A 226115-nucleotide genomic window follows, 5' to 3' on the forward strand; every position below is an offset into this window, starting at 1 on the left:
GACGGTTGAGGGAGACATCCATGGCGGATCTGGGAAGACCGGAACGGCTGCAGATCATGTTGAGCGCCGAGGAGCTCGAAGCGCTGGAAAACTGGCGCTACGAAAAACGCATGCCATCGCGCGCCGCCGCCATCCGCGAACTGCTGCGGCTCGGCCTGGCGGCCGAAGGCATACTGGTCAGCGGCCAGGGCATCAAATCGCGCGAATTCGGTGTGCTGTCGGGCAATGGCGACGAGGGAAATACGGACTGAGCCGGATGTTTGCCCGGTGAGCCGACGCCGATCATTCGGCGACGTGCCGGCGCCGCCAGAGGTGTTGCCGGGAAGGCGTCAGGGATTGCTGCGCACCAACCGGTTTCGCCAGGCCTGCGGACCGCGCGGGCCAAGCCGGTTCTGATCGCCGACGGCATCCGCCCAAGCAGCCAAGAGGAGGATGATCTGACCGCCGACACCGTCACGCTCTGGCGCCCGGTTGGGCCGGAAGAGCTGGAGCTGATCCGCCAGGCCGGCATGAAGGCCTCCCGGCTGCCCGACCAGCCGATCTTCTATCCCGTCACCATGCAGGACTATGCGGTGAAGATCGCGCGCGACTGGAACGTGCCGCGCAGCGGCGTCGGCTATGTCACCCGGTTCGCGGTGCGCCGCGATGTCCTCGACCGCTACCCGGTCCAGGAAGCGGGCGGACGCGCGCACAGCGAATACTGGGTGCCCGCCGGGGAGCTCGACGCCTTCAACGCCGCGATCGTCGGCGACATCGAAATTGTCCAGCAGTTCGGCGACGACGCGGGCGAGGCATGAGCGGCGCCCGCTGTCCCTGCTGCGGTTTCCGCACGCTGGGCGAACGCGGTGCGTTCGAGATATGCCCCGTCTGCTTCTGGCAGGATGACGGCCAGGACGAGAGCGACCTGGAGAGCGTCCGCGGCGGTCCGAACGGCGAACTTTCGCTGCTGCAGGCAAGACTGAACTTCACGGCGTTCGGCGCCTGTGCGAAAAGGCTCGTACCCCATGTGCGCCGACCGCTCGATGACGAGCGGTAGCGGCATGCGGAACGCAGTGGCCAGGGCCCGGTTTCAGCCGTGATGGAAAAGATCCTCGTCAGCGCCTGCCTTCTCGGCCGTCCGGTCCGCTACAACGGCTCGGCCAAGCCGCTCGCGCATCCATCGCTGGAGCGATGGCGCCAGGAAGGGCGGGTCGTGGCGATCTGCCCGGAACTGACCGCCGGTTTCAGCGTGCCGCGCCCGCCTGCCGAGATTGCCGGAGGAAAGGATGGCCACGCCGTTCTTGCCGGAAGCGCCAGGGTGTTCGAGGCAACGGGCGGCGATGTCACCGACCTTTTCGTCGCCGGCGCGCGCGCAGCCCTGGCGCTGGCGCGCCAGCACGATTGCCGGTTTGCCCTGCTGATCGACGGCAGCCCGTCCTGCGGCAGCGGCTTCATCCATGATGGCAGTTTCAGCGGGCACAGGCACCCCGGCGCCGGCGTGACCGCCACCCTGCTCCGCGACCACGGCATCGAGGTGTTTTCCGACAGCGAGGTCGAGGCGTTGGAACGGCGGTTGTCGCCGCGAGCCTGAACTGCTGCATCACATGCGGATCTTGCCGTCGCATTGGTAAGTGAGGTTGACCTGTTCCCGCGCGATGCTCAGGTCCACCACCGACTCGAACAGGCGCGTGCCTTCACTCATGATCAGGACGACGAGCGGCCCGAACCTTGCTTCACAGGAAACACCGTTGTCACCCGGCACGCAGCTCAGTGTCCGCGGCGCCGAGACCTTGCCCGCGAATGTGCCGGTGACGAAAATCGTCCTGCCGATCACCTCGACCTGGCGCACGGCGGAAACCCGCACGTTGCCCCAGCGCCCCTCCACCGAACGGCACTCGACGGCGCTGGCCACCGACGGGACCAGCAGCAACAGCCCGGCAACCGTGTACCTGATCGCGCTTTTCATGGCGCCGCGAACCTCAAAGAGACGGCGCGATCTAAGCCGCTTTCGCCGAGGCCGGCAAGCCGACGCGGGGCAGCCAACTTTCCCCCGAGGCTCCGCCGGCAAGCTGACGCTGCCCGCGATGTGCCTGTCGACGGTGGTTGCGGGCGAGTGGTGGGGAGCGGCGCGCTCGACCAAGAGCACGCCGCAGACATTCGAGATGATCTCAGGTCACCACCATCACCTGGTAGCCCGCGGCCACCGGCATTTTGTAGAGCATGCCGGAGGTAAGCCCGCCCGCCACCGCGCCGGCATTGTCGGCATAGGTGTTGAGCGGCAGGATCATCGGCGACGGTCCGCCATAAGGTATCCAGACATTGTTGATGCGGCGCTCGCCGACATCTGTCCTGGCGGAGGTTCCGTATGCACCGGTGCCCAGTACGGCCGCCAGCCTGTCCATGCGGCCTTCGATGATGAGATCGTTGAGCAGGTTGTGGAACCTGCCATGGTTGTTGGCCTGGGCGCTCTCGCTGTCATACAGCGCCACGTCCACGCTCGACGTGCGGATGTCGTATTCGTTGGCCACGGCGGCGACGATATCGTTGCGCACGGCGTAGTCCGCGCCGCCGCCTCTATGGTGGACCTTGTACTGGTTGAGCGTGCGGTTGCCATTGGTACCGGCGCCGGGCGCCGGCGTGCGGTTGTCGACCAGCACCCTGGCGTTGCCGTTGAACTCGATCGCGACCTTGTTGTTGTAGCCGATATAGTGACGCACGAGCGCGCCGAGCTGGCCGTAATCCGTGTCATTCCACAGCGTGACGTCGCGAATGACTGCATTGGCGTAACGGTCGATGAAGATGGCCCCAAAAGCCTGCTTGGCGGCCTCATCGGCGCCATGGCTTTCGCGGCCGCAATTGTAGCCGGTGACGCCTTCGACGACGGCGCTGTTGTCGGAGACCAGGAGCGACGCCGGAGTATAGGTCTGCATCAGGCTGATCATGCGGTCGCACCGCACCATGGTCAGGTTCTTGTAGTGGATGCCTGTGCTGACACCGCCATCATGATCGCCACCTGTCTCCACACCGACGGTGCAGTCCACGATGAGCGTGCCTTCGGCGGTGCAGTTCTGGACATCGGCTTCGATCTGGATGCCCTTGCCGCCGGTTCCGATCGGCGCGCTGTTGCCATGACGGCAGTTCTTCACGATGCCGCCACGGATGCGCAGGTTGCGAACGAAGGCGCCGCCAACGCCATTCTCGCCTCCCGGCCTGTTAGCCGCATAACCGAGGTTTCCGCCGTCGACGAGCGGATTGTCGAACAAGACGTTCTCGGAAGGAACGGGTGGTATGGTCCCTAAAGGCCCTTCGCTATAGGCGACGATGACGGCGCCGACGGATGAGGTCTGCGTGAGCTTGATGAAGCTGTTGCCGACCCAGGCGACAGTGGTGTTCGAGCGCACCAGCAAAGTATCGTTCACCTCGAAGTCGCCATTCCTGTCGTCGGGAATGACGATCCTGCCGCGTGTGTCGATGGCTGCCTGGATGGCGGTGTGGTTGGCGGCGCCGTGGCCGGAGCCGGCAATGGCGCCATACCAGCGGATGTCCTTGCCGGTCATGGCCCAGCTGCCTTCGCGCACCCACACCTTGGTGGCGTCGAAAGTCGAGCGGACGAAGATGCCTTGCTGGGTGTCAGCGTCGACCTCGGCGGCAATGCCGGCATAGTCCTTGAGCAGGAACTGCCCCTCGCGGCCTGCCTCTTTCAGGTAGGCGGAGGTGATGACGGTCGTGTCGTAGGCTTTCATCTCGGTGCGGTTGGCGGGATAGGCGTTCATGGCAGTTCCTTCCGGTTGCAGGTTGGATGCGAATTGCTGCTGCCGCGCTCACGCCGCGCGCTGGCAGGCGGAGCTTGGCGCAGGTGGGCCGCCCCTGGCCTTGGCGGCTGCGCCCTGGAGCGCGGCGCGACCGGCCGCCGGCTAAAGATCCGTGACGATCGTGCCCGCCGTCGAGGTGTCGCGGATGCGGTTGGCGGCGGCGAAGCCGTCGAGGTCGTTCTCGAAGATGTCGACGGCGCGCGGCGCGTTGACCGCGACGCGGAACGCGGTGGCGCCGGCGTGGGTGGCGCGCACGGTGTTGCGCCTGACGAAGATCTTCTGCGTCGAGGACCCCAGGCCGGAATGGATGTGCAGGCCGTAGGCGACGTTCTGGACGAAGCAGAGATTGCCGCAACAGCGCCCGGACAGTGCCGTGTAGCGGATCGCCGCCTGCACCGAGGCGGTGTCCGCCGGCATGACGACGTCATTGTCCAGGCAATCGGCATCAAAGCCATAGGCAGTCGCGCTGCCGCTCGGCGCGATGTCGATGCCGGTCCGGGCGACAGCGCGGATCCGGTTGCGGGCTACGGTGAAATCCTGCGCCTTGCCATAGATGCCGATGCCGACGGCGGCGGTGAGCGAACGCGTGACGCCTTCGATGATGTTGTCGGCGATGACGAACCCGTGCGCATAAGCCTGCGTGTCTTCGACCTTGACCTGGATGGCGACGTCGCCGGTGTTGCGGATGCGGTTGTCGACGAACCGCCACCGGGCACCATGGCTGCCATGGTGGAAGGCATGCCGGCTGATGTTGTCGAAGACGCAGCCCGAAACGCTGTAGTCCGACATCCGGCCGACCGCGATGCCGCAGCCTTCCGAGCCGCCGGCGGTTCTGCTGCCGACGATGTCGAGGAAGCGGCAATGGGTGATGCGCCAGCCGGACTGCTCGGCATCGGTGGCGGCCCAGGCGCAAGAGATGCCGACAGTGGTCTTCGTCACCGTCACATTGTCGATGGTGACGCGCTGGGCCGGTGCCTGCTGCAGCCCGGCTTCGAAATCCGGCCCGGCATAACCCGATGCGCCGCCCCAGATGCCAATGAGATGGCGTTCGCTGCCCTCGGTGCCGACCTCGCCGTCGCCTTCGATGGTGATGTCGCGGATGGTCATGCCATCACGGGCGACGATCGCGGCGCAGAAACGTCTGGCGCTGAAGATTTTGAGCCTGCCGTTGCGCACCGTCACCGCGACGGCGGCAGCGGCGAAGGCCAGCGGCCTGGTGTGGACGAATGTGCCGCCGCCGAGATCGACGGTGTGGCCGGCGCCGACCCGGCTGGCCAGTTTCTGCAGGGCGGCATCGGCGTTGGTGACGCCATCCAGCGGCGCGTCGAACTGCGCCGGGGTCCAGCTCCTGCCGTCGAGCGCAACGGCGCGCAGCCTGACGCCGCCGGCCGTCTCGATGTCGCAGTCGCTGGCGGCGGCGGCCACCCGGTAAACGAAGCGCTCCTCGACGGTGCGGACACGATCACCGGGGATGACCGCGCCGGCGCCGTCATAGCGCAGCATCGTGTCGGCAACGAGCGCCGGCACGGAGGCGAATTCCGGCACCTGGTGGTAGAGGGTCATGACGTCTTCCTGTGGCTTGTGGTCCGGTAGGGGCCGGTTCCGGTGCGCTCACGCCGCGCGGATCGCCGCGATCTGGCTGTCGATCGCCGCCTTGCGGGCGGGCACGTCCATATGGGCGTCGGCATAGTCAAGCAGGTCGCGCTCGGCCTCGAGCGCGCCGATCAGCCGTTCACGCTCTCCGGGCGGCGTCGCGGCAAGCGCGCCGCGCGCCGTCTCGTTCCTGGCTTGGGCGATGGCGCAGGCTTGCTGGTGGAAGCGGGCATGGTCGGCGCAGGCATCGAGCGCGCGCTGGAACGACCAGTGGCGATCACGGCAGCCGATCCAGGCGATGAAGCAGGCACCGTCCCTGGTGATGGTACGCTCGTGCACACTGTCGACCGTGACGACCCAGCGGTCTTCGCCGGATTTGCGGAACACCAGGCGGCCCGTGGCATCGATGTGACTGGACATATCCATCCCTTCCTAGGAGCATGGATACGATTATCACATTGCGTGAAGTTATCAATCTTAAAATTCACACTGTGTGAATATCATCAACCGCGATTGCGTCCGACCGAAGACGGTGCGCGCCCGCAAAAAGAAAGCCCGCGCGAGGCGGGCACCGTCAGGATGTGGCGCTCGGCTCGCCTTTGCCACCACCCGCGGAACGCCAGGGATCTGCAACAGCGCCCGGGCGGCGCTTCAGCCCGCCTGGCGCGGCGCGGCAATGGCGCGCGCTCCTGCTGATCCCGCCCGAACCCTCAAGACCAGGACCAGTGCCCGCCCGCCGGAAACGCATGAAAGCCGGGCCCGCCGTCGCGGCAGCCCGGCCGTCACCCTGAAGCCGGCTGTGACGCTTCAACGGCGGCGAACCCGCCGCGACAGAACGCCTGGCGCGGAGCGCGCCTGGAGCATTTCCGGCGACAGCAGAATCGCCCGCAACGCTCTCGTTGCCTGGCGCAATTCCGGACGCAAAACCGCGGCGCACTTTTGCTGGAATTGCTTCCTGGTTCGGCGCAATTCCGGACGCAAAACCGCTGTGCACTTTTGCTGGAATTGCTTCCTGGTTCGGCGCAATTCCGGACGCAAAACCGCTGCGCACTTTTGCTGGAATTGCTTTAGCTGGATCCAGTCAGAACGAACGCACGCACGGTTTCGGCTCTCATCCGTTGCCCGGACACACCCGGCGCATCCGCCAGCACCTTGAGGAACTTCTGGTTCACTTCGCAGGCACGAGGATCCTGCGCGCCGGCAGCCAGGCTCTTCAGTTCCGCCGCGGTGCCGCCGCTGGCGACAAACTGCGTTGCAATGGCTTGCCAGTCATCCGCCGTCACGGCACTGGTTTCCACCGCCGACTTTTCGCCCGCCCCCATGGCCCGCATGACGGCGGCGGCAAAGCGATCGGCAGGCGCGGCATAGGTTGCGCTCTTCGCCTGCATGGCAGGGGTCATGGTGCCCGTCACGATCCAGCTGCCACAATCCTGCGCCGTTTCGTTGGCCTTGACCAGCTCGAGCATATCCAGCTTGGCCTGGAGCACAGCCAGCACCAGCGCAGGGTCTGCCTTGCGCAGCGCATCCGCATGGCGCCGGCGGATATCAGCCAGGTTCTTGCCGATGAAAGCAGTCGTCTCCTGGGCGCTGCGGCCCTCCTTGGCCAGAGCGAGGTATCCGGCCATGAATTTATCGTACTCGGCGGGCAGCGCTTCCTGCAGCGCCGTGAAGATGGTCAGCCCCGATTTTTCGGCTTCGGCGGCCACGCCCTCCACGGTGGGAGCCGGCGGCTTCGAGAAGCGCGAGACGATGCCCGACACCGAAAACGCGGCGATGACGAGCAGAAAGGCAACCACGATCTTCCAAGGTTTCATCAAGTCCCCCACCGAGGCGCCGCGCGTCCACCGGGACACGCAACGGACACCCCACCCTTTGATCTGTCGCACCGCCCTTTCCGGCAATCGACACCGGTTTTCGGGCTCGTGCGTTCGGCCTGGAGCGCCGCGCGTCCTTTGGACACGCAAAGGTCGCTCCAGCACTTTGATTTCGCGCATGACCCTTTCCGAAAAATCGATTCCGATTTTCGGGGTGATGCGCAGGACGCGACATGATCAGCTTTTCAGGCCTTCCACAAGACAAGTATAAGTTCTTGTTTCGTTCTTGACAAGTGATACAGGAATTGGTTCCTAATACCGGCTCCAATCAGGAGTGCAGCGGGTGGGTGGAATGGATGCAAAGCTGGACGCCGACGGCCACCTGAAACGGGTGGCCTGCCAACTCTACACGCAGCTGCCGGAAGACAAGCGCGAGGCGCTGCTGGTGCTGCGTTATGTGCGCCAGATCATCTTCTGCCTGGGCGAGGACTGGGAAGCCGTCACTCGCTCCGCGCCGATCCTGCCTTTTGCGGGCGATCGGAAAGGTCGGGCAGAATCTCCAACATCTTTGCGGGTAATCCAGACCGGTCGCCAAGATACAGCCAATCCAGAGTGACCCCGGTCTTCGACTGGATGGTGATGGCCACGTCGAGATCCGGGCGCCGCAGCCCCTTCAGGTAATTGTTGAGCGCCGGCTGGCTGATGCCGATCAGCTGGGCAAAGGACGTCTGGTTGCGCTGCAGCGCGGCAAGCAGCGCCGCCAGCCGCATCGCTATGTCTTGATTGGAACGTCCACCATCAGCCATGGCCCTTTTTGCCATATTCACGCCGTGAAAAGAATTAACGCATATGGGCTTGCAATTAATTCACATAGCGTGATATTCAGGATCATGAACAGCGCCCCGCAGTGACGGTGACTTCACCCGACGCCAGGCGCCACACCGCAGCTTTCTGCCATGCGCCGCACCAGCGGCGCCTCACCATCCGCGGCCCTGTCGCGGACGGCCGACGCCTGGGCAGGTCCCCCCTCCCGCCGCCCGGGCGTCGGCTGCCTCTTCCCTACCTGCGGCCGAACGGCCCTGAACAACGAGGAGTTCCGCCCGTGAAGTACGACTTCGACGACGACCTGCGCGGCCCCGACCCCAGAGCGTTTCCGTTTTTCACGGAAACGCGGAAACGCTCTGACTCTTTGCTTTCACGCAATTCCGGACGGAAAACCGCTGAGCACTTTTCCTGGAATTGCTCGGCTGACCGGCTGCATCTCCTGGTCATGGCCGGGCTCGGCGCCGCCGCAGCGCTGCTGACCGCCTTCATCTTCTTCTGCTTCGCCTGGAGCGTGCTGACGTTATGACCGCAGCGCTCTGTTTGCAGGCCCGCGCCCTCATCGAAGCCGAGCCGCGGCTGGCCCGCGAAGTGGCGCGGCAGTTGGCGCGCAGGACCAATGCGTTGGAGCGTTGCCGCGTTTCCGTGAAAACCGCAGACGCCCCGGGCAATTCAGGCGGCATGACCGCGCGCCAGCGCGACCTACTTATGTTCGTCAAGACTTACATAAGCCGACACGGCTTCGCCCCGTCCTTCGAGGAGATGAAGCGTGCACTGGGCCTGGCCAGCAAGGCCGGCATCCACCGCATGATCGCCGGGCTGGAAGACCGCGGCTTCCTCACCCATGCGCCCCGCCGCGCCCGCTCGATCCGCCTGGTGGCGACGCCATGAGGCAACGACCATGAGCAAGAAACGCTGGTTCCGGCTCTACATCGAACGCTGGCGCGACGGCACCTTCGGGCTGACGCCCAACGAGATCGCCGCCTACATCACGCTGCTGTGCGAGCTCTACGACCATGACGGCATCTTGATCCGTGCCGATCTCGACCTGCTGGCGCGCCGCTGCGGCATGCGCCCGACTTCTTTTCGGAAGGCTTTCGAAACGCTGACCCGGCGCGGAAAGCTTACCCTCGACGGTGATGTCATCACCTCCAAGGCGGTCTCCGAAGAAATCGAAAACCGGGAAAGACTCGACGGGAAGTCGGCGGAGAACCGCCAGAAACTCGCCGAAAAACGCAATGTCATCAACGAAATCCGGCAAAGACTGCCGACTGATACAGACAAAAGAATCCAGACAAGAGTCTTGAATCCCGAAAAGCTGCAGGCTTTCCGGGGGGCGGCTTCGTCGCCCGTCATGCCCCCAAAGAGGGAGCTGGAGCCTTTCCGCGTTTCGCAGAAAAACGGAACGGCCGCTCCCGATCACGCCCAGCCGCCGCCGGCGGCCAGCCCATCCGCTTCCGTCCAGAACTTCATCAAGCGCCGGGAGATGGCCCGGCGCAGGAGCTGAGCCATGTTCATTGCCCGCTATGAAAACACCATGCGCAACGCCAGGCCGAAAGGCGTCGAGCCCGAGCCGCGCAAGCCGAGGCCGCAACCCGCCCGCCAGGACCCGGCCGTTGCCGCCTATCGCACCATCGACGTGCTGGAGCCCAGGATGCCGGCACGCGAAATCATCAGCCGCGTCGGCGCGCTGCACGGCTACACGCTGGCCGAGATCACCGGGCCGCGGCTGGAGAAGAAGCTGGTGCAGGCGCGCTTCGACGCCGTCAAGGCGGTGGCCGATGCCCGGCCCGATATGTCGCTGCCGCAGATCGGCCGGATCTTCAACCGCGACCACACCTCCATCCTGCACGCGCTGAAAAAGCGCGGCGGCCGGCGCCTCGAACAGGGCCCGGAACAGGAACAGAGATCCGAACAAGACCAGGGAAACGGCCAACGACAGGGAGCCGCGGAATGAGCGCGCCACAGAACGATAACGACAACGCCTGGTACATCGTCAGCAGCCATCCGCAGGCGGAACGGCAGGCCTGCGCCGAGATCGCGGCCCTTGGCCAGACGGTGTACCTGCCTTGCTTCCGCAAGGAATTCCACCACCGCCGCTACCGCAAATGGATCCGGCAGCACTACCCGCTGTGGCCGGGCTACCTGCTGGTGCTGGCTTCCGAGCACTGGTCGCGCGTGCTCGACTGCCAGCATGTGACGCGCGTGCTGCGCAGCCAGACCTATGCCGGCGCCGGCGCGCCGATCGCCATCCGCGACGCCGACGTGCAGGCGATCCGCCACGCCCAGGACAGCGGCCAGTTCGACGTGATGCGCATGGACCGCGCCACGGTGAAGCCGGGCGACCGGCTGCGGGTGCACGAAGGCGCGCTGACCGGCCAGGCCGGCACGGTGGAAAGCGTCGGCGACGACAGGATCGTGCTGCTGATCAACGCAATGGGAAGGGAGTTGAGGGCGGTGGTGCCGGTGGAGAGGGTGGGGTGAGGCAAGAAATCTCGCAACTCACTCAGAGACCTATCTGCATCCAAAATGCGATCCGGTGCGACCAAGCCAGTCACGCAGCGTTATCTTCAATACCAAAGGATGGCGTGTCTCACATTCCCAAACAGTAAGCACGTCCCACCCCGCGTCACGAAGCTCGTGTTCCTTTCGACGATCGCGCTCAATGTTGCGGGCGAACTTGTCCAGCCAAAAGTCCACTCGCGTCTTAGGGATCGTTGCCTTCGGACAGCCTTCGTGCCTATGCCAGAAGCATCCATGCACAAAGATAGCCTTCCGCGCTGCGGGAAGAACAATATCCGGAGTTCCAGGTAAGTCTCGACGATGAAGTCGGAAACGACGACCAAGTGCATGCAGTATGCGTCGCACGATCATTTCCGGTTTTGTGTCACGAGGGCCGACTTTTGCCATAAGTGCTGATCGCGCCGGCGCGATTGGCTCATCAGACAACAGCAGCCTCTTGTTCGGGTCGCCGCTCGGGTACGATATAGCGATGCTCCTGCAAGTAACTATCGAATGCAGCAATTACCTCACGTAAATAGGCCGCTACGCGATCGGCAAGCGCCCGAAGTTCAGCAGCGCTATCGTCCTGGCCACAATCCACGAATGACAACCGGCCGTGCGCAAGAGCGTTCCGCAACTCAACTATCAAAGCGAGCGAACCGAGATCGTTTCGGACCTTGCGCTTTATCTCGCGTTCAACGCCACGGCTAACCCGCAGTTCGAAGCCAATTCTGGCAGCCACCTTCCTTATCGCTTTGTCGTCCCAATTTCCACCACCACCCTTTTCGATCTCGAACTCTGCGACAGGGAGTGCAGCAACCAAATGGTTACATAGGCTGATCGCATCTTCTAAGCGTTTGTCTGGGGCCGATGGAAGGTGAGTACGGGCCATGTAGCGCACCCACTCTTTTCGGAGCTCTGATGTCAGGTCACCTGGTGACCAGGCCACTCGACGCATTGCTGCTTTGCTGACGGCGTCAAGACAATTGCTGACCGTCGCCTCCACCAAATTGTATAACTGGAGATATACGCTTGAATTCAGAATCCTCTGTTGTGGCGCCGTGACTGTGGGACCGTTGTCGCCCAACCGCGGGACACCTGACTGAACAAGCTTCTCGATACCATCGATCAGCTCTAGATATGCGACGATCTCACCGAACCGCTCGTCGAAACGATCCGAAAGCTCACTCATTGGGCTGCTGCGAGCAGAGCAGCTCGCACGAACTCGATACGCCCTTCAAGCTTCGCACGAGTGTTCGCAGCGTCGGAGGTGGTCTTCTTGCTGAAGACATCACTGGCGAGCCATTCGGCCGTGTCTGGCACAGTGTCGAAAATTGCTGGGTTTTCCTCCATCGCCCTGTGGCTGCCAATCGCAATCGCTTCATACCGCGCGCGCGGCGTGCTGTTCGGATTGGAGGGCTTTCGGAACCCCAGAGGAAACGCACGTTGGACGAAGTCAAGCATTCGCTCAAAACGAGTTCGATATGCACCGATTAAATGTGGCTCGGCTTGCATACGTTCGTTCATACGCTTGGTGTAGTCGAACATGAACTGTGCAGGACGCTCACGATATCCCTCAAGACCGTCGCCGTAGGCGAAGAAACGAGTCACCAGCTCCTCGCGAATACGCTCTTTTTCTGCCTTCCCGGAAACTGGAGCGAGCTGAGCGAAGAGGTCCAAACGTGATAGCTCCAAGACCAACTCAAGAAACGGCCCGCGCAGTGCTCCCCGGCGCACTTCCGCCGTATTGGCTACCTTGCTGCCGGTGTTGATGCGTTCGAACATATCGAAGCGAGCTTGATCGTCCGCGTGCTCGTTAAGAACGATGCCGCGGATAGACCGATTCTTGATTTTCCTCTGACGCGAAGGCGAAAGGTCCGTGAACCGCGTTCCTTCTAAGGAAGGCAGCTCATCGAGCTGATCGATTTTCATGTTGCCGAGAATGTATTCATGCAGAGTGCGGAGGCGTTGGGATCCGTCAACGATCTCCAATTTTCCGTTACCCATTTCCCAGAAGAACAGAAATGGGATCGGAAGCCCCATGATCAGGGACTCGATGAAGCGGGATTTCCGCTTCGGCTCCCAGGTAAACTCTCGCTGATAGGCAGGGATGACAAATTCTTCGCGAGCCATTTTCTCGGCTAGGAGTTCGACCGAGTACTCGGTCATGTAGAAGTCGATTCGGCGCGAGCGATCAACGATCTCGGCTTCCGCCGCAGCCAACTGCTCATTCGAAATGAGGTGTAGACGGGATTGTCGTGCCACGCGAAATCCTAGCAGTCCTGCTCAACGCAGGTTGAGTTGGCCTTCAAGGGGGGCTGTGCCATTTCGCACAGCATTGACATGCGCGAGAATCGACCGTCCGATCGCCTCGCCCAATTTCGGTGGGACCGCGTTTCCTATAAGCGTTCCGAGACGTTCAAAAGTGACCTCTTCACCCTCAGCCAGGAAGCTGTATTCCTTAGGGAAAGACTGAATGATCGCCGCCTCTCGAAGACTGATCGCGCGATCCTGTTCAGGATGTCCGAATCGACCGTTACCAAAACCGTAGCACTGTGTAGTCATCGTCGGAGCAGGTTTGTCCCATTCCATCCGCCCATATACGGAAGGATAGGTCTTGCCGGTACTTCTGCGGTGACATGGTGCTCGCAACTCTTCCGGCCAATCACGCCACGTACCCCCAGGCGCCGAAGCGCGAATTCGCTTAAGATTGACTTCGCCCAACCCTGCACTGGCATGAAGAGGGTCGTCGGTCGATTTCTCTCCGGCTGCGATACGCGGGAGCTCACCTATAGCATCCTTGACAGTCAGCTTTAATTTACTCTCTGAAGCTTTCAGTTCGATCGGCCCAAGCAGTGATGCAAGAAGAACGAGGCGACGACGGCTCTGAGGGACTTGATATTCCTCACACGCCACTTCGCACCAAGAGACCTTGTATTCTGCCTCCTGCAACGCCGCGATGAAATCCTCCCAGACCTGCTGGTTGGCCAGGCCTGGCACATTCTCCATCGTCACGATCTCAGGTTTGAGGGCGATGGCCAAACGTTGAAACTGCTTGAGCAGTTCCCAACGACCATCGACCGACTTTCGACTTTGCGAATATGTCGAGAACGGTTGGCATGGTGCACATCCAGCGAGCACGCGAACATCTGCCTCACCGAACCAACGCTCAAGGTCAGCAGGCGTCACATCTTCCACGTTGCGACATGCAAAAATCGCTCCGGTATTTTCTTCAAGAGGATGTTTGCAACTCGGATCTAGATCGACACCAGCCTTAACAGTCAAGCCTGCCGATTTGAGGCCGTAGGCCAACCCACCGGCACCACAAAAAAGATCAATGACCGCGGTAGTGAAGCCGCCAGCATCAACCTGAAGAATCCCGTTCGCGTTCATCGTCATATGTTAGACGAACGAGAGGTGATTTGCCTAGCTGTAAAGTGTCGCCACACACCATATACAATTGCGTGACAGCTGTCCAATCCCACCAGCCGATGCGGACGCACCCGGCTATCTGCCTATGTCTATTCAAGCCCAGCGAAATGACCTCGCCTCGCGTTCAATGGTAGGATTCGAGATACTCCGCCAACGCTGCAGCGATTTCGAACCCGAACCAATTATCCTCCCTGACCGTAACACTCTCCAAATCACCGTCCACCAACACCACGATCGCTCCAGCACCTTAATCGCAACTATCCACCTCCGCCGCAGGTCAAATCGAGCAAGAATGGCTTGCGTACGCCAATCACCTAGATGATACATTAGCTCCTCCAGTATTAAGATACGGGATGGCGATGGCTTACTATCGGAAAATATATTGCCTCACCGACTTCTACATTTCCATCGCGCGGCACGAGGAACTCAGGAGAGAATGCCCACAGTGTCACAAGCTTGAATCACGAATATAACTTCCCCGATCAGCACGAGATAGGCGTGGGTCCGCCCGCGCCGTCGGGAGTACTGAAACCAATCTGCAAATGAGATCGCCGAGACATGCTAGACCAGGACAAGGAAAATTTCCGCTTCGAGATATCATTGAGTGTCCTCAATCATCTTGGACGCAATCTCTATCGCAACTTCATCACCGTTCTTGGAGAAGCAATCTCGAACGCTTGGGACGCGGACGCAAAAAATGTCTGGATCGACATCAATCGAGAAACGTCGCATTTTTCTATCAAGGATGACGGCATTGGCATGTCTGCCGAGGATTTTCAGACAAAATTTCTGAAAATTGGATACTCGAAACGGTCCGACGGTGCGACGCAAACGAATAGAAAACGTCCTTACATTGGCGCCAAAGGTATAGGGAAGCTCGCACTACTTTCGTGTGCGAAACGAATCTCAATCATTTCGAAAAAAGACGACACTGATTACGTTGGAGGCGTGATCGACAACTCAGGCCTAGACAAGGCGATCACCCAAGACCTCACGCCGGAACAATACCCACTCGAAGCGCTTGATTTGGGTCTATTCAAAAACCTCACAAGAGACCATCGTCACGGAACCATCATATTTTTCGAAGGAGCAAAAGAGCAAATAAAGAACTCGGTAGCCCATATTAGAAAGATGATCGCCTTATCATTCAAATTCGCACTGATCGACAAGGAGTTTTCGATATTCGTTAACGACAAAGAAGTGACCTTTAAAGACATCCAAGACGTTCTTGATGCCACAGAATTCACCTGGCTAATCAACGAAGCGGACGATCTTTTTCTCCCTGAGATGAAAAAACTTAAAGCCTCCCCGAAAAGACTCACTACTACTCTAAGCCTAACAGGATTTATCGCCTCAGTTGAAAAGCCCAAAAACTTAAAAATAACGGGAACGGACGAGCGGGCAACCATAGACTTATTTGTAAATGGTCGCCTTCGTGAGAAGAATATCCTTCGACATATCCCATCACAACGGGTCGTCGAAAGTTATATCTACGGCCAAATACATTTTGATGCGATGGACACAGGAGCAACCATAGACCCCTTCACTAGCAGTCGAGAGGGCGTAGTCGAAGACGACAGGAATTTCGCAGCCCTATTAGAATATCTGAAACACGATGCGCTACCAGCGATATTCGACCAATGGGATGATCTACGCCTGGGACGCGGAGAGGAAGGCGACGAAGACAATCCAAGAAAAACAAAGAAGCAAAGGCGAGCACGAGACCTGTACGCAGCAGCAAGGGAAGAGTATGAGCCCGATGAAGGGACGGAGAATAAAGATGAAGTAGATAATTGGCTTGACTACCTTCGATCTGACGCTGAATACAACATAACATCCTATGTAGATTGCTTTTTGTCCGAAAATCTACTAAGGGAATACATTAGAACATATAAACTACCCCTCACTTCCGGCATATCCAAAGAGATAAGCGAATGGCAAGGGAGGGAAGCGATCAATTTAGGGGCAGCCAATATCAGCTATGCTGTGAGAAGGGATAGCGATGGTTTAACTTATTTGGGTATGGATGCGTTGGCGGTAACGGTTGAAGGATCCAAAATTGCAAACGGCAACCAGTCCCTCTGGACTGATGCAATACAGTTCAAACCTGTGCGGAATGTAGTTGGCCATACAGGTCTTTTGACAAAAAATGCAAAGACTGGACTGACACTAACATTTGAGAATATAAAATCCAGAGTAAGAACTCTTATTTCTTCGAAGCCGAAATCATCTCCTTAATATTTAATTATATTAATCAAAAAACGCAAACCAGTGTCGTCGAACAAATATTCGTCGAGAAGATGACACTGCGTCGCTCCACCGCAACTTAACTAATTTCGCATGCGATGCGCAGGTCCCCCAGCAACACTGCGTGCTGTCAAGTTTGACGACGATGTTGGCGGGCACTGCCTGCAGACGACCAGAGGTGCGAACGGCGCGGACGAGATGGTCGCCCATGTGCGCGAGGCCAAGCCAGGCTAGCGGCATGCGCTGAACCGTCTCGGAACAGCGAACCGCGCTTTACTTTAGGAGGATGGGATGACCAATCTGTGCCTGCCAGCCAAAGCGGAAGTGGAGATCGTGAGGGAGTTGGATGTCTCCAGAATTGGGTATCTGGACGAAGAACTGGCCTCCTCCGAAGACGGAATAATGCTGAACCACATCTATTTCGATACCAGAGGATGTGAGGCCGCAGATGTCGAATTGATTTTGGAGGAGGAACTTGAGCTCCTTGAAAGTTTGGAAGAAGCGGGTTGGAACACACCCGAAGCGTCGGAGATCATCGACTCTCACTTCTCCGATTGGTCAGAATTAACGGGTTTCGACGTTGGAATTGGCGGCGCTGTCCTTGCCCTGTCTGCAGCTGGTGCAACCCCGATCACTTCCTGCAATGGCGGCACCATCGGTATCGAACATCACTCAAGCTCAGTCCCTCACATATTGTTCGCTGGATCTGCGACAATGAATGCTTCGGCTATTCATCAAGCGATCGAGATAGCTGATCTGGGTTCGGTTTATAGTGGAGAGTTCGGCGAAATCTACGCCGATAACGTCCTCAAATTCCCTACCTTCGCCAGAGCATTGATCGAAGCGTTGATGGGCAAGGACTAGAGGTTGCTTCGCCTACCCGACCTGCCCGCTTACAACGCGGATGTTCGCCTCACCCCTCCAGAAACCCCTGCAGCCGCGGTACCACGAAATCCAAAAACACCCGCACCCGCTGCGGCATCCTCTGTCCGCCCAGGAACACGGCGTGCATTTCTTCCGCGTCGGGCTCGACGACGTCGGCCAGCACTTCCACCAGGCGGCCGGCGGCGAGGTCGGCGCGGACGTGGTAGTCGCCCATGCGGCCAAGGCCGACGCCGGCCAGCGTCATGCGGCGTACCGTCTCGCCATTGTTGGCCAGCAGCGACCCGTGGACGACGCGGTCGACGATGCGGCCGCTCTGCTTCAGCGGCCACACCGGCTCGGCGCGGCGAAAGTTGAAGCCCAGGCAGTTGTGGCGGGCAAGGTCCTCGATCGTTCGCGGCACGCCCTGGCGGGCGAGGTAGGACGGGGCGGCGACGATCTTGCGGCAGGCGGTGCCGATGCGGCGCGCCACCATGCCGGAATCCGGCAGCGTGCCGACGCGGATGGCGATGTCGGTGCGGTCGAGATAGAGGTCGACGATCTCGTCGCTCAGGGAGAGGTCGACGACGATGTTGGGATAAGCGCGCCAGAATTCGGGCAGGATCGGCTCCAGCCCGAGAACGCCGATGGCGACCGAGACGTTGACCCGCACCGTGCCGCCGGTGGCGGCGGCGCCGTATGACAGCTCCTGCTCGATCTGGTCGAGCTCCTTCAGCAGCGCCTGGCTGCGCTGGTAATAAAGCTGGCCCTCGGCGGTCAGCGACAGCGCCCGCGTCGAGCGCTCGATGAGGCGCACGCCAAGCCGCGCCTCGATGCGCGAGACCAGCTTGCTGACGGTCGAAGGGGTGAGGCGCAGCAGCCGTGCGGCTTCCGAAAAACTGCCGGTCTCGACGACGCGCAGGAACACCTGCATTTCACCGGTGCGGTTGTCCATCTTCTGCCCGCCTGTGATCTGGTTTCACAGATGATGGGAAGATCAGCGGCATTATCAAGCCCGCAACGGCTCTTTATGTGATGGGGCGAGATAAATCATATCAAGGAAGCCTCCGTCGCCGGCGTGGCCCATCCGGGCCAGTCATCCAAGTAAAATGTCGGACCGTTTCCGCGTTGCCGTGAAAAACGAAAGCGCTCCGGCCCCAGAGCAATTCCAGGAAAAGTGCGTAGCGGTTTTCCGTCCGGAATTGCTTGAGACAAAGAGAGAGAGAGCGCGGCGCCCGAGAACACATGAATTGGCGCGCGCTGCAACGGTCAATGACCGTTGGCTGAATTCATGGCGTGCCGCCAGGCCGCAGGAAAGAGACAAGAAGGACATCATCCATGCAAACCGTCACCGCCCATGGGGCAGAAATCCCGGCGCTTGGCTTCGGCGTGTTCCGCATGTCGGACGCCGAGGTGGAGCGCATCGTGCCGGCGGCGCTGGAAGCCGGCTTCCGGCATTTCGACACCGCGCAGATCTACCAGAACGAGGCGGCGCTCGGCCGCGCGCTCGACCGTGCCGGGGCACAGCGCGAGGAGCTGTTCCTGACCACCAAGGTGTGGGTCGACAATTACAGCGAAGGCCGGTTCGCCGCTTCGGTCGACGAGAGCCTGGACAAGCTCAAGGTCGACCAGGTCGACCTCTTGCTCCTGCACTGGCCGGCCGAGAAGGTGCCGGTGGCCGAGCAGATCGCCATGCTGAATGCGGTGCAGGCCGCCGGCAAGACGCGTTTCGTCGGCGTCTCCAACCAGAATATCGCGCAGATGCGGGAATCGGTCGAACGCTCCCCGGCGCCGATCGTCACCAACCAGGTCGAGCTGCACCCCTACCTGCCGCAGCCGGCGCTGGTGGCGGCGGCCAGGGCAGCCGGCGTTGCCGTCACCGCCTATTACGGCATGGCCGACGGCGCCGTGCCGCAGGACACGCTGCTGCAGGAGATCGGCGCGAAGCATGGCAAGAGCGCTGCCCAGGTCGGCCTGCGCTGGCTGGTGCAGCAGGGTTTCGTCGCGCTGTCGAAGACGGCGAACCCGGCGCGCGTCGCCGAGAACATCGCCATCTTCGATTTCGCGCTCGATGCGGCCGACATGGCGGCGATCGCCGGGCTGGCGCGCGCCGACGGCCGGCTGGTTTCGCCTCCCGGCCTGGCGCCGGCGTGGGATGTCTGAGGCGATGAGGTTGCAGGGCCTTCTTCCCACTTTGCGGGGTGAGGAACCCCGGCTGGAGAAGCGCAGGCGCTGCGATGGGTCTGAACCGCCGCGCAAGCGTCGCGGTTCCGGAATGGATCCCCGACACTCTGCGGGAGCTGCGCTCCCTTCGAGGCCGAGGATGACGGGAAGATGGGCGCTCCGGCCAATCTCCAGCGCTGGAGCCCGGATGTCCGGTGGCAACCTCGTTTGGGGTTGCCAATGCTGGAGAGGCTGATGAGACGACGCCTGGCGCTGGCGATGACAGTTAGCGCCGGCATCAAATGAAGCTCGTCATCCTCGACCTCGGAGCGACCGAAGGGAGTGGAGAGTGTCGGGGATCCATGCCGGAACGACGAAGGAAACATCGGAACGCCGGAGAGCAAGCTTCGACCCAACAACTCCAATCGGCCCAGAAGCCAAGGCTTCAACCACCGCAACACCGTTTCAACAAACAAATGTCATCGCCCCGCCTGAGGGGCACATGAGGCACATGTCATGAGCACTATGATGGATAGCAAAGGCGCCGCCGCGGCGGCGACCCCTTCCGCCCGGTGGGCACTGCTGGCGCTGGCGATCGGCGCCTTCGGCATCGGCACCACGGAATTCTCGCCGATGGGGCTGCTGCCGGTGATCGCGCAAGGGGTCGACGTGTCGATCCCGACGGCCGGGCTGCTGATCAGCGCCTATGCGATCGGCGTGCTGGTCGGCGCGCCGTTCATGACGCTGGCGTTCAGCCGCTTCGGCAAGCGCACGGCGCTGATGCTTCTGATGGCCATCTTCACCATCGGCAACCTGATGTCGGCGATGGCGCCGGGCTATTTCACGCTGCTCGCCGCCCGCCTCGTCACCAGCCTCAACCATGGCGCCTTCTTCGGCCTCGGTGCCGTGGTGGCGGCGAGCGTGGTGCCGAAGGAGAAGCAGGCCAGCGCGGTCGCCGCCATGTTCATGGGGCTGACCATCGCCAATATCGGCGGCGTGCCGGCCGCCACCTGGGTCGGCCAGCAGATCGGCTGGCGCATGGCCTTCGCCGGCACGGCCCTGATCGGTCTCCTCGCCATCACGGCGCTGTGGCTGGCGCTGCCGAGAGGCGAGCGCGGCCAGATGCCGGATGTGAAGCGCGAGCTGCGGGTGCTGACGCGGCCGGCCGTGCTGCTTGCCATGGCCACCACGGTGCTGGGTGCGGGTGCGATGTTTTCGCTCTACACCTATGTCGCGCCGACGCTGGAAACGCTGACCGGCGCCTCCGGCAGCTTCGTGACGCTGGCGCTGGCGCTGATCGGCGTCGGCTTCACCATCGGCAACTGGCTGGGCGGCCGGCTGGCCGACTGGTCACTCGACGGCGCCACCAAGATCTTCCTCGCCGCGCTGGCGCTGATCATGTTCATGCTGCCGCTGCTGTTTGCCAGCCATATCGGCGTCGCCATCGGCCTGCTGGTCTGGGGCGGTGCGGCCTTCGCCATCGTGCCGCCGGTGCAGATGCGGGTGATGGAGGCGGCGGCCGAAGCACCCGGCCTCGCCTCCTCGATCAATGTCGGCGCCTTCAACCTCGGCAACGCGCTGGGTGCTGCGCTCGGCGCCGCCGTCATCAGCCTCGGCCTCGGCTACGCCGCCGTCTCCATCGCCGGCGGCCTGCTCGCCGCGGCCGGACTGGGTCTGGTGTTCGTGGGTGGCAGGCAGAAGGCGAGGACGATGGCGGTGTGCGGGGCCTGAGGCAGGGCGCCAAGTTCGCGCGCTGCCCGGGCCTGGCGTTATGGCTGGTGAAGGCGTTCGCCGCGCCGGGCGTTTAATGCCGAGGGCGTGGCGCTTCTATCTCCCCCCTTGCGGGGGAGCCTGGTTCGCCACAGGCTTAAAAGGTACGAATGCCCGAGGCCATAGGGCGCGGCGCCTCTATCTCCCCCCTTGCGGGGGAGAAAGGATTTTCACGATCTTAGACGAGCACGCCCGCAGGGCGGCGCAGGCTAAGTCGTAGAAAATCCAAGAGAGGGGATATTCAGCTGAGCGGCTGATATTTTTGGATACCGAGAAATTCCTTGCCAACGTTGTGCCGGCATATCCCCTCTCTTGCGATTTCTAGCACTTAGACTGCGCCGCCCTAAAGGGCGTGCTCGTCTAAGATGCTGAAATCGCTTTCTCCCCCGCAAGGGGGGGAGATAGAGGGCGGCGTAGGCTCGGTGCCGGACATTGCAAGAAAAGGCCGGCGCAAGCGCCGGCCGGTGATCCGGTCGAGATCAGCGACAGATCGGAAAGCCGTCGCATACCCATCTACTTGAATCACCAAGTATAAGCCAAGCCTTACCACAGTGACGGCCACCCGGGTTTCAGCATTCCCGGGCAAGCCTGCTTGACTCTATTTCCGCGAGAGTGCTGAATATGGTTAACGGGCGTTAATTCTCCTTGCATGGGCGCAAGGCTGGGGAACTGGGCTGGGGGCTGGCATGAGAAGCAGAGCTTCTTCATGGGCGTTTGTTTTATTCATCACACTTGGCGGCTGTTCGGCACTCACGTCAGAAGACAAGTCTTCGGAAGGCGTGCCTTACCACCTGCCGCTGTCGCTGATCCGCTACACGGTGGACCAGGGCGCCAGGACCGCGAAGATCGACACGATGGACGTGGTCGACAAGCACACCCGCTACCTGGCCTATCGCGAGAACGGTTTCGCCGACGAGAACGTCTGCGTCGACCGCACCAGCACCGGCCTGCTGAACAAGGTCTATTTCGGTTCGCAGGACCGCACACCCGACATCCTGCTCAACATAAGCCAGCTCCTGGCCGAGGGGTTCCAGGCCGACGGCGCCAGGAAATCACCGCAGGCGGAAGCCGCCAGCGCGGGCTGCAGTGGAACGGCTGTGTCGCCATGGATGGACCCTTATGACGAAGAGGCGCTGGCGGCGTTCAACCGGCAGCTGTGCGGAACCAGGATCAAGGTGCCGCGCGAGCTGTTCCACACCGGTCCCGCCGTGCAGTGCCCCAAGGATGCCGTCTGCTTCGCGACGAAGAGCGATTTCTTCGCCGACCTGGTCAAGCCGGACGGCGCCGTGGTGTCGCCCACCAACAAGATCGCGATCGCCACGCCGCGGGATATCGGCTGGATCAAGGTGCGCGAGGCTTTCTTCAACAAGCGCATCACCCAGCTGGATTTCGACAACGGCGTGCTCACCACCATGCGCGTCAGGAAGGAAAGCGAGATCCTGGGCCTGTCGCAATTGCCCCTGAACGTGGTCGAACGTGTCCTCGCCGTGCCGGGCAATGCCATCGGCATGGCCTTCGGTACTTATCAGGAAAAGCTGTTCTACCTGCAAAGGCGCAAGGAACTGCACGAAGCCAATTCTGCCACGGCGCCCGCGGCGCCACCGGCGGAGCCGGCGGTCTACACGGACCTGAAATGCGCGGCCGGGGCAGCCGCCGCAGACAAGTAGCAGCCCGCGCACGGGGTTCGAGGCGATGTTCGACAGCAAGGCAGCCGGTTTCGTCCTCGCCATCAGCCTCGGCCTGGCAGGCCCGGCAGCGGCGGACGAGAAGGTGCTGGTGCTGCGGATCAAGCCCGGCGAGCTGACCAGGGAGACCGCGCAGTTCATCGGCGAGAACGGCAAGCTGACGACCGTCAATTCCGACAGGCCGCGTACGATCCAGAACATCGTCCAGAGCATCTGCGCCACCGCGCCGCCGGCCTTCATCGTTGCCGTACAGGCGGCCAACAAGAACAGCGCCTTCGACTATGCAACGCAGATCGCGGCCGGCCAGAACATCCTGATGCCGCCCTGCCCACCGAAGCAGACGACTTCGCTCCTGGCCCGCAACGTGCAGCCGGGCGACACGGTGTGGGGCTATTACAAGACCGGAACGATCGGCGCGGATTTCGCCCCGAAATATGCGCTCGACGTCCCGCCCGACAATTATGCGCCGCCGCTGAACGACGCCCAGGTTGTCGCGATGTGGGATCGCGACATCAGCGACGTCACCTCCGACTCCATCTCGACCAAACAGGTCGTCGGCGCCTTCCCGCTCGGCCCGAACAACCATCTCGTCAGGCGCAACATCCTGGACACGCTAGGGGTGGGCGCGAAGTTCGACAGCTCCGGCAAGCTGTTCGCCGAGACGGGCCTGGCGATCAGCGCGGACCCGGACACGAGCTTCGTCGACATGTTCCAGCGCGCGAACCCGCGCATCGGCTCCGCCGATCAGCTGAAGCCGGGAGAGATCGTGCTGGTGCCGGACCAGACCCCGCAGGAATATGTGCTGCCGCTGCGCGATCCGGCCGAGAGCACCAAACTCGCCTCGCTGTCGCCGGAAGCCTTCACCAAAAAGCTCGGGACCCCGGTGACGGACGTCATGGAGACGACCGATTTTCGCTTCTTCAAGCGGCTCGCCGACAAATGCGTTCCCGAAGACGCCGCCAGGATGAGCACCGTGCTTGCCGGCGCCCGGCAGCTTCTGGAAGAGAACTGGAAACAGGCCGACCAGCAGTCGGCAACGGTGGCGCCGGAAATGGTGTTCGTCGACAGCGGCATCTTCAAGCCGACCGAACTTCCCGCGCACCCGGCCCTGCTCAAGAGCGTCGATCAAAGCTCCCCGGCGAGCCTGGCCAGTTCTCCCAGCGAAGCGGAGCTGGAACCGCCGAAACTGCTGCCCGATGCCATGCACGGCACCAATGTCGCCGCGCTGGCGCTGGGCACCAGCGACTTCGCCAAGCTGGCCCGGTCGATCGGGTACCGGATGAAGGTCCGTGCCTTCAGGGCATTCACCGAATCCACGACGCTGGCGCTGCGCCCCGACGGCTCCATCACCATCGTCGACGGAAAGGCGGACGTCGTCGTCCATACGGTCGATCGCGACCGGATTTTCGATGCCATCAAATATTCGGCGGACAGCATCGTCACCCTCTCCTTCGGCCGGGAAAAACCCATCGACGAGCTTCGCGCCAAGCTCGACCCGCTGTCGCAGACGCTGTTCATCGTGGCGGCGGGAAACGACCACAAATCGCTCGACACGATCCCGCTTTTTCCGGGCCGGCATGGCGGCGGCGAGGCATTCAACATCATGACCGTCGCCTCCATCGACGGCGACAGGAAGCTGTCGGGCTTCTCCAACTGGAGTTCGGATTTCGTCGACATCGCCGCGCCCGGCTGCGGCGTCGCGACGCTTTCCTACGACAAGGACCAAAGCGCCTTCTTCGGCGAAACGGTGAACGGCACGTCGTTCAGCGCACCGCAGGTGTCCTATACGGCGGCGCTGATCAAGGCGGTGCGGCCGAGCTATACGGGGGCCCAGATCAAGGCCCGGCTGCTTGCCGGCTCCGACATCGAACCGGCATTGACCGGCTCGGTGCAGGAGGGCCGTGTCCTCAACATGGTCAAGGCCCTGGCGCTGCAGCACGATGTCGTCGACGTCAGGAAGGCGAATGGCGAGCGCGAGCTCCGCTTCGGACAGCTGAAGCCCGAGCTGAAGCCCGACCAGTTCTGCAAGGCTGCGCCCGACATAGGCAATCTCAGGATCCTGAAGGTCATCCCGGCCTTCGACGAACGCGACGCGAAGCCCGGAACGACGACGATCAACTTCGCCGACCCCGGCGGGCTGGTGAAGTCGGCGACCTGCGAATCGAAGGACTTCCAGGTGACGCTGCACGAGCTATCCGGCGCAACGGTCCAGTTCTCCATGGGGGAGATCAATGACATCACGCCCGCCTGGCGCTGAAGCGCTGCCGCCGCGCAAGCGCTTCGCAACGCAACCGTGCCGGAACGGCGCCGGCCGCGTCGCCCCGACCTTTCTGGCAACGACCCTGCTGGCGACGACGTTGCTGGCGACGTTGGGCCTGCCGTCCACGGCGTGGGCCGAAGGCAAGCCGGCCGCGGTGGAACGGCCGGAGCAGCTGCTCGGCGCGCCCGGTTCCGTCTCGATCGACGTCAACGGGTCGGATGTCGAGGTGCCCTATGCGATCACCACGGATGGATATGCCGTTCTCGAGGGCGACATGATCATCGGCGGGGCGCAGGAGCTGTTCCAGCTGCAGAAGATGCAGGAGGACGAGGCCCGGAAAACACAGAAGCTGACGCTGGCGAGCGTCGACGCTTTCCAGCTCTTCGGCCTCTTCGACATAGCGGGCCGCGTCTGGCCCAAGGGCATCGTCGCCTACCGCATCAATGCCAATGTCGATGCCGACGGCAAGAAGCGCCTGGATGCCGCCATGGCGATGTGGACCAGCACGACGAAGATCCAGTTCGTCTCCGCTGTGGCGGGCACGCGCGCCTATGTCGAGTTCGTGCACGCGAACAACGCCGACAACTGTTCCTCCGAGGTCGGCTTCCTCGGCAGGCGGCAGCTGATCTACATGGGCGACAATTGCGACGCGGGCAACATGGCGCACGAGATCGGCCACGCGCTGGGGCTGGGGCATGAGCAGATGCGCAGCGACCAGGACAAGTTCGTGACGATCAAGACCGCCAACATCATGAGCGGATATCTGAAGTTCTTCACGCCGAAGCCGTGGGCCTATGTCGATGCCGGGAGCTACTGCTACGGCTCGCTCATGCACTACGGTCCGAAGATGTTCTCGAGCAATAATTTTCCGACGATCGTGCCCAAGGACCCATCAGCCAGGATCGGCCAGCGGGACCGTGTCGCCTCCTGCGACCAGAGGGTGATCCAGGCGGCCTATCAGGCACAATTCGCGGCGCGGCCCTGAGCCTTTGCAGCGGTTCGTGGCGAGACGGCCGCACGATGCCTACAAGCCCGGCCCTCACTCCCCGCAATAGCCGGACTGTTCGATCTTGCGGCTTTCCTGCGAAACCTGCTTCGGGGTTCCCGAGGAGATGTCGTAGAAACGGCGGATGCAGGTGTCGTAGCTGCCGACGCTGGTGTCCATCCAGTCGGCCTGCAGCAAGGTGCTGTCGAGCCGGTATTTCAGCTGCAGCTGGTAAAATTCCTCGCCGCCGAGCGTAAAATCCATCACCTTGCCGGTGCGGGCGTCGATGAGGAAGGTGAAGATGCAGGAGCCGCCGCAGCCGATCTCGATCAGGCTGAAGTGGCCGGCGAAATTCGGGCCTTCCTTCATGCCGTTGCGGATGCGCGTGCGGAACTGCGCGGTGTCGCCGGTGAATTTCGGCAGCACCGGCTTGCCCTTCAGGTGGGTCTTGACCGGATAGTCCGCGAATTGCGGCTCGGCCGCCGCCGTGCCGGTGACAATGGCAGCCAGCAGCGCCGCCGCGATCAGTCTCTTCATGATCTCCCTCCATGCCGCGGCCCTGTCTGTGGCGGCATGGCGGCCGTGTCAACACGGTGCGATGGGGATGCGTCAGATTGCGAAGGGAATGCCGGGGACGGGCTTTCGCCGGCTTCGCTCATTTGCAAAGCCCTCAGCTGCAAATCCCCTCTCTTGGATTTTCTACGACTTAGACTGCGCCGCCCTAAAGGGCGTGCTCGCTAAGATCGTGAAAATCCTTTCTCCCCCGCAAGGGGGGAGAGAGAGGCGCCGCGCCCGGCCTTCGGCCATAGCCCTCGGCGCTACGCCTTCGCTACTTCTGCCGGAACCCCTTCTCGAACTGCATGGCCAGCGGGCCGACGAGATAGTCGAGCGCGGTGCGCTGCACGGTTTCGATCATCACCGTGGTCGGCATGCCGGGGTAGAGATGCACCTCAGGCAACCCGGTCAGTTCCTTTTCGTCGATGCGCACCAGCGCGACGTAATAAGGGGCGTCGTTGCGTTTATCGATCAGCCGGTCGGCCGAGACCTGGATCACCGTGCCGTGCACCACCGGGGTGATGCGCTGCTTGTAGGCGGTGAGGTGGACATTGGCGGTCATGTCGGGATGCACGCTGGCGATGTCCTCGACGGCGATCTGGGCGTCGATGATGAGGGAATCGCGGTCCGGCACGATGTCCATGATCTTCTCGCCGCGCATGATGACGCCGCCGACCGAAAAGGCGGTCAGCCCGACGACCTCGCCCGAATAGGGCGAGCGGATGTCGATGCGGCTGAGCACGGCCTTCGCATTGGTGAGCTTGGGGATGACCTCGAGCAGCTTGGCCTGGGTGTCGCGCAGGTCCTTCGACACTTCCGTCATGCGCTCGTTGTCGAGCCCGGCCATCTGCTGCAACTGCTCGGCGATCGCCTGCCGGGCCCTGGCGATGTTGGCGGCCGTCTCGGCGGCCTGGCCTTCCAGCCCGGTGCCGCTGCGTTCCAGCTGCAGGTAGCGCGACTTGGAGATCAGGCCCTGCTTCAACAAGCCGGTCAGGCTCTCGCGCTCCGCCTGCACGGAGGCATATTGCTGGCGAAAGGCCTTGGCTTCGGCTTCCGAGCCGGTGATCTGCGCCTCCAGCTGCGCGATCTTCTCCTTGATGACGGCGCGCTGCCCGGCAAGCAGGGCAAGGCGGCTGTCGAACTGGTGGATCTGGCTGCGCCAGATGCCCTCGACATTCGGGTTGTCGCGCGCCGCCTGTTTCAGGTCGTCCGGCATGGTCAGGCCCGAGGCGTCGGCCAGCTCGGCCTTCAGCCGCTCCTCGGTCGCCCTCAGCACCAGAAGCTGCTGGTCGAGCACATTGTATTCGGCGCGCGCCTGGCTGTCGTCGAGCCGGATCAGCACGTCGCCTTCGCTGACGCGGTCGCCTTCGCGCACGTTGAGCTGCTTGACGATGCCGCCATCGAGATGCTGGATCGACTTGCGGTTGCCCTCGACGCGGACATAGCCGTTGGCGACCACGGCGCCGTTGAGCGGCGCGGTCACCGCCCAGGCGCCGAAGCCGCCGAAGAAGGTGGCGATGATCGCCCAGCCGGCGATCGCGGCCGTGCGCATGGAATCGCTGGCGGCCGGGGTGTCGGCGGCAGGCTTGGCACCCATGCGCGTCTTGTTGCGGACATCGATCTTCATTGTGCCGCCCTCGCCATCGTGGCGCCCTGGGCGCCGGCCGGGGCCGCCGGCTCGGCTTCCGGCCTGACCGTTGCCAGGCGGGTGAGCTGGCCGATCACCTCGTTCTTCGGCCCGAACAGCTCGACCGCGCCGTCCTTCATGACGAGCAGCTTGTCGACCACGGCGAAGGTGTTGGGCCGGTGCGAGATGATGATCACCGTGGTGCCGCGCTGCTTGCAGGCGGCAATGCAGGCCAGCAGCGCGGTGTCGCCTTCGGAATCGAGATTGGAGCTCGGTTCGTCCAGCACCAGGATGGCCGGGTTGCCGTAGACGGCGCGGGCAAGCGCGATGCGCTGGCGCACGCCGCCCGACAGCACGGCGCCGCCGGCGCCGACATTGGTTTCATAACCCTTGGGCAGGCGCAGGATGATGTCGTGCACGCCGGCCAGCCGCGCCGCCGCGATGACGTCATTGTCCTCGCCGTCGTCGCGGAAGCGGGCGATGTTGGCGGCGACCGTGTCGGCGAACAGCTCGATGTCCTGCGGCAGGTAGCCGAGATGCGGGCCGAGCTCCTCGCGCGGCCAGGTCGAGACATCGGCGCCGTCGAGCCGCACCGTGCCGGCGATGGGGGCGAGCACGCCGACGATCTGGCGCGCCAGCGTCGACTTGCCGGCGCCCGACGGGCCGATGATGCCGAGCACTTCGCCGGCGGCGAGGCTGAGCGAGACGCCGCGCAGGATCGGGTTGCGCGGCAGGCCGTAGACCAGGCCCTCGACCGACAGCCGTCCTTCCGGCCGCGGCAGCGCCAGCGCCGGCGCGGCGGCGGGATTGGTGGCAAGCAGCATCTCGATGCGCTGGCGGGCGTTGCGCGCCGCGATCATGTTGCGCCAGGCGCCGACGATCTGCTCGACCGGCTGCAGCGCGCGGCCGAGCAGGATCGAGGCGGCGAACATGACGCCGATGGTCTGCAGCCGTTCGATGACCAGATAGGCGCCGAGCCCGAGGATCAGCGACTGCATGGCAAGGCGCAGGAAGCGGATGAGGCTCTGGTTGGTGGCGGCGCGGTCGCTGGCGGTGACCTGGCGCTCGATGACGCGGTCGCGGTCGATGTTCCAGCGCGTCAGCAGGCCGGGCATCATGCCCATGGCGCGCACCACCTCGGCATTGTGCAGGCTCATGTCGGCGAAGGCGTAGTTGCGGGAGGCGAGATCGGCCGATTCCGCCATCGGGCGCTGCACGCGCCATTGCCCGTAGACGGCAAGCGCCACCAGCGTGACCGCCGAGGCGAGCGAGAACCAGCCGAGCAGCGGGCTCATCAGGAAGATGACGAGGATGTAGATCGGCGCCCAGGGCAGGTCGAACACGGCGTGGATGCCGGGCCCGGTCATGAACTGGCGGTAGGTGTCGAAATCGCGCAGCGTCTGGCTGCTCGCCGGCACGCCCCTGGCCGACGAGGCCATGGTGGCGGTGAGCAGGCGCCCCGCCATCTCGCGGTCGAGCCGCACGCTCGCCCTGGTCAGCACGCGCGCCCGCACGAAGTCGAGGCCGGCGAAGCAGGCGAGCGCGAACATCAAGACGATGGTCAGCATCACCAGCGTGACATGGCTGCCGCTCGAGATGACCCGGTCGTAGACCTGCAGCATGTAGAGCGGGCCGGCGAGATAAAGCAGGTTGATGGCGAGGCTGAAGGCGAGCGCGGTGGCGAAGTAGCGCCGGCAGCGGCGAAGCACGTCGCGCAGTTCACTGGATTTCGGCTCTGTCAGCATGTCTGGCCCCCACCGTTACGCGTTACCTCTGGACTTTCGTCTGGTTTCGACCGGCTTCCCGGCCCGCGCCGGGAGACGCCGCAAGGGAGCGGGGCCAGTTCCCCGCTCCCGATCGGTGCCCGCACGCGTCATGGCGCATCACGCGTGCAGCTGCAGGTAGCCGTCGGGTGAATTCAGCGTCACGCCGAGCAGCCCGAAATGGTCGCCGAGATCGGTCGCCATGACGACATGGGACTGGTTCTGCGACACCACCATGTTCTGCGTCGTGCTGTCGGTCAGAGCGTTCATCGCGGCAAAGATGGAGCTGCCGGACGGCACACCGCCGACCGCGGTCTGCCAGGCCGCGCTGTTGGCCTTGACGCTGGTGGTGAAGCCGTCCTTGCCCGGTTCGATGGCGTTGTTGTAGTTGAGGACATAGCCGTCGGCGGCGGTGATCGAGCCATCGCCATTGGTGTCCTTCTGCGTCACGCCGCCATTCTTCAGCACCAGTCGGCGATGTCGGTCAGCACACCGTTCGGCGCGTTGAAGTCGGGCACGCCGACATCGTTGAGCAGCGTGGTGATGGCATAACGGGCGAAGTCGCCCAGCTTGTCGCCACCGGTGCCGTTGGAAGCGCCGACGATCTCGCGGGCGTCATCCCACTCGATGACCAGGGTCTTGCCGTTCGAGCCGGTGACGATCAGGTCCTTGTGGTTGTCCTTGTCGACGTCGACATTGCCGGGCAGCAGGCTGGCGATGTCCGCCTTCTCGATTGTGCCGGCCGCGGCGAGCTTGGAAGCCAGCGAAACGCCCTTGCCGTCGACGCCGCCATTGCTGGTGTCGGCGCCGATGATCGGCGCATCCCAGACGTAAAGATGGTTGTACCAGAAGCCCGGTGTCAGCCCGACCGCGCCGAGCTCGTGGTTGCCGAAGGTCAGCGTGTTGCCGACCACGACCTCGCTGTGCAGCGGGTCGAGCTGTCCGGCTTCACCCTTGACCGCGACCAGCTCCTGTCCGCTGGTGATGGTCACCGTGGTGGTGGCATCGCCGACACCGTCATTGTTGTGGTCGACGGTCGCCGCCCAGCTGTTGCCGTCGGTGAACAGCTCGCTGATCGTGTAGGTACCCGGATGCAGGTTGACGAAGGCGAAGAAACCGTTGGCATCGGTCGTGGTGGTCAGGGTGTCGATCGTGCCGTTGCCGTCGACATCCCCCTTGAGCTGGATGGTGATACCCGCCATGGCGACATCGGTGCCGTCGAACTTGCCGTTGGCATCCATGTCGTTGAACTTGAAGCCATGGATGGAGCCGGGCACGAAATTGGCGAAGTTCATGCCGGTCTGGTCGTTGCCTGAGGTGCCGACGATCGTGTAGCCGGCCTGGCCGAGCGACTGCACATAACCGTTGGGTAGAACCTCATAGACCTTCTTGCCGGCATAGCTGGCGTCGAGGTTCTGGAACGACCAGGTGCCATCGGCCGCCGTCACCGTCGAGACGTCGCCCGCGGTGAGGCCGGCAATGCCGTCCTTCTCGATGTAGATGGTGATGCCGCCGAGGCCGGCGTCGCCGGTGGTCAGGCCATCGCCATTGGCGTCGAGGAACTTCTTGCCCGAAATGTCGAACTTCTCGAAATTGGCGAAGTTCAGCCCGGTCTGGTCGTTGCCGGAGGTGCCGACGATCTGATAGCCGGCCTGGCCGAGTGTCTGGACATAACCGTTGGGCAGTACTTCATAGACGGTCTTGCCGGCATAGCTGGCGTCGAGCCCGGTGAACGACCATGTGCCATCTGCCGCCGTCACTGTCTGGTTGGCGGCGCCGTCATTGTTCAGCCCATCACCATTCTTGTCGATGAAGATGGTGACACCGCCGAGGCCGGCATCACCCGCCGTCTGACCATCGCCATTGGCGTCGAGGAACTTCTTTCCCGAGATGTCGAACTTCTCGAAATTGGCGAAGTTCAGACCGGTCTGATCGTTGCCGGAGGTGCCGACGATCGTGTAGCCGGCTTGCCCAAGCGTCTGCACATAGCCGTTGGGAAGAACCTCATAGACCTTCTTGCCGGCATAGCTGGCATCGAGCCCCGTGAACGACCATGTGCCGTCCGCTGCCGTCACCGTCTGGTTGGCAGCACCGTCATTGTTGAGGCCATCGCCATTCTTGTCGATGAAGATGGTGACACCACCGAGGCCGGCATCACCGGCCGTCTGACCATCGCCATTGGCATCGGTGAACTTGGTGCCGGAGATGTCGAACTTCTCGAAGTTCGCGAAGTTCAGCCCGGTCTGGTCGTTGCCGGATGTTCCAACGATCTGGTAGCCGGCCTGGCCGAGCGTCTGGACGTAACCATTGGGCAGCACTTCATAGACAGTCTTGCCGGCATAGCTGGCGTCGAGCCCTGTAAAGGACCATGTGCCATCGGCTGCGGTCACCGTCTGATTGGCGGCACCGTCATTGTTGAGGCCGTCGCCGTTCTTGTCGATGAAGATGGTGACGCCGCCGAGGCCGACATCGCCTGCCGTCTGGCCATCACCGTTGGCATCGGTGAACTTGGTGCCGGAAATGTCGAACTTCTCGAAGTTGGCGAAGTTCAAGCCGGTCTGGTTCTGACCGGACGTGCCCGTGATGACGTAACCAGCCTGCCCGAGTGTCTGGATATAGCCGTTCGGCAGCACTTCATAGACGGTCTTGCCGGCATAGCTGGCATCGAGCCCGGTGAAGGACCAGGTGCCATCGGCCGCCGTCACCGTCTGGTTGGCGGCGCCATCATTGTTGAGGCCATCGCCGTTCTTGTCGATGAAGATGGTGACGCCGCCAAGGCCGACGTCACCGACGGTCTGGCCGTCGCCATTGGCGTCGGTGAACTTGGTGCCGGAGATGCCGAACTTCGCGAAGTTTGCAAAGTCCAGGCCGGTCTGGTCATGACCGGACGTTCCGACGATCTGATAGCCGGCTTGCCCAAGCGTCTGCACATAGCCGTTCGGCAGCACTTCATAGACGGTCTTACCGGCATAGCTGGCATCGAGCCCGGTGAAGGACCAGGTGCCATCGGCCGCCGTCACAGTCTGGTTGGCGGCGCCGTCATTGTTCAGCCCGTCGCCGTTCTTGTCGATGAAGATGGTGACGCCGCCGAGGCCAACGTCGCCTGCGGTCTGGCCGTCGCCATTGGTGTCGGTGAACTTGGTGCCGGAGATGTCGAACTTCTCGAAATTGGCGAAGTTCAGACCGGTCTGGTCGCTGCCGGAGGTGCCGACGATCTGATAGCCGGCTTGCCCAAGCGTCTGGACGTAGCCGTTGGGCAGCACTTCATAGACGGTCTTGCCGGCATAGCTGGCATCGAGCCCGGTGAAGGACCATGTGCCGTCCGCCGCCGTCAACGTCTGGTTGGCGGCGCCGTCATTGTTGAGGCCATCGCCGTTCTTGTCGATGAAGATGGTGACGCCACCGAGGCCGACGTCACCGACAGTCTGGCCGTCGCCATTGGCGTCGGTGAACTTGGTGCCGGAGATGCCGAACTTCGCGAAGTTTGCAAAGTCCAGACCCGTCTGATCATGACCGGACGTGCCGACGATCTGATAGCCGGCCTGGCCAAGCGTCTGGACGTAGCCGTTCGGCAGCACCTCATAGACGGTCTTGCCGGCATAGCTGGCATCGAGCCCTGTAAAGGACCAGGTGCCGTCGGCCGCCGTCACCGTCTGGTTGGCGGCGCCATCATTGTTCAGCCCGTCGCCATTCTTGTCGATGAAGATCGTCACACCGCCGAGGCCAACGTCGCCGACGGTCTGGCCATCGCCGTTGGCGTCGGTGAACTTCTTGCCCGAAATGTCGAACTTCTCGAAGTTCGCAAAATTCATGCCGGTCTGGTCGTTGCCCGAGGTGCCGACGATCTGATAGCCGGCTTGCCCAAGCGTCTGGACGTAGCCGTTGGGCAGCACTTCATAGACGGTCTTGCCGGCATAGCTGGCATCGAGCCCGGTGAAGGACCATGTGCCATCGGCTGCGGTCACCGTCTGGTTGGCGGCACCGTCATTGTTGAGGCCGTCGCCGTTCTTGTCGATGAAGATGGTGACACCGCCGAGGCCAACGTCGCCGACGGTCTGGCCATCGCCGTTGGCGTCGGTGAACTTCTTGCCCGAAATGTCGAACTTCTCGAAGTTCGCGAAGTTCATGCCGGTCTGGTCGTTGCCCGAGGTGCCGACGATCTGATAGCCGGCTTGCCCAAGCGTCTGGACGTAGCCGTTGGGCAGCACTTCATAGACGGTCTTGCCGGCATAGCTGGCATCGAGCCCGGTGAAGGACCAGGTGCCGTCGGCTGCGGTCACCGTCTGGTTGGCGGCGCCGTCATTGTTGAGGCCGTCGCCGTTCTTGTCGATGAAGATGGTGACACCGCCGAGGCCGACATCGCCCGCCGTCTGGCCGTCGCCATTGGCGTCGGTGAACTTCTTGCCCGAAATGTCGAACTTCTCGAAGTTCGCGAAGTTCAGACCCGTCTGGTCGTTGCCCGAGGTGCCGACGATCTGATAGCCGGCCTGGCCAAGCGTCTGCACATAGCCGTTCGGCAGAACCTCATAGACGGTCTTGCCGGCATAGCTGGCGTCGAGCCCGGTAAAGGACCATGTGCCATCTGCCGCCGTCACTGTCTGGTTGGCGGCGCCGTCATTGTTCAGCCCGTCGCCGTTCTTGTCGATGAAGATCGTCACGCCGCCGAGGCCGACGTCGCCGACGGTCTGGCCGTCGCCGTTGGCGTCGGTGAATTTCTTGCCCGAAATGTCGAACTTCTCGAAATTCGCAAAATTCAGCCCGGTCTGGTCCTGGCCGGAAATTCCATCGATGGTGTAGCCGGCCTGGCCCAGCGTCTGCACATAGCCGTTGGGCAGGACTTCGAAGACCTTCATGCCGTCATAGCTGGAATCGAGCCCGGTGAACGACCAGCTACCGTCCGCCGCGGTCACGGTCGACTTGTCGCCTGCGGTCAGGCCGGCAATGCCGTCCTTTTCGATGTAGATGGTGATGCCGCCGAGGCCGACGTCGCCCACCACCAGGCCATCGCCGTTGGCATCGGTGTATTTCTTGCCGGAGATGTCGAAGGTGATCAGCGCGGCAGGGTTCGTGCCCCATTCCTCGAAGCCGGAATTGGTCTGCCAGTCGCCGCCCTGGAAACCAAAGGCGGAGTAGACATAGATGTATTGGTGGGCGGCATCGTGGAGGAAGGCGCTGTCCGGAACCAGCACACGGATGTCGCTGTCGCCGCTGCCCGAGGACAGGGTCGAATTCATCGCCACCCAGACGTTGCCGCTGGCATCCATGTTGTAGACGAGATGCTCGCCGGCGACGCCGAAGCCGCTGCCTGGGGTGAATGGCGTGTTCGCGCCCGGCGACACGTGACCGACACCCAGCGTGCCGGAGGTCTCCTGGAAGATCTGCAGGCTGTCGAGCGAGATGAACTCCTTGTTGGCACCGGTCGCTTCATTGGAGTCGAGCAGGAATTCCCGATAGTTGACGCCATTGATGGTGACGATGGGAATCTCGCTGAGCAGAAGCGCCGTATTGTGCTCGCCGCTGGTGTTTTCATTATATTGCGGGCTGAGCACATCGCCGTAGGTGCCGGAGCGGTCGTAATTGTATCCCTGCTCCGTGGGCGGATTGTTCGGGCCCTGGACCTGGACAAAGGTATCGAAGGTGCCGGTGCCGGCCGATTGCCCGAAGTCGGATTTGACGTGGTAGACCTGGAACAGCGCGCCGCCGATGTTGTGGGTCGGATCGCCGCCCGGAACCGCCGACAGGTCCTTGGTCAGGTCGGCCGCGGCGCCTGAAGCATCCGGCGGCGCGGCATCGGTGAAGCTGGCGGTCGCGACCTGGCCGCTGGCCTGGTCGATCGCCGAGAGCACGAAAGCCTGGTTGAGCGCGTCGGCATTGACGTACCATGAGGTCTGGATGGCGCCGTTGACCAGACCGTCGAGGTCACCGGCGCCACCATCGGTGACGACCCAAGGCGTGCCGGTGCCGGTGAGGTCGCCGCTGATCACATCGTCGGCGGTGCCGAGAATGCCATCGGCACCGGCGCTGACATGGCCGACGGAGAATTCCAACGAGCCGCCGGTGGAGACATTGGAGGCGGTGATGCCCACCGTCTCGCCGGGCGCATAGTCGGCATCCGACTGGTCAAGCGTGACCCAGAGCTGTTGCGACGGGGTGACGGAAGAGGTTCCCTCGGTCGTCTCTTCAGGGATCGTAGGGTCGGTCGCTCCGGTCACGACCGGATCGGTCGTCGAGGTATCCCTCGTCGGAATGCTTTCCTGCGTCATGGCACCAGCCTCCAGATTTCTGTCGCATCACAGAAATTGTCGGCGGCGGAAAACACAGAAGCAGCGGCGCCGATCCTTGCCGGATCGGCGGCGATACTTCCATATTAGCTCATCCTAAAATAAGCCCCAAAGCAAAACTCAAAAACCCGCCTCTGTCTTGACTTGGTTTGTCAAGTTTTATTCTGCCCCGTCGCCTTTTTTCACTGAATGAAGACTACGCCCGCAGTCGATACATCCGCATCATTTGAATCAATGATGTGGCTAAAGATTCAGAATTCTGCTATTTTTCACGCCAGATACGTTGAGTTTGTATCTCCGCCGGGGGGCGGCAGTAACATGGGCGTTGTTCCAAAGGGGTTGCTCCGCAGGCCCATAGAGCCCGCGGTCGTTTCGGATCTCTACGATGCGGCACTCGACCCGCAGGGGCTTCGGGGGCTGGCCGAAATCGTGATGGCGGTCGGCCAGGGCAGCAGCGCCGCGGTCAGCCTGGAGCGCGGCAACAGCTTCGAGGAAGTGGCAACCTTCAATCTTCCGGACAAGGCGCTGCAGGACTATGCCGCCTATTATCGCCGCATCAACCCCTGCATCCCGATCGCCATGGCCCGCCATCCGGGCAACATCTCCCGCTTCAGCGACCTCATCGCCGAACAGGACCTGGAACGGACGGAATTCTACACCGACTTCATGCAGGTGCATGACACGGTCCGGGCGATGGGAGCGCCGGGCATCGCCATCGGCCCCAACCTTTTGCTCCAGGTCGGCGTTCATCGCAGCCGGGGCAGCACGGATTTCGACGGAAACGACGTCGCCCGGCTGCAGGGCATGGTGCCGCACCTGAAGAGGGCGATGCAGCTTCGCCGGCGCCTGTCGGGCGGCCTGGATATCAATGCGGGGCTTGCCGCACTCGAGGCCTTCGCCTTCGGCTGCGTGATCTGCGACGCCGCCGGCCATGTGCTGTTCGCGAACCGCGCGGCCGAGGCCCTGGAAGCAGGCGGCATCGTCACATTGACAACGCGACAGGGGCTGCAGGCACGCAATCCGGGCCAGTCCCGGCAACTCGCCACCTCGATCGGTGCCACTGCCGCCGGCGGCACCGGCGACGCCTTGATCCTGACCGCCAGGGATGGCACGCGGGTGTTCGCGCTGACGACACCTTTGCCGGTGCGTTTCGGCGGCCAGCCGGGACATGTGCTGGTCACCTTCAGGTCCGAAAGCGCCGCAACGACACTCGACGCCACCGCCCTGCAGCAATTGTTCCCGCTGACGACGGCGGAAGCGCGGCTGGCGCTGGCGCTGGCAGGCGGGCATTCGCTGGCCCGCTACGCCGCCGAACACAAGGTCTCGGACAACACGCTGCGCACCCAGATCGCCAGCATCCTGCACAAGACCGGCACCGAGAACCAGCGCGAACTGGTGCGCCTGCTCGGCCTTCTGCCGCCGGTGGACAGGATGGCAGGCGTCGGCAATTCGTGAGCCGTGCAGAAATGCTGTAAGGCGCGGCGTCTCTATCTCCCCCCTTGCGGGGGAGAAAGGATTTTCACGATCTTAGCGAGCACGCCCACAGGGCGGCACAGTCTAAGTCGTAGAAAATCCAAGAGAGGGGATTTTCAGCTGAGGGGCTGATATTTCTGGGATACCTTCCCTTTGTTCGAAGCTCGGCTTTCGAGAAGCTCCTCGCCCACGCTGTGCCGGCATATCCCCTCTCTTGCGATTTCTAGCACTTAGCCTGCGCCGCCCTGCGGGCGTACTCGTCTAAGATGCTGAAATCGCTACCCGGCCTTCGGCTATGGCCTCAGGCGTTCGTGCCTTTTGAAAGGTCCACTGGACCTTTCAATTCGCCCGCGGCGAACCAGGCCTTCACCCCCCGCAAAGGGGGAGACAGAGGCGCCGCGCCCTTCAGGCCGACCGCCCCGCAGCAGCAGCCGCACGCCCCTCTCGCCCTGGCCCACACATTCAGCACCCATTCCCGGATGACCATTGCCGGAGGAGCCTCTATAACTGTGCGCAACATGTGAAGGGGAGACGATGCGCTACATACGTCCGCTTACGATCGAGGATGCCGTTGGCCAGCTGGTCGGCGCATCCGGCACGGCCGCCATCCTGGCGGGAGGCAGCGACCTCCTGGTGAGGATGAAAGGCGGGTTCGTCGAACCCGACCTGATCGTCGACATCAAGGCGATCGCGGGTTTGAGCGAAATCCGGGAAATTGCGGAAGGCTTCAGCATCGGCGCCGCCGTGCCCTGCGCGGTGCTGGGCGAAAACAAGGTGCTGAAGAAGGCCTGGCCGGGCGTCGTCGAGGCGGCGAAGCTGATCGGATCCAAACAGGTGCAGGGCCGCTGCACCATCGTCGGCAATCTCTGCAACGCCTCGCCGGCCGCCGATTCGGTGCCGGCGCTGGTCGCCGCCGGCGCCAGGGCCGTGGTGGCCGGACCGTCGGGCAAGCGCACGGTTGCCGTCGAAAGCGTGCCGACCGCGCCGGGCCGGACCTCGCTCGCCAAGGGCGAGATCATCGAGGCGATCCTGCTCGACAACAGAGCACCGCGTTCGGGCGATGCCTATCTGCGTTTCATCCCGCGCACCGAAATGGACATTGCGGTGGTCAGCGCCGGCGTCAACCTGACGCTCGACGAGACCGGCGTGATCCGGACGGCGCGTGTTGCGCTGGGCGCGGCAGCCCCAACGGTGCTGCTGGTCGAGGAAGCGGCCGAAGTGCTGGTCGGCTCGAAGCTGGACGAGGCGACGCTGGAGCGGCTGGCCAAGGTCTGCGCGGGTGCCTGCCGCCCGATCGACGACAAGCGCGGCACCATCGAATTCAGGCGGAAAGTCGCGGGCGTGCTGGCGAGACGCGTCGCCACCACCGCTTATGAACGTGCAGGAGGCAAATGATGGCCGGCATTGCGGTTTCCACGACGATCAACGGCGATGCCGTCGAATATCTCTGCCAGCCGGACGAAACGCTGCTGGACGTGCTGCGCGACCGGCTCGGCCTGACCGGCGCCAAGGAAGGCTGCGGCACCGGCGACTGCGGCGCCTGCAGCGTCATTGTCGACGACCGGCTGGTCTGCTCGTGCCTGGTGCTGGGCGCGGAGGCGGAAGGGCGGCGCGTCGAGACCATCGAAGGCATGGCGCATGGCGACACGCTGCACCCGCTGCAGCAGAAGTTCCTCGAACATGCCGCCCTGCAATGCGGCATCTGCACGCCGGGCTTCCTGATCGCGGCCAAGGACCTGCTGGCCAAGAACCCGGACCCGACCGAGGAGGAGATCCGCTTCGGGCTGGCCGGGAACCTGTGCCGCTGCACCGGCTATGACAAGATCGTGCGCGCCGTCCAGGACGCCGCCAGCGTGATGAGGGGCTGAGGCGATGAATTTCGATCCACGTCTGACCAACCGCAGCTTCAGCGCCGTCGGCACGCGCCCGATCCGTCCCGACGGCATCGACAAGGTGACCGGCCGCGCCCGCTACGGCGCCGACTTCAACATGGCCGGCCAGCTGGTCGGCCGCGTGCTGCGCAGCCCGCACGCCCATGCCGTCATCCGCGGCATCGACACGTCGAAGGCCGAGGCGCTTCCCGGCGTCAAGGCGGTGATCACCGCGGCCGACCTGCCGGACCTCACAAATGGCGACAGCGCCCTCTACGACATCCTCGACAACTGCATGGCGCGCAGGAAGGCACTCTATGACGGCCATGCCGTGGCAGCGGTGGCGGCGATCGACGCCCGCACGGCGCGGCAGGCGCTGAAGCTGATCTCAGTCGACTACGAGGTGCTGCCGCATGTCACCGATGTCGACGAGGCGTTCCAGCACGGTGCACCGCTGATCGACGACGCCATCTTCACCGAGGGCCTGGTTGAAAAGCCGGTCAAGCCGTCCAACGTCGTCAAGCGCACGCAATTCGGCCATGGCGACGTGCACAAGGGTTTCGGTGAGGCCGATTTCATCGTCGAACGCTCGTTCAGGACCGAGCAAACGCACCAGGGCTATATCGAGCCGCATGCCTGCGTGGCGAGCGTCAGCGCCGACGGCATGGCGGAACTGTGGGTCTGCACCCAGGGGCCTTTCGTCTACCGCCAGCACTGCGCCCAGCTGCTCGGCATGGAAGCCTCGAAACTGCGCGTCACCTCCTCGGAGATCGGCGGCGGCTTCGGCGGCAAGACCCATGTCTGGGCCGAACCGGTCGCGCTGGCGCTGTCGCGCAAGGCCGGCCGGCCGGTGAAGCTGGTGATGACGCGCGACGAGGTGTTCCGGGCATCGGGCCCGACCAGCGCCACCTCGATCGACGTCCGTATCGGCGCGCGCAAGGACGGCACCATCACGGCGGCGGAAGCGACATTGCGCTACAGCTGTGGCCCCTATGCCGGCGGGTGGGCCGAGGTCGGCGCCATGACGGCGTTTGCCTGCTACCGGCTGGACAATGTCAGGACGGTCGGCTTCGAGGTGCTGGTCAACCGGCCGAAGACCGCGGCCTATCGCGCGCCGTCGGCGCCGATGGCGGCGTTCGCGGTGGAAAGCAGCATCGACGAACTGGCCGGCAAGGTCGGCATGGATGCGGTCGACTTCCGCATCAGGAACGCGGCGCAGGAAGGCACGCGCGCCTCCTACGGCCCGGTCTACGGCCCGATCGGCATCGGCCCGACGCTGGAAGCGGTGAAGAAACATCCGCACATGCAGGCGCCGCTCAAAAAGAACCAGGGCCGCGGCATGGCCTGCGGCTTCTGGTTCAACTTCGGCGGCCAGACCTGCGTCGACCTCAACATCGGCATGGACGGCTCGGTTTCGCTGGCCGTCGGCACCGTCGACGTCGGCGGTTCGCGCGCCTCGCTGTCGCTGGTGGCGGCGGAAGAGCTCGGCATCGACTATGGCCAGGTCAAGGCGATCGTCGCCGACACGTCGAGCCTCGGCTACAACGACATGACCGACGGCAGCCGCGGCACCTTCTCCTCCTCGATGGCGACGATCTCGGCGGCCCGCAACGCTATCCTGATCCTGCGCGAACGTGCCGCGCAGATGTGGGACATCCCCGCCGACGACGTCGTCTGGGAAAAGGGCCATGCGCTGGCCAGAGGCGAGAAATACGGCAACCTGTCGCCGCTGTCGCTGAAGGAGATCGCCGCCCAGTCCGGCACCACCGGCGGGCCGATCGCCGGCCATAGCGAGCTGGTCGCCGACGGCGCCGGCGTCTCCTTCGCCACCCATATCTGCGACATCGAGGTCGACCCCGAGACCGGGGCGACCCGGGTGCTGCGCTACACCGTGGTGCAGGATGCCGGCAAGGCGGTGCACCCGACCTATGTCGAGGGCCAGTACCAGGGCGGGGCGGCGCAAGGCATCGGCTGGGCGCTCAACGAGGAGTATATCTACGGCAAGGACGGTCGGCTGCAGAATGCCGGCTTCCTCGACTACCGCATCCCGGTCTGTTCGGACCTGCCGATGATCGACACGCAGATCCTCGAGATCCCCAATCCCAACCACCCCTACGGCGTGCGCGGCGTCGGCGAGACCTCGATCGTGCCGCCGCTGGCGGCGATCGCCAATGCGGTCTCGAACGCCGTAGGCGTGCGCATGACGCATATCCCGATGTCGCCGCCGCGCATCCTGGCGGCGCTCGAGGTCGAACGGAAAGCCTGATGGTCGCCGTCACGCTCTGGGGATCGCTCGCCGCTGTCGCCGGAGGCAAGGACAAGCTCGACATCGAGGCCAAGGACATCCGGGAACTGTTCCGCAAACTTGCCGAACAGTACCCGGCCATCGAGCCGTTCATCAACCGCGGCATCGCGGTCGCCATCGACGGCACCATCTACCGCGACACCTGGTCGAAGAAGCTGCCGGAAGGGGCGGAGATCTTCCTGCTGCCGCGGTTGGCGGGCGGATAGCGGCCCCGCCCTTGCAGCGTGGCGACCGTTGCCGGCACGTCCTCATACATGGTGCGTCCTTCGAGGCTCGCTTCGCGAGCACCTCAGGATGAGGATCGCTGTGCCTTTCGGGCGAGAATCCGGAACGTCCTGGAGATTGAGCGCCGTTCACCCAACGCCCCTCATCCTGAGGCGCTGTGCCTCGCGGGCGAGAATTCTGGAACGTCTCAGAGATTGAGCGCCGTTTCACCCAGCGCCCCTCATCCTGAGGTGCTCGCCCGCACATCGACTGAAAGCACAGCCCGGCCCTTTGCGGGGCGAGCCTCGAAGGACGCACCCAATCTTGCCTTCGAACCGTTCGCTGGCAAGAACGGGCAGGAGTGTTGGAACGCCGGGCGTGCCGGGCACGTTTTCAAGCGTAAGATAGCGGTGCTGGCCGCCCGCAGCCGGGTCAGCGCTTCCGCATGCAACGAACGACCCTGGGAGGTTCAGCAGCATGTCCACCTCATCAAGCGAACTGGCGACAAAACGCAGACCCCGCCCCGGAGAAAGCGAAGCCTATGCGCAGGCCCGGCAGGAATTGCTGGCGCAGGAGATCGAACTGCAGCGGCATATCGACCGCGTCGCCGAGCAGCGGCGAAAGCTGCCGCCGGGCCCGGCCATCGAGAAGGATTATCGCTTCAAGGATGTGAACGGCACGGAGGTCGGCCTCGGCGACCTGTTCGGCGACAAGCAGACGCTGGTCACCTATTTCTGGATGTACGGACCCGAGCGCGAGCGGCCCTGCCCGATGTGCACCAACCTGCTCGGTCCGTTGAACGCCAACGCCAACGACCTGAAGCAGCGCGTGGCGCTGGCCATTCTCGGGCGCAGTCCGGTGGAACGGCAGGTGGCGTTCGCCCGGGAACGCGGCTGGCAGCATCTGCAATTCCACCAGACGGTCGGCGACGACTATGCCCTCGATTTCCGCGGCCTCGATCCGGCCAAGGGCTGGGAATATCCGGTGCTGGCCGTGTTCCAGAAATCCGGTGATGGCGGCGTGCGGCTGTTCTGGAAGGGCGAGATGACCGGCGAAATGGCCGATGCCGGCAAGGATCCGCGCGGCGGCCCGGATTTCGCGCCGCTGTGGTCGGCCCTCGATCTCACGCCCGAAGGCCGCGGCGACAAATGGTACCCCAGGCTGGAGTATTATTGATCTACCGTTTCGGGATTGCGCTCGACAGCGCAATCCCGAAACGAAGTAAATCAGATTGTGCCGGCCGCCAGCCCGTAGAGCACGCCGAGCAGCGAACATCCCGCCAGCACCCAGAGCATGCCGATCCGGAAGCGGAACACGGCCAGCAGGGCGACGATCGCCAGGGCAAGTGCTGCCAGCTTCACGCTGGCCAGCACCGGGACATCGAGGGTCGCGCCCAGGGCATGGATCTCCCGGACCTCGCCGAACAGCACGTGCAAGGCGAACCAGACGGCGAGGTTGAGGATCACCCCGACCACGGCGGCAGTGATCGTGGCCAGCGCTGCCGACAGCGCCCTGTTAGAGCGCAGCGCCTCGATGTAGGGCGCGCCGAGGAAAATCCACAGGAAGCAGGGCGTGAACGTCACCCAGGTGGTGAGCAGTCCGCCCAGCGTGCCGGCAAGCAGGGGATGCATGGCGCCCGGCGCGCGGAACGCCCCCATGAAGCCGACGAACTGGGTGACCATGATCAGCGGGCCGGGCGTGGTCTCGGCCATGCCCAGCCCGTCCAGCATCTCGCCTGGCTTCAGCCAGCCGTAGGTGTCGACCGCCTGCTGGGCGACATAGGCGAGCACGGCATAGGCACCACCGAAGGTGACCACCGCCATCTTGGAGAAGAAGACGGCGATCTGTGAAAAGACGTTCGCCTGCCCGTAGAGCGAAAGCAGGACCGCCACCGGCGCCAGCCACAGCATGAGCAGGATAGCCGCCATCTTCAGCGACGACCTGCCGGCATGAAGGGCATGCGCCGGAATGTCTTCGCCAAGCGCGGTATCGGCATCGGCGACCTCATGCGCTCCCATCTTGCCGTGACCGCCGGCAGCCGCGAAGGCGGCCCAGCCGGCACGGCCGCCGACGTATCCGATGAGCGCCGCAGCGATCACGATCAGCGGGAACGGCACCCGGAAGACGAAGATGGCGATGAAGGCGGCGGCGGCCAGTGCAATCATGACGGCGTTGCGCAGTGCTCGCCTGCCGATGCGCATAACGGCTTCCAGCACGATGGCCAGCACGGCGGCCTTGAGGCCGAGGAACAGCGACTGCACGAGCCCGGCATTGCCGAAGATCGCGTATATCCAGCTCAGCGCCATGATGGCGACGAAGCCGGGCAGCACGAAGAGGATGCCGGCAACGAGGCCGCCCTTCGTCCTGTGCAGCAGCCAGCCGATATAGATGGCGAGTTGCTGTGCTTCGGGGCCGGGCAGAAGCATGCAGTAGTTCAGCGCGTGCAGGAACCTCGTCTCGCCGATCCAGCGTTTTTCCTCGACCAGGATGCGGTGCATGACCGCGATCTGCCCGGCGGGACCGCCGAAGCTCAGCGCGGCGATCCTGGCCCAGACCTTCACCGCCTCGGCGAAGCCTATGCCGTGCGCCGCCGGACGGTCGGCGAGACGTGCGTCGGGAGCGGCGGCGGTCATGACGCAGCTCCCGGTCTGGCGCTTGGCCAATTATGGCTCTCGTCGGTGGCGTCGCGGCACCAGCGGTAGAAGGCGTCGTAGAGCGTCATGCCCGCTTCAAGCTGGGCGAGATCGTCGGAATGCATGCGCGACAGGCCGAGCGAAGCAGCAAGCAGCCCGGCGGCTTCCGGCGCCAGGTCGAGACGGGCGGTGTCGGCGCCGCGCACGATGGCGGCGAGCCGCAGCAGCGGTTCAGTGCCGAGGCCGAACTCCTCGACCATGGTGTCGAAGGTGCAGGTCTCGCCGCGATGGCTCCAGAAGACGTTCTCGACGTCGAACGGGGTGGCGTCGAACCTGTCGGCGACGCCCGCCACTTCCTGCGGCGCGACGAACAGGAAGGCCGCGTGCGGATCGACGAAGCGGCGGATCAGCCAGGGACAGGCGATGCGGTCGATCTTCGGGCGCGCCCGTGTCACCCAGACGGTGCGGCCCGCCGTATCACGAGGCGGCAGCCTGGCGGCGGGCACGGCCGGCAGACCGGAAGCAAACCAGGCCTCGATACCGCCTTCGAGCGACTCGGCGGGGGTGCCCAGCTGCCGCAGCCATGAGGCGCTGCCTTCGCTCAGTTTCCTGCCGGCCTGGCAGATCACCACCGCCGAGGGCCGGGTGATCGTGGGGTACCATGTCTGGACGTCCCGATGAGATCGCCTGATCGAACCTGGCACGAGCCGGGGATCGAGAGCGAAATCCTCGTCATTGCGCACATCGATCAGCGCCGGGCAGTGCGGCGTGCCGATCAGGCGAGCGAGCTTGTCGGTGGAGATGGTGGTTGGAGATGGCATGACGCGTCCTTCCGTTTCACGGGTTTCTGGACGCGATGCTTGGGCCTGAGCCTCGTGGGGAGATCGCAATCCCCATGGGCAGGATCATTCGCCCGATGCGGGGCCGAGTCAAGACACGATCAGGCCCGGACGGCATTGGCCGCCACGACGAGAATGACGAGACCTGCCGCTGCCTGGATGGAACGGCCGAACCAGTCGATCAGGCGCGGCCAGCGCGCGAGGGCGCCGAGCACGTGCTGGCGGAAGAACACCGCCGCGAAGGCCACCGCCGACAGGGTGAGGCCGACGCCGATCAGCATCGTTGCCGCAAACGCGATCCCTGCCTGCGGCACCCCGCGCGTGATGGCGAAGGTCATCACGAAAAGTGTCAACGGACATGGGATCAGCCCCGCCATGAACCCCATCGCCGTTCCTTCGCGATGGCCATGGCCGTGTGTCCCCCGCAAGGCTTGCCACAGCATCCACAGGCCGATCAGGCCGAGCAGGCCACGGCTCGCCTGTTCCAGTGCCGGAGCCCTGCCGACGCTACCCAGCGTCACCGACACCAGCGGCAGGGCCAGCAGGGCAATCAGCACGGCCGTGCTTATATGCACCAGCGACAGGACCCATGTGGTGAGCATTGCCTGTCGCAGCGACGCGGATGAGCCTGTCAGATAGGTGGCCAGCAGCGCCTTGCTGTGGCCGGGCGTCGCGGCATGAATGGCGCCGAAGACAATGCCCATCGGCAGATAGACGAGCAGCGGCTGCCAGTCGCCGGTCTGCGCGAAGTCGGCAATCCTGGCCGCCAGCGCCAGGTAGATCTCGCGCTGGGCAGCGATTGCATGCTGGAGCCAAGCGTAGAGCCACATCATGGGTCATGCCCCTCGAAGAGAGGCAACGGTGACGTGTCCGCCCGGCGTCAATGCCGGCGCGGCCATGCCGCATGCATGTCGTCGATCACATAGGCATGGACATGGCGGCGATGCCCGGCAAGGTGCGGATGGCTTGCCGGCAGGTCGTCATGGCTGTGCTCGACCATGTCGGGATCATCGGCGGGCCACAGCCGCACCGCCAGGGCCGCCGCCGCCGCCGCTATCGCGGCAAGGACGACCGCGGTTGCCGGCAGGCCGATCATGGCGCCGACCCGGCCGGCCAGCGGGTAGGCGAGCAGCCAGCAGGCATGGGACAGCGCGAACTGCGCCGCGAAGATGGCCGGCCTGTCCTCGGGGTTGGCCGAGCGCCGCAGCAGGCGGCCTGAAGGCGTCTGCGCGACGGAATAGCCGATGCCCAGAACGAACCATAGCGGCAGCAGCCAGGCAAAGGAGGGAAGCAGCGCTGCCAGCAATGTCGCCGCGGCGAGCAGGCCGGTGCCGCACAGCATCGCCGTGCGGTCGGGTACCCGCTCGAGCAGGCGCGGCAAAACAAGCGCTGCGATCATCGAGCCGCCGCCGAATGCGGCAAGCGCCAGCGCGGTCCGGCTCTGATCCAGCCCGAACTGCGCCTGGACGTAGACGACCGTGTTGACGATGACCAGCGCACCGGCGGCAGCAACCGCCATGTTGATGGCGAGCAGGCCGCGCAGGCGCGGCGTGGCGAGATAGATGCGCATGCCGCGCGTCGTGCGGTCGTAGATGCCGCGCGGAGCGGATGGTTTCGGGCTGGGCAGGACGACGGTCAGCACCAGGGCTGCCGACGCCAGGAAGCCGATGACGGTGCCCCCGAACAGGCTGTGGAAGGAAATCAGCGTCAGCAATGCCGCCGCCAGAATCGGGCTGAGCAGGCTCTCCAGATCGTAGGCCAGCCGGGAAAGCGACAAGGCGCTGGTGTAGTCCTTCTCATCCGGCAGGACATCGGGAATCGTGGCCTGGAAGGTCGGGGTGAAGGCGGCGGACGCCGACTGCAGCACAAAGATCAGGACATAGACCTGCCAGATTTCGGTGACGAAGGGCAGGAACAGCGCGACCGCGGCGCGCACCAGATCGAGACTGACGAGCATGGTGCGGCGCGGCCAGCGCTCGGCAAAGGCGGATGCGACCGGCGCCACGCCGACATAGGCGATCATCTTGATGGCAAGGGCGGTTCCGAGCACCGCGCCGGCCTGGCCGCCAGCCAGATCATAGGCGAGAAGACCGAGCGCCACGGTAGCCAATCCCGTGCCGACAAGCGCGATGACCTGCGCGGCGAACAGGTGCCGGTAGGTTCGATCCCTCAGAACAGCCAGCATCACAGATACTTCGCGATTTCCTTGAATTCGTCGATCGATGCGCGCTGATCCTGACCGAGCTTGCCGACAACATGATCCAGGCAATGGTCGAGATGATCCTGGATCAGCGTCTTCTTGGCCTGCGCGATCGCTTTTTCGACGGCGTGCAATTGCTGGGCGATGTCAAGGCAGGGGCGCCCTGCCTCGATCATCTCGACGACGCTGCGCAGGTGCCCATCGGCCCGCTTCAGGCGCTTGACGATTTCGGGATGGGTTTCGTGACGATGCGGTTCCATGCCGGATTTTTATCCTCCTGGGGAGGATGTGGCAAGTATCCCCTAGGGGAGGATATTTTCGAGGCACGGCGCCTCTTTCTCCCCCGCGACGGGGAGATAGGTGCCGCTTGACCCATCGACATACGAACCATATATGCTCCGTATATCAATCGGAGACAGACATGGGCATCGTGAAGATCGACGAGGACCTGCATGAGGAAGTGCGGCGCGCCTCGACCGTGATGTGCCGGTCCATCAATGCGCAGGCTGAGTTCTGGATGAAGATCGGCATGCTGGCCGAGGCCAACCCGACGCTGTCGTTCACCGAGATCGTCAAGCGGGAACTGGCCACGGCGCAGGACCGCCCTGCCCCCAGTCTCGTAGCCTGATGCTGGTCGCGATCTTTCAGATGCGCTCCTTGCGCATCAGGTTTTTTGCTTTGCGCATGCCGTACTCGCAAAACCGCTCGACACTTTTGCGCGGCATGCTGTGATGGTCAAAACTCCGGACGAGCTGGCGCTGATGCGCCAGTCGGGCAGGCTGCTGGCTTCGGTCTTCGAGATGCTGGACGGGCTGGAGCTTGCCGGCATGTCGACGCTCGAGGTGGACACGCTGGTCGACCGCTTCATCACCGAGGATCTTGCCGCCCGCCCGGCGAGCAAGGGACAGTATGGCTACAGGCATGTGCTGAACTGCTCGATCAACCATGTCGTCTGCCACGGCGTGCCGGATGCTGCCGCGATCATCCGCGACGGCGACATCGTCAACTTCGACATCACGCTGGAGAAGAACGGCTTCATCGCCGATTCCTCGAAGACCTATCTGGTCGGCGACGCTTCGCCGACGGCGAGACGGCTGGTGCGCGTCGCCCAGGAGGCGATGTGGAAAGGCATCCGCGCGGTGCGGCCCGGCGCGTTTATCGGCGACATCGGCTACGCCATCGAGAAACATGCCAAGAAGAACGGCTATTCGGTGGTGCGCGACTATTGCGGCCACGGCATCGGCCGCGAGATGCATGAGGAGCCGCAGGTGCTGAACCACGGCCGGCCGGGCACCGGCGTCAGGCTGCAGGAAGGCATGGTGTTCACCGTCGAGCCGATGGTCAACCAGGGCACCCGCAGGGTGACGACGGCCGACGACGGCTGGACCGTGGTGACCAATGACGGCAAGCTTTCCGCCCAGTTCGAACACACCGTCGCCGTCACCGCCACCGGCGTCGAAGTGCTGACACTGCGCCGCGACGAGAAGTTGGCGGCCTAAGGCAGCGCAACTCTCCCATCGGGCGCAGCCGGAAGCGCGGCTGGCCCTTTCGAAATGCCGAAGAATGCCTTGCACTGCCGGGCAATAGAGCGTTTCCGTTTTTTACGGAAACGCGGAAACGCTCTTTGCTTTGACGCAATTCCGGACGGAAAACCGTTGCACACTTTTCCCGGAATTGCTCTAGCGTCCATGCCGGGGGCAACCTTGAGGAGAGGCCATGTGATGCGCAAGAGGCGGCTATCCAGCATCGGCATGGTGCGGCGATCCCGCGCTCTGGTCACCTCGCCCCGGCTGTGGAAGCCACGCCTGGTGTTCTGGGCTGGCGCCTTCGCCATCGGCATCATCAGCGCCGGCTTCGCCTGGCTGGCCGACGAGGCGCAGAAAGTCTTTGCCGGCGTCGTCGGCGCCGGTGGCTGGCATGGCTACATCCCGCTGGCGCTGACGCCGGCCGGTTTCATGCTGTGCGCCTGGCTGGCGTTCCGCTTCTTTCCCGGCTCGCAGGGCAGCGGCATCCCGCAGGCGATCGCCGCGCGCCATCTGCGCGACGACGACGAACGCGGCCGCTTCCTGTCGCTGCGCATGGTCTGGGGCAAGATCGTGCTGACCATCGTCGGGCTCGCCTGCGGCGCCTCCATCGGCCGCGAGGGACCGACCGTGCAGGTCGGCGCCTCGATCATGGTGCAGGCGGCGCGCTGGGGCGGCATGGCGCAGGCACGCGGCCTGATCCTGGCCGGCTCGGCGGCAGGCATCGCCGCCGCCTTCAACACGCCGCTCGCCGGCATCGTCTTTGCCATCGAGGAGATGGGGCGCTCCTATCAGGCACGCACCAATGGCGTCGTGCTCTCGGCCGTCATCCTCGCCGGCCTGGCGTCGCTGGCACTGGTCGGCACCTACACCTATTTCGGGGTCAGCCATGCCTATGCCGCCTTTCCCGGCGACTGGCCGCTGGTGATCGCCTGCGGCATCATCGGCGGCGCCGCGGGCGCGCTGTTTTCCTCGGCGACGCTGAGGATCACGCGCCGCATCCGCCGCTGGCGCACCGAGTTTCCGCTGAGCCGCACCCTGATCGTGGCGGGATGCGCGGGCCTCGTCGTCGCCGTCGTCGGCGTGCTGTCCTCCGGCGCGACATTCGGCACCGGCTATGCCGAGGCGCGCGGCGCCATCGAAGGCCATGCGCTGCCGCCCCTGTTCTTCGTCGCGAAGTTCGTGGTCAGCCTTGCCTCGACCATTTCCGGCATTCCCGGCGGTCTGTTCGCGCCGTCGCTTTCGGTCGGCGCCGGGCTCGGCTCGACGCTCGGGCAGATCTTCGGCGCCGATGTCGGCCTGGCGGCGATCCTCGGCATGGCCGGCTATTTCGCCGGCGTCGTGCAGGCGCCGATGACGGCCTTCGTCATCATCCTGGAAATGACCGGCAACCATGACAACGTCATCGCGCTGATGGCGGCCTCGATGCTCGGCTACGGCACTGCCCGGCTGATCGCGCCGGAGCCGCTCTATCATTCGCTGGCGCGGCTGTTCCTGGCCGATGCCATCCGGCGCCGGCGTGTCGAGCAGCAGGCTTCGTAGCGCTTCCGCCACCGATACCGGGCCAGCCGCCAGTGCGTTTCCGTTTTTCACGGAAACACGGAAACGCTCCAAGGTTTTGTTTTCGCAGCATGTGACGCCACGCGATTCCACCTGGCTGCAAAATGCGCTATTTCAGCGGCAGGAACAGTTCCACCACCACCTCATGCGCCGGCACTTCCGGGATGAGGGCGAGACGGCGCCGGCAATAGACCGGGAAGTCGCGCACCTCCTCGCCGCTGGCCGGCAGCCATTCGCGGTAGAGATAGGTTGCCGCCGGTTCGAGATTGTTGGTGTTGCCGGGGTAGCGCAGCACCGCGCAGCGCCCGCCGGGGATGACGCCGGCCTTCATCAGCGGATCGTCCGGATCGACCGGCCGGTCCGTCTCGAGGCACAGGTCCATGGCATAGTCGGCCGGATTGGCGGGGCAGCGCTCGGACCGGAACACCATGAAGGTCGAGCGTTTCCCGGCCGACAGGCCGGCGGCCTTGCCCCAGGCCCTGAACCGCTCGGCTGTCGTGCCGAGCATGGCGCGGTCGCCACGATGTTCCAGCATCGCCACCGGGGTGGGCTCCTCATCGCGGATCGTCACGTCGTCCTGGCTAAAAATGATCTGCATCAGCTTGCTCCTCGCATTGTAGAGAGGCCCGAAGGCCACAAGCCACGGTTCCCAGTCGGGCGACTTCCGGAACGACGACGGCGATTGCCCGAGCCGTTGCCGGAAGGCGCGGGCGAAGGCATCGGGGGCATCGTAGCCGGCATCCATCGCGATCTCCGTGACGCTTTCGGCGTCCGCAGCGGCCAGCCGCTGCGAAGCCTGCTTCATGCGGGCCAGCTGGACATAACGATGCACTGACAAGCCAAAGGTCGCCATGAACTGCCGGTGGAAGTGGAATTTCGAGAAGGCGGCAACCCGGCTCAGCGCGTCGAGGTCGAGATCGCCGTCGAGATGACGGTCGATATGGTCGAGCACACGCAACATGCGGGCATGGTAGGTCTGAAGTGCCGCCTTCATCGTCTTTCTCCGTGGCCGCCCCAGATAGCCGCCCGACGTCATGACGCGCTCGACCGATCTTGCGGTTCGAGAGCCTAAAGAGAGCCGCTTCACCACACTGGATTCTCGTTCACCTCCACCTGTTTGTCCTGGCACAGGATCTCTATCTGAGGAATTGCCAACCTGCCGACCAGGCCCCGAGGAGAGACCATGATCGACATAGACCGCGTGCGCGCAGAGACACCTTCATGCGCCGATGTCCTGCATTTCAACAATGCCGGATCCTCGCTGATGCCGCTGCCGGTGTTCGAGGCCGTCTCCAATGCCCTGAAGCTCGAGTACAGCGTCGGCGGCTATGAGGCGGAGCGGCTGCTCGGCGACGAACTGCGCGTCTTCTATGACGAGTTCGCCGGGCTTCTGAACGCAGAGCCGGAGGAGATCGCCTTCGTCGAGAATGCGACGCGCGCCTGGGACATGGCCTTCTACGGCCTGCCGCTCAAGGCCGGCGACCGCGTCGTCACGCACGCCTCGGAATATGCGTCCAACTACCTGGCGCTGCTGCAGCAGGCGAAGCGGCGCGGCATCGTCATCGACCTGGTGCCGTCGGACGCCCATGGCCAGATCGACCTGACCGCGCTGGAAGCGGCAATCAGGCCTGAGACGAAGCTGATCGCGCTGACGCATGTGCCGACCCAGGGCGGGCTGGTCAATCCCGCGGTCGAGGTCGGCAGTATCGCGCGGCGGCACGACATCACCTACCTGCTCGACGCCTGCCAGTCGGTCGGACAGATCGACGTCGACGTGAAGGCGATCGGCTGCGACATCCTCTCGGGTACCGGGCGCAAGTTCCTGCGCGGCCCGCGCGGGACCGGCTTCCTCTATGTGCGCAAGGCCATCGCCGAGACAATCGAGCCGCCTTTCATCGACCTGTTGTCGGCGACATGGACCCAGCCGCAACGCTACGAGCTTGCCGGAGGCGCCAGGCGTTTCGAGAATTTCGAAAGCTATGTCGCCGGCCGGGTCGGGCTGGCGGCAGCGGTGCGGTATGCGCGTGGTATCGGCCTGCCGGCGATCGAGCAGCGCGTGTCGGACCTGGCCGCCACCTTGCGCACTCAACTCGGCACCATCGACGGTGTCAGCGTGCACGATCTCGGGCAGGTCAAATGCGGCATCGTGACCTTCCAGAAGACGCCACTGCAGGCAAAGGAGATTGCCGAACAGCTGCGCTCGCAGAAGATCAACGTCTCGGTTTCGATCCTGCCCTATGCCCAGCTCGACCTCGGCCAGAGAGGCCTGACGGCGCTGGTGCGAGCATCCGTCCACTATTTCAACACCGATGACGAGATCGAACGCTTCGTGGCGGCGGTCCGCGTCATGTGAGGCGAGCATCGGCTTCCTACAACACAGACGGTCACGGATGAGAGGACTCTATATAACGCCACGCGCTTTGCCAGGCGCACCTAAGATTTTGGGCATGCGCGCCATGCAGAAGCGGGAAAATTCATCTTCAATCGCCTTCTTTGGCGCCGTAAAGAACTCACCACCTTGGGATGTGAAGCGGCGACTGAAGAATTCTTTCAATTCGATCTCATATCGATGCGTCATAGTTGCGTCCGGAAAAACCTGGGTCGAGATCAGAGCCCAACGGCATGTACTCCTGTCCGGAAATCCTCCATTGATTTCGCTCAGTCGTCGCTTCGGATCATTAGATCGCCCGACCTTTGCTAGGTTCAGACCGTAGTGGGGACCTACCGGTCCGAGAAGGCGCTCCGCGCCATCAGTAAGAATCATTAGATATAGGCAATTCTCACCGTCCTCTATGGTCGTTGTTCGTGTCCCGAATGACGGAGGAATGCCTTTAGATGGAAATAGAAGTTGTTCCAGCACCCCTTGCTGAAGGTCTGCCTGGACAATTGAAGGCTCCCCATAGACATTCACTTGATAAACTGGATGGCTGAGTGCTCGTGCGCGTTCCTCGGCGGTGAGCAGGACTGCCTTCGTTGTCCGCTCAAACCTTTTTTCATTGGTATAGGCGAGTGGCGCAACGTTGCTAATGTGAACGCGGTTTCGAACACGCCAAGCCCGTGTCACCTCAACACCGAAGGTCCACCTGTCTTGAAATCCTTGAGATCGCTTCCAGTCAATTGCCGACGGGGCGGAGCGATCTCGATCGTTACATTGTTTTGTCGACACCTCCAGGAAACCCAGCGCCTGCCGCCTAAGCGTCTTATCGGTCAGCTCGTCCACGGCGCCGTAGATGAGAACCAAATCGCCGTCCTGCATTCTGGACAGCATTTCCTTACGCTGCTTCTCGTGCGTGAATCCAAGGTAGCCGGCTTCCTCGGGATTGAAACCGTAGAAGGCCCGCAACCAAATTTGTCGGGTATCTAGGATGGAATGCAAAGAAACCACTTTTAAGACCCAGATCGCACTTCGGGATGACTGATTTGAATCAACCCGAGTACATCTTCAATATGGCTGCAATCGCCCATACGTTTCATTGTTACCCGCCCATCCCATATGACTAAATCAAAGTAAAATCACACACCCAGCTCGCCAGCAAGCATCGCTCGTTGCTCAAATTAGAGGCTGTTAACACAGCTAACGGGATTGCTCGAAATTCAGCCCTTCGATTGAACCAGACATCCACCTGCTGCGTTGTCCGATGCCGACCCGCGCAAAGGAGGCCCGCATGACCGTCCGCAAGTTCTCCGTTTCCGACGCGACTTTCGAGCATGTGCCCGGACTGGATGGAGAGGTCTTCACCGGCAACCTGGTCGACCAGCGCCATGGCGCGCCGATCACCATCGGTTACGGCCGCTACGGGCCCGATGTCAGCATCGACATCACGCTCGCCGTCGACGACGTCATGGTGGTGCTGAAAGGGCGGCTGTCCGTGACTGGCGACGAAGGCACGGTCACCGCCGGCCCCGGCGAGATCGTGCATATGCCGAAGGGCGACCGGGTGACCATCCGCGCGCATGAGGACGGCGCGATCACCGCCTATGTGACGTATCCGCACTGGCAGGAGGCGGAGGGCGGCTGAGGGACGCGGGCGTTCCGTTCCCCGGCGTTCGGAATGAAGGAATCCTGCACGACCGCCCTCATCCTGAGGTGCTCGCCCGCACGCCAACTGAAAGCACAGCCCGGGCCCTTGCCGGGCGAGCCTCGAAGGACGCACCCAAAACGGCTGGATTGTAGGTGCGTCCTTCGAGGCTCGCTTCGCGAGCACCTCAGGATGAGGACCGTTGTGCGGCTCGCCGCACGGCGGTCAAAACACCCCAACCAAACCTCAGCCCACCGCGCCTCCATCCAGCGTCGCCAGCCGCCCATAGAGCTCGGGCCTGCGGTCGCGGAAGACGCCCCAGGAGCGGCGCTGGTGGGCGATGGCGTCGAGGTCGAAGGAGGCAGTCAGCACGGTCTCGGTTTCGCGGTCTGCCTCGGCCACCTTGGCGCCGGTCGGATCGGCGATAAAGGATGAGCCGTAGAAGGTGATGCTGGTGCCGGCGCGACCGTGCTCGGTGCCGATGCGGTTGGAGGCCAGCAGCGGCATGATGTTGGCGCCGGCATGCCCCTGCATGACGCGCTGCCAGTGTGCGCTGGAATCCAGGCCCGCATCATGCGGCTCGGAGCCGATCGCTGTCGGATAGAGCAGGATCTCGGCGCCCTGCAGCGCCATCGAACGCGCGGCTTCCGGAAACCACTGGTCCCAGCAGATGCCGACGCCGATGGTGCCGGCCTTCGTCTTCCACACCTTGAAGCCGGTATCGCCCGGCGAAAAATAGAACTTCTCCGTGTAGCCGGGACCGTCCGGCAGGTGGCTCTTGCGGTAGTTGCCGAGCACGGTGCCGTCGGCATCGATGACGGCAAGGCTGTTGAAATAGCTCTGGCCGGCGCGCTCGAAATAGCTGACCGGCAAGACCACGCCGAGCTCGCGCGCCAGGCCGGAGAAATGTGCGATCAGAGGGTTGTCGGCAAACGGCCGGGCGAGATCGAAGAAGCCGTGGAACTGGTCCTGGCAGAAATAGGGCGCGGCGAACAGTTCCTGGATCAGGACGAGATCGGCGCCTCTTGCCTTCGCCTCCCGCACCAGCCGCTCGGCCCGCGCGACATTGTCCTTCTCGTCCCAGACACAGGCCATCTGTGTGGCGGCGACGGTTACCTTACGCATGATGCGGCGAACTCCCTTGGCATTGCCTCGACTTGAATTGCGGGTCTCGAGAGCGTTTTCGCGGAAACGCTCCAACTCTTTGTTTTTCACAAGTCTGGACGGAAAACCGCTACAGACTTTTCCTGGAACTGCTTCGGGGTCTATCGTGGACGACATGCAGTTTCACGATGAACCGCCGCCCGCAGATAACCAGCTTCGGAGCGGAAGATGAACGGCCCCTACCGCCGGTTCCTCGCGGATACGTCCATCGGCATCTTCCTCGTCGTGACCACCATCGTCGCGGTGATCTTCAGTCTGGTCTGGTACATGTCACCTCTCGCCCTGGGCTTTTCCGAATGGCCTTCCGAGCCCGGCCAGCGCGATCTGGCTCAAGCCCTGTTTGCGACGTCCTACAGGATCGGCATACCGGCGCTGCTGATCAGCCAGCTTGTCGCCGTGGTCATGGGAGCCAGAGGCCATCATCGCGCGGCGCTGATCATCCCGATCCTGTCGCTGAGCGCTTTCTGCCTCTGCGTGGCCATGGTCCTCGCACTGCTGAACCGAGCCGCGGCTTGAATTCCTGCCGGCGCCGGCTATCGTTCGGGACATGCAGCCGGCTTTTTCCCAAGAGCGTTTCCGGTCTTCGCGGAAACGCGGAAACACTCCTCGTTCTGACCCGGACACAAAACCGCTATGACTGTTGCCGGCATTGCCCTCGAACAATTCGGACGCTGGAGCCACGGCCTGGCCGCGGCCGCGCAGGCCAGCTCGAGCAAGGAGATCTCGGCCACCTTCACCGCCGCCGCCAGCGGACTGCTGCCGTGCGACCGCGCCTATGTCGGGCTCTACCTGCGTGACCACAGTTCCGTGACCATCGACGACCGCGGACCGGACCCGTGGAACCGCAACTACGATGCGCGGCTCTACAGGCAGGACCCGTTCTTCCGCATGTTCGCCAGCACACGACAGGATTTCCTGCTGCCGCTCGCCGCGCTCGACACGGGCGACTTCCAGCGGACCGACTACTATCGGGACTTCTACGAACCGTCGCGCAGCTTCGACGAGATCACCGGCGTCTTCAACCTCGACGCCAGGGCAGCCGGCTACATCACCTTCCTGCGATTTCGCGGTGCGCCCGCCTTCGGCGCGGATGACCTTGCGCTCGCCGAAGCGATCAGCGGCGCGACGCGGCTTGTGCTGACGCAGCTCTGGCATCGATGGCGCGCCGAGATGGCCGCCGGTTGCGGGGAAGACACCGGTCATGCCCATCCTGCCTTGTCGCGGCTCAGCGCACGCGAGCGCCAGATTGCCGTCCTGCTCATCGACGGCGGCTCGGCCAAATCCATTTCACGCAGCCTCGCCGTCTCGCCTGGAACCGTGCGCAACCACATCAAGAAGGTCTATGCCAAACTCGGCATTCATTCGCAGGTGGAGCTGATGGCCGCGGCAAGGGTCGCCGGTGTGGCGTCGCTGGTGTAGGCCTCGCCCTTCGTGCCCAAGTGCAATTGCGTTTGCCACCCGGCATAGCCTGGGTCTGGACCGCTGCGTCTTCTCCCCCGTTCCGGCATGGATCCCCGACACTCTCCAGTCGCTTCGCTCCTTTCGAGGTCGAGGATGACGGCGTTGAGGCTGCGCTTCGGCCAATCTCCAACGTTGGCAAGGACATCAACGTTGGAGATTGGCGCAGGCAACCGAACTGCGTCATCCTCGACCTCGTGAGCGACCGAAGGGAGCGGCGAGTGTCGGGGATCCATTCCGGAACGTTGAAGGGAATGGCTCCCGACACAGCTAGGGCATTTTGTAGCCAAGTGGAATCACTTGGCGTTACAAAAATGCAACTAAAACAACAATCTAGAGCGTTTCCGCGTTTCCGTGAAAAACGGAAACGCTCTAGGCACAGGCGACTTCCCCGCTTACTGCCCGGTGACGACACGCGTCCACAGCCGGTTCTGCAGGCGCAGCTGCTTGGCGTCGGCGGGGCTGAGCGCGAACAGCTTGGCTTTCACCTCGGCCGGCGGGAACACGCCGGGATCCTTGGCCACGAGCGGATCGACCAGCGGCAGCGATTCCGGGATCGGGTTGGCGAAGGAGATGTAGCTGGAGTTGGCGGCGGCGATGTCGGGGCGCATGTTGAAGTCGATCCAGGCGTGCCCGTTCTGCGGATGCGGCGCATCCTTAGGGATCGCCATGGTGTCGAAGTTGATCAGCGTTCCTTCCCTGGGGATCGAATAGGCGATCTCGCGCTTGTTGGCGGCGGCTGCGGCACGTGTCCTTGCCTGCAGGATATCGCCGGACCAGCCCAGCGTCACGCAGATGTCGCCATTGGCGAGATCGTTGATGTATTTCGAGGAATGGAAATAGCGGATGTAGGGCCGCACCTTGGTGAGAAGCGCCTCGACCTTGGCGAGATCGTCCGGATCGGTCGATTTCGGATCGATCTTCAGATAGTTCATCGCGATGGGAATGATCTCGGCCGGCGCATCCAGCATGGTGACACCGCAGTCGGCGAAGTTCTTCACCACGTCGGGATTGAAGACCATGTCGAGCGAATCGACCGGCGCGTCGGGCATGCGCTTCTTGACCGCCTCGACATTGTAGCCGACGCCGTCGGTCACCTCCATGTAGGGCACGGCATGGACATTGTCCGGGTCGGCGTTGCCGACCAACTTCTGCGCCTGCGGATCGAGTTTCGCGAAATTGCCGAGCTTCGCCTTGTCCAACGGCATGAAAGCCGCGGCCGTGACCTGGTTCTTCAGGAAGGGAAAGGCGGAAGGATAGACCACGTCATAGCCTGACCCACCGGTCAGCAGCTTGGTTTCCAGCACCTCATTGCCGTCATAGACGTCGTAGACGACCTTGATGCCGGTCTCCTTCTCGAACTTCGCCGCCGTGTCCGGCGCGATGTAGTCGGACCAGTTGTAGACGTTGACGACCTTTTCTTCTTCGGCCCGGGCGGCACCGGCGAAAACACAGCTCGCCAATAAAAAAGCCGAGATCATGGATGTGCGCATAATATCTCCCATTGTGGTGGCCTGCGGGGCATTCGCCCTCTTCAGGCCGGTTTGCCGCCCGCATAGACGGGCAGCGTGATGCAGGCGACGTTGCCGCCGCCCAGCAGAATTTCGCGCGAGTTTTCGATGCCGACAATACGATGACCCGGAAATAGTTCGGCGAGCTTCGCCTTTGCCTCGATATCGAGCGTCTCATTGGCAAACTGCGGCACCACCACGACGCTGTTGCCGGGATAGTAGTTGATGTAGGTGGCTGCGACCCGGTTGCCCTCGGGCCGCGCCCAGGTGGCGTCGACGCGGTCGACGCCGGCGGCCTCCTCGGCCGTCATCTCGATGGGCAGCGGATGGCGGATGCGATGCACCTCCAGCCGGCGGCCGCGCGCATCGGTGGCCGAGCGCAATATGTCCTCGGCCTCGCGCACGATCTCGTATTGCGGATCGTCGCGTTCGTCGGTCCAGCTCAGCGCCACGACGCCAGGCCGGACGAAGCAGCAGAGATCGTCGACATGGCCGTCGGTCTCGTCGAAGGCAAAACCGCGCGGCAGCCAGATCACATGATCGAGGCCGAGATAGTCGCAAAGCTGCCGCTCGACCGCTTCCCGGCCGAGATGGCCGTTGCGGTTGCGGTTCAGCAGGCACTGTTCGGTTGTCACCAGCGTGCCCTGGCCGTCGCATTGCAAACCACCGCCCTCGGCGATCAAAGGCGAGCGGTAGCGGTCCATCCGCTCCGTCTCCAGCACCTTGCGGGCGACGAGATCGTCGAGGTCCCAGGGTGCATAGAGGCCGCCGTCGAAACCGCCATAGGCGTTGAAGGTCCAGTCGACGCCGCGCACCGCACTCTTGTCGTCGATGACGAAGTTCGGGCCGCTGTCGCGCAGCCAGCTGTCATTGGTGGCCATCTCGACGAGACGGATATGGTCCGGCAGCATGGCGCGGGCATTCAGCCATTGCCGGCGTGACACCGCGATGGTGACCGGCTCGCTCTCCGCGATCGCCGTTGCCACCTTGACGAACTCCTTCTGCGCCGGCTTGGCGCCCAGCCGCCAGGTGTCGGGCCGTTCCGGCCAGATCAGCCAGCAGCCGGCCTTGGGCTCGAACTCGCCCGGCGCCCGGAACCCGTCCTGTTTCGGCGTGGTGGAAAGCGTGCGTGACATGCGGGCCTCTTCGACAATCGGAGCTGGATGAGGCCGCACAGTGGGGTGCGTGGTCAATGTCCCAATTGGGATATGGCGCACGGTGTCGAAATGCGGGAGCGGGATTGCACGGCACCGCAATGCGGGACCGGCAACATGGCCTTCCAGCGTTCCGGAATGGATCCCCGACACTCTTCGGAACGCTGACCAAAAGCCGCCAGCAGGAGTGCCGTGACGCTCCTCAAACGCCCCTGCTCCGGCGCGACCGGGGGGCACATCCGCTGACGCCGACCTCTCGACAAGTTCATTGTTGCGTGACCACGCGCTCGCGTAAGCACGGAAACGACCGTTTCGATCAAGGACTTCCAAGCCATGCAGCCGCAATTGCTCAGCATCATGCGCGTAGCGATCGCCCTGACATTTTCCCAGCACGCGGTGGTCAAGCTGCTTGGCTGCACCAGCGGCAGCTGCATTCCGCAACCGTTCACGCCGCTGTGGCTGAGCGGCATCGTGGAAATCATGCTGGGATCGATGCTGCTGTTCGGCCTGGCGTCGCGTTCCGTCGCGCTGCTGCTGGCCGGCGTCACGGCGATCGCCTACTTCACGACGCAGACGCAGCAGGACTTCTTCCCGTATCTCGACGACGGCAAGCTCGCGATCGTCTACGGCTTCGCCTTCCTGTATCTCGCGGTGGCCGGACCCGGCCCGTGGAGCATAGACGGCATCACCGCGACCAAACCGGCGCCGGCGCGCTGAAGCCGCTCACCCTCTCGAAGGCCATCTCTCCGGCATCAGGCGGTCGGTCAGGCAGCGCGCCTGCGGCTATACCAATACACCGCAACGGCGATGGCCGCAGCGACCTCCAGCTGCGAAATCGTCAAGCCCAGCCAGACCGGTATGTTCAACGGTGATTTTGTGACCCCCTCGATAAATCCGAGGGGAAAGCTCACGATGAACGAGATGATGAAGTGGGCCACGGATCCGACCACAACTGCCCAGAAAATCTGCATGACAAGCTCTCCGCAAGGCAGCTGGAGCGAACCACATATGCCCGGGAGCGACAAGCCGTTCAGGTCATGACGATGCCGGACGGACCGGTGGCCCGAAATCCTCAACCGCCCTTGCGGCCAAGCGTTTCGAGACAGGCACATCTGTCGCCCCCAGCGCGCTTCCCTTGGGGCATCGACGGCATCACCGCGACCAAACCGGCGCGGGCGGCCTGAGGGGCGAGGGTTCGCCGCCACCAGTTGGCCAACCGCCCTTGCGCCCAAGCGTTTCGAGATAGGCACAGAACATGTCCGCCATGGCGTCGGCATAGGCATCCATCTCGGCATCGCTGCGCGGGCTCTCGGAGAACTCCTTGCCCAGCGCCGCCATGGTCGACATGACCAGGTCTGTGGCGGTGTCGCGCGTCGTCTGCGGCACGCCGGGCAGCGCTTCCGCCATGAAGGCCTCGATGATGCCGTCGCCCTCGGCGCGCGCTTCCCGCGCTTCCGGCGCATCGCGGTAGAGCGGGGCGACGCTGTCCAGCGCGCCACGCACCTCGGCTTCCGCGCATTCCGAACGGATGAAGGCCCGCACGAGTGTCCGCAAGCGCTCCAGCGGCGCCCTCTCCCGATCCTGCAGGACGGTGCGCAGCATTTCCGTGGTCTGGCGCCATTCGTCGCTTTGCAGGCGAAACAGGATCGCGGCCTTGTTGGGGAAATACTGGTAGAGCGAGCCGATGCTGGCGCCGGTGCGCTCCGCCACGCGCGCCATGGTGAAACGCTTGATGCCTTCCCGCGCCAGCACCTGGACTGCGGCCTCGAGGATCGCCGCCACCAGTTCGGCCGAGCGGGCCTGCCGCGGTTTTTTGGTCTGCGAGATCGTCGGGCGTCGTGGTGGCATGCCGGTCCTGGCGATGAAAGCCACGCACAGCTAGGCCGATAGCGAGCGGCACGCAAGGCCGTGCCAAATCTGAACATTCCCGCCATGCCGCCTTCCGTAAGCCCTGTCAGCAGGCTGTTCAGCGCCGGTTTCGATCGTGAAAACAACTGGTTGGCCTTCCGCCGAGGTTCCCTGATGCAATGCGATTAGCGGGTTCGGCCGGCGCGTCGTACCTAAGAGCCCACGAAAGAAAGATCGATCGGAGACAGACGTGAACACATTGACGACAACCCCGCTGGCGCCTTTGCTGGAGCGCCTGTTCAACGAGGCGGCGACATCCGGCTCGAGCGCGGCCACCATCGGCGCCGCCGATCGGGCCCGGCTGTTCGACAGCAAGACCGAATATCTCGACCTCTACGGGCGCATGAAGGACCTCTGGCTTCCCGTCTCCGAGAAGACCGGAACCCTGCTCTACATGCTGGCACGCGGCAGCGGCGCCCGTTCGATCGTCGAGTTCGGCACCTCCTTCGGCATATCGACCCTGCATCTGGCGGCGGCGCTGCGCGACAATGGCGGCGGCCGGCTGGTGACGACCGAATTCGAGCCGTCCAAGGTGGTGCGCGCGCGGCAGCACATCGAAGCCGGCGGCCTGGCCGACCTCGTCGAGATCCGCGAAGGCGACGCGTTGAAGACCCTGGCAACCGATCTTCCCGAGACGATCGACCTCGTGCTGCTCGACGGCGCCAAGGCGATCTATCCGGAAGTCCTCAGCCTGCTGGAGCCCCGGCTGAAGCCGGGCGCCATCGTGGTGGCGGACAATGCCGACATGTGCCCCGAATATCTGCAGCGGGTGCGCGACACGGCGCAGGGCTACCTGTCGCTGCCCTTCGACGAGGATGTCGAGCTCTCGGTCTGGGTGGGCAGAACCAAACAGGTCGGCTGAACCGGCCGGGCAAGGCTCGTGCAGATTGCTCATGCGACGCGCCTGCCGCGTCGCCCGAATTCAATCAGGACCACAGGAACATGACTGCTATCGAACGGCTGGCGTACCGCCGTGTCGTCGCGCTGACGGCTGCGCTTTTTTTGTCTTATCTCACCGTGGCGATGTCGCTGCCAGCGGTGCCGATCCATGTCGTGAACGGATTGGGCCTCGGCAATGCCTGGGGCGGGCTCGCCGTCGGCATTGCTTTCCTGTCGACGATCCGACACGCGCCCGTGCCGGCGCGTGGGCCGACCGCCTCGGCGGCAAGCTGTGCATGCAGCGCGGCCTGATCCTCTATGCGCTGGCCGGGCTGGTCTGCGCCACGGCCAGCTGGTCTGGGCTTCATTCCAATGCCGCCTATGCGGTGCTGGTCGGCGGGCGGCTGTTGCTCGGATTGGGTGAAAGCGTCGCCATGGTCGGCATGATCAGCTGGGCGATCGGGCTGATGGGGCATGCGCGCGCCGGTGCTGTCATAGCCTTGGTCGGCATCGGCATGTACGGCGCCTTCGCTGCGGGCGGACCGCTGGGACTGGCGCTGCTGGATCATGTGGGTTTCGCCGGACTGATGGCCGTCTGCACGATGCTGCCGCTTGTCGGACTCGCCGCCATTCACTGGCTTCCGGCGGTGGCCCCCCATGCCGGCCAGCGCGAGTCTTTCTGGCGTATCATCGGACGCATCTGGCGCCCGGGCGCCGTCGTCGGACTGCAAGGCGTCGGCTTTGCCGCGCTCGGCGCCTTCCTTTCGCTGTACTTTCTCAGCCGCGGCTGGCCCCATGCCGGGCTTGGCCTGACCTTCTTCGGCGTCGGCTTCGTTGCGATGCGCCTGGTGTGCGGCAACCTGCCAGACCGGATCGGCGGAACGCCCGTCGCCATAGCCTCGCTGCTGGTCGAGGCCGGCGGACAATATCTCATCTGGCTGGCGCCCGGTCCTTATTCGGCACTGGCTGGTGCGCTGCTGACAGGCCTCGGCTGCTCGATGGTGTTTCCGGCGATGGGCGCCGAGATCGTCAAGCAGGTGCCCCCGAATCTGCGTGGGACGGCCCTGGGCGGCTTCGCTGCCTTCCAGGATCTCGCCTACGGCGCGACGGGACCGCTTGTCGGCATCCTGGCTGACCGCATGGGCTATCCGCCGGTGTTCCTGATCGGCGGCCTTGCCGCAACGCTCGGCCTCTCAATGGCGATCTCGGTTCCGCGGGCACAAGCCCGCGCCCTGGAAACCTGAACAATCAACCCTGCAGGCGGCTCGCGAACCGGGCCCGCGAAACAAGGAGAACAATGTCATGCATGTCTTCGTAACAGGCGCCACCGGCTGGGTGGGCTCGGCTGTCGTCGACGATCTGATAGAAGCCGGCCATACGGTCACGGGCCTTGCCCGCGATCCGGAGAAGGCGGCAGCACTTGCCTGGAAAGGCGCGCATGTGGTTCGCGCCACGCTGGAGGACGACGACGCCCTGCGCAGCGCGGCAGCGGCCGCCGATGCGGTGATCCACACCGCGTTCAACCACGACTTCTCCAGGTTCCTCGAAAGTGCCGCGCATGACCAGCATGTGATCGCGACGCTGGGCAGCGCGCTCGCCGGATCACGGCGCCCGCTCCTGGTGACATCGGGCCTGCTCGGGCTGCCGCGCGGGGCGACCGAAGCGGACATCCCCAATCCCGCATCACTGAGAAAATCGGAAGTCGCGGCACGTGCGCTCGCCGAGCGCGGCATCCATGCGGCAACGGTGCGGCTGGCGCCGTCCGTGCATGGCATCGGCGACTACGGCTTCGTGCCGCTGCTGATCCGCATGGCGCGCGAAAAGGGCGTCTCGGCCTACATCGACGACGGCGCCAATGCCTGGGCGGGCGTTCACCGGCTGGACGCTGCACGCGTCTACCGGCTGGCGCTGGAACAGGGCGTGACGGAGCAGGCCTACCATGCCGTGGCCGACGAGAGCGTGCCGTTCAGGGAGATCGCCAAGGTGATCGGCCGCCGGCTCGGCCTGCCTGTCGAACCGCGCCCGGCGGAACATTTCGGCTGGTTCGCGCATTTCGCCGGCACCAACATGTCGGCGTCGGCAGAGCAGACGCGCAGGCTGCTCGGCTGGAAGCCGAAGGGCCCGGACCTCATCGCCGACATCGACCAGCCGGGTTACTTCACGGCGTGATGGAACAGGACCGGCCTGTGTTTGGTCTTTCTCACGGGTCCGTCTTGTCGGTCCCGTCGATGCGCACCAGCTGCAACAGGCCAAGCACGATCACAGCCAGCACGGTCGCGAGCAGGGCGATCTGCCAGAAGCCGAGCCCGACCGCCAGGCCGATGGCGCCGGCCAGCCACATGCCGGCGCCGGTGGTGAGGCCGTGGACCTCGCCCTTGGCGAAGAAGATCAGGCCGGCGGCCAGGAAGGCCACACCGGCGGTCGTCGCCTCGACCAGCCGGATCGGATCGATCCTGATCTCCTGCCCGGCAAAGACGTCGACATGGGTGATCTCGATGGTCAGGATGGCGATGGCGGCGGTCGCCAGGCAGATCAGGATATGCGTGCGCAGGCCCGCCGGCCGGTTGCGCCATTCGCGCTCCATGCCGACAACCGCGCCAAGTGCCGCTGCCAGCAGCAGCCGGGCCGACACCACGGAAAAAGGCAGCCATGTCGGTTGCCCGAAGCGGTCGATGAACTCTTCCATGAATTCGAAAACGTATCCCCGGGCGCCGGGTTCCCGCAGACTTGCCTTCGGAACTGAAACGGCGCGAAACCCGCCGGGTCAGTCCCGGCGGGTTTCGCGATTTCAGGCCAAAGAGATCAGCTGCCCTGCCGGCCCGAGAGCTGCGGCACGAACATGTCGCTCCAGCTGCCGGGCTTGACCTTGATGGTGCCGGCCCGGTGCATGAAGTCGGCGAACTGCATGACGCCGTTGGGCGTGGTCGAGAAGCGCGCGTCCTTGTCCTCGATCATCTCCTGGACGTCGGCCGGCTCGACCTTGGTCTTGGAGCCGCGGGCGAAGATCTCGGCCGCCAGCTTCTTGTCCTTGGCGATCAGCGCGTTGGCATCGTCCATCGCGTCGATGAAGGCCTGCGTCATCTTCGGGTTGGCATCGACGAACTTCTTCGGCGCGAAGGTGACGTCGAGCGTGATGTTGCCGAGATAGTCGACGGAATTCAGCACCGTGTGCACGCCGGGCGATTTCGCCTCGATGTACTGGAAGGGCGGCGAGGTGAAGTGCGCCTTGATCTCGGTCTTGCCGCCGACGAGCGCCGCCACCCCTTCCGGATGCGGCAGGCTGACGGTGAGCGGATCCATCCTGGCGTAGTTCTCCTCGCCGAATTCCTTGGCCGAGATCATCTGCAGCACGACGGCGGCGAGCGAGGTCTTGATGCCTGGCAGCGCGATCTTGTCGGCAGGGGTGAAGTCCTTCAGCGACTTCAGCTCGGGCTTGTTGCTGTTCAGCCAGAGCGACACCGAGCTCATGCCCGAGACGCCGACGACCTCGACGCCGGGAATGCCCCTCGCCTTCGACCACAGCGTGATGAAGCCGGGCGCGCCGGTGCCAGCGAAATCGAGCGTGCCGGCCATCATCGCATCGTTGATGACATTGCCGCCGTCCAGCATCAGCCAGTCGACCTTGATGTCGCCGAGGCCGGCCTCCTTGGCGCGCTTCTCGAGCAGCTTCTGGTCCTGCATGACGATCAGCGGCAGGTAGAGGATGCCGAAGCCTTTCGAGATGCGCACCTCGCTGACCTCGGCCCTTGCGGGCATCGACATGGACGCGATCGTCACTGCGGCGAGCGCGCCGCAAAGCCAGTTCTTCAGTTTCATCCATTTCCTCCCTTTGGATTTTGGTGTCCGCATCGGGATGGCGCTAAGGTGTCATCCCGATCTGGTTTTTTGTTGGGTATGATCTTTTCCGAAAACCGGTTCCCGCTTTTGCTTTGCCGGCCTTCGGTTCGGGAGCATGCCCTAGTGCTGCATGCCCCAGCGGCGGATCGTGTGTTTTTCGATCGTGGCGAAGATGACGTATTCGACGAACAGGCCGATCAGGATCACGGTGAACAGACCGGCAAAGACGTTGGCGGTTTCGAGCTGGTTGCGGTTCTCGAAGATGAACCAGCCGAGGCCGCCCGAGCCCGAGGACACGCCGAAGACGAGTTCGGCCGCGATGAGGGTGCGCCAGGCGAAGGCCCAGCCGATCTTCAGGCCGGTCAGGATCGCCGGAAAGGCCGCCGGGATCAGCACATAGCGCACCAGGCTCAGCCCGCGCAGGCCATAGTTCTGGCCGACCATGCGCAGCGTGTTCGACACCGAGCGGAAGCCGGCATGGGTGTTGAGCGCGATCGCCCACAGCACCGAATGCACCAGCACGAAGACGACGCTGCCGGAGCCCAGCCCGAACCAGATCAGCGCCAGCGGCAACAGCGCGATGGCCGGCAGCGGGTTGAACATCGAGGTCAGCGTCTCGAGCAGGTCGGCGCCGATGCGCGAGCCGATCGCCAGCGTCGTCAACAGTGCCGCCAGCGTGATGCCGATGGAATAGCCGATGACCAGCGTCTGCAGCGACACCATCATGCGCTGCGGGATGACGCCGTTGGCGATGTTGGTGACGAAGGCCTCGACGGTCTGGCTGAAGGTCGGGAACAGCAGCGGGTTGCCGAGCCAGCGGCCATAGGCCTCCCAGGCCAGCGCCAGCACGGCCAGGATGACCGCCTTGCGCACGAAGCCGATGCGGTAGATGCGCTCGAACGCGCCGATGGATTTGGCGACGACCGGGGCATCGCTGGACTGGACGTCGTGCACGATTTCCGCGCGCGGAAAGACAAGACTGGTCATGATCTATCCCTCAATGCGTCGCAAAGAGCATGTCGTTGATGCGGGTCTCGAGCGCGGCCTGCGAGCCGGTGCCGAGCGCATCGGCGGGGATGCTGTTCAGCTCGGCGCGAACCTGGCCGGGATGCGGCGACAGCAGTAGGATGCGCGTGCCGACGCGGATCGCCTCCTCGATAGAGTGGGTGACGAACAGCACCGTGAAGCGGGTGTCGTCCCACAGGCGCAGCAGCTCGTCCTGCATCTTGCGCCGGGTCAGCGCGTCGAGCGCGGCGAAGGGCTCGTCCATCAAGAGCACGTCGGGTTCCATCGCCATGCCGCGGGCGATCGCCACGCGCTGCTTCATGCCGCCCGACAGCATGTGCGGATAGCTGTCGATGAACTTGGTCAGCCCGACCTTGTCGATGTAGGACCTGGCCCGTTCCTCGGCCTCTGCGGCAGTGGCCCTGCCGCTTGCGGTGAGCGCGAACACGACGTTCTGGCGCACCGTCTTCCAGGGCAGGAGCTGGTCGAACTCCTGGAACACCATCATGCGGTCCGGTCCCGGCGTCGAGACCTCGCGCCCTTTCAGGCGGATGTGGCCCTCGACGGGGTTGAGGTAGCCGCCGATCGCCTTCAGCAAGGTCGACTTGCCGCAGCCGGACGGGCCGAGCAGCACGAAACGATCGGACTGGAAGACATCGAAGGAAACACGCCGCGTGGCGGTGACCACGACATCGGGCGTCTTGTACTGGAGCGTCACACCTTCGACCGAAAGAATGGGCGCAAAGGTGCCTGTCGCGACTGGAGCGTGCATCGGTCCTCCCTGTTTACCTGTGCACATGCAGTGTCGGCCGTGTTATTAGCCTAGCTTCCTGACTCCCACCTGACTCCGGCTAAGGATGCCTGCCCATTGCGCGTGCTCGTCGTCGAAGACACCGCCGACATCGCCGAAGCCATCGTCATGCGGCTGGAGAAGATCGGCCACGCCGTCGACTGGGAAGCCAATGGCCGCACCGCTGCCGAGCTGCTGGAGGTGCAGGCCTACGACCTGGTCATCCTCGACCTCACCCTGCCCGGCGAGGACGGCATGCGCGTGCTGAAAGGCATGCGGGCCCGCAAGCTGGCGACACCCGTGCTGGTCATCACCGCCCGCTCGGCCGTCGACGAACGCATCAGCGCGCTCGACCTCGGTGCCGACGACTATCTGGTCAAGCCGTTCGACTATGGCGAGATGGAAGCACGTGCCCGCGCGCTGCTGCGGCGCAGCGCCGGGGCCAGCGACAACAGGCTGAGCGTCGGGCCGCTGGAGATCGACCGGGCCGGCCGCATCGCGACGCTGGCGGGGCGGCCGCTGAACCTCACCCGGCGCGAGCTGACGGTGCTGGAAATCCTGGCCATCCGCCGCGACCGCATCGTCTCGAAGGAAGAGCTGGTCGAACAGCTGTTCAACTTCGACCAGGAACCGAGCCCTAACGCCATCGAGCAGTTCGTTGCCCGGCTCAGGCGCAAGCTGGGCGACACTTCGATCGAGATCAGCACCATTCGCGGACTGGGATACAAGCTTGCCACGGCGTGACCTCGGCCTTTCGCTGCATGTCCGCATCATCGCCGTGCTGTCGGCGGTGCTTGGCGGCGGCGCGATCCTGCTCGGGCTCGCCGCCTGGCAGTCGACCTCGCTGGCGGCGCAGCAGGCCTATGACCGGCTGCTGGCCGGAGGGACGATCCAGATCGCCGAGAATGTCTATGTGCAGGGCAATGTCGTCACCGTCGACCCGCCGGTGGCGGCGATCTCGACGCTCGCAGCCTATGACATGGTGTTCTACAAGGTGGTCGATGCGCGCGGCGTGGTCGTCGCCGGCTATGAGGACCTGACCTCCCTGGCCAATAGCGAAGCCATCCGGCGCGGCGTGGTGATCGAGGACGGCCAGTACCAGGGCCGGAAGGTACGCATCGCGACACTGGCGAAACAGGTCGAACACGCCTCGCCGGGCAGCTGGGCCACCATCGTCGTCGCCCAGACGGTCAATGCGCGGGCAGCGCTGGCACGCGACCTCGCCACCAAGGCCTTCCTGGTCATCGGCGCGATGAGCGTGCTGGCGCTGCTTGCCGTCGGCTTCGCGGTGCGCTTCGCCCTGAAGCCGCTCGCCGAGATCGAACGGGAGATCACGCAGCGCCGCCCCGAGGACCTGCGCCCGATCCAGGCGCGCCCGCCGCTGGAGATCCGCAACCTGGTCCATGCCATAGACGACTTCATGCGCCGGCTGTCGGAACGCATGGCGACGACCCAGCGCTTCATCGCCGATGCCGCGCACCAGATCCGCACGCCGCTCGCGGCGCTCGACGCGCAGGTCGAGATCCTGTCCAACACGCAGCCCCCCGGACGCCGGCAGGAAACGGTCCATCGCATCCGCGAGCGCACGACCGAGCTCGGCCGCCTGACCGGGCAGCTGCTCGACCACGCCATGGTCATCCATCGCGCCGATGCCACCGCGGCCGCCCCGGTCGATCTCAGCACGCTGGCAAAGACGGTGCTCGCGACGGCGGTGCCGCTGGCGCTGCCGCGCGAGGTCGAGGTGGTGTTCAGGCCGGCCGATGGTCCCGCCATCATCGACGGCGACGCGGTGAGCATCCGCGAAGCACTGGCCAATCTCATCGACAATGCGCTGACCCACGGCGCCAGAAGCCAATTGATCGTGGCAGTCTCGACGGACGCCGCCACGGTGTCGATCGATGTGCTCGACGATGGCGACGGCTTCGGCAGGAACCCGCTCGACCTGATACGGCCTTTCGCCAAGGGCATCGCGTCGCACGGATCGGGCCTCGGTCTCGCCATCGCCGCGGACGTCGCCAAGGCGCATCACGGCGCGTTGCTGTTCGATCGCGACGGCGGCCTGACGCGCGTGCGGCTGCAGTTCAACCGACCGGCAGACTGACCCAGAGCATTTTGCAGCCAAGCGGGATCACTTGGCGTTACAAAAATGCGGCGAAAACAAAAGCCTGGAGCTTTTCCGCGTTTCCGTGAAAAACGGAACGCTCTAGGCGCTCCCCTCCAGGAACTGCGCCGTGGTCAGATAGTAGTTGCGGGCGGTGGCGTTGAGCTGGCGCTCGCCGAGTTCGGTCAGCGCGCGCGCCTTGAGTTGCCTCGCCGCCGCGTCGGCAGGGTCCAGTGCCAGCAGGCAGTCGGCCAGTTCGGCGGCCCACTGGAAGTCGCCCGTTGCGATGGCCTGTCCGGCGCGGGCCAGCATCCCGTCCGGTCCGCCTGCCATCTCGATCATCCGGGCGGCGCGCCCGGCCGGCGGCAGCGGGTTCAGATTGGTGGCGTTGCCGTCGAACCAGCCGACATAGTCGGCATAGATGCCGCGCACGGCCCAGGCGACGCTGCCGTAATACTCCTGCAGATACGGGCTGGCGGCGAGTTCCGGCGACAGCCTGACCTCCTGCACGAGTTCGTCCGGCGTCCTGCCCTGCCGGATGCCGGCCAGCGTCTGGTCGAGCACCGTGCTGATGCCGTCGCGGTAATCGGTCAGCGCCCTGCGGACTTCGTCCCGGCCGAGCACCGGGCGCATGTGCCCCTGCACCATGGCGTCGGCGTTCAGCGCAAGCATCCTGTCGAGGCTGGCGATCCAGCGCTCCGGTGGCCTGAGCTTGAGGCCCCGGATGGGCGACAGGTTCGGGTAGGATTTCAGGACATCGTCGCCGGGGATCAGGACGCGCTTCGCGCCGATCCAGACCGCGATGTTCTCCGGCGACTCGCCCGGCGTATGGATGAGCTGCAGGCGCACGCCGGCCACCTCGATCGTCTCGCTGTCGCCACCGAAGGTGCGTGTCGGCGCCAGGAAGCCCTCTCGGGTGTGTGGCGTGACACGGCCATATTCGAGCTGCGTGCCCGCATTGATGAACAGCGCGTCGGGAAGCCTGGTGCCGAAGGCGTCACCGCCGTCGCGCGGCCCCCTGCCGAATTCGGGGCCGGCTTCGACCAGCGTGCGGTGGCTGTAGATCTCCGGCCTGTCGGCGCCGGCAAAGACCGTGGCGCCGCCGGAGTGGTCAGGATGGTTGTGGGTGTAGATGATCGCCCGGACCGGACGCCTGAGGCGGTCGCCAAAGGCGTCCGCGATGGCTTGCGCGTCGACCGGGTTGGCGGCGGTGTCGACGACGATCGAGCCCTCCTCGCCCTGGATCAGCGTGACGTTGCTGGCCGAATAACCGACCGCGGCAAAGATACCGTCGGCGACCGTGATGACTTCCTTGCGGAACTCGACGGAGCTCGTCCGCAACTGTTCGCGTCCGGCGAATTCATCGGCGGGTGGCGTCAACGTGGCCATGAAAGCTGATCCTTCCTCGTGCAACGCGACATGCTAAAGCATCTGCTGCCCAGATTGGATTGCCGCTCCTGACGAATGGGGCAGGAGTGAAGGCGGGGCGGCCAATCTCGGTCCACAACCTCGCCACCGCGATCTGCGTCCGGACAGGCGTTTTGCAACCTCAGTTCGTCGCGAGGTGAAGTCGCGGTTGCCCCATCTTGAACCATGCCTTGGTGATCTTGCCACCGCTCACTTCATAGATGCAGACAACATCGACCTCACCTGCACCCTCCGGAAATGTCCGCGTGACGGTTTCATGGTCGATGACAAGATTGTCGAGCGCGATCCGCGACAGCAGGTGGCCATGCAGATCGGGCTCCTTGAACCGTTCGATGTGCCGGGCGCGGATTGCCGCCGTGCCCTCGGCGAGCAATGTGGAGGGAAAAGCGAAATACTGGCAGTCCTCTGCCCACCACTGCATGAACGCGTCGATGTCGCGGGCGTTGTAGGCCTCGAGCTGCCCCTGCACAGGCAGGGTTGGGTCGATATCCTTGGAATTCGTCATTGTTTTTCCCTGCGCCTGCGGTTCACCGAGCGTGCCGGCAAAGAGTGCGTGCTCGATCAGTGGCCATCGTCTCCGCGAACGGATAGTCGCCATCGAATGTCGAAAACGTAAAGATGCCGCAGTCCGTCGTCGGCACCACAACAAGCATGTCGCTGGCGGCTGTGAGAATTTTAAGGCTATCCGGCAACCGGACGCGACAGCTGCAGTTGCAGCATCTGCAGCAGCCCCGCCGCATCGGACGGGCTGCCGATCAGCACGACTTTCATGGTTCCCGTGGCTGGATCGAAGGCGGTGCTGAGATGCAAGGCAGGCGTGGAAGCATCGCCTGTCATGGCGGCCGCCCCCAGGAACGTCGCCAGCCGCTCGGCGCACTGCAGCGTGATATCGGGGATGTCGACGACACAGGTCGCCCGCACGTCGCTTGTCGCGTGACCGCTCGCCACCCCCGCAAAGGCATCCAGCCTGGCCTGCTCGATGCGATAGGATTTTCCGATCCGCGCCGCCGGCAGGCGTCCGTCGCGGATGTAGCGGATCACGGTCTTGGGGTGCAGCTTCAGCTGTTCGGCGGCCTGATCGACGCTAAGCAGGGTTTCGGACATACTCCAAATTGCTCCTTAAAATTCTACATTAGTCTATTATATGGTATTATATAGAGCAATACGACTCACCCGTGCAAGCCAAATGGAGAAACCCGGTGCCGGCAAGCGACCACATGAAAACCCGCCTGCGGACCGATCTGGTCGCGGCGATGAAGCTGGGCAGCAAAGGCGAAGCGACGATCCTGCGCGAGCTGATCGCCGCGCTCGACAATGCCGAGGCAGCCCCCGTGCGCCGGAATGAACCGTCCTATGTCCAGCATGACTTTTTCAGCGGCGCGGCCGAAACCGAAAGGCTTCTGCTGAGCGAGGAGGAGGTGCGCGACATCCTCCTGAAGGAAATCGAAACGCGTGAGCAGGCAGCCGCCGAGTACGTTCGGCTGGGCAGGAGCGCCGATGCCTTGCTGGCCGAGGTGGCAGTGGCAAGGCGCTATCTGAACGACTAGAATCCGCTAAGCCGATCACATCCTGCCGTACAAAACCGGGCCTGCCAAAAGCCGATCTACCACACCATGTCGGCGTAATGTTCCACGATCATCCTGTGGACCTGTGCAAACGACGGCGAGGATCCGATGAAAAAACCCTGGTTCCGGGTGAAGAAATACGGCTATGGCGCCGGCCTGCCCTACGGATGGCAAGGCTGGACCGTCATCGTCCTCTATGCCGTCGCGGTCATCTGTGTCGCGTTGTCCGGCACCAGCGAGGACCATCCCTTGCGCTATCTTATGATTGTCACGCCGCTGACCGCGATCGTCGTCTTCGTGGCCTGGGTCAAGAGCGACCGGCCCTGGCGCTGGAGGAACGGCGACGATGACTGACAGCCGTCTCCGCCAGCGACCGCCCGTCGGGCCGACGGATCGGTCAGGAAGAACCGCCATGTTGTCACCCGCGAAACTCGTCGGCTAGACTGGTGACCGACAGCAACCGGGGCAATGATGGCCGGAAATTTCAGGGCGCAATCCGCCGTTCTTCCCAGATACCCAGCCACGCAGGAATTCAGCCTCGAGGAAACATCCCTGGATTTTTCATCGCATCGGAGGATCGTCGCATCCAGCGACGGCCTCGGCTGGTCCGACCTCGCGGTCGCCGTCACCGAGGTCTCTCCGTTCGAAGGACGCACACCGCGCCTGACATCGTTGTGGCTGACGCTGCCCTATAACGATGCGCATTCCGAGCTCAACCGCAACGGCCGCGTCTTCAAGGGCATCATGGCGCGAAACAGCGTCTCCCTGGCAGCGCCGGGGATCGACGACAGGATCATCCTGCTGAACACGATCCACTGCCTGAACGTGTTCATCCGCGAGAGCATGATCACCGAGATCGCCGGCCAGATGTTCCGCCGGCCGGTGCGCAATGTCGAGATCCTGTCCTTCGCAGGAGCCGTCGACCCTGCTTTGTCCTATCTGTTGCGGGCCTGCCGGGAACTGCTCGCGGACCCGGACGGCAGCCACTACCGCAACGCCTACCTGGCCCAGGCCATCGCGGCGCAGGTCCTTGCCCGGCACGCGCAGCTGCACGACCTTCCGCTTTCCAGCGGCGTTCGATCGACGCTTTCGGCGGCGCAGATGCGGCGCATCGACGAGTTCCTCGAAAGCAATCTCGCCGGCAATTTCCAGTTCGGCGAGCTCGCGACGAGCATAGGGCTGAGCAGGACGATCTTCTTCTCGCGCTTCCTTGCGACCACCGGCAGGACACCACACCAATACCTGCAGGTGCTGCGGGTCAATCGCGCCCGGCGGCTGCTCGAGGAAACCAGCGCTTCGCTCGCTGAAATCGCCGTCGCCGCGGGGTTTTCCGACCAATCTCACCTCGCACGCTTCTTCAAGCGTCATTTCGGTGTTTCGCCGGGCCGTCATCGTGCGTGTCGATCGGGCTAGTGCGTCTCAAGCCTCGATGGCCTGCGCTGACAATACGGACGATCATCCAAACCGGCGGACTGATCGCCTATTCGGGAAGCAGACCGGGTGCCTATTCGAGAGAGGGATCCGAATCAGCATCACGATGCGATCCGGGCGTGGACATGACGAGGTATCCGGTTTGCCTTTGAGAACATCGCGCATTCGCCATCGCGCCCGGCCGCCGGCCGATCCGGTCAGGCGGCTGCTTTTGTAGCGGCCCGGCCTGCCCGCAGGGGATTTTCCGGCTGCCAACAGCGGCATCCCTCCCTGCCCGCCGCAAGTTGCGCCGGCCGCGCCGCTCATCCGAACCAGATTGGAAACATTGCAGGCCGAATGGCCTTGACCGAATCTTCAACTCAAGATTGTATGTAATACGGAATCACAACCTTATGGAGTCTGCCGCAATACGCTCATGAACGGGCTCAGACAGGGGGCTGTCAAGCTCGTTCGTGCAAGAGGCTGCAGAAGCTTCCCCCGAAGCTCCGCGTAGCCTCGTCCTCCTCCCCGGCCACATTCCCCGGGGAGGAGGACACCCTGGACAACGCGGCCGGCTTCCCGGGCTGGCGGCACCGTCCAGGCTCCGCAAAATGGATGACCGGGAAGGCTTGGGGACATTTGAGATGGAAGTGCCGGTTCAGTGGAAATATCGACGGCTGCTTGCCAACAGACTGAAAGAACTGCGGACCGCAAAGGGGATCGACCAGCTCGACCTGGCCCTGAAGGCAGGGTTGAGCCGGCGCGGCGTCGGCGGGCTGGAGCGCATGGAACGGACGCCGACACTCGACATGATCGTCGTCATCGCGGCGGCCCTGGACGTCGAACCGCACGTGCTCATCAGCCCGGCTTGCGAAACCGGACTGGATGCGGAGGTGCCGTCGTCCAACCCGGATGCTCAGGGCATGAGCGGGGAGGAGGTCGGAGCCTGGCATGAGCATCGACCGAAAGCGAGCGTCGAGGACTAGCGACGCATGACGCCGGCCCAGGCCTGACGATTGCCACAGGCCCGGGCTGGCGCTTTGCCAGCGCAATTCCAGGAAAGTGCGTAACGGTTTCCGTCCCGGAATTGCGCAAAATACAAAGCGAAAGAGTTGGAATGTTTCCGCGTTTCCGTAAGAAACGGAAACGCTCGAGCGTCAGATCGAGCGCGCGGCCTCGGCGATCAGGCCGGTCACTTCCCGGGGTTGGGAAGCCAGCGACGCATGGCTGCTGCCAAGGGTGATGATCTTCTTCGCGTTCATCCGCGACGACATCATTGTCTGGTTCTGCGGATTGATCATCCTGTCCTCGCTGGAGATCTGGTACCAGCACGGCTTCGTCTTCCAGGCAGGCGCGGTGATGGTGTCGCCAAAGGTCGAACCGAGCGGCGCCTTCTGCGTGACCGCCATGACCAGTGCTTCATCCGCCGTCAGGTCCTGGCAGAAGCTCTGGTGATACTGATCGGGTTTGATCCACAGGTAGCCGTCGCTGTCGGGCACGACGTTGGCGATTGCCGCGGGAGGATTGGCCTGGGTGATGCCGCCCGGACTTTCACCGGCATCCGGCGCAAAGGCCGCGATGTAGACGAGACCGGCGACGTTCGGCTGGTTCCCCGCCTCGGTGATGACGGCGCCGCCATAGGAATGGCCCACCAGAAGGACATCGCCCTTCTGCTGCGCGATCATCTGCTTCAATCGGCCGGCGTCGTCCGCCAACGACGTCAGCGGCACTTCAACCGCATGCAGATCCGAAAATCCCTGTCTGGACAGTTCCACGATCACCTTGGCCCAATGGGCGGCGCCGCCCCAGAAACCATGGACGAGAATGATTGCAGGCATGGTCATGCTCCTCGTTTGTTGCGTCCGGCAGGCTAGGTGCCCGCATCGTTGACGACAATGGCCCGATGGGCAATTGTCGATCGGATCGGGCCAACCGCATGCCAGCAGGAACACTATAGGGCATACGCTACGGAGAGGTGACGGCGAAGATGGCGGAGGGAACCGGCCAACGCATCAGAATGGCGGTCGTGGCCTATGAGGGCGTGCGGCCCTTCCAGCTCTGCGTGCCTTGCGAGATCTTCGGCGAGATGCATTGCGACGGGGTCGACAGCGAGCTTTGGGTGTGCGCCATCGATGATGGCCCGGTGCATACCAGTGCCGGGTTCGACATCGACACCAGCCATACGTTGCCCGATCTGCTCAAGGCGGATGTCGTTTTCGTTCCGAGCTGGCAACTCCCCTACCAGCCTCCGCCGCAGCACCTCGTCGACACGCTGATTGCAGCACACGCCAATGGTGCGGTCATCGTTGGCCTGTGCCTGGGTGCCTATGTCGTCGCCGAAGCCGGGCTGCTCGACGGCAGGCGTGCCACCACGCATTGGGCGTTCTGCGACGATTTCCGCCGCCGCTTTCCCGCAGTCGAACTGGATGAAAACGCGCTTTATGTGGACGAAGGTGCGGTCGTCACCTCTGCCGGCGTGACGGCGGGCGTCGATTGCTGCCTGCACATCGCGCGGCGCTTCTTTGGCCCGCAGAACGCCAACCGCATCGCCCGCAACGTGCTGGCCCTGCCGCACCGGGCCGGCGGCCAGACACAGTTCATCCAGCGTTCCCTGGCCGACGCTCCCCAGGACGTTCGCCTCAGGGAGACGGTCGAGGAGATCGCGCGGCACCTCGACCGCAACTACAGCATCGATACGGTTGCCGCGCGATTGCAGATGAGCCGCCGCAGCTTCACCAGGCTTTTCCAGCAGTCGATGGGGTCGAGCTTCAATGCCTGGCTCACCGATCAGCGCCTGACGCTGGCACAGGGCCACCTCGAAACAGGCAAGCGCTCGATCGAGCAGATCGCGCATGAGGCAGGCTTCGGCAGCGTGGTGACCTTTCGCGCGAAATTCCAGGACAGGTTTGGCGTCAGCCCGACCGCATGGCGCCGGTCATTCCTTGTCTCCGGCCTTGTCTCTGGCGGCAGAACCGCCCCGTAGCCGAGATCGTCACGCCTCATCACGCCATGGAGCCGGGACCTTCCACGCGATTGCGCCCCCGCTGCTTGGCCAGATAGAGAGCGGCGTCCGCGGCTTCCAGCAGGCCGAGGTCCAGCTCATCGCACAGCGGCCTCGAAGCGGCGACGCCGATGCTGACGGTCACGATGCCGTACGGGCTTTCCGTGTGCGCCATGTTCAGGTCCGCTATCGCCGACAGCACCCTGGCTGCGACCTTGCGCGCATGGGCCTCGTCGGTGTTCGGCAGGATGGCCACGAATTCCTCACCGCCGAACCGCGCGCAGAATTCGCCCTCCCGTTTCAGCGCTCCGCGGATGGCGCTGCCGATGACGACGAGACACTCATCACCGGACTGGTGGCCGAAGGTGTCGTTGAACTGTTTGAAATAATCCACGTCGATCATCAGGATGGACATCGACGCTTTCGCGGCGAAGGACCTGTTCCACTCGGCCCTGAAATATCTGTCGAACGCGCGACGGTTCGGCAGTTCCGTCAGGGGATCCGTTTCCGACAGTCTGCTCAAGGCACGCTCATGGCGCCGCTGCTCGGTGACATCGCGCATCGAACCGATCACAATCGTCGCTTTTCCGGCGCTCGATGTCTGGACGATCGCCTCGAGTATCTTCTCACGGCCTTTCGCGTCGATGATCCGGAAATCCACCGAAACGGGTTTTCCGGTCCGGATGACCCGAAAGGCGGTCTTGTATATCTTCTTGACGTCGCCCTTGGCGACGTAGTTCTTCCAGCCTCGCATCTCGGCCGTCTGCAGCGGCACCCCGAGCACCTCTCCTATGGACGGAGAGATGAACAGGATCTTGCCGTAGGAATCCGCGGCAAAGACGATGTCTCCGGAGCGCTTGGCCAGCATTTCGTAGATGTGGGCGTTGGCGAGCTGCAGCTTGTGATGATGCAGCCGTTCCCCCAGCAGCCCCGCATAAAGCACGACGGTACAGAAAATCGCCAGCGCGTAGATCTGGCACATGACGATCGGATCAAACCGGCTCAGAGACGCCAGCGCGATGAACGGGCCGTCGTCGAGGATCGTCGCGACAATCGAGGCCGTAACGAACAGCGCGAGGCAGACCAGCGACGCCGTTGTCCCCGACACATACAGCACGACGACAAGGACAGGGGCGACAAGAAAAATGGGAAGGATGTTGTCCTGCACCGCGATGGCACCAAACAGCGCCGCGACGACCGCGATGACGCCGAGCGTCGTCAGCATTTCGCGCCAGTCAGGCAGGTGGCGCAGCTTCACGGAACCCAACCGCAGCAGTGTCGTCGTCACGACCACGACACTCAGGGCGTCGGAGATGAACCAGGTGACCGCCGTCATCAGCCAGGCATTGCCGGTGGCGGGAACGATCCCGGCGATTGTCGCCAGAGGCGCGCCCAGCAACGCGTTGACGCCCGGAGCAATCAACCCGGACGAAACCACGAACAGCAGCCATGGCCTCAGGCGGTCGTCGCGCCCCTTGATCCAGTCCGGCTCGTTCCTGAGAATCCAGGCCGACCAGATTGCAACGGCACTTGTGATCGCAGCTGACCCGATTGCAAGGATCGGCGGCACGGCAAGGAACAGCATCGTCGCGGCCGCGGCAAGAAACATCGCAAGGATATATGCACGGCTTCTTTCCGTCAGCGTCAGTACTGCTATCTGAAATCCGAACGAGAGCCAGACAGCTGCGATATTTCTTTCGTCCTTGAAGAATCTAAGCGAAATAAATATAAGTATACACAACAAAGCGCATGAATATACTATGCCAAATAAATATGACAAACGCCTAAATGAGACGGTCATTACTCACCAATATATTCGCGAATCCTAATTTTCCCTCTGTTTTAAATGTACAGCATCAACCCCTGAGTGTGAATAGGTCGCTATCCACAACCACTCCCGGTCATTGTCCAGGCGGGATGGTTCGCGCCGGCTCTGCCATCCGGAGCACGCGGCTGCCGACGCCTGCGCCAACCGATCCCCGACACGGATGGCTTGCAGCCGATGCGACAGGCATGGCAACACACACGGGCGCGGTTCCGCGCAGCCAATTCAGGCCAAACATCCCTGGAGGATAAGATGAAGATCGACGACCGGCGCCCACGCCCTGGCCCCTTGCCTACCAACCTGCTCGCAATCTCCGACAAGATTTCAGATTGGCGCATAGAAGTGGTGGGACATGACTGATACGGCAAAGTGGCTCGAACAACAGGCGATCTCGGAAGTCGAGTGCCTGGTACCTGACATGAATGGTGTGTTGCGCGGCAAGATCGTGCCTGCACCGAAACTCCTGGCGCCGCCGACCGACGCCGCGATCATGCTGCCGAACAGCGCCTTCATGGTGGCGGTGACCGGCCATTACACCGGCGCCATCGACGACGAAAGCGCCTACCAGGACGCCGACATGCGGCTCCAGCCCGACCTGACCAGCCTTTGCCTGGCGGCGGGAACCCGGCCCGGAAGGGCTTATGTCTTCTGCGATGCCTTTGCCCAGGACGGCACGCCGTGGCCTTCAGCGCCGCGACAGGTGCTGAAGTCAGTGATCGCGCTCTACGCGGCGCGGGGCTGGCGGCCGGTGATGGCACCGGAACTGGAATTCTATCTCACCGCGCCGAACCCGGATCCGAACGTGCCGCCCGGCGCCCCCATTGGCATTTCCGGCCGTGCCGAGACGTCGCCGGCACCCTACGACATGGAAGCGCTCGGCGAGTTCCAGCCGGTCATCGACGAGATCTACCGGCAGGCCGAGCTGATGGCGCTGCCGCTCGACACGATGATCCACGAAACCGGCGCCGGCCAGCTCGAGATCAACTTCAAGCATGGCGATCCGCTGCGGCTGGCCGACCAGGTGCTTGTGTTCAAGCGGCTGGTGCGCCAAGCCGCGCGCGAGCATGGGCTGGCGGCCACCTTCATGGCCAAGCCCATCGCCGAACAGGCGAGCAGCTCGATGCACCTGCACATGTCGGTGGTCGATGCTGCCAGCGGCCTCAACCTGTTCGCCGACGAACATGACGGCGACAGCGCGCTGTTCTCGCAGTTCATCGGCGGGCTGCAGGCCTATGTGCCGCAGGCCATGCCGCTGTTTGCGCCCAATGTGAACTCGTTCCGCCGGCTGAAGCCGGGGTTCAGCGCGCCGAACAATGTCGAATGGGCGCGCGACAACCGCACCTGCGGCCTGCGCGTACCGGGTTCGAAACGCATCGGCCGACGTGTCGAGAACCGGCTGCCGGGCGCCGACGCCAACCCCTATCTCGCCATGGCCGGATCGCTGCTGTGCGGCTATCTCGGCATCGAGGAAGGGCTGGAACGGCGGGCGGAAGCGCCGGCCAACGCCTACACGATCAGGCCCAATCTGCCGCGCACGCTGGAGGATGCGCTGGCGCGCCTCGACGGCTGCGAGCCGGTGCGCCGGCTGCTCGGCCAGAGCTTCACCAACGCGTTCCTGCGCCTGAAGCAGGTCGAGCTGGAGAATTTCCAGGGCGTCATCACCGCCTGGGAACGTGATCACCTCTTTGCGAGGGCGTGATCATGGGCTTCAACTCCGGACTTGATATGGAGCGATCCTACTATGCGGCGACGGCCAGTCCGGCGCCGCATCACGCGCCGCTCGCCGGCGAGGTCGATGCCGACCTCGTCGTGGTCGGCGGCGGCTGCACCGGCTTGTCGGCGGCACTGCATGCCGCCGAGCGCGGCCTGAAGGTGGTGCTGCTGGAAGGCGGTCGCGTCGGCTGGGGCGCCTCCGGGCGCAATGGCGGGCAGATGATCGTCGGCCTGCGCAAGGGAGCGGACGAGCTGGTCAAGCTGTACGGCCGCGAACGCGCCAGGGCACTGTTCGACCTCGCCTTCGAGGCATGGGGGCTGGTGCTCGACATGATCGAGCGCCACGCCATCGACTGCGACCTCAGGAAAACCGGCCATCTCGTCTGCGCCATCAGCGACGGCGACATGGCCTGGTTCGAGCGCGAGGTCGAATGCCTGACCACGGTGATGGACTATCCGCATGCAAGCGTGCTGTCGGCGTCGCAGTCGCTCGACGCGGTCGCGTCGCCCTACAAGGGTGCGCTCTTCGATGCGCTGGGCGGGCACATGCACCCGCTCAACTACACGCTGGGGCTGGCCCGCGCGGCGGCAGCGGCGGGGGTGACGATCCATGAGGCCTCGCCAGCGCTGCGCATCGACCGCAGCAGAGGCATCCGGGTGGAGACGGCAAAGGGCGCGGTGCGCGCCCGCCATGCCGTGCTTGCCGGCGATTCCCTGCTCTCCGGCATCGATGCGCGTGTGGAAAGCCGCATCATGCCGGTCGGCAACTACATCGTCGCCACCGAACCACTGACTGACGCCGGGGAGATCATCCCCAGCAACGCTGCCGTCTCGGACTCGCGTTTCGTCGTCAACTACTACAGGCTCTCCGCCGACGGGCGCCTGCTGTTCGGCGGCGGCGAGCGCTACACGCCGAGCCCGCCTGCCGATATCCAGGCCTTCGTGCGCCCGCACATGGAGCAGACCTTCCCGCAGATCAAGGGCCGCCGGATCGACTATGCCTGGGGTGGCCTGGTGTCGGTGACCACCTCGCGCTTTCCGCATGTCGGCCGCGACGGCGAGGTCTATTTCGCGCATGGCTATTCCGGCAAGGGCGTCATCCTGTCGACGCTGGCCGGCAAGCTGCTGGCCGAAGCGATATCGGGCGAGACCAGCCGCTTCGCGCTGTTCGAAGGGCTGAACCCGATGCCCTTCCCCGGCGGCGCAGCGCTGCGCGGACCGCTCTATGTGCTCGGCATGCTGTGGTACGCCATGCGCGACCGGCTGAAGCATTGATACTAGAGGTCCTGGATGTTGACACATCCAGGACGCCTCAAACGCCGGCGCGGCCCCTCCGGGCCGCTTGGCTCACGCGCCAACGGGCGCGGCGCGCAGTCGCGCGCTCCAACGGTCAAAAATGACCGTTGGTATGAACAGGTGTGAGCTGCGGGGGCCTCGCGCCTCCGCCGCCCACCCGCGACCCTGTCAGGCTTTCTTGCGCGCCGCTGCAACGGCCGCGCCCGCGGCGCCGATGCCGGCACCGATCAGGGCACAATTGACGAGGATCGACCACAGGTCCTGCTGGTTTGCCGAGGCTATGGCCTGCGCTGCCGCCTGGGCGCCATCACTGTTCTTTTTCGCGTCCATCATGGCGACCATTCCGGGTTCGCCGCATTTCCCGGCCAACGTCTCGATGCTTTCGGGGCTCGTCGCGTAGATCTCCTTCACGATCGTTTCGCAGCGGGCCTGATCGGCGGCGGACGCGGATGGAGTTACGAACTGGCGATAGCAACCGACGCCGATGAGGGCGAGGGCGATGACGGCGTATACGATTTTTTGCATGATTTTCCTGAATTCGAGCGAGTCACCAAGCAATTCCAGGAAAGTGTGTAACGGTTTTCCGTCCGGAATTGCGCAAAAAAGAGATTTGCAAAAACAGCGAGTTAGAGCGTCCTGGCTTATCCCAACCGGAGCGGCGCTTCACCGGCGTTCCGGAATGGATCCCCGACACTCCTCGGTCGCTTCGCTCCCTCAGAGGTCGAGGATGACGAGGTTTCTTTGCCGTGCGAAAACCACGAGCGCTGGCGCTTCAATCTACGCCACCCGAAAACCAAAACGTCGGCGTCATCAGCAACGTTGAAGATTGGCGCTCCCCACCCTCGTCATCCTCGACCTCGAAGGGAGCGAAGCGACTGGAGAGTGTCGGGGATCCATGCCGGAACGCCGATGACATGGGCATCCCTCAGGATTCTACAGGGTTTCCCGCATGGGCGCTCTCAAGCCTGCAGCCGCTGCCGCAGGAAAGCACCCAGTTCCGCCAGTGATTGATCCGCCTCCGGCATCCTGCCGCTGAACACCTGCCAGACATGCCACATATAGGGCCATTGCCGGATCTCGACCGCCGTTCCGGCGGCACTGGCGCGCTCCGCCAGCATGACGGAATCGTCGAGCAGCGTCTCGTAGGTGCCGACATGGATGAGCATCGGCGGCAGGCCCGAGAGGTCGGCATAGAGCGGCGACACCAGCGGGTTGCGCCGGTCGGCGCCGGCGTAGCGCTGGGCCGCGACATCGAGGATACCCGGCGTCGGGAAATACGGGTCGTGCCTGGCCTTGCTGCGATGGGTCGCGCCGGTCAGCGCGAGATCGGTCCAGGGCGAGAGCAGAGCAAGACCGGCTGGCAGCGGCTCACCGGCTTCACGCAGGGCCAGCGCCAGAGCGAGCGCAAGGCCGCCGCCAGCCGAGTCGCCGGCGAAGGCGATGCGATTGACTTCACCACCGGCCAGCAGTGCGCGATGGACCCGGAGCGCATCGTCCAGCGCGGCCGGAAACGGATGCTCCGGCGCCAGCCGGTATTCGAACAGCAGCACCGGCGAGCCGCTCTCCAGCGCAAGGCGTGCCGCCAGGGCGCGATGGGTCGCCAGCGATCCGGTCTGGTAGGCGCCGCCATGCAGATGCAGGATTGCGGTTCCTGCGCGAGCGCCCTGCGGCACCAGCCATTCGGCCGGGCAGCCGCCGATGGTGCAGGGCCGCACAGCGACGCCCTGCGGCAGCCTGAACATGCGGCCTGCGATCTTCTCGCGGTCGGCGCGCAGTTCCGGCAAGGACAGGTTGCGTGCACGCAGCCGCGCCAGGGTGAAGCGCGAGATCTGGTAATAGAACCACGATCGCAAAGACGGCATGTGTGATCCCCGGACAGCCTGAGCATCGCAAAGTCCAGCGGAAACCAAACGAAATCAAGAAGGCCTGCCGTTGGTGTTCACCGCGCGACCGCTCTTCGCCACCGTCGGCTTAGCGCGAAACGCCGGTGACCAGAAGCGCAGCCAGCACGATCAGCACGAGGCCGCCGAACAGCGTTGCGAGCACGAGCGCCATGCAGACCAGCGGACGCAGCTCCGAATTGTCGCGGAAATAGAAATACTCCACGACCAGCACCCAGGCGAGCGCTGCCGCCACGGCGATGCCCGAAACCGTCAGCCCCAGCAGCGACGGTCCGACGCCGCCGAGGAAGGTCAGCACGAGAATGGACGGTGCGCCGATGTAGCATTGCTGGTCGAAGGGGACGCGAAGGCTTTCGCGGCTGACCCGTCCCGGCGTCAGCAGGTCGAGCAGCAGCGCGCCGACAAGCGGCACCAGGCACAGCGCGATCATCGAGAAGGCGGTGACGCTCGTCCACGAGCCGTAGACCATCTTGCCCAGCGCGCTGCTGCTGGTGGCGCGCAGCACATCGATATCGTCCGGCGATATGAAGCTCCCCAGGATGATGGCGATGGCGAGAAAAAGCGCCGGCCGCATCGCATCCGAGAATGCCGTGTCCGGATCCAGCGCCGCCTGCTCGCGGACGTAGCGCAAGGTCCGCCGCGGGCTGACGATCATGCGCAGCACGGTCAGCGGAAAGAACAGGATCCACATCATGACGTCGTAGACGCCCTGCTCGATCAGTTTCGGGATATTGAAGAAATCCATGCGGTCTCGCCGGCGGTTGGCCCACGCCGGATGAGCCCGGCATCCGGCAGCAATCGGAACAGGTCTACAATGACGGGATTTTCTCCATCATTGCCAGTGCTTTCGCCAGAAACGAGGATGCCGTGGAAGGCATGACCACCTACGATGTATCCCTTTTCCTGGGCGTCATCTTGCTTTTCGTGATCCTCGTTTCCTTGTGGCGCAATCGGAAAAAGCGGTTCCCGAATACGATCCAGCCCGACTCCAGCAATGGCGGCGGCCCATGGGACACCAGCGATGGCGGTGGTGGCGGCGACTAGACCCCGACACCCTGCCGATGCGGAAGTTAGCGGCCCAGATCTTGCTGACCGCGATTCAACCCCGTTGCCGCTCCAAAACCTGAAGCGCCTGTTCTATGTGCCAGAGGTCGGCCTCTGAAACGCTGCCGAGCGCGCGATGGAGTCTTTCGCCGCACCGATCGAGCAGCCATGTCCGGATCACGGCTCGATTGTCATCGCTCATATCGCCCCAGAAGCGGCTTTTGCTGCCATCGAGCTCAGAAACCGAGCTTCGAACGATGCCCGCAAGCTGCAGGGCGGAGTTGCCGGCGTGCGGGTCGTCGAGCGCCTCCAGTGCGGCAACCACCCCGAAGTCCAGACCCACCATGCCACAGAGCCAGTCCTCGGCATTCTCTTCGTCCGGATGCCGGCGGAGCGCACGCTGCCAGGCTTCCTCGAACAGATGCCGGATTGCCGCCTGCTCATCGGCCGGCCAATCCAGCCATCCGGCCCGCTTCAGCTTTTCGCCGATCAGGGAGGGATCAAGGCCCGGCCAGCCTTGTGCCTGGGTGGCCAGATGGAGAATGCGGGGCAGGAAATAGCGATAGTCGTCGACACCGCCAACAGTGGTCAGGGCATACCCCGCATAGGGCCCGATCTGTTCATCACTCAGCTCGCGCAGCGGCAATGAAAGCAGAGGCTTCATGAGGTCCCGATCCCGCAACGGCGAAGCGTCCAGCAGCCTGGGCCTGGGATAAACGGCAAACACCTCGTAGCACCGCTCAACGGCGCGCTGCAGCGGCGACATCTCATCCATGCGGGCAATTCCTATTGCAGGAACCCTGGGCGTTCAACCGTAGCCCGCGACCATCCCGGCCTCTTCATCAACAACATTCCTTGCTGTCCCGCTCCGCATGCGCAGGCGAGTGAGCAAATGACGCCATCCCGTTGAGTCGAAAATATGATTTACTGATCATCTTTCATGAATCGAGAATCCGTCATTCGACTTTAGAATAACATAAATATCCACTCGTAATATTTCCTGATTGAACTCTCGTATATTCAAAAAATAACCTCTCTTCCGACTGGGGAGGAAAGGTGATTCGAAATGGCCTGTCCTCGATCTTCGCATGACCCATTTGGAATAACTTCGAAACCTCAATTACAAACGAAACATGGAAAGGTTCTATTTGGTTTCTGGTGTGCCGGGCTGTTCAGCTCCGGCCTTCTTGTCGAGAATGCCGCCTGGGCTCAGGCGGCATGCACATTGAGCCCGTGCACCGGCACCACGGCGCTGGAAGCAAACACGAAAGACTTCTTCAACAAAAACTCGCCGGACTGGGTGTTTGAAAACGACAGCAGGCTGAATGTCTCCACGGCTGAAGCGGTCAGCGGTGGCAAGCAGTTCTTCCGGCACCAGAGCACACTCAATCTTTCGGCCGCCAATGCCATCACCGGCGGAGAGCAATGGTTCTACGAAACCAGCACGCTCAATGCCTCCACCGCGAATGCCATCAGTGGCGGAACGCAGTATTTCCGCAACAACAACGTGCTCAACGCCACCGCCGCCGGCGCACTCGGTGGTGGCCTGCAATGGTTCTACGGCACCAGCCGCCTCGAGGCTTCGGTCGCAAACGCCATCAGCGGCGGCCAGCAGTTCATCAACGAAAACAGCACCCTCAACGCCTCGGCCCAGAACGCCATCAGCGGCGGCGAGCAATATGTCACCGGCACCGGCACGATCAACGCCTCCGCAACCAATGCCATCAGCGGTGGCCAGAGAACCCTGTTCGACAACGGCACGCTGAATGCTTCCGCCGCCGGCGCCATCAGCGGCGGCCTGCAATATCTCAGCGGTTCCAGCATCCTGAACGTGCTGGCCGAACAGGCGCTGACGACCGGCGCCACCATCGCCTTCGACAACAGCCAGGGTGGCCCGGGCGGCACGCTGAAACTGAACGGCCACAGCACCGCGGTCGGCGGCATCAACAGCGCCTTCGCGGGCTCGGGCATCATCACCAATGGCGGTGCGAGCGACGCCCTGCTCACGGTCGACACCTCGAAACTCGGCCTGCCCTCGACTTTTGCCGGGGTAATCCAGGATGGCTCGGGCGGCGGCAAGCTGGGCCTCAAACTCGCGGGTGGCGGGCTGCTGCTCAGCGGCGCCAACACCTACACCGGCGGCACGACGATCTCGGGCGGCCTGCTGCAGCTGGGCAATGGCGGCAACTCCGGCTCGATCGCCGGCGATGTCTTGAACAACGGCGCGTTCGCCTTCAGCCGCGGCGACAGCTTCACCTTTGCCGGCGTCATTTCCGGCAGCGGCGTCGTCTACCAGAACGGCCCCGGCACGACGATCCTGACCGGCAACAACAGCTACAGCGGCGGCACCGCCATCACCGGCGGCACGCTGCAGGTCTCTTCCGACGCCAATCTCGGCGCCGGCTCCGGCATCCTGATCTTCTATGGCGGCCAGCTGGCCACCGTCGCCGGTTTCGACAGCGCCCGTCCGGTGTTGCTGATCCAGGACGGCCGGTTCAACACGGCGGAAGGAACTTCGCTCGGCCTGACGGGCGAAATCGTCGGCAACGGCAATCTGATCAAATCAGGCGCCGGCACATTGCGGCTCGACAATGCAAACAACCTTTATGGCAACAGCGCTGTCGAAGCCGGAACGCTGGTCGGCAACGCCACCTCGATCTCCGGCAACCTGTTCAACGCCGCCACCACCGTCTTCGACCAGACCGGCGACGGCCGTTTCGCCGGGCAGATCGCGGCGCTGAACGGCACCGCCGGCGCCATGGTCAAGCGCGGCTCCGGCACGCTCACCCTTGGCGGCCTGTCGGCGCTCGACTGGACGATCGAGGCGGGCAATCTCGTCGCGGCAGCGGAACGGTTCGGCGGCAATGCCACAATCGACGCCGGCGGCTCGCTCACCTTCGACCAGTCGGCGAATGCCTCTTATGGCGGCGTGGTGTCCGGCAGCGGCGCCCTCGTCAAGACCGGGACCGGCGCGCTGGTCCATGATGGCAACAGCGCCGCCTTCACCGGCACCACCCGGGTGGCCTCCGGAATGCTGATCGTCGGCTCCGACACCAGCCATCGCAATGCCGTGCTCGGCGGCTCGATGACGGTGCAAGGCACGCTTGGCGGCCATGGCACCGTCGGCTCGGGCCCTGGCGCGACGGTGACGATCGCTTCCGGCGGCACGCTGTCGCCGGGCAACTCGATCGGCACGCTGACCGTCAACGGCAACCTCGTCCTCGACAAGGGATCACGCTTCACGGTGGAGGTCGATCCGGACGGCCAGGCATCCGACCAGGTCGATGTGACCGGCAACGCCACCATCAAGGGCGGCTCGGTGGCGCATGTCGGCGCCAGCGGCAAATACAGGCTGCGCTCCACCTACACGATCCTGTCAGCCAAGGGCGGCGTGGCGGGAAAATTCGACACCGTCTCGTCGGACTTCGCCTTCCTGACACCGGTGCTCGGCTACGGCAAAGGCGACGTCACCCTCAGCCTGATGCGCAACGACAGCGCCTTCGCCTCGAAGGCGACGAGCGGCAACCAGATCGCCACCGCAAAAGCACTGGAAAGCATCGGCGTCGCCGCCATCAATCCGCTCTATGATGCCGTCGCCCTTTTACCGGACGACAGGGCGGTGATCCGCGCCACCTTCGACGGCCTGTCCGGCGAGGTCAACGCCTCGACGGTGACAGCGCTGCTGGAAGACAGCCGCTTCGTGCGCGATGCCATGAACGACCGGCTGCGCGCTGCCACCCGGACCAGCGAGCCGTTGCCTTTGCTGGGCTACGGCGAGGAAAAGGCCACGACGGCGCTGGTTCCCACCGAACGACCGCGCGACAACGGCGCCTGGGCCTCGGTCTTCGGTTCCTGGGGCAATACCGGCGGCGACGGCAATGCAGCCGAAACCTCACGCAGCATCCGCGGCTTCGTCACCGGCACGGACGGGCTGGTGGCCCATGACTGGCGACTCGGCTTCCTTGCCGGCTACAGCCATTCCTCGCTCGAGGTCGATGACAGGCGGTCTTCGTCCTCTGGCGACAGCTACCATCTCGGTCTCTATGGCGGCAGGGAATGGGGCTCGCTCTCCTTCCGCTCCGGCCTCGCCTACACATGGAGCGATGTCGATTCCAGCCGGCAGGTATCGTTTCCCGGTTTCAGCGATACCCTGAGCGGCAACGGCCGCGCCAGCACACTGCAGCTCTTCGGCGAATTCGGCTATGGCATGAAGGCAGGCGACTTTGCTTTCGAACCCTTCGCCAGCCTCGCCTATGTCAACGTGCACACCAATGGCTTCACCGAGACGGGAGGCGCTGCGGCATTGACTGTCCATGGCAGTTCCAACGCGGTTACCTTCACCACGCTCGGCATCCGCGCAGCGACCGATTTCGAGATCGGTCCGACGAGGGCGACGATGCGTGGCATGATCGGCTGGCGGCATGGCCTCGGCGATGTCACGCCGACGGTCGCCCAGGCCTTCGCCGGCAGCAGCGTGTTCTCGATCGCCGGCGCGCCTGTCGCCAGGGATGCCGCGACCCTCGAAGCCGGGCTCGATTTCGCCATGACGCCACGAGCAACGCTCGGACTGTCCTATCGGGGACAGCTCGGCACCAAGACGCGCGATCATGGTGTCAGGGCCGATCTGAATGTGAGGTTCTGAGAGAGACACGCCCCGCTCCGGTTCGCCGGAGCGGGTTTCCTCCCAACGTCGAGACCGTCAGAGCCCCAGCCGTTCCACCACCGTCTTGCGATGCTGGCGCGAGACGGGCCAGTCGTCCTCGACGATGCGGAGCCGAACCTGCCAGTGGAAGCCGGCGCCGGCGTGCTTGTCGAGGCCTGAAACATGGTTGAGGTTGACGATCGCGGTGCGGTGGATCGATGGAAACCTCGCCTGCGGCAGCAGGTCACGCCAGGCGGCGAGCGGACGCCGGTCGACAATGACCGAACCGTCGTCGAGCCAGACCATGGTGTCGTTGCGCTGCGAGCGTATCCCGACGATCTGGTCGAAGGGGATGCCCCGGATCGTGCCGCCATGGCCGATATAGACGAGCGGAGCACTGTCCTGCCGGGCGAGACGGCGAACATCCGGCGCGCCGTAGCGCGCCTCGGCAATCATGCGCCCGCACACCGCCAGGATTGCCGCCTCGGCATCGCTCCATTCCCGCAATTCACGCACAGTGTCGAAGCCGATGCAGGCACGGAGCCTGCCGCCGTGAAACACCGGGACGCTGAGCACGCTCCTGTCCAGCTGACGCAGCATCTCGCGGCGCAGCGCCGATGCCGCAGGCGGCAAGGTCGAGACGTCATCGATCATCACCGCCTTGCCGGCGAGCAGGGAGCGCTGCAGCCAGCCGATCATCGACACCGGCGCATCCTGGAGGTCCTCGACATGCGAACGGATGCCGCGCGCGCACCATTCGTGCGTGTTGCGGAAGCGTGCGAGATCGGTGTCGTATTCGAACATCCAGGCACGGTCGGCGTGCAACCTGCCGCCGAGATCGGCAAGCACCCGCGAGATCGCCGCGTCGCCCGGAAGCGCGATGAGGCTGACCGCCGCAAGGCTGACGCAGTCGAGCGCAATGTCGCCCGAGATGTCCCTGATCGAGCGGCTTCGATAGCGCTTATGCCCGGACACGACCCCTCCACCGACCAGGCCCTGCCTGTGACAAAACCGCATCACGGGTAGCGCATTGTTGGCACTTCTTTCCGTTCGTCCTTACCAGATGTCCGTTGGTCCGTGAAGCAATTGACGGATGCAAAACGCCGGTCGAAACCTGCTCCGTTCGGCCTGGCCTCCTGCGGGGCGCAGGCGGACAGCCCGATGGGGGGCATGCGAAGGCATGGCGGCACTGGTCCGCCGCCATGCCCGTACCTCCGGGCGAAGAGGCGGCGCGCAGGCGACTTTTGGGGAACGAACGATGGTGCAGGGCGGGAAGTGTGGTGGCACCGGAACGCGGCGCGCCAAGGCACGCAGGCGTTTCGATTGCGGCGCCTCTCGCATCCAGCAGCCGGCGCGCGGTCATGATGTGTTCGAACAGCCCTGCCACGGTCCGCACCGATATACGGCATATGCCGTATTTACCCTTCAGCCCGAGTGCCTAAGCTGAATGCGCTCGCGCACGAATCTCCGTTTTCTTTCAACACAATGCACCGCGGATGCATCGCGGGCGTCTGGGGAAATTTCTTGGCGCGGTTTTCGAAAATCCCATCAGCGTTTGTGAAGGCGCTTGTCTTCATTGCGATGCTTGTCTGGTTCCTGGCACCGGGAACGCATGCGGTTGCCGCGACACCGCAGACGATCACCTTTACGGATCCGGGTAATGTGAACTTCGGCACCACGACCCCACTGAACGCCACGGCGACTTCCGGCCTGCCCGTCACGTTCCAGTCCAGCACACCCAACACCTGCGAGATCAGAAACGGCAACCAGGTCTTCGCCAAGGCTCCGGGTACCTGCAGCATCGAAGCGAATCAGCCTGGCGATGCGGCCTTTTTACCCGCACCAGCGGTGACCCTTGCTTTCCAGATCAAAATACCGGGCGGCGCCGTCTCGATCACAACGCCGTCGCTGCCGCCGGCAACGGGCGGGACTTTCTACAGCCAGCGCATCAACGCCAGCGACGGCGCACCGCCTTATGTCTTTTCGATAACCGCCAACAGCCTGCCGACCGGATTGTCTCTGAATCCTGCGACGGGCACGATCTCCGGCGTGCCGCGGGTCAGCGGCACCTTCGGCTTCACGATACAGGCCACCGACCAGGCGACGCAGACCGATTCCAGGCAATTCAGCCTTACCGTCGACGCGCCAACCATCACCGTCGTGCCTGCAACCCTGCCCAACGGTCGGGTCGGTACCGCATATTCCACCACCGTTTCCGCTTCCGGCGGAACGTCACCCTACAGCTATGCTGTCACATCAGGCATGTTGCCAGCTGGGCTGATCCTTTCACCATCCGGAGTGCTGAGCGGTACACCAACGGCAAGCGGGTCGGGAAACTTCACCATCACCGCGACCGACCACCTAAGCTTCAGCCGTTCGCAACCCTATTCGATGGTCATTGGCCAAGCGGCTCCAGTCGCAGCAGACAAGGCCGTGTCGATATCCTACGCGACGACCACAGCGATCGACTTCACGACCTCGCTCAGCGGCGCCGTCACTTCAATATCGATGGCGCAACCACCGACCCGTGGCACCTTCATTCTTTCAGCCATGGTCGTGACCTATACGCCTTCCGCAGCCTTTTTCGACGGCACGGACAGCTTCACCTATGCAGCGATAGGCCCAGGCGGCATGTCGGCGCCGGCCACGGTGACGATCACCATGCAGCCGCGGTCGCCCCTGGTCTTCACGCCGGGCGCCGGCGCCCTGCCGCAGGCAACAGCAGGCGCGGCCTATAAGAGCGTGATCACCGCTACGAATGGAACCGGCCCCTACAGCTATGCGATCACGGGAACGCTGCCTGCCGGGCTGAGTTTCGATGAAGCCAGCGGCACGATCAGCGGAACGCCGACCGACATCGGCACCAGCAACATCACCGTGACGGCCAGGGACAGTATCGGCTTTGCCGGTGCGGCAAGCTATGGGCTTACCGTGGCGGCGCCGGCGATCAGCGCACCGTCCATCAATGCCTCGGTCGTCGCCGGCAGCAACACCACGGTGGACCTGACGGCAGGCGCCACCGGCGGTCCATTCACCGACGCAAGGCTGATAGCGCTGACACCGGCTTCGGCCGGAACCGCCACCATCATCCTCGGCGACACCGCCGATGCCGACGGCGCAATGATGGCTTCGCTGGTGGCGGCCGGCCACTACAAGCTGAAATTCACGCCCTCGCCGACCTTCTCCGGCACGGCGGTCGCGACCTACACGCTGTCCAACCGCTATGCCACCTCGGCGCCAGCGACCATCTCCTTCAGCGTCGCCGCCCTGCCCGATCCGACCAGGGACAGCGATATCGCCGGCGTCGCCAATGCCGAGGCGGAAGCGGCAAAGCGTTTCGCAGCGATGGCGCTCGACAATCTCAACAGCCATCTCGAACAGCTGCATGGCGGCGGCTGCCTCGCCAACCGCTGGGGTGTCGGCCTGAACGACAGCCGATCGGGCAAAGAGCCAGGACAGGATGCGCAGGCAGCGGGAACGGCGGACCAGGTCGGAGCCTTGGGCCTCGACAAGGACACGGCCCGCAAGGCGCCGGACAACTGCTCGCCCTTCGCCGACGGCGCGCTGGCCTTCTGGACCGGCGGCTCGGTCAATTTCGGATCGACGGATTTCACTGACAGCGGCAGGAATTTCGACTTCACCACCTTCGGCCTGAGCGCCGGCATGGATTATCGTTTCAGCGAGCGCTTCGCCGCCGGGCTCGGCATCAGCTTAGGCTCCGACCGCAGCTTCATCGGCGACGATGGCACACGCACGAACGGCCTTGCCTACAGTGCCGCGGTCTATGGCAGCTACCACCCCTCGGGCGGCGTCTTCCTCGACGGCGTCGCCGGTTATGGCTGGCTGCGTTTCGATTCGAAGCGGTTCGATGCGCTGACGGGCAATCTCTTCGACGGATCGCGCGATGGCCGGCAGATCTTCGCATCGCTGACCACCGGCTATGAGACGACGGTCAACGGCGTGTTCATCTCGCCCTATCTGCGTATGAGCGCCTCGCGCAGCAGCCTCGACGCCTTCAGCGAAAACAGCGCCGCGTGGTCGGCGATCCGCTACGGTGACCAGGACATCGACACCTTCACCGGCCTTGTCGGGCTGCGGCTCGGCTATGCGATCCCGACAGACTGGGGCGTGTTCACGCCGAAGCTGCGGCTGGAATACGGGCACGACTTCGCCAGCGCCAGCAGCCTCGCCTTGTCCTATGCGAACCTGACCGGCAGCCCGTCCTATCTTCTGACAAACGCCGGCAGCGCACGCGACCATGCGACGGTCACGCTCGGTGCCGACATGCAGTTCGGCCCAGACTGGAGGCTGGGGGCCGATTACGGTTTCACCGTCGACGGGCGCAATGGCATCGGTCCGCAGCAATTCCGGTTGCAGGCCGGGGCAAGGTTCTGACATGGCCAGGCTGGCCGTGGGCTCTCGCGCCCCGCATGCATCGAGGGCGAACCTCCAGCCGATCGCCGGCGCAAATCAGCAAATTTCAGAAAAATTTCAGAATCCTGAGCTTGCCGGATCAAAGCATCCGTGAGTTCAGATGGGATGGCTGTCGATGAGGGGGCTTCGACGGTCTGATGGCTTGCGGGCGTGCTGCGCGAGCCACCGAAAAGGGGGTAAAGGGTGCAGACAGTGGGCGTTAAATTGGGGTTGTCTCACCGGTGGAGACTGGTGCTCTGGGCATCGACCGCTCTGGCGCTGGTCTCCACGCCGCCTGCCGGCGCCAGCCAGACCATGCAGTACTGGGATGGCGGCAACACCACGCCCAACGGCGTCGTCGACGGCGGTTCCGGCAACTGGGCAAATGGCAGCACGAACTGGACAAACGCCGACGGGACAATGAGCCAGCCCTGGCTGGGCTGGACCGGCGTGTTCCAGGGCGCCTTCGGCACGATCAGCGTCGTCGGCACACAGAGTTTCGACACGCTGCGGTTCCTGACCGACGCATACCATATCAACAGCGGCAACCTGGCCTTCAACCCGGCATCGGGCTCGGCCAGCACAATCTTTGTCGATGACGGCGTCACAACCATGATCGACAGCACGCTCGTCGACGGCACTGCCACCGGTTTCGCCAAGACCGGCAACGGCACGCTGGTGCTGACGGCGGCGAACACCTACACGGGCGACACCGCGCTGCTTGGCGGCACGCTGTCGGTGGCATCGGACGACAATCTCGGCATCGGCGGCGGGCTGATCTTCAATGGCGGCATCCTGCAGGTGACGGGAAAGACCTTCACCGGCACCACCCGCGCGATCACCTGGGGCGCGGCCGGTGGCGGCTTCGACATCGAGAGCGTCTTCAACACCTTCACGGTTTCGCAATCGCTGAACGGAAGCGGCGGCCTCACCAAGCTGGGCGAAGGCACGCTGGTGCTGTCGGGCATCAACGGCTACAGCGGCGGCACCGTCATCAGCCGGGGCCTCGTGTCGGTGACCGTCACGGGCGCATGGGCAGCGGGCCGGTCCAGATCGGCACCAACAGCGCGCTCGACTTCGAGACCGGAACAAGTGCCGGATCGCTGCACCTGACCACGGCCGCCAGCCCCGGCATCGGTGTCAATGGCGGCAACATCCTGTTCAAGGATGGCAGCAGCGCCGACCATGCCCAGATCGTCATCGGCAGCGGAGGCGGCGTCGGCTTCCACGGCAATTCGACAGCCGCGGCCGCGCAATTCGACAATTCAGGCACGGTGGATTTCTGGCACAGCAGCGATGCCGGCCAGGCCACGATCCTCAACCACAAGGATGCCAGCAGCAATTTCGTGGACGACAGCTCGGCCGGACATGCGCAGATCACCAATGCGGCAGGCGGCGCGGTCGACTTCTTCGACAACTCCACCGCGGGAAATGCCACCATCATCAACAATGGTGGCTATGTCGTATTCCGCAACACGACCAGCGCCGGCTCATCCAGCATCATCAACAACAATGGCGGGCGCGTCCTTTTGAGGACCGATGCCGATGCTTCGGGTGCGACGATCACCAACAATGCCGGCGGCATCGTCGACCTGTCGCGGGTGACGAGCGGCATAGCGATCGGCGCGCTTTCGGGCGCCGGCAATGTGCTGATGGGTTCAAAGACGCTGACGCTCGGCGGGCTTGGCGGCAGTGAGCGCATCGACGGCATCCTGCAGGATGCCGGCGTTGCCGGTGGCGTCGGCGCCTCGCTGGTCAAGACCGGCGCCGGCACGTTGATCCTGGCGGGCGCAAACAGCTATACCGGCTCCACCACGATCAAGGGCGGCATCCTGCAGATCGGCAATGGCGGCACCTCGGGCTCGGTTGCCGGCACGATCGTCAACAACGGCACGCTGGCCTTCAACCGCAGCGACACGGCTTCCTTTGCCAATGTGATCTCCGGCAACGGCAATATCCGCCAGACCGGTTCCGGCATGCTCAAGCTGAGCGGCGACAGCTCGGGCTTCAGCGGTTCGACATTTGTCGAGAACGGCATTCTTTCCGTCGACGGCAAGCTCGGCGGCGCGGTCAATGTGCTGGCCGGCGGCCGCCTGCAAGGCAGCGGCACCATCGGCGTTGTCACGATTGCAGGCACCATCGCTCCCGGCAACTCGATCGGCACGCTGAACATCGCCGGAGATGTGGCTCTGGCTGCCGGCTCGACCTATGAGGTCGAGATCGCCGGCAACGGTAGCAGCGACCGCATCGCCGCCACCGGCAAGGCGACGCTCGGCGGCGGCAAGGTCGCGGTGACGGCACTCGATGCGAAGACCAGCTATCAGGAAGGCCAGACCTACACGATCCTGACGGCCGGCGGCGGCATCATCGGTGGTTTCGACCCTGCCGTGCTGGCGCGCTCCGCCTTCCTCGATGCGACGCTCGTCCAGAAGGCCAATGCGGTCGACCTGAAGATCGCGCTGAAAGCAGACGCGCCGGGTGGCAAGCCGGTGTTCGGAAAGGTCGCCAACACCGACAACCAAAAGCAGACGGCGGGTGCGCTGGACACGCTGCAGCAGAGCGGTGCGCCGCTGGCGCTCTACAACACACTGCTGGTGCTGTCCGCCGATGAAGCCCGCGCCGCCTTCGACAGCCTGTCGGGTGAGGTCCATGCCTCGACGGTGACGGGCCTCATCGAAGACAGCCGCTTCGTGCGCGATGCCGTGAACGATCGCCTGCGCTCGGCCTTCGAGACCGTCGGCGGCCTGCCGCTGATGGGCTATGGCGACGATGCGAAAGAGATCACCACGGCTTCGATTGCTTCCGAGCGCTACGGCGCCTGGGGCTCGGTGTTCGGTTCGTGGGGGCACTTCGGCGGCGACGGCAATGCCGCCAGGCTGTCGCGTTCGACCGGCGGTTTCGTCACCGGTGTCGATGGCCTGATCACCGACGACGTCCGCCTCGGCTTGCTCGCCGGCTACAGCCATTCGTCCTTCAGGGTCGATGATCGCAGGTCATCGGCTTCGAGCGACAACTACCATCTCGGCGTCTATGGCGGCACGCAGTGGGGAGCCCTCTCCTTCCGCTCCGGCCTTGCCTACACATGGAGCGAGATCGATACGAGCCGCCAGGTCGCCTTCCCCGGCTTCAGCGACGGCCTGACCGGCTCCTACCGCGCCGGCACCACGCAGGTCTTCGGCGAACTCGGGTACAGCCTCAAGGCCGGCAGCGTCGCCTTCGAGCCCTTCGCCAACCTCGCCTATGTCAACGTCCACACCAACGGCTTCACCGAGCAAGGCGGAGCATCGGCGCTGACCGTCCACGGCGGCTCCAACGACAGCACCTTCACGACGCTCGGCATCCGTGCTTCGACCGACTTCGACATCGGCTCCACCAAGGCCACAGTTCGCGGCATGATCGGCTGGCGCCATGCCTATGGCGATGTGACACCAACCATCAGCCAGGCCTTCACCGGCTCAAGCGCCTTCACCATCGCTGGTGCGCCGATCGCCAGGGACGCCGCCGTCATCGAGGCCGGGCTCGACTTCGCCATCGCACCGCAGGCGACGCTCGGACTGTCCTATCACGGCCAGGTCGGATCGAAGGCCAGCGACCATGGCGTGCGAGCGGATCTCAGCGTCAAGTTCTGATAGTAGACGGGGCAGTATAAGTGAGCCAGATCAGAATCCACCTCGGTTCACCTGGGCTGATTTCTGTGCTTCTACGATGTTATTCTCGGCCTGAACTCACGATGGCAGATTGACCATTTTGAAGGAATATGGCTGAAATCGAGCTGGCGAGTGGGGACGAGCTGGGGACAGATCCCTTGGGGGAACCGAGATATTCCGGGACGAAGTCCAGGGGATAATCTTTCAAATCAGTTTGAACCCTTTCGTCAAACGGTGCCGGAGCCCATTGCTGGCGGTTTCGGCCATCCGTCGTTTTGCGTGGGGTGGGGATGACGTATTCACTGAAGACATGGCGCCAGAAACGGCTGCCAGGCATTGTCCGGCTGCTGTGCGGAAGTGCGATCTTCATCGCATTGCCGGTGCCGGGCTGGGCCGCGGATCTGGATTTGAATGGCGGCAACGTCACGCTGCCGTCAGGGGTTTATTTTGGCGGCCAGGCATTCCTGAACGGAAGCGACGGCGTTGCAAACACCAATGCCGCAGCGGCTAGCCTGACCAGCACAGGCGGCAACGACATTTATTTCGGCCTGATCAATGAGACGAATGGCGCGATCGCGATCAATCAGGTTGGTGGAAACAACACGTTCGCCAACGGAGCCAACAATTTCTCGGGCGGGTTCTTTGCGAGCGGCGGTGCAACGGTCGGCATGAGCGCGTCCAACGGAGCACTCGGCACCGGTATCGTGACGCTGGATGCCGGGACGACGCTGCGGGTCGACAACGTCGGCATCACCCTGGCAAACGATGTTGTCCTGAACGGTCCGGGGATCGTCAAGTTCGACACCAACTTACACGACGATTTCGTGCTTTCCGGCGCGGTTAGCGGAAACGGGACGTTCGAGAAGGCCGCTGGCGGCACCCTTTTTCTCGCCGGCGTGAACACATACAGCGGCGGCACGAAAATCACGGACGGCGTCCTTGCCATCTCGAGCGATGGCAATCTGGGTGACGTGTCCGGCAATGTCGCCATCGCCAGCGCCTCTGCCTATGTGCCCGCGACAGGAACGATGGCAAACTCGACGCTGCGAACGACCGCATCCTTCAGCAGCGCGCGCACGATCAGCTTCGAGAATTTCGGTGGCCGCCTCGAAACCGATGTGGGCACCACGCTGACGCTGTCGGGCCTGATCGCCGGCGGTGGCGGTGCCGCCTTCATCAAGCAAGGCGCCGGCACGCTGGTGCTGACCGGCGACAGCAGCGGCATCACCGCCACGACCGGCTTCCTCGGGACCGTCTACGTCAATGACGGCACGCTGCGCATCGAGAGCGGCGGCAAGCTCGGCGGCAGCTCCACGGCGGGCGCCGGCTACATTTCGAATGGCGCCGCGGTGGTGGTGACCGACGGGGCGAGCTGGACAACCGGCGGCCAGATCGTCGTCGGTGACAGCGGCTCCGGCACGATGCTGATCGAAAACGGCGCCAAGGTGAGCAGCAGCAACAGCGGCATCATCGGAGCGGGCGGGGCAAGCTCTGTCTCCATCTCCGGCAGCGGTTCGGAATGGGCGAGCAGCGGCGCGAATTTCTACGTCGGCCATTTCTTCGAAGGTGCGCTGACCATCAGCGACAGCGGTGCCCTGAACGTTGGTGGAGGCCTTGGCACCGTCAATGCGGGGCTGTTTGCGGGCGGTGCCGCCGGCACGGTCAACATCGGTGCAGCCTATGGCGCGCCAGCCTCCGCCGCAGGCCAGCTGCTGGCGAGTTCGGTTGCCCTCAACGCCGGCACGAGCCGGCTCGTCTTCAACCACACCGATGGCGGCTACACCTTCAAACCCGACATCACCGGCCTGGGAAGCGTCTATCAGGCCGCGGGCACGACGATCCTGAACGGCACCAACACCTACAGCGGCGACACGGTCATCGAGGGCGGCACGCTGGTGGCCGGCGTCAACACCGCGCTCTCCGCCGATTCCGTGGTCTATCTCGACCAGGGCGGAACCCTTGAGCTTACCGACGGGGTCGAAGCCGATATCAAGGGCCTGTTCGACGGCCCATCCGGACATGGCGGCGTCGTGACCATCGGCACGGCGGATGATTCCACCGTTCTCTACCTGGGGTATAACGGCCCCGTCGCCAGTGACTTCAGCGGGCAGATCACCGGCGCGGGATCGCTGGAGCTGGACCAGGGCAGCCTGACCCTGCGCGGCGCCAGCAGCATCGGCGGCGACCTCTATGTCAGCCCCGACGGAACCCTCACGCTGTTCGGCCCGGGGGCGTCGGTCGACGTTGCCGGCTCAACCTTTGGCGTCAGCCCACTGCCGGGCGTTGGAGCCGACGGGTCGCTCAACATGCTTGGCGGCGCGAAGCTGACGACCGACAACCTGCTTGTCGGCGGCGTCATGCTTGTCGACGGGGCCGGCACCAAGGCAAGCGTTGCCCAGTTGACCTTCGTCGGTTCGATGGCGAATGCGGCCGTGCTGACGATCCAGAACGGCGCGGTGGTCGACAGCCTGTTCGGAGCCGTCATCGAAAATCCGTTCGACGCCGCGCGTGCCGTGGTCAGCGGGCTGGGTTCGACCTGGAACATCGCGACCTTCCTCGGCGTCGGCAACATGCTCGGCGGCGGTACGGGCATGCTCACGGTGACCAAGGGCGGTGTCGTCAGTGTTGGCGACACCACGGTGATCGCCGCGGACCCGACGTCGACGGGACTGGGTCCTTCGGAGGTCATCGTCACCGGTGCAGGATCGAAGCTCGTGACCAGCACGCTGATCATAGGGCTGCCGCCCTGTGTCTGCGGCAACTCCCTGCCCGGCCAGCTGTTCGTGGCCAATGGCGGCTCTGTCGTGGCATCGCAACCCGTCGTCATCGAAGAAGGCTCGATGTTCTCGATCGGCATCGGTGGCCTGTCGGGTTCGCTGGTTGCTCCTTCCATCAGCAACAACGGCAGGATCCAGGCCAATTTCACCGACAGCGTCACGCTCGACGCGCCGATCAGCGGCTCGGGCAGCGTCTCGAAATACAACACCGGCACGCTCGTGCTGAACGGCGCCAACACCTATACGGGTGCAACGACCGTCTATGGCGGCAAGCTGACCGTCGGCGACAGTTCCCACCCTGGTGCCAGCCTGGCCAGCACGGCGACGGTGAAACCGGGCGCATCGCTCGGCGGCATCGGCACGCTGGGCGGTCTCGTGGTGGAGAACGGCGCCACGGTTGCGCCGGGCAATTCGATCGGCACGCTGAATGTCGCGGGCGATGTGGCGTTTGCCACGGGATCGACCTACGAGGTCGAAATCGGCGGCAATGGCAGCAGCGACCGCATCGCCGCAACCGGCAAGGCGACGCTTTCCGGCGGCAAGGTCGGCGTGACCGCGCTGGATCCCGAAACCAGCTATCAGGACAGCCAGACCTACACGATCCTGACGGCTGGCGGTGGTATCACCGGCAGCTTCGATCCATCCGTGCTGGCGCGCTCCGCCTTCCTCGACGTAACGTTGTTGCAGAGTACCAATGCGGTCGATCTGAAGATCGCGCTGAAGCCGAAAGGGCCGGGCACCCCGCCGGGTTTCATCAAGGTTGCCAACACCGACAACCAAAAGCAGACAGCGGGTGCGCTGGACACGCTGCAGCAGAGCGGTGCGCCGCTGGCGCTCTACAACACACTGCTGGTGCTGTCGGCCGACGAAGCCCGCGCCGCCTTCGACAGCCTGTCGGGTGAGGTCCATGCCTCAACGGTGACGGGCCTCATCGAAGACAGCCGCTTCGTGCGCGATGCCGTGAACGATCGCCTGCGCTCGGCCTTCGAGACCGTCGGCGGCCTGCCGCTGATGGGCTATGGCGACGATGCGAAAGAGATCACCACGGCTTCGATTGCTTCCGAGCGCTACGGCGCCTGGGGCTCGGTGTTCGGTTCGTGGGGGCACTTCGGCGGCGACGGCAATGCCGCCAGGCTGTCGCGTTCGACCGGTGGTTTCGTCACCGGTGTCGATGGCCTGATCACCGACGACGTCCGCCTCGGCTTGCTCGCCGGCTACAGCCATTCGTCCTTCAAGGTCGATGATCGCAGGTCATCGGCTTCGAGCGACAACTACCATCTCGGCGTCTATGGCGGCACGCAGTGGGGAGCCCTCTCCTTCCGCTCCGGCCTTGCCTACACATGGAGCGAGATCGATACGAGCCGCCAGGTCGCCTTCCCCGGCTTCAGCGACGGCCTGACCGGCTCCTACCGCGCCGGCACCACGCAGGTCTTCGGCGAACTCGGGTACAGCCTCAAGGCCGGCAGCGTCGCCTTCGAGCCCTTCGCCAACCTCGCCTATGTCAACGTCCACACCAACGGCTTCACCGAGCAAGGCGGCGCATCGGCGCTGACCGTCCACGGCGGCTCCAACGACAGCACCTTCACGACGCTCGGGCTGCGCGCCGCGACCGACTTCGACGTCGGTTCCACCAAGGCCACGGTTCGCGGCATGATCGGCTGGCGCCATGCCTATGGCGATGTGACACCTGCCATCAGCCAGGCCTTCACCGGCTCGAGTGCCTTCACCATCGCCGGTGCGCCGATCGCCAGGGACGCCGCCGTCATCGAGGCCGGGCTCGACTTCGCCATCGCACCGCAGGCGACGCTCGGACTGTCCTATCACGGCCAGGTCGGATCGAAGGCCAGCGACCATGGCGTGCGGGCTGATCTGAATGTGAAATTTTAGGGTGGTGCCCCTCGCTGTCCCGCCGGCAAGGGGCCGGCAAGGGGCCGGCAAGGGGAATGCGGGGCTGGCCGGGATTTTCGGCCAATCTCCGGCCCCTCTTTGATTTTGCCCCAATCGTCTTGATCATGGCGCGAAACCTCTGCACATGCGGAGGCAAACTTCGCGCACAGTGAGCATCCCGACGATGAAGACAAGAACAGCTGGCCGATCCGCGCTGAGATTTCTCGCGCTGATGCTCATCACGATGATTGCGCCGATCGCCAACGCCGCGGCAACGGAACGCCAGGCGGGCATATTGCGGCTGCAGGTTCCTGACGCGGACGGTCCGTTCGACGTGATGGTCTGGTATCCGACCGATGCGCCGCAGACACCCTGGCAGGCTGGGCCCTTCACGATCGATGCCAGCCGCGATGCACCGATCGCCGCGCAGGGGCGGTTTCCTGTCGTGCTGTTTTCCCACGGCAGCGGCGGCACGCCGCTCGGGCATCGCCAGCTCGCGGGGTCTCTTGCCCGCAGGGGTTTTGTCGTGGTCGCTCCCGCGCATCTCGGCGACACGGCAACACGGCCCCGGTTCGAGAAGCAGGCGCAGATCTTCGCGGCGCGCCCCCGGCAGGCCATGGAAGCCCTGCAGGCTGCCTTGCAGGACGAACGCCTTGCTGCCCATGTCGATGCGGCCCGCATCGGCATGATCGGCTATTCCGCCGGCGGTTATACCGCTCTCGCGCTTGCCGGCGCCCGCCTCGATGCGAGCGCCGCTTCGACCTACTGCTCGGGAACCGGCCGGGACGATATCGGCTCCTGCGGCCCGGCAAAGGACAGCGTGGTGGATGCAATCCGCCAGCTTGGCAAGACCGAGTTGCCGGAAGAGCCTCGCCTGAAGGCGCTTGTGCTGATGGATCCTCTCAGCATCGTCTTCGACCGGGTGAGCCTCAAGGAAATCAGCCTGCCGATCTTCCTGCTCCGCCCGCAGGACGATGCCTACATGAACGCGTCGCACAACGCGCTGGCGCTGGCCAAGGGGCTTTCCTTCCCGCCGCAGGAGAGCGTGGTGCCCGGGCGTCACTTCGTCTTCATCGACCCCTGCCCGTCGGAACTGGCAGCGGAAGCGCCGCTGATCTGCAGCGACGAGCCCCAAGTCGACCGCGCCGCAGTGCACGAGAAATTCGAAGGCGAGATCGCCGCCTTCCTTGAGAAGAAATTATGACCGGGCAGGCTTTCCGGTGCTCTCATTCCCTTGCGGAATAGATTCTCATACCAGGAACAGGCCCCTCGCGGGATGTCTTTTCCTGCTCCTGGCCATCATGCCTGGCAGATTTGCTTCCCGACCGGTTGCGGCTAGTCTAACCTGAAAGCGACCAAACGAGGGCTCCAGCTCAATGTCGCGGGTGCAGCTGAAAGCAGCGGACGGCACCGTCGTCGAATTGGATCCGGCCAATGTCGTCGAAATCCGTCAGTTCGACGGCAAGGCGCAGGTCGAACAGGTGACCAGCGATCCATCCGTCCCCAGGCGTATCACTCTTGCCGAAAAGCCATGGCGCGTGGCCATGCTGCTGAACGCCGCAATCGGGAAGACACGGTTCGGCAACAGCGCCGGCGATCACGGCCGCTAAAAAACGGAAACGCTCCAGCTCGCGCGACGGACAAGCCGTGGCCGGTCCGGAGCGGCCACGGCAATCAAGATAGTCGGGATTCCGCTCTATCCCTTCGTTTTCCTGCACAAGCTTCGTCCGAAAAGACGGCAATCTTGCCTTGCTGATCTTGGAGGAACGCAATGATCGACGACGTCGCCAGGGAAAGCCGCCGCGAGCGGCGCCGCGCCAAAGGTGGCGAAGCGGCAAGCCAGCGCAGGCCCGACTACCGCAGCCTGCGCAACCCGTTCCTGCCGCAGCCGGTGTTCTCCGACGACCAGGTCGCGGCCATCCACGAAACCGCGCTGCGCGTGCTGGAAGAGCTCGGCATCAAGGTGCTGCTGGCGGAGGCGCGCGCGCTTTACCGGCGCGCCGGCGCCATCGTCGACGACGACACGCAGATGGTGCGCATCGGCCGCGACATCGTGGCGGCAGCGCTTGCCTCCGCGCCGCGGTCGATCCGTGCGCTTGGCGGCGACCGTTCCAGGGACCTCGTGCTCGAGCTCGGTGCGCTGTCCTTCCTGGCCGGTTCCGGGGCGCCCAACGTGACCGATATCGAGCGCGGCCGCCGCCCCGGCAACCTCGCCGATTTCGAGGCGCTGGTGCGCATCGTGCAGAGTTTCGACGTGCTGCACATGCTGGGCCCGTTCATCGAAGCGCAGGATGTCGAGACGCGCTTTCGCCACTATGCCGTCAACCGCGTGCAGCTGACCCTTTCGGACAAGCTGCCCTTCGTCTATGCGCGCGGCACGCCGCAGGTCGAGGACAGTTTCGAGATGCTTCGCCTGGCGCGCGGCCTTTCCGACGACGCCTTCCTCTCGGACGTGCACTGCTACACCGTCATCAACAGCAACTCGCCGCGCCAGCTCGACATCCCGATGGCACAGGGCATCATCGACTTCGCACGGGCCGGTCAGGTGTCGATCATCACGCCGTTCTGCCTTGCCGGCGCGATGGCGCCGATCACTGTTGCCGGCGCGCTGACACTGCAGCATGCGGAGGCTTTGGCGGGCCTGGCGCTGGCCCAGGTCAGCCGTGCGGGCGCGCCGGTGGTCTATGGCAGCTTCTCCTCCAATGTCGACATGAAGTCCGGCGCTCCGGCCTTCGGCACGCCGGAACACATCAAGGCGACGCTCGGCGCCGGCCAGCTGGCGCGGTTCACCGGCCTGCCCTGGCGCTCCGGCGGTGGCAGTGCCGCCAACATCTCCGACGTGCAGGCCGCGCATGAGACGCAGTTCTCGCTGTGGGGCACGGTGCTTGCGGGCGCCACCGTGTGCATCCACGCGGCCGGCTGGCTGGAAGGAGGCCTGACCGTTTCCTTCGAAAAACTGATCACCGACATCGAGGCGCTGCAGACCATCGCCGAACTGTGCACGGCTGTTCCCGGCGACACGGATTCGATCGGCTTCGACGCCATCGCCGAAGTGCAGCCGGGCGGGCATTTCTTCGCCGCGCAGCACACCATGGCGCGGTATCGCACGGCCTTCTACGAGCCGCTGGTCGCCGACCTTTCCAATTTCGGATCGTGGAGCGAGGCCGGCTCGCGCACGGCGACCGAACGCGCCAACGATGTCTGGAAACGCAGGCTCGCCGAATTCGAGGCGCCTCGATCGGCGGCCGGCTGCGGCGAGATCCTCGACGCGTTCATCGCAAGGCGCACGGAACAGGGCGGTGCCGAACCCGTCTCATGACGGGCCCGCGAGGATTTGGCGGCCAATCCGTGCCGGCAATATCCTTTGGTATATCGGTCGTATGCCATTGCCTTTTCGCGGCGCCGCTTTTCGGCTGGATATGCTCCGATCCGCTTGCTATCCGATTGACGTTCGGAAGCCTCCGACAACCAGACAGGAAACCTGAAATGCCCAGCGACAGTAGTCGAACGCCGCAAAGGCCGTCAGGTCGGGTCTGAGCAATCGGTCTCGCCCTGACGTCCCGCGCGGCACGTCAAGGAGTGAGACATGAACATCGCAACCTTCCCCCGCAGCACGCTCGCCCGGCACCGCGATTATTTCGTGGCCGAGAGAATTGAAACCGGCCTCCAGCACGAAACCCGTCGGGAGAGATCCCGCACGCGCCCGGAGATCATCGCGATCTGGAGCCCCAATCCGGATACCGGCCGCATCGAATGCCGCTGGACAGCCGACCGGGACGAGATCGCCAGGTGGCTTTCCCGGCCCTGGATCGAGCGGGCGGGGATAATCCTCGCCGCCGCCCAGCAAGCGCGCTTCGACAAGGCAGGGCGGCTGCGCTGACCACGTCGTGGAGGGCATTGCCGTCTCGGCAGCGCTGATACCCGCGTCGCCAATCCAGTCCCGGGCGCCAATCGCCACCGCGACGGCCCCGGGGTCAATCCGGCAGATCCAGATTGACCAGCAGAACCATGTAGAGAAGCCAGACGGCTGCCATGGCGCAGCCGATTGCAGCGTAGACGCGCCGCGCACGGCCGTTGCTCAGATAGGCCGCAGCAAAGAAGAACAACGCGCCGAGCGGCAACAGAAACATGATCGGCATCAGGCCTGCTCCGCACTGGTGGCGGGCATGATGGTCAAGAGCCTGAAGGCATGGACGCTCACCGGATCAGCCTCGCTTCATGCGCGGCGATGCGGTCGATGGCATCGACAAAGCGCCGGCGCTCCTTGTCGATCCAGCGGCCGTCCTCGTAATTCCGCAGGAACGTCTCGGCGAACTCGACCGGGTCCTCGCCGACGATCGCCCGGATCGGCGTTCCGTTGGCCGCGCTCTCCTCGAAGAGGTTGATCAGGTCCTCGATCATGGCCACCAAGGTCTCACCCTTGGTGATGCCGCCGAAATACATGAAGTAGCGGTCCAGCGCTTCCAGCGCCGCGCGGTAGTTCTCGGGAAGCTGCTCCTTGCGCGCCTTGTATTCGCGGTAGCGCTTCTTGTGTTCGAGCGACCCGGTGATCTTCTCGATCCATTCCATGGCCATGATCATTTCCTTTCGGTGTGGAGCTGTTCGAGCCGGTCTGCGAGGAAGCTCCATGTCCTCCAGAACTCGTCGAGGTAGTCGCGGCCCTGCGCGTTGAGGGAATAGACCTTGCGCGGCGGCCCCTTCTCGGACGGGACCTTCTCGACGTCGACGAAACCGCGCTGCTCGATCCTGACGAGCAGTGCATAGACGGTGCCCTCGGCGATGTCGGAAAAGCCGCGGTCGCGCAGCCACGCGGTGATTTCGTAGCCATAGGCCGACTGGCCGGCGAGGATCGCAAGCACGATCCCCTCCAGCGTCCCCTTGAGCATCTCCGTCATCTGCTTGCCCATGGCGCTTCCTTCCACTACTAAGCATTGCTTAGTACTAGTACTTAGTAATGCTACATAGAAAGCCTGTCAAGCGGCGCCCATATCGCGTGCAACCGAACCACTCCCATCGCGTTCCCGAACCAATGCTACGAAACGAGGAGTGCTGGCATGACGTCCCCGAAGCGACAGAAGCTGCGGCTTTCCGGCGGAACCGAGCTTTCCTTCGTCACGGCAGGCGATGCGGCGAAACCGGCGCTGCTGCTGCTGCACGGCTTTCCAAGTTCGGCCCGCACATTCGACGGCATCATTCCCGGGCTGGCGCGCATCGTCCATGTGATCGCGCCCGACCTGCCTGGCTACGGCCAGTCGGAGCCCCTGGCCAAACCAACGTTCGAGGCGCTCGGCGGCGCCATCCAGCAACTGCTGGACCATCTCCAGATCGGACAGCGCTTCATCTACCTGCACGATTGGGGGGCGCCTGTCGGCGTGCACATCGCCATGCAGGCGCCCGAACGTGTCGCCGGCCTCATCATCCAGAACGCCAACGAGCATCGAACCGGCTTCGGGCCGCTTTGGCACGACACTTTCGAATTCTGGAGAAACCCGACGCCGGAGACCGAAAAGAAGGCGACATCGCACCTGACCTTCGAATTCACGCGCGAGCAGTACACGGGCGGCTTGCCCGACGAGGTCGCAGCCAGGATCAAAGGCGAACCCTGGGTGGAGGACTGGCGCGTGATGAACCTGCCCGGCCGCATGGAAACGCAGCGCGCGCTGATTGCGGACTATGGCAACCACGTCGCTCGCTTCGATGCGGTTGCCGACTATCTCAGGCAGAACCAGCCGCCGGCGCTGATGCTGTGGGGACGGCATGACCCGTATTTCGACATCGCCGAAACGCTGTCATGGATGCAGGACCTGCCGCGCATGGAAGCCCATGTCTTCGATGGCAGCCATTTCCTGCTCGAAACACACGCCGAGGCCGCGCTGGCGCTGATGCTGGACTTCATCGGCAAGCAAACGATGCGCTGAACGCGATGCTTCTGCGCGGTCCCAGAAAATTGGAACCACGCTGGATCGGAATTCTTGTTTTTGCAGGCATCCACTTTCGAAGAAGGAGACCATGATGACCACTGCAACAGGCCACACCGAAGCCATCCCCGCCAGCCGCGTGATCGGAACGAATGTCTACAACACCGCCGGCGAACACATCGGCGACATCGAGGATGTGATGCTGGAGAAGACCTCGAACGGGATCATGTTCGCCGTGATCGGCTTCGGCGGGTTTCTCGGCATCGGCGAGAAATATCACGCCATCCCCTGGGCCTCGCTCGACTATGACAAGGGCAAGAAAGGCTATGTCGTTCCCTACGACAAGGAACAGTTACAGGCTGCACCGTCCTATTCGGTCAACGAACTGACAGAGGATGACGGCCTCAAGGCGCGTGACGCCTCCTACAGCTACTACAAGGTCGATCCCTACTGGCAGTAACAACCGGCCGTCGGGGGCCGAAACAGCCCCCGACCTCATCCGGGTCATCACCGAGGCAGAAATCCCCGCGCACACAGAAGTCGATGGATCCGGCCGGGTGCAGATTTTTGGAACCGATCCGCGCCAGGCAGATTTTTTACGGGGACGCGTTGCGAGCGCAAGCGGAGGGAAATCATGCAGGCCAAGCCAGACAAGCTGATCGAACTGCACTCCGGCAGTGCGGAGTCACAGGCTGACATGGAGGCGCAGGCACGCCTCGCGGCCATCGTCGATTCCTCCTCCGATGCCATCATCAGCAAGGACCTCAACAGCGTCATCACAACCTGGAACGCCGCCGCCGAGCGCATGTTCGGCTACACGGCGAGCGAGGCGATCGGCCGATCCGTGCTGATGCTGATCCCCGAACGCCTGCACAGCGAAGAAAACGAGATCATCGAGCGCATCCGCAGCGGCGAGCGGATCGGCAGCTTCGAAACGGTGCGCCTGCGCAAGGACGGCACCACGATCCATGTCTCGCTGACCATCTCGCCGATCAAGACCGCCGACGGCAGGATCATCGGCGCCTCCAAGATCGCCCGCGACATCACCGCCACGCGCGAGAACGAGCGCCGCATCCGGCTCCTGCTGCGCGAGGTCAACCACCGGGTGAAGAACCAGTATGCCGTCATCCTGGCGATGGTGAAGGAAACCAGCCGGCGCGCTACCTCGCCCGAGGAATTCGAGCGCCATGTCCGCGACCGCATCGCCGCGCTTTCCCGCTCGCACGACCTGCTGGTGCTGTCGGACTGGTCGGGCGCCAGTGTCGCCGAACTGGTGCAGGAACATCTGAAGCCGTTCGGGCACGAGGAGCGCATCAAGGTTTCAGGCTCGCTGCTGACGCTGAACGCACGCTCGGTGCAATATCTCGGCATGGCGCTGCACGAACTCGGCACCAACTCCGCGAAGTACGGCGCGCTGGCCTGCCCGAAAGGTTCGATCGATGTGACCTGGAACATCGGCACCGATGCAAAGGGCGCTTCGGTGCTGCAGCTCTGCTGGGAGGAACGCTTCGCCGGGGAACCGACGGCCTGTCACCAGAGCAATCCGCGCGGTTTCGGCAGCATCGTGCTGCTGCGCGCCACGCCACAGGCACTGGATGGCAGTGCCGAGATCGACCGTGGCACCGGCCATGTGCGCTGGCAGCTGACGGCGCCGGTCGACAGCGTGACGGCGGTGCGCGACAACGAGGATGAGCCAGCACTCAGCCAGCAGGTGTTCGACCCGATCCGGCTCGTCCGCTCGCCGTCGCTTCACGACAACATGGTCCCGAAGACGCGTCCGCTCGAGGTCGGCGCCATGATTGCAAACGGGAAATGAGCCCCGTGAGGGTGTTCCAGCGGCCAACAGGAGGTCCAGATGCTGCACAATGAGATTTGGCTGCTTCTGCTCACCGTCGCACCGATCGTCGCGGCCGGCCTGATCGGCTTCGCCATGCTCAGGCGGCACGAGGAAGATTCGGCAGAACGGCGGGAACATGAGGCGGCAATGAGAAGACTGTCTTCCGTCTCCGGCCGAGGCTGAGCCGAAGAATGATCGCTGCGATGGGCCTGGTCAGCCTTGGGTCCGTCCGCGGACGGTGCCGCGATAATAGAGCCCGATGGGCTTGTCCTCGACAGCCATGACCGCAAAGTCGAGATCGTAGATGTCCGCCAGCACCGCGGAGCGCATCAAGGCGGCCGGCGATCCCTGCTGCACCAGCCTGCCGTCGCGCATGGCGACGATGTGGTCGGAATAGCTGGAGGCGAAGTTGATGTCGTGCAGCACCAGCACGATGGTCTTGCCGAACTCGTCGACCGCCCGGCGCAGCAGCCGCATCATCGACACCGCCTGTTTCATGTCGAGATTGTTCAGCGGCTCGTCGAGCAGCACGTAGTCCGTATCCTGGCACAGCACCATCGCCACGAAGGCGCGCTGGCGCTGGCCGCCGGACAGTTCGTCCAGGAACCGGTCGGCCAGCCTGCCGAGTTCGAGATGGGCGAGCGCGTGTTCGACATGGTCACGGTCCGCTGCCGTCGGCCGCCCCTTCGAATGCGGGTAACGGCCGAAAGCCACCAGTTCGCGCACCGTGAGGCGCGAGGTCATGGCATTGTCCTGCCGCAGGATCGCGAGCTTGCGCGCCAGCACGTCGCCGGGGGTGGTCGTCACGTCGAGGCCGTCGACGGTGATGGTGCCGGAGTCCATCGGCATCAGGCGGCTCATCATCGACAGCAGCGTCGACTTGCCGGCGCCGTTCGGCCCGATGATCGATGTCAGGCCCTTCTGCGGCAGGTCGAGCGTTACGGCATCGACCACGACGGTCCTGCCATAGGCCTTCGTCACCTTGTCGATGCGGATCATCGTCTCGCTCCGGAAAGCAGCAGCAGGATGAACAATGTCCCGCCGAGGAATTCGATCAGCACGCTGAGCGCGGTGCTGAAGGCAAACAGGCGCTCCAGCAGCGTCTGCCCGCCGACCAGGATGATGACAGCAAGCAGGATGGCGACCGGCAGCACGATGCTATGACGCGCGGTGCCGGCGAGATGATAGGCGAGGTTTGCCACCAGCAGCCCGAAGAAGGTGACCGGGCCGACAAGCGCCGTCGAGACGGAGACGAGCACGGCGACCAGAATCAAAAGCACGGTCACCACCCGGCTGTGCGCCACGCCGAGACTGATGGCGTGTTCGCGGCCCAGTGCCAGCACGTCGAAGGTGGAGAAGAAGCGCCAGCCGATCGCCGACGCGACCAGCACGGCGAGCGCCGCCACGGAAAGGATCTCGCCATGGACGGTGTTGAAGGAAGCAAAGAAGCGATCCTGCAGCACCATGAAATCGAGCGGGTCGATCATGCGCTGCAGGAAGGTGGACAGGCTGCGGAACAGCACGCCGAAAATGACGCCGGCCAGCAGCAGCAGGTGCAGGCTGCGCACCTCGCCCGAGAGCAGCCAGCGGTAGATGATCGCCGCGAAGAGCACCATGGCGGCGGCGTCGACGACGAATATGACCCGCGGCCCGACCAGGCTGGAGTAACCGGCGCCGAACAGGAAAACGACGATTGTCTGGACGAGCACGTAAAGCGCGTCGAAGCCCATGATCGCCGGCGTCAGGATGCGGTTGTTGGTCAACGTCTGGAACAGCACCGTCGACACCGCGATCGAATAGGCGACGAGCAGCAGGGCAGCGAGCTTGGTGCCGCGGAACGGCAGCACGAAACCCCAGTTGCCATTGGCGCCGATCGTCATGAACGCCGTCATCGCGGCGAGAGCCAGCAGCGACAGCAGGGCGACCAGGAAAAAAGGACGGCGGCTAACCAAGCTGCCTCCGCCGGCGCAGCAGCAGCACCAGGAAGAAGGCACTGCCGACGACGCCCATGATGGTGCCGACGGGGATTTCATAAGGGTAGCGGATGATGCGCCCGGTGATGTCGCAGGCAAGCAGCAGCGCGGCGCCGAGGATCGCCACCCAGGGCAGCGAGCGACGGACGTTGTCGCCGAGCACCATCGCGACGATGTTGGGAACGACCAGGCCGACGAAGGGGATCATGCCGACGGTCGCGACGACACCGGCGGTGACCATGGCGACGATGACAAGGCCGAGCCGCAGCACCCGCCTGTAGTCGAGGCCGAGATTGGTGGTGAAGTCCTCGCCGAGGCCGGCAGCGGTGAAGCGGTCGGCGGTGACATAGGCGAGCGCCGCCAGGAAAAAGGACACCCACAACAGCTCGTAGCGGCCACGCAGCACGCCGGAGAAATCGCCGGTCGTCCAGGCATTGAGCGCCTGCAGCAGTTCGAAACGGTAGGCGATGAAGGCGGCGACCGCGCCGATGATGTTGCCGAACAGGATGCCGACCAGGGGCACCATCAGCACCGAGCGCAGCGGTATTGAACGCAGGATGCGCAGGAACATCGCGGTGCCGGCGAGCGCGAAGACGGAAGCGACGAGCATCCGGACGAAGATCGGCGTTTCGGGGGCGACGAGGGTGACGGCCAGGATGCCGAGGCTGGCCGAATCCACCGTGCCGACCGTCGACGGCTCGACGAAGCGGTTGCGGGCCATCATCTGCATGATCGTGCCGGCGACCGCCATCGACACGCCGGCCAGCATGATCGCCGCCGTGCGCGGGATGCGGCTGGCCAGCATGATCTGCGCGGCCTGGCTGTCGCCGCCCTGGCCGAACAAGGCAAGGGGCGAGATGTCGCTGACGCCGACGAACAGGCTGACCAGCGCCAGGCAGGCAACGAGCAGGATGGCGGCGGCTATCTTCAACGCGATGTCCGGGAGAGGTTTTGGTGGGCGGTGACCAACCCCTTCTCCCCTTGTGGGAGAAGGTGGCCCGAAGGGCCGGATGAGGGGTGCTGGAAGAAACGAGACTGAGGAAATTACATCTGTATAACAGCATCTTAACCCGAAAGGTCGCGATCCGTCCAACACCCCTCATCCGACCTCGCCTGCGGCTCGGCCACCTTCTCCCACAAGGGGAGAAGGCAACGCGGCGAAGCGGCTCTCAACTCACTCACCCGGCGCATCAAAGGCCTTCGACACCTGCTCGATGCTCTGGTGCAGTGCGGTCAATCCGCCGCCGACCAGGTACCAGTTGGCAGGCTCCAGATAGACGACCTGGTTCTTCTTCCAGGCCGTCGTCTGCCGGACCAGCTCGTTGTCGAGGAAGGACTTCGCCGGGCTGCCCTCGCGGCCGATGGCGGCATCGCGGTCGATGACATAGAGCCAGTCCGGGTTGGTCTTGAGGATGTATTCGAACGAGACCGGCTGGCCGTGCGTGCCGGTGTCGAGGCCGGTGGCGGCGGGAACGATGCCGAAGGCGTCATGCAGGATGCCGAAGCGCGAGCCCGGGCCGTAGGCGCTGATGCGGCCGCCGGTGGTGAGCACGATCAAACCCTTGCCCTTGCTGGCCGCCTTGGCCTTCAGGGCGGACACGGCGCTGTCGAGTTCCGCGACGGCCTTTTCAGCCTCCTGCTGCTTGCCGAAGATGCGGCCAAGCGTCTTCACATTGTTCTCGACCGAGCCGAGGTAATCCTTGGCATTGCCGGTAAGATCGATGGTCGGCGCGATCTTCGCCAGCTCGGCGAACTTGGCGGCGGAACGGCCGCCGACGATGATGAGGTCGGGCCTGGCGGCATTGACCGCCTCATAGTCCGGCTCGAACAGCGTGCCGATCTTGGCGTAGCTGTCGGCATTGTATTTGGCGAGGTAGGCCGGCTTCGGCCCACCCGGAACGCCCGCCACCGCCACGCCGAGGCGGTCGAGAGTGTCCAATGTGGCAAGGTCAAACACCAGGACCTTGGCCGGCTGGCCGCTGAGCTTCGTCTCGCCCTGCGCATGGCTGACGGCAATCTCTTGTGCCTGCGCGGGCAGACACGCCAGCACCACAAGGGCCAGCGAGGCAATGAGGGGACTGATCTTGCTGAACATTTTTTCCTGCCTTTCGAATTGCGCCGGCTTAGTTGCCGTCGGGCGTTGTCGATCCGCCGGCTGCCGGAGCCGGGTTGATGCCGAGCAGCGAAAAGCGCAGGGCGTCGGCGACCGCGAGAGGGATCATGCTGCCGTGGCTTTCGTCGGCGAACTGGCGGTAGCCAAGCATGAGCCGACTTGCCTTGAGGGCGTCGTGGACATCGTGGCCATTCGGCCCGGAGCGCAGCGTTTCGATCTTCGCGATGGTCGCGGCATCGGCTCCCGGTCGCTGCGCACGCTTGCCGCTGGTCTCGATCAGCAGCCTGCTGCCCTCGCCCGAAGACGGGTCGCGCAGGAACTGCTGCATTTCATTCAGGATCGAGCGTCCGTTCCACCAGATCGAGGGGTCGGCGGCGATGTAGGTCTGGAAAGCATCCGGCCTGGAGAACAGCACATGCAGGGCGAACAGCCCGCCCAGCGAATGCCCGAAAAGCGTCTGCTGTTTCCGGTCGACCGCAACGCGGCGCTCGACCTCCGGCTTGACCGTTCTCTCAAGGAACTCGAGGAAGGCATCGTTTCCGCCAGTCTTCGGCGCGCTCATGCCCGGCGGGATCAGCTCAGCCGGCGTCAGCGGCGTCAGGTCGAAGAAGCGCAGGCGCACGATCTCGTCGCGCTTGTCGCTGGGATAGCCGATGCCGACGAGGACAGCCTGCATCTCCGGCGCTCCGGCCAGCGCCTGCCGCGCCAGGTCGAAGGTGGTGTTGCCGTCGATCAGATAGACAACCGGGTAGCCTTGCGCGGGCGGCTGCCCTTCGGGCACGGAGAGGAAGACCCTGCGCGTGACCTTATCCAGGCCGCCGAGATCGAAGCTTGTGCGCATCGGCTCATCGGCGATTGCGGTGCCTGCGACGGCAACCGCCACCGCCGCGGCTCCGATTATTGCGTTCAACGTCCGGCCGACCATCGTCAGAAGGTCGACCTGAGGCTCATCCAGAGCCGGCGGCCCTCGACCACGGCGTTGTAGTCGTTGGTTTCGACACGCTTGTCGAAGACGTTGTAGATGGCGGCGTTGAGCGTGACGTTCTCGTTGAAAGAGTAGGACGCGCCGATGTCGGCGGTGAGATAGGCGCCGTATTTGCGGGCGCGGATGGTCTTGCCGTCACTGCCATAGACCGGCGTGCCCTGCGTGCCGATGCGCAGCCCGGAATTGACCTCGGAGCCATGGTAGTTGCCGGCCGCCCAGGCGCTTAAGCCGTCGATCGGCGTCGTCCAGTCGGCGCGGATGTTGCCCATATGCGTCGGCGTGCGCGTCAGCGGCAGGCCGGCGAAGTCGCCCGTCTTCTGTTCGGAATCGGTGTAGGTGTAGCTGGCGCGCAGGGTCACCGTGTCGATGACCTGCCAGTCCGCCGTCAGCTCGACGCCCTGCAGCACGGCATCGTCGATGTTGTAGCTGTACCAGAGCCGGTAGTTCGGGTCCTCCTTCCAGCGCGCGATCGAACCATCCGGATTGTAGACCAGCGCGTTCGAGATCTTGTCCTTGAAGTCGGTGTAGAAATAGGTGGCGCCGGCACGGAAGTTCGACAGGTTGTCCCACAGCACCGTCGCTTCGTAGCTGAGGCTCTTTTCGGGCCTGAGATCGGGATCGCCGATGATGACGCCGCAGGTGCCTCGCGGCCCGTAGGTGCAGTTGGCGCCGCCCGTGGTGTAGGCATAGCCAGGCGCGATGGTGCGGATCTCGGGCGCCTTGAAACCTGTCGAGACGCCACCCTTCAAGGTGATCTGCTCGGTGGTGTGCCAGACACCGTAAAGGCGCGGGCTGAAATGCGAGCCGTAGATCTCGTGGTTGTCCATGCGCAGGCCGCCGGTGAGGGCGAAATCCGGCGTCAGCTGCCATTCGTCCTCGGCGAACAGAGCCCATTGCCGGATGCCGAACTGCTCGTCCTTGCCGGTGCGCTTGCCGGGATTCTGGTCGGTCAGCGTGGCGTCGATGAACTGGCCGCCGGTGACCAGCGTGTGCTGGCCGAGCAGCTCGAACGGCGTGGTGAACTTGCCATCGACGACCGTGTTGCGGATTTCCGGCGAGCGCTGGTTCTCGACGAACCGCGATGTGCGGCCATCCCAGTTGAAATTGGTGCGCTCGGCCGCTTCCTGCGAGATGGAAAACTCCGATGTCGTCCAGCCCCAGCGGCCGGTGTGCGACAGCGACCAGTGGTCACGATCGTTGTAGTTGTAGCTGTTGCTGGTGGCGGTGTTGCCGGCGCTCGCTTCCCGCCGCAGGCTGGTACGGCCGGCCTCGAAGACGAAGTCGTGGTTCTCATTCGGCGTGAAGGTCAGGCGCCCGGTGAGATCGGCATCCTTGTACTGCGGGTTGCCGGCGCTGAAGGCGTCTTCCTCGCGCTTCAGGCCGCGCCCCCACAGCTGCGCGCCCACCAGCCCGGGGATGATCGGCCCGCTGGCATAGATGCTGCCCTGCGCGGAATTGCCGTAGCGCGAATGCTGCTGCACGGTTCCGTCCACGGTGGCGGTTCCCATCCAGCGATCGGCGACCTTGCGCGTGATGATGTTGATGACACCGCCCATGGCATCGGAGCCGTAGAGCGAGGACATCGGCCCGCGCACCACTTCGATGCGTTCGATGGCGCCCACCGGCGGCAGGAAGCTCTGCTCGAAGCCGGAATTGCCGTTGGTGCGGGCATCACGCGTGCTCTGCCGCTTGCCGTCGACCAGCAGCAAGGTGTAGGCGCCCGGCAGGCCGCGGATGTAGATATCCTCTTCGCCGGCGGCGCCGGTGACCGCCACGCCCTGCACGCTGCGCAATGCATCGGTGAGGTTGCGGTAGGAACCCTTTTCCAGCTCCTCGCGCGAGACGACCGTGATGCTGGCCGGCGCGTCCTTGACGTTCTGCTCGAAGCCGGTCGCCGTGATCACGATGCGCTCCAGCAAGGTCGATTTCTCGGCCGGCTGGGCAGCGGGAGCCTTTTGAGCCGAGGCGCCGGAGGCGGAAGCGGCGAGCAGGCCGAGGCCTGCAGCACCACACCACAGGCTCGACTTCAGTCGCATCCGCCGCGTCGCTCCGGTGCTGCCGCGCGAAATGTCCCACCCCGCCATCATCAATTCCCCGCTCTTCAAAACTCGAGTAAACAAAACTTGAGTAAGTTAGTCGTCTTTTCTGATCGCGCCGCGGGAAGGTCAACGCCTATGTTTCGGAACGATTCCAAATTCAGGAAAACGCAAATGGCAGCGGACCAGGACTTCGGCGTGGATATGCAGGGCGGTCGCCTCAAAGCGCCTGATGCCAAGCGCCGGCCGATCGAAGCGACACACCCGGCCTCGTCCTATCTCGGCAGGCTGCGCCTGCTGGTTGCGCTGGATTGCCTGCTGGTCGAAGGCAGCGTCACCAGGGCGGCTGAACGCCTGGCGCTGAGCCCGGCTGCCGTCAGCAGGCTGCTCGGCCAGGCGCGCGAACTCTATGGCGACCCGCTGCTGAAGCGTTCCGGCCGCCGGCTGGTGCCGACACCACGGGCGGAATCGCTGCGCAACAGGCTGCGCGCGCTGGCAGCCGAGACCGAGCGTGCAATGGAGCGCAGCGTGCCGCAAGCCGAGCGCGCCGAGCCGGACCCGGCAGTGCTGGCGAGCTGGCGGCGCGAGCCGATCGTGCAGGCGCCGCCGCTGGCGATGCGGCCTGCCTTCCTGCTCGACGACGAACCGGGACCCGAGGCCCTGGCGCAGCAGTTGTCCGGCATCGAAAGCGATGGCGACCCGCGCCGGCGTCTCGCCAAATACATCGCCGTCGTCGGCCGCAAATCAGGCAACTCGCGGCCGCTGACCCTTGCGGAATCGCAGGATGCCTTCGCCACGATCCTGCAGGGCGATGCCGATCCGATGCAGATCGGCGCGCTGCTGCGCCTGCTCAGCTATCGCGGCGAAACAGCCGCGGAACTCGCCGGGCTTGTCCGCGCGGCCAGGGACAGCTTCCTCGCCGGCGGTGCGGGCAGGACGGCCGCCGATCTCGACTGGCCGGCCTACCCGTCGCCGCGCTCGCTGAGAACACCCTGGTTCGTGCAAGCGGCCCTGCTGGTGGCGGATGCAGGCCACCGGGTGGTCATGCATGGGACGCATGCCGGCGGCAGGCTGGAGCGGGCCGTCGAGGCAATCGGCATCCCCGTCGCCCTGTCGGTTGCCCAGGCACAGGCGACGCTTGGCGAAAGGAACATCGTCTACATGCCGCTGGCCGGCTTCGGCGCACGGCTGCAGGGGCTGATGTCGCTCTATCCGCTGTTCGAATCGCGCAGTTCGGTCAATTCGGCCGTGCATCTTCTCAACCCGCTCGCCGCGCGCACGATGCTGCTCGGCGTCTCGCAGCCGGCCTATCGGGAACTGCACAGGGACACGGCCCTGCTGCTTGGCCATGGCGATCTTTCGATCGTCGCCTCCAGCCGCGACGTTGCCGAATGCAACCCGTTCCGCGCCATGACGATGCATCGGCTGGTGGAAGGCAGGCCGGTCGACCTCATGACCGCGGCCCAGGCCGAGCCGCTGTCGCAAGGCATTGGCGGGCTCACCAGCCTCGAATACTGGATGGCGGTATGGTCGGGCGCCGCCCGCGATGCCAGGGCGACGGCAACCATCGTGCTGACGGCCGCGCTGGCGCTGATGACGATCAACAGGGCACCGAACGAGGAGCTGACCTCCTACCGCCAAATGGCCGTCGAATTGTGGGAGCGCAGGCACAGACGTGTCCGGCCTCGTTAGTGGCCAGCTTCGTCGCTCAGGAGATCGACGACGGCTTGCGATCAGGCCTCGCTATCATCCAAAAAGTGACGCCGACCACAGCTCCCACGAGTCCGAAAAATATCGGTCGACCGGGATGATCGACAATGGTTCCGGCGAGGATGGATAAGGCGACGCCCGGTCCGTTGCTGGCATAGCTCGCGGTATAGACCGCGGCCCAGATAATCAGTTCACAGACGAAAAACGTTGTCAGGTAGGCCCAGACCGAACGATGACCCCATCTCTTAAGCAGGATGTGGGCCGGTAGTCCCACAGCAAGAATCGCAGCATAGCCGTACAGCGCGCCGAACATGGCGGCCATCAAGATCCATGTGCCTGGATCAACATTGCCCAGATCAGAGGGATGCCAGAAGAAGGCGGCGATGATAGCCCCGGCAAAAGGAGCCCAGAGAGGGGCCATAAGGGATGCAATCACTATACGTCTCATATGTCTCCCACAGTCAGGACTTCAGCGGGTCGCAGCATCGGACATCGCCACCTGGAGGTCAGTCGGGTAGTTCCAGATTCACCAGCAGAACCATATAAAGCAGCCATATCGCTGCCATCACACAACCGATTGCGACATAGACATAACGGGCGCGGCTCTTGGTCAATCGTGCCGCAACAAAGGAGAGCAGAGCGCCCAAGGGCAACAAGAAAACAACCGGCATTTTCATCCATCGCTGCTGGGTGCTGGCATCTTGTCCAATGTCATACAACAAAGCCGGCGGCCTCGAACTAGTCCATCGACAAGGTCGACAAGATCGCCAAGGTTCGTATTTTGGCGCCGGTCGGATCGCCAGGATGGAGAGGCCAGCGGACATGACAATCTGGCGTTCTGTCTTTGGTGGTTGCCTGATGTCGCTTGCCGTGACGGCAGCGACTTCCGCACAGGAACAGGCGGCAGCTTCCCCCACGGTCGGGCAGCTGCAACAGGCGATCGATGCCGTCAAGAAGGACGCACCGAAGATCGAAACGATGCTCGGCTGCCTGCCGGCACATGGCGAGCCGGAGACGCAGCGGGTCTGCGTGCTGCAGTTCAATGGCCTGAAAACCAATCAGGAGATTGCCTTTCGCCGCGATGGTGACGGCTGGCAGCTTGTTCTCGATGAAATGGGAGAGCCCGTGCCTGGCGAAGCCGCCTGTGCGCCGCTGGAGGTCGCGGAGGCAGCATTGCGCAGGATACGCGGTGATGCCGGACTGCGGGTTACGGGTAGCGTCGACGAGGGTACCGGCGTCTTCACCGAAGCGCGTGGCATGCTGCGCGACAAGGTGGGGCCATACCGGCTGATGTGCCGCTATGACGTCTCGACCGTGTCAGGGGCCAAATATCTCTACCTCACCTATGTCTGGCATGATGGCAGCCAGTATGTGATCGATCCGGACGTCGAAATCTGGGCCGATTGAAGCATTGGCTGCCCGGAAGCTGGTGGCCCGACGAACCCCGTGGGGATGCGAGCGTCGACAGCTGCCACTGCGATCACGGCAGCGGGATCGCCCCGGTGTCGTGCGGCACTGCATAGCCGCGGATCACCGCCGGCCGGGCGGCGAGTTCGAGATACCAGCGACGGATGCTGGGGAAATCGGCGAGGTCGACCTTGTGGCGCACGAAGCGTGACACCCAGGGCCAGATGGCGATGTCGGCGATCGAATAGTCGCCGGCGACGTATTGGCGGCCCTCCAGCCTGGCTTCCAGAGTGTCGTAGAGACGGCGCGTCTCGGTGCGGAAGATGTCCTCGGCATAAGGCGCCCTGCCGGGTTTGTAGGTGAGGAAGTTGTGGGCGTGGCCGAGCGTCGGGCCGAAATTGCCGACCTGCCAGAACAGCCATTCCAGCACATTGAGCCGGGCGGCAGGCTCGTCAGGCAGCAGACGGCCGGCGCGCTCGGCAAGGTGGATCATGATCGCGCCGGACTCCATCAGCGTGCTGCCGTCCTCCAGCACGATGGCGGGGATCTTGGCCGACGGGCTGACGGCGCGGAAGGCCGGCGCGTCCTGCTCGCCGCGCGTGATGTCGACGGCATGCGCGCGGTAAGGCAGGCCGAGCTCCTCGAGCAGGATCGAGATCTTCAGGCCGTTGGGGGTGATCCAGGTGTAGAGGTCGATCATCAGTCGAACATCATTTCTTCGACCGCGAGGCCGGAATTCATGGCGCGCCGGCTGGTGACGTCGTCCAGCCCGGCAAACAGGTCGCGCAGCATGCCGACCAGACGGGCGACGCGGATGTCGGTCACCTGGTAAAGGATCGACTTGCCGTCGCGCCGGCCTTCGATCAGGCCTGCTTCCCGCAACTCGCCGAGCTGCTGCGACAGCGTCGGCTGGCGGATGCCGAGCTCTTCTTCCAGCGTGCTGACCGAGCTTTCCTGTTCCATCAGGAAGCACAGGATCGCCAGCCGGTTGGGATTGGCGAGATGCTTCAGCAACTCGCTGGCCTCGCCGACGCTGGGACAGAGTTTCGGGGATATCGGCTTGGCCATGGGTGAAAACCCGGGATCCTGATTTGACGCTTCATAAAAAAGTATAGTGATGCTGCCTCGCCGACAAGCACGGCGTCATGCCGTTTGAGAGCCCGCAAAGGAAATGCCGTTGCGGGCCGGATCGGCGCGATAAAAATCCCTTCCGCCCGATGCAATTGGCATGAGCGCGCTCGGATTCACTTCATAAAAAAGTAAATTGATATGGCAATCCATAAATACGATAGAAATTATGAAGATAGGCGTTCACCCCTCCAACCTGCACCTGATGCTGGCCCGCTCCTGGCCCGGCGCGTTCGCATCGCTCGACCCGCAATTCGTTCTCTATCCGGAAGGCCGCGACACCGGCCGGCTGTTGCATGAAGGGCGCATCGATTTCGGCGGCACCGGCTCGACGCCGCCGATCGTGTCGGAAGCCAATTCGCTGCGGGTCTCCTATCTCGCCGCGTCGGCGCCGCGCCCGGCCAATGGCGGCATCTTCGTGCGCAAGGACAGCGCAGTGCGCAGCGTCGGCGACCTCAAGGGCAAGCGCGTCACGCTGATCGACGGCTCCTTCCACACCTATCTGCTGGCGCGCGCCATCGAAGGCGAAGGGCTGCGCCTGCCGGACATCGAAACGGTCGAGCTGAAGCCGGAAGACTCGCTCGATGCGCTGCTCGGCAACCGTGTCGACGCCTGGATCGCCATGGCACCGCGCCTCGAAAAGGCGCTGGAGCGCGATGACATCCGCCTGATCGCCCGCTGCGGCGACACCATTCCCAACCGCTCGGTGTTCTGGACGCTGGCCGGGCGCAGGAACGCCAACGACGCCAGGGCCGAGATCCTGGCCGAACTTGCCCGCGTCGGGCGCGAGGTACAGGCCGACCCGGCGCGGGCCGCAGCGCTTCTGGCCGCAGCGCGCATCGGCGACGGCGATGCGGCGGCGTGGGAACGGGTGATCCGCTCACGCGATTTCTCGGTCGTGGCAGCGGACGCCGCGATCGTCCAGGAACAACAGGACGAGGCCGATACGCTCTACCGCCACGGCTATCTCGACCAGCCGGTGCAACTCGGCTCTCTTCCCAACAACGAAAGGGTCCCGGCATGAACGTGCTCTGGTACATGTGCGCGCCGGACGGCGCTTATCCCTGGCAGCCGGAAGGCTCACGCCAGGTCGACTACGGCTATTACCGCCAGCTCGCCCAGGCCTATGACCATCTCGGCTATACCGGTGCGCTGTTCGCCACCGGCGCGCATGACGTTTGGGTGCTGGCCGGCGCGCTGCTGCCCTATACGGAGCGGCTGAAATTCCTCGTCGCCATCCATCCCGGCCTGATCGCACCGACGCTGCTGGCCAAGATGGCGGCAACCTTCCAGGAATTCTCCAAGGGCCGCCTGCTCGTCAACATCGTGTCGGGCGACGCCAAGATGCTCGGCGCCTACGGCATGACCATGCCGCATGACGAGCGCTACGACATGGCGGACGAATATCTCACCATCTGGCACAGGCTGTTCAAGGGCGAGACGGTCGACTTCCAGGGCAAGTATTTCAACACGGTCGGCGCCAAGCTGGCGCTGCCGGTGGGTGAAAGCATCGCGCCGCCGCCGCTGTGGTTCGGCGGCTCCTCGGACAAGGCGCTCGACGTCTCGGCCAAGCATGTCGACACCTATCTGTCCTGGGGCGAAACGCCGGAGCAGATCAAGGCCAAGGTCGATGCTGTCAAGGCCAAGGCGGCGCAGCATGGGCGCACGCTGGACTACGGCATCCGCCTCTATGTCATCGTGCGCGAGACCGACAGCAAGGCGTGGGAAGCGGCCAGCGACCTCTATGCCCGCATGGACGAGAAGGCGATCGCCGCCAACCAGCGCTTCGTCTCGAATTCGGACTCGGTCGGGCAGCGGCGCATGAGCGCCATGCATGGCGGCGTCAAGCCGGACGACCTGCGCGAGCTCGAAGTCGCGCCGAACCTGTGGGCCGGCATCGGCCTGGTGCGGCCGGGACCGGGGACGGCGATCGTCGGCTCGCCCGACACGGTGATCCGCACGCTCGAAGCCTACAAGGCAGCCGGCGTCGACACCTTCATCCTGTCGGGCATGCCGTTGCTGGAGGAAGCCTACCGTTTCGGCGAGAGCGTGCTGCTGCGCCTAGACGTCAAGCGCGAAGTCTCCCAGGCCAGGAACTTCACCTGGTCGACCCTGTTCGACCGCGACCTTTCCAAAGCATCTGCGGGCTGACCCCATGAGCGCGTTGGACATCACAGCACCCGCTCCTGTTTCCGGCGCTGCCCGCCACGCTGCACGGCTGCTGCGCTGGCTGGAAAACGGGCTCGGCGCAATCTGCGCGCTGCTGCTGGCGGTGCTTCTGGTGGTGGTGCTGGCCACGGTGCTGCTGCGCTACGTTTTCTCCACCGGCCTGCTCGGCGCGGAAGATGCCGGCATCTGGCTGCATGTGGCGCTGATCGCCGCTGGCGCACCGCTGGCCATCAACAGCGCATTGGCGATGCGGCTGGATATCTTCGTGCGGCGGTTGCCGGCCGCCGGCCAGACAGTGGCGGAAGTCGCCGCCGACGTCTTCTCGGTGCTTACCGGCCTGGTGCTGTTGTTCGGCGGCGCGACGATCGTGGCCAAACTGGGGGGCATCTCGCCGTCGCTCGGCCTGCCGGAATGGATCCGCTTCGGTTTCCTCGGCGCGGGCGGCGCGCTGGTGCTGCTGGCGCTGGCGCTCAGCCGCATCGCCGAAGGACGCAGCGTCCGGTTCCTCCTTTCCGCCATTATCGGCGCAACACTTTATCTCGCCGCGACACGGCTTTCCTTCGATGTCTCGTGGCCGCCCAGCCTTGTGCTCGGCATCATCGCAGCCATCGGCCTGATCGTTGCCGCGCCCTTGCCGCACGCCTTCCTGGCCGCGTCCTACATCGCCATCCTGTTCGGCTCGAGCCTGCCGGAAGCGGCGATCGTCTCATCCACCGTCACCGGCCTGTCGAAGTTCCTGCTGCTGGCGATCCCGTTCTTCCTGCTGGCCGGCGGCTTCCTGACCATCTCCGGCGTTGCCGGGCAGATCGTGCGTTTCGCGGCAGCACTTGTCGGGCACCGCCGCGCAGGCCTCGGCCAGACCGCGCTCCTGACCAGTGTGCTGTTTTCCGGCGCCTCGGGCTCGTCGGTGGCCAATGCCGCCTTCGGCGCCGCCACCTTCCAGCCGGAACTGGTCAAGCGCGGCTATCCGCCGGCGCAGGCCGGTGCCATCATTGCCGCGACCTCGGTGCTCGACAATGTCATCCCGCCCTCGATCGCCTTCCTGATCCTGGCGGCGGCAACCAACCTTTCGGTCGGCGCATTGCTGGTCGGCGGCTTCTTCGCCGGCGGCGTCATGGCCGTCTGCCTGGCCGTGGCCATCCACCTCACCGTGCGCGAAAACACGGCGCAGCCGCGCGCCGACACAACGGAACGCTGGCGCTCGGCCATCGGTGCCATCCCGGCTTTCGGCCTCGGCGTGCTGGTGGTGGTCGGCATCCGCTTCGGCGTCGTCACCACCACGGAGGCGGCCGCGCTCGCCGCGATCTATGCACTGCTGCTCGGCATCTTCGCCCGCCTGCGTGCCGCTTCGCTTTACGAGGCCACGCGGCAGGCCGCGGTCGAGGCATCGGCGATCGGCCTGCTGATCGGCAGCGCCGCGCCCTTCGCCTTCCTGCTCGCCGTCGACGACATTTCGGGACTGGTCTCCAGCATCGCGACCAGCCTCGGCGCGGGCGCGCTCGGCGTGCTGGTCTCCATCAACTTGATCCTGCTGGTGGTCGGGCTGGTGCTCGACATCGGCGCGGCCATCCTGCTGTTCTCACCGATCTTCCTGCCGATCGCGGTGGCCGCCGGCATCGACCCGATCCATTTCGGCGTCATCCTGGTCGTCAACCTGATGATCGGCGGGCTGACGCCGCCGGTCGGCATGCTGGTCTATGTCGTCTCCGGCGTGACCCGCATTCCGGCGCCGACATTGTTCCGCGCCATCCTGCCTTATCTCGCGGCGCTTCTGGTGTCCCTGGCGATCCTCAGCGCCTGGGCCCTCCTCTTCTGAGCCATTCTCAAGCAACGGATCCCTATCATGAGTAATTTGATCAGCCGACGCAGTTTCATCCGGACAGCAGGGGCCGTTGCCGGCGGTGCGCTGCTGGCACCCGCCATCATCGGCCGCGCCCAGGCGGCGACGAGGCTGACGGTCGCCTCGCTGTTCGGCGACGACAAGCCGGAGACGAAGATCTGGTTCAAGATCCGCGACATCGTCGAAGCGAAGCTGCCGGGACAGTTCCATTTCAACATCGTCAAGGACGGCGCGCTGGGCGGCGAGAAGGAAGTCGCCGAGGGCATACGGCTCGGTTCCATCCAGGCCAGCCAGTCGACGGTGTCGTGGCTGACCAGCTGGGTGCCGGAGCTGCAGATCCTCGACCTGCCCTTCCTGTTCCGCGATGCCGCCCATGTGCGCAAGGTCGTCGACGGCGACGTCGGCAAGGAGCTGAAGCAGAAGCTGCTGGCGCAGGATTTCGTCGCGCTCGACTACATCAATTACGGCGCCCGCCACCTGCTCGCCAAGGAAGAAATCGTGCGGCCGGAACAGTTGCAGGGCAAGCGCATCCGCGTCATCCAGAGCCCGCTGCACACCAGGCTGTGGAGCGCCTTCGGTGCGACGCCGATCGGCATTCCGATCACCGAGACGTACAATGCGCTGGCCACCGGCGTCGCCGACGCCATGGACCTGACCAAATCCGCCTATGCCGGCTTCAAGCTCTATGAGGTGGTGCCTTACCTGACCGAGACCGGCCATATCTGGGCCTCGGGCGTCGTCTATTTCTCGACCGGTTTCTGGAACGGCCTCAACGACGAACAGAAAGCGGTGTTCCAGGCCGCCGCCAGCGAGGGTGCCGCCTATTTCAACCAGCTCATCGTCGAGGACGAGGCGGTGTCGGTGGCGAAGGCCGCCGAGAAAGGCGGCCATGTCGCGCAGCCACAGGACCGCGCCGCATGGGAAAAGGGCGCCAAAGGCGTCTGGGAAAGCTTCGCCGGCACCGTGGGTGGGCTGGACAGGATCGAGGCGATCCGGGCAGTGGCGTGATCGCCGGGGCGAGGCCGGATCCGGCGCTCGCTCCAAAAGGGCTGTCGGAAGCGCTTTGCTTCCGACGCCATGGCCCATCAAAAACCCGGCCTTGCCGGGATCGACAACAGGGCTGGCATGGCGCAGCTGTCCTAGAGCATTTCCGGCGAAAATAGAATCGCCTGCAATGCTCTATCTTCTTGTTTGACGCAATTTCCGGACGCAAAACCGCTACGCACTTTTGCTGGAATTGCTCTAGTGACCAGGACAGCCAGCGGAGAGGCAATTGCGCCAGCGTATCATCGTGTGCCCACTTATCCAGAACCAGGGCGCCTTCCTGCTGTGCAAGATGCCGGCCGACCGCGGCGTGTTTCCCGGGCAATGGGCGCTTTCGGGCGGTGGCCTGGAGCCCGGCGAACGCCTGGAGGAAGGCCTGCGCCGCGAAATCCGCGAGGAGCTCGGCGAGCGGCTGCACATCGCTGCGATCAAGCCGTGGAGCTTCCGCGACGACATCAGGACGAAGACCTATGCCGACGGCTCGACCGAACAGCTGCACATGATCTACCTGATCTTCGACTGCGAGGCCGGCAATCGCGACGTCACCCTCAACGACGAATTCGTCGACCATGCCTGGGTCGAGCCGGAGCGCCTGCAGGACTACGACCTCAACGTGGCGACGCTGCAGACGTTTCTGGAGAAGGGTGTTTTGACGGCGGTTTGAGCGGGATCGGGGCGCCTCTCTCTCCCTTTGCGGGAGAGATAACGATTTCAGCATCTTAGCGGGTACGCCCGCAGGGCGGCACAGCTAAATGCCAGATCGTGAAAATCCTTTCTCCCCACAAGGGGGGAGATAACAGCGCCTCGCCTTCCCTAAGAGCGGTCTAGCCTGCCCTCACCAAGTGGACCTGTGAAACCTGCAAAATACCGGCAAATGATAGGACCGCTTTTATGAGGTTCTGGCCAGCATGCGATCCTATCACGCTTATCTGCTCTTCATCGCGACGCTTCTCACGGCGGTCGGCTACGGCGCGACATTCCTGCTGACGATGCATTTCCAGGCGCTCGGCGGCAGCGAGATCGACACCGGCACGACGCTGAGCGGCGCCATGGTCGGCACGCTGGTCGGGGTGCCGCTGGTCGGCTGGTTCGCCAACCGGGTTGGCGCAGCACGCATGGCGGCACTCGGCGCGGCGCTGGTCGCCGCCGGCTATCTGAGCCTCGCATGGATCCCGGCCGTCGCTCCCACGATCGTCGTGGCCGGGTTCTTCATCGGCCTCGGCTGGGGAACGTTCTACCTGGCCGGACCGATGTCGCTTTCCGTCCGCGTTACCGACAGCGACCGCGGCTTCTGGTTCACCCGCTACGGCGCGTTCCAGAGGGCGGTATCGGCTTCAGTCCCATCGTCGCCACAGCACTGATCGACCATCTCGGGCTGACGACGGCGCAGGCCTTCGAGGTCGTCGCCGCGTCGACGGCAGTGGCCGCGCTGCTGCTGGTGACCTTCGAGAGGATCGCGCCTTACGACCGGCAGGCGGCCGCCGTCGCGGCCCGAGGAAACTGGGTGGCGGCACTGCCGTCGATCGCACGGACAAAGGCGCTCTACCCGATCATCATGGTTGGCCTCGGCGCCTGCGTGTTCAGTGGCATGCTGACCTTCCAGACATCGCTGGTCGAAGGAACGGGGCTGCAGGCCAGCACCTATTTCGCGGTCAACGCCATCACGGTCGTGGCCGCCCGCTTCACGCTGGCGCCGCTCCTCAACCGCGCCGATGGCAACAAGGCCTCCGTCGTGCTGCTGATCCTGATGTGCGCGGCCGTCGCGGTCGCCTTCTGGCTTCGACTGGGCGTTGGCGTCCAGGTCGCCAGCGCGATCCTGCTCGGGCTGGGATACGGACTGGTCTATTCGCTGATCCAGACGCAGGCCGTCAACGATGCACCGGCAGAGCACCGGAACGCCGCGCTGACCTGGTTCGTCATCGCCTATTTCGTCGGCATCTTCGGCTTCCCGACACTGGGCGCATGGCTGATCGTCCATGCCGGCCTGCCATGGTTCCTCGCCGCCATCCTCGGATTCGGCCTGGCGGAACTGGCACTGGCGTTGACCCGCCAGGCCGGCGGCGTGATCTTTCGCCGGCCGAGGGCAGAGGTTTCCGGATAAGGCGCCCTACAAACCCCGGTTCGGCACATAGAGGCAGAGCGAGCGTGGCGACGCGGTCTGGCCGCCCGGCTTGCACTCATGGAAGAACTCGTCACGCGAAGGCCGGATGCGGCGATCGCTGTACGGGATGAGTTCTCCGGTCGAGAGCAGATAGCCGTCCCGGGTTTCCTTCACGTCGGAGGCCGGAGCCTGGTAACAGTCGAGCCCCGAACAGCATTCGACGTCGTAGCTCCAGCCGACAGGCGCGTCGTGCGCGCGAGCCGGGCCGCAGAGGAGAGACGAACAGACCAGCGCGAGCACCGTCACCGCGATATTGCGGCCGGGGACATGATCCGCGGTATTGAAATGAAGCCCTTCCCGGGCCTGGCGTGGCTTCCACATCGCTGACCACCCTGGCAGCCCAGCTGCCTGTCATCTGCGAAACTGAAATACGCAACAACGCCAAAAAGATCATCGACAACGCGCAACTCGGAAAAAGGTTCCACGAAGTCGAATCACGCGCGACAGAATAAAACCCGCATCAAGGATACCCGGTTATATTCTGCCGCGAAAGCTCGAAGCGGACGGCCGGACAGGCTGCCCGCATCTTGTCTGACACGATCCTTGCCGATGTCGCAACACTCCCGAATATCGCCTTCGGGGCCGGCCTTCCCGTTCTGCTTGACTGCCTCCGGCCGGGTGCAGTCAGATCAGCCAGCCCAAAGAACGAAACGGCGCTCCGAATGCCGATGAACATTTCCCCGCCTTCTGCGTTGGCTATGGAACGGGGCCCTGGAGCGTTTGCGTTTTTCACGGAAACGCGGAAACGCTCCAGGTTTTTGTTTTCGTCGCAGAAAGGACGCGGTTGCCATGCACGGATCGTTCGACACAGTGGACAACAACCTGCTGCGCGCGTTGAGGCCGGATGACTGGGCCATCCTGCAACCGCATCTGGAAGACTGGTCGGCACAATCGGGGGCGCTGATCCACGAGCCGGGCGACACGGTTCGGCATGCCTATTTTCCGCGCGGCCCGAGCCTGATCTCGTATCTCGTCGTCCTGCGCGACGGCCGCGGCATCGAGACGGTGCTGGTCGGCCGTGAAGGAGCCGTCGGTGGCATCGTCAGCCAGGGACGGCTGCCGGCCTATGCCCGGGCCGTGGTTCAGGTCGGCGCCTCGTTCTGGCGGATCGACGTGCAGGACCTCGAGCAGGCGAAGTCACAGTCACCGAACCTGCGGCACCTGCTGACACGCTACGCCGACTGCCTGCTGGCGCAGATCTTCCAGTCGGTGGCCTGCAACGCGGCGCACACGATCGAACAACGCACCGCCAAATGGCTGCTCGCCGCCATGGACCGGACCGGGAGGCACGACCTGACGCTGACGCAGGAGCATCTTGCCGCCATGCTGGGGGTCGGGCGCAGCTATCTCGCCCGCGTCTTCCACGATATGCGCGGCGAAGGCATCATCGAGACGAAGCGTGGCCACGTCGTCGTGCACAAGAAGAGCCGGCTGCGCTCGATCGCCTGCGAGTGCAATGCCGCCGTCACCCGGCATTTCGACGACGTGCTGACAGGGGTCTACCCGAACGGCCAGGAAGAAGCGGAAAAACGCTGAAGACGGACGTCAGCCGGCGCGACGTTTTTTGAACCGATTGGCAGCAGGCTCGTTATTCCAAAGACTTCATCGAAGTGCTCCCAACTGCGCTGCCAGGTTCTTTTCCGGGCAGCGCTTCTTTTTGGAACGGCAGCCGGGCTGGCCAGTTTCAACAAGACTGGTGGTCAGTCCCTCCGACCACCAGAGCGCGAGCGCCGGCCCGGTATGTCCACACTCCTTACCGGGTCGGTACGTGCGGCGCCGGCGAGCCGACCTGTCCGCAAAGTTTAATCAAGACGCTCAACCGCATACACTCAGGGCTTCTGTCCGGCGAAGCGGCGTGCTTCGTTGCGACGGTTAAGCGACACCATGCCGTCGGTCGCTTTCGATCGGCTGAGCCCGGTCATGGTCTGGCCGTCCGCCTGCGCCGGAACGCCGGTGAACACGTGATAGACGGTCCAGGTCTGATCGACCTCGATACGCCGGCCATATTGGCGGTCCGCGCCTTCGGGCAGTTGCGCCCCACCTTCATTGTCCCAGACGCCAATCGCAAGCGATTGCCGTTCCTGTACGGTGTCGTTGATACGGGCGTTCATGGTGATAACGTTCCTCGAAATTCTAGCCAGAGCGTTTCGCCTCAGCGGAAGCGCGGAAGCGCCCTGTTTGTTTTTAACGCAATTCCGAACGCAAAACCGCTGCGCACTTTTGCTGGACTTGCTCTGGCGCACAGCGAACCGGAATGGAGCGTGTTGCCCTCGCCATCGGTGATCGAGAAGGCGTCCGGCTGCTGGGGCATGCTCAGGCGTTGCGAGAGATGCCACGCAATCTCCTGGGCCTCAGCCAGATCGGCGGCTTCCGCGATCTCGCGGCCGACGACGGCATGCGCGTCGTCGACCTCCCGGGTGCGGTAGAACTCGATCACGATTTTCATCGCCGATGCTCTCTCCGTTCCGGGGTTTGCTTCGAACTGTCCGGCCTTGCCTTGTCGCGCAGGGCATCGTTGCCGCCCGCAGCGGGTTTGCCGAACGGACTTTCAGGTTTGGGCAGGCGCTTGTCCTGCTTCGGCTTTCTGATCTCGCGATTGCTGCGTTGCTGTCCTTTGGCCATGGCTGAATGTCCTTTCGATGAGAGTGGCGCCGTCCTCAGCAGGCGCCATGCGCACCGGTTCGAGATGATCTTGCGTGGTTACCCGCTCGTAGCGCTCATCATCATTGCGGATGCGGTATTGCGGCGAGCCACCCTGCGGAGGAAGCGTGCCGGTGACGTGGTAGATGTCTTCGGTTTTCGGAAATGTACCGAAGTTGCCCTTCAGCCGGACCGCCTGCCCGACCGAGAACAGATGCGTAAGGGTTTCCCGGCGTGCCGGACGAGCCAGGCGGTGAAGACTATTTGCTACGGTCATGAGTTACTTTGGTCCTTTTCCAACGCGGCATCGAGGTCCGCGGGATTGATCTGAAACATCCGGCGCGTCGAGCTGGCTGCGGCGCATCGAAACCAGGCAGCAGGAAGTTCGAAGAGAAGTCTACGACAGTCTGTCTGCTGCGGTTGATCATGGTGTTGGTCTCCGCAGGAGCACGCTGATGCGTGCCCGGGATCGGCATCATCCGAACGGGTGCGACCACTGGCACTGCCAGTACATCCGTGGTCAGCGTCAGCGCTCGTTCCGTTCAGATGAAGCGATACGTCGCGCCGGTCCGGCGCATGAACGTTCGCTATAGATAATTTGGTGGTAAATGGCGGATCTCTGACACCGCGAAGCCAGTTGGCCAAATCAACGAGGTTTACCTATGCACCGCGATTAAGTTCTAAACAAGGCACAACCGGAAAATTACTCCCATTTTTTCTTCAAAAATAGGTGTTATTTTTTGGCTTTTTTCGTTAAAAATTTTTGCAACCAAAAATAATCAATAACATTTTGATGTTTTATTCAGCTATATAAACAATGAGATGGCTGATTTCTTTCTTGGAAAAGACCAGCAACAGTAGCTTCCCCCTTCCGGTCGACGCGCGAAACCTCGAGTGCCAGCGCATACACCCAGTGAAGATTAGCCTCGCTTTCACCAGCACAAGGGCGTAGGGTGCGACATCGGCGGCCGTTTCAAGGGCGCTGTCGATTGAGGGCGGCCACCGTGCCCTAGCCCCAACAAGGGAGGACATCCCGTCTTCCGCCTGTATCGCGTATTCTGGCCATCCTGCAGACGACTTCCCCCCGGGGAGTGGCCGTGATTTTTCATAACGAGCATCAAAGAAAGAGGCCTGCCTAGGCCAAGCCGGCGATAGCCCACGCGGCCATCAAGCCACCGACATCCGTCCACCCCGGCAGGACGACATGCATTCAGATAGAGCAACCGAACTCGAAGAGGCCGACGTAAGGGAAGGCATTTTCAGCATCGGAGACTTCACCGGACGCAACGCGAGGACATTTCCATGACCAACTATTCGACGCATGCAAAAGCGATCAATCACTACAGCTACCTGCTGGGAATGCTGACATTTGCAGCATCCATCGTCGTCGTTTCCTATTTCGTACTTTATGAGCTGGTGTAGGGGGTCACAGGGGCGTCCCGGAACGAGACCGGAACGCTCCAGGGGCGGGAGAGATTGGCATGACGCAGGAGCGCAACGCACGAGATGCCCGCATCGTCAAACGCGCGGCCGAAATCTGGTCCGCGGAAGGTGGGCCTATGAACCGGCATGAGGCGCAATGGCTGATGGCCATGCGGCAGGTTGACGACGAAGACCTGGGTATCCACGTGTCGACGCCAGAATCTGCCGGAACCCTGGCCCCGGACAGCCTGAGACATCGCGATGCCCTGGAACCATTCGGCCCTGCGGCTATCGATGAGGAAACCAGCAGGTCAGCCAAAGCCGCTTCCGGGCTTCCTGCAGCCATCAGGGTCGCCAGATGGTTTTTCGCGCGACGCTGACATGGGCGTGGGCGAAGGAGCAGGCCATGGCGATATCGTGCCTATCTTATCCAGGCGGACGCTTGGCGAGCTCTTCATCAGGACTATCCGGCCGCGTCTGATGCAGTGTCGGCAAGGGATTGAAATTCTCCGGTTCGATCGCTGCCAGTTGCTCGGCGACACGATCCCGCAACGGCCGGCACTCAACGATGCACCCCTGCGCACGTGCCGCCACGATAAAGGCGTCATAGGCAGACCGCGGTGTACACCAGCCTAGCCTGGCTTTCTCCGCCAGATGGGCGGCATTGCGGTACAGCTCGCACTCCTTGTCCGGCCATGCCATCGAAATGGCTTTGACCACGTCGTTCAGTCTTGCAATGTTGAGTTCGTAGCCGCGGGCAGTGCGAAAAGTCAGCGGCGTGAACGCGCTCATGATGGCGCTCCCGTTGCACGCAACAATTCGCCGGCTATCGATCTGCGTCCGAGATAGGCGTCGAGGCTCTCCCGGATCTCGGCTTCGTCTGTCACCCCTTGCGTGAAAAGATCCATCGTCGCACGAGCAAGGTCGACGGCCGCGGCACTGTCGGAATGAAAGCCGCGCTCGAGGCAAACGGAATCATAGATTTCCTTGAGGAATTTCAGATCGTCAGGATACGCGATACCACCGAAATGGTGAGGGACCGCCATGGCCTCCTCCCTTCGTGCTGGGGCGGAAGCGCATGAGTGCGCTCACAGTCGGCGATGCCCTGGTTAACTATCGCCGATGATGGAAATATGCGCCGGTTTGCAAAAGCCGTCTGTCCACAAGTGGACACAAGTGGTCACGTATGAAGACAGAACTAATCTAGCATTATCAATGACTTAGAGAATACTGTGTCGACTTGCGCGCATTTATTTTTGGCTTCTTGGTCGAGTCTCCGCCGCAGCCCTCTCGAACGAAAAGGCCCACCCCGGCGAAGCGGCGCGGGCTTGTCGGACACGACCGACCTGCTCTACGGCAATGTATAGGCGATGACGTAATCGCCCGGCTTGGTGCCGACCGAGCCGTGGCCGCCGGCCACCATCACCACATACTGCTTGCCGCCGGCGGTGGCGAAGGTCATCGGCGTGGCCTGGCCGCCGGCCGGCAGCCTTGCCTGCCAGAGCTGCCTGCCGGTGGTGACATCATAGGCGCGCAGATAGTCGTCCACCGCGGCGCCCAGGAACGCCACGCCGCCGCGCGTCAGCATCGGCCCGCCAATGCCGGGAACGCCAAGCTTGAACGGCAGCGGCAGCGGCGTCATGTCGGTGACCGTGCCGTTCTTGTGCTTGTAGGCGATCTTGCCCGACTTCAGGTCGACACCGGCGACATAGCCCCAGGGCGGCGCCTGGCAGGGAATGCCGAGCGGGCCGAGGAAGGGGCCCATATAGACGCCGTAGGGAGCGCCTTCGTTGCGGTTCAGCCCCTGCTCGCTGCCCTTCTCGTTGCTGCCCTTCGGCGGGATATCGGCGCGGGGCACCAGGCGCGAGGTGAAGGCGAGATAGGTCGGCATGCCGAACATGATCTGCCGTTCGGGATCGACGGCGACGCTGCCCCAGTTGAAGACGCCGAAATTGCCGGGATAGACGATGGTGCCCTTGAGCGAAGGCGGCGTGTAGCGGCCCTCGTAGTTCAGGCGATGGAAGTTGATGCGGCACATCATCTGGTCGAACAGCGAGACGCCCCACATGTCCTTCTCCTGCAGCGGCGGCGGCGAGAAGGTCAGGTCGGAGATCGGCTGCGTCGGCGCGGAGAAATCCTCCGGGATGGCGCCGCCCGGCGCCGGAATCTCGCGCACCGGGATGATCGGCTCGCCGGTGCGGCGGTCGAGCACGTAGATGTCGCCCTGTTTGGTCGGCCCGACCAGCGCCGGTACGATGGTGCCGTCCGCCCTGGTCAGGTCGAACAGCACGGGCTGCGCCGGCACATCCATGTCCCAGAGGTCGTGATGCACGGTCTGGCGCACCCAGCGCAGCTTACCGGTGAGGATGTCGAGCGCGACGATCGAGGACGAGAAGCGCTCGACATTTTCGCTGCGGCCCATGCCGAGCTGGTCGGGCACCTGGTTGCCGAGCGGAATGTAGACCAGCCCCAGCCGCTCGTCGACGCTGAACACCGACCAGCTGTTCGGCGAGTTGGTGGTGTAGGTGGCGCCTTCCGCGATCGGCCTGGTGTCGTCGGGATTGCCGGAATCCCAGTTCCACAGCAGCGCGCCGGTGCGGATGTCGAAGGCACGGATGACGCCGGACTGCTCCTGCGTCGAATAGTTGTCGTTGACCGCACCACCGATGATCAGCTTGTCGTCGACGGCGACCGGCGGCGAGGTCGAATAATAGTAGCCGGCCGGATTGTATTTCATGCCGGCTTCCAGATGCAGGGCACCCTTGTCGGCAAAGCTCTCGCAGACCTTGCCGCTGGCCGCGTCGAGCGCGATCAGCCTGGCGTCGGAGGTCGGCAGATAGACACGCGCGGCACAGGGCTGGCCGGCGGCGACGCGCGTGTCGAGCCAATAGGTGACACCACGGCAGGTCTGGTGCTGGCGGTCCGGATTGAGGCCCGGTTTGGCGTCGAACTTCCACTTTTCCTTGCCGCTCTCGGCATCGAGCGCGATGGCGAGGTTGTGCGGCGTGCACAGATAAAGCGTGTCGCCGACCTTCAGCGGCGTGACCTGGTAGGTGGTCTCGCCGATATCGTCGGGCAGCTTGACGTCGCCGGTCTGATAACGCCAGGCTTCCTTCAGGCTGGCGACATTGGCTACATTGATCTGGTCAAGCGGCGAGTAGCGCTGGCCGAACTGCGTGCGGCCATATTGATGCCAGTCGCCGGGCGGCACGAGATTGCCGAGCGAGGCAACGGCGGCACCCTCCTTCGGCAGTTCGCCTGCGACATCGTGCGGATCGGTGGTCATCGAATAGCCCGCGACCACGATGGCCGCCAGCACCGGGATGGCCAACGGCCATGGGCTGGCCAGGCTGCCGTCCGCCGTGCGCAACGGACGGCGCACCCAGGGCGTGAGCAGCCAGAGCCCGATCAGGATGATGAGGCCGCCGCGCGGTCCGAGCTGCCACCAGTCGAAGCCGACTTCCCAGATCGCCCAGGCCAATGCGGCGATCACCAGCAGCGCATAGACCCAGAGCGCAAGCGGGCTGCGCCTGTACAGCAGCAACGCCACCACGAGGAAGACGACGCCGATGGCGAGATAGGCGGGACTGCCGTCCAGCATGACAAGCCAGATGCCGCCGACACCGAGCAGAAGACCAAGCAATGCGAGCAGGAGCGATGTGACGATGATCATGGCGCCGTCCTGAAATGCGGACTGTTGAACTCTTGGAACCCCGCGACCCGAAGCGAGCTTAACCCGTTCTTGCGATTGGTCAAAGGTGTGCGGTGACCGCGCCGCCATGGCCGGTCCTCATGATCCTGGACAGTTGCTGCCAGGTCCGAAGCCGCCAACCGGCATTCGGAGCTTTCACAGCGCCTGCGATGGATGGATCTGTTGCGCTGGCCCTTGAGCCGGACCTACGCTTTGCCGGCTTTCCTGGCGCGCGCCTTTGGCTTTGCGGCCTTGCTCTCAACGACAGCCACGGCTTCCTGGGCGAGCCGGGCCTGCCGCAGCCTTTCGGTCTTGGCCAGGCGCTGAGCCAGTTCGTCGTTGATGATCGCCTTTGCGGCTTTCGACGTGGTGTCGTCCTTCGACTCCGTCCGGGTCGGCTTCGGCTTGAACACATCGTTGGGAATGGATTTGTTCATCTCGGTCTCCGCTGGAGCAATTCCAGAAAAAGTGTGTAGCGGCTTCCGTCCGGAGTTGCGTAAAAACAAACATTTCGGGCATTTCCGCGTTTCCGTGGGAAACGGAAACGCGCTGGTGAAAGAAAACAAACATTTGGAGCATTTCCGCGTTTCCGTGGAAAACGGAAACGCGCTGGTGAAAAATGAAAAAAGGCCGGGCGAACCCGACCTTCTCCAAAAGTCATCTCGATGGCCGTTGCCAGTACATCCGTGGTCAACAGCCAGAAATGACCTGTCTCAGATCGCCTGCAGATTATCGGCAGAGCTTTTGCCGGTCTTGCGATCGGCGACGACGTCGAAATTCAGCTTCTGTCCTTCGGCGAGACCGCGCATACCGGCGCGTTCCACTGCCGACACGTGGACGAAGACATCGTTCGAACCGTCGTCCGGCGCGATAAACCCGAAGCCTTTGGTAGAATTGAAGAACTTTACTGTTCCGGAAGCCATTAGAATTTCCTTTCAATTGACATAGAAATTCGCCGCCCGGCATCATGTCGGGCGCCGTAGTTTTCGAAATTGAGAGGAAGATCGGTCAGGCGCCGAAACGCCAAAACAAGCTCAACAGGCAACATCGATTTGAAATACTTAGAACGATTTTGCAGCAAATACAAGGTGCGAGGAAAATATTTGAATTAGACATGGACAGCGGAGTGCCAGGAGCGCATGTTTTTCCGGGGCCAAACCTCCGGATGACGGGAGCCAATGATGCCTTCGTTCTATGCTGCAAGCAGAGACGCCCTGTTCCGGTTTGGTCGCGACCTTCGAGTCCTGCCGAAGGAAGAACCGGTTGCCGAAATGCCGACAATCGTGGCTCGGTCAACTATGGCAACAGGGCGGTGCCGCGACAACGATGCCTCGGGCGCAGCACGACGCGCCAGGGAGATGATGGAACGCAATCACCTGATCTGAGGGCATCTGATCTGAGCCATCTGATCTGAACGCATCTGATCCGCAGGCTCGCCGGAAGCGCAGGTCAAAACCGGAAATAGCCGCCGATCAGGATCGAGTTCGAATATTCGACCGGCTTGCCGTCGGCGAGCACGAGCCGGAGCACACGCACGACGGGGTGGCCCGCCTCGATGCCGGCAAAGGCAGCCTCCTCCGCCGTGGCCGACGACTGGATGAACTGCTCGCGGCCGATGACGAGCCCATCGATGCCGTGCAGGTGCTGCAGCTCGCGATACAGCGAACTGCGTTCCAGGTCGGCTGGCCGTATCCCCAAAAGAAGGTTCTGCGGAATGACCGAGCGCTGCTGCACGACCGGGCGGCCATCGAGCAGCCTGAGCCGGCAGATCTCGCCGACGGTATCGCCGAGCTTGACGGAAAGCGCGCGGGCGTCAGCCAGCCCGGCCCGCGCCTCGCCCAGACGCAGCAATTTCGTGGTCAACCGAAAGCCTGCCTCGCGGGCGGCTGTCGGCAGGTCGACGATGGTGTCGTGCGACAGCGCGATGGAGCGGCCGCGATAGAGCGAGTTGCGGCCCTGGTTCTTGGCGATCAACCCCTCGGCCTCGACGATCGACAGCGCCTTGCGCAGCGTGCGGCGCGTCACCTTGAAATAGCGCGCGAGTTCGGTCTCGGAGGGCAGCGGTTCATTGGCCTGCCACAGGCTGTTGCCGAACTCCGTGGCGAGCGCGCGGGCGATGCGCACATGGACCGGTTCCTGGGCGGTCACCGCGCCCGGGCCCCGACATTGCGCACCAGCACCGACGCGATGATGATGAGGCCGGTCAGCACATCCTGCATGTAGTTGGGAATGCCGAGGATGGTCAGCCCGTTGGCGACGACGGCGATGATCGCGGTGCCGAGCAGGGTGCCGGCGGCGCTTGGCTGGCCGTCTCGGAATGCGGTGATGCCGAGATAGACGGCGGCATAGGCCTGCAGCAGGAAACCATTGCCGCCGGTAGGATGGGCGCTGCCGAGCTTCGCCGTCAGCAGCAGGCCGGCGGCGGCGGCCATGGCGGAGCACAGGCCAAAAGCCTTGATGGTGGTCGGCACGACGGGAACGCCGGTGAGGCGTGCGGCTTCGCGGTTGCCGCCGAGCGCCAGCATGCGCCTTCCGAGCTCAGTCCAGTCCAGCATCAGCGTCACGAACAGCACCGCGCCCAGCGCCCACAGCGTCGGCACCGGAATACCGGCGAGATAGCCGCGGCCGAGATCGCGGAATGCGGGCGGTATGTTGCCGAACAGCGTGGCACCCGCGCTGAGCCAGAAGGTGAAGCCGCCGATGATGGTTCCCATGGCCAGGGTCATGATGAAGCTCGGCACCCGCCAGGCGGAAACAACGAGGCCATTGACACAGCCGACCGCGAAGCCGGCGGCAAGCGTGACGGCGATGGTGGGCAAGATGCTCCAGCCCTGGCCGAACAGATAGACGCTGGTGATGCCGGCCATCGAGACGACGGCACCGATCGAAAGATCGAACTCGGACACCGCCATCACGAAGACCACGCCGAGCGCGACGATGGCGAGCAGGGCCATCTGCTGCGTGATGTTGATCAGGTTGGAAGGCTGCGCGAACCCTGTCGGCGACAGGATGGAGAACAGGGCGATGATGGCCAGCAGGCCAAACAGCGTGCCGAAGCGCGAGATCAGGCTCATGAATGGCTCTCCTGCTCCGGTGCGGCACGCACGGCGGCCTCGACGATGGTTCGACGGCCAAGATCACGGTTCGGGCTGTCGAGCGTTATGGTGCCACCGGCCATCACCAGCACCCGTCCGGCCAGGGTGACCAGCTCCTCGATATCGGAGGTGGCGAAGACAACAGCGGCGCCCTGCCCGGCGAGGCTCTGGCACAGCGCGTGGATTTCGGCCTTCGAGCGCACGTCGACGCCGCGCGTCGGCTCGTCCAGCAGGTAGAGGCGGCAGGCCGTGCGCACCCAGCGCCCGATCAGCACCTTCTGCTGGTTGCCGCCGGACAGCGTCGACATGCGGTCGTTGATGCTGCCGTATTTGACGCCGCGCTGCGCCAGCAGCTGGCCGACATCGCGGCGCGCCGAACGCCAGGACAGCAGGGGCAAGGCCTGCACCAGCCGGTTGAGCCTCAGGCGCGGCAGCAGCGTGTTGTCGAGGATGGAATGGTCCATCACCAGGCCCGCCGCGCGACGGTCTTCCGGCGCGAAGGCGACCCCGGCCCTGATGCGCGAAGCGATGCCCGTTGCCGGCAGCGCCCGCCCGTCGATGGAAATGCCGCCCTGGCTGTACGCACCGGCGCCCCAGATGGCCTTGAGCAGGCTCGAACGACCGCTGCCGACGATGCCATAGATGCCGACGATCTCGCCGGCAGCAACGTTCAGATCGACGGGCCGGCACCCAGGAGCGGCGGCAAACTTCGACAGCGCCAGCACCGTCGGGCCCGTGGTTGTCATCGACGCTGCGGGCCCGGCCTGAAACCCGCCGCCCGCCATCATCGTGACCAGCCCGTCACGATCGGTCTCGGCGATGCGCCCCGAACCGGCCGTCGCACCATTGACCAGCACCGTGTAGTCGTCGGCGATCGCCATCACCTCCTCGAGCCGGTGCGATACGAAGATCACCGCGCAGCCGTGCGCGGCGAGCTGGCGAACGATGCGGTGAAGCACCGCCGCCTCCTTTTCGCTCAACGCGGCGGTCGGCTCGTCGAGCACCAGGATGCGCGCCTCGTCCATCAGCGCCCGCAGGATCTCGACGATCTGCTGCCTGCCGATCGACATGCGCCCGACCGGCTGGTCGATGTCGATCTCGAGGCCATAGCGTTCGCAGGTTTCAGAGAACCGGGCCCGCATCGCCCGCCAGTCGATCAGCCCGCCTCGCCTGGGGTAGCGGCGGCCAACCCAGGCATTCTCATAGGCGGTGAAATGCGGCACCAGGTTCAGTTCCTGATGCACGAAGCGCAGGCCGGCCTTTTCGGAATGGGCCGGTGTCAATGGCGCGAATTCGCGGCCGTCCAGCAGCATGCTGCCGCCATCCGGCTGGTGCACGCCGGAGAGGCATTTGAGCAGGGTGGACTTGCCGGCGCCGTTTTCGCCAAGCAGCGCATGCACGCGCCCGGCGGCGACGCCAAGCGCGACACCGTCAAGGGCGCGGACGCCGCCGAAGCGCTTCGACAGTCCGGCAACCTCCAGCATCGCCCTATCTCCCGTCACGGCATCTCGCTGATGGCAACTCGCCCCTCCAACCGTCTCTTTCCGTCAGTTGCAGGTGACACCGAGGCTTGCGCGGTCCACCACCTTGGCCTCGACGAAAATCTCCGGCTTTTCCGGCTTCTTGCCTTCGAGTGCCGCAGCCGTTTCGGACACCGCGGTCCTGGCGATGGCGGGGAAATCCTGCCGCACCGTCGCCACCAGGTTGGTGCACTGCCTGATCAGGTCGAGCGCCTGCGGATTGCCGTCGATGCCGGCGATCAGCACCTTGGAGTCGGCCGCATCGCTCTGGATCGCCAGCAGCGCGCCGATCGCAGGCTCATCCCATGCGGCCCAGACGCCGTTGATCTGGCTGCCATGCTGGCGCAGGAACGTCTCCATGGCCTGACGCGCATTGTCGATCGGGCCGGGCACCTGGACGTAGTGTTCGGCAATGACCTTGATGTCGGGATGCGCGGCGAGCGCCTTGTCCAGCGCGAGCTCACGCTGCCTGACGCCCGGATGGGCGGAGTGGAAGAACTTGACGATGTTGCCCTTGTCGCCCATCGCCTTGAAAAGATAGTCCGACAGGATGGTGCCGAGCGCGAAGTTGTCGGTGGTGATGTTGACGGTCACGCCCTTGGCCACGGCGCCATCGAGCACGATCACCGGGATGCCCTTGGCCGAGGCGGCCTCGACCTGATCGACGATCTGGTTGGGATCGACGCTGACCAGCACGATGGCTTTCACCCCGGCATTGGTGACGTCCTCGACCCGGCTCGCCAGTTGCTGGAAGTCGCCGCGCGTGTCGACGACATTGATGCTCCAGCCTTTCGAGGCGGCTTCGCTCTTGTAGGTTTCGACCATCTCATTGGTGGTGACCGAGCTCAGATAGGGCGTCAGCACCGCAATGTCTTCCGCGAATGCCGCCGTGCTGCTCAAGGCCAATGCCAACAGTGCCGCGAGCGTTCTTTTCATGTCCTTCCTCCCCCTTGTCGCGCCGGCGGCGCATTCCTCGTCTGGAGCATGACCTTTGCCGAAAACCGGTTTCCACTTTTTGCTTCGCTGACCTTCGGTTCGGGATCATGCATTCTTCGTTGGAGCATGATCTCTTCCCAAAACCGGTTTCCACTTTTCGGGATCATGCTCTGTCATTCAAGTCCGGCCGCCAGCGTCCGCGCCATGGACGTGGCGGAAAGATAGGCTTCGTAGCGCCTGATATGACGCTGGACGCGCTGCGGCCGCGGCTTCACGATGGTGTCCTGCGCAATGGCATCCGCCTTCACTCCGGCCTTGCCCGCCACCATCCGCATGATGCCGGCGGCAGTCGTCGCCTCGCTGTCGGCCGGAATGCGGATGTCGCGGTCAAGCACGTCGGCGAGGATCTGCTGCTGCAGCGGATGCCGGACGCCGCCGCCGATGGCGGTCAGCAGCGAGCGCGGAAGCTCCGCCGCTTCGAGATTGTGACGGACGGCGAAGGCGATGCCTTCCATGACGGCCAGCGCCAGCGCGCCGGCATCGCTGGTCTGCTCGAGGCCGAGGAACGCGCCGCGCACGTCACGATCCTGGAACGGCGCGCGCTCGCCGCCGAGATAGGGCAGGAACAGCGGCTTGCCCGGTGCCTCGTCGTGGCTCGCTGCCCGCTTGCAGAGCTTTTCGATGGTCTGGCCGGTGGTGGCCGAGAGCCAGTCCATGGCAGCGCCGGCAGTCAGGAACGGCGAGATGATGATGGCGCAATCGGCGCGCACCGGATCGGCCAGCGTGTAGATGTCGCGCGGCAGCATGTCGTCGTCGCTGTGGACGGTCGCCGCGACCCAGCCGGTCGTGCCGAGATAACAATAGGCGGCGCCCGGCTCGTCGGCCATGGCACCCCAGGTGGCAGCTGCGGCGTCGCCCGCGCCGTTGAACACCGGGATACCGGCCGGAAGCCCCGTCTCGGCCGCGGCACCGGCAGTGATCCGCCCGACAATGCCGTTCGCCGGTTCAATCGCCGGCAGGGATGCCACGTCGACGCCGGCGAGGCCGAGCAGGTCGCGATCCCATCGCCGGCTTGAAAAATCCATCAGCCCGGTGGTGGAAGCGACGGTCGGGTCGATGACGCGCCTGCCGGTCAGCCTGAAGGTCAGCGCATCCTTGGCCCCGAACGCCCAGAACACGTCGGTTGCGGGCAGTTCATAGCGCTGCCGCGCCATCAGCCTGAAGATTGTGTGCGCGCCGTCCGGTCTGTTGCCGATCCGGCGGCCATAGTCCGCCGGCAGTTTCGCCGCCAGCCCGGACACCTCGTCCGCATCCAGGCGCTGGTCGGAATAGAGCACCGCCGGCGCCGCCGGGCGGCCGTCGCCATGCAGCGCGATCAGGTTCTGCATCGAGCCGGAAAACGCCATCGACGCCACGGCGCCCGCACCGGGAAGCGTCCGGGTCACCTTGCCCAGTGCCCGCCACCAGCCTTCCACATCCTGCTCATGCTCGCCATTCATGCCGTGCCGGGTGGCGATCGGCTCCACGGCCGAGGCAAGGATCGATCCATCCGGCCCGAACAGAACGGCCTTCAGCGCAGATGTGCCGACATCGACGACGAGTATGGTGCTGCCGTTCACTCTGCCCCTCCCGACATCGCGTCAGGAGCAGGCTTCCGACCTGCCTTTGTCAAACTGTTTGCGCGACAAAGGAAAACCAGCTTCCGAAAACGGACGGACATTTCCGAAAATGTCTTGTCTTGTTGGAGGTCCTGGATGTTGACACATCCAGGACGCCTCAATCGCCGGCGCGGCCCATCCGGGCCGCTTGGCTTCCGCGCCAACGGGCGCGGCGCGCAGTCGCGCGCTCCAACGGCCAGAATGACCGTTGGTGTGGCCTCAATCGCCGGCGCGGCCCATCCGGGCCGCTTGGCTTCGCGCCAACGGGCGCGGCGCCCCAGAACACAGTCTATTGGTGCGCGCTCCAACGGTCATTCTGAATGACCGCTGGTATCAGCTGTCCCTGGTGTCCATGAGGCGTGACGGGTTCATGCCGCTGTGAGCGCGAAAGGAGGCGGCGAACCTGCCCGCATTGGCATAACCGACCTTCCTGGCAGCCTCGGCGACCGAGATGCCGCCATGGTTCAGCAGGACGCGGGCGTGTTTCATGCGCTGGCCGGTCAGATATTCATGCGGCGACAGGCCGGTGAACCGGCGCATGCCGGCGGTGAGCGTGCGCGGCGTGACGTGCAGCAGGGCAGCCAGGTCGGCTATGGCCAGGTGCAGGTTCGCCGGGTTGTCCAGCAGCTTGCGGAAGCCGCTGACATAGTGCGGCACCGCGCCGGCAAGCGCGCTCTCGACGCGCGGGGCGGACAGCGCCGGGGCATGCTCGAACACGGTCTGAAGCACGGCATTGATCAGGGGCATGGACGATGCAGGCGCCGCGCTCTCATCCAGCCGTTCCGTCACGATCAATCCGATCAGGCTCATGATGCGCCTGCCGGCAACCGAGCCGAGGTCGATCTCGGCGCGGAACACCGGCGTGCGGCGCTCGGCGTCGCCGGTGTAGCTCTGCCAGGCGCGCTCGACGAAAGTCCGCTTGAGCCGCAGCATCACCTGCGACGTGTCGGCACGCCAGGTCGAGCGGATGTAGGCACCTGGCGACAGCAGCAGTCCCGTGCCGGCGTGGGAACCCAGCCGCCTGTCGCCATAGGCGAGGTCGACGCCACCGCTGACCGGGAATTCCAGCATGTAGAAGGTGTCGAAGGACCCGGCGTCCACCGTCAGTTCCGGCCCGTAGCGCAGGAAATTGACGGAAGCCTCCTCGCAGTCGATGGCGTGGTGGCGGAAGTCGAGTGCCGACGCTGCGTTGGCCAGATGCAGCCGGTGCGGCCGGTAACTGGTCGACAGGGCCGCGACCGCACCATCCGCGGAGCCGGACCGTATGCCGGGAGCGAGTGCAAGGCGGCTGGAGATATCGGTCAGGTCTGGCGTCATCCGGCACGAGAATAGGTGCGACGCCTGGGATTGTCTATCCGCGCAAGGGGCACAAGCAGCCCGCCCGTCTTTCAGCCAACTTCCCGCAAGTCATTGTAATTCAAATCTGTTTTTTGACACCTCGCCGTTCGGCGCGGCTTGACTTGTTCCCTCCCCGGCCGGTGACAATCGAGGAACAACAAACGGACCATCCGATGACGGCACAGTTTCAACCCAATTCCTTCCGCACCGGCCCTGACGAGCAGGGCATGTTCGGCATCTTCGGCGGGCGTTTCGTCGCCGAGACGCTGATGCCGCTGATCCTCGACCTGGAGCGGGAATGGAACAAGGCCAAGCATGATCCCGAGTTCAAGGCCGAGCTCTCGGCGCTGTCGACCTTCTATGCCGGACGGCCGTCCAAGCTCTACTTCGCCGAAGGCCTGACCCGCCATCTTCGTGATGTTGCCTCGGCAAAGGGCCTCGGGGGCGGCGCGAAAATCTACTTCAAGCGCGAGGACCTCAACCACACCGGCTCGCACAAGATCAACAACTGCCTCGGCCAGATCCTGCTCGCCAAGCGCATGGGCAAGAAGCGTATCATCGCCGAAACCGGCGCCGGCCAGCATGGCGTCGCCTCCGCAACCGTGGCAGCCCGCTTCGGCTACCCCTGCGTGGTCTATATGGGCGCCACCGACGTCGCCCGCCAAAGCCCGAACGTCTTCCGCATGAAGCTGCTCGGCGCCGAGGTGCGGCCGGTGACGGCCGGACACGGCACGCTGAAGGACGCCATGAACGAAGCGTTGCGGGACTGGGTCACCAATGTCGAGGACACCTACTACCTGATCGGCACCGCCGCCGGCCCGCATCCCTATCCGGAGCTGGTGCGCGACTTCCAGTCGGTCATCGGCACGGAAGCGCGCCAGCAGATGCTGGAGCAGGAAGGCCGCCTGCCCGACACCATCATCGCCGCGGTCGGCGGCGGCTCCAATGCCATCGGCCTGTTCCATCCCTTCCTTGACGACAGGCAAGTCGAGATCATCGGCATCGAGGCCGGCGGACGCGGACTGGACGGCGTCGAGCACTGCGCCTCGATGAATGCCGGCAGGCCCGGCGTGCTGCACGGCAACCGCACCTATCTGCTGCAGAATGAGGACGGGCAGATCCTGGACGGCCATTCGGTCTCGGCAGGGCTCGACTATCCGGGCGTAGGTCCCGAGCACAGCTTCCTGCGCGACACCGGCCGGGTCGACTACCAGCCGATCCTCGACGACGAGGCACTGGAAGCGTTCCAGCTGTGCACCCGCACCGAAGGCATCATCCCGGCGCTGGAATCGGCGCATGCCATCGCCCATGCCGTCAAGATCGCCCCCGGCATGGCCAGGGACAAGATCATCATCGTCAACCTGTCCGGCCGTGGCGACAAGGACGTCCACACCGTCGCAAAGATGATGGGCATGGAGATATGACATGACGACCACCCGCATCGACCGCCGCATGGCGAAGCTGAAAGCAGAGGGCCGGCCGGCGCTCGTCACCTATTTCATGGGCGGCGATCCCGACTATGACACCTCGCTGTCGATCATGAAGGCGCTGCCGAAGGCCGGCAGCGACATCATCGAGCTCGGCATGCCGTTCTCCGATCCGATGGCCGACGGCCCGGCGATCCAGGCTGCCGGCCTGCGCGCGCTGAAGGGTGGCCAGACGCTGAAGAAGACGCTGGCCATGGCAGCCGACTTCCGCACCGGCGACGACGAGACGCCGATCGTGCTGATGGGCTACTACAACCCGATCTATGTCCACGGCGTCGAGCGTTTCCTGACCGAAGCCAGGGCCTCCGGCATCGACGGGCTGATCATCGTCGACCTGCCGCCGGAGATGGACGCGGAACTGTGCATCCCGGCACTGAAGGCCGGCATCAACTTCATCCGTCTCGCCACGCCGACCACCGACGACAGGCGCCTGCCCAAGGTGCTCGAGAACACCTCCGGCTTCGTCTACTACGTGTCGATGACGGGTACGACCGGTTCAGCAGTGCCTGATGCCATCGAGGTTTCGGCTGCGATACGGCGCATCAAGCAGCATACCGACCTGCCGGTCTGCGTCGGCTTCGGCATATCGTCCGCCGACGACGTCGCGGCGTTCGCCGGCTTTGCCGATGGCGTGGTGGTCGGCAGCGCGGTGGTCCGCGCGATCGCCGATGGCACGCGAAACGCCACGCCGGTCGAAGATGTCAGCGCCTTCGTCGCGCAGTTGCGTGGCGCCACGGCGACGATGCCTGCATAGGCAACGCCGATTTCCGGGAATATCCCTGCCTATCGACGTGCCTCGCCGTCAATCCTCCAGCAGGATGTTCTCGTCGTCGGAAAGGGCGGCGAAGGCCTCGCGTGCCTCGGCCGGTGTGGTCTGGCCGTCGATGGCGCCTTCGACGATGTCGCGCGTCGCATGATAGGCGGCGCCGCGTCGCGACTGCGGCCAGTCGATGAGGATATCGGCAGCGCCCTGCACGGACGTCACCAGCCGCGAGGAAGCGCCCGAAATCCCCGTCCTGATCCGCACCGGAACGTCGAAAGGCAGGCCGCCATCCATGGCGTCGCTGATGTCGACGGTGACCCTGGCGAGGACTTCGGCTTCCCGGGCTGCCTCGACGAAAGCCTCGCGGGCTGCATTCGGCTGCTGCTCGCCATGCAGGACGGCCAGGCACACCGTTCTTGCCCTGACGTGAACTGCCGTTCCCTGCCGGGGCCAGCGGTTGATGAGCAGATGCGCCGCTTCGCGGGCATTGGACACCCGATGAACGGTCCTCACCGTGCCGACGATGACCGGGATCGGCCTGTCGAACCATCCTTTCTGCATGAGAGTCCTCCCGACGCTGTGGCGATAAGGGGTCAACGCAGCCGGCGCGGCGAGGTTGCATGATTGCCTGGCCGCGGCCAATCGAACACTCGGGCCTAGCCGCTCATCGCATCCAGCGACGTCTTCAGCTTCTCCTGCAGCACCGAGCGTGCCTGCCACCAGTCGCTGCTTCTCACCGGCACTCTGGCCGTCATCGAGATGCTGGTGTCGCCGAGCGTTTCGACCAGGATTTCGGGCCTGGTGCCGGGGGGCGAGAATTCGGTTTCGAGCGCAGGCGACACCTTTGACCGGACGACGCCGAGATCGGCGCTGCGCGGCACGTTGAAGGTGATCTCCACCATGCGCGACGGCTCGCGCGTGTAGTTGAGGATCCTGGCGTTCGACAGCTTGGAGTTCGGCACGAAGATGTAGACGCCGTCGCGCGTCCTGAGCTGCGCGGAGAACAGGCCGACCTCGACGACCGTGCCCACAATGCCGTCGGCATCGATGAAGTCGCCGGTGTTGAAGGGCCGCAGGAACACCAGCATGATGCCGGCGGCGATGTTCGACAAGGTGCCTTGCAGAGCCAGGGCGACGGCCAGACCGGCGGCACCCAGCACCGCCAGGATCGATGCCGTCTGCACACCGAATTGCCCAAGCACGACGATGATCGTCACCGCCATGATGGCGTAATGGATCGACTGGCCGACGATCGGCACGATGGTCTGGTCCTGCTGGACGCTGCGCGACAGCAGCACCGTGGCATAGCGCGACACGATCCGCGCGATGAACCAGCCGGCGGCCAGCACCAGGACGGCGACGAGCACGGACCAGAGATTGGAGATGAGCCAGGCCGTCGAGACCCCCGGAATCACATCGTCATTCACAAGACACTCCCTCGGCTGTGCCCCTTCCGATAAGGGCAGAATGCCGGGAAGGTTGCATCGGGTTGGAGCAATTCCAGAAAGGCTCCATGCGCTGCGCCGCAGGGACCGCTTCAACCGAAGAGACCTGCGACCTCAGGCACTGGTACCGCGAACGTGGCGCTCGGGCCAGTTTCCATAATAAGAAATCCCGCCCGGGCCAGAACCGGCAAGAACGAGGAAGCCACCGGCAAGCGCCAGGTTCTTCATCAGGATGGAAGGCTCGTGGATGTGGACCACGACGGCGGTGATCACACACCAGGTGGCGAACAGGATGCTGATCGCACGGATCTGGAAACCGATCACCAAAGCAAGGCCGCCGACGATTTCGCACAGCGCCATCAGCCAGGTCAGCATGGTTGGCGCAGGCAGGCCGAGACTGTCGAGATAGGCGGACAGATCGGGGATGTTCCAGAATTTCTGCAGGCCGGAGACCAGGAACAGGAAGGCGAGCAGGCAGCGCCCGATCAGCAGCGTGAAATCGTCCATCTCGTCCATGTAGCTTCCATCCATCGACCGGCCCTGGTCGCCACGCCCTGTGTATGAGGAGACACAGAAGGCCGCACCGTTATTCCCCTCGCGGGCCAAACAATTTGTCTTGAGCGGCGAGTGAGGCGATACCCGGTGGAGGAGACGGTGCGTTCGCGGTTCGGAACACGCCCGCGCTGGATCGGGTCGTCAGCGGCCCCGCTCGCTGTCCCGCTGCAGCACATGGCTCTGTGAAATGCCGTTGCCGGTGGCCTTGACCGCGGCGGCCGTCCTGGTGTCGACGTCCAGGTAGCGCAGCACGGCGGAGACGTGGATGCGCACCGTGAAGGGCGAAATCTTGAGCACGCGCGCGATTTCCTTGTTCGACTTGCCCTGCACGAGAAGATCGATCACCTCGCGCTGACGCTCCGTCATGCCGCCGCGCGGGTCCTTTTCGTCGATCCTGACCTCGTTCAGCGTCTCGTTCGCCGTGGCTGTCATCGCCGCCAGCAACGCGCGCTCCTCCGCGAATTTGCTGACATAGGCATCGACGCCGTTGTCGAGGACGTTGTCGACGACCTTCTGGTCCGGCACCGTCGAGACCAGTACGATGTAGGAGGCCGGATATTCGCCGCGCAGCCATTTGGCCGACGTCACGGCGTCGTAGTGCGGGCAGTAGAAATCCACGAGAAGCAGATCGGGATTGAAATCCCGGCAGGCCATCAGGCCGTCAAAGCCGTCAGCCTCACGAATCTCGGCAAGCGGGTACGCCTTCCTGGCGAGATCGTGCAGAGCGGTGCGGAACAGATGCTGGCCGTCGGCGACCAGTATCCTGTCGGGCATGCTGTTTTCGATTTCCAATGCCCTCTCCTTTCGACGGCTTTTCAGGTCGATGTCATGCGTACCCGTTCCTAGCCGGATATCAAAAGAAGTTGTGCCAGGATCCGCTCCCTAGCACATCCGTACTAGTGCACTGCCGGAATTCACCCGTCCGGCGCCGGTGCCCTCCCGGTCGACATTTTTGGAACGGCTGTCCCGGCAGACGGTTTCCTGAAAGCCGATGGTGTTCTCCATCGGCGTTCAAGACTTACGGGAGACAATCATGGGTCGCGGAATTCTACTCTGGCTGCTGGGCGTGCCTATTCCGATCATCATCCTTCTGGCCCTCTTCGTACGATAGGAGGACATCATGACCATTCTGACCACAGACGGTCCGGCACCCGACGTCGCCGTTGCAACCGAGTCATCGTCTTCCGCCGTCAGCTGGGGGCCGATCATAGCCGGCGCGCTCGCCGCTTCGACGCTTACCCTCATCCTTATGCTGCTCGGTTCGGGTCTCGGCCTGACCATGGTTTCGCCGTGGTCGAACGAAGGCGCCAGCGTGACGACCTTCGCGGTGTCAACCGCGATCTGGCTGGTCGTCGTGCAATGGCTTTCATCCGGGCTCGGCGGCTACCTGACCGGGCGCCTGCGCGCGAAATGGGTGGGCATCCACACCGACGAGACCTTTTTCCGCGACACCGCGCACGGCTTCATGGCGTGGGCACTGGCGACGCTGCTGGTCGTCTTCGTGCTTGGCGCGGCGGTGTCCTCGGCCATCGGCACCGGGGTGCAGGCTGCATCGACCGTGGCCTCCGGTGCTGCGGTCGGCGCCTCCGCGGGTGCTGCATCGAACAGCTCGGCCGACAGCGGCGCCACCTCCTATTTCGTGGACGCATTGTTCCGCCCGGATGCTTCGAGGCCTGCGGCACCCGGAGCCGAAGGGGATGCGGCCGCGGCGGCGCAGGCTTCGCGCATCCTGATCGCCAGTGCCGCCACCGGCGAAGTATCGGCGGACGACAAGGCCTATCTTGGCCAGCTCGTCGCTGCCCGTACCGGCCTTTCCGAAGCCGATGCGACCGCGCGCGTCACGGCGGTGCTGGCGAAGGTTGATCAGGCCAAGGCCAGCGCCCAGCAAGCTGCCGACACGGCACGCAAGGCCGGCGCGACCTTCGCCCTGATCAGTGCGCTGTCGCTGGCACTCGGCGCCTTCATCGCCAGTGCCGCTGCAGCGCTCGGCGGCAGACAGCGCGACGATGAGGAGGCCGCCTATCTGGTGACATCCCGATAGGTCGTCGCGCGGGCCTCGGCTTGAACGCCGGGGCCCCATTTTCATGAGGTTGGGACCCTGAATGCAGCGCAAGCTGGACCTGCGGACAGGCATTCCCGTGTGGAACGCCTATCGCGCGCCGCGCGTATCGGCGCAAACGCTGACACGGGACGTCAAATGCGACGTGCTGGTGGTCGGGCTGGGCATCAGCGGCGCGATGATCGCCGAAGCGCTGACCGCGCAGGGCCTCTCCGTCATCGGCGTCGACCGGCGCGGCATCATGCTGGGCTCGACGCCGGCAACCACAGCGCTGGTGCAGTTCGAGATCGATCAACCGCTTTCCGAACTCGGCCGACAGATCGGACAGGCCGACGCGGCACAGGCATGGCGGCGTTCACGGCTTGCCGTGACCAATCTTCGGGGTCGCATCAGCGAGCTCGGCATCCGCTGCGACATGACGACGGCACCATCCCTGTATCTGGCGGGAGACGCACTCGATCGCACGGAGTTGCGTGAGGAAGCCGAGGCCAGGGCCAGCATCGGCATCCGCGCCACCTATCTCACGCCGACGGTGCTGAAGGAGACATTCGGCATCACGCGCAAAGGCGCGATCCTCAGCCAGGACAATCTCGCCCTCGATCCGCGCAAGCTCACCGCCGGCCTGCTGAACAAGGCGCTCGAAGGAAAGGCGCGCTTCTACACGCCGGTGGAGGTGATCGCGCTTGCCCCCGAATCCGACCGGGTGGGCGTGGAAACCCGGGGCGGGCCGGCCATTTCAGCAAGGCACGTCGTGCTCGCCACCGGCTATGAACTGCTGGGTATGGTGCCCTCGCACACGCATTCCATCATCTCCACCTATGCCATCGCGACGAAACCACAGAAGGGAAAGCTCTGGCCGGGCGGAGCCCTGATCTGGGAGGCCTCCGATCCGTATCTCTACATGCGGGCAACCGCCGACGGACGCGTGATATGCGGCGGCGAAGACGAGGACTTCGCCGATGAAGAGAGCCGCGACAGCCTGCTGGCCGACAAGGCGCGAACGTTGTCGGGCAAGTTGAAGACCCTGTTCCCGCAACTGGATGCAAGGGCGGAATTCGCCTGGGCCGGGTCCTTCGGAACCACGACCACGGGCCTGCCCTATATCGGCGAACTGCCCGGCTATCCCGGCATCTTCGCGGCGCAAGGCTATGGCGGCAACGGCATCACCTATTCGCAGATCGCGTCGGAACTGATCGCCACGGCCATCGCAGGCGGCGAGGATGGCGACGCAAGGCTGTTTGCGTTTGACCGGACCAGCATGATGCGTCGGCTGACGGACATGGCAGGCAAGCTCGCCGGCTGAACCGGACGGATACCTTTCATTCAAGGATGCTGATGTACAGAAGGCGGATCGGCGCTCCCAACCGGAGCGCGCGACAAGCGAATGCCAGCGCCTTTGAGGAGCCGCATTGGGCCGGTCCCGCATCATCACCATTGCCAGCTGTCTCGCCATCCTGGCGGGCGCACTTCCGATCCTGGCGACGTTCTACATGTCATGGAAGATCGTCGAGACCCGCAAGCAGACGCAGCTGTCGGATCTTGCCGGCTACGCGCTGGCGCGCGCCCAGGCGACGTTCGCGGATGCCACCAATGCGCTGGAGCAGGCGAAACAGCTGAAGGACCCTGCCTGCTCACCAGCGCATGTCGATGCCCTGCGCCGGATTGTCGTCAATACACGCTCGGTCGAAGACATCGGCTATTTCGACAACGGCGCCCTTCAATGCAGTTCGTGGGGGAAGCCGGCAAACGCCGTCACCAGGTCATCCGCCGACATCACCATGAGCAACGGCATCGGCGTGACCGCCAGCCTTTATCCGCTCATCAGCGGCCGCAGCCCCCTGATGGGCCTGCATTCCGGCTCCTATGTCGCGCTGACCAACCCCGCGCGCTTCGTCGACATTCCGGCAGCCAGGGATACGAAACTCGCCGTCATGGCCGGAACAACACAGGTGGTCAGCACCTTGCACGACCCGGACCTGCAAATGATCCGCAAGGTGGCGGCCGGCACGACGCCAGCCGGCCCGGTCCTGCACGACACCGCTCGGGATCGCGACTGGACCGTTGTCGCCACCACGCCGAAGGTCGATGTCTTTCGCGACCTCGGCAATGATCTGAAGCTGCTCCTGCCCGTGGGTGCCGCCACGTCGCTGCTGATGGTTGGCCTCGTCGTGTGGCTGTCGCGGCGGCGTATGTCCCTGCTCGGCGAGTTGACGACGGCGATCCGCCGCCGCGAATTCATCGTCCACTACCAGCCGATCATCGAACTGAAGAGCGGCATATGCGTCGGCGCCGAGACATTGGTGCGCTGGCGGCGCAGCAATGGCGAAACCGTCCGGCCGGATATCTTCATTCCCCTGGCGGAGGAGAACGGGCTGATCGAGGCCATCACGCAGCAGGTCATCGAGATGGCGGTGAGCGAACTGAAAGATACCCTCGCTGCCGACCGCTCGCTGCACATCGCCATCAACCTTGCCGCCGATGACATCCGCTCCGGCCATGTGCTGCCTTTCATGGCCAGGCTGCTGGAGGCCAACGACGTTCACCCGCAGCAACTCTGGCTGGAAGCGACCGAACGCGGTTTCATGAACGCGGCACAGGCCCGCACCACGCTGGAAAAGGCGAGACAGTCGGGCCATTCCGTCGCCATCGACGACTTCGGCACCGGTTATTCGAGCCTGCAATATCTGCAGGACCTGCCGCTCGATGCCTTGAAGATCGACAAGTCCTTCGTCGACATCATCGGCACCGACGCCGCCACCAGCGCGATCACGCCCCACATCATCGACATCGCGAAAACGCTGGACCTGTTCATCGTTGCGGAGGGTGTCGAACGGCAGGAACAGGCCGACTACCTCGCGCAGCGCGGCGTGCACTATGCGCAGGGCTGGCTGTTCTCCAGGCCTCTGCCCAAAGCCGAATTCATCGAATTCTACCAGGACCGCCAGCAGGCGAAGGGGTCGGCGCCGGAAGTCATCCAACGTCCCGAGGGCCGGCATGCTGCCGGCGGAGCGACGCCTTTGCCGCGAAGTGTCTAACGACCAAGGGGGCGGCGCGAGAGCTCGATCAGTTCCTTCTCGTCGCGAATGCCGAGCTGATAGTTCGCGATGATGCGCGAAGCCCGTTTTTCCCTGTCGTCGTCGGTTTCGCCGTCAACTGCAGTCGCCGCAAAGACCTTCATCAGCAGGTCGACTTCATCGGGCAAAAGGACCGCGGCGTCTTCGAGCTTTTGTCGGATAGGCACGTCTTATCCCTCGCAAACAGGTGGATGCCCGGAAGCCTCTCCGGGCATGTCATCTAAATATGCGATTTCTGAGACATGGCCACAGCTTTTCGAGCTTCGCGCGTGCGCAACCTTGTCGGATGCGCGCGCCGCAGCGGGTTGAAATTGTCCGGCTCTATCGCCGCCAGCTCCCTGGCGACACGGTCGCGCAGCTTGCCGCGCTGTACGATCCTTCTTTGCTTGTGGGCCGCCACGACGAAGGCGTCGAATGCCACCCTCGGTGTGCACCAGCCCTGCCCGGCCTGCTCGGCAAGGCACGCGGCGCTGCGGTAGAACTCGCAGTCCTTGCTGGGCCAGGCCATGGCCAGGGCCCTGGCGACGTCGTGCAGCGACGAGACATGGAATTCATAGCCGCGCGCGGTTCGAAACAGCACGGGTTGGAACGGAGTCATCTGTTCGGCCTCCTACACCGCCAGCAATTCGCTGGCTGGTGATTTGCGGCCAAGATAGATGTCCAGGCTCTCGCGGATTTCGGCCTCGTCGGTCAGGCCTTGCCCGAACAGGTTCATCGTTGCCCTCGCCAGGTCTTCCGCTGCGGGGCTGCCACAATGGAACCCGCGCTGAAGGCAGATGTCGTCGTAGATTTCCTTGAGGAGTGTCAGGTCGTCAGGGTACGCAATGCCACTCGTGAAGTGACGGGGAGCCGACATGGCTTCCTCCCTTCGTTTGGGGCGGAAGCGCGATCGTCACTCACAGCCGGCGATGCCCTGATAAAACTATCGCCGATGAACGGAGAATGCGCCGTTTTCAGACGTCCGTCTGTATGCAAGTGGACGGAAACGATCACTTATGAAGACGGCTCGATTCGAGCATTCGCAGTGTCTTAGGCGCTGCGCTGATCTGCTCGTCCCGTTCAGCCAACTCTTTGCAACCCGTCTTCCCGGGAAACGCTTGCTGAGATCGACCTCCGGAAAAGACCCCTCAATCCAAGGAGAATCCCATGCTGCGCATCCTGATCCTCGCTTTGTTCGGCTATTGCGCCTACCGCGTCGGCCGCGAACTCGTCGACAGCGTGCCGGATGATTTCGACATCGTCGGCCCGCCCCAACCGATCCCAGCCCGCACGCGTGGAACCCGCAGTCGCTGACGACAGCGTGCAAAGGAGGAAGCCATGCTCAGGATCGGTTCCATCGTCTGGGGCGTGCGCGATGTGCCGCGCGCCATCGCATTCTGGTGCGCCGCGCTGAACTACAAGCCGTTGCGGGAACCGTCGCCGGACTGGGCCATCCTCGTGCCGGCTGAAGGACGGGGACAGCAGATGGCGATCACCGTTGTCTCATCGGATGCAGCCACGCACCAGCGCCATCACCTCGATCTCTACGCATCCGATCGGAAAGCCGAAGTCGAGCGGTTGCTGTCGCTCGGCGCGCGACGGGTGGACTGGCGCTATCCCGAAGGCGCGGACTATGTCGTGCTTGCCGATCCGGACGGAAATACATTCTGCGTGGTGGAGAAACAGGCGTAAACGACGGACCGCCTGCGCAATCCGGGCACATCCCATCAGTGCTTGTTAGAATCGTCGAAAGCTGTTCTGGTCCGGCCGCGGAAAACATCAGGCAATCGAGGGCCGGCATGCAACTACATCAGAAGGGCGTCGAGCTGCTTGTCACCCTGATGGATGCGATCGACCATCAGGACAAGCTGAGGCCGACCGATGTCGACTGGTTGCTGCGGGAATCGGCGCATGTGCTGGGCGAGCTGCTGAAGCGCGATGTTCCCGTCGACAGGCGGGACGAAGTCGCCAACCAGCCGTGAACCGGCTTCAGCGCGTCGGGATCGGGCCGGGGGCCGGATCCGGCAGCGGTCCGGGCGGCGAAGGTGGCACCGGGTCCGGCACAGGCATCGGCGGCACGGGATATGTCGGTCCGAGACGAGCCTGTGCGTGAGGCGGAACCTCCTTCACCTCATTCGGATCCGGCACGGGAATTTCCTGTGGTAAAGGTCCTGGTTCCGGCGCCGGTCTGCGCTGAGGCTCCTCATCCGGCCTAGGCTGCGGATCGGGTGCTGGCGCCGGCACGTCGGGCTCTGGCAGGTCCGGTACATCCGGCGGTGGTTTTTTCGGATCGGCCATGGTGAACCTCCTCTGGTCTCGTCCAGAAGGAACCCCGGCCGGGATCTGATGTTCCGAAAAACCGATCATCGCTCTGCATGGCAAGCGACGGCCGCGCCGGCCTGCCTCTCAACGGGCGCACTCTTTTGGAACGCAGGGACCGTTCGGCTGTTTCAACACAGCTGGCGGTCTTCCCCCGTCGGCAGTACCCTGCCGGTCCGGTGCGTCCCCTCATTCCGCATCGGGCCGGTTCGCGCGAGAGGCAAAGGCGATCGTGGGCTTCAGCCGGCGTCGGCCGGTATGAACGCCAAGGCGAGGATGTGGGACGTGATCGATATCCTCGTGTCGATGCGCCGGCCATTCGCAAGCGTGACCGTGCCAGCCGGCAGATCGACGGCGATGTCCTCGAAACCGAGCACTTCGCCATCGAGGGGAAAACTCGCCTTGTAGGCTGCTTCCTTGGCCGCGAAAGCGATCCTGCCGGCGATGGCCGGATCGCAGCCGGCCAGCCTATCGCGGGAATTGAGGACCACGGGCTCGAGTTCCGGTGGCAAGGGCAGCGCCGGCTCGATGTCGACGCCGACGCTGCGCATGGTTTCACTGCGCGTGGCAACGGCAATCGCGAAGTCGGCATCATGGGCGATCGACGCGGCCACGCCGGCCGGCCAGACCGGCTCGCCGGCCTTGCCACGTGGAATGGCAGGACCATCATATCCCAGTTGCCGCAGCAGCCGGCGGGCCAGCAACCGGCCGGCACCGCTGGCGTCGCGCGCGGCCGCTGTCCTGGACTGGATCGTTTCGCTTTCCGCAGGCAGGATGTGGCGTGCGTCGCCGGTCTCGATGCGGCGGCAGCCGACAAGCAGGCCGGGTGGCGCCAGCATCGCCAGCGCCTGTTCCAGTGCGCTCGCCTGATGCTGCGAAGGCCGGGCGCTCATGATGCCAGGGCCTAACGGCGAAGGTCGAGCTCGGCGATCATCTCGCCATCCTCGTCCAGCCCCTGCTCGACAAAGCCGAAAGAGGCGTAGAGCTGCTTCGCCGCCGTGTTGGCGGGCTCGTAGCAGATCAAGACCTTGCGCACATGCGCCAGGCCCTCGATTTCGCCGAGCGCCGCCGCGATGCCGGCGCGGCCGAGACCCCTGCCCTGTTCACGGCGATCGATCATGAAGCGATAGATGTTCGCCTCGTCATCGTTGGACGCGTCGTACATCAGGAAGCCGACGACACGGCCGTCGGCCACGATCGCGCGCGGCACCGCATCGCCGTCCTCGCCGGCCTCCTCGAGCGAGTCGGCGTTGGAGGCGACGAAGTCCTGCTGCCCGGGAAGCAGTTCGAGGGCAAGGATCGCCCGGCGGTTCCGGTCGCTGACCGGTTCCAGCACCACCGAAACTGCCTTGCCCACAGTCATCAGGCGCGGACCTTCTGCTCGACGATCGGCGTGACGATGCCGTGCAGCTTGGCCGGATTGCCGCGCCAGACGGTGTTGGGTTCCAGCACCTCGCCCTTCATGACGAAGCAGTCGACGTCGGCGACCGAGCCTTCGCCCATCACCACGGCGTAGTGCACGAAGGCTGCCGGCGCCAGCGTGCAGCCATTGCCGATGCGGATGTAGTCGGACTTGAAGGCGCCCTCTTCAAGCGAGTGCGCCTGGATCACGCAGCTTTCATTGAGCGTGACGTCGTCGCCGATCTCGACCAGCGAGCGCTCGGTGATGATGGAGCCACCGTCATAGAGCCGCTTGCCGACCTTGACGCCGACCGCGCGCATGATCAGCGGCTTGAACGGCGTGCCGGCGAACAGGCGCATGATCGGCGAATCCGACAGTTTCCAGTGTCGTTCATGGCGCCAGAAGATCGGATCGTAGATCGTCGCCATGCGCGGCTTCAGGCGCCGGAAGCCAAGGCTGATGCGCTCCAGGAAGATGTAGAACGGGATGGCGATCGCCGAGGTCAGGAACACCGCCACGAACAGCGCCGTCTGGCCCCATTCGGTGTAGTAGTTCAGCGCCCGGTCCCAGATCGCAAGCGTCAGGAACAGGATCAGCCACTGCGAGAACACGAACAGCACGGCAGAAACGCCATTGTGCAGGTTCTTGAGCGGCAGGCGGCGCTTGCGTTCCTCGTCGGAAATCAACCCGAGCAATTCCTTGTCGCGGTTGACGATGCGCGGGATCTCGAAGGGCGGCGAGCCGAGCAGGCCGACATTCTCGCGGACCGGGCCGTCGACCGGCACATGCACCTTGGTGCCGAGCAGCACGTTGTAGCCGGTGCGCGAATCCGGCGAGTAGATGATGTTGTTGCCGAAGAAGTTGCGGTCGCCGACCCGCGTGTGCTCGAGGCGGAACGAGTTGGCCGACTTCTGCATGTTGATCATGAACAGGCCGTCGGAAACCATGGTCTCCGAGCCGATCTCGCTGAGCTGCGGGTTTTCGTGGCGCTGGTTGGTGCCGAAATTGGAGCCGGTCTGCTCGACCTTGTTCAGCTTCCAGCCGATGGCGCGCAGGTAATAGACGATCGCCGATGAATCGCCGAACAGCGTGTTGAGCAGGCGTACATTGCTGACCATCTCCAGCATCGACTGCAGCCAGTAGTGGAAGCCGTAGAGCGAATAGTTGCGGCCCGGCTTCAGGAACAGGTTGAACAGGCGCGGCAGGATGGCTGCCAGAAGCACGCCGCCGACGATGAAGCCGGCGACCGTGACCGTGGTGCCGATGGCAACGATGCCGATGGTCTCCTGGTAGTCGTCGCTGACGTTTTCCCAGAAGGTGTGGAACAAAAGCGGGAACGGCGTGACGATGGTGAACAGGATGACGAGCTGGATCAGCTCGTAGATGACGCGGCGCGCGCTGGAGATCGGCACGTTGGAAATCGGCGAATAGTCGGCTGTCGTCGGAATGGCCGGCGAGCCGTGCCAGTGTTCACCGGCCGGGATCGCCTGGCCGCGATGCAGCGACGAGGCATGGCCGAGCTGCGAGCCGGATTCCATGCGGGTGTCGATATCCAGCGTGGAACCGACGCCGACAAAGGCGTTGTCGCCGATATGAACCGGCCCGGTGTGGATGTAGCCGGCCTGGGCGCGGAAGCCCAGCACGCTGGATTCCTTGCGCAGGATGGTGTTGTCGCCGATGGTGATCAGGTCGGTGCAGACCGGCACGGAACGGCACTCGATCACCGTGCGGTCGCCGAGGCGTGCGCCGAGCAGGCGCAGGTAGAGGCTGTAGAGCGGGCTGCCGCGGAACAGCACCACCGGCGCGGTACGGATCAGCGTCTTGACGACCCAGAAACGGTAATAGCGCCAGCCCCAGATCGGGAAGGTCTCGGCTTTCCAGCGGCCGACCAGCACCCATTTCAGGACAACGGCCGCACCCGTCAGGCCGAAGAACATGCCGGCCGACAGGATGACGCAGCGCATGTAAAGCGTGACCGGATCGTCGAGCGCGTCATAGACCCAGTCGAGGCCGTCGTTGAAAGCCCACAGCGACAGGTAGCTGTAGGCGGCATAGAACACCAGCTGCAGGAAGCCGGTGCCCCAGTACTGCAGGTTGGTGGCCTTGTGGGTGAGCATCGGCTCGTTGGCCGCGACCGCCACTTCCGCCGGCGCCCGCAGGTGATCCGCCAATTTGGCGACCGTCGGATGCAGGTAGATGTCGCGCATCGACGCCGTCGACCAGTCCGGCCTGCCACGGACGCGGGCGCAGAAACGGGCCATGAGCAGGGAGTTGGCGCCGAGATCGTCGAAGAAATGGTCCTCGATCGAGACACCTTCGAACTTCAGGATATCGGCCAGCGTCTCGGCGAGGAACTTCTCGTCGTCGTTGCGGTAGTCGACCATCGCATTGCCGGCGGTGACGCGAACGCTGGTCGGCTTGGGCAGCTTGCGCAGGTCGGCCTTGTTGGAGACCGTCATCGGGATCGCGTCCAGGCGTTCCAGATAGGCCGGCACCATGTAGTCGGGCAGGCGCCGCTTCAGCTCCTGCGCGAGCAGGTGCGGTCGATCTCGACGACATCGCTCTTGGGCGCGAAATAGGCGACGAGCTCGGTGCGCTCCGGCTCGATCTCCCAGGTGGTCACCGCCGCCTGGCCGATGCCGGGCTGGTCGAGCAGCACGGCCTCGATCTCGCCGAGTTCGATGCGATAGCCGCGGATCTTGACCTGGGTGTCGATGCGGCCGCGATATTCGATCTCGCCCTTGTCGTTGATGCGGCCGAGGTCGCCGGTGCGGTAGATGCGCCCGCTCGGATTGTTGGGCAGGCCGATGAAGTCCTCGATGAACTTCTGCTCGGTCAGCTCCGGCCGATTGAGATAGCCGACGGCGACGCCCATGCCGCCGATGCAGATCTCGCCGAGTTCGTCGCCGGTCAGCAGCCGCGGTTTTTCCGGATCAAGGATGGCGATGGAATAGGTGGGCAGCGGCACGCCGATGGTCACCGGCTCGTCCGGCTTCAGATACGCCATGGTGGCGGTGACGGTCGCCTCGGTCGGGCCATAGGTGTTGAGGATCTGGCGGCCGGGTGCCGCCCAGCGGTTCACCAGCTTCTGCGAACAGGCCTCGCCGCCGACCAGGATGGCGCGCAGGCTCGGCACCTCGCTTTCGACCGACGACAGCAGCGTCGGGCTGCAGGCCATGCAGGTGATCTGGTGGGTGCGCAGGAAATCGGCGAGCTCCTCGCCGACCAGCGGCTGCTGGCCCGGCGCCGGAACCACGGTGGCGCCGGCGGCAAACGCCACCCAGATCTCTTCCGACGAGAAGTCGAAAGCGATCGTCATGCCCTGGTAGATGCGGTCGCTGGGCTTGTAGCCATAGGAGGCTGCGGCGACGCGGATGAAGTTGCAGAAGCTCTGATGGGTGACGACCACGCCTTTCGGCTTGCCGGTGGTGCCGGAGGTGTAGAGGATATAGCAGGTATGATCCTGAACGCCCTGCCGCGAAGGCGCCCGAGAGGGTGCCGTCTCCGGCTTCAGCGCGATCTCCGAGACGGCGGAATCGATGGAGATGTGCGGGACCGGCAACTTTTCGACGCGCGCCGCATAGGCCGACACGCTGATGACCAGCGAAACCGAGGCGTCCTCGATGATCATCGCCATGCGCTCGACGGGGAATGCCGTGGCCAGCGGCACGAAGGCCGCGCCCGCCTTCATCACCGCCAGGATGGCGACATAGGTCTCGGCGGAGCGGTCGAGCAGCAGCCCGACCCGGTCGCCCGGCCTGATGCCACGCTCGATCAGCAGGTGGGCGAACTGGTTGGCGCGGTTGTCCATCTCGCGATAGGACCAGACCCGGCCGTCGGAAATGACGGCGGGCGCGCTGTCGAAGCGGCCGGCAAGCTCGGCGAAGAACTGGTCGAGCCGTTCATCCGGCTTGCCCTTGCGGACGAAATCCGGGCCGATCAGCAGCTGCCTGGCCGGCGGCGGCCCTGCCGGAGCCTCGGCCTTCCTGGGAGTGCGCGGTTTGCGGGGTGCCTTGACTGCTTCACTGGACATTTTGGATATCGACGTTTCGGGCCTGAGGTTCGCGCGGGACGCGCTCTGGAGACGTGCCTTAACCGGTTGTTGCCATTACAACTATGACACTGGGGACCGAAGGCAATTCTGTCTGTGGATTGCGTACGGCAGCGCCCTCTGGTGCTGAATAAAGGCAAATCTATGCCATAATCGCATGGAGCACGCGAAACCCGTCCATCGGGGGCGGCAGCCATATCCATGCCCTTGCCACAATTTGGTTTAAACGCTCTCCGGGTTTTGCCGCGCCAGATGGATCTGCGTGGCTTCGTCCATGTTTCGTCAGCTTAACTTATTGTTTTGTCGCAGGTTCTCATCGCAAAGCCGTCGGTTGCCTTTGCGTGGCTTGCCCAGGGGTTGCAACAAAGATCATGAATGACGCCGACGCTCAGGTCGACGAGCAGAATCTCGGCAGCGGTCTCTCACGAATAGTTGACCGCATCGTGGAGCCGCGCGTGCTCGGGCCGATCGTCGGCGCGGTCGCCGTCGCCATCGCATTCCTGTTCATCCACGAGATCGGCGGCAAGATCCGACTCAACCACATCATCGACGCCGTCGCCTCAACGTCCCTTGCGACGGTGGCACCGGCGCTTGCCTTCACGCTGGTCAGCCTGATGGCGATGGCGCTGTACGACGTCATGGCGATCCGGCACATCGCGCCCGACAAGGTGCCGACCCGTCTTGCCCTGTTCGCGGGCTTTGTCGGCTACGGTTTTTCGAACGCGATCGGCTTCCACGTCTTCGTCGGCGGCCCCGTCCGCTACCGCATCTACCAGTCGGTCGGGCTGGACGCCGCCGATGTCGGCAGGATCGTCGGCGTCTCCTTCCTCACCTTCTGGGGCGGCCTGCTCACCATCGTCGGCATGGCGATGCTGTTCGATCCGGTAGGCGTGCCGGCGCTCAGCCTGGTTTCGCCGGTCGACGACCGCATCATCGGCGGCGGCATCCTGGCCGGTCTCGCGCTCGTGCTGTTGTGGCTGGCACGCGGGCGGCGGCAGGTCTCCGTGCTCGGCTGGACATTCCCGTTCCCTTCGGCGCGCAGCGCGGCGGTGCAGATCCTCATCGGCGCGGTCGACATCGGCGCCGCGGCGGCGGCACTCTACGTGCTGCTGCCGGCCGACGTCGCGCCGGCATTCACCGTGTTCCTCGCGCTGTTCGCCCTTGCGATCATCGCCACCGTGGTCAGCCATGCGCCCGGCGGCCTCGGCGTGCTGGAAGCGACGATCCTGTTCGGGCTCGGCGTCGGCGCCCGGCCCGACGTCATCGCGGCACTCGTCGTCTTCCGCATCGTCTACTACCTGTTCCCGCTGGCACTGGCGGCGCTGGCCCTGCTCGTGTTCGAAATCTACCGTGTCCGCAGCACGGTTTCGAACGTGGCGGGCCGAACGCTGGCGCTGACCCGGCACATCGTGCCGCCGATCAGCGCGACGCTGGTCTTCGCCGGCGGACTGGTGCTGCTGTTTTCAGGCTCGGTTCCGGCCGTCAGCGATCGCACCGACTGGCTGAGCGATATTCTTCCCCTGCCCTTTGCCGAAGCGTCGCATCTTCTGGCCAGCGTCACCGGCCTGCTGCTCATCATCATCGCACGCGGCCTTTATCGCCGCATCGCGCTGGCACGCTTCGCGGCCATCGTCCTGCTTCTGACCGGCGCCGTCTTCTCGGTGCTGAAGGGGCTGGACTGGGAAGAAGCGATCGTGCTGGTGGCGGTGGCAGGTGCTCTGTTCATCTACAGGGATGCCTTCTACCGCAAGGGTGACTGGCGCTCGTTCCGGCTCGACACAACCTGGATCGGACTGCTGTCCATCGTCGTGACCGCCAGCATCATCGTCGGACTGCTGGCCTACCGCCATGTCGAATACCAGTCTTCGCTGTGGTGGGAGTTCGCCTGGGACGGCGACGCGCCGCGCTTCCTGCGCGCCACCATGGCCATGGCCATCGTCGCCGCCGCACTGGCCATCGACACGGTCATCAACCGCCCCGCCCATCCCAAAAGCCCAGGCCGGGTCGCCGTGCCGGATGCGGTTCGACGCATTCTCGAGACGTCTTCCGGCACGGAGCCATGCGTCGCCCTGCTTGGCGACAAATCCTTCATGATCTCGCCTTGCGAGAAAGCCTTCCTGATGTACGCGCGATCCGGCAACAGCTGGGTGACGATGGGAGATCCGGTCGGCGATGCCCAGGCCGGCAGGACGCTGATCTGGCGTTTCGCGGAAGCCGCTGACCAGGCCGGTGCGCGCGCCGTGTTCTATTCGATCCAGCCGGAATTCCTGACCCACTATCTCGACATGAGCCTGGCCATCCTGAAGATCGGCGAAGTGGCGCGCGTCGGATTGACCGATTTTTCGCTCGAAGGCGCCATCCGCCAGCCGCTCCGCTACGCCTATGGCAAATCCGGCCGCGAAGGGCTCACCTTCTCGGTCATCCCCAAGGCCGACGTCGCCAGCGTCCTGCCCGAACTGCGTGCGGTCTCCGACGAGTGGATGGGCAAGAAGCACGGCAGCGAGAAGGGTTTTTCGCTCGGCTATTTCGACGACGACTACATGCGCGAATTCGACTGCGCCGTGCTGCGCAAGGGCGACGAGATCGTCGCCTTCGCCAATCTGTGGCGCAGCGGCGACGGCGAGGAGCTGTCGGTCGACCTGATGCGCTACAAACGTGGCGTCTCCAAGATCATGATGGACGCGCTGTTTGCCCACATCCTGCTGCTTGGCAAGGCGGAGGGCTACAAATGGTTCAACCTGGGGGCAGCGCCGCTGTCCGGGCTCGCCGACCATCCGCTCGCCTCGACCTGGAACCGCATCGGCACCTTCATCTACAAGCGCGGCGATGAAATCTACAATTTCGAAGGCCTGCGCGCCTTCAAGCAGAAATTCGACCCGGTGTGGACGCCGCAATATCTGGCCTGCCCCGGGGGACTGGCCATGCCGCAGATCCTGCTCGATATTACGACCTTGATTTCCGGGAACCCGATCCGAATCTTCAAACGATGAAAATCCTCGCCTCCGTCCTCTCCCTGCTGATCTCCTTCTGCTTTATCGGGCTCGCCACCGCGCAATCCGATGCGCCGGCGTCGACGCTTTCCGTCGAGCGGTTGCAGAATGTGCGGCTGCTGCCCGCGAAAGGCGACGCCAAGGCGATGGTGGTCTATTTCTCCGACCGCAGCGGGTGGAGCCCTGCGGACGACGCGACGGCGTCCGCACTCAGCGACGACGGCAATGTCGTGCTCGGCGTCGATCTTGCCGCCTATGCCCGGGAGCTGGACAAGGCGGACGGTGTCTGCCTCTACGTCGTCGGCGAGATCACCGACCTTGCCCAGACCGCGCAACGCCAGCTCAACATCCAGACCTATCTGCCGCCGATCGTTGCCGGCACCGGCGAAGGTGCGACGTTCGCCTATGCGGCGCTCGCCGATGCGCCGGCCAACACGCTGGGCGGGGCCGTCGCTTCCGGCTTTGCCAACCGGCTGACGCTGCGGCTGCCGTTCTGCCCCGGCTCGACGGCGAGCAAGACCGCCGACGGCAAGGCCTACAGCTATGCCTTCGACAAGGCGATGCCGGAAGCGGCGAGCCTGTTCGTCGCCGCCGACACGCTGGATGCGTTCCGCACACAGGCCGCGCAGCAGTCCAACATCACGGTGGAGGCGCTCGACAGCGACAACGCCGCCACGCAGCTGGTCGGCACTGTCTCCGCGCTGGTCGATGCGAGCTCGCCGTTCGGCAAGCTGCCCGCCATCGACCTGCCGTCGACGACGCCGCCCAAGGCGGTCGCCATCTTCATTTCGGGTGACGGCGGCTGGCGCGACATCGACAAGACCATGGGCGAATGGCTGTCGACGCAAGGCATTCATGTCGTCGGGCTGGATGCGCTGCATTATTTCTGGTCGAAGCGCACGCCGCAGGAGCTGGCCGCCGACATCACCACGCTGGTCAAGGATGCCGACCCGCAGGCGAAGCTGCCGGTGATGCTGATCGGCTATTCCTTCGGTGCGGACACGATCCCCTTCGCCTATCCGCTGCTCTCGAAGGAGCTGCAGGACCGGACCAAGGTCCTCGGGCTGATGGCGCCGAGCCTTTCCACCTCGATGCAGGTCACCATCTCCGGTTGGCTCGGCATCGACGACAGCGGCTATCCGGTGCCGCCCGCGATCGCCGCCCTGCCGAAGGACAAGGTGCTGTGCATCTACGGCAAGGAAGACGACGAGGGCGGCTGCGAGGACCCGGCCGTGAAGGACATCACCAAGATCGAGACCGATGGCGGCCATCATTTCGACGGCGAGTACACCGACATTGCAAAGCGGTTCCTCGACAAGCTCTGAGCCATGCACGCGGCAGGATCACGACGGGTCGCAAGGCCGCCACGTCAGGTCCCAGTCCCGGCTCTGGCTCAGCACGAGATCGGCATTGCGCAGATCGTTGCCTTCGACCTTCTGACGCGCGGCATCGGCGGAGAAACCCAGGTCGAGCCAGCGGCTCATCAGGCGGCGCTGCAATTCCTGGCGCGGCACCTCGATGAAGACGGTGCAGTCGAAATGCTGCCTGAGCAGCGACCACGGACCTGTGCCGAGAGCGAGGTAGTTGCTTTCGACGATGACATGTCTGACGTCCTCGCCGATCATCACGGCGCCGGCGCGGGCGACGTCGAGCGTGCGGTCGAAAACCGGTGCGATGACGTCGGGCTCGCTGTTCCTGATGCGCCGGAGCAGGAAATCGAGACCGCGGCAGTCGAACGTATCGGGCGCGCCTTTCCAGGCTCTCCGGCCCAGCCGGTCGAGCAGGACGTTGTCGAAGTGAAAGCCATCGGCCTGCACGACCGCGGCGCTGCCCGGCGGCAGTGCAGCCGCCAGCGCTTCCGACAGGGTCGACTTTCCCGAACCCGGCGGTCCGGCGAGAGCTGTCAGATAACGCCTGGAGTGCTGTGCGCGGTCGACGATGGTCGCCGCCAGTTCCTCTACCGTCGACATGATCAGCCGATCTTCTGTCCGGTCTTGGCCCAGTCGGCGAGGAACTGTTCGAGCCCCTTGTCGGTGAGCGGATGCTTGACCAGGGCCTTCAGCGTGGCCGGCGGGATGGTGGCGACGTCGGCGCCGATCAGGGCGGCGCGCTTGACGTGGTCCGGCGTGCGGATCGAGGCGGCCAGGATCTCGGTGTCGAAGCCGTAATTGTCATAGACCTGACGGATCTCGGCGATCACTTCCATGCCGTCGAAGCCCATGTCGTCGAGACGACCGATGAAGGGCGAGATGAAGGTGGCGCCGGCCTTGGCGGCAAGCAGCGCCTGGTTGGCCGAGAAGCAGAGCGTGACGTTGACCATGCGGCCTTCGGCACGGATGGCGCGGCAGGCCTTGAGGCCGTCGAGGGTGAGCGGCACCTTGATGCAGACATTGTCGGCGATCCTGGCCAGCACCTTGGCTTCCTTCATCATGCCGTCGAAATCGGTGGCGGTGACTTCGGCCGAGACCGGACCTTCGACGATGTCGCAGATCTGCTTCGTGACCTCATCGATCTTGCCGCCGGACTTCAGGATCAGCGACGGGTTGGTGGTGACGCCATCGAGCAGGCCCAGCGCGTTGAGCTCCTGGATTTCCTTCACATCTGCGGTGTCGACGAAGAATTTCATGACTGTTCATTCCTGTTTGCATGGGAAGGGTTTTGGCCAGTGCCTGGCCGGTCGAGGAACCGCCGTGGTGCCCCCACCGCGAACGTCCTCAAAAGGCATGCCGCAGGGAGCAGCGGCCGGCACTGGCCAAACTGGTTCGGGCTCACGCGGTCACCGCCGGATCCTTTCCGGAAGCCCACAGAACCATGTTGCTCATCAGCCTGCCGTAGTGCGGCCAGTCGAGGAATTCCGCCGACAGCCAATGCGGACCGATGTCGGTCGTCCATGCCACGGTGCGGCCCTTGCCGATGCAGCGCGTGGCAAGCAGCGGCCAGAGGCCGTTGCGATGGCTGCAGGTCGCCACCAGGGTCGAGGAGCCGTCATAGCGAAACGACACCTTGTTCAGTCCGAGAATGGCCGGCAGCGGTTCCTCGATCCCGGCCAGGATCGGATGCGTGTCGCGACGGATCGCTGGCGTCAGGCCCTCGGGTACTTCGAGACCGTCGCTGTAAGGCAGGCACCGCACCGGAAGCACGTCTTCCACCGGCGTGTCGAAAAACTTCGCGCCGCCGAACATGCCCTGGAAACCCATATAGCCACCGGCCATGACCAGTCCGCCGCCGGCCTCGACATAGCTTTTCAGGACCTCGAGGCGGTTCACGCTGCAACGCCCGAGGCGCGTTTCGGGGGTTATCAGCAGCGAAAGCGCACCGACGTCGGAGACGACGACGGCGCCGTACTGCCGAAGGGCTTCGACGGAGGTCGGGAACTCCGAACCACATTGTTCGGAGCCGATCTGGGTCACCGCGACATCGGCTTTTGCGAGGGCCGTGTTGAAGGCAACCGCGCCATTGGTCTGCGAGGCGCTGGCGATCACGTCACCGCCCACCGCAACCAGTGTCGTGGCCCGGAACGTTTCGCCGGCCAGCAGTATCTTCAAGGCTGCCATTGTGCTGGAAACTCCTTCGGGGAGCGGAGGCGCGCGGGTGCGCCCCCGCCGTGACCGATCAGAACTTGAATTCGGCGAGGTTTTCCGGCGTGACGATCTTGGCCGGTCCGAGGATCAGTTCGCCCTTGGCACCGATCGTGTATTCACCGAGCCGCCCTGCCGAGAACTTGTCGCCCTCCTTGCCGGTGATCTTGCACTGGGCCAGCGCCTGGGCGGTCTGGTAGGTGAGGTAGCCGAGATCGGAAACGTTCCACCAGATGTCCTGGGCGGCGCCATCCTTGATGTATTTCGCGATCAGCGTCGCCGGCGCCAGGCCGGTCAGCTTGACCTTGCCGATCATGCCGGCTTCCTCAAGCGCGCGGGCCGCCGCAGGCAAGCCGATGCCGGCAGGCACGATGATCGCCTTCAGGTTTGGAAACGCCTGCACCAGGGCCAGCGCCTGCTGCTGGTTGACCTGCTCGCTCTCCTCGCCATAGGCAACCTGCACCAGCTTCATCTTGGCGAATTTCGCATCGCCGGCCAGCTTGCCCTTGATCAGCTCGATCCAGGCGTTCTGGTTGGTGGCGGTCGGCGTCGACGAGAGGATCGCGAATTCTCCTTCGCCGCCGGTGAGGTTGAAGGCGCTTTCCAGCATCATCTCGGCCAGGCTCGAGCCGAGCGCCTGGTTGACGAAGATCGAACGGGCATCCGCCGCGACATCGGAATCGTAGGAGATGATCCTGACGCCCTGCTTGGCGGCGCGTTTCAGCGCCGGCGCAACGGCATTGGCGTCATTGCCGGAAATGGCGATCACGCCGACCTGCTGCGACACCAGGCTGTTGATGAACTCGATCTGGGCATCGGCGGTGGCCTGGGAAGGCGCAACCTGGATTGCCTTGCCGCCGATCTCCTTGGCGGCCTCCTCGGCGCCCAGCTGGGCTGCCTTGAAGTAGGGATCGGTGTCCAGCTTGGGCAGGAAGCCGACGGTCACCGGCTCCTTGGCGCATTCGTCCGCGGTGGCGAATGTCGTCGGGACGAGAAAGGCGGCCGTTGCAAGAAGGGCCAGACCAAGAGATTTCATGTTACTCCTCCTTTGGTTTTCGGGTCTTGTGGGTGGGGATGGATCGATCATCCCTTTGTCTCGCGCAGCGCGCGCGATCGGCTTTGCGCCTCCTCGAAGGAGCGCCAGTAGTTTCCGACCAGCAGCGAGCCGATCAGGAGCAGTCCGATGATCATGCCCTGCGCGTCGCCGCCGATCTGGTTGAGGGCGAGCACATTGCGCACGATGGCGATCAGGACGAGCGCGAGCATGACGCCGGTCAGTTTTCCCTTGCCGCCGAACACGCTGACGCCGCCCAGAAGGACAATGGTGATGACGTCCAGCTCCATGCCGAGCGCGTTGTTGGCGCGGGCGTTGGACAGGCGCGCCGTGTAGACCATGCCGGCGATCGCGGCCATCACGCCCGAGGTGATGAACAGGCCAAGCACCATGCGCCCGGTCCTGATGCCCGAATAACGCGCCACCTCCGGATTGCCGCCGAGCGCGTAGATGCGCTTTCCGGTCGGCGTCTTCTGCAGCAGGACGGCGAAGACCGGAGCCAGGACGAGGAAGGGGATGATGGTCAGCGGGATCTGCGTGCCCGGCACGTTGTCGATGCCGAAGTCAACGAGCGAAGGCGGCAGGACATTGATCGAGCCGGTACCGAGCAGGATGTAGCCGAGCCCCCTGTACAGCGCCATCGTGCCCAGCGTGACGACAAGCGACTGCAGCGCAAGCGACGAGACGAGAAACCCGTTGAAGGCACCGAGGATACCGCCGAACAACAGCGTCAGCGGGATCGCAACGAGCATCGGCGCGCCGGCCTGCAGCAGCAGACCGAAGATCACCGACGACAGCGCCAGGACCGAGGCGATCGAGAGATCGATCTCGCGCACGATGATCAGCAAGGTCATCGGCAGGATGAGCAGCGCTTTCTCCGATACGCTGGCGGCAAGCTGGGACAGGTTGAAGCCCGACAGGAAGTTGGGGACGAAAAGCGCGGCATAGCCGAAGACCAGCGCAAAGGCAGCAGCCAGAAGCAGGTCCCAGAAGTCGATGGACGCAAGCAGCTTTTTCATGACGATTAGCCCCGCTTTGCCTGGCGGCCGCGACGCACGATCAGGGCGTCGATGCCGATGGCGATGAGGATGACCAGCCCGTAGACCGCCTGCAGCCAGAGCGGATCGACCCTGACCAGCGTCAACCCGTTGCGGATGAGCAGCAGGGTCAGCGCGCCCAGGGTCAGGCCGAGCAGCGTGCCGGCGCCACCCCGGATGGCGACCCCGCCGACGACAGCCGAGGCAATGACGGTCAGCTCGAAACCGACGGCGACGCGGGCGTCGATGGTGGCATAGCGCGAGGCCCAGAGCGCGCCGCACAGGCCGCCGAGCAGCCCGGCGATGGCGAAGGCCGCCAGGATGCGCCGGTCGGCCGGAATGCCGATCAGCCTTGCGCCATCCGGGTTCGAGCCGACGGCGAAGAGCTCGCGGCCGAACGATGTCCGATACAGCAGGACATAGGCGGCAAGAAGCACCAGCGCGGCGATCACGACGATGAGCGGGATGCCCAGCACCCTGTAGCCGGTCATGTCCAGCCAGCGCTGCGTGACCTCGTCGGCGCTGACCTGATTGCCGGCCGCCCACAAGGAGTTGAAGCCGCGATAGATCGACATCGACGCCAGCGTGACGACGATGGACGGGATCTGCCCCCTGGTCACGACGAGACCGTTGAGCAGCCCGGCAGCGAGGCCCACCGCGCAGGCCACCGACAGCCCGACGAAGATGTCGCCATTGGGGAAGGCCTGTACCGCGCTTGCCGCCATGTAGGCGGAAAGGCCGATGACCGAGCCGATCGACAGGTCGATGTTGCGGGTGATCAGCACCAGCATCTGGGCGAGAGCCGCGACGATCAGCAGGGCGGCGTCCATCGACACCGCCGTCAGGTTGGCGGCGCTGATCATGCGCGGGTTGATGACGGCAACGGGAATGACGACCGCCAGCATGGCCGCCAGCAGTCCGAGTTCGCGGCGCTTCAGGAAATCCAGCCGGCCGGATTTGCCGGCACCGGGCTCGTCATCCACGGAATGGGCCGCAGTCCCGGCGACGTCGCTGGTCGTGGCCGCCTCGAGGACCTTTTCCTGCGAGGCTTCGCCCTTGATGAACTCGGCGGTCTTGTGCCCTTCGCGCAGGACGAGGATGCGGTCGCACATGCCGATCAGCTCGGGCATCTCCGAGGAGATCAGGATGATGGCCATGCCTTGGCGGGCAAGCTCGGCAATCATGGCGTGGACCTCGGCCTTGCTGCCGACATCGATGCCCTGCGTCGGCTCGTCCAGGATGAGGATGCGCGGTTCCGTACGCAGCCATTTGGCCAGCACGACCTTCTGCTGGTTGCCGCCGGACAGTTCCTTGACCGGCTGCTGGTAACCGGCGAAACGCAGTTTCATCTGCCTGAGGAAACCGGAAACCAGTTCCGTTGCCCGGCCCGCGCTGTAGAGACCGCGGGGCGCGGCGCGGTCGAGACTGGGCAGGATCGCGTTGTCGAGGATCGAGAAATCGGTGACGAGGCTTTGCCCGAGGCGATCCTCCGAGACATAGGCGATGCGTGCCCGCATCGCATCGATCGCCGATGCGAAGCGGACCGGCCTGCCGTCGATCAGGATGCTGCCGGCGTCGGGCCGGTCTATGCCGAACAGGGCGCGCGCGATCTCGGTGCGGCCGCTGCCGACAAGACCACCCAGCCCGAGCACCTCCCCGGCATGCAGGGTCAGGTCGATGCCGGAGAATGCGCCGGCTCGGGAAAGCCCCCTCGTCTCGAGAACAAGCTCGCCCCTGGTCTGTGTCCGCTCGGGATAAAGCTCGGTCAGTTCGCGACCGACCATCATGGAGATGGCGCGACCGCGACTGAGCTCGGCCTTGCCGCAGACGTCGATCAGGCGGCCGTCGCGCAGCACGGCGATGCGGTCGGCGACATGGAAGATCTCGTCCATGCGGTGGCCGACGAACATCATCGCCACGCCGCGGGCGCGCAGATCGTCGACAACTGCGAACAGCCGGGTGACTTCCCGTTGCGAGAGCGCCGCGGTCGGCTCATCCATGATGAGGACGCGGGCGTCGAGGGAAAGCGCGCGGGCGATCTCGACGAGCTGCTGCTCGGATGTGCGCAGCGTTCCGAGCAATGTTTCCGGCGGCACGTCCAACCCGACGGTGGCGAGTATCGTCGCGGCCTTCGCCGAGGCGGCCGCCATGTCCACGCCGCCGAAGCGGTCGCGCGGCATATGACCCAGATAGATGTTCTCGGCCACGGACAGGTCGGGGAACAGCCCGGGATGCTGATGCATGACGGCAACGCCGGCGGCCTGGGCATCATGCGGCGACCGGAACGCGACGGGATGCCGATCGACATGGACGCTTCCCTCGGTCGGGGCATAGACACCCGCCAGCAATTTCACGCAGGTGCTTTTCCCGGCGCCGTTCTCGCCGAGCAGCGCAAGCACCTCGCCGGGCCGCAGATCGAACGAGACATCCCTGATGGCGACGGTGCCGCCGAATGCCTTGGTGACCCCGGCCAGGCCAATGGGCGCGCCTGCGGCTGCCTCTCGCTTTGTATCGCGATGCGCGTCCATTCTCAGCCGACCTCCCGTAGCATCAAATGTTTTTTTAACTTGCTATATTAAATGCAATCGGATGACAATGGCGAAAATTGACTTCGCGGGAAGCGGCATGCGAAGCTCATTCATTACGAAGGGCTAACGCAAAGATGCTTCAGTGTGGCCTTCGCGACGGGGGCCGAGGCACGGAGAATTCTCTTGAGCGGAAAAGGCAGCAATTCCATCAAGTTGAGGCATTACAACGAGCGTTTTGTCCTTGATGCCGTTCGCCGCATGAAAGAAGCCTCCAAATCGGATCTCGCAAGGGCGGCGAACCTGACGCCCGCCGCGGTCGCCGATATTGTCGATGGGCTGGAAGCGTCCGGTTTCGTCAAGCAGATTGGGAAAAGGTTCGGGCAGCGTGGTTCACCCTCCATCCTGTACCGGCTGACTCCGGAACGCATCTACAGCGTCGGCATCAAGATCGGCCGGCGCGCGCTCGAGGCGGTGCTTGTCGATTTTGCCGGCGAGATCCGGTCGCGGGAAACCCACGAATACCGCTATCCCGCAGCAGACATGGTGCTGCGCGGCGGCAACACGGCGCTCGCCAATTTTCGCAAGCTGGTCAACAGCCTCGATGAAGCCTCCATCGTCGGCGTCGGCATCGCTTCGCCCTACTTTCTCGGCGACTGGGGTGACGAACTCGGCTTTCCGGAGGACATAGGCGGGAGCTGGGCGGCCGTCGACCTGGAGAGGTTCTTCGACATCGATCCGAAGACACCGGTCTTTGTCGAGAACGACGCGACGTCCGCGGCTCTGGCCGAACTCGCACAGGGCATCGGATCGCGGTACCGCGACTTCATGCATGTGTCGATCGACACGTTTGTCGGCGGCGGCCTCGTCCAGGGCGGCAAGGTGCATACCGGCCCGCATGGCAACAGCGCCGCACTCGGGCCGTTGCCGGTTTCGCCGTCGAAACTCAGTTCGGCCAGCCGCAGCTCGGCCAAATACCAGAGCCTGCTGCATCGTGCATCGATCTATGTGCTGGTGAACCATCTCAAGGCGCATGGCATCGACATCAACCGGGTCCGCGAACTGGACCCGCTGCCTGCCGCCGCCCGTGAACCGCTGTTCGAATGGATGGACGACTGCGCCGAGGCGCTGGCCGAAGCCGTCATCGCCATCACCTCGATCATCGACATCGAGGCGATCGTCCTCGACAGTATCCTGCCGCGCTCGATCCACCAGGATCTGCTGGCGCGCGTCCAGGCGCAGTTCGGTTCGGCCAATGCCGTCGGCATCATCGCGCCGGACATCGTCTCGGGCCAGTTCGGTCCGGAAGCGTCACCGCTCGGCGCCGCCCTGCTGCCCTTCTCGGTTCTTTTCGGTCCGGACTCGGGCGTGCTGATGATCGGCAAGGACAGGACCAAGCTGCCCGGCAGCCTCGCCACCTTCGCGGCAGGGTAGCGACGGCGGTGCCGATGCACCTGCACGACCGGGGCCGATCTCACCCCTGTTCCGCGAACCCGCCATGCCGTTGGCGCCACGCCCGTGTCAGAAGCGCAACCTTCTCGGCGCTGTCGCGGCTGGCCGGCGCGTAGATGACGATGCGCATGTTGGGCGCATCCTCCAGCAGCAGGACCGTCTGGTCGAGCTCCAGTTCGCCGACACCGGGCACGGTGAAGCGCTTGGGCTTTTCGTTCCTGACCGTCACGTCATGCTCCGGCCACCAGGCGCGGAAGGACGGGCTCGCCCCTTGCAGCCGCTCGATCAGCGTCAGGAAACGGGCATCCTTGCGGTTGCGCCCGTATTCGATGCGGAACCGGGCCAGCATCGATCGCGCGGCGACCTCCCAGTTCGGGATCGCCGCCTGATGTTCGGGGCTGGCGAACATCAGCCAGAGCATGTTGCGGTTCTGTTCGGGCAGAGGCGCCAGGTCGCCGAAAACGGCGGACAGGCATTGGTTCCAGGCAGCGACATCGAGGCATGGATTGGCGATATAGGCCGGCCCCTCGATCGCCTCCAGCATGCGCAGATGTGCGGGTTTCACCGTGAGGCCGGCGACGTTCTGCTCGGGAGGAGGCCGGTTCTGCGCGAGGCTGAACAGATGGGTGCGCTCATTGGGCCCGAGGCGCAGCGCGTGGGCAATACGCTCGAGGAAATGCGTGGAGACCTCCATCTCGCGCCCCTGTTCCAGCCAGGTGTACCAGGTGACGCCGACCCCGGCCGCCTGCGCCACCTCTTCACGGCGCAGGCCCGGTGTGCGCCTGCGGCTGGTCATCGGCAGGCCGATATCGGTCGGTTTCAGGCGCTCGCGACGCGTGCGCAGGAATTGAGCCAGCTCCAGCCGGTCGGACAATCGTGGATGTCGTGTCATGACAATTACCAGTGATAATAGGATAACTTCCCCACTGTAATACGATGGGAGCATCGCCCATCTTCCCGCGACTGGCAACGACATGCAGCGCGCCACGACCGGCTCCGGCGCATCGGGAAGAGGACACCATGACACCCAACGACGCACGCAAACGCCTGCTGGCATTCCGCAGCCGGCTCTATGTCGATCATGACCTCGGCGCGGTCGACGACTATCTGCATCCGGAATTCGAAAGCGACTCGCCCCTGATCGCAAGCCCTGGACGCGAAGCCTACAGGCAGTTCGTCCGCATGCTGCATGAGGGACTGCCGGACCTCTGCCCGGTCGAACAGACGATCCTGGTGGAGCACGACCGGATGATGGCGATGACGCATTGGCGCGCGACACACACCGGCCCGTTCCTCGGCGTCGCCGGCACCGGCAAGACCCTCACCTTCAAGACGGCCGACCGCTACGAACTGCGCGATCGGCAGCTCTACCGCCACTGGGACGTCGTCGACCGTCTCGACGCCTCGATGGCGATCGGCCTGTTGCGGCCAGTGTGACGGCAACCGGCGCGGTAGCGCCGCCGCCGGCCGGCGCTAGATGGGCGTGGAACCGACCGGAAGGTCAAAGACCAGGAGTCCCGGCTCGTCGAGCGGCAGTTGCGCGGCCACATCGCCTGACGGGCTGAGGACCGCGGTCGGACCCCAGCCTATCTTCCCGTCCCGTTCGCCCGTCACGTCGGCCGAAACCAGCCACATCCCGGTCTCGCGACAGCGTTCGGCCCGCACCGCATTGTGGGCGTGCCGGTATTTTTCCGCCGTATGCCGCGGCAGCATGTTGTTGGCCGGGCAGACGATGAGAGAAGCACCGCTGTCGGCCAGGGACTTCGACGCGGCAGGGAAATTGGTGTCAAAACAGATGTTGATGCCAAACCGCAACCCATCGACAGCGAACACGTCGGCACCGTCTCCCGGATGGAAGCAGCGCTCCCGGGAGAGCATGTGGGTCTTGCGATAACGCCCGATGAGGGTTTGGCGATGCACCACGACGGCCGTGTTGAAAAGCCGATCCCCCTCGATCTCGACAAGGCCGAAGACGGTCATCGGCGCGTCCGGCGGAAACATGCGCAGGAGTGCCGCGAAGCTCGGCGAGCCGAGGTCGATGGCCTGCCGGCGCGCGGCCTGCCCATCGGTCAGATAGCCCTGGAGGAAACATTCCGGCAGGCATAACAGCGACACGCGCTCGCGCTGCGCCCTGTCGACCAGATGCAGCATGTATCCGGTCGCCGCCGCGATCTCCTCGCGGAATTCAGGCGTCTGAGCGGCCGCAACGCGAATGGTCGTCCCCATGGCAATCCTGGAACATTCTCGATTTTTCCCGATCGCTGAGCGCCCCCTGGCTCGCCTTTTTCATCCAGGTGGTCATGCCGAATCGGCCGGCAGCACGCTAGGTCGATGCGGAACACTGGCACGGGAAGAGACATGGCGCCTGAAATTTCGTTCCTTTCCCTCGCGCATGTCTCGCTTACCGAATCCTGCGCTGCGCTGACCGCCGGCTATGAGGGCTACATCGTGCCGGTCGCCTTCGATCCGGTTTCACTCGCCCGCCGCATCCAGGCGGAGCACATCGACCTGGTGGCCAGCCAGCTGCTGCGCGTGGATGGCCAGACCGCCGGCATCATGCTGATCGCGCGGCGCGGCGGCGCGAGCCGTCTTGCAGCGCTCGGCATCGCTGCACCCTTGCGGGGCGCCGGCATCGGGGCGCAGGCCATTGCCGCCGCGATCGCCGAGGCGCGGCTGCGTGGAGACGAGCGGCTGGTGCTGGAGGTGATCGACAGCAACAGCAAGGCGATCTCGACCTACACCAGGGCCGGTTTCGTGCCGCGCCGGACGCTGGTGGGCTACACGCACGATCCGGTCCTGCCCGCCACATCGGAGGATGGGGTGATGCCTTGCCCTGCAGGTGACGTCCTGCCCCTGCTGCTCGATGTCTGGCCGGACGATCCGAGCTGGCAGACGTCGCCGCTTTGCTTTGCCGGCGCAACGAAGCCGGTCGAAGCGTTCCGCACGGGCGACGCGGCCGCACTGGTCGATGCGAGTGGACCGGCGGTGCGGCTGCTGGCCTTCGCGGTTCGTTCGCCACGACAAGGCATCGGCCGGTGTTTCATGCAGAGCCTGCTGGCACGTTTTGCAGACAGGCCCTGGACGATCCCGGCGACACTGCCCGCCAGCCAGGCCGCCGGCTTCCTGGCTGCTACCGGCTGGAAACAGGCAGCACTGTCGCAACTGGAGATGGAGCTGCCGCTGGGATAAGGCGCGGTCATCGAGCCAGGCTGTAGCGCAGAATGGGCCGTGCGGCCGTGTGCCGCGCCACTTCCTTGAAGCCTGCCCGGATAAAGGCCGATGCGACACCCGGGAAGGTGTTGCGGGTGCTGCCCGGTATCGTCGTATCGATCGGATAGGCCTCGACGGCGGGAGCACCAGCCAGCCTGGCCGCGTTCAAGGCAGCTTCGATGAGTTCGCTCATCACCCCCTGCCGCCTGTGGCGATGATGCACATAGAAGCAAGGTATCGACCAGACCGGGCTGTCATCCACCCGCACGAACCACGGCGCCTTTTCAAGCCAGGGCAGGCCGCTGCGCGGATACAGGCGGCACCACCCCACCGGCTTCTCTCCGTCGAAAGCCAGCAGGCCCGGCGGCGTATCTCCGGCAGTCTGGTTCCGCAGCGCCCTCCTGTTCTCCTCGCGCGGTCTGCGATGGTAGGAGGCACCGACACACCAGTACATGCACCAGCATCCATTGCTCGCCCCGGCCCTTCCGAAAAGCGCCTCCAGATCAGGCCAGAGTTCGGGAATTACGGATTGCACGCGCATGGCAATGATCTCTGAAATGATCGTATCACCTGACTGCAGACGGCAGCTAGATAAGCACCTTCCTGCGGATCGCCTTGATAATCTCGTCGGGTGCTACTGTTGCATCGATTGGCACTCCGAAATGCGCGTCGCGATGAGCTTCGACGCATTCCAGGGAGCGACGAAGCTCAAATTCGCTGATCTCCCTTTTTTCCAGTGTCGCACGCTTCATCAAGCGAGCCCTAACCGTTTCCAGGGGAGCGACAAGACAGAGTTTGTGAACAGGGGCGGTTTTGCCCAGAGCGGCGGCGAAAGTTTCGAAGTAATCTCGATTGGTGAAAGCCATCGGCACGACAACGACGGGGACACGTCGGTGCTTGCGCCTCGCGCCATGGACTATCAACCAACGCCAGAGGGAGAGGTCTTGATAATCTGCTGGCTGCCTCGCCATGCCAAGCGCCCAGGGAGGCAGCCGACGCAAAACGTACCCCACATCCTCGGGGTCGTAGAGAGCTGTATGCGCTACGCTACGCACCAGCAGCTCGGCCACCGTGGTCTTGCCAATGCCAAATGAACCATTGAGCAGAATGAACATTCGACCTCAGGGATTGGCCCGACTATCAGGCAGGAACGACTGTTGTAGCCCGTTGTTCCAGCTCGGTCGAAGCTTACGCATGGATTGCTGTTCAGCCCATTCAAAGCGGCAGCACGGTTGCGGCGGCCTGCTTCAGCAGCGTGATCGTCTCCATGGTGCGCTGCTCGCCCATCCTCTCCCTGAGCACATAGATGCCGACCGTTCTCTTGCGCGCGGGGTCGGTCAAGGACAGCCGGTGCAGTCCGCGGCGCTCGAACTCCCTGGCCATCACATCGGTGTGGTTGATCACCGCATCGGTGTGTTCGACATAGTCGAGGCAGGCGGCCAGCGAGTTGGAGGCGAACGTATAGTGCTGCTGGTCGAAGGCACTGTCGGCGAGGGTCTGCGTCCATGTCTCGAAGAAACGCTGGTGGCGCGCTTCCGGAACGGCGGTGCTGACCATCGGGAAGCGGTCGATGTCGGCCATGGTGCAGGGGCGCCCGAGAAGCGGATGGCCCGCGCGCACGAAATAGCCCGCGCCGACCTGCATGAGCGGGATCAGTTCGGTGCCGGTGTTGTGGCTCAACCCCTCGATCTCATGCGCCACGAACATGGAGATGTCCCCGCCGAGCAGCAGGTCCATGCAGCGCAGCTGGTTCCCGAGACTGACATAGATGCGCGCGCCCGGATGGCGCTTCGAATGGTCGACCACCATGTCGCGGATGAACAGCGACCACCACGAATAGCCTGAGCCGATGCGCAGACCTTCCTCGGTGCGCTGGCGCTGCCGCTCGAGCGCCTTCAGCGTGTTGTCGTAGAGGCGCTGCATCAGCCTGGCATTCTGGTAGAGCGTCTCGCCATATTCGGTGAGCCGCACGCCGCGCGGCGTGCGGATGAACAGCGGGACGCCCATCGTCTCTTCGAGCCTGCGCATGTTGACGGTCAGGGAAGGCTGCGAGACCAGCGCGGCCGTCGCGCCGCCGCTCATCGTTCCAGCCTCCGCGACGGCCATGAACTGGCGCAGCATCTTGTTCATCGCGCGTGTCCTCCACCCATAGATTTTATCTATATCGAAGACGGTACTTCGTATTTTTCTTTCAATCCAGCCTGTGCGACCTTGGCGCGTCTAGACGACTTGCCGGAGATCCCCGGCAGGGGACGCAAGGTGCCCACAGGACCGCGGGAGGAACCGGTCGGTGGAACCGCACCGCCGTCCCCGGGGAAACGGCCGGCGAACCGGGAGGAACCTGAAATGCGATTCCATATGAACAGACGCCAGTTCCTGGCGGGTGGCTCGGCGACGCTCGCACTGGCGGCGGCCGGACCCGCATTCGCGCAGCAGCAGCGGCTGCGGATGATCTTCTGGGGCAGCCAGACCCGGGCGGAGCGCACCTATGCCGCCGCCGACCTCTTCATGAAGGCCAATCCCGGAACCGGTGTCGAGGGCGAGTTCCTCGGCTGGAACGACTACTGGGCGAAGCTGGCGACGCAGACCGCCGGCGGCAACGCACCCGACATCATCCAGATGGACTATCGCTACATCGTCGAATATGCGAGCCGTGGCGCGATCGCGCCGCTCGACGACTTCGTGGGGACGGCGCTCAATGTCGCGGACTTCGACCCGCTCCAGGTCGACAGCGGCAAGGTCGGCGGCAAGCTCTACGGCATCAGCCTCGGCGCCAACTCCGTGGCCATGATGGTCAACAGGGCCGTGTTCGAAAAGCTGAAACTGCCGTTGCCGGATGCCAGCACCACCTGGGATGATTTTTCCCAGCTGGCGGTGGAAATCACCAATGCCGGCATCCGCCGCGGGTTCTACGGCGCCGCCGACGGGTCGAAAAACGAGCAGATCTTCGAGAACTACCTGCGCCAGCGCGGCAAGGCGCTCTACACGGCGGACGGGCAGCTCGCCTTCGACGCGAGCGACGTCGCCGAGTGGTTCGACATGTGGGCAAAGTTGCGCGAAGCCGGCGCCATCCCGCCTGCCGACATCCAGGAACTCGACCAGCAGAACATCGACACCTCGCTGCTGACCCAGAACAAAGTGGCCGTGGCCTATGCGAATTCGAATGAGCTGGTCGGCTACCAGAAGCTGAACAAGGAGCCGGTGGCGCTGGCGAATTTCCCCCGGCTCACCGCCGAGTCCAAGGGCGGCCACTACCGCAAGCCGGCGATGCTATTCTCGGTCTTCGCCAAATCGCCGAACCAGAAGGCAGCCGCGGAATTCATCTCCTATTTCGTCAATGACCTGGAGGCGGCCAAGGTGCTCGGCACCGAGCGGGGCATTCCGGAATCCTCCAAGGTGCGCGACGCCTTGTCGGGGACGCTGGACGAGGTCGGCAAGACGATGCTGTCCTATGTTTCCGGCCTCGGCGACCTGGCGGCCAAGCTGCCGCCGTCGCCGCCGAACGCGGCCGGCGAGGTGCTGATCGCATTCCAGCGCACCGCGTCGGGCGTGGCGTTCGGTTCGCAGAGCAGTTCGGATGCCGCCCAGGCCTTCGTGACCGAAGCCGACGCCATCCTGAAGCGCAAGACATGACAGCGGAGCCGATATTGGCAACGGCTGGAGATGCCGGCAGGGCCTCCGGCTGGTCGAGGCTTACGGAGGGCCTCGGTCCGGGCTACCTGTTCCTGACGCCCTGGCTGATCGGGCTGTTCTGCTTCACGCTCGGCCCGATCGTCTACTCCTTCTATCTCAGCTTCACCCGGTTCGATCTGCTGACGGCGCCGGACTGGGTCGGGCTGGAGAACTATCGGCGCATCCTGACCGAGGATCCAAAATTCCTCGCCTCGATGCGGGTGACCTTCCTCTATGTGCTGTTCTCGGTGCCGCTGAAGCTGGCCTTCGCGCTGGCGGTGGCCATGCTGCTCAACAAGGGCATCAAGGGGCTGACGCTCTACCGGGCGATTTTCTACCTGCCGTCCCTGCTCGGCGCGAGCGTTGCGATCGCGACGCTGTGGCGCACCATCTTCTCGGCCGACGGGCTGATCAACCAGCTGCTGTGGTCCTTCTTCGGCATCAATGGGCCGAGCTGGATCACCAACCCGAAATACGCGCTCTGGACCCTCGTGGTGCTCGGCGTCTGGCAGTTCGGCTCGCCGATGATCATCTTCCTCGCCGGGCTCAGGCAGATCCCGCAGGACATGTATGAGGCAGCCAGTCTCGACGGGGCGAGCGGCTGGCGGCAATTCTGGAAGATCACGCTGCCGTTGCTGACCCCGATCGTCTTCTTCAACATGATCATCCAGACGATCGAAGCGTTCAAAAGCTTCACGCCGGCCTTCATCATCTCCGGCGGCCTGGGTGGTCCGGTCAATTCGACGCTGTTCTACGCGCTCTATCTCTACCAGGAGGCCTTCAGCTTCTTCCGCATGGGCTATGCCTCGGCGCTGGCCTGGGTGCTGCTGGTCATCATCTCGCTGTTCACGGCGATCTCCTTCCTCACCTCGAGATACTGGGTGCACTATGACGACTGATGCACGCCCAGGCTCCCTCGAGGCCGAACTGGCGGAGCGGCGCCCGCTGTGGCGGTCGCTGCTCATCCATGCGGCGCTGATCGCGATCTGCTTCGTGATGATCTATCCGCTGCTGTGGATGATCTCGGCATCGGTCCGCCCGCACGACGAGATCTTCAGCTCGGCGGGCCTGATCCCGTCGTCCGTCGACTGGAGCGCCTACTGGCGCGGCTGGAACGGCCTGCGTGTCTCGTTCGGAACCTTCTTCCTGAATTCCTTCGTCATCGCGGGCCTCGCCGTCGTCGGCAATGTGCTGGCCTGTTCGCTGACCGCCTTCGCCTTCGCGCGGCTGGAATTCTTCGGCAAGCGGTTCTGGTTCGGCGTCATGCTGGTGACGTTGATGCTGCCCTATCAGGTCACGCTCATCCCGCAATATGTGCTGTTCCTGAAGCTGGGCTGGGTCGACACCATCCTGCCGCTGGTGGTGCCGAAATTCCTCGCCGCGGATGCCTTCTTCGTCTTCCTGATGGTGCAGTTCTTCCGCGGCATCCCGCGCGAGCTGGACGAGGCGGCGATGATGGACGGCTGCTCGCCCTGGCGCATCTACTGGAAGATCATGCTGCCGTTGTCGACGCCGGTGCTGGCAACGGCCGCCGTCTTCACCTTCATCTGGACGTGGGACGATTTCTTCGGGCCGCTGATCTACCTGAACGACATGCGCCAGTACACGGTCATGCTTGGCCTGCGCACCTTCACCGACTCCACCGGCGAAAGCGATTTCAGCGGCCTGTTCGCCATGAGCGTGGCGAGCCTGGTGCCGATCTTCCTGCTCTTCCTGGTGTTCCAGCGCCTGCTGATCGAGGGCATCGCCACGACGGGCATGAAACGGTGACGACAGGTCACCGAAGCCACTTCTCCACAATCAACTCATGAACGGTAGACTGATGAGCATTCGATTTGCAGCCATGGGCCTCAACCACGGCCACATATACGGGCAGGTGAACTGCCTGCTCGCAGCGGGTGCGGAGCTCGTCGCCTTCCATTCCCCGGAAGATGAGCTGGCGAGGTCCTTTTCCGCAAAATATCCCGGCGTGAAGCGGGTCGGCGACAGGGCCGCCATCCTGGAGGACCGCTCCATTCATCTGGTGGTGACAGCGGCGATCCTGGACGAGCGCGCCGGCATTGCCATCGAGGCGATGCGCCACGGCAAGGATGTCATGAGCGACAAGCCCGGCATGATCAGCCATGCGCAGCTGGATGCGATCCGCAGCGTTCAGGCCGAGACGGGTCGCATCTATTCGGTCTGCTATTCCGAGCATTTCGAGACACGTTCCACGGTCAAGGCCGGTGAGCTGGTCAAGGCCGGCGCCATCGGCGAGGTGATCCACACGGTCGGCCTCGGGCCGCATGCCATTCACAATGGCCAGCGGCCGGACTGGTTCTTCGACCGCAGGCGCTATGGCGGCATCCTGTGCGATATCGGAAGCCACCAGTGCGAGCAGTTCCTGTTCTTCACCGGAACGCTGGATGCGGAAGTCGCCTCGGCAACCGTGGCGAACCGGGGCAACCCGGATCGCCCCGGCCTGCAGGATTTCGGCGACATGCATCTGAAATCGCCCAGGGCGACCGGTTACGTGCGGGTCGACTGGTTCACCCCGAAGGGCCTGCCGACCTGGGGCGACGGCCGCCTGACCATCCTCGGCACGGAAGGGTACATCGAATTGCGCAAATACATCGATATCGGCGGCAGCCCGGGCACCGATCACATGTTCCTGGTCGACAGCAAGGGGATACAGGCGATCGATTGTTCAAATGTCGAGCTGCCCTATGGCCGGCAATTGATTGCCGATGTCTTGAACCGCACCGAGACGGCGATGAGCCAGGCACACTGCTTCAAGGCCATGGAGCTGGCCCTCGATGCGCAGAAACTGGCCGAGCGCGGCACGGAGTGGGCCCAATGAGCAGGATTTTCAACGTTGCCGTCGTCGGTCTCGGTATCGGCAGAAGCCATATAGCCGAGGGCTATGTCACCAATGCCGACAAGTTCCGCGTCAAGGCGCTTTGCGATCTCGATCCGGGGCGGCTCGACGACGTCGGCGACGCGTTCCAGGTCGAGCGGCGCGGCGCGGATTTCAATGCGTTGCTGGAGATGGACGATATCGACATCATCGATATCTGCACGCCGCCGGGAACGCATCTGGCTCAGGTGATGGCCGCCCTCAGGGCCGGCAAGCATGTGATCTGCGAAAAGCCGCTGGTCGGCTCGCTGAGCCAGATCGACACGGTGATCGCCCAGGAGAAAGTGTCCAGGGGGCTGCTGATGCCGGTCATGCAATATCGGTTCGGAGACGGCGTCGAACAGGCCAGGGCCATCATCGACGCCGGTATCGCCGGCAAGCCTTACATCGGCACCGTCGAGACCTTGTGGCGCCGCGACGCGGACTATTATGCCGTTCCGTGGCGCGGCAGATGGGCGACCGAGCTCGGCGGCGTGCTGATGACGCATGCCATCCACCAGCACGACCTCTTCACCTATCTGATGGGTGACGTCAAAAGGCTGTTCGGCCGGGTTGCGACACGGGTCAACGCGATCGAGGTCGAGGATTGCGTGACCGCCAGCGTCGAACTTGCCAATGGCGCGCTCGGCAGCTTGACGGCGACGCTCGGCGCCGGGGACGAGATCAGCCGGCTGCGGCTGATGTTCGAGAACGTGACCTTCGAAAGCGACCACGAACCCTACAACCCCGGCGCCAGGCCATGGACGATCCAGCCGCGCAACGCCGACGCGGCGGCAAGGATCGAAGCCTTGCTGAAGGACTGGAAACCATTGCCTTCGCGGTTCGAGGCACAGATGGGCCGCTTCCACCAGACGCTGCTCGGCAGGGCGCCGTTGCCGGTCACCAGCGCCGACGCGCGCCGGTCTCTGGAGCTTGTGACGGCCTTCTATCATTCCTCCTCCACGCATGAGGACGTGGAACTGCCCATCGGCACGCAGCACCCGCGCTATGACAGCTGGCTTCCGCCGCAGCATCGGGCCGCGTGACCAATTAGAGCGTTTCCGTTTTCCACGGAAACGCTCTAAGTTTTTGTTTTCGCTGCATTTTTGTAACGCCAAGTGATTCCACTTGACTACAAAATGCTTTAGGGAGGGGAGCAATGGCCGCCAGTATCGAGCTGCGCAACATCACCAAGGCCTATGGCGACGTGAAGGTGATCCACGGCGTCGACCTGTCGATCGAGCCGGGCGAGTTCACGGTCTTCGTGGGACCATCGGGCTGCGGCAAGTCCACCTTGCTGCGCCTGATCGCCGGGCTGGAGCGGATCAGTGGCGGCGACCTGCTGATCGATGGCCGGCGCATCAATGAGGTGCCGGCGTCGAAGCGCGGCATTGCCATGGTATTCCAGAGCTATGCGCTCTATCCGCATATGTCGGTTCGCAAGAACCTGTCCTTCGGACTGGAAACCATCGGCACGCCGAAAGCCGAGATCGCGCACCGCGTCGCGAAAGCCGCGGAAATCCTGCGCATCACCCCGCTTCTCGACCGGCGCCCGAAAGCGCTGTCTGGCGGGCAACGCCAGCGCGTCGCCATCGGCCGCGCCATCGTGCGCGAGCCCAGGATCTTCCTGTTCGACGAGCCGCTGTCCAACCTCGATGCCGAACTGCGCGTCCAGATGCGTGTCGAGATCGCGAAGCTGCACAACGATCTCGGCAACACCATGATCTATGTCACGCATGACCAGGTCGAGGCCATGACCATGGCCGACAAGATCGTCGTGCTGCGCGGAGGCATTATCGAGCAGGTCGGCGCGCCGCTCGAACTCTACAACAACCCGCACAACCTCTTTGTCGCCGGTTTCATCGGTTCGCCGAAAATGAACCTGCTCTCGACCGCACTGAAGGACGGGCGCCTGCAGGTGGCGGGCACGCCCCTGTCGCTGTCCCGTGTAACAGCCGGCGCGACGACACTGGGCGTGCGGCCCGAGCATATCGGCATCACCGACGGCGACGGCGTCAAGCTGGCGGATGTGAAGGTGGAGCTGATTGAAAGCCTCGGCGGACAGACCCTGGTCTACGCCACGACCACGGACGGACAGGCCCTGACGGTCGCGCTCAACGGCCAGCGGCAGGTCGATGTGGGCGCCAGCCTTTCGGTCTATGCAGATCCGGCCCGCATCCATCTGTTCGACGCGGACGGCAATGCGCTGCCACAGGCATGATCCATAACGACAGCGAGCAAGCGGCTGACCGAGGCGCGTCACGCGCCCCGGCCGTCTGTCGACAGGTTACTTGCCGCAATAATTGTCGTTCACGATCGGGCCGGTGCCCTGCTGCGGTCCATCATAGCCGGGCTGATAGGCACATGGACCTGCGCCACTGTTGCCCTGGGACGGTCCGCTCTGATCGTTGATGCTCTGGGTGGTGGTCGTGTCGACCGCATCGGGGTAGACCGGTTGCGGTTCGACCGTGGTCGCCGCCGGCTGGTTCGGGTCGATGCGGTCATTGACCATCGGATCACCCATACCCTGCGCCATTGCCGAACCGGCAAATCCGGCCGCGAACGCCGAAGCGATGAGAATCTTCCTGAGCATGATGCTCTCCTTCCGTCTGGTTACGGTTGCATGAGGCTAACCGGTCACGGAAACGAAGGTTCCGACAAAGATCGGGCGATTCCTGACCTTCGCCAGGCCGGTTGATGTGGTCGTCAGAACGAGCTACCGGCGCCCGGCCTTGAACAGCGGCGCGCGTGGCTTGCTCACCACGACGGGCACATCTTCCGCACGCACATAGATGCCGGTGACCTCTGCAAAGCCGATAAAGGTTCGCATGGCGTCGATCTCCGACACATGCCCAATCGACACGGCGTTGCAGGCATTCCAGGTGCACAGGTAGACATGGCCGCGCCTGTCTTCCGGCCAGCGGCGAAGGAAATGCAGCGCCCGTTCGACGGTGGCGATTTCTTCGATCCTGCCGTCGAACATGACGTGCACGGGTCTATTCGGCTGCCTGTCCATTGTGGCCTCCCAAACCCACAGCTGTGGGTTTAGATCAACGCCGGGATGCAAACGCAGGTTTCAAAAATCTTCGCCCGGGAGCATCATACCGCCCTGGTAGATCGGGTCTTGTTCCGCCTGGGCCGCCGTCAGCGCCATCCGCGTTTCGGCCGTCAAATCGGTGGCCGGCCACCCTCGACAATTGCCGCATCGGCCGGCAACCGACCGCTACGCCTCGACACGAGCCGACGGATCACGACATAAAAGACCGGCGTCAGGATCAGGCCGAAGACGGTGACGCCAAGCATGCCGGCAAACACGGCGACACCCATGGCCTGGCGCATTTCGGCACCCGCGCCCGTCGCGATGACCAGAGGCACGACACCCGCGACGAAGGCGAGTGACGTCATCAGGATCGGTCTCAGACGCAGGCGTGCGGCCTCCAGCACCGCGGCCAGCGGATCATGGCCTTTCTTTTCTTCTTCATGGGCAAACTCCACGATCAGGATCGCGTTCTTCGCCGCCAGTCCGACCAGCACGACAAAGGCGATCTGGGTAAAGACGTTGTTGTCGCCTGCAAACAGCCAGACGCCCGTGATCGCGGACAGCAGCGCCAGTGGTGCAATCAGAAGAACGGCGAACGGCAATGACCAGCTGTTGTACTGCGCGGCGAGAATCAAGAACGCCAGCAGCACCGCCAGGGGAAACACGATCATCGCCGTATTGCCGGCCTGCTTCTCCTGATAGGTCAGATCGGTCCATTCGAATGCCATGCCCGGGGGCAGCGTCTCGCGCATGATCTGCTCGATCGCCGCCGTGGCCTGCCCCGATGAATAGCCCGGGGCGGGTCCTCCAGTGATATCGACGGAGGGATAACCGTTGTAGTGCATCACCCGGTCAGGCCCGGAACTGGTCGCGACCGCAGCCAGGGCCGCGAGCGGGACCATCTCGCCGGCCGCATTGCGCACCTTCAGCTGCGCGATGTCGTCCACCTGCGTGCGGAACGGCTCGTCGGCCTGGACGATGACACGGTATGTGCGTCCGAAACGGTTGAAGTCGTTGGCGTATAACGACCCCAGATTGACCTGAAGCGTATCGAAGACCTCGGTCAGAGGAATCCCTTGCGTCTTTGCCTTGACGCGATCGAGATCGACCTGGACCTGGGGTGCATTGACCTGGAAGCTCGCCATCATCCCGGCAAGCTGCGGTGTCGTCATGGCCTTCGCCATGACCTCGCCCTGTACCTTGGCAAGTGCCTCCAGCCCGGCACCGGAACGATCCTCGATCTGAAGCTTGAAGCCACCCGTGGTGCCGAGCCCCGGCACCGGCGGTGGCGGGAAGATGCCGACGAAACCATCGGGTATCTGGCTGAATTTCCCCATCAGGCGGCCGGCGATGGCATTGGCGGAAAGCGATGGATCCTTGCGCTGGTCGAACGGATCGAGCATGGCGAAAACAACGGCGGCGTTGGGGAGATTGACGAAACCGTTCACCGAAAGGCCAGGGAAGGCGACGACGCTTTCGACGCCGGGTTCAGCCAGCGCGATCTTTGACATTTCCTTGACGACCGCGTCGGTTCGATCCAACGAGGCTCCGGACGGCAATTGGGCGATCCCGACAAGGTAGTACTTGTCCTGGGCCGGCACGAAACCGGTCGGAACGCTCTGGAAGCCCATCCATGTCGCGCCGAGCAGGCCCGCGTAGAGCAACAGCAGGATGCCGCTGACGCGAATGGCACGCCGCGCCGCGCCGACATAGGCGTTCGATGCGCGGTCGAAGAAGCGGTTGAACAAACCGAAGAAGCGCCCGAACAGGAGGTCGATGCCCCTGGTGAGCCAGTCTCGGCGCGCACCGGCATGATGCGGCGTCAAAAGCAATCCAGCCAGGGCAGGCGAAAGGGTGAGCGAGTTGATGGCCGACAGGACCGTGGAAATGGCGATGGTGACTGCGAACTGCCGATAGAACTCGCCCTGGAGGCCGGAGAGAAACGCCGACGGGATAAACACCGCCGCAAGCACCGAGGTGATCGCGATGATCGGCGCGGTCACCTCGTCCATCGCCTGGTGCGCCGCCTGCCGGGGTGTCCTGCCAAGGCCGATATGGCGCTCGACATTCTCGACGACGACGATGGCATCATCGACCACGATACCGATCGACAACACCAGTCCGAACAGCGACAGGGTGTTGAGCGAGAAGCCCAGCATATGCATCACTGCCAGGGTGCCGATCAGCGATATCGGAACGGCCACCAGCGGAATGATGGAAGCGCGCCAGGTCTGCAGGAACAGCACGACGACGATCACGACCAGCAGGATCGCTTCCAGCAGGGTTTCGACGACCGCCGCCAGGGACGCCCGAACGAAGACGGTGGGATCATAGGCGATCCGGTATTCCAGCCCTTCCGGGAAGTCGCGCTTCAGTTGCTCCATCTCGGTGCGAACGGCGTTGGAAACGTCCAGTGCATTGGCGCCCGGACGCTGGATGATCTGCATGGCAACAGCCGGTTCGCCGTCGAGAAGGCTGCGCAGGGCATAGCCGTCGGAACCAAGTCCGATCCGCGCAACATCCTTGAGACGCACCGTCTGGCCGTCCGCGCCGGTCTTGATGACGATCTCGCCAAACTCTTCCTCGCTGGACAGCCTTCCCCGCGTGCTGACGGTGACCTGGTAGCTCGCCGCCAGCGACGGTTGCTGGCCCACCGACCCCGCCGCCACCTGGACGTTCTGCTCGCGAATGGCGGCGATGACATCGCTCGCCGTCAGGCCGCGCGCCGCGACCTTCGCGGGATCCAGCCAGATACGCATGGCATATTCGCCCGCCCCCCAGATCACGACGTCGCCTACGCCCGGTAACCTGGCAATGGTGTCGCGCACCTGAAGGGTGGCAAAATTGGAGATGTAGAGGGGGTCATAACGCTTGTCGGGCGAAACGAGATGGACAACCATCAGGATATCGGGCGACGTCTTCTGCGTGACGACACCGATCCGCTGCACTTCCTGCGGCAAACGCGGCAGGGCGCGCGACACGCGGTTCTGCACCTGGATCTGCGCCATGTCGGGGTCGGTCCCGTGCGCGAAGGTGACGGTGAGCGTCATCCTGCCGTCGGTGGCAGCCTGCGAGCTCATGTACAGCATGCCCTCGACACCATTGATCGATTGTTCGAGAGGAGAGGCAACGGTCTCGGCAATGACTTCGGGATTGGCGCCGGGGTAACTCGCACTCACCTGCACGGTCGGCGGCGTGACGGACGGATATTCGCTCAGCGGCAATTGAAACAGCGCAAGCGCGCCGACGATCAGCATCAGGGCCGAGAGCACGATGGCGAAGATCGGGCGGTTGATGAAAAAATGAGGCAGGTTCATCGGCGTGCCTCCCGGGCATCGCCGTCGTCAAGGCTGGATGCCGACTGCTGCGCCGGTACCATCGCCACCCGGTTCGGCGTCACCTGCATGCCAGGCCTGACAAGCCCCTTGATGATGATGGTTTCACCAGGCTTCAGGCCGCTGTCGACGATGCGCAAACCCTCGCTCATGGCGCCTAGGCCGACAGGCCGGTACTCGGCCTTGTCGCCGGCGCCGAGCACCAGCACATAGCGGCGCCCCTGATCGGTCCCGATGGCCTGGTCATCGACAAGCACGGTTTCCCGCGGGGCGTCTGTTGCGAGTTTCACGCGGGCAAACAACCCGGGCATCAACAGTCCGCCCGGGTTGGCGAGCACCGCCCGTGCGCGAATCGTGCCGGTGCCTCGATCGACGCGGTTGCCCAGAAAATCGAGCGTCCCGGTGTGCGGGTAGCCGGTATCGGTGGCGAGGCCGACCTCGACCGGAAACGAGGAGGATTTTTGACCGGCCGCCCCCTGGTGGGCCCGGCTGAGGAAACTCAGATAGGTTGCCTCGTCTATGTCGAAATAGACATGCATCGGATCGACGGAAACGATCGTGGTCAGCAGCGTGGCGGCCGAACCCGATGCCCCTGTGACGAGGTTGCCCTCCGTCACCAGCACCCTGTCGGCACGCCCGGAGATCGGTGCGGTCACGCGGGAATAGGACAGCTCGAGTTCCGCCGCCGCGACCGCGGCCCTCGCTTCCTCCACCTGAGCCTGCCGTTCCCGCTTTCTGGACAGCGCATCGTCATGGGTCTTGCCGGAAATCGTTCCCGTCGGCGCAAGCCGTTGCGAACGGCCGAAATCCGTTTCCGCCTGGGCGAGCAGAACCTCGGCGCGCTGCTGTTGTGCCCTGGCATTCTGCAGCGCGACTTCAAACGGCCGGGGATCGATCTGGAACAGAAGCTGGCCGCGCTCGACGAATCCGCCTTCCGGGACATGGGCGGATTCGATCATGCCGCCGACGCGCGGCCTGAGTTCGATCGTGCTCGGAGCCGCCACCATGCCGGTGAATTCAGCCCACGGCGCCATCACGCGCGTGACCACTTCGGCGACCGGAACCTGCGGTCCGGGAGTGGAAGCGACCTCGCCTGTTTCGGCGGCTTTCGCCAGGCTGATATCCACGACCGGTGAATAGACATAGGCGAACAAGGCACCGCCGCTCAGCACGGCTGCCGTAAACAGGAGTATTTTCGACCTGACGGTCATGTGAAGCGCCCTCGTCGTCGCAATACGCGACGCCAGAAACGACGCCGCTCGATGATTTTCAGCGACGCTACGGGTTCCCATGATGGGAAGGTCAACAGCGGTTCGAAACATTCGGGATAACCCGGCAACCGGGCGGTGCGGATAGCCGCGGCTTGCTGCGGATCCTGCAGCGTCCCATCCACGGCGCCTGCAGCGCGGCCTGATCGATGGTCCAGGCCAGTTGGAGCAGGACACAGCTATTGTCCTCGCCGGCATATGGCGATATTGCGCCGCAACATGACAGTGCGCGGCTGCGTCGCGCGGGAGCAGCCTGATGTCCCAGACAGACCTAGCAATCGTCGAACGCGAGCCGGCCGTGCGGCCCTGGCTGGTGATGCTGGCGCTGGCGATCGGCGGCTTCGCCATCGGCTCGACCGAATTCGCGGCGATGAGCCTGCTGCCCTATATCGCGTCGGGGCTCGGCATCGACGAACCGAAAGCGGCGCATGCGATCAGCGCCTATGCGCTCGGCGTCGTGGTCGGCGCGCCGATCATCGCCGTGCTGTCCGCACGGGTGCCGCGCCGCACGCTGCTGATGGCACTGATGGCGGCCTATGGCATCACCAACTGCCTCACCGCTTTGGTTCCCAACTATGAATGGCTGCTGGTGCTGCGCTTCCTGAGCGGCATGCCGCATGGCGCCTATTTCGGCGTGGCCGCGCTGGTCGCGGCATCGCTGGTCGGCCCGAAGGAACGCACGACCGCCATCGCGCGTGTCATGCTCGGCCTGACTGTCGCAACGATCATCGGCGTGCCTGCGGCGACCTATCTCGGCCAGGCTTTCGGCTGGCAGGCGGGCTTCGCCTTGACCGGCCTGCTGGCGCTGGCCACCTTCATCATGGTGGCCCTGTTCGCGCCGCGCGACCGGCCGGACGAAGACGCCAGCCCGCTACGGGAACTCGGCGCCTTCCGCAACCGTCAGGTGCTGCTGACGCTGGCGACCGCGATCGTCGGCTTCGGCGGGCTTTTCGCAGTCTATTCCTATACCGCCTCGACATTGCTCGAAGTGACGAGAGCCGATCCGCGCGTGGTGCCGCTGGTGATCGGCCTGTTCGGCGTCGGCATGACACTGGGCAACCTCATCTCGGCCTGGGCCGCCGACAAGGCGCTGAAGCCGACGGCAACAGTGCTGATCATCGCCAGTGCTGCAGCACTGTTTGCTTTCCCCTCTTCGGTCGGTTCGCTGTGGTCGATCTCGCTCGTGGTTTTCCTGATCGGCTGCACCCCGGCCTTGCCATCGTGCTGCAGACCTATTTGATGGACGTGGCGCGCGACGCCCAGACGCTGGCCGCCGCCGCCAACCACAGCGCCTTCAATGTCGCCAACGCGCTCGGGCCCTGGCTCGCGGGCATGGCGATCACCGCCGGCTACGGCTTCCCCTCGGCGGGTTACGTCGGCTGCGCCCTGTCGCTCGGCGGACTGGTGCTGTGGCTGATCACGCTGTGGGACGCCAAGCGCCGGAAGGTTTAGGGGAGCGATCTCCCCTTCTCCCCTTGCGGGAGAAGGTGGCCGAGCCCTGGCGGCGCAGCCGCCGAAGGCGAGGTCGGATGAGGGGTGCTGGACGGAGCGCAGCCTTCCGACGTCGAGCGACGCGAGGCGTTTGATTTCGCTCAATCTCGTTTCTTCCAACACCCCTCATCCGTCTCGGCGCTACGCGCCGATCCACCTTCTCCCACAAGGGGAGAAGGGAACGTCGCGCTTCTACCGGAAACGCAAATTCTTCCGGCTGAGCTGGTCTATCGAAGTACAGCCCATCAGTTTCATGGCGCGTTCGATCTCGATGCGCATCTGCTCCAGCGCGCGCTCGACGCCGGCCTGGCCGGCGGCGGCAAGCGGGAAAAGATAATAGCGGCCGAGCCCGACCGCCTTGGCGCCCAGCGACAGCGCCTTCAGCACATGGGTGCCGCGCTGCACGCCGCCATCCATCATGACATCGATGCGATCGCCGACGGCATCGACGATCTCGGCGAGCTGGTCGAAGGCGCTGCGCGACCCGTCGAGCTGGCGGCCGCCATGGTTGGAGAGCACGATGCCGCTGCAACCGATCTCGACGGCGCGGCGGGCATCCTCCACCGACATGATGCCTTTCAGGCAGAACGGTCCGCCCCAGTGCCGCACCATTTCGGCAACGTCGTCCCAGGTCATCGACGGGTCGAGCATCTCGGTGAAATAGCGGCTGATCGACATCACACCGCCGCCCATGTCGACATGGCTGTCGAGCTGCGGCAGCCTGAAGCTTTCATGGGTAAGATAGTTGATCGCCCAGGCCGGCTTCACCGCGAACTGGGTGATGCCGGCGAGGTTGAGCCTGAACGGGATGGCGAAGCCGGTGCGTTTGTCGCGCTCGCGGTTGCCACCGGTAATGCTGTCGACCGTCAGCATCATCACCTCGACGCCGGCCTGCTTGGCGCGCGCCATCATCTCGCGGTTCAGGCCGCGGTCCTTGTGGAAGTAGAACTGGTAGACCTGCGGCGCACCGCTGATCCGGCGTGCTTCTTCCAGGCTGACGGTGCCGAGCGAAGAGACGCCGAACATGGTGCCGTATTTGCCGGCGGCAGCCGCGACCGCGCGTTCGCCCTGATGGTGGAACAGGCGCTGCAGCGCCGTCGGCGAGCAATAGACCGGCAGCGCCAGCTTCTGGCCCATGACGGTGACAGACAGGTCGATGTCGGTGACGCCGCGCAGGACATTGGGCACCAGATCGCAGGCTTCGAAGGCAGCGGTGTTGCGCCGATAGGTGACCTCGTCGTCGGCAGCGCCGTCGATGTAGTTGAAGATCGGCCCCGGCAGGCGCCGCCTGGCCAGCTCCCGGAAATCATGGAAGTTGTGGCACTGGCTGAGACGCATGGTTGGTTCCCTGGATGCACCGCGAATGTGCAGGTCGTTTCGCCGATCTGTTCCCGAGTATCCCGGCAACATCAGGCACTCGCGCCTGCCAATCCACCTTTTACACAAACAATGACAGCAGGCGATATCTAGCCGAGGGCCCGGTCGAGATGGGTATAGCCGCCATCGACGAACAGCCACTGGCCGGTGGTGTGGCTGGCGCGCTCCGACAGCAGGAACACGACGGTGGCGGCGATCTCCTCGGCGGTCGTCATGCGCTTGCCGAGCGGGATGGCGGCGGTGATTTCCTGCAACCTGGCCTGCGGGTCGGCAAAGGTCGCCAGCCAGTTCGCGTAGAGCGGCGTCATCACTTCCGCCGGGATGACCGCGTTGACGCGGATGCCGTCTTCCAGAAGGGCGGCCGCCCATTCGCGCGTCAGCGACAGCTGCGCCCCCTTGGCTGCCGCATAGGCGCTGGTGTTGCCCTGGCCGGTAACGGCAGTCTTGGACGAGATGTTGACGATCGCACCCCGGCTCTTCTTCAGGAAGGGCAGCGCATGATGCACCACCGCATAGTAGTGGACCAGGTTGCGGTCGAGCGATTTGCGGAATTCGGCCGGGCCGGCATCCAGCCCGACACTGTCGTTGACACCGGCATTGTTGACGACGCCATCGATCCGGCCGAACGACGCCGCCACCTGGGCGACCGCCGCTGCGGTCTCCTCATCGGATTCCAGGTTCGCGCGGACGAACATCGCTGCCGGCGCCAGTGCCCTCAGCTCAGCCTCGAACTCGCGGCCGAGAGCGCTGCGGCTTATGATTGCCGGAATTGCCCCCTCGGCCGCCAGCCCGATCGAGATCGCGCCGCCGATGCCCGCACCGCCCCCGGACACGATCACGACTTTTCCGGCAAGACCCAGGTCCATCGGGTCAGCCCTTGAACCGGTACTGGCTGCGCGACTGTGGCTTCATCTCGATCGAGAAGCCGGGCAGCGCCGGCGGCATGTAGGCGGCGTTGCGGATATCGCAGGGGTCGACGAAATGCTCGTGCAGATGGTCGACATACTCGATGACGCGGCCTTCCTTGGTGCCGGAAACACAGAGGTAGTCGATCATCGACAGGTGCTGGACATATTCGCACAGGCCGACGCCGCCGGCATGCGGCCAGACCGGCAGGTTGTATTTGGCCGCGATCAACAGCACGGCAAGCACCTCGTTCAGGCCACCCATGCGGCAGGAATCGATCTGCACGATGTCGATGGCGCCCTCGGCGATGAACTGCTTGAACATGATGCGGTTCTGGCACATCTCGCCGGTGGCGACCTTGATCGGCTTGACCGCTTCGCGGATCTTGCGATGGCCGGCGACGTCGTCGGGGCTGGTCGGTTCCTCGATGAAGAACGGTTCGGCGAAGGCGAGCTGCCTGAGCCAGTCGATCGCCTGCGGCACTTCCCAGACCTGGTTGGCGTCGATCATCAGGTAACGATCGGGTCCGATGATCTCGCGCACGATGCTCAGGCGCCTGATGTCGTCCTCAAGATCGCGGCCGACCTTCATCTTGATGTGGTTGAAGCCGGCGTCGATGGCTTCCTTGCAAAGGCGGCGCAGCTTTTCCTCGGAATAGCCGAGCCAGCCGGCCGAAGTGGTGTAGCAGGCATAACCCTCGCGCTTCAGCGTCGCCACCCGATCGGCCTTGCCGGCTTCTGCCTTGCGCAGGATCGCCAGTGCCTCGTCGGGGGTGAGCACGTCGGTGAGGTAGCGGAAATCGACGATCTTCAGGATCTGCTCGGCGCTCATATCGCCGACCAGCTGCCACACCGGCTTGTTGGCCTGCTTGGCCAGAAGGTCCCAGATGGCGTTGACGACGGCGCCGGTGGCGAGGTGGATGGCGCCCTTGTCGGGACCGATCCAGCGCAGCTGGCTGTCGCTGGTGAGATGACGCCACATCCGGCCCGGATCTTGCGCGACCCAATCGAGATCGAGCCCGACGACGAGATGGCGCATCGCCTCGATGGCGGCGCAGCAGATCTCGTTGCCGCGGCCGATGGTGAAGGTCAGGCCATGGCCCTCGAGCCTGCTGTCGGTCTTCAGGATGACATAGGCGGCAGAATAATCCGGATCGGGATTCATCGCATCCGATCCGTCGAGATGTTCAGAGGTTGGGAAGCGCAGATCGAGCACTTCCATATCGATGATCTTGGCCATGACCCGTTCCTTTTGCCGCTATGCCGCGTCGATGACGCGCTGGCGCTGTTCACCCAGGCCTTCGATGCCGAGGCGCATCTCCTGCCCGGCCTTGAGGAAGACCGGCGGCTTCTGGCCGAGGCCGACGCCCGGCGGCGTGCCGGTGGAAATGATATCGCCCGACTGCAGGCTCATGAAGCGGCTGAGATAGCTGACGATGTGGCGCACGGAAAAGATCATGGTCTTCGTCGAGCCGTCCTGGCGCATGACGCCATCGACCGAGAGCCACAGCTTCAGATTCTGCGGATCGGGCACCTCGTCGGCGGTGACGAGCCAGGGACCGGTCGGGCCGAACGTATCGCAGCCCTTGCCCTTGTCCCAGGTGCCGCCACGCTCGATCTGGAACTCGCGCTCGGAGACGTCGTTGATGACGCAATAGCCGGCGACATGGTCGAGCGCGTCCGCCTCGTCGATGTAGCGGCCGGGCTTGCCGATCACCACGCCAAGCTCGACTTCCCAGTCGGTCTTGACCGAGTTGCGCGGGATCTCGACATCATCGTCGGGGCCGACGACGGCGCTGGTCCATTTGTTGAAGATGATCGGCTCCGGCGGGATCGGCGCGCCTGTTTCGGCGGCGTGATCGGCGTAGTTCAGGCCGATGCAGATGAACTTGCCGATCCCGCCGACGCAGGCGCCGAGGCGGATATCGGTCTGGGGCGTTCCATCGACCTTCGGCAAGGTCTCGGGATCGATGGCACGCAGGCGATCGAGGCCGGCCGGCGTCAGCACGTCGCCGGCGATGTCCGGCACGATGCCGGACAGCGACCGGACATGGCCTTGCCTATCGAGCAGGCCCGGAAGTTCGCGGCCCTTGAGGCCATAACGCACCAGTTTCATAGGATCACCATTGTGGGAATGCGTGAGAAAACGCGCGGGCGACGACGTGCCGCCCGCACAAGTCAGGTCAAAGGGTCTCAGTCGTAGAGAACGGCTGCGATCTCAGGCTTGTCGATGTTGGTCTTGTCGTACCAGTAGAAGCCGGTATCGATCTTCTTGTCGACGGCTTCGCCCTTGCTGGCCTTCACCGCGGCTTCAACGGTCTTGTAGCCGATGCCGACCGGGTTCTGGGTGATGGCGCCGGCCATCAGGCCGTCCTTGATTGCCTGCTTCTGCAGCGCGCCGGAATCGAAGCCGATGATGGTGACCTTGCTGCCGAGTTCCTTGGCGCCGTTGACCACGCCGATGGCGGAGCCTTCATTGGTGCCGAAGATGCCCTTCAGGTCCGGGTTGCCCTGCAGGATCGACTTGGTGATTTCCGTCGACTGCAACTGATCGCCGCCGCCATACTGCACCGAGACGATCTCGATCTTGGGATAGGCTTCCTTGATGCGGTTGACGAAGCCGTCGCGGCGATCGATGCCGGTGCGGCTGGTCTGGTCATGGGCGACGACGGCGATCTTGCCTTCCGAACCAATCAGCTCGGCCATCTTGTCGGCGGCAAGGGCGGCAGCGGCGACGCTGTCGGTGGCAGCGGTGGCAACCGGGATGTCGCTGTCGACGCCGGAGTCGAAGGCGATGATCGGGATGCCGGCGGACTTCGCCTGCTCGAGCAGCGGAATGGCTGCCTGGCTGTCAAGTGCTGCGAAACCGATCGCGGCCGGCTTCTTGGCGATGGCGGCGCTCAGCATGTCGATCTGGCGGTCGACCTGGGCCTCGGTGTCCGGACCTTCGAAGGTGACGGTCACGCCGAGATCGGCGCCGGCCTTGTCGGCGCCGGCTTTCACCGCCTGCCAGAACTGGTGCTGGAAGCCCTTCGAGATCAGGGCGACATAGGGTTTGTCCTGCGCCATCGCGGGTGCCGTGAGCGCGAACAGGGCGGCGCCGGCGGCGCCGATCAGAAGACGTCTGGTAATCACTTTCGGGTTCCTCCACTCATGTTGTTTCACTCATGTCGTTTTTTGGGCACGCACATCGGTGCGGTTCCTGGCGGCGTTCAGGCCGCCAGAACTCTCCAGATCAGGATGACGCTCGATTGGACCGCCATCCTGATCTGACTCTTTGTCGGAGCATGATCTTTTCCGAAAACCGGTTCCCACTTTTTGCTTCGCTGACCTTCGGTTCGGGATCATGCTCTGGCGTCGCGGGTCACGACGCATTCCTGTTGCGCAGCATGTCGATGTAGACGGCGAGGATGATGATCGTTCCGGTGATCACCGTCTGCCATTCCTGGGGTACCGACATGATGCGCAAGCCGTTGGCGAGCACCGAGATGATCAGCGCGCCGATCAGGGTGCCGAGGATGGTGCCGCTGCCACCGGCCAGCGAGGTGCCGCCGATGACCACGGCAGCGATGGCGTCGAGTTCATAACCCTGGCCCAGCGCCGGCTGCGCCGAGTTCAGGCGCGAGGCGATCAGCAGCCCGGCGATGCCGCAGATGGCGCCGGCCAGCGTGTAGACGGCGACCTTCCAGGCCTGAGTGTTGACGCCCGACAGGCGCACGGCTTCTTCGTTCGAACCCAGCGCGAAGGTGTAACGGCCGAGCGCTGTGCGGGTCAGCACCAGGCTGATGACGATGGCGACCGCGAACAGCACCAGCACGCCGTTGGGTACCGGCACCGCCGGGATGACCGTGCCGACGATCGAACCCTGCGAGATGGAGGTGAAGCCGGGCGTGCCGTTGAAATAGATCGGCCGCGTGCCGGAGATGACCAGCGACAGTCCCTTGAGGATGAGCATCATGCCGAGCGTGGCGATGAAGGGCGGGATGCGCAGCCGGGCGACGATGTTACCGGTGACGAAACCGGCGCCGGCACCAGCCAGGATCGCGCCCGCAATGCCGAGCGGCAGCGGCAGGCCGAGGAAGGTCAGGACGACGCCGGCAATGACCGCGCAGAAGGTCATCAGGGTGCCGACCGAAAGATCGATGCCACCGGTGATGATGACGACTGTGGCGGCAATGGCCAGCACGCCGTTGACCGAAGTCGCCTGCAGGATCGCCAGGATGTTGCTGGTCTGCAGGAAGTTGGGCGAGGCCAGGCTGAAGACGACGAACAGGATGATCAGGCTGCCGAAAGCGAGCAGCTTGTAGCGGGCGCCGCCGGCGCCCTGCGATTTGCCGATCAGGCCGGCGAAGACATTGTCGCTCATATGTTTCCTCCCGCTACTTCGCCGCGCAATGTCGCCAGATGCATGATGTCTTCCTGCGGCGCGCCCGCCGGCAGGAAGCCGGTGAGCCGGCCCTCGCACATCACCGCGATGCGGTGGCTGAGCCGCAGCACTTCCGGCAGTTCGGACGAGATGACGATGATGGCCTTGCCCTCGGCGGCGAGCGCGTTGAGCAGCTTGTAGATTTCGTTCTTGGCGCCGATGTCGATGCCGCGCGTCGGCTCGTCGAAGATCAGCACCTTGCAATCGCGCAGCAGCCACTTGGCGATGACGATCTTCTGCTGGTTGCCGCCCGAGAGCAGGCGCGCCGGCTGGCGGTCGGACGGCGTCTTGATGGCGAGCTTCTCGATGTATTCGTTCGCCGCCGCATGCATGGCCTGCTCGTCGAGGATGCCGAAGAGCTTGCTGAAGCGCGGAATGCTGGCGAGCGCGATGTTGTTGCGCACGTCAAGGCCCGTCGCCAGGCCGAGCGCCTTGCGGTCCTCGGAAAGGTAGCCGATGCCGTGGCGCACCGCATCCTGCGGCGCGCCTATCTCGACGCGCTTGCCGCCGAGCAGGATCTCGCCCGCATCTGCCTTGTCGGCGCCGAAGATCAGCCGCGCCACCTCGGTGCGGCCGGCACCCATCAGCCCGGCGAAACCGAGAATTTCGCCTGCCTTGACCGCGAAGGAGACGTCGCGCACCTGGCTGCCGCGCGTCAGGCCGCGTGCTTCCAGGGCGACAGGGGCAGAAGTCAGGTCGGGAGCCGCCGGCGCCTCATTGTCGATCTCGCGGCCGACCATCATCGAGATGATCTTCGAGATCGGCGTTTCCTTCGCGTCGACCGTGCCGACATAGGCGCCGTCGCGCATCACCGTGACACGGTCGGCGATGCGTTTGATCTCGTCCATCTTGTGCGAGATGTAGACGATGCCGACGCCATCGGCTTTCAGCCGGTTGATGATGGCGAAGAGCTCGCCGACTTCCTTGTCGTTGAGGGCCGCCGTCGGCTCGTCCATGATCAGGATGCGCGAGCGAAACGACAGCGCCTTGGCGATCTCGACCATCTGCTGCCTGGCGATGGTGAAGGAGCCGACCAAAGTGCGCGGATCGATCGACAGGCTCATGCTCCTGAAGACGTCGGCGGCATAGGCGTTGAGTGCTGCCTCGTCGAGCAGGAGCCCGCCGGCCTTGCGCGGTTCACGCCCGATCAGGATGTTCTGGGCGGCGGTGAGGTGCGGCATCAGGATCAGCTCCTGATGGATGATGCCGATACCGGCAGCGATCGCCGCGCGTGGTGAGCCGAGATCGACCGGCTGGCCGCCGACCAGCACCTCGCCGGCATCCTGTCGGTAGATGCCGGCCAGGATCTTCATCAGCGTCGACTTGCCGGCGCCGTTCTCGCCCATCAGCGCGTGGACCTCACCGGGACGCAGGTCGAACTCGGCGCCCTTCAGCGCGCGCACGCCCGGGAACGCCTTGTCGATGCCCCGCATGGTGACGAGGTCTGTCATTTCAGGCCGTCCAGCCGCCGTCGATGATGTAGGTGTGACCGGTCGTGAAGGTGGCGCCGGCCAGGTAGACGACGAGATCGGCGACCTCATCGGCGGTGCCGATGCGGCCCATCGGCTGGCGTGCGACGAAGGCCTTGCGGGCGGCTTCGTAGTCGCCGGTGGCCTTGAGCCGTCCTTCGAGCGACGGGCTGTCGACGGTTCCGGGGCAGATGGCGTTGCAGCGGATGCCGCGCGAGACGAAGTCGGCAGCGACGGACTTGGTGAGGCCGATGACCGCCGCCTTGCTGGCGGAATAGGCGAAACGGTTCGGCACGCCTTTGATGGAAGACGCGACGGTGGCCATGTTGATGATGCAGCCGGAACCGCGCTCCAGCATGCCGGGCAGCACCGCCTTGATGGTGCGGACCTGCGCCTTGAAATTGAGGTCGAGGGCGAAATCCATCTCGTCCTCCGTGCACTCCAGGATGGAGCCGTTGTGGACGACGCCGGCGCAGTTGAAGAGGATGTCGACGGCCCCTGTCTCAGCCGCCACGGCGTTGACCGCGGCGCTGTCCAGCACGTCGAGCACGCGGGTCTCGATGCCGTCTCCGGCAAGCCCGGACAAAAGGTCGGCATTGATGTCGGTGGCGACGACGCGGGCGCCAGCCTTTGCAAGCGCGATGGCCGAGGCGCGGCCGATGCCTTGCGCGGCTGCAGTCACGAGACAGCTCTTCCCTGCCAGGCTGGCCATATGAATTCCTCCCGTAGCGCGTCCGATCCCAGCGGACGGTTTCCAATATTTCAGCATCGGTCATGCTGTCAAGTGGTCAGACCACTTGCTGTCAGGTGGCCAGACCGATAGATAAAGCGGGCAGGCTTCCGCTGCGGTCGCCGCCAGATTATGGTCACCACGGGGACGGAGCCGATTTGCCGGCCGACCCGGACAGAGGGTACGGGTTTGAAACTTCAGGCTGTCTCGAACAGGAAGCTCTATCTGCAGATCGCAGACCAGATCCGCGATCAGATCCTGTCCGGCGAGGCGACGCCCGGCCAGCAGCTGCCTTCCGAGCGTGATCTTGCGGTTTCGCTCGGCGTCTCGCGGCCGACGGTGCGCGAAGCATTGATCGCGCTGGAAGTGGCCGGCATGCTGGAGGTTCGGGTTGGCGTCGGCGCTTTCCTGAAAGTGCCGGCCAATCCGGCCCAGGCCCTGCCGGAGGTCGGACATTCACCGATCGAGGTCATGGCGGTGCGCCGGCTGCTGGAACCGGAAGCCGCAGCCCAAGCCTCGCAGCACATTTCGGCGGAAGGACGGCGGCGGCTGAAAGCGGCGATCGTGGCCTTGCGCGACGAGACGGCGCGCGGCGACTGGTCGAATGACAGCGACCGCGCCTTTCACATGACGATCGTGGAGAACTGCGGCAACCGATTGCTGCGCGAGATGATCTCGCAGCTGTGGGCATCACGATCGGAAGGGATCGACCAGCAGTTCCACCGGCACCTCGCCGAAGCACCGGTCCTGCGCAGCCATATCCTCGACGATCATGAAGCCATCTGCACGGCGATCCTTGCCGGCGAGGCCGAACAGGCCCGCGCCGCCATGGCCGCGCATCTGACCTATGTCGAGGAAGCCATGCTGCGCGTGTGGGATTGACCACGGCATCTTCGCGGTTTTGCGCACCTCGCCGGGTCATCCTTCGGTGCGGGCCCGGACCGGATTCACAACCTTGCGAACCACGGCAGAGCGGGGAGCGCCGGGTTCATATCGGAATGCCGATGGCCCGCATGACAGGCGGGCGTGAACTAAGTTTCTGATTTGATATAGACTTTAATACAGGCATCTTTCCTTTTGCAGCTATTCTGTCACAAGATGACGTGTCGCAAAGATTTGGCGGGACGATTTCTGACAGGAGAGAAGCGATGACTTTTTTCTACGTGATTTTGGCCTTTATCGTCGGCTTGTTGCTCGGCTGGTTTTTATGGGGACGCCTGCGTGATGAACTTGCACAGGTGCGTGGCGATCTCGACAGCATCCGCAACGAGCGCGACAGGCTGAAATCCGATGCGAAGCGCCTGACCGGCGACCTGGAAAGTTGCGCCAGCGCGCGCACCGATCTCGAGCGGCAATTGCGCGAGGCAAAATCCGCCTCGTCCTCGCCAGCTCCACTGCTGGCTTCATCGGCAACGGTTTCCTCAGCCACCAGCAAGCCCGCGCAAGCCAAGGCGGCACCTGCGGCGAAGGCAGCCGCGACACCCTCAGCCAAGGCAGCTCCAGCCAAAGCGGCTGCGATCAAGTCGGCCCCAGTGAAGGCGCCCACAGCCAAAGCGGCCCCAGCCAAGGCACCAGCGGCCAAGCCAGCGACGGCAAAGGCACCTGCAGCCAAGGCAACCCCTGCGAAGGCGCCAGCCGCCAAGCCGGCCACGGCAAAGGCACCTGCAGCCAAGGCGGCCCCAGCCAAGGCACCGGCCGCCAAGCCGGCGACGGCGAAGGCGCCTGTAGCCAAGGCGGCCCCAGCCAAGGCACCGGCCGCCAAGCCAGCCGTGGCGAAGGCGCCAGCAGCCAAGGCGGCTCCAGCCAAGGCGGCCGCGGCCAAGCCGTCACCGGCCAAGGCAGCTCCAGCCAAAGCGGCTCCGACCAAAGCAACTGCAGCCAAGCCGGCCACGGCAAAGGCGCCCGCAGCCAAGGCGGCCCCAGCCAAGGCACCGGCGGCCAAGCCAGCCAAGTCATCGGCTGGAGACGACCTGCGCCGCCTGATCGGCATCGGGCCCGTCAATCAGCGGCGGCTGAAAGAACACGGCATCACGACCTATGCCCAGATAGCGGGATGGACTGCTGCGGACATCCAGCGCGTGGAGGAATATCTCCAGTTCGACGGACGCATCGAACGCGAGCGCTGGGTACAGCAGGCCAAGCTGCTGGCTGCCGGCGATGAGAAGGAATTCGCGCGCCAGTTCCCCACGGCCGGAAGCTCCGACAACACGTGAGCATTCTCCGGCGGCGTGGGGTTTCTTGCGCCGCCGGAAAGACAATCGTGATCAGCCGGTTTTCCCGCTTTGTGCGGGCTCGCTGATCGCTGCGCCGCCCGATGGCAGGGCCTGGCGCGCGCGGTCCAGTTGCCGCATTGCCGAGAACAGCAGCTCGCGGTCTGCGAGATGCGTCTCCCACAACGCCACGAAGATCGAATTGTCGGAGGTGTGCGGACCGGGCGCATCCTGTGCACGCCGCAGGCTCTCATCGGCGCTGCGCTTGGCCCGGTGCAGCCGGGACAATGAAGCGTCGAGAGCCGCGACAGACTCGCGGAGAGGGTTCAGTTCTCCAGTCAGCTCGCCATGGTCCAACGGCGCGCTCTGGATGCTGGAGGGCTTGTAATTGATCATGCCGTCCGTTCCCTAATCCTGTCATTGGCACTTCACCCAAGCGAGCCAGGCTCCCTCCTCAGTCGAGGCCGCGATGGGGCTTCGACATTCCTACAACGCAAACCCGGTTCTGGAAACAAAAACTTGAGTAAGATTATCATATTTAAATCCAGACCGCGTTCCGCGCGATGGCGGGTGCCTCTTTTCAGCCCATCAGGACCACCTCGTCCTTGCGCAATTCGGTCCACCATCCTGATGGGCAAATCCGCAGCCCACCGCAGGTTTGCGGCCCCATCTTCGCATTCACAGACGGATCACGCCGGTGTAGGGGATAGATCTGTCGTGGCGCGCGGAGGGGGGCGATGTTCAGGAAACGCAAGCGCGCGCTTCGCACAAGCCTGCCGGCGGTGCCTGCAGGCCGCGAGCAATATGATACCGAACGCGCCCAGGCGATGGTGCGGATCATCCTCACGCCGCTTTTCGGGTCCTATATTACGGCGATCACATTTCTCGACGGCTTCCAGTCCACCAGCCTGAATGCCGTTGCGGCCTATTTTGCCGCATACATGCCGGTTTCCTTTTTTCTTTACTGGTGGATCATCAGGAAGCCGGGCGCCTTTATACGGCGGCGCGCACTCTCGATGGGCGGAGACTACACTGCCATCACCTTCGGCATGTCGATCGGCGGCGCTGCGCTGCTTCCGGTCTATTCGGCGCTTCTCTGGGTGACGGTCGGCAACGGGCTTCGCTTCGGCGTGCGCTACCTCGTCGTTTCCACCTTGCTGGCGCTGCTTTCACTCGCCGTCACCACTTACTTCAACTCGTTCTGGTCGGAGAACCCCTATGTGACCCTGACGCTGGTGATGACCACCATCCTGGTGCCGGCCTATATCTACGCGCTGCTCAAAAAAGTGCACGAATCCTCCATTGCGGCACAGGAGGCGAACCTCGCCAAGTCGCGCTTCCTGGCCCAGGCCAGCCATGACCTGCGCCAGCCGATCCATGCCATCAGCCTGTTCACCGCCTGCCTGCGCGACACCGGGCTCAACCGCGAACAGAAGCAGATGGTCGAGAACATCGACCGCTCACTGCATTCGGTGTCAGGGTTGTTTCGCTCGCTGCTCGACATCTCGACGCTCGACAGCGGCAAGGTGACACCGCATTTCGAAATCGTCGCCGTGCAGGATGTCATCGACGAGGTTCTGACGCAGAATGCCAACCGGACCGAATGGTCGGGTACGACATTCAAGGTCGTGCGCACCCGGCTTCATGTGCGCACCGATGCTGCTGTCCTCACCACCATCCTGCAGAACATCGTTTCCAATGCGCTGAAATACGCGCCGGGCAGCCAAGTGCTGATCGGCTGCCGCCGTCATCGCTACGGCCTGTCGATCGAAGTCCATGATCGCGGCGAAGGCATCGCCGAGGAACATCTGCCGCTTCTGTTCGATGAATTCTACCAGGTGCGCGAACGCGGAGACAGGGACATCGAAGGGGTCGGGCTCGGCCTCGCAATCGTCAAGCGGCTGGCGCACCTGATGTCGCTGCGGGTCTCGATCCGCTCGGTTAGGGGACGCGGCACCAGCGTGCGCATTGCCGGCTTGCCTATGGTGTCGACGCCGGAGCGGATCAGACGGGTGAAGCCAGACCGTTTTGCTTCGCCGTTGGAAGGGTTGCGCGTGCTGCTCGTCGAGGACGACGAGGATGTGCTGCTCGCTACCGCCACCCTTTTGCGGAAATGGGGCTGCGTCGTGCAGGCCGAAACAGGAGCGGAACTCTCCGTCGCACCATGCGACCTGGTCGTCACCGACTTCGACCTCGGCGGCGGCATCGTCGGTGCCGACTTCATCCGGGAAGTGCGCCGGCAGGCGGGTCGTGACATCCCTGCCATCGTCATGACCGGCCATGACGAGAACCGGGTGCGCGAGGAACTCGGGCAGCAGGACATCCCGATCCTGTCCAAGCCGGTGCGGCCCTCCGAACTGCGCTCGACGATGATCGCACTGTCCGTGGGGCGCGAACGCAACCGACAGGCGCAGGCTGCCGTCTAGCACCGTCGGTCTTCAGGCATCCTCTTCGAGCGCGACCTGCGCGATCCGGACCTCGCCGCCATTGAACCGGGAGGCAAGCAGATGCCCGGCCGCGACGGCAGCGGTGCACAGCGCCACGGAAGCGGCGATGTTGACCGCCGCCCGGACAAGCGCGCCGGAGCGGAGCAGGTCCAGTGTCTGCAGGCTGAAAGAGGAAAAGGTGGTGTAGCCACCGCAGATGCCGATCATGACGAAAAGACGCACGGCTTCGGAAACCGGGTAACGACCCTGTGCCAGGGTCAACGTGCCGAAGAAGCCGATCAGCAGCGAGCCAGTGACGTTGATGATGATGGTGCCCCAGGGCAACTGGCCGCTGATCGGCAAGGCGAGCCATGATACGAGATAGCGCGCCAGCGTTCCGAGCGCACCGCCGAGCATGACCACGAGGCAATTGGTGAATGACATATCCGATCCTTCCCAGGCGGCAGGATCGGGACAGACTCCTACCGCGGTTTTAAACGCAGCAGGAGTCATCAGCCACCAGAGCAATTCCAGGAAACGTCCGGAACGTTCCGCGTCTCCGTTAAACGGAAACGCCCTGGTGGCGGTTTCGGGAGAACTCCATTCCCATCACCCTCAATCTGGAGCGAAGTGCGCGCCGTTGCAAGGCCCGCGATCCCGGCACGGCGCTAGCGAGCCTCCAGCCTCCGCGCCTCTTCGGTCTGACTCAGGATCCAGTCGCGGAAGACCTTGATGCGCGAGGAGTTGCGGCGGCTCTCGAGATAGACCAGCCAGTAGCCGTCACCATCCGAGCCCAGGGCCTCGAAAGGCTGGATGAGCTGGCCCTTGGCGACAAGAGCGTCATACAGATTGCGCGTGAGGATCGCGGCGCCCTGGTCGGTGAGCGCTGCCATCGCATCATAGACCTGCGAACCGAGATCCGGCCCATGGATGGCGCGATCAATGTCATAGGGCACGCCGGCCGCCTCGAACCAGATCTTCCACCATGGATCGTCGGCGCAGCACAGCGGCACCTTGTAGAGATCTTCCGGCGTGTGGATGCCGCCGACGCTTTCCGCAAGCCGCGGGCTGATCATCGGGCAATAGTCCGCCTTGAACAGATAATGCGCGGCCAACCCCGGCCAGCTGCCGCTACCGGTGCGAATGGCGACGTCGGTCGCCTCGCGGGTGAAATCGACCAGCCGGGGCGACGTCTCGACCTTCACGGCAAGCTCGGGATGCATCAGCTGGAATGTTCCAAGGCGAACCGCGAGCCAGTTCGACGCGAAGGTCTGCATCGTCGAGACGGAGAGCACGCCGCCTGCCCCACCCTTCGCCGCCAGCCAGCCGTCAGCCAGCGTCGCGAAGGCCGATGAGGCTTCCGGCGCCAGCCGCGCGCCGGCCTCCGTCAGTTCTATCTGCCTTGTTTTCCGTACGAAAAGCGGCGTTCCGGCACGCTCTTCCAGAAGCTTGATCTGGTGGCTGGCCGCGGACTGGGTCATGCCGAGTTCGTCGGCAGCCTTGGTGAAACTTCCGAGCCTGGCCGCGGCTTCGAACACGCGGACGGCTCCAAGAGGCGGCAGTTTCCAGCTCATGACACATTACTCCTCCTCATGCATGATACGCGACGTTCGATTGGAAATGAAGCGCAACAGGGAGCAATATCCTTTCATCAGATCACAGAAAGGAACCCGCCATGACCACGCTCTCGCACCTTTCCCCTCGCCGTCACCTCGCCCGCCTGCTGCTCGCTCCGTTCAAGCCACGCCCGCAGGACCTGCTCGCCCGCAGCGACCTGCCGGACTACCTCAAGCGCGATATCGGCCTGCTCGACGGCGACGCCGCCTTCTAGAGCGTTTCCGTTTTTCACGGAAACGCGGAAATGCTCTAAGCTTTTGTTTTGGAAGAATTTTTGTAACATCAAGTGATCCCACTTGGCTACAAAATGCTCCAGGCAAAAGTCTGCAAGGGAGGACCACCATGACCATCGCCGCGGAAGCCCTCAAGCAGAGCCGCAAGGTCGTCGACATGTACGAAGCCTATGCCGACCGCTATGACGAAATCGTCGGCACCGAACCGATCGAGCGTGTCCAGGCCGCGCTGAAGCGGCTTGCAGCCGAAGTCGGCAGCGGTGGCAAGGCCCTGGAAATCGGCTCCGGAGCGGGACGCGAGGCTGACCTGCTGGAAGACCTCGGCCTGCATGTGAGGCGCACCGACGCGACGCGGCGTTTCCTCGAGATACAGGCGGCACGCGGCAAAAAGGCCGATCTCCTCGACATCGTCACCGACCCGCTCGGCGGCCCTTATGATGCGGTGGTTGCGCTCTGCGTCCTCTTCTACGTCCGCCGCGCCGAGATCGCAGATGTTCTCGGCAAGATCGCGCGGTCGCTGCGGCCGGGTGGCGCCTTCCTCGTCTCGATGCGTCACGGCGACGGCGAAAAGAATGGCGACTACCAGACCGTGCTCTGGCGCCGCGATGACTTCGCCCATCTCCTCGAACAGGCCGGCATGACCGTTCTGTGGGAAGAGTTCGCCGTCAACAACGGCAACGGCGACGAATGGATCACCTTCCTCGCCACGAAGGCGGCCTGACCCGTCCGCCTCCGGGCACTTCACCTGCCAGCAGGCAGGCCGTCGAAATGCTCCACCGCCCCGTCGAGCCGCACCCATTCGTGCTTCGACTTTTCGAACACGGACAGCGCCGGCGGCACGAAGCCCGGATCGGCGAATGCGCCGACCGCCACGCCGATCATTTCAGGCGACGCCTCCGCCTTCCAATAAAGGGTCGAGCCGCAGGCAGGGCAGAAATACATGCGCACCTTGCGACCGCTTTCGGCGGTGCGGACGAACTCCGTGGACGCACCCGAAACCTCGACGCTGTCGACCGCGTAGAAGGCGTTGGCGCTGAACGGCGAGCCGGTCCTGCGCTGGCAGGCCAAGCAGTGACACAGCGCGGTCAGCTGCGGCGGTTCACGAAGCGTCAGCCTGAGAGCGCCGCAAGCACATCGAGCATTGGTGTGTCCGGCCTCCGCATGGATGTGCAGAGATTGCTCCGACTTTGTTCGAGACATGGAAACTCCTTCCGCTTGCGCGGTGAAAATGCGTTGGATTTTGGCTGAGAGCAGGCTCGGGCCGCGTTGCGGTGGAGCCGAGGTCGAGACCTGATCCGATATCAGGCTCGCGAGAACTTCAGGGTAGGCCGTGCAATCATGGAAGTCCAGCCGAGGCTGCGCGCCTCAGGCGATTGTCGTCCTGCTTCCGGCAAGCTGGCGCATGTCGCGCGGCGTCATGCCGTAGCGATTGCGGAACATGCGGTTGAAGCTCGACGGGTCGAGGAAGCCGCAATTCGCGGAAATCTGCGCGACGCTGAGGTCGAGAGCGGGCTGCAGCGCAAGCATGCGCCGCGATCGTTCGAGCCGCGCCGTCCAGATGGCGGCAGCAACCGATTCAGCCTGTCCGGCGAAGGCACGGTAAAGTTCGGAGCGTGAACAGCCGACCGCCACGGCGACACGCGCCGGCGACAGCCGTGCATCCGTGTGGCGCTGGTCGATGACCATCAGCGCGGCGGTCAAAACATCGCCCGATGGCAGATCGACCGCCTCGTCGGCGACCGAGCGCAGCAGGGCGCAGGCCAGATCCGTCGCCGCATCGATCGCGGCCTCGCGCCCGACAGAGGACAGGCCGCGCATGCGTCTTGCCGTCAGCGCCAGATGCGAGGCGAGCAGTTCGGCCAGTCCGGGACGGTCCAGGCGTTGGCCACCGAGCGTCATGGCCCGGCGACCGGCGAGGGCAGCAACCCGTTCGCGCGGTATGACGATGGCAATCTCGCGATGGGACGACCATTCGGCGCGCACCGGCCGGGCAAAGTCGACGACATAGAGGTTGCCTGCCACCAAAGCGTGGTCGTTGCCATTCTGGCTGACCCGCGACGGGCCGTCGAGAAGCAGGCCGACATAGATCTCGTCGCCGCCGTCGCTGGCGCATCGCCTCGCTCCACGCTCGACGCGGATCGCATCCGATGTATGGTCCCAGAATTCGCCGCGACGCCCTTGCGTGCGCAGCAATCTGGCGAAGAAGCCGGGCCCGGCATCCATGCGCGCAATCGACATGCGGCGCAGCACATCGCTGCTCCAGTAATCGAGACGTTCCTTCGCCTCTACCTTGCCTGTGTCGAACTCGATCATGCCTGGTGCCAATTGCTTCCGCCGGGACGCCCAGCCCATGGGCCGGGACGCTGGATCATTGCTCTCGAAGGACCTCGATCCCCTATGGGCCATGACCCATTTTCAATCTGCCAGAATGCCGATCGACTTCAAGTCCCGCCTCCGTGTCCTCCGCAATTCCGCCGCGATGGTGCTGGCTGTCTGCGCCATCAGCGTGCCGCTCGACGCGCGGGCTCAGGCGGTTACCGAAACGGGCAACGTCCTCGACTGGTGGGGAGACTATATGGTTGGCCGAAGCACGGCCGGCACGCTCGCCATTGCTGGTGGTGGAACACTTGCAAAGAGCGGCTCTGCCTATCTCGGATACAATGGCGGGGCTCAGGGCACCGCCACCGTTACCGGCGCGAATTCGCTGTTCAGCGTCAGTGGCAATCTCACCATCGGCTATCTGGGTTCGGGCTCCCTGACGATCGACGATGGTGGACGGGTAGCCAACATGGCCGGCAACATCGCACTTGGCGGCGGTGTCACCAGCACTGTCCTGGTGAAGGGCGCCAACTCACTGTGGGACAACAGTGGCAATCTGACGATCGGCGGCAGCCAGGCGTTCGGCTTCCTGACCATCGAGAACGGCGGCCGCGTCAACTCGACGTCGGCGAGCATCGCCCAGAGCTTTTTCTCCGAAGGAACGGTCACCGTCACCGGCGCCGACTCGCTGTGGAACAACAGCGGCGCGCTGGTCATAGGCGATGGCGAAAAGGGAACGCTGACCATCGAGAATGGCGGCCGCGTCAATTCCGCCTCGGCAACCCTCGGCAACAAACTGTATTCCTCAGGGTCAACAACCGTCACCGGTACCAGTTCGGCCTGGGCCAACAACGGCAGGCTGATCATCGGCAATGGCGATCACGCTGGCGGAACACTCACCATCAGCAACGGCGCGACGGTGAGGACCGGAAGCTATGCCGGAGGTGTCGCCGACTTCGTCGGGATCGCCGGAGTAGCGACTGCCAGCGGCACCCTCAACATCGGCGCCGCGTCAGGCGCCGCAGCAGCAACGGCCGGCACCTTGCTGGCCGATCAGATCCGCTTCGCCCTCGGCACCGGCACCATCGTCTTCAACCACAACGGCCTGCCGGACGGATCGGACCTGGACTTCGTCGCGGCGCTGCGCGGCAAAGGAAGCATCAAGCATGAAAGCGGCACCACCATACTTTCCGGCGATGGTTCGGCCTTCACCGGCAGCACCACCGTTTCGGGCGGCAAGCTGGTCGTCGCCAACAAGCTCGGCGGCTCGGTCGTCGTCGGCAGCGGCGCAACGCTGGCAGGCGGCGGCACGATCGGTTCTGGCGGGGTTTCTACGGTCACGCTGCAATCGGGTGCTCTCCTGTCGCCCGGCAACTCGCCGGGCACGCTGACGATCGACGGCAACCTTTCGCTGGCGAATGGCTCGACCTCCAGCTTCGAACTCAACATGCCGGGGGCGGTCGGCGGCCCCAATGACCTTGTCAAGGTTACGGGCACCCTGACGCTTGGCGGCACCCTGGATGCCAGGGTGGCCTCGGCGGGATATTACCGGCTTTTCGATTATGGCGGGCTGACGCCGGGCGGCACATTCGACGGTGAAACGGTGACGTCGAGCAATTTCACCGTGGCGCGACACGTCGTCGGCCTCGATGCTCCCGGCCAGGTCTATCTGATCGCGCTGGGCGCCGGGCAGACGATCCAGTTCTGGGACGGCGGCAACACGACGTCCAATGGTGCAGCCGATGGCGGTTCGGGCCTATGGGACACCATCGGCCCGAACTGGACCAGCGTCGATGGGGTGACCAACCAGCCCTGGCTGCGTTCCGTCGGCGTGTTTGCCGGCAGCGCCGGCACGGTCACGGTCGCCGGCACCAGGGACTTCGATACGCTGCAATTCGTGACCGACGGCTACCATGTCACCGGCGGCAGCCTGGCCTTCAACCCGGCATCGGGCTCGACCGGCACCATTGCCGTCGATGGTGGCGTCACGGCAGTCGTCGATTCCGTCCTGGTCGATGGCGCAACCGCACGGGATCTCGCCAAGGCCGGCAGCGGAACATTGGTGCTCAATGCCGCCAACAGCCATACGGGCACGACCATCGTCAGCGGCGGCAAACTGGTCGTCGGTGACGATGCCCATCCGGGCGCCAGCCTGGTGAGCGCAGTAACCGTGAAGTCGGGCGCATCGCTCGGCGGCATCGGCACGCTGGGTGGCCTGATGGCCGCGTCCGGCGCGATCGTCGCGCCGGGCAATTCGATCGGCACGCTGAACATTGCGGGCGATGTGACGTTCGCGGCCGGCTCGACCTATGCGGTCGAGATTGCCGGCAACGGCGCCAGCGACCGCATCGCCGCCACCGGTACGGCAACGCTTTCCGGCGGCAAGGTGGAAGTGACGGCGCTGGACGCACAGGCCAGCTACCAGGACGGCCAGCGCTACACGATCCTGACGGCGGCCGGTGGCGTCACCGGCGGCTTCGATCCGGCAGTGCTGTCGCGCTCCGCCTTCCTCGATGCGACGCTGTTGCAGGGTGCCAATACGGTCGATCTGACGATTGCAATCAAAAAGCCGGAGGAGCCTGGAAAACCCGAAGAGCCGGGCAGGAAGCCGCTGTTCGCCAGCGTTGCCGATACGGTCAATCGCACACATACCGCCACCGCCCTCGACACGCTGCAGCAGAGCGGTGCGCCGCTGGCGCTCTACAACACACTGCTGGTGCTGTCGGCCGATGAAGCCCGCGCCGCCTTCGACAGCCTGTCGGGCGAGATCCATGCATCGACGGTGACGGGTTTGCTCGAGGATAGCCGTTTCGTGCGCGATGCCGTGAACGATCGCCTGCGTTCGGCCTTCGAAACCGTCGGCGGCCTGCCGCTGATGGGCTATGGCGACGATGCGAAAGAGATCACCACGGCTTCGGTTGCTTCCGAACGCTACGGCGCCTGGGGCTCGGTGTTCGGCTCGTGGGGGCATTTCGGCGGCGACGGTAATGCCGCGAAACTGTCGCGTTCGACCGGTGGTTTCGTCACCGGTGTCGATGGCTTGATCACCGATGACGTCCGCCTGGGCTTCCTCGCCGGCTACAGCCATTCATCCTTCAAGGTCGATGATCGCAGGTCATCCGCCTCGAGCGACAACTACCATCTCGGCGTCTATGGCGGCACGCAGTGGGGAGCCCTCTCCTTCCGCTCCGGCCTTGCCTACACATGGAGCGAGATCGATACGAGCCGGCAGGTTACCTTCCCCGGCTTCAGCGACAGCCTGACCGGCTCCTACCGCGCCGGCACCACGCAGGTCTTCGGTGAACTCGGCTACAGCCTCAAGGCCGGCAGCGTTGCCTTCGAACCGTTCGCCAACCTCGCCTATGTCAACGTCCACACCAGCGGCTTTGCCGAGCAAGGCGGCGCGTCGGCGCTGACCGTTCACAGTGGCTCCAACGACAACACCTTCACGACGCTCGGCATCCGTGCTTCGACCGACTTCGACATCGGCTCCACCAAGGCCACAGTTCGCGGCATGATCGGCTGGCGCCATGCCTATGGCGATGTGACGCCTGCCATCAGCCAGGCCTTTACCGGCAGCAACGCCTTCACGATCGCCGGTGCGCCGATCGCGAAGGACGCCGCCGTCATCGAAGCCGGGCTCGACTTCGCCATCACACCGCAGGCCACGCTCGGACTGTCCTATCACGGACAGGTCGGATCGAAGGCCAGCGACCATGGCGTGCGGGCAGATCTCAGCGTGAAGTTCTGAGGCCGCGTCAGCGCAGCCGCTTGCCGTCCTGGTCGAAGATCAGCGCGTTTTCAGGCCGGAACGAAATCTGCACGGAAGACCCGAGGCCCTGGTCGTGATAGCCACGGCGTTCGACCAGCAGTTTTTCCCCACTGGACAGCCGGCCGTGCCAGATCGAATTGCCGCCCAGGTTCTCGATGAGGTCGATCTCCATCGCAAGCGAAACAGCGCCCTCGCTGCCGATCTCGAAATGCTCGGGCCGCAGGCCGATCGTAACCTCCTGGCCGGCCCCGGGCCTCGACGACAGGGCCGGCGCGAACGCAGTTTCCGCCAGGCCGATCGTGCCGTCGGGGCGCATGACGCCCTTGAAGAAATTCATCTTCGGCGAGCCGATGAAGCCGGCGACGAACGCATTGTCGGGATCGCGGTAGAGATCGATCGGGCGACCCTGCTGTTCGATGACGCCACGGCGCAGCACGACGATCCGGTCGGCCATGGTCATCGCTTCGACCTGGTCATGCGTGACATAGATCATGGTGGCGCCGAGCTGCCGGTGCAGCTTGGTGATCTCGACGCGCATCTGCACCCTGAGCTCGGCGTCGAGATTGGACAGCGGCTCGTCGAACAGAAAGGCCTTGGGCTGCCGCACGATGGCGCGCCCGATCGCGACGCGCTGGCGCTGTCCGCCTGAAAGCTGTGCAGGCTTGCGCTTCAGCAAAGACTGCAGTTGTAGCGCGGCCGCGGCCTCGGCGACGCGCTTGTCGACTTCCGCCTTGGCCATGCCGTTCATGCTGAGGCCGAAGCCCATATTCCGTTCGACGGTCATGTGCGGGTAGAGTGCATAGGACTGGAAGACCATGGCGAGCTCGCGGTCACCGGGTTCGATCGCATTGACCAGCCTGCCGTCGATCAGCACATCACCGGAGGTGACGTCCTCCAGCCCAGCGATCATGCGCAGCAAGGTCGACTTGCCGCAGCCGGACGGACCGACAAAGACACAGAACTCCCCCGCCGTGATGGTGAGGTCGACACCGTTGATGACGTCGACCACGCCGAAGGACTTCCTGACCGCTTTCAGCTCGATCGCGCTCAAATCATGGCTCTCCCTGTTTCGATGCAATTCCGGACGCAGGACCGCTTCATTCATCCGGCCTTGCGCTGCGGTGCCGGCCCGTTGACCAGCCAGTCGAGATCCGCCGCCGACAGCGTGATGTCGAGCGCCTGCAGGCTGTCATCCAGCTCGCCCAGCGTCCTCGGTCCGATCAGCGGAACCGAAGGGAAAGGCTGCGCGAGCACATAGGCCAGCGCAACGTGGATCGGGCTCTTGCCGAGGCGGCCGGCCAGTTCGATCGCCCTGTCGCGGCGGGCGAAATTGTCCTCGGAATACCAGACCCGCACCAGTTCCTCGCTGTCACGCCTGTCACGACCGGCACGCTCGGTGAAGAAGCCCCGCCCCTGGCTCGACCAGGCGAAATTCGGCATCTGCCGCTCGGTCAGCCAGCGCCTCCAGCCGGCGTCGGAGGAAGCGATACAGCCGTCCCAGATCGGCACCAGCATCTCGGCCAGCGAGAAATTGTTGGATAGTGCGCCCGGTGCCTGCCTGCCGTTCCTTTCGGCATAGTCGATTGCCGCTGCCATGCGCTCGCGCGTCCAGTTTGAACCGCCGAACGGACCACGGATGCGGCCGGCCCGCACCTCGGCATCCATCGCGTCGACGAATTCGCCGACCGGCACGTCCGGGTTGTCGCGGTGCATGAAATAGACGTCGACATGATCGGTCTGCAGCCGGTCGAGCGATAGCGTCAGCTGCCTGCCGATCGCGTCGGGCGTGCAGAACGGCGTGTGGGCGCCCTTGCCGATGACAACGGATTCGGCACGCGTGCCGCGACTGCGCTGCCATTCGCCGAACAGTTTTTCGGTGTAGCCGCTGCCATAGACAAAGGCCGTGTCGAAGAGGTTGCCGCCGGCTTCGAAGAAGGCATCGAGCAGGATCGCGCCGGAGGAGAAGGTGCGGAAATCCTCGAAGCCCAAGGCCAGCACCGAAGCCGGCTTGGCGACACCCGGGATCTGACGCTTCGGGATGCGCGTGCCGTTGCCGGCGAGCCTGCGTCCCGAAATCGTGTTCGGGCGCCCATCCGCTTTCTCGATGCCATATTCGAGGCCGATCGCGGCGCGCCATCTGTCCATCACGCGCAGATTGCCCAGGCTGTCGGCCCAATCCATGCCCGGCCATGCGAATTCCTGCCTTCCGGCCAGGATAGCGTCACCGGCCGCATCGACCTCGAAGGAATAGAGCCAGCCCTGCTCGCGGACCTCGACCGTCTGCCGTCCCTCGGCGGTGACCACATCGATCCGGCCGGTGCCGCCCTGCTTGCCGGAGGCGAACCAGAAATCGGCGACCTCGACATGCCCTTTCGTGCCGAAGATGCGCAGCACATTGTCCTGCGCGAGCAGGATGGAGCAGGAGACCTCGGCGACGACGCCGTTGCCGAATTTGAGCAGCGCCGAAGCCCATTCATCGACACCGGTGACGCCGAGATGACCAGCACCGGTGACGCTTTCGGGATCGAGGAATGGCTTGCCTGCGGAGGCACCGGCGATCAGGCGGGCCATGGAAACCGGATAGCCGCCGACATCGAGAATGCCGCCGCCGGCAAGTTCGTTGGCGAAGAGGCGGTGCTCGGGCATGACGGACGGCATCGCATAGCCGAAGCTGGAGCGGATCAGCCGCACCTCGCCGATGGAGTCAGCTTTGATCAACTCGACCAGCTTCAGGGTCTGGGGATGCAGGCGGTACATATAGGCTTCGCCGAGGAAGCGGCCGGCCTTGCGGGCGGCATGCATGATCGCATCCGCCTCGAAGGCGGTCAGCGCCATCGGCTTCTCGACCAGCACATGCTTGCCGGCTTCGAGCGCCCTGATCGCCCATTCGGCGTGGCCGGGATGCGGCGTGGCGATGTAGACGGCATCGACGGCCGGATCCTCGAGCAGCGCATCGTAGCCTTGAAGGATGCGGGCGCCGGGAAACGCCTCGGCGAGGCCGGACTTGCCGGGGTCACGCGTCGCGATGGCCGCCAGCACGCCGCTGCGCGAATGCGCAACACCTCCGGCAAAAGCCCTGGCGATGTTGCCCGGGCCGATGATGCCCCAGCGGATCTTGTTCGGCGTGTTCATGATGGTCTCCTCGATTGGCAGCGGGCCGGAACGGTCACTTGACCGCACCGGCCGAGATTCCGGCGATGAAATGGCGTTGCAGGGCGACAAACAGGACGAGCATCGGTGCGGTCAGCACCACCGCGCCGACCATGATGCCGCCCCAGGACACTTTGGTGAGGCCGATGAGGCTGCCCAGCGCCACCGGCGCGGTCATCATCTCCGGCCGGCTGTTGACGAGCAGCGGCCACAGATAGTTGTTCCAGCTGTGCAGGAAGAGGATGATCGACAGCGCCGCGAGCGTCGGCCGCGTCATCGGCAATGCGATGTGGAAGAAGGTGCGCCATTCGCTGATGCCCTCGACCCGCGCCGCGTCGAACACCTCTTCCGGCAGCATGGTGAAGGACTGGCGCATGAACAACACGCCGAGCGAATTGAACAGCGGCGGCACGATCAGCGCGAACCAGCTGTTGGCCATGTTGAAGTCGCGCGCCACCATGATGAACTGCGGTATGACGACGACGAAATAGGGCAAGGTGATCGTTCCGAAGATGATGCCGATCACTGCCGTGCGGCCGACGAAGCGATACCGGGCCAGCGCCCAGCCGGCCATCGCAGTGAGCGCCACCGACAGCAGCGTGTAGACCGACGCCACGACGATCGAGATCATCATGGCGCGGATGAAATCCGTGTCGTGCTGCAGGTTGGCGAAGTTGTCGGCGAAGGCCGTCGACGGCAGCAGCTGTATGGCCGAGCCGAAGATGCCGTCGTCGGGCAGCGTGGCGAAGACGACCATGGTCCACAGCGGGAACAGCCAGATCAGCGCCAGCGGCAGCAGCACGGCGTGGAGGGCGATGGCGCGCCCCATCCGGGCGGTGAAAGACGGCATCAGCGGCGCTCCTTTCCGGCCCACATGTTGAGCAGCGAAAGCGCCATAGCGATTGCCGCGATGGTGTAGGCGATGCTCGACGCATAGCCGAAGTTGAACGACAGGAAGCCCTGCCGGTAGAGCAACATGCCGAGCGTTTCGGTGGCACCGCCGGGACCGCCGCGGTTGGTGATGAGGAACGGTTCGGTGAACAGCTGCATGGTGCCGATGATCGACAGCACGATGCAGAACAGGATGATGGGCCGCAGCAGCGGCACGGTGATGAACAGGAACTGGCGTGTCTTCGAGACCTTGTCGAGGGTGGCAGCCTCGTAGAGGTCCTGCGGGATGGACTGCAGCCCGGCCAGGATCAGGATGGCGTTGTAACCGGCCCAGCGCCAGGTGACGGCGATGATGATCAGCGCCATGGCCGCGGTCGGGTTCGAGGTCCAGGAGATCGGCGCGACGCCGATAAGCGCGAGCAGCTTGTTGATGATGCCGAACTCGTAATTGAACATCAGCCGGAAGACGGCTGCATAGGCGACCTCGCCGACCACGACGGGTGCGAAGAAGGCGAAACGGAACAGGCCGCGTGCCCTGAGCAGAGGCGAGTGCAGCAGCACGGCCAGCACCGTCGCCAGCGTGATCATGACCGGCACCTGCACGACGAGGATGATCAGCGTGTTCTTCAGCGCATTGGCGAAGGCCGGATCGACCAGCAGGCGACCCCAGTTGGCCTGCGGCGCGAATGTCCATGGCAGGCGGCGCGTGTTGAGGAACGACATCCAGAACGAGCTGATGATCGGCCACACCCAGAAGGCGAGGAAGATCAGCAGATAGGGCGTCAGGAAACCATAGGCGGTGAGTGTGCGGGGCCGCATTCCAACTCCACGAAACATAAAACGCCGGCGACAGACCGATACGCAGGTTCATGGGGCTAGAGCATCCTCTGCGCGTCCGAATGGACGCTCTAGCCCCGCTGCCGGCGTCCCTGGGGAGGTTACTGGGACAGGGGCAGACCCGTCGCCAGCTCGATCTGACTGGCGGCATCGTCGAGCGCTGCCTTGGCATCCGGATAGCCGCCTTCGATGTATTTCAGCTGCGTGGCGGTGAGGATCTTGTTGGCGTCGGTGAAATAGGTGGTGCCGCGGCTTGGCTTGACCTTGGGCAGGGTCGACAGCACGTCGACCCATATCTTCTGGTCGCCCCAGTAAGGCTGGCCCGACTGCACGAACGGATCATCGAGCGCGGACAGCAGCGACGGCACCAGCCCATAGGCCTTGAGCATGGTGACCTGGCCTTCGACCGTGCCCAGCGCGTAGCTGGTGAAGGCGTAGGCGGCTTCCTTGTTCTTCGAGGCCTCGGTGATCGCCAGCGACGAGCCGCCCAGATTGGCCGCATGCGAACCATCCACGGTTGCGCTGGGCAACGCATAGACACCCCATTTGCCGGCGAGTTCCTTGGCATTGGAGCGGATCGTGCCCTCGTACCAGCCGCCGAAGATATGCGTGGCGACCTTGCCGGCCTTGGTGGCCTGGATCTTCTCGTCCCAATTGGCGGCGCTGACGAGATTGTCGGCCTTCATCTTCTTCACCGTTTCCAGCGCGGTGACACAGCCGGGCTGATTGACGGTGATGGCGGAGCCGTCCGGCGAGAAGTAACCGCAGCCCTGCTCGTTCGAAATCATGCGGAAGAATTCGTCGTCACCATTGAGGTCGGCCTCGGTCATGACGACACCGGGATTGGCCTGCATGATCTTCTTGCCGGCGGCGATGAAATCGTCCCAGGTCTTGATGGCCGCCGGATCGACCCCCGCCTTCTCATAGAAGTCGCGGCGGTAGAACACGGTAACCGGACCGGAATCCCAGGGCATGGCATAGACTTTGCCGTTGGCCTCCAGCTCGACGCGCTTGAATTCGGGAAACAGCTGGGCCGTGGCATCGCTGTAGCCGAGCGTCTTCAGGTCGGCGAAGCAGTCGGGAAACTGGTTCCAGAAGATCTCGGCTTCCTGGTTTTCGACCGTGATGATGTCGGGCAGTCCGGCTCCACCCGCCGCGCAACCGGCCAGGGTCTTGTCGAAGACCTGCTGGTTGCCGAGGTCCTGGACGTTCACCTTTATGTCGGGGTGCTTCTTGTTGAAACCGGCGATCGTCTCCTTCAGCGACGAGGCGGCGATGTTCCAGCTCCAGATCGTGATCTCGCCGGACTGGGCGAGCGCCGAACCCTGGCTGAGCGCGAGCGCCACCGCCGCGCACACGAGTGTGTTACGCATCCTGTTCCTCCCATTTCGATTGCTCTCTCCCGGAGCAGGCCAAGATTAGCCGATGGAACAGGCCGGTCTCCCGCAAACGGAACATGAATTTGCCGAATGGTAAGATCGTGGACATCCTGTACCGACTGCCCTTCCATTTGCTCTTGGAAAGGACCACGCTACACTGACTGCGGTTCTTCGCTTGCGTAAACAGGAGCTCCGGGCTTGGTGGACGGCAAGAGTGCAGGCGGTTCTTACTGGCGTACCGGCGCAAGCACGGTTGAAGCCTTCCCCACGCAATTGCAGATGTTCCACACGCACCCCGCGGTGATGGAGGGGCCGCACTGGCACGCCCAGGTCGAGGTGAACTTCATCGTGGAAGGCAAGGTCCACTACCGGATGGCCGATCGCGAAGTGGTGCTGACGAAGGGCGACCTCTGCCTGTTCTGGGGCGGCATCCCGCATCAGATGGACTGGCGCAGCGACGACACGATCTATGCGGGCGCGCATCTGCCGCTGGTGCATTTCTTCAGGCTGAACCTGCCCAACGGCGTGCAGCAGCACCTGATGGCCGGCCACGTGCTGATCCTGCGCGCGACCGATCCGGCCGACGGCTGCAATTTCGAGCGCTGGAACCTCTATGCCCGATCCGGCGATCCCGCCAAGGCGGCGCATGCCGTGAACGAACTGCTGCTGCGCATCGAGCGCATGCGTTTCGAGCCCTATGAGCTGTTGCCCGGCGTGGCCGCCGCAATCACGGTCGATGAGTTCGACCAGCGCGCGCTGCCGTTGGCGCTGCGCATCTGCTCCTACATCGCCGACAATTTCCGCGACGACATCAGCATTGCCGACATCGCCGCCGAATTCGCCATCCATCCGAAATACGCCATGAGCGTCTTCCGGCGCTCCACCGGCATGACGCTCAACGAATATCTGAACCTTTTGCGCCTCAGCTATGCGCAGGCGATGCTGATGCGTGAGGACGCCAATGTCCTGCACATCGCCATGGAAAGCGGTTTCGGATCGCTGAGCGCCTTCAACAAATCCTTCCGCAGGCTGGCCGGCATGACGCCATCCAGCTTCCGGCGCGCGGGCACGACCGCCTGACCCCGCGAAGGCTGTCGTGCTGGCTGCGCAGGAACGGGCGCATCACATGTTGAACATGCGCTTCAGCGACCGCGCGAAGGTCTCGTCGTCCTGCTGGCGGCGCATGTCGATGAACATCCTTGCGTCGTGGCCGCTCGGATAACGCAGGCGGTCCTGCCCGTCGGTGGCGGCCGTGAAGATCGTCTCGGCGACATCCGATGTCTCTGCCGCCTGCAGGGTGGCGAAGGCCTCCACCGTGCCCTTCACCAGCGCGGCGTATTCGGGCATGGATTCGTCGGAACTGAAGACGAGCGAGCGGCTGCCGAAATCCGACTTGGTCATGCCCGGCTCGACCAGCTTCACCCGCACACCGATGGCGCCCAGCTCGTAGGAGAGCGCCTCGGTGAGGCCTTCCACCGCGAACTTGCTGCCGTGATAGAGCGAGCCCAGCGGGAACGCGACGCGACCGCCCATCGAGCTGATGTTGACGATGGTGCCGCGGCCGCGGCCGCGCATATGCGGAAGCACCGCCCGTGTGACCGCGAGCAGGCCGACGACGTTGGTGTCGAACTGCCAGCGGATGGTTTCGAGCGACGTCGCCTCAAGCGGGCCATAGGCACCGAAACCGGCATTGTTGATCAGGACATCGATCGCGCCGAACGCCCGCACGCCTTCGGCGACGGCATCGCGAATGCTCGCCTCATCCGTCACGTCGAGGCGCAGGACACGGACGTTGTCGAGCTTGTCGAGCTCGCTCTCGCTTTCCGGCGTCCGCATCGTGGCGATGACGTTCCAGCCACGCGCCTGAAACAGGCTGGCGGTTTCCCGGCCGATGCCGGTCGATGAACCTGTGATGAGAACTGTCTGTGACATGCTCACTCCTTTGCCCACCGCCATGCGGCTGGCTCTCCTGGATTGCAGCCCAGGGATTTGGGCCTGCGATGACGTGGCATGTAGCAATTCCGATTATGGAGATAATCTGCCGAAAACGGGAAGGGTCTTGAACTTGAAGTTCATAGTCGTAAGATGCCGCACAGACCTGCCAACGATGCTCCGGACCATCCTGACCCGATGAATCGCGACCTGTTTGACGGACTGCCGCATTTCCTGGCCGTCGCCCGCCATGGCAGCTTCACCGCCGCCGCGGAAGCGCTCGACATCAGCCCGACAGCGATGAGCAAGGCGATCCGGGCGCTCGAGACGCGCTACCAGGCCAAGCTTTTCCAGCGCACGACCCGGCATGTGCGGCTGACAGATGCCGGCGCCGAACTGTTCCAGCGCCTCGACCGCGCGGCCAACGAGATCAGCGATGCGCTGGCCACACTGAGCACGGCCCAGTCGGTGCCGGCAGGCACACTGCGCCTGACCATCCCGCGAAGCGCCATGCGCTATCCGGTCCTGCCGATCATCGAGCGTTTTCAGGCGCTGTATCCGAGGGTGGTGCTCGACATCTCGCTGAACGACGCGCTCGTCGATCTTGTCGCCGATGGCTACGACGCCGGCATCCGCCTGGGCGAGGCCATCGACAAGGACATGATCGCGGTACGGTTGACACCGGGCAACAGGTGGGCCATCGCCGCGAGCCCCGACTATCTCGCCCGTTCGGGCACCCCGAAGCGGCTCGAGGACCTGTCGCAACACAAGGCCATCCTGTTCCGGTTCCAGGCCTCGCGGACGCTTCACATCTGGGAATTCGAGCGCCGCGGAAGGGCGATCCGGGTGAAGATGCCCCAGCAGCTGATCGTGGACGACCGGCTGGCGCTCGTCCGTCTTGTGAAAGCCGGGATCGGGCTTGGCTATGTCCAGGAACCGGAAGTCCAGGAAGAGGTCGAACGCGGCGAACTGCAACTGCTGTTCGCCGACCAGATCGGCAAGGATGACGGCATCTTCCTGTATTTCCCGACGGCAATGCAGAGCCAGCCGAAGCTGCGCGCCTTCATCGATGTCGCCAGGACGATACACGCCCGATAACTGCGCCGACCCTTTGTGGAATAGCCGGCGACAAATCCAAAAAGTCGCGGTGAAGCGTCGAACGGGATCTTTCGCTTATCTGGCAAGGCTAAATCCCCTTAGCTCCGCCATCGCATTTCGGGCAGCGGCGAAGGTGGAAATCTGAACCGTTGGCGCCATAGACGTGACCGCATTCGACGCGCTCACATTGCAGTGCCCACACATATTGTAGATGGTCAGTACCCTTGAACTTGGTTTTGCGCAGGAGCCGCTGATTGTTCCGGTTCAAATCGCCTTCCTCAGCCATGCAAACCCTCCAGTGTTTTCAAACAGCATAAAAGGATTGGGATCGAATCGCGACCTGTGAAATATCCGCCTCCAAACTATGAAATCTCTATCGCCACCGCGCATTGTGCTCATGCAAGTCTCTTGGTAGTTTTGACCAAAAGATAAAAAAGCCAGCCAGGGGAACCAAGAAACATGTCGATTTCCAACTCCTTCACGCCATCCCGCCGCACCGTCCTCAAAGGCGTCGGTGCCGGTGCCGCACTTGCCATGACCGGCGGCTTCGCCGGCCGCGCTTTCGCCGCCGATCCGATCAAGGTCGCCGCCGTCTATACGGTGCCGGTCGAGCAGCAATGGGTGAGCCGCATCCACAAGGCGGCCAATGCCGCCAAGGAACGCGGCGACATCGACTATGTCTTCTCGGAGAACACCGCCAACACCGACTATGAACGCGTGCTGCGCGAATATTGCGAGGCCGGCCACAAGCTGATCCTGGGCGAGGTCTTCGGCGTCGAGGACGCGGCGCGCGCGGTCGCCGCCGACTATCCGGACGTCGCCTTCCTCGCCGGCTCCAGCTTCAAGCCCGATGCAGCGAAGGCGCCGAATTTCGCGACCTTCGACAACTACATCCAGGACGCCTCGTACCTGACCGGGCTGATCGCCG

At 64.1% G+C, this 226115-nt stretch carries 213 protein-coding genes, 1 pseudogene and 1 riboswitch (1 of these 215 cut by a window edge); of the genes and pseudogenes, 97 read left to right on the forward strand and 117 right to left on the reverse strand.

Annotated elements, in window-relative coordinates:
* The first annotated feature begins 20 nt into the window (after positions 1–20).
* From C1M53_RS06855 to C1M53_RS06870, 4 genes are all read left to right on the forward strand, one after another.
* Entirely contained in the window at positions 21–251 is a 231-nt protein-coding gene (locus C1M53_RS06855) for a hypothetical protein (RefSeq protein WP_129411554.1), read from the forward strand.
* A 240-nt stretch (positions 252–491) separates the two neighbouring features.
* Positions 492–797: a hypothetical protein gene (locus C1M53_RS06860; protein WP_207213119.1), complete on the forward strand. Its 306-nt coding sequence runs from the start codon at positions 492–494 to the stop codon at positions 795–797.
* Entirely contained in the window at positions 794–1036 is a 243-nt protein-coding gene (locus C1M53_RS06865) for a CPCC family cysteine-rich protein (RefSeq protein WP_129411555.1), read from the forward strand. Before C1M53_RS06860 ends, C1M53_RS06865 begins: the two co-directional genes overlap by 4 nt.
* 39 nt (positions 1037–1075) lie before the next feature.
* On the forward strand, positions 1076–1570 hold the full coding sequence (locus C1M53_RS06870; RefSeq protein WP_207213074.1) for a DUF523 domain-containing protein: 495 nt from the start codon (positions 1076–1078) through the stop codon (positions 1568–1570).
* Between the two features lie 9 nt (positions 1571–1579).
* On the opposite strand, the gene C1M53_RS06875 is transcribed toward C1M53_RS06870, so the two are convergent.
* The 6 genes from C1M53_RS06875 to C1M53_RS06900 all read right to left on the reverse strand — a co-directional run bounded on the left by C1M53_RS06875 (position 1580) and on the right by C1M53_RS06900 (position 7968).
* Complete coding sequence (locus C1M53_RS06875; RefSeq protein WP_129411556.1) at positions 1580–1945, reverse strand: hypothetical protein; 366 nt, start codon at positions 1943–1945, stop codon at positions 1580–1582.
* A gap of 202 nt (positions 1946–2147) precedes the next feature.
* Positions 2148–3752, reverse strand: a complete 1605-nt coding sequence (locus C1M53_RS06880; RefSeq protein WP_129411557.1) for a hypothetical protein — start codon at positions 3750–3752, stop codon at positions 2148–2150.
* A 141-nt stretch (positions 3753–3893) separates the two neighbouring features.
* Positions 3894–5354, reverse strand: a complete 1461-nt coding sequence (locus C1M53_RS06885) for a right-handed parallel beta-helix repeat-containing protein (protein WP_129411558.1) — start codon at positions 5352–5354, stop codon at positions 3894–3896.
* A gap of 48 nt (positions 5355–5402) precedes the next feature.
* Complete coding sequence (locus C1M53_RS06890; protein WP_129411559.1) at positions 5403–5804, reverse strand: hypothetical protein; 402 nt, start codon at positions 5802–5804, stop codon at positions 5403–5405.
* Between the two features lie 647 nt (positions 5805–6451).
* On the reverse strand, positions 6452–7198 hold the full coding sequence (locus C1M53_RS31630; protein ID WP_165358070.1) for a hypothetical protein: 747 nt from the start codon (positions 7196–7198) through the stop codon (positions 6452–6454).
* Positions 7199–7698: 500 nt separating this feature from the next.
* Positions 7699–7968, reverse strand: coding sequence for a helix-turn-helix transcriptional regulator (locus C1M53_RS06900; RefSeq protein WP_165358071.1), 270 nt, complete (start codon positions 7966–7968; stop codon positions 7699–7701).
* Positions 7969–8300: 332 nt separating this feature from the next.
* On the opposite strand from C1M53_RS06900, the gene C1M53_RS31635 reads away from it, so the two are divergent.
* Genes C1M53_RS31635 through C1M53_RS06925 form a run of 5 tightly spaced genes read left to right on the forward strand, consistent with a single transcriptional unit; the run spans position 8301 to position 10504 of the window.
* Positions 8301–8549 carry a hypothetical protein gene (locus C1M53_RS31635; RefSeq protein ID WP_165358072.1) on the forward strand — a complete coding sequence of 83 codons (249 nt, stop codon included), beginning with the start codon at positions 8301–8303 and terminating at the stop codon, positions 8547–8549.
* Positions 8546–8911 (forward strand): hypothetical protein, encoded by a 366-nt coding sequence (locus C1M53_RS06910; RefSeq protein ID WP_129411562.1) that lies wholly within the window; start codon positions 8546–8548, stop codon positions 8909–8911. Before C1M53_RS31635 ends, C1M53_RS06910 begins: the two co-directional genes overlap by 4 nt.
* 10 nt (positions 8912–8921) lie before the next feature.
* On the forward strand, positions 8922–9527 hold the full coding sequence (locus tag C1M53_RS06915) for a DUF1376 domain-containing protein (RefSeq protein ID WP_165358073.1): 606 nt from the start codon (positions 8922–8924) through the stop codon (positions 9525–9527).
* A gap of 3 nt (positions 9528–9530) precedes the next feature.
* Positions 9531–9977, forward strand: a complete 447-nt coding sequence (locus C1M53_RS06920; RefSeq protein ID WP_129411564.1) for a helix-turn-helix domain-containing protein — start codon at positions 9531–9533, stop codon at positions 9975–9977.
* Complete coding sequence (locus C1M53_RS06925) at positions 9974–10504, forward strand: transcription termination/antitermination NusG family protein (protein WP_129411565.1); 531 nt, start codon at positions 9974–9976, stop codon at positions 10502–10504. The genes C1M53_RS06920 and C1M53_RS06925 overlap by 4 nt, the downstream gene beginning before the upstream one ends.
* 30 nt (positions 10505–10534) lie before the next feature.
* Here the strand turns inward: C1M53_RS06925 and vsr are convergent, their stop codons facing one another.
* The 4 genes from vsr to C1M53_RS06945 are packed head-to-tail and all read right to left on the reverse strand — an operon-like array spanning position 10535 to position 13915.
* Complete coding sequence (gene vsr, locus C1M53_RS06930) at positions 10535–11044, reverse strand: DNA mismatch endonuclease Vsr (protein ID WP_348630027.1); 510 nt, start codon at positions 11042–11044, stop codon at positions 10535–10537.
* The gene (locus C1M53_RS06935) at positions 10962–11714 is read right to left on the reverse strand and encodes an MAE_28990/MAE_18760 family HEPN-like nuclease (protein ID WP_129411566.1); all 753 of its coding nucleotides are present in this window, start codon (positions 11712–11714) and stop codon (positions 10962–10964) included. The genes vsr and C1M53_RS06935 overlap by 83 nt, the downstream gene beginning before the upstream one ends.
* Positions 11711–12787 carry a DUF262 domain-containing protein gene (locus C1M53_RS06940; RefSeq protein WP_129411567.1) on the reverse strand — a complete coding sequence of 359 codons (1077 nt, stop codon included), beginning with the start codon at positions 12785–12787 and terminating at the stop codon, positions 11711–11713. Before C1M53_RS06940 ends, C1M53_RS06935 begins: the two co-directional genes overlap by 4 nt.
* A 21-nt stretch (positions 12788–12808) precedes the next feature.
* Positions 12809–13915, reverse strand: a complete 1107-nt coding sequence (locus C1M53_RS06945) for a DNA cytosine methyltransferase (protein WP_129411568.1) — start codon at positions 13913–13915, stop codon at positions 12809–12811.
* A gap of 597 nt (positions 13916–14512) precedes the next feature.
* Here C1M53_RS06945 and C1M53_RS06950 point away from each other — a divergent pair.
* Together C1M53_RS06950 and C1M53_RS06955 are read left to right on the forward strand one after the other, a co-directional pair.
* Entirely contained in the window at positions 14513–16192 is a 1680-nt protein-coding gene (locus C1M53_RS06950; RefSeq protein ID WP_129411569.1) for an ATP-binding protein, read from the forward strand.
* A 300-nt stretch (positions 16193–16492) separates the two neighbouring features.
* Positions 16493–17065, forward strand: a complete 573-nt coding sequence (locus C1M53_RS06955) for a hypothetical protein (RefSeq protein WP_129411570.1) — start codon at positions 16493–16495, stop codon at positions 17063–17065.
* A 49-nt stretch (positions 17066–17114) separates the two neighbouring features.
* Here the strand turns inward: C1M53_RS06955 and C1M53_RS06960 are convergent, their stop codons facing one another.
* Positions 17115–18017, reverse strand: coding sequence for a LysR family transcriptional regulator (locus C1M53_RS06960; protein WP_129411571.1), 903 nt, complete (start codon positions 18015–18017; stop codon positions 17115–17117).
* A gap of 383 nt (positions 18018–18400) precedes the next feature.
* Between C1M53_RS06960 and C1M53_RS06970 the strand changes: the two genes are divergently transcribed.
* The 5 genes from C1M53_RS06970 to C1M53_RS06990 all read left to right on the forward strand — a co-directional run bounded on the left by C1M53_RS06970 (position 18401) and on the right by C1M53_RS06990 (position 25925).
* Entirely contained in the window at positions 18401–19225 is an 825-nt protein-coding gene (locus C1M53_RS06970) for an aldo/keto reductase (protein ID WP_129411573.1), read from the forward strand.
* A 516-nt stretch (positions 19226–19741) separates the two neighbouring features.
* Positions 19742–20956, forward strand: a complete 1215-nt coding sequence (locus C1M53_RS06975; RefSeq protein WP_129411574.1) for an MFS transporter — start codon at positions 19742–19744, stop codon at positions 20954–20956.
* 725 nt (positions 20957–21681) lie between these two features.
* Positions 21682–22662 carry a hypothetical protein gene (locus tag C1M53_RS06980; protein WP_129411575.1) on the forward strand — a complete coding sequence of 327 codons (981 nt, stop codon included), beginning with the start codon at positions 21682–21684 and terminating at the stop codon, positions 22660–22662.
* Between the two features lie 25 nt (positions 22663–22687).
* Positions 22688–24937 carry a S8 family serine peptidase gene (locus tag C1M53_RS06985; protein WP_129411576.1) on the forward strand — a complete coding sequence of 750 codons (2250 nt, stop codon included), beginning with the start codon at positions 22688–22690 and terminating at the stop codon, positions 24935–24937.
* Positions 24912–25925: a M12 family metallopeptidase gene (locus tag C1M53_RS06990; RefSeq protein ID WP_129411577.1), complete on the forward strand. Its 1014-nt coding sequence runs from the start codon at positions 24912–24914 to the stop codon at positions 25923–25925. The genes C1M53_RS06985 and C1M53_RS06990 overlap by 26 nt, the downstream gene beginning before the upstream one ends.
* Before the next feature lie 54 nt (positions 25926–25979).
* Here C1M53_RS06990 and C1M53_RS06995 read toward each other — a convergent pair whose 3' ends face one another.
* From C1M53_RS06995 to C1M53_RS07015, 5 genes are all read right to left on the reverse strand, one after another.
* Positions 25980–26462: a hypothetical protein gene (locus C1M53_RS06995; protein WP_129411578.1), complete on the reverse strand. Its 483-nt coding sequence runs from the start codon at positions 26460–26462 to the stop codon at positions 25980–25982.
* 292 nt (positions 26463–26754) lie between these two features.
* Positions 26755–28107, reverse strand: coding sequence for an HlyD family type I secretion periplasmic adaptor subunit (locus C1M53_RS07000; RefSeq protein ID WP_129411579.1), 1353 nt, complete (start codon positions 28105–28107; stop codon positions 26755–26757).
* A complete protein-coding gene (locus C1M53_RS07005; protein WP_129411580.1) occupies positions 28104–29852 on the reverse strand; it encodes a type I secretion system permease/ATPase in 1749 nt (582 codons plus the stop codon). The genes C1M53_RS07000 and C1M53_RS07005 overlap by 4 nt, the downstream gene beginning before the upstream one ends.
* Before the next feature lie 138 nt (positions 29853–29990).
* Positions 29991–30320, reverse strand: coding sequence for a hypothetical protein (locus C1M53_RS07010; protein ID WP_129411581.1), 330 nt, complete (start codon positions 30318–30320; stop codon positions 29991–29993).
* 11 nt (positions 30321–30331) lie between these two features.
* Positions 30332–36133: an SdrD B-like domain-containing protein gene (locus C1M53_RS07015; RefSeq protein ID WP_129411582.1), complete on the reverse strand. Its 5802-nt coding sequence runs from the start codon at positions 36131–36133 to the stop codon at positions 30332–30334.
* A gap of 336 nt (positions 36134–36469) precedes the next feature.
* On the opposite strand from C1M53_RS07015, the gene C1M53_RS07020 reads away from it, so the two are divergent.
* The 6 genes from C1M53_RS07020 (at position 36470) to C1M53_RS07045 (ending at position 43180) form a co-directional block, all read left to right on the forward strand.
* Positions 36470–37606, forward strand: a complete 1137-nt coding sequence (locus C1M53_RS07020; protein ID WP_129411583.1) for a hypothetical protein — start codon at positions 36470–36472, stop codon at positions 37604–37606.
* A gap of 552 nt (positions 37607–38158) precedes the next feature.
* A complete protein-coding gene (locus tag C1M53_RS07025) occupies positions 38159–39019 on the forward strand; it encodes a xanthine dehydrogenase family protein subunit M (protein WP_129411584.1) in 861 nt (286 codons plus the stop codon).
* Positions 39019–39492, forward strand: a complete 474-nt coding sequence (locus C1M53_RS07030; protein WP_129416061.1) for a (2Fe-2S)-binding protein — start codon at positions 39019–39021, stop codon at positions 39490–39492. The genes C1M53_RS07025 and C1M53_RS07030 overlap by 1 nt, the downstream gene beginning before the upstream one ends.
* A gap of 4 nt (positions 39493–39496) precedes the next feature.
* Positions 39497–41761 carry a xanthine dehydrogenase family protein molybdopterin-binding subunit gene (locus C1M53_RS07035; RefSeq protein ID WP_129411585.1) on the forward strand — a complete coding sequence of 755 codons (2265 nt, stop codon included), beginning with the start codon at positions 39497–39499 and terminating at the stop codon, positions 41759–41761.
* A complete protein-coding gene (locus tag C1M53_RS07040) occupies positions 41761–42006 on the forward strand; it encodes a MoaD/ThiS family protein (RefSeq protein ID WP_129411586.1) in 246 nt (81 codons plus the stop codon). Before C1M53_RS07035 ends, C1M53_RS07040 begins: the two co-directional genes overlap by 1 nt.
* Before the next feature lie 475 nt (positions 42007–42481).
* Positions 42482–43180: a DUF899 family protein gene (locus tag C1M53_RS07045; RefSeq protein WP_129411587.1), complete on the forward strand. Its 699-nt coding sequence runs from the start codon at positions 42482–42484 to the stop codon at positions 43178–43180.
* 50 nt (positions 43181–43230) lie between these two features.
* Here C1M53_RS07045 and chrA read toward each other — a convergent pair whose 3' ends face one another.
* From chrA to C1M53_RS07070, 5 genes are all read right to left on the reverse strand, one after another.
* Positions 43231–44637, reverse strand: coding sequence for a chromate efflux transporter (chrA, locus tag C1M53_RS07050; RefSeq protein WP_129411588.1), 1407 nt, complete (start codon positions 44635–44637; stop codon positions 43231–43233).
* Positions 44634–45458 carry a sulfurtransferase/chromate resistance protein gene (locus tag C1M53_RS07055; RefSeq protein ID WP_129411589.1) on the reverse strand — a complete coding sequence of 275 codons (825 nt, stop codon included), beginning with the start codon at positions 45456–45458 and terminating at the stop codon, positions 44634–44636. Before C1M53_RS07055 ends, chrA begins: the two co-directional genes overlap by 4 nt.
* A 119-nt stretch (positions 45459–45577) precedes the next feature.
* Complete coding sequence (locus tag C1M53_RS07060; RefSeq protein WP_245488471.1) at positions 45578–46309, reverse strand: ABC transporter permease; 732 nt, start codon at positions 46307–46309, stop codon at positions 45578–45580.
* Between the two features lie 47 nt (positions 46310–46356).
* On the reverse strand, positions 46357–47661 hold the full coding sequence (locus tag C1M53_RS07065; protein WP_129411590.1) for an MFS transporter: 1305 nt from the start codon (positions 47659–47661) through the stop codon (positions 46357–46359).
* Positions 47661–47936: a metal-sensing transcriptional repressor gene (locus C1M53_RS07070; protein WP_129411591.1), complete on the reverse strand. Its 276-nt coding sequence runs from the start codon at positions 47934–47936 to the stop codon at positions 47661–47663. Before C1M53_RS07070 ends, C1M53_RS07065 begins: the two co-directional genes overlap by 1 nt.
* A 161-nt stretch (positions 47937–48097) precedes the next feature.
* Between C1M53_RS07070 and C1M53_RS07075 the strand changes: the two genes are divergently transcribed.
* From C1M53_RS07075 to C1M53_RS07090, 3 genes are all read left to right on the forward strand, one after another.
* Positions 48098–48304, forward strand: coding sequence for a ParD-like family protein (locus tag C1M53_RS07075; protein ID WP_129411592.1), 207 nt, complete (start codon positions 48098–48100; stop codon positions 48302–48304).
* 103 nt (positions 48305–48407) lie between these two features.
* Entirely contained in the window at positions 48408–49175 is a 768-nt protein-coding gene (gene map / locus C1M53_RS07080) for a type I methionyl aminopeptidase (RefSeq protein ID WP_129411593.1), read from the forward strand.
* A 222-nt stretch (positions 49176–49397) separates the two neighbouring features.
* On the forward strand, positions 49398–50741 hold the full coding sequence (locus C1M53_RS07090; protein ID WP_129416063.1) for a chloride channel protein: 1344 nt from the start codon (positions 49398–49400) through the stop codon (positions 50739–50741).
* 127 nt (positions 50742–50868) lie between these two features.
* Here C1M53_RS07090 and C1M53_RS07095 read toward each other — a convergent pair whose 3' ends face one another.
* Positions 50869–51753 carry an AraC family transcriptional regulator gene (locus C1M53_RS07095; RefSeq protein WP_129411594.1) on the reverse strand — a complete coding sequence of 295 codons (885 nt, stop codon included), beginning with the start codon at positions 51751–51753 and terminating at the stop codon, positions 50869–50871.
* A gap of 189 nt (positions 51754–51942) precedes the next feature.
* Between C1M53_RS07095 and C1M53_RS07100 the strand changes: the two genes are divergently transcribed.
* Positions 51943–53112: an aminotransferase class V-fold PLP-dependent enzyme gene (locus C1M53_RS07100; RefSeq protein WP_129411595.1), complete on the forward strand. Its 1170-nt coding sequence runs from the start codon at positions 51943–51945 to the stop codon at positions 53110–53112.
* Positions 53113–53160: 48 nt separating this feature from the next.
* On the opposite strand, the gene C1M53_RS07105 is transcribed toward C1M53_RS07100, so the two are convergent.
* On the reverse strand, positions 53161–54144 hold the full coding sequence (locus tag C1M53_RS07105) for a GIY-YIG nuclease family protein (RefSeq protein WP_129411596.1): 984 nt from the start codon (positions 54142–54144) through the stop codon (positions 53161–53163).
* A gap of 280 nt (positions 54145–54424) precedes the next feature.
* Here C1M53_RS07105 and C1M53_RS07110 point away from each other — a divergent pair, with 280 nt between their 5' ends.
* Positions 54425–54778: an AraC family ligand binding domain-containing protein gene (locus C1M53_RS07110; protein ID WP_129411597.1), complete on the forward strand. Its 354-nt coding sequence runs from the start codon at positions 54425–54427 to the stop codon at positions 54776–54778.
* Positions 54779–55024: 246 nt separating this feature from the next.
* On the opposite strand, the gene aguB is transcribed toward C1M53_RS07110, so the two are convergent.
* Complete coding sequence (aguB, locus tag C1M53_RS07115; RefSeq protein WP_207213120.1) at positions 55025–55906, reverse strand: N-carbamoylputrescine amidase; 882 nt, start codon at positions 55904–55906, stop codon at positions 55025–55027.
* A 204-nt stretch (positions 55907–56110) separates the two neighbouring features.
* Between aguB and C1M53_RS07120 the strand changes: the two genes are divergently transcribed.
* Positions 56111–56458: a hypothetical protein gene (locus C1M53_RS07120; protein ID WP_129411599.1), complete on the forward strand. Its 348-nt coding sequence runs from the start codon at positions 56111–56113 to the stop codon at positions 56456–56458.
* A gap of 117 nt (positions 56459–56575) precedes the next feature.
* The gene (locus C1M53_RS07125) at positions 56576–57361 is read left to right on the forward strand and encodes a helix-turn-helix transcriptional regulator (RefSeq protein WP_129411600.1); all 786 of its coding nucleotides are present in this window, start codon (positions 56576–56578) and stop codon (positions 57359–57361) included.
* 434 nt (positions 57362–57795) lie between these two features.
* Here C1M53_RS07125 and C1M53_RS07130 read toward each other — a convergent pair whose 3' ends face one another.
* Both C1M53_RS07130 and aguA read right to left on the reverse strand, forming a co-directional pair.
* Positions 57796–58893: a polyamine ABC transporter substrate-binding protein gene (locus C1M53_RS07130; RefSeq protein WP_129411601.1), complete on the reverse strand. Its 1098-nt coding sequence runs from the start codon at positions 58891–58893 to the stop codon at positions 57796–57798.
* 41 nt (positions 58894–58934) lie between these two features.
* On the reverse strand, positions 58935–60047 hold the full coding sequence (gene aguA / locus C1M53_RS07135) for an agmatine deiminase (protein ID WP_129411602.1): 1113 nt from the start codon (positions 60045–60047) through the stop codon (positions 58935–58937).
* A gap of 351 nt (positions 60048–60398) precedes the next feature.
* Between aguA and C1M53_RS07140 the strand changes: the two genes are divergently transcribed.
* Positions 60399–60782 (forward strand): DoxX family protein, encoded by a 384-nt coding sequence (locus C1M53_RS07140; RefSeq protein WP_129411603.1) that lies wholly within the window; start codon positions 60399–60401, stop codon positions 60780–60782.
* A 47-nt stretch (positions 60783–60829) separates the two neighbouring features.
* Here C1M53_RS07140 and C1M53_RS07145 read toward each other — a convergent pair whose 3' ends face one another.
* Both C1M53_RS07145 and C1M53_RS07150 read right to left on the reverse strand, forming a co-directional pair.
* Positions 60830–61036, reverse strand: coding sequence for a hypothetical protein (locus tag C1M53_RS07145; protein ID WP_129411604.1), 207 nt, complete (start codon positions 61034–61036; stop codon positions 60830–60832).
* A gap of 181 nt (positions 61037–61217) precedes the next feature.
* Positions 61218–61913 carry a TetR family transcriptional regulator gene (locus C1M53_RS07150; RefSeq protein ID WP_129411605.1) on the reverse strand — a complete coding sequence of 232 codons (696 nt, stop codon included), beginning with the start codon at positions 61911–61913 and terminating at the stop codon, positions 61218–61220.
* A 250-nt stretch (positions 61914–62163) separates the two neighbouring features.
* On the opposite strand from C1M53_RS07150, the gene C1M53_RS07155 reads away from it, so the two are divergent.
* The 4 genes from C1M53_RS07155 (at position 62164) to C1M53_RS07165 (ending at position 65021) form a co-directional block, all read left to right on the forward strand.
* Positions 62164–62835 carry an O-methyltransferase gene (locus tag C1M53_RS07155; RefSeq protein WP_129411606.1) on the forward strand — a complete coding sequence of 224 codons (672 nt, stop codon included), beginning with the start codon at positions 62164–62166 and terminating at the stop codon, positions 62833–62835.
* A gap of 80 nt (positions 62836–62915) precedes the next feature.
* On the forward strand, positions 62916–63164 hold the full coding sequence (locus tag C1M53_RS32035) for a hypothetical protein (protein ID WP_245488472.1): 249 nt from the start codon (positions 62916–62918) through the stop codon (positions 63162–63164).
* Positions 63149–64096, forward strand: a complete 948-nt coding sequence (locus tag C1M53_RS07160; RefSeq protein WP_245488473.1) for an MFS transporter — start codon at positions 63149–63151, stop codon at positions 64094–64096. The genes C1M53_RS32035 and C1M53_RS07160 overlap by 16 nt, the downstream gene beginning before the upstream one ends.
* 58 nt (positions 64097–64154) lie before the next feature.
* Complete coding sequence (locus tag C1M53_RS07165) at positions 64155–65021, forward strand: SDR family oxidoreductase (protein ID WP_129411607.1); 867 nt, start codon at positions 64155–64157, stop codon at positions 65019–65021.
* A 31-nt stretch (positions 65022–65052) separates the two neighbouring features.
* Here the strand turns inward: C1M53_RS07165 and C1M53_RS07170 are convergent, their stop codons facing one another.
* The 4 genes from C1M53_RS07170 to C1M53_RS07185 all read right to left on the reverse strand — a co-directional run bounded on the left by C1M53_RS07170 (position 65053) and on the right by C1M53_RS07185 (position 68466).
* A complete protein-coding gene (locus C1M53_RS07170; protein WP_129411608.1) occupies positions 65053–65538 on the reverse strand; it encodes an MgtC/SapB family protein in 486 nt (161 codons plus the stop codon).
* A 116-nt stretch (positions 65539–65654) separates the two neighbouring features.
* Entirely contained in the window at positions 65655–66668 is a 1014-nt protein-coding gene (locus C1M53_RS07175; RefSeq protein WP_129411609.1) for an ABC transporter substrate-binding protein, read from the reverse strand.
* Positions 66669–66809: 141 nt separating this feature from the next.
* Positions 66810–67676 (reverse strand): ABC transporter permease, encoded by an 867-nt coding sequence (locus tag C1M53_RS07180; protein ID WP_129411610.1) that lies wholly within the window; start codon positions 67674–67676, stop codon positions 66810–66812.
* 10 nt (positions 67677–67686) lie between these two features.
* Complete coding sequence (locus C1M53_RS07185) at positions 67687–68466, reverse strand: ABC transporter ATP-binding protein (protein WP_129411611.1); 780 nt, start codon at positions 68464–68466, stop codon at positions 67687–67689.
* A 96-nt stretch (positions 68467–68562) separates the two neighbouring features.
* Here C1M53_RS07185 and C1M53_RS07190 point away from each other — a divergent pair, with 96 nt between their 5' ends.
* Together C1M53_RS07190 and C1M53_RS07195 are read left to right on the forward strand one after the other, a co-directional pair.
* The gene (locus tag C1M53_RS07190) at positions 68563–69228 is read left to right on the forward strand and encodes a response regulator transcription factor (RefSeq protein WP_129411612.1); all 666 of its coding nucleotides are present in this window, start codon (positions 68563–68565) and stop codon (positions 69226–69228) included.
* Positions 69215–70585, forward strand: coding sequence for a sensor histidine kinase (locus C1M53_RS07195; protein WP_129411613.1), 1371 nt, complete (start codon positions 69215–69217; stop codon positions 70583–70585). The genes C1M53_RS07190 and C1M53_RS07195 overlap by 14 nt, the downstream gene beginning before the upstream one ends.
* A 102-nt stretch (positions 70586–70687) precedes the next feature.
* Here the strand turns inward: C1M53_RS07195 and C1M53_RS07200 are convergent, their stop codons facing one another.
* From C1M53_RS07200 to C1M53_RS07210, 3 genes are all read right to left on the reverse strand, one after another.
* The gene (locus C1M53_RS07200) at positions 70688–71974 is read right to left on the reverse strand and encodes an alkyl/aryl-sulfatase (RefSeq protein WP_129411614.1); all 1287 of its coding nucleotides are present in this window, start codon (positions 71972–71974) and stop codon (positions 70688–70690) included.
* Between the two features lie 160 nt (positions 71975–72134).
* Positions 72135–72518, reverse strand: coding sequence for a nuclear transport factor 2 family protein (locus C1M53_RS07205; RefSeq protein WP_129411615.1), 384 nt, complete (start codon positions 72516–72518; stop codon positions 72135–72137).
* 176 nt (positions 72519–72694) lie between these two features.
* Complete coding sequence (locus C1M53_RS07210) at positions 72695–73117, reverse strand: helix-turn-helix domain-containing protein (RefSeq protein ID WP_129411616.1); 423 nt, start codon at positions 73115–73117, stop codon at positions 72695–72697.
* A 95-nt stretch (positions 73118–73212) separates the two neighbouring features.
* Between C1M53_RS07210 and C1M53_RS07215 the strand changes: the two genes are divergently transcribed.
* The 4 genes from C1M53_RS07215 (at position 73213) to C1M53_RS07230 (ending at position 75974) form a co-directional block, all read left to right on the forward strand.
* Positions 73213–73560, forward strand: coding sequence for a GatB/YqeY domain-containing protein (locus C1M53_RS07215; RefSeq protein ID WP_129411617.1), 348 nt, complete (start codon positions 73213–73215; stop codon positions 73558–73560).
* Positions 73561–73686: 126 nt separating this feature from the next.
* Positions 73687–73932 carry a hypothetical protein gene (locus tag C1M53_RS07220; protein ID WP_129411618.1) on the forward strand — a complete coding sequence of 82 codons (246 nt, stop codon included), beginning with the start codon at positions 73687–73689 and terminating at the stop codon, positions 73930–73932.
* A 114-nt stretch (positions 73933–74046) separates the two neighbouring features.
* On the forward strand, positions 74047–74991 hold the full coding sequence (locus C1M53_RS07225; protein ID WP_129411619.1) for an AraC family transcriptional regulator: 945 nt from the start codon (positions 74047–74049) through the stop codon (positions 74989–74991).
* A gap of 608 nt (positions 74992–75599) precedes the next feature.
* Complete coding sequence (locus tag C1M53_RS07230) at positions 75600–75974, forward strand: helix-turn-helix transcriptional regulator (protein ID WP_129411620.1); 375 nt, start codon at positions 75600–75602, stop codon at positions 75972–75974.
* Positions 75975–76145: 171 nt separating this feature from the next.
* On the opposite strand, the gene C1M53_RS07235 is transcribed toward C1M53_RS07230, so the two are convergent.
* Entirely contained in the window at positions 76146–76832 is a 687-nt protein-coding gene (locus tag C1M53_RS07235; RefSeq protein ID WP_129411621.1) for an alpha/beta hydrolase, read from the reverse strand.
* A 143-nt stretch (positions 76833–76975) separates the two neighbouring features.
* On the opposite strand from C1M53_RS07235, the gene C1M53_RS07240 reads away from it, so the two are divergent.
* A complete protein-coding gene (locus tag C1M53_RS07240; RefSeq protein WP_129411622.1) occupies positions 76976–77971 on the forward strand; it encodes a helix-turn-helix domain-containing protein in 996 nt (331 codons plus the stop codon).
* A gap of 19 nt (positions 77972–77990) precedes the next feature.
* Here C1M53_RS07240 and C1M53_RS07245 read toward each other — a convergent pair whose 3' ends face one another.
* On the reverse strand, positions 77991–79790 hold the full coding sequence (locus C1M53_RS07245) for a diguanylate cyclase (RefSeq protein ID WP_129411623.1): 1800 nt from the start codon (positions 79788–79790) through the stop codon (positions 77991–77993).
* Between the two features lie 376 nt (positions 79791–80166).
* On the opposite strand from C1M53_RS07245, the gene C1M53_RS07250 reads away from it, so the two are divergent.
* Positions 80167–81513, forward strand: a complete 1347-nt coding sequence (locus tag C1M53_RS07250; protein ID WP_129411624.1) for a glutamine synthetase family protein — start codon at positions 80167–80169, stop codon at positions 81511–81513.
* Positions 81514–81515: 2 nt separating this feature from the next.
* Entirely contained in the window at positions 81516–82802 is a 1287-nt protein-coding gene (locus C1M53_RS07255) for an FAD-binding oxidoreductase (protein WP_129411625.1), read from the forward strand.
* A gap of 189 nt (positions 82803–82991) precedes the next feature.
* On the opposite strand, the gene C1M53_RS07260 is transcribed toward C1M53_RS07255, so the two are convergent.
* The 3 genes from C1M53_RS07260 to C1M53_RS07270 form a co-directional block, all read right to left on the reverse strand.
* The gene (locus C1M53_RS07260; RefSeq protein WP_129411626.1) at positions 82992–83348 is read right to left on the reverse strand and encodes a hypothetical protein; all 357 of its coding nucleotides are present in this window, start codon (positions 83346–83348) and stop codon (positions 82992–82994) included.
* A 434-nt stretch (positions 83349–83782) separates the two neighbouring features.
* Positions 83783–84685: an alpha/beta hydrolase gene (locus C1M53_RS07265; protein WP_129411627.1), complete on the reverse strand. Its 903-nt coding sequence runs from the start codon at positions 84683–84685 to the stop codon at positions 83783–83785.
* 109 nt (positions 84686–84794) lie between these two features.
* Complete coding sequence (locus C1M53_RS07270; protein ID WP_129411628.1) at positions 84795–85469, reverse strand: hypothetical protein; 675 nt, start codon at positions 85467–85469, stop codon at positions 84795–84797.
* Positions 85470–85600: 131 nt separating this feature from the next.
* Between C1M53_RS07270 and C1M53_RS31640 the strand changes: the two genes are divergently transcribed.
* On the forward strand, positions 85601–85768 hold the full coding sequence (locus C1M53_RS31640) for a hypothetical protein (protein WP_165358075.1): 168 nt from the start codon (positions 85601–85603) through the stop codon (positions 85766–85768).
* 55 nt (positions 85769–85823) lie between these two features.
* Here C1M53_RS31640 and C1M53_RS07275 read toward each other — a convergent pair whose 3' ends face one another.
* Positions 85824–86543, reverse strand: coding sequence for a hypothetical protein (locus tag C1M53_RS07275; protein ID WP_129411629.1), 720 nt, complete (start codon positions 86541–86543; stop codon positions 85824–85826).
* Between the two features lie 450 nt (positions 86544–86993).
* Between C1M53_RS07275 and C1M53_RS07280 the strand changes: the two genes are divergently transcribed.
* The gene (locus tag C1M53_RS07280) at positions 86994–90410 is read left to right on the forward strand and encodes an autotransporter domain-containing protein (protein ID WP_165358076.1); all 3417 of its coding nucleotides are present in this window, start codon (positions 86994–86996) and stop codon (positions 90408–90410) included.
* A gap of 57 nt (positions 90411–90467) precedes the next feature.
* On the opposite strand, the gene C1M53_RS07285 is transcribed toward C1M53_RS07280, so the two are convergent.
* On the reverse strand, positions 90468–91385 hold the full coding sequence (locus tag C1M53_RS07285) for a GAF domain-containing DNA-binding protein (RefSeq protein ID WP_165358077.1): 918 nt from the start codon (positions 91383–91385) through the stop codon (positions 90468–90470).
* A 549-nt stretch (positions 91386–91934) separates the two neighbouring features.
* On the opposite strand from C1M53_RS07285, the gene C1M53_RS07290 reads away from it, so the two are divergent.
* The 8 genes from C1M53_RS07290 (at position 91935) to C1M53_RS07325 (ending at position 107014) form a co-directional block, all read left to right on the forward strand.
* Entirely contained in the window at positions 91935–94805 is a 2871-nt protein-coding gene (locus C1M53_RS07290; RefSeq protein ID WP_165358078.1) for an autotransporter domain-containing protein, read from the forward strand.
* A 270-nt stretch (positions 94806–95075) separates the two neighbouring features.
* Positions 95076–95936 carry an autotransporter-associated beta strand repeat-containing protein gene (locus C1M53_RS07295; RefSeq protein WP_129411633.1) on the forward strand — a complete coding sequence of 287 codons (861 nt, stop codon included), beginning with the start codon at positions 95076–95078 and terminating at the stop codon, positions 95934–95936.
* The gene (locus C1M53_RS07300; RefSeq protein WP_129411634.1) at positions 95855–98452 is read left to right on the forward strand and encodes an autotransporter domain-containing protein; all 2598 of its coding nucleotides are present in this window, start codon (positions 95855–95857) and stop codon (positions 98450–98452) included. Before C1M53_RS07295 ends, C1M53_RS07300 begins: the two co-directional genes overlap by 82 nt.
* A gap of 308 nt (positions 98453–98760) precedes the next feature.
* Positions 98761–103134, forward strand: coding sequence for an autotransporter domain-containing protein (locus C1M53_RS07305; protein ID WP_129411635.1), 4374 nt, complete (start codon positions 98761–98763; stop codon positions 103132–103134).
* Between the two features lie 184 nt (positions 103135–103318).
* On the forward strand, positions 103319–104338 hold the full coding sequence (locus C1M53_RS07310; protein ID WP_207213075.1) for a dienelactone hydrolase family protein: 1020 nt from the start codon (positions 103319–103321) through the stop codon (positions 104336–104338).
* Positions 104339–104510: 172 nt separating this feature from the next.
* Complete coding sequence (locus tag C1M53_RS07315; protein WP_129411636.1) at positions 104511–104744, forward strand: hypothetical protein; 234 nt, start codon at positions 104511–104513, stop codon at positions 104742–104744.
* Positions 104745–104905: 161 nt separating this feature from the next.
* Complete coding sequence (locus C1M53_RS07320; protein WP_129411637.1) at positions 104906–106453, forward strand: trimethylamine methyltransferase family protein; 1548 nt, start codon at positions 104906–104908, stop codon at positions 106451–106453.
* A 267-nt stretch (positions 106454–106720) separates the two neighbouring features.
* Positions 106721–107014 (forward strand): hypothetical protein, encoded by a 294-nt coding sequence (locus tag C1M53_RS07325; protein ID WP_129411638.1) that lies wholly within the window; start codon positions 106721–106723, stop codon positions 107012–107014.
* 94 nt (positions 107015–107108) lie between these two features.
* Here C1M53_RS07325 and C1M53_RS31645 read toward each other — a convergent pair whose 3' ends face one another.
* Genes C1M53_RS31645 through C1M53_RS07335 form a run of 3 tightly spaced genes read right to left on the reverse strand, consistent with a single transcriptional unit; the run spans position 107109 to position 108041 of the window.
* On the reverse strand, positions 107109–107273 hold the full coding sequence (locus C1M53_RS31645) for a hypothetical protein (protein WP_165358079.1): 165 nt from the start codon (positions 107271–107273) through the stop codon (positions 107109–107111).
* Between the two features lie 58 nt (positions 107274–107331).
* Positions 107332–107709: a DUF1048 domain-containing protein gene (locus tag C1M53_RS07330; protein WP_129411639.1), complete on the reverse strand. Its 378-nt coding sequence runs from the start codon at positions 107707–107709 to the stop codon at positions 107332–107334.
* 2 nt (positions 107710–107711) lie between these two features.
* Positions 107712–108041 carry a PadR family transcriptional regulator gene (locus C1M53_RS07335; RefSeq protein ID WP_129411640.1) on the reverse strand — a complete coding sequence of 110 codons (330 nt, stop codon included), beginning with the start codon at positions 108039–108041 and terminating at the stop codon, positions 107712–107714.
* A gap of 147 nt (positions 108042–108188) precedes the next feature.
* Here C1M53_RS07335 and C1M53_RS07340 point away from each other — a divergent pair, with 147 nt between their 5' ends.
* The 4 genes from C1M53_RS07340 (at position 108189) to C1M53_RS31650 (ending at position 111072) form a co-directional block, all read left to right on the forward strand.
* The gene (locus tag C1M53_RS07340; protein ID WP_129411641.1) at positions 108189–109052 is read left to right on the forward strand and encodes an alpha/beta hydrolase; all 864 of its coding nucleotides are present in this window, start codon (positions 108189–108191) and stop codon (positions 109050–109052) included.
* Between the two features lie 94 nt (positions 109053–109146).
* The gene (locus C1M53_RS07345) at positions 109147–109512 is read left to right on the forward strand and encodes a PRC-barrel domain-containing protein (protein ID WP_129416065.1); all 366 of its coding nucleotides are present in this window, start codon (positions 109147–109149) and stop codon (positions 109510–109512) included.
* A gap of 174 nt (positions 109513–109686) precedes the next feature.
* Complete coding sequence (locus C1M53_RS07350) at positions 109687–110868, forward strand: PAS domain S-box protein (RefSeq protein WP_129411642.1); 1182 nt, start codon at positions 109687–109689, stop codon at positions 110866–110868.
* Between the two features lie 39 nt (positions 110869–110907).
* Positions 110908–111072 (forward strand): hypothetical protein, encoded by a 165-nt coding sequence (locus C1M53_RS31650; RefSeq protein WP_165358080.1) that lies wholly within the window; start codon positions 110908–110910, stop codon positions 111070–111072.
* Between the two features lie 30 nt (positions 111073–111102).
* Here the strand turns inward: C1M53_RS31650 and C1M53_RS07355 are convergent, their stop codons facing one another.
* The 6 genes from C1M53_RS07355 to C1M53_RS07380 all read right to left on the reverse strand — a co-directional run bounded on the left by C1M53_RS07355 (position 111103) and on the right by C1M53_RS07380 (position 118047).
* Positions 111103–111888 (reverse strand): ABC transporter ATP-binding protein, encoded by a 786-nt coding sequence (locus C1M53_RS07355; protein ID WP_129411643.1) that lies wholly within the window; start codon positions 111886–111888, stop codon positions 111103–111105.
* Positions 111885–112781 carry an iron chelate uptake ABC transporter family permease subunit gene (locus tag C1M53_RS07360; RefSeq protein WP_245488573.1) on the reverse strand — a complete coding sequence of 299 codons (897 nt, stop codon included), beginning with the start codon at positions 112779–112781 and terminating at the stop codon, positions 111885–111887. The genes C1M53_RS07355 and C1M53_RS07360 overlap by 4 nt, the downstream gene beginning before the upstream one ends.
* A gap of 52 nt (positions 112782–112833) precedes the next feature.
* Positions 112834–113793, reverse strand: a complete 960-nt coding sequence (locus tag C1M53_RS07365; RefSeq protein WP_129411645.1) for an ABC transporter permease — start codon at positions 113791–113793, stop codon at positions 112834–112836.
* Positions 113794–114036: 243 nt separating this feature from the next.
* A complete protein-coding gene (locus C1M53_RS07370; protein ID WP_129411646.1) occupies positions 114037–114957 on the reverse strand; it encodes a siderophore ABC transporter substrate-binding protein in 921 nt (306 codons plus the stop codon).
* Between the two features lie 28 nt (positions 114958–114985).
* On the reverse strand, positions 114986–115858 hold the full coding sequence (locus C1M53_RS07375) for an alpha/beta hydrolase-fold protein (RefSeq protein WP_245488474.1): 873 nt from the start codon (positions 115856–115858) through the stop codon (positions 114986–114988).
* A 44-nt stretch (positions 115859–115902) separates the two neighbouring features.
* Positions 115903–118047: a TonB-dependent receptor gene (locus C1M53_RS07380; RefSeq protein WP_245488475.1), complete on the reverse strand. Its 2145-nt coding sequence runs from the start codon at positions 118045–118047 to the stop codon at positions 115903–115905.
* 123 nt (positions 118048–118170) lie between these two features.
* Here C1M53_RS07380 and C1M53_RS07385 point away from each other — a divergent pair, with 123 nt between their 5' ends.
* Positions 118171–119688, forward strand: coding sequence for a glycosyl transferase family protein (locus tag C1M53_RS07385; RefSeq protein WP_245488476.1), 1518 nt, complete (start codon positions 118171–118173; stop codon positions 119686–119688).
* A gap of 16 nt (positions 119689–119704) precedes the next feature.
* On the opposite strand, the gene C1M53_RS07390 is transcribed toward C1M53_RS07385, so the two are convergent.
* A complete protein-coding gene (locus tag C1M53_RS07390) occupies positions 119705–120142 on the reverse strand; it encodes a hypothetical protein (RefSeq protein ID WP_129411648.1) in 438 nt (145 codons plus the stop codon).
* 70 nt (positions 120143–120212) lie between these two features.
* The gene (locus tag C1M53_RS31655; protein ID WP_165358081.1) at positions 120213–120383 is read right to left on the reverse strand and encodes a hypothetical protein; all 171 of its coding nucleotides are present in this window, start codon (positions 120381–120383) and stop codon (positions 120213–120215) included.
* A 145-nt stretch (positions 120384–120528) separates the two neighbouring features.
* Between C1M53_RS31655 and C1M53_RS07395 the strand changes: the two genes are divergently transcribed.
* Positions 120529–121113, forward strand: a complete 585-nt coding sequence (locus tag C1M53_RS07395) for a hypothetical protein (protein ID WP_129411649.1) — start codon at positions 120529–120531, stop codon at positions 121111–121113.
* Between the two features lie 73 nt (positions 121114–121186).
* Here C1M53_RS07395 and C1M53_RS07400 read toward each other — a convergent pair whose 3' ends face one another.
* Positions 121187–121813, reverse strand: coding sequence for a glutathione S-transferase N-terminal domain-containing protein (locus tag C1M53_RS07400; protein ID WP_129411650.1), 627 nt, complete (start codon positions 121811–121813; stop codon positions 121187–121189).
* Positions 121813–122181 carry a metalloregulator ArsR/SmtB family transcription factor gene (locus C1M53_RS07405; protein ID WP_129411651.1) on the reverse strand — a complete coding sequence of 123 codons (369 nt, stop codon included), beginning with the start codon at positions 122179–122181 and terminating at the stop codon, positions 121813–121815. Before C1M53_RS07405 ends, C1M53_RS07400 begins: the two co-directional genes overlap by 1 nt.
* Positions 122182–122410: 229 nt before the next feature.
* On the opposite strand from C1M53_RS07405, the gene C1M53_RS07410 reads away from it, so the two are divergent.
* The 6 genes and pseudogenes from C1M53_RS07410 (at position 122411) to C1M53_RS32440 (ending at position 129395) form a co-directional block, all read left to right on the forward strand.
* Positions 122411–123265, forward strand: a complete 855-nt coding sequence (locus tag C1M53_RS07410; RefSeq protein ID WP_129411652.1) for an ABC transporter substrate-binding protein — start codon at positions 122411–122413, stop codon at positions 123263–123265.
* On the forward strand, positions 123262–124392 hold the full coding sequence (locus C1M53_RS07415; protein ID WP_129411653.1) for an LLM class flavin-dependent oxidoreductase: 1131 nt from the start codon (positions 123262–123264) through the stop codon (positions 124390–124392). Before C1M53_RS07410 ends, C1M53_RS07415 begins: the two co-directional genes overlap by 4 nt.
* A 4-nt stretch (positions 124393–124396) precedes the next feature.
* The gene (locus C1M53_RS07420) at positions 124397–126226 is read left to right on the forward strand and encodes a TRAP transporter large permease subunit (protein WP_129411654.1); all 1830 of its coding nucleotides are present in this window, start codon (positions 124397–124399) and stop codon (positions 126224–126226) included.
* A gap of 27 nt (positions 126227–126253) precedes the next feature.
* On the forward strand, positions 126254–127258 hold the full coding sequence (locus C1M53_RS07425; protein WP_129411655.1) for a TRAP transporter substrate-binding protein: 1005 nt from the start codon (positions 126254–126256) through the stop codon (positions 127256–127258).
* A 265-nt stretch (positions 127259–127523) separates the two neighbouring features.
* Complete coding sequence (gene nudI, locus C1M53_RS07430) at positions 127524–127958, forward strand: nucleoside triphosphatase NudI (RefSeq protein ID WP_129411656.1); 435 nt, start codon at positions 127524–127526, stop codon at positions 127956–127958.
* Between the two features lie 244 nt (positions 127959–128202).
* A pseudogene (locus C1M53_RS32440) lies at positions 128203–129395 on the forward strand (MFS transporter).
* A gap of 6 nt (positions 129396–129401) precedes the next feature.
* On the opposite strand, the gene C1M53_RS07445 reads toward C1M53_RS32440, so the two are convergent.
* A complete protein-coding gene (locus tag C1M53_RS07445; protein ID WP_129411659.1) occupies positions 129402–129776 on the reverse strand; it encodes a hypothetical protein in 375 nt (124 codons plus the stop codon).
* A 468-nt stretch (positions 129777–130244) separates the two neighbouring features.
* Here C1M53_RS07445 and C1M53_RS07450 point away from each other — a divergent pair, with 468 nt between their 5' ends.
* A complete protein-coding gene (locus C1M53_RS07450; RefSeq protein ID WP_129411660.1) occupies positions 130245–130991 on the forward strand; it encodes a Crp/Fnr family transcriptional regulator in 747 nt (248 codons plus the stop codon).
* Positions 130992–131284: 293 nt separating this feature from the next.
* Here C1M53_RS07450 and C1M53_RS07455 read toward each other — a convergent pair whose 3' ends face one another.
* The 4 genes from C1M53_RS07455 to C1M53_RS07470 are packed head-to-tail and all read right to left on the reverse strand — an operon-like array spanning position 131285 to position 132372.
* Positions 131285–131566, reverse strand: coding sequence for a hypothetical protein (locus C1M53_RS07455; RefSeq protein WP_129411661.1), 282 nt, complete (start codon positions 131564–131566; stop codon positions 131285–131287).
* A 41-nt stretch (positions 131567–131607) separates the two neighbouring features.
* The gene (locus tag C1M53_RS07460; protein ID WP_245488477.1) at positions 131608–131901 is read right to left on the reverse strand and encodes a hypothetical protein; all 294 of its coding nucleotides are present in this window, start codon (positions 131899–131901) and stop codon (positions 131608–131610) included.
* Positions 131898–132077 carry a hypothetical protein gene (locus C1M53_RS32045; protein WP_129411662.1) on the reverse strand — a complete coding sequence of 60 codons (180 nt, stop codon included), beginning with the start codon at positions 132075–132077 and terminating at the stop codon, positions 131898–131900. The genes C1M53_RS07460 and C1M53_RS32045 overlap by 4 nt, the downstream gene beginning before the upstream one ends.
* On the reverse strand, positions 132004–132372 hold the full coding sequence (locus C1M53_RS07470) for a hypothetical protein (protein WP_165358082.1): 369 nt from the start codon (positions 132370–132372) through the stop codon (positions 132004–132006). The genes C1M53_RS32045 and C1M53_RS07470 overlap by 74 nt, the downstream gene beginning before the upstream one ends.
* Positions 132373–133576: 1204 nt before the next feature.
* On the opposite strand from C1M53_RS07470, the gene C1M53_RS07475 reads away from it, so the two are divergent.
* Complete coding sequence (locus C1M53_RS07475; protein WP_129411663.1) at positions 133577–133897, forward strand: DUF2934 domain-containing protein; 321 nt, start codon at positions 133577–133579, stop codon at positions 133895–133897.
* Between the two features lie 46 nt (positions 133898–133943).
* Here the strand turns inward: C1M53_RS07475 and C1M53_RS07480 are convergent, their stop codons facing one another.
* The 11 genes from C1M53_RS07480 to C1M53_RS07530 form a co-directional block, all read right to left on the reverse strand.
* On the reverse strand, positions 133944–134309 hold the full coding sequence (locus C1M53_RS07480) for a DUF982 domain-containing protein (RefSeq protein WP_129411664.1): 366 nt from the start codon (positions 134307–134309) through the stop codon (positions 133944–133946).
* The gene (locus C1M53_RS07485) at positions 134306–134563 is read right to left on the reverse strand and encodes a hypothetical protein (RefSeq protein ID WP_129411665.1); all 258 of its coding nucleotides are present in this window, start codon (positions 134561–134563) and stop codon (positions 134306–134308) included. Before C1M53_RS07485 ends, C1M53_RS07480 begins: the two co-directional genes overlap by 4 nt.
* 305 nt (positions 134564–134868) lie before the next feature.
* Positions 134869–137190 (reverse strand): glucose/quinate/shikimate family membrane-bound PQQ-dependent dehydrogenase, encoded by a 2322-nt coding sequence (locus C1M53_RS07490; RefSeq protein ID WP_129411666.1) that lies wholly within the window; start codon positions 137188–137190, stop codon positions 134869–134871.
* 224 nt (positions 137191–137414) lie between these two features.
* Positions 137415–137645 (reverse strand): hypothetical protein, encoded by a 231-nt coding sequence (locus C1M53_RS07495; RefSeq protein WP_129411667.1) that lies wholly within the window; start codon positions 137643–137645, stop codon positions 137415–137417.
* Between the two features lie 276 nt (positions 137646–137921).
* Entirely contained in the window at positions 137922–138131 is a 210-nt protein-coding gene (locus tag C1M53_RS07500; protein WP_129411668.1) for a cold-shock protein, read from the reverse strand.
* A 526-nt stretch (positions 138132–138657) separates the two neighbouring features.
* Positions 138658–139356, reverse strand: coding sequence for a GntR family transcriptional regulator (locus tag C1M53_RS07505; RefSeq protein ID WP_129411669.1), 699 nt, complete (start codon positions 139354–139356; stop codon positions 138658–138660).
* A complete protein-coding gene (locus C1M53_RS07510) occupies positions 139353–140282 on the reverse strand; it encodes an ABC transporter permease (protein WP_129411670.1) in 930 nt (309 codons plus the stop codon). Before C1M53_RS07510 ends, C1M53_RS07505 begins: the two co-directional genes overlap by 4 nt.
* On the reverse strand, positions 140279–141787 hold the full coding sequence (locus tag C1M53_RS07515) for a sugar ABC transporter ATP-binding protein (protein WP_129411671.1): 1509 nt from the start codon (positions 141785–141787) through the stop codon (positions 140279–140281). The genes C1M53_RS07510 and C1M53_RS07515 overlap by 4 nt, the downstream gene beginning before the upstream one ends.
* A 63-nt stretch (positions 141788–141850) precedes the next feature.
* Positions 141851–142759, reverse strand: coding sequence for a sugar ABC transporter substrate-binding protein (locus C1M53_RS07520; RefSeq protein WP_129411672.1), 909 nt, complete (start codon positions 142757–142759; stop codon positions 141851–141853).
* A gap of 173 nt (positions 142760–142932) precedes the next feature.
* Positions 142933–144378: an FGGY family carbohydrate kinase gene (locus C1M53_RS07525; RefSeq protein WP_129411673.1), complete on the reverse strand. Its 1446-nt coding sequence runs from the start codon at positions 144376–144378 to the stop codon at positions 142933–142935.
* Positions 144379–144750: 372 nt separating this feature from the next.
* The gene (locus C1M53_RS07530) at positions 144751–145734 is read right to left on the reverse strand and encodes an AraC family transcriptional regulator (RefSeq protein WP_129411674.1); all 984 of its coding nucleotides are present in this window, start codon (positions 145732–145734) and stop codon (positions 144751–144753) included.
* A gap of 194 nt (positions 145735–145928) precedes the next feature.
* Here C1M53_RS07530 and trpB point away from each other — a divergent pair, with 194 nt between their 5' ends.
* Positions 145929–147179, forward strand: a complete 1251-nt coding sequence (gene trpB, locus C1M53_RS07535) for a tryptophan synthase subunit beta (protein WP_129411675.1) — start codon at positions 145929–145931, stop codon at positions 147177–147179.
* A 1-nt stretch (position 147180) separates the two neighbouring features.
* Positions 147181–147996, forward strand: coding sequence for a tryptophan synthase subunit alpha (trpA, locus tag C1M53_RS07540; protein ID WP_129411676.1), 816 nt, complete (start codon positions 147181–147183; stop codon positions 147994–147996).
* Between the two features lie 48 nt (positions 147997–148044).
* Here the strand turns inward: trpA and C1M53_RS07545 are convergent, their stop codons facing one another.
* From C1M53_RS07545 to C1M53_RS07560, 4 genes are all read right to left on the reverse strand, one after another.
* Positions 148045–148566: a DUF982 domain-containing protein gene (locus tag C1M53_RS07545; protein ID WP_129411677.1), complete on the reverse strand. Its 522-nt coding sequence runs from the start codon at positions 148564–148566 to the stop codon at positions 148045–148047.
* A gap of 95 nt (positions 148567–148661) precedes the next feature.
* Positions 148662–149432 (reverse strand): mechanosensitive ion channel domain-containing protein, encoded by a 771-nt coding sequence (locus tag C1M53_RS07550; protein ID WP_129411678.1) that lies wholly within the window; start codon positions 149430–149432, stop codon positions 148662–148664.
* A gap of 132 nt (positions 149433–149564) precedes the next feature.
* On the reverse strand, positions 149565–149981 hold the full coding sequence (locus C1M53_RS07555) for a DoxX family protein (protein WP_129411679.1): 417 nt from the start codon (positions 149979–149981) through the stop codon (positions 149565–149567).
* A gap of 165 nt (positions 149982–150146) precedes the next feature.
* On the reverse strand, positions 150147–150797 hold the full coding sequence (locus C1M53_RS07560) for a response regulator transcription factor (RefSeq protein ID WP_129411680.1): 651 nt from the start codon (positions 150795–150797) through the stop codon (positions 150147–150149).
* 328 nt (positions 150798–151125) lie between these two features.
* On the opposite strand from C1M53_RS07560, the gene C1M53_RS07565 reads away from it, so the two are divergent.
* The 3 genes from C1M53_RS07565 (at position 151126) to C1M53_RS07575 (ending at position 155099) form a co-directional block, all read left to right on the forward strand.
* Entirely contained in the window at positions 151126–152046 is a 921-nt protein-coding gene (locus tag C1M53_RS07565; protein ID WP_129411681.1) for a hypothetical protein, read from the forward strand.
* A gap of 61 nt (positions 152047–152107) precedes the next feature.
* Positions 152108–153367: an FAD-binding oxidoreductase gene (locus C1M53_RS07570; RefSeq protein ID WP_129411682.1), complete on the forward strand. Its 1260-nt coding sequence runs from the start codon at positions 152108–152110 to the stop codon at positions 153365–153367.
* Between the two features lie 106 nt (positions 153368–153473).
* A complete protein-coding gene (locus C1M53_RS07575; RefSeq protein ID WP_129411683.1) occupies positions 153474–155099 on the forward strand; it encodes an EAL domain-containing protein in 1626 nt (541 codons plus the stop codon).
* Here the strand turns inward: C1M53_RS07575 and C1M53_RS07580 are convergent.
* From C1M53_RS07580 to C1M53_RS07590, 3 genes are read right to left on the reverse strand one after another with little or no spacing between them, the layout of a single operon-like run.
* Positions 155096–155305: a hypothetical protein gene (locus C1M53_RS07580; RefSeq protein ID WP_129411684.1), complete on the reverse strand. Its 210-nt coding sequence runs from the start codon at positions 155303–155305 to the stop codon at positions 155096–155098. The genes C1M53_RS07575 and C1M53_RS07580 overlap by 4 nt on opposite strands.
* A 53-nt stretch (positions 155306–155358) precedes the next feature.
* On the reverse strand, positions 155359–155736 hold the full coding sequence (locus C1M53_RS07585) for a DUF982 domain-containing protein (protein WP_129411685.1): 378 nt from the start codon (positions 155734–155736) through the stop codon (positions 155359–155361).
* A 12-nt stretch (positions 155737–155748) separates the two neighbouring features.
* Positions 155749–155994: a hypothetical protein gene (locus C1M53_RS07590; RefSeq protein ID WP_129411686.1), complete on the reverse strand. Its 246-nt coding sequence runs from the start codon at positions 155992–155994 to the stop codon at positions 155749–155751.
* Positions 155995–156284: 290 nt separating this feature from the next.
* On the opposite strand from C1M53_RS07590, the gene C1M53_RS31660 reads away from it, so the two are divergent.
* The 3 genes from C1M53_RS31660 (at position 156285) to C1M53_RS07600 (ending at position 157099) form a co-directional block, all read left to right on the forward strand.
* Positions 156285–156431 carry a hypothetical protein gene (locus C1M53_RS31660; protein WP_165358083.1) on the forward strand — a complete coding sequence of 49 codons (147 nt, stop codon included), beginning with the start codon at positions 156285–156287 and terminating at the stop codon, positions 156429–156431.
* Positions 156432–156455: 24 nt separating this feature from the next.
* The gene (locus C1M53_RS07595; protein ID WP_129411687.1) at positions 156456–156809 is read left to right on the forward strand and encodes a VOC family protein; all 354 of its coding nucleotides are present in this window, start codon (positions 156456–156458) and stop codon (positions 156807–156809) included.
* A 107-nt stretch (positions 156810–156916) separates the two neighbouring features.
* Positions 156917–157099: a hypothetical protein gene (locus C1M53_RS07600; protein WP_129411688.1), complete on the forward strand. Its 183-nt coding sequence runs from the start codon at positions 156917–156919 to the stop codon at positions 157097–157099.
* 576 nt (positions 157100–157675) lie between these two features.
* Here C1M53_RS07600 and C1M53_RS07605 read toward each other — a convergent pair.
* The 4 genes from C1M53_RS07605 to C1M53_RS32450 are packed head-to-tail and all read right to left on the reverse strand — an operon-like array spanning position 157676 to position 162871.
* The gene (locus tag C1M53_RS07605) at positions 157676–158329 is read right to left on the reverse strand and encodes a 4'-phosphopantetheinyl transferase superfamily protein (protein ID WP_129411689.1); all 654 of its coding nucleotides are present in this window, start codon (positions 158327–158329) and stop codon (positions 157676–157678) included.
* Positions 158330–158340: 11 nt separating this feature from the next.
* Complete coding sequence (locus tag C1M53_RS07610; RefSeq protein WP_129411690.1) at positions 158341–158799, reverse strand: GNAT family N-acetyltransferase; 459 nt, start codon at positions 158797–158799, stop codon at positions 158341–158343.
* Positions 158799–161336, reverse strand: coding sequence for a Pls/PosA family non-ribosomal peptide synthetase (locus tag C1M53_RS32445; RefSeq protein ID WP_348630028.1), 2538 nt, complete (start codon positions 161334–161336; stop codon positions 158799–158801). The genes C1M53_RS07610 and C1M53_RS32445 overlap by 1 nt, the downstream gene beginning before the upstream one ends.
* Before the next feature lie 20 nt (positions 161337–161356).
* Positions 161357–162871 carry an amino acid adenylation domain-containing protein gene (locus C1M53_RS32450; RefSeq protein ID WP_348630029.1) on the reverse strand — a complete coding sequence of 505 codons (1515 nt, stop codon included), beginning with the start codon at positions 162869–162871 and terminating at the stop codon, positions 161357–161359.
* Positions 162872–163260: 389 nt separating this feature from the next.
* On the opposite strand from C1M53_RS32450, the gene mprF reads away from it, so the two are divergent.
* Both mprF and C1M53_RS07625 read left to right on the forward strand, forming a co-directional pair.
* The gene (gene mprF / locus C1M53_RS07620) at positions 163261–165879 is read left to right on the forward strand and encodes a bifunctional lysylphosphatidylglycerol flippase/synthetase MprF (protein ID WP_129411691.1); all 2619 of its coding nucleotides are present in this window, start codon (positions 163261–163263) and stop codon (positions 165877–165879) included.
* Positions 165876–167204: an AcvB/VirJ family lysyl-phosphatidylglycerol hydrolase gene (locus tag C1M53_RS07625; RefSeq protein WP_129411692.1), complete on the forward strand. Its 1329-nt coding sequence runs from the start codon at positions 165876–165878 to the stop codon at positions 167202–167204. The genes mprF and C1M53_RS07625 overlap by 4 nt, the downstream gene beginning before the upstream one ends.
* An 18-nt stretch (positions 167205–167222) precedes the next feature.
* Here C1M53_RS07625 and C1M53_RS07630 read toward each other — a convergent pair whose 3' ends face one another.
* The 6 genes from C1M53_RS07630 to C1M53_RS07655 all read right to left on the reverse strand — a co-directional run bounded on the left by C1M53_RS07630 (position 167223) and on the right by C1M53_RS07655 (position 174076).
* Positions 167223–167849 (reverse strand): nucleoside/nucleotide kinase family protein, encoded by a 627-nt coding sequence (locus C1M53_RS07630; protein ID WP_129411693.1) that lies wholly within the window; start codon positions 167847–167849, stop codon positions 167223–167225.
* Between the two features lie 2 nt (positions 167850–167851).
* Complete coding sequence (gene fsa, locus C1M53_RS07635; protein WP_129411694.1) at positions 167852–168505, reverse strand: fructose-6-phosphate aldolase; 654 nt, start codon at positions 168503–168505, stop codon at positions 167852–167854.
* 142 nt (positions 168506–168647) lie between these two features.
* Positions 168648–169433: a glutamine amidotransferase gene (locus tag C1M53_RS07640; protein ID WP_129411695.1), complete on the reverse strand. Its 786-nt coding sequence runs from the start codon at positions 169431–169433 to the stop codon at positions 168648–168650.
* Positions 169434–169491: 58 nt separating this feature from the next.
* Complete coding sequence (locus C1M53_RS07645; RefSeq protein WP_129411696.1) at positions 169492–170493, reverse strand: rhamnose ABC transporter substrate-binding protein; 1002 nt, start codon at positions 170491–170493, stop codon at positions 169492–169494.
* Positions 170494–170540: 47 nt separating this feature from the next.
* Entirely contained in the window at positions 170541–171530 is a 990-nt protein-coding gene (locus C1M53_RS07650) for an ABC transporter permease (RefSeq protein WP_129411697.1), read from the reverse strand.
* Between the two features lie 5 nt (positions 171531–171535).
* Positions 171536–174076 (reverse strand): ATP-binding cassette domain-containing protein, encoded by a 2541-nt coding sequence (locus C1M53_RS07655; protein WP_129411698.1) that lies wholly within the window; start codon positions 174074–174076, stop codon positions 171536–171538.
* 183 nt (positions 174077–174259) lie between these two features.
* Between C1M53_RS07655 and C1M53_RS07660 the strand changes: the two genes are divergently transcribed.
* Positions 174260–175507 (forward strand): ROK family transcriptional regulator, encoded by a 1248-nt coding sequence (locus C1M53_RS07660; protein ID WP_129411699.1) that lies wholly within the window; start codon positions 174260–174262, stop codon positions 175505–175507.
* Positions 175508–175547: 40 nt separating this feature from the next.
* Here the strand turns inward: C1M53_RS07660 and C1M53_RS07665 are convergent, their stop codons facing one another.
* Positions 175548–176417: a helix-turn-helix transcriptional regulator gene (locus tag C1M53_RS07665; protein WP_165358084.1), complete on the reverse strand. Its 870-nt coding sequence runs from the start codon at positions 176415–176417 to the stop codon at positions 175548–175550.
* A gap of 128 nt (positions 176418–176545) precedes the next feature.
* On the opposite strand from C1M53_RS07665, the gene C1M53_RS07670 reads away from it, so the two are divergent.
* Positions 176546–176962 carry an ester cyclase gene (locus C1M53_RS07670; protein WP_165358085.1) on the forward strand — a complete coding sequence of 139 codons (417 nt, stop codon included), beginning with the start codon at positions 176546–176548 and terminating at the stop codon, positions 176960–176962.
* A 36-nt stretch (positions 176963–176998) separates the two neighbouring features.
* On the opposite strand, the gene C1M53_RS07675 is transcribed toward C1M53_RS07670, so the two are convergent.
* Complete coding sequence (locus C1M53_RS07675) at positions 176999–177751, reverse strand: carbon-nitrogen hydrolase family protein (RefSeq protein ID WP_129411702.1); 753 nt, start codon at positions 177749–177751, stop codon at positions 176999–177001.
* Positions 177752–177883: 132 nt separating this feature from the next.
* Between C1M53_RS07675 and C1M53_RS07680 the strand changes: the two genes are divergently transcribed.
* Positions 177884–178714, forward strand: coding sequence for a GNAT family N-acetyltransferase (locus tag C1M53_RS07680; protein ID WP_165358086.1), 831 nt, complete (start codon positions 177884–177886; stop codon positions 178712–178714).
* A 7-nt stretch (positions 178715–178721) separates the two neighbouring features.
* Here C1M53_RS07680 and C1M53_RS07685 read toward each other — a convergent pair whose 3' ends face one another.
* From C1M53_RS07685 to C1M53_RS07695, 3 genes are all read right to left on the reverse strand, one after another.
* The gene (locus tag C1M53_RS07685; RefSeq protein ID WP_129411704.1) at positions 178722–179189 is read right to left on the reverse strand and encodes a GNAT family N-acetyltransferase; all 468 of its coding nucleotides are present in this window, start codon (positions 179187–179189) and stop codon (positions 178722–178724) included.
* A 133-nt stretch (positions 179190–179322) separates the two neighbouring features.
* The gene (locus C1M53_RS07690; RefSeq protein WP_129411705.1) at positions 179323–179850 is read right to left on the reverse strand and encodes an AAA family ATPase; all 528 of its coding nucleotides are present in this window, start codon (positions 179848–179850) and stop codon (positions 179323–179325) included.
* Between the two features lie 100 nt (positions 179851–179950).
* The gene (locus tag C1M53_RS07695; RefSeq protein ID WP_129411706.1) at positions 179951–180865 is read right to left on the reverse strand and encodes a LysR family transcriptional regulator; all 915 of its coding nucleotides are present in this window, start codon (positions 180863–180865) and stop codon (positions 179951–179953) included.
* Between the two features lie 228 nt (positions 180866–181093).
* Between C1M53_RS07695 and C1M53_RS07700 the strand changes: the two genes are divergently transcribed.
* From C1M53_RS07700 to ugpC (C1M53_RS07725), 6 genes are all read left to right on the forward strand, one after another.
* Positions 181094–182368, forward strand: coding sequence for an extracellular solute-binding protein (locus C1M53_RS07700; RefSeq protein ID WP_245488478.1), 1275 nt, complete (start codon positions 181094–181096; stop codon positions 182366–182368).
* Between the two features lie 86 nt (positions 182369–182454).
* On the forward strand, positions 182455–183306 hold the full coding sequence (locus C1M53_RS07705; RefSeq protein ID WP_245488574.1) for a sugar ABC transporter permease: 852 nt from the start codon (positions 182455–182457) through the stop codon (positions 183304–183306).
* On the forward strand, positions 183296–184177 hold the full coding sequence (locus C1M53_RS07710) for a carbohydrate ABC transporter permease (RefSeq protein ID WP_129411709.1): 882 nt from the start codon (positions 183296–183298) through the stop codon (positions 184175–184177). Before C1M53_RS07705 ends, C1M53_RS07710 begins: the two co-directional genes overlap by 11 nt.
* A 49-nt stretch (positions 184178–184226) precedes the next feature.
* On the forward strand, positions 184227–185246 hold the full coding sequence (locus C1M53_RS07715) for a Gfo/Idh/MocA family oxidoreductase (RefSeq protein WP_129416068.1): 1020 nt from the start codon (positions 184227–184229) through the stop codon (positions 185244–185246).
* Positions 185243–186328, forward strand: coding sequence for a Gfo/Idh/MocA family oxidoreductase (locus tag C1M53_RS07720; RefSeq protein WP_129411710.1), 1086 nt, complete (start codon positions 185243–185245; stop codon positions 186326–186328). Before C1M53_RS07715 ends, C1M53_RS07720 begins: the two co-directional genes overlap by 4 nt.
* A 113-nt stretch (positions 186329–186441) precedes the next feature.
* Complete coding sequence (gene ugpC / locus C1M53_RS07725) at positions 186442–187503, forward strand: sn-glycerol-3-phosphate ABC transporter ATP-binding protein UgpC (protein ID WP_129411711.1); 1062 nt, start codon at positions 186442–186444, stop codon at positions 187501–187503.
* A gap of 66 nt (positions 187504–187569) precedes the next feature.
* Here ugpC (C1M53_RS07725) and C1M53_RS07730 read toward each other — a convergent pair whose 3' ends face one another.
* From C1M53_RS07730 to C1M53_RS07745, 4 genes are all read right to left on the reverse strand, one after another.
* Positions 187570–187875, reverse strand: coding sequence for a hypothetical protein (locus tag C1M53_RS07730; protein WP_129411712.1), 306 nt, complete (start codon positions 187873–187875; stop codon positions 187570–187572).
* 123 nt (positions 187876–187998) lie between these two features.
* Entirely contained in the window at positions 187999–188298 is a 300-nt protein-coding gene (locus tag C1M53_RS07735) for a DUF982 domain-containing protein (RefSeq protein WP_129411713.1), read from the reverse strand.
* Positions 188299–188450: 152 nt separating this feature from the next.
* Entirely contained in the window at positions 188451–191639 is a 3189-nt protein-coding gene (locus tag C1M53_RS07740) for an efflux RND transporter permease subunit (RefSeq protein ID WP_129411714.1), read from the reverse strand.
* A complete protein-coding gene (locus C1M53_RS07745; RefSeq protein WP_129411715.1) occupies positions 191636–192868 on the reverse strand; it encodes an efflux RND transporter periplasmic adaptor subunit in 1233 nt (410 codons plus the stop codon). The genes C1M53_RS07740 and C1M53_RS07745 overlap by 4 nt, the downstream gene beginning before the upstream one ends.
* Before the next feature lie 313 nt (positions 192869–193181).
* On the opposite strand from C1M53_RS07745, the gene C1M53_RS07750 reads away from it, so the two are divergent.
* Positions 193182–194165 (forward strand): MFS transporter, encoded by a 984-nt coding sequence (locus tag C1M53_RS07750; RefSeq protein WP_348630030.1) that lies wholly within the window; start codon positions 193182–193184, stop codon positions 194163–194165.
* A complete protein-coding gene (locus tag C1M53_RS32455; RefSeq protein ID WP_348630031.1) occupies positions 194147–194377 on the forward strand; it encodes a hypothetical protein in 231 nt (76 codons plus the stop codon). The genes C1M53_RS07750 and C1M53_RS32455 overlap by 19 nt, the downstream gene beginning before the upstream one ends.
* A gap of 231 nt (positions 194378–194608) precedes the next feature.
* Here the strand turns inward: C1M53_RS32455 and C1M53_RS07755 are convergent, their stop codons facing one another.
* The 8 genes from C1M53_RS07755 to C1M53_RS07790 all read right to left on the reverse strand — a co-directional run bounded on the left by C1M53_RS07755 (position 194609) and on the right by C1M53_RS07790 (position 203305).
* Positions 194609–195754: an alpha-hydroxy acid oxidase gene (locus C1M53_RS07755; RefSeq protein WP_129411716.1), complete on the reverse strand. Its 1146-nt coding sequence runs from the start codon at positions 195752–195754 to the stop codon at positions 194609–194611.
* A gap of 128 nt (positions 195755–195882) precedes the next feature.
* A complete protein-coding gene (locus C1M53_RS07760) occupies positions 195883–196659 on the reverse strand; it encodes an SDR family oxidoreductase (protein ID WP_129411717.1) in 777 nt (258 codons plus the stop codon).
* 4 nt (positions 196660–196663) lie between these two features.
* The gene (locus C1M53_RS07765) at positions 196664–197938 is read right to left on the reverse strand and encodes an L-fuconate dehydratase (RefSeq protein ID WP_129411718.1); all 1275 of its coding nucleotides are present in this window, start codon (positions 197936–197938) and stop codon (positions 196664–196666) included.
* Positions 197939–197956: 18 nt separating this feature from the next.
* Positions 197957–198814, reverse strand: coding sequence for a fumarylacetoacetate hydrolase family protein (locus tag C1M53_RS07770; protein WP_129411719.1), 858 nt, complete (start codon positions 198812–198814; stop codon positions 197957–197959).
* 77 nt (positions 198815–198891) lie between these two features.
* Complete coding sequence (locus C1M53_RS07775) at positions 198892–199833, reverse strand: ABC transporter substrate-binding protein (protein WP_129411720.1); 942 nt, start codon at positions 199831–199833, stop codon at positions 198892–198894.
* A 229-nt stretch (positions 199834–200062) separates the two neighbouring features.
* The gene (locus C1M53_RS07780) at positions 200063–201064 is read right to left on the reverse strand and encodes an ABC transporter permease (protein ID WP_129411721.1); all 1002 of its coding nucleotides are present in this window, start codon (positions 201062–201064) and stop codon (positions 200063–200065) included.
* Positions 201061–202575 carry a sugar ABC transporter ATP-binding protein gene (locus tag C1M53_RS07785; protein ID WP_129411722.1) on the reverse strand — a complete coding sequence of 505 codons (1515 nt, stop codon included), beginning with the start codon at positions 202573–202575 and terminating at the stop codon, positions 201061–201063. Before C1M53_RS07785 ends, C1M53_RS07780 begins: the two co-directional genes overlap by 4 nt.
* A 1-nt stretch (position 202576) precedes the next feature.
* Positions 202577–203305, reverse strand: a complete 729-nt coding sequence (locus C1M53_RS07790; RefSeq protein WP_129411723.1) for an SDR family oxidoreductase — start codon at positions 203303–203305, stop codon at positions 202577–202579.
* Between the two features lie 207 nt (positions 203306–203512).
* Between C1M53_RS07790 and C1M53_RS07795 the strand changes: the two genes are divergently transcribed.
* Entirely contained in the window at positions 203513–204205 is a 693-nt protein-coding gene (locus tag C1M53_RS07795; RefSeq protein ID WP_165358087.1) for a FadR/GntR family transcriptional regulator, read from the forward strand.
* Between the two features lie 266 nt (positions 204206–204471).
* Positions 204472–205536: a proton-conducting membrane transporter gene (locus C1M53_RS31890; protein ID WP_207213077.1), complete on the forward strand. Its 1065-nt coding sequence runs from the start codon at positions 204472–204474 to the stop codon at positions 205534–205536.
* A 51-nt stretch (positions 205537–205587) separates the two neighbouring features.
* On the opposite strand, the gene C1M53_RS07805 is transcribed toward C1M53_RS31890, so the two are convergent.
* The gene (locus C1M53_RS07805; protein ID WP_129411725.1) at positions 205588–205929 is read right to left on the reverse strand and encodes a hypothetical protein; all 342 of its coding nucleotides are present in this window, start codon (positions 205927–205929) and stop codon (positions 205588–205590) included.
* A gap of 341 nt (positions 205930–206270) precedes the next feature.
* Between C1M53_RS07805 and C1M53_RS07810 the strand changes: the two genes are divergently transcribed.
* Entirely contained in the window at positions 206271–207959 is a 1689-nt protein-coding gene (locus tag C1M53_RS07810) for a hybrid sensor histidine kinase/response regulator (RefSeq protein ID WP_129411726.1), read from the forward strand.
* A gap of 12 nt (positions 207960–207971) precedes the next feature.
* Here the strand turns inward: C1M53_RS07810 and crcB are convergent, their stop codons facing one another.
* Positions 207972–208403 carry a fluoride efflux transporter CrcB gene (gene crcB / locus C1M53_RS07815; protein ID WP_129411727.1) on the reverse strand — a complete coding sequence of 144 codons (432 nt, stop codon included), beginning with the start codon at positions 208401–208403 and terminating at the stop codon, positions 207972–207974.
* 52 nt (positions 208404–208455) lie between these two features.
* Positions 208456–208576, reverse strand: a riboswitch (Fluoride riboswitch).
* A 51-nt stretch (positions 208577–208627) separates the two neighbouring features.
* Entirely contained in the window at positions 208628–209533 is a 906-nt protein-coding gene (locus tag C1M53_RS07820; RefSeq protein WP_129411728.1) for a LysR substrate-binding domain-containing protein, read from the reverse strand.
* A 101-nt stretch (positions 209534–209634) separates the two neighbouring features.
* On the opposite strand from C1M53_RS07820, the gene C1M53_RS31665 reads away from it, so the two are divergent.
* Both C1M53_RS31665 and C1M53_RS07825 read left to right on the forward strand, forming a co-directional pair.
* The gene (locus tag C1M53_RS31665; protein ID WP_165358088.1) at positions 209635–209790 is read left to right on the forward strand and encodes a hypothetical protein; all 156 of its coding nucleotides are present in this window, start codon (positions 209635–209637) and stop codon (positions 209788–209790) included.
* Positions 209791–209918: 128 nt separating this feature from the next.
* Positions 209919–210530, forward strand: a complete 612-nt coding sequence (locus C1M53_RS07825; RefSeq protein ID WP_129411729.1) for a class I SAM-dependent methyltransferase — start codon at positions 209919–209921, stop codon at positions 210528–210530.
* 20 nt (positions 210531–210550) lie between these two features.
* On the opposite strand, the gene C1M53_RS07830 is transcribed toward C1M53_RS07825, so the two are convergent.
* Entirely contained in the window at positions 210551–211009 is a 459-nt protein-coding gene (locus C1M53_RS07830) for a GFA family protein (RefSeq protein ID WP_129411730.1), read from the reverse strand.
* A 165-nt stretch (positions 211010–211174) separates the two neighbouring features.
* Complete coding sequence (locus C1M53_RS07835; protein WP_165358089.1) at positions 211175–212122, reverse strand: helix-turn-helix domain-containing protein; 948 nt, start codon at positions 212120–212122, stop codon at positions 211175–211177.
* A gap of 91 nt (positions 212123–212213) precedes the next feature.
* On the opposite strand from C1M53_RS07835, the gene C1M53_RS07840 reads away from it, so the two are divergent.
* Entirely contained in the window at positions 212214–215879 is a 3666-nt protein-coding gene (locus C1M53_RS07840; RefSeq protein WP_165358090.1) for an autotransporter domain-containing protein, read from the forward strand.
* Between the two features lie 7 nt (positions 215880–215886).
* Here the strand turns inward: C1M53_RS07840 and ugpC (C1M53_RS07845) are convergent, their stop codons facing one another.
* From ugpC (C1M53_RS07845) to C1M53_RS07865, 5 genes are all read right to left on the reverse strand, one after another.
* The gene (gene ugpC / locus C1M53_RS07845) at positions 215887–216951 is read right to left on the reverse strand and encodes a sn-glycerol-3-phosphate ABC transporter ATP-binding protein UgpC (protein ID WP_129411733.1); all 1065 of its coding nucleotides are present in this window, start codon (positions 216949–216951) and stop codon (positions 215887–215889) included.
* Positions 216952–217001: 50 nt separating this feature from the next.
* Positions 217002–219032 carry an aldo/keto reductase gene (locus C1M53_RS07850; protein ID WP_129411734.1) on the reverse strand — a complete coding sequence of 677 codons (2031 nt, stop codon included), beginning with the start codon at positions 219030–219032 and terminating at the stop codon, positions 217002–217004.
* A 34-nt stretch (positions 219033–219066) separates the two neighbouring features.
* Positions 219067–219900 (reverse strand): carbohydrate ABC transporter permease, encoded by an 834-nt coding sequence (locus C1M53_RS07855; RefSeq protein WP_129411735.1) that lies wholly within the window; start codon positions 219898–219900, stop codon positions 219067–219069.
* Positions 219900–220760 (reverse strand): sugar ABC transporter permease, encoded by an 861-nt coding sequence (locus C1M53_RS07860; RefSeq protein WP_129411736.1) that lies wholly within the window; start codon positions 220758–220760, stop codon positions 219900–219902. The genes C1M53_RS07855 and C1M53_RS07860 overlap by 1 nt, the downstream gene beginning before the upstream one ends.
* Positions 220761–220879: 119 nt before the next feature.
* Complete coding sequence (locus C1M53_RS07865; protein ID WP_129411737.1) at positions 220880–222151, reverse strand: ABC transporter substrate-binding protein; 1272 nt, start codon at positions 222149–222151, stop codon at positions 220880–220882.
* A 204-nt stretch (positions 222152–222355) separates the two neighbouring features.
* On the opposite strand from C1M53_RS07865, the gene C1M53_RS07870 reads away from it, so the two are divergent.
* Entirely contained in the window at positions 222356–223237 is an 882-nt protein-coding gene (locus tag C1M53_RS07870) for a helix-turn-helix domain-containing protein (RefSeq protein WP_245488479.1), read from the forward strand.
* Positions 223238–223279: 42 nt separating this feature from the next.
* On the opposite strand, the gene C1M53_RS07875 is transcribed toward C1M53_RS07870, so the two are convergent.
* Positions 223280–224089, reverse strand: coding sequence for an SDR family oxidoreductase (locus C1M53_RS07875; RefSeq protein WP_129411738.1), 810 nt, complete (start codon positions 224087–224089; stop codon positions 223280–223282).
* 198 nt (positions 224090–224287) lie between these two features.
* On the opposite strand from C1M53_RS07875, the gene C1M53_RS07880 reads away from it, so the two are divergent.
* Positions 224288–225187 (forward strand): LysR substrate-binding domain-containing protein, encoded by a 900-nt coding sequence (locus tag C1M53_RS07880; RefSeq protein WP_129416070.1) that lies wholly within the window; start codon positions 224288–224290, stop codon positions 225185–225187.
* Positions 225188–225275: 88 nt separating this feature from the next.
* On the opposite strand, the gene C1M53_RS07885 is transcribed toward C1M53_RS07880, so the two are convergent.
* Positions 225276–225473, reverse strand: a complete 198-nt coding sequence (locus C1M53_RS07885; protein WP_129411739.1) for a hypothetical protein — start codon at positions 225471–225473, stop codon at positions 225276–225278.
* Between the two features lie 173 nt (positions 225474–225646).
* Between C1M53_RS07885 and C1M53_RS07890 the strand changes: the two genes are divergently transcribed.
* Positions 225647–226115 carry the beginning of a BMP family protein gene (locus C1M53_RS07890; protein ID WP_129411740.1) on the forward strand. Its footprint extends 560 nt past the window's final position, so the window shows 469 of its 1029 coding nt (coding positions 1–469); it begins with the start codon at positions 225647–225649; its stop codon lies beyond the right edge, outside the window.

This window comes from Mesorhizobium sp. Pch-S (assembly GCF_004136315.1).
Lineage (GTDB): Bacteria > Pseudomonadota > Alphaproteobacteria > Rhizobiales > Rhizobiaceae > Mesorhizobium.

Excerpts from the sequence above, each read along its gene's own strand:
- C1M53_RS07370 (WP_129411646.1), bottom strand. The coding sequence starts at position 114,957 with ATGTTCAGCAAGATCAGTCCCCTCATTGCCTCGCTGGCCCTTGTGGTG.
- C1M53_RS07885 (WP_129411739.1), bottom strand. The coding sequence starts at position 225,473 with ATGGCTGAGGAAGGCGATTTGAACCGGAACAATCAGCGGCTCCTGCGC.
- C1M53_RS31650 (WP_165358080.1), top strand. The coding sequence starts at position 110,908 with ATGCTGCACAATGAGATTTGGCTGCTTCTGCTCACCGTCGCACCGATC.
- C1M53_RS07740 (WP_129411714.1), bottom strand. The coding sequence starts at position 191,639 with ATGAACCTGCCTCATTTTTTCATCAACCGCCCGATCTTCGCCATCGTG.
- C1M53_RS07600 (WP_129411688.1), top strand. The coding sequence starts at position 156,917 with ATGCAACTACATCAGAAGGGCGTCGAGCTGCTTGTCACCCTGATGGAT.
- C1M53_RS07395 (WP_129411649.1), top strand. The coding sequence starts at position 120,529 with ATGACAATCTGGCGTTCTGTCTTTGGTGGTTGCCTGATGTCGCTTGCC.
- C1M53_RS07735 (WP_129411713.1), bottom strand. The coding sequence starts at position 188,298 with ATGGACAGGCAGCCGAATAGACCCGTGCACGTCATGTTCGACGGCAGG.
- C1M53_RS06920 (WP_129411564.1), top strand. The coding sequence starts at position 9,531 with ATGTTCATTGCCCGCTATGAAAACACCATGCGCAACGCCAGGCCGAAA.
- C1M53_RS07310 (WP_207213075.1), top strand. The coding sequence starts at position 103,319 with ATGAAGACAAGAACAGCTGGCCGATCCGCGCTGAGATTTCTCGCGCTG.
- C1M53_RS07510 (WP_129411670.1), bottom strand. The coding sequence starts at position 140,282 with ATGAGCCTGATCTCGCGCTTCGGCACGCTGTTTGGCCTGCTGGCCATC.
- C1M53_RS07265 (WP_129411627.1), bottom strand. The coding sequence starts at position 84,685 with ATGCCGTCTTTGCGATCGTGGTTCTATTACCAGATCTCGCGCTTCACC.
- C1M53_RS06950 (WP_129411569.1), top strand. The coding sequence starts at position 14,513 with ATGCTAGACCAGGACAAGGAAAATTTCCGCTTCGAGATATCATTGAGT.
- C1M53_RS32445 (WP_348630028.1), bottom strand. The coding sequence starts at position 161,336 with ATGGTGCCGGCCTATCTGGAACGCCTGGACGCGATCCCGATGACGGTC.
- C1M53_RS07200 (WP_129411614.1), bottom strand. The coding sequence starts at position 71,974 with ATGGCCACGTTGACGCCACCCGCCGATGAATTCGCCGGACGCGAACAG.
- C1M53_RS07145 (WP_129411604.1), bottom strand. The coding sequence starts at position 61,036 with ATGCAGATTTTCTGGGCAGTTGTGGTCGGATCCGTGGCCCACTTCATC.
- C1M53_RS07210 (WP_129411616.1), bottom strand. The coding sequence starts at position 73,117 with ATGTCCGAAACCCTGCTTAGCGTCGATCAGGCCGCCGAACAGCTGAAG.
- C1M53_RS07545 (WP_129411677.1), bottom strand. The coding sequence starts at position 148,566 with ATGCAGAAAGGATGGTTCGACAGGCCGATCCCGGTCATCGTCGGCACG.
- C1M53_RS07405 (WP_129411651.1), bottom strand. The coding sequence starts at position 122,181 with ATGGCCAAGCCGATATCCCCGAAACTCTGTCCCAGCGTCGGCGAGGCC.
- C1M53_RS07730 (WP_129411712.1), bottom strand. The coding sequence starts at position 187,875 with ATGCTCAGGAAGATTCTCATCGCTTCGGCGTTCGCGGCCGGATTTGCC.
- C1M53_RS07255 (WP_129411625.1), top strand. The coding sequence starts at position 81,516 with ATGGGCTTCAACTCCGGACTTGATATGGAGCGATCCTACTATGCGGCG.
- C1M53_RS07045 (WP_129411587.1), top strand. The coding sequence starts at position 42,482 with ATGTCCACCTCATCAAGCGAACTGGCGACAAAACGCAGACCCCGCCCC.
- C1M53_RS06955 (WP_129411570.1), top strand. The coding sequence starts at position 16,493 with ATGACCAATCTGTGCCTGCCAGCCAAAGCGGAAGTGGAGATCGTGAGG.
- C1M53_RS07720 (WP_129411710.1), top strand. The coding sequence starts at position 185,243 with ATGAGCAGGATTTTCAACGTTGCCGTCGTCGGTCTCGGTATCGGCAGA.
- C1M53_RS07320 (WP_129411637.1), top strand. The coding sequence starts at position 104,906 with ATGATCGACGACGTCGCCAGGGAAAGCCGCCGCGAGCGGCGCCGCGCC.
- C1M53_RS07530 (WP_129411674.1), bottom strand. The coding sequence starts at position 145,734 with ATGACGCCAGACCTGACCGATATCTCCAGCCGCCTTGCACTCGCTCCC.
- C1M53_RS06935 (WP_129411566.1), bottom strand. The coding sequence starts at position 11,714 with ATGAGTGAGCTTTCGGATCGTTTCGACGAGCGGTTCGGTGAGATCGTC.
- C1M53_RS07685 (WP_129411704.1), bottom strand. The coding sequence starts at position 179,189 with ATGTACTGGTGTGTCGGTGCCTCCTACCATCGCAGACCGCGCGAGGAG.
- C1M53_RS07260 (WP_129411626.1), bottom strand. The coding sequence starts at position 83,348 with ATGCAAAAAATCGTATACGCCGTCATCGCCCTCGCCCTCATCGGCGTC.
- C1M53_RS07690 (WP_129411705.1), bottom strand. The coding sequence starts at position 179,850 with ATGTTCATTCTGCTCAATGGTTCATTTGGCATTGGCAAGACCACGGTG.
- C1M53_RS07360 (WP_245488573.1), bottom strand. The coding sequence starts at position 112,781 with ATGACGGCGTTCATGACGATCGGCGCCAATGGCAACTGGGGTTTCGTG.
- C1M53_RS07565 (WP_129411681.1), top strand. The coding sequence starts at position 151,126 with ATGACCATTCTGACCACAGACGGTCCGGCACCCGACGTCGCCGTTGCA.
- C1M53_RS07315 (WP_129411636.1), top strand. The coding sequence starts at position 104,511 with ATGTCGCGGGTGCAGCTGAAAGCAGCGGACGGCACCGTCGTCGAATTG.
- chrA (WP_129411588.1), bottom strand. The coding sequence starts at position 44,637 with ATGACCGCCGCCGCTCCCGACGCACGTCTCGCCGACCGTCCGGCGGCG.
- C1M53_RS07835 (WP_165358089.1), bottom strand. The coding sequence starts at position 212,122 with ATGATCGAGTTCGACACAGGCAAGGTAGAGGCGAAGGAACGTCTCGAT.
- C1M53_RS31640 (WP_165358075.1), top strand. The coding sequence starts at position 85,601 with ATGACCACCTACGATGTATCCCTTTTCCTGGGCGTCATCTTGCTTTTC.
- C1M53_RS31660 (WP_165358083.1), top strand. The coding sequence starts at position 156,285 with ATGCTGCGCATCCTGATCCTCGCTTTGTTCGGCTATTGCGCCTACCGC.
- C1M53_RS07055 (WP_129411589.1), bottom strand. The coding sequence starts at position 45,458 with ATGCCATCTCCAACCACCATCTCCACCGACAAGCTCGCTCGCCTGATC.
- C1M53_RS07825 (WP_129411729.1), top strand. The coding sequence starts at position 209,919 with ATGACCATCGCCGCGGAAGCCCTCAAGCAGAGCCGCAAGGTCGTCGAC.
- C1M53_RS07425 (WP_129411655.1), top strand. The coding sequence starts at position 126,254 with ATGAGTAATTTGATCAGCCGACGCAGTTTCATCCGGACAGCAGGGGCC.
- C1M53_RS07410 (WP_129411652.1), top strand. The coding sequence starts at position 122,411 with ATGAAGATAGGCGTTCACCCCTCCAACCTGCACCTGATGCTGGCCCGC.
- C1M53_RS07455 (WP_129411661.1), bottom strand. The coding sequence starts at position 131,566 with ATGAACGCCCGTATCAACGACACCGTACAGGAACGGCAATCGCTTGCG.
- C1M53_RS07270 (WP_129411628.1), bottom strand. The coding sequence starts at position 85,469 with ATGGATTTCTTCAATATCCCGAAACTGATCGAGCAGGGCGTCTACGAC.
- C1M53_RS07120 (WP_129411599.1), top strand. The coding sequence starts at position 56,111 with ATGAACGGCCCCTACCGCCGGTTCCTCGCGGATACGTCCATCGGCATC.
- C1M53_RS32450 (WP_348630029.1), bottom strand. The coding sequence starts at position 162,871 with ATGTCCAGTGAAGCAGTCAAGGCACCCCGCAAACCGCGCACTCCCAGG.
- C1M53_RS07345 (WP_129416065.1), top strand. The coding sequence starts at position 109,147 with ATGACCACTGCAACAGGCCACACCGAAGCCATCCCCGCCAGCCGCGTG.
- C1M53_RS07850 (WP_129411734.1), bottom strand. The coding sequence starts at position 219,032 with ATGAACACGCCGAACAAGATCCGCTGGGGCATCATCGGCCCGGGCAAC.
- C1M53_RS07695 (WP_129411706.1), bottom strand. The coding sequence starts at position 180,865 with ATGAACAAGATGCTGCGCCAGTTCATGGCCGTCGCGGAGGCTGGAACG.
- C1M53_RS07515 (WP_129411671.1), bottom strand. The coding sequence starts at position 141,787 with ATGCTGGAGGTTGCCGGACTGTCGAAGCGCTTCGGCGGCGTCCGCGCC.
- C1M53_RS07760 (WP_129411717.1), bottom strand. The coding sequence starts at position 196,659 with ATGGACCTGGGTCTTGCCGGAAAAGTCGTGATCGTGTCCGGGGGCGGT.
- C1M53_RS07165 (WP_129411607.1), top strand. The coding sequence starts at position 64,155 with ATGCATGTCTTCGTAACAGGCGCCACCGGCTGGGTGGGCTCGGCTGTC.
- C1M53_RS07350 (WP_129411642.1), top strand. The coding sequence starts at position 109,687 with ATGCAGGCCAAGCCAGACAAGCTGATCGAACTGCACTCCGGCAGTGCG.
- C1M53_RS07675 (WP_129411702.1), bottom strand. The coding sequence starts at position 177,751 with ATGGGGACGACCATTCGCGTTGCGGCCGCTCAGACGCCTGAATTCCGC.
- C1M53_RS07020 (WP_129411583.1), top strand. The coding sequence starts at position 36,470 with ATGGGCGTTGTTCCAAAGGGGTTGCTCCGCAGGCCCATAGAGCCCGCG.
- C1M53_RS07490 (WP_129411666.1), bottom strand. The coding sequence starts at position 137,190 with ATGATCATCGTCACATCGCTCCTGCTCGCATTGCTTGGTCTTCTGCTC.
- C1M53_RS07235 (WP_129411621.1), bottom strand. The coding sequence starts at position 76,832 with ATGACCATGCCTGCAATCATTCTCGTCCATGGTTTCTGGGGCGGCGCC.
- C1M53_RS07830 (WP_129411730.1), bottom strand. The coding sequence starts at position 211,009 with ATGTCTCGAACAAAGTCGGAGCAATCTCTGCACATCCATGCGGAGGCC.
- C1M53_RS06880 (WP_129411557.1), bottom strand. The coding sequence starts at position 3,752 with ATGAACGCCTATCCCGCCAACCGCACCGAGATGAAAGCCTACGACACG.
- C1M53_RS06885 (WP_129411558.1), bottom strand. The coding sequence starts at position 5,354 with ATGACCCTCTACCACCAGGTGCCGGAATTCGCCTCCGTGCCGGCGCTC.
- C1M53_RS07035 (WP_129411585.1), top strand. The coding sequence starts at position 39,497 with ATGAATTTCGATCCACGTCTGACCAACCGCAGCTTCAGCGCCGTCGGC.
- C1M53_RS07100 (WP_129411595.1), top strand. The coding sequence starts at position 51,943 with ATGATCGACATAGACCGCGTGCGCGCAGAGACACCTTCATGCGCCGAT.
- C1M53_RS07060 (WP_245488471.1), bottom strand. The coding sequence starts at position 46,309 with ATGATGTGGCTCTACGCTTGGCTCCAGCATGCAATCGCTGCCCAGCGC.
- C1M53_RS07765 (WP_129411718.1), bottom strand. The coding sequence starts at position 197,938 with ATGGCCAAGATCATCGATATGGAAGTGCTCGATCTGCGCTTCCCAACC.
- C1M53_RS07610 (WP_129411690.1), bottom strand. The coding sequence starts at position 158,799 with ATGACTGTGGGCAAGGCAGTTTCGGTGGTGCTGGAACCGGTCAGCGAC.
- C1M53_RS06855 (WP_129411554.1), top strand. The coding sequence starts at position 21 with ATGGCGGATCTGGGAAGACCGGAACGGCTGCAGATCATGTTGAGCGCC.
- C1M53_RS07205 (WP_129411615.1), bottom strand. The coding sequence starts at position 72,518 with ATGACGAATTCCAAGGATATCGACCCAACCCTGCCTGTGCAGGGGCAG.
- C1M53_RS07780 (WP_129411721.1), bottom strand. The coding sequence starts at position 201,064 with ATGAGCGACAATGTCTTCGCCGGCCTGATCGGCAAATCGCAGGGCGCC.
- C1M53_RS07460 (WP_245488477.1), bottom strand. The coding sequence starts at position 131,901 with ATGAAAATCGTGATCGAGTTCTACCGCACCCGGGAGGTCGACGACGCG.
- C1M53_RS07785 (WP_129411722.1), bottom strand. The coding sequence starts at position 202,575 with ATGACAGACCTCGTCACCATGCGGGGCATCGACAAGGCGTTCCCGGGC.
- C1M53_RS07330 (WP_129411639.1), bottom strand. The coding sequence starts at position 107,709 with ATGGCCATGGAATGGATCGAGAAGATCACCGGGTCGCTCGAACACAAG.
- C1M53_RS07130 (WP_129411601.1), bottom strand. The coding sequence starts at position 58,893 with ATGCGCACATCCATGATCTCGGCTTTTTTATTGGCGAGCTGTGTTTTC.
- fsa (WP_129411694.1), bottom strand. The coding sequence starts at position 168,505 with ATGAAATTCTTCGTCGACACCGCAGATGTGAAGGAAATCCAGGAGCTC.
- C1M53_RS07805 (WP_129411725.1), bottom strand. The coding sequence starts at position 205,929 with ATGATCAATTACAAGCCCTCCAGCATCCAGAGCGCGCCGTTGGACCAT.
- C1M53_RS07645 (WP_129411696.1), bottom strand. The coding sequence starts at position 170,493 with ATGAAATCTCTTGGTCTGGCCCTTCTTGCAACGGCCGCCTTTCTCGTC.
- ugpC (WP_129411711.1), top strand. The coding sequence starts at position 186,442 with ATGGCCGCCAGTATCGAGCTGCGCAACATCACCAAGGCCTATGGCGAC.
- C1M53_RS07665 (WP_165358084.1), bottom strand. The coding sequence starts at position 176,417 with ATGACACGACATCCACGATTGTCCGACCGGCTGGAGCTGGCTCAATTC.
- C1M53_RS07700 (WP_245488478.1), top strand. The coding sequence starts at position 181,094 with ATGAACAGACGCCAGTTCCTGGCGGGTGGCTCGGCGACGCTCGCACTG.
- C1M53_RS07500 (WP_129411668.1), bottom strand. The coding sequence starts at position 138,131 with ATGGCTTCCGGAACAGTAAAGTTCTTCAATTCTACCAAAGGCTTCGGG.
- C1M53_RS07225 (WP_129411619.1), top strand. The coding sequence starts at position 74,047 with ATGATGGCCGGAAATTTCAGGGCGCAATCCGCCGTTCTTCCCAGATAC.
- C1M53_RS31655 (WP_165358081.1), bottom strand. The coding sequence starts at position 120,383 with ATGAAAATGCCGGTTGTTTTCTTGTTGCCCTTGGGCGCTCTGCTCTCC.
- C1M53_RS07770 (WP_129411719.1), bottom strand. The coding sequence starts at position 198,814 with ATGAAACTGGTGCGTTATGGCCTCAAGGGCCGCGAACTTCCGGGCCTG.
- C1M53_RS07075 (WP_129411592.1), top strand. The coding sequence starts at position 48,098 with ATGGGCATCGTGAAGATCGACGAGGACCTGCATGAGGAAGTGCGGCGC.
- C1M53_RS07445 (WP_129411659.1), bottom strand. The coding sequence starts at position 129,776 with ATGTGGAAGCCACGCCAGGCCCGGGAAGGGCTTCATTTCAATACCGCG.
- C1M53_RS07590 (WP_129411686.1), bottom strand. The coding sequence starts at position 155,994 with ATGTCGGCTCCCCGTCACTTCACGAGTGGCATTGCGTACCCTGACGAC.
- trpA (WP_129411676.1), top strand. The coding sequence starts at position 147,181 with ATGACGACCACCCGCATCGACCGCCGCATGGCGAAGCTGAAAGCAGAG.
- C1M53_RS07110 (WP_129411597.1), top strand. The coding sequence starts at position 54,425 with ATGACCGTCCGCAAGTTCTCCGTTTCCGACGCGACTTTCGAGCATGTG.
- C1M53_RS06990 (WP_129411577.1), top strand. The coding sequence starts at position 24,912 with ATGACATCACGCCCGCCTGGCGCTGAAGCGCTGCCGCCGCGCAAGCGC.
- C1M53_RS07865 (WP_129411737.1), bottom strand. The coding sequence starts at position 222,151 with ATGCGTAACACACTCGTGTGCGCGGCGGTGGCGCTCGCGCTCAGCCAG.
- C1M53_RS07810 (WP_129411726.1), top strand. The coding sequence starts at position 206,271 with ATGTTCAGGAAACGCAAGCGCGCGCTTCGCACAAGCCTGCCGGCGGTG.
- C1M53_RS07250 (WP_129411624.1), top strand. The coding sequence starts at position 80,167 with ATGACTGATACGGCAAAGTGGCTCGAACAACAGGCGATCTCGGAAGTC.
- C1M53_RS06875 (WP_129411556.1), bottom strand. The coding sequence starts at position 1,945 with ATGAAAAGCGCGATCAGGTACACGGTTGCCGGGCTGTTGCTGCTGGTC.
- C1M53_RS07855 (WP_129411735.1), bottom strand. The coding sequence starts at position 219,900 with ATGCCGTCTTTCACCGCCCGGATGGGGCGCGCCATCGCCCTCCACGCC.
- C1M53_RS07030 (WP_129416061.1), top strand. The coding sequence starts at position 39,019 with ATGGCCGGCATTGCGGTTTCCACGACGATCAACGGCGATGCCGTCGAA.
- C1M53_RS06980 (WP_129411575.1), top strand. The coding sequence starts at position 21,682 with ATGAGAAGCAGAGCTTCTTCATGGGCGTTTGTTTTATTCATCACACTT.
- C1M53_RS32035 (WP_245488472.1), top strand. The coding sequence starts at position 62,916 with ATGACTGCTATCGAACGGCTGGCGTACCGCCGTGTCGTCGCGCTGACG.
- C1M53_RS07015 (WP_129411582.1), bottom strand. The coding sequence starts at position 36,133 with ATGACGCAGGAAAGCATTCCGACGAGGGATACCTCGACGACCGATCCG.
- C1M53_RS07860 (WP_129411736.1), bottom strand. The coding sequence starts at position 220,760 with ATGCGGCCCCGCACACTCACCGCCTATGGTTTCCTGACGCCCTATCTG.
- C1M53_RS07485 (WP_129411665.1), bottom strand. The coding sequence starts at position 134,563 with ATGGCGGTCCCTCACCATTTCGGTGGTATCGCGTATCCTGACGATCTG.
- C1M53_RS07095 (WP_129411594.1), bottom strand. The coding sequence starts at position 51,753 with ATGAAGGCGGCACTTCAGACCTACCATGCCCGCATGTTGCGTGTGCTC.
- C1M53_RS07180 (WP_129411610.1), bottom strand. The coding sequence starts at position 67,676 with ATGACCAGTCTTGTCTTTCCGCGCGCGGAAATCGTGCACGACGTCCAG.
- C1M53_RS07820 (WP_129411728.1), bottom strand. The coding sequence starts at position 209,533 with ATGAGCTGGAAACTGCCGCCTCTTGGAGCCGTCCGCGTGTTCGAAGCC.
- C1M53_RS07220 (WP_129411618.1), top strand. The coding sequence starts at position 73,687 with ATGAAAAAACCCTGGTTCCGGGTGAAGAAATACGGCTATGGCGCCGGC.
- C1M53_RS07275 (WP_129411629.1), bottom strand. The coding sequence starts at position 86,543 with ATGGATGAGATGTCGCCGCTGCAGCGCGCCGTTGAGCGGTGCTACGAG.
- C1M53_RS07640 (WP_129411695.1), bottom strand. The coding sequence starts at position 169,433 with ATGGCAGCCTTGAAGATACTGCTGGCCGGCGAAACGTTCCGGGCCACG.
- C1M53_RS07385 (WP_245488476.1), top strand. The coding sequence starts at position 118,171 with ATGGCAGCGGACCAGGACTTCGGCGTGGATATGCAGGGCGGTCGCCTC.
- C1M53_RS06985 (WP_129411576.1), top strand. The coding sequence starts at position 22,688 with ATGTTCGACAGCAAGGCAGCCGGTTTCGTCCTCGCCATCAGCCTCGGC.
- C1M53_RS07880 (WP_129416070.1), top strand. The coding sequence starts at position 224,288 with ATGAATCGCGACCTGTTTGACGGACTGCCGCATTTCCTGGCCGTCGCC.
- C1M53_RS31665 (WP_165358088.1), top strand. The coding sequence starts at position 209,635 with ATGACCACGCTCTCGCACCTTTCCCCTCGCCGTCACCTCGCCCGCCTG.
- C1M53_RS07340 (WP_129411641.1), top strand. The coding sequence starts at position 108,189 with ATGACGTCCCCGAAGCGACAGAAGCTGCGGCTTTCCGGCGGAACCGAG.
- C1M53_RS07125 (WP_129411600.1), top strand. The coding sequence starts at position 56,576 with ATGACTGTTGCCGGCATTGCCCTCGAACAATTCGGACGCTGGAGCCAC.
- C1M53_RS07070 (WP_129411591.1), bottom strand. The coding sequence starts at position 47,936 with ATGGAACCGCATCGTCACGAAACCCATCCCGAAATCGTCAAGCGCCTG.
- C1M53_RS06975 (WP_129411574.1), top strand. The coding sequence starts at position 19,742 with ATGAGCACTATGATGGATAGCAAAGGCGCCGCCGCGGCGGCGACCCCT.
- C1M53_RS31890 (WP_207213077.1), top strand. The coding sequence starts at position 204,472 with ATGACTTTTTTCTACGTGATTTTGGCCTTTATCGTCGGCTTGTTGCTC.
- C1M53_RS07495 (WP_129411667.1), bottom strand. The coding sequence starts at position 137,645 with ATGAACAAATCCATTCCCAACGATGTGTTCAAGCCGAAGCCGACCCGG.
- C1M53_RS07605 (WP_129411689.1), bottom strand. The coding sequence starts at position 158,329 with ATGAGCGCCCGGCCTTCGCAGCATCAGGCGAGCGCACTGGAACAGGCG.
- C1M53_RS31630 (WP_165358070.1), bottom strand. The coding sequence starts at position 7,198 with ATGAAACCTTGGAAGATCGTGGTTGCCTTTCTGCTCGTCATCGCCGCG.
- C1M53_RS07680 (WP_165358086.1), top strand. The coding sequence starts at position 177,884 with ATGGCGCCTGAAATTTCGTTCCTTTCCCTCGCGCATGTCTCGCTTACC.
- C1M53_RS07025 (WP_129411584.1), top strand. The coding sequence starts at position 38,159 with ATGCGCTACATACGTCCGCTTACGATCGAGGATGCCGTTGGCCAGCTG.
- C1M53_RS07480 (WP_129411664.1), bottom strand. The coding sequence starts at position 134,309 with ATGAGCGCGTTCACGCCGCTGACTTTTCGCACTGCCCGCGGCTACGAA.
- C1M53_RS07710 (WP_129411709.1), top strand. The coding sequence starts at position 183,296 with ATGACGACTGATGCACGCCCAGGCTCCCTCGAGGCCGAACTGGCGGAG.
- C1M53_RS07335 (WP_129411640.1), bottom strand. The coding sequence starts at position 108,041 with ATGGGCAAGCAGATGACGGAGATGCTCAAGGGGACGCTGGAGGGGATC.
- C1M53_RS07630 (WP_129411693.1), bottom strand. The coding sequence starts at position 167,849 with ATGTCGACGGTAGAGGAACTGGCGGCGACCATCGTCGACCGCGCACAG.
- C1M53_RS07655 (WP_129411698.1), bottom strand. The coding sequence starts at position 174,076 with ATGGACGCGCATCGCGATACAAAGCGAGAGGCAGCCGCAGGCGCGCCC.
- C1M53_RS07585 (WP_129411685.1), bottom strand. The coding sequence starts at position 155,736 with ATGACTCCGTTCCAACCCGTGCTGTTTCGAACCGCGCGCGGCTATGAA.
- trpB (WP_129411675.1), top strand. The coding sequence starts at position 145,929 with ATGACGGCACAGTTTCAACCCAATTCCTTCCGCACCGGCCCTGACGAG.
- map (WP_129411593.1), top strand. The coding sequence starts at position 48,408 with ATGGTCAAAACTCCGGACGAGCTGGCGCTGATGCGCCAGTCGGGCAGG.
- C1M53_RS07230 (WP_129411620.1), top strand. The coding sequence starts at position 75,600 with ATGGATGACCGGGAAGGCTTGGGGACATTTGAGATGGAAGTGCCGGTT.
- C1M53_RS07185 (WP_129411611.1), bottom strand. The coding sequence starts at position 68,466 with ATGCACGCTCCAGTCGCGACAGGCACCTTTGCGCCCATTCTTTCGGTC.
- C1M53_RS07065 (WP_129411590.1), bottom strand. The coding sequence starts at position 47,661 with ATGCTGGCTGTTCTGAGGGATCGAACCTACCGGCACCTGTTCGCCGCG.
- C1M53_RS32045 (WP_129411662.1), bottom strand. The coding sequence starts at position 132,077 with ATGGCCAAAGGACAGCAACGCAGCAATCGCGAGATCAGAAAGCCGAAG.
- C1M53_RS07000 (WP_129411579.1), bottom strand. The coding sequence starts at position 28,107 with ATGAAGATCGATGTCCGCAACAAGACGCGCATGGGTGCCAAGCCTGCC.
- C1M53_RS07450 (WP_129411660.1), top strand. The coding sequence starts at position 130,245 with ATGCACGGATCGTTCGACACAGTGGACAACAACCTGCTGCGCGCGTTG.
- C1M53_RS07305 (WP_129411635.1), top strand. The coding sequence starts at position 98,761 with ATGACGTATTCACTGAAGACATGGCGCCAGAAACGGCTGCCAGGCATT.
- C1M53_RS07140 (WP_129411603.1), top strand. The coding sequence starts at position 60,399 with ATGCAGCCGCAATTGCTCAGCATCATGCGCGTAGCGATCGCCCTGACA.
- C1M53_RS07160 (WP_245488473.1), top strand. The coding sequence starts at position 63,149 with ATGCAGCGCGGCCTGATCCTCTATGCGCTGGCCGGGCTGGTCTGCGCC.
- aguA (WP_129411602.1), bottom strand. The coding sequence starts at position 60,047 with ATGTCACGCACGCTTTCCACCACGCCGAAACAGGACGGGTTCCGGGCG.
- C1M53_RS06890 (WP_129411559.1), bottom strand. The coding sequence starts at position 5,804 with ATGTCCAGTCACATCGATGCCACGGGCCGCCTGGTGTTCCGCAAATCC.
- C1M53_RS07470 (WP_165358082.1), bottom strand. The coding sequence starts at position 132,372 with ATGACCGTAGCAAATAGTCTTCACCGCCTGGCTCGTCCGGCACGCCGG.
- C1M53_RS07670 (WP_165358085.1), top strand. The coding sequence starts at position 176,546 with ATGACACCCAACGACGCACGCAAACGCCTGCTGGCATTCCGCAGCCGG.
- C1M53_RS07325 (WP_129411638.1), top strand. The coding sequence starts at position 106,721 with ATGAACATCGCAACCTTCCCCCGCAGCACGCTCGCCCGGCACCGCGAT.
- C1M53_RS07400 (WP_129411650.1), bottom strand. The coding sequence starts at position 121,813 with ATGATCGACCTCTACACCTGGATCACCCCCAACGGCCTGAAGATCTCG.
- C1M53_RS07840 (WP_165358090.1), top strand. The coding sequence starts at position 212,214 with ATGACCCATTTTCAATCTGCCAGAATGCCGATCGACTTCAAGTCCCGC.
- C1M53_RS07005 (WP_129411580.1), bottom strand. The coding sequence starts at position 29,852 with ATGCTGACAGAGCCGAAATCCAGTGAACTGCGCGACGTGCTTCGCCGC.
- C1M53_RS07555 (WP_129411679.1), bottom strand. The coding sequence starts at position 149,981 with ATGGATGGAAGCTACATGGACGAGATGGACGATTTCACGCTGCTGATC.
- C1M53_RS06925 (WP_129411565.1), top strand. The coding sequence starts at position 9,974 with ATGAGCGCGCCACAGAACGATAACGACAACGCCTGGTACATCGTCAGC.
- C1M53_RS06900 (WP_165358071.1), bottom strand. The coding sequence starts at position 7,968 with ATGCGGCTGGCGGCGCTGCTTGCCGCGCTGCAGCGCAACCAGACGTCC.
- C1M53_RS07245 (WP_129411623.1), bottom strand. The coding sequence starts at position 79,790 with ATGACCGTCTCATTTAGGCGTTTGTCATATTTATTTGGCATAGTATAT.
- C1M53_RS07040 (WP_129411586.1), top strand. The coding sequence starts at position 41,761 with ATGGTCGCCGTCACGCTCTGGGGATCGCTCGCCGCTGTCGCCGGAGGC.
- C1M53_RS06970 (WP_129411573.1), top strand. The coding sequence starts at position 18,401 with ATGCAAACCGTCACCGCCCATGGGGCAGAAATCCCGGCGCTTGGCTTC.
- C1M53_RS07380 (WP_245488475.1), bottom strand. The coding sequence starts at position 118,047 with ATGATGGCGGGGTGGGACATTTCGCGCGGCAGCACCGGAGCGACGCGG.
- C1M53_RS06865 (WP_129411555.1), top strand. The coding sequence starts at position 794 with ATGAGCGGCGCCCGCTGTCCCTGCTGCGGTTTCCGCACGCTGGGCGAA.
- C1M53_RS07750 (WP_348630030.1), top strand. The coding sequence starts at position 193,182 with ATGTCCCAGACAGACCTAGCAATCGTCGAACGCGAGCCGGCCGTGCGG.
- C1M53_RS07745 (WP_129411715.1), bottom strand. The coding sequence starts at position 192,868 with ATGACCGTCAGGTCGAAAATACTCCTGTTTACGGCAGCCGTGCTGAGC.
- C1M53_RS07625 (WP_129411692.1), top strand. The coding sequence starts at position 165,876 with ATGAAAATCCTCGCCTCCGTCCTCTCCCTGCTGATCTCCTTCTGCTTT.
- C1M53_RS07790 (WP_129411723.1), bottom strand. The coding sequence starts at position 203,305 with ATGGCCAGCCTGGCAGGGAAGAGCTGTCTCGTGACTGCAGCCGCGCAA.
- C1M53_RS06995 (WP_129411578.1), bottom strand. The coding sequence starts at position 26,462 with ATGAAGAGACTGATCGCGGCGGCGCTGCTGGCTGCCATTGTCACCGGC.
- C1M53_RS07420 (WP_129411654.1), top strand. The coding sequence starts at position 124,397 with ATGAGCGCGTTGGACATCACAGCACCCGCTCCTGTTTCCGGCGCTGCC.
- C1M53_RS07175 (WP_129411609.1), bottom strand. The coding sequence starts at position 66,668 with ATGAAACTGAAGAACTGGCTTTGCGGCGCGCTCGCCGCAGTGACGATC.
- C1M53_RS07170 (WP_129411608.1), bottom strand. The coding sequence starts at position 65,538 with ATGGAAGAGTTCATCGACCGCTTCGGGCAACCGACATGGCTGCCTTTT.
- C1M53_RS07150 (WP_129411605.1), bottom strand. The coding sequence starts at position 61,913 with ATGCCACCACGACGCCCGACGATCTCGCAGACCAAAAAACCGCGGCAG.
- C1M53_RS07570 (WP_129411682.1), top strand. The coding sequence starts at position 152,108 with ATGCAGCGCAAGCTGGACCTGCGGACAGGCATTCCCGTGTGGAACGCC.
- crcB (WP_129411727.1), bottom strand. The coding sequence starts at position 208,403 with ATGTCATTCACCAATTGCCTCGTGGTCATGCTCGGCGGTGCGCTCGGA.
- C1M53_RS07755 (WP_129411716.1), bottom strand. The coding sequence starts at position 195,754 with ATGCGTCTCAGCCAGTGCCACAACTTCCATGATTTCCGGGAGCTGGCC.
- C1M53_RS07520 (WP_129411672.1), bottom strand. The coding sequence starts at position 142,759 with ATGAAAAGAACGCTCGCGGCACTGTTGGCATTGGCCTTGAGCAGCACG.
- C1M53_RS07300 (WP_129411634.1), top strand. The coding sequence starts at position 95,855 with ATGGGCAGCGGGCCGGTCCAGATCGGCACCAACAGCGCGCTCGACTTC.
- C1M53_RS07595 (WP_129411687.1), top strand. The coding sequence starts at position 156,456 with ATGCTCAGGATCGGTTCCATCGTCTGGGGCGTGCGCGATGTGCCGCGC.
- C1M53_RS07240 (WP_129411622.1), top strand. The coding sequence starts at position 76,976 with ATGGCGGAGGGAACCGGCCAACGCATCAGAATGGCGGTCGTGGCCTAT.
- mprF (WP_129411691.1), top strand. The coding sequence starts at position 163,261 with ATGAATGACGCCGACGCTCAGGTCGACGAGCAGAATCTCGGCAGCGGT.
- C1M53_RS07475 (WP_129411663.1), top strand. The coding sequence starts at position 133,577 with ATGACGCAGGAGCGCAACGCACGAGATGCCCGCATCGTCAAACGCGCG.
- C1M53_RS06910 (WP_129411562.1), top strand. The coding sequence starts at position 8,546 with ATGACCGCAGCGCTCTGTTTGCAGGCCCGCGCCCTCATCGAAGCCGAG.
- C1M53_RS07355 (WP_129411643.1), bottom strand. The coding sequence starts at position 111,888 with ATGATCCGCATCGACAAGGTGACGAAGGCCTATGGCAGGACCGTCGTG.
- C1M53_RS07875 (WP_129411738.1), bottom strand. The coding sequence starts at position 224,089 with ATGTCACAGACAGTTCTCATCACAGGTTCATCGACCGGCATCGGCCGG.
- C1M53_RS07090 (WP_129416063.1), top strand. The coding sequence starts at position 49,398 with ATGCGCAAGAGGCGGCTATCCAGCATCGGCATGGTGCGGCGATCCCGC.
- C1M53_RS06915 (WP_165358073.1), top strand. The coding sequence starts at position 8,922 with ATGAGCAAGAAACGCTGGTTCCGGCTCTACATCGAACGCTGGCGCGAC.
- C1M53_RS06945 (WP_129411568.1), bottom strand. The coding sequence starts at position 13,915 with ATGAACGCGAACGGGATTCTTCAGGTTGATGCTGGCGGCTTCACTACC.
- C1M53_RS06960 (WP_129411571.1), bottom strand. The coding sequence starts at position 18,017 with ATGGACAACCGCACCGGTGAAATGCAGGTGTTCCTGCGCGTCGTCGAG.
- C1M53_RS07650 (WP_129411697.1), bottom strand. The coding sequence starts at position 171,530 with ATGAAAAAGCTGCTTGCGTCCATCGACTTCTGGGACCTGCTTCTGGCT.
- C1M53_RS31645 (WP_165358079.1), bottom strand. The coding sequence starts at position 107,273 with ATGCCGATCATGTTTCTGTTGCCGCTCGGCGCGTTGTTCTTCTTTGCT.
- C1M53_RS07415 (WP_129411653.1), top strand. The coding sequence starts at position 123,262 with ATGAACGTGCTCTGGTACATGTGCGCGCCGGACGGCGCTTATCCCTGG.